The organism is Nocardioides fonticola (genome assembly GCF_039536805.1).
GTDB classification, from domain to species: domain Bacteria; phylum Actinomycetota; class Actinomycetes; order Propionibacteriales; family Nocardioidaceae; genus Nocardioides; species Nocardioides fonticola.
On record NZ_BAAAZH010000012.1, the window covers coordinates 246,917 to 431,475 of the forward strand.

General features: G+C 72.5%; 198 protein-coding genes, 3 tRNA genes and 3 pseudogenes (1 of these 204 cut by a window edge). 104 read left to right on the plus strand and 100 right to left on the minus strand.

Features of this window, described 5'->3' with window-relative positions:
- Positions 1-118: the end of a helix-turn-helix domain-containing protein gene (locus ABD671_RS08570; RefSeq protein WP_344732893.1), read on the plus strand. It extends 671 nt beyond the left edge of the window; only the last 118 of its 789 coding nucleotides appear in the window; its start codon lies beyond the left edge, outside the window; its stop codon occupies positions 116-118.
- Here the strand turns inward: ABD671_RS08570 and opgC are convergent.
- From opgC to ABD671_RS08595, 5 genes are read right to left on the minus strand one after another with little or no spacing between them, the layout of a single operon-like run.
- On the minus strand, positions 105-2,600 hold the full coding sequence (gene opgC / locus ABD671_RS08575; RefSeq protein ID WP_344732894.1) for an OpgC domain-containing protein: 2,496 nt from the start codon (positions 2,598-2,600) through the stop codon (positions 105-107). The two genes, ABD671_RS08570 and opgC, sit on opposite strands and share 14 nt — an antisense overlap.
- Positions 2,597-3,034, minus strand: coding sequence for an ATP-binding protein (locus ABD671_RS08580; protein WP_344732895.1), 438 nt, complete (start codon positions 3,032-3,034; stop codon positions 2,597-2,599). The genes opgC and ABD671_RS08580 overlap by 4 nt, the downstream gene beginning before the upstream one ends.
- Positions 3,027-3,362: an STAS domain-containing protein gene (locus ABD671_RS08585; protein ID WP_344732896.1), complete on the minus strand. Its 336-nt coding sequence runs from the start codon at positions 3,360-3,362 to the stop codon at positions 3,027-3,029. Before ABD671_RS08585 ends, ABD671_RS08580 begins: the two co-directional genes overlap by 8 nt.
- On the minus strand, positions 3,359-5,356 hold the full coding sequence (locus ABD671_RS08590; protein ID WP_344732897.1) for a glycosyltransferase family 2 protein: 1,998 nt from the start codon (positions 5,354-5,356) through the stop codon (positions 3,359-3,361). Before ABD671_RS08590 ends, ABD671_RS08585 begins: the two co-directional genes overlap by 4 nt.
- On the minus strand, positions 5,353-6,579 hold the full coding sequence (locus tag ABD671_RS08595) for a PP2C family protein-serine/threonine phosphatase (RefSeq protein WP_344732898.1): 1,227 nt from the start codon (positions 6,577-6,579) through the stop codon (positions 5,353-5,355). The genes ABD671_RS08590 and ABD671_RS08595 overlap by 4 nt, the downstream gene beginning before the upstream one ends.
- Before the next feature lie 149 nt (positions 6,580-6,728).
- Between ABD671_RS08595 and ABD671_RS08600 the strand changes: the two genes are divergently transcribed.
- The gene (locus ABD671_RS08600) at positions 6,729-7,430 is read left to right on the plus strand and encodes a response regulator transcription factor (protein WP_344732899.1); all 702 of its coding nucleotides are present in this window, start codon (positions 6,729-6,731) and stop codon (positions 7,428-7,430) included.
- A 49-nt stretch (positions 7,431-7,479) separates the two neighbouring features.
- Here the strand turns inward: ABD671_RS08600 and ABD671_RS08605 are convergent, their stop codons facing one another.
- On the minus strand, positions 7,480-8,097 hold the full coding sequence (locus ABD671_RS08605; protein ID WP_344732900.1) for a response regulator transcription factor: 618 nt from the start codon (positions 8,095-8,097) through the stop codon (positions 7,480-7,482).
- A gap of 224 nt (positions 8,098-8,321) precedes the next feature.
- Here ABD671_RS08605 and ABD671_RS08610 point away from each other — a divergent pair, with 224 nt between their 5' ends.
- The 6 genes from ABD671_RS08610 (at position 8,322) to ABD671_RS08635 (ending at position 15,197) form a co-directional block, all read left to right on the plus strand.
- Positions 8,322-9,746 carry a M15 family metallopeptidase gene (locus ABD671_RS08610; protein WP_344732901.1) on the plus strand — a complete coding sequence of 475 codons (1,425 nt, stop codon included), beginning with the start codon at positions 8,322-8,324 and terminating at the stop codon, positions 9,744-9,746.
- 76 nt (positions 9,747-9,822) lie between these two features.
- The gene (locus ABD671_RS08615) at positions 9,823-10,239 is read left to right on the plus strand and encodes an HIT family protein (RefSeq protein ID WP_344732902.1); all 417 of its coding nucleotides are present in this window, start codon (positions 9,823-9,825) and stop codon (positions 10,237-10,239) included.
- 122 nt (positions 10,240-10,361) lie between these two features.
- The gene (locus ABD671_RS08620; RefSeq protein WP_344732903.1) at positions 10,362-11,849 is read left to right on the plus strand and encodes a DUF1800 domain-containing protein; all 1,488 of its coding nucleotides are present in this window, start codon (positions 10,362-10,364) and stop codon (positions 11,847-11,849) included.
- Positions 11,846-13,132: a DUF1501 domain-containing protein gene (locus ABD671_RS08625; RefSeq protein ID WP_344732904.1), complete on the plus strand. Its 1,287-nt coding sequence runs from the start codon at positions 11,846-11,848 to the stop codon at positions 13,130-13,132. Before ABD671_RS08620 ends, ABD671_RS08625 begins: the two co-directional genes overlap by 4 nt.
- Positions 13,133-13,261: 129 nt before the next feature.
- Positions 13,262-14,017: an SDR family NAD(P)-dependent oxidoreductase gene (locus tag ABD671_RS08630; RefSeq protein ID WP_344732905.1), complete on the plus strand. Its 756-nt coding sequence runs from the start codon at positions 13,262-13,264 to the stop codon at positions 14,015-14,017.
- A 163-nt stretch (positions 14,018-14,180) separates the two neighbouring features.
- On the plus strand, positions 14,181-15,197 hold the full coding sequence (locus ABD671_RS08635) for a DUF3048 domain-containing protein (RefSeq protein WP_344732906.1): 1,017 nt from the start codon (positions 14,181-14,183) through the stop codon (positions 15,195-15,197).
- Between the two features lie 54 nt (positions 15,198-15,251).
- Here ABD671_RS08635 and ABD671_RS08640 read toward each other — a convergent pair whose 3' ends face one another.
- Entirely contained in the window at positions 15,252-15,974 is a 723-nt protein-coding gene (locus ABD671_RS08640; RefSeq protein ID WP_344732907.1) for a TetR/AcrR family transcriptional regulator, read from the minus strand.
- A 196-nt stretch (positions 15,975-16,170) separates the two neighbouring features.
- Between ABD671_RS08640 and ABD671_RS08645 the strand changes: the two genes are divergently transcribed.
- The 14 genes from ABD671_RS08645 to ABD671_RS08710 all read left to right on the plus strand — a co-directional run bounded on the left by ABD671_RS08645 (position 16,171) and on the right by ABD671_RS08710 (position 24,896).
- The gene (locus ABD671_RS08645; protein ID WP_344732908.1) at positions 16,171-16,704 is read left to right on the plus strand and encodes a hypothetical protein; all 534 of its coding nucleotides are present in this window, start codon (positions 16,171-16,173) and stop codon (positions 16,702-16,704) included.
- Positions 16,705-16,847: 143 nt separating this feature from the next.
- Entirely contained in the window at positions 16,848-17,432 is a 585-nt protein-coding gene (locus tag ABD671_RS08650; protein ID WP_344732909.1) for a YqgE/AlgH family protein, read from the plus strand.
- Positions 17,433-17,537: 105 nt separating this feature from the next.
- Positions 17,538-17,816 (plus strand): DUF3039 domain-containing protein, encoded by a 279-nt coding sequence (locus ABD671_RS08655; RefSeq protein ID WP_344732910.1) that lies wholly within the window; start codon positions 17,538-17,540, stop codon positions 17,814-17,816.
- A gap of 116 nt (positions 17,817-17,932) precedes the next feature.
- Positions 17,933-19,615, plus strand: a complete 1,683-nt coding sequence (locus ABD671_RS08660) for a DEAD/DEAH box helicase (RefSeq protein ID WP_425574905.1) — start codon at positions 17,933-17,935, stop codon at positions 19,613-19,615.
- 121 nt (positions 19,616-19,736) lie between these two features.
- Positions 19,737-20,315, plus strand: coding sequence for an RNA polymerase sigma factor (locus ABD671_RS08665; RefSeq protein WP_344732911.1), 579 nt, complete (start codon positions 19,737-19,739; stop codon positions 20,313-20,315).
- Positions 20,306-20,782: a hypothetical protein gene (locus ABD671_RS08670; protein ID WP_344732913.1), complete on the plus strand. Its 477-nt coding sequence runs from the start codon at positions 20,306-20,308 to the stop codon at positions 20,780-20,782. The genes ABD671_RS08665 and ABD671_RS08670 overlap by 10 nt, the downstream gene beginning before the upstream one ends.
- Positions 20,783-20,886: 104 nt before the next feature.
- Positions 20,887-21,378 (plus strand): Asp23/Gls24 family envelope stress response protein, encoded by a 492-nt coding sequence (locus ABD671_RS08675; RefSeq protein ID WP_344732914.1) that lies wholly within the window; start codon positions 20,887-20,889, stop codon positions 21,376-21,378.
- Positions 21,368-21,661, plus strand: coding sequence for a hypothetical protein (locus ABD671_RS08680; RefSeq protein WP_344732915.1), 294 nt, complete (start codon positions 21,368-21,370; stop codon positions 21,659-21,661). The genes ABD671_RS08675 and ABD671_RS08680 overlap by 11 nt, the downstream gene beginning before the upstream one ends.
- 10 nt (positions 21,662-21,671) lie before the next feature.
- Positions 21,672-21,980: a hypothetical protein gene (locus tag ABD671_RS08685; RefSeq protein ID WP_344732916.1), complete on the plus strand. Its 309-nt coding sequence runs from the start codon at positions 21,672-21,674 to the stop codon at positions 21,978-21,980.
- A 68-nt stretch (positions 21,981-22,048) separates the two neighbouring features.
- Positions 22,049-22,222, plus strand: a complete 174-nt coding sequence (locus ABD671_RS08690) for a DUF2273 domain-containing protein (protein ID WP_344732917.1) — start codon at positions 22,049-22,051, stop codon at positions 22,220-22,222.
- Positions 22,215-22,586, plus strand: coding sequence for an Asp23/Gls24 family envelope stress response protein (locus ABD671_RS08695; RefSeq protein WP_344732918.1), 372 nt, complete (start codon positions 22,215-22,217; stop codon positions 22,584-22,586). Before ABD671_RS08690 ends, ABD671_RS08695 begins: the two co-directional genes overlap by 8 nt.
- Positions 22,583-23,107 (plus strand): hypothetical protein, encoded by a 525-nt coding sequence (locus ABD671_RS08700; protein WP_344732920.1) that lies wholly within the window; start codon positions 22,583-22,585, stop codon positions 23,105-23,107. The genes ABD671_RS08695 and ABD671_RS08700 overlap by 4 nt, the downstream gene beginning before the upstream one ends.
- A complete protein-coding gene (locus tag ABD671_RS08705) occupies positions 23,107-23,952 on the plus strand; it encodes a CsbD family protein (RefSeq protein ID WP_344733106.1) in 846 nt (281 codons plus the stop codon). The genes ABD671_RS08700 and ABD671_RS08705 overlap by 1 nt, the downstream gene beginning before the upstream one ends.
- A 308-nt stretch (positions 23,953-24,260) precedes the next feature.
- Positions 24,261-24,896, plus strand: coding sequence for an IclR family transcriptional regulator (locus ABD671_RS08710; protein WP_344732921.1), 636 nt, complete (start codon positions 24,261-24,263; stop codon positions 24,894-24,896).
- Here the strand turns inward: ABD671_RS08710 and ABD671_RS08715 are convergent.
- Positions 24,872-25,384: an Lrp/AsnC family transcriptional regulator gene (locus ABD671_RS08715; RefSeq protein WP_344732923.1), complete on the minus strand. Its 513-nt coding sequence runs from the start codon at positions 25,382-25,384 to the stop codon at positions 24,872-24,874. The genes ABD671_RS08710 and ABD671_RS08715 overlap by 25 nt on opposite strands.
- A gap of 82 nt (positions 25,385-25,466) precedes the next feature.
- On the opposite strand from ABD671_RS08715, the gene hppD reads away from it, so the two are divergent.
- Entirely contained in the window at positions 25,467-26,657 is a 1,191-nt protein-coding gene (gene hppD / locus ABD671_RS08720) for a 4-hydroxyphenylpyruvate dioxygenase (protein WP_344732924.1), read from the plus strand.
- A 108-nt stretch (positions 26,658-26,765) separates the two neighbouring features.
- Here the strand turns inward: hppD and ABD671_RS08725 are convergent, their stop codons facing one another.
- The gene (locus ABD671_RS08725; protein ID WP_344732925.1) at positions 26,766-28,043 is read right to left on the minus strand and encodes an MFS transporter; all 1,278 of its coding nucleotides are present in this window, start codon (positions 28,041-28,043) and stop codon (positions 26,766-26,768) included.
- Positions 28,040-28,510 (minus strand): MarR family winged helix-turn-helix transcriptional regulator, encoded by a 471-nt coding sequence (locus tag ABD671_RS08730; protein ID WP_344732927.1) that lies wholly within the window; start codon positions 28,508-28,510, stop codon positions 28,040-28,042. The genes ABD671_RS08725 and ABD671_RS08730 overlap by 4 nt, the downstream gene beginning before the upstream one ends.
- Positions 28,511-28,581: 71 nt before the next feature.
- On the opposite strand from ABD671_RS08730, the gene ABD671_RS08735 reads away from it, so the two are divergent.
- The 3 genes from ABD671_RS08735 to ABD671_RS08745 all read left to right on the plus strand — a co-directional run bounded on the left by ABD671_RS08735 (position 28,582) and on the right by ABD671_RS08745 (position 32,344).
- The gene (locus ABD671_RS08735; protein WP_344732929.1) at positions 28,582-29,127 is read left to right on the plus strand and encodes a DUF1697 domain-containing protein; all 546 of its coding nucleotides are present in this window, start codon (positions 28,582-28,584) and stop codon (positions 29,125-29,127) included.
- A 131-nt stretch (positions 29,128-29,258) separates the two neighbouring features.
- Complete coding sequence (locus tag ABD671_RS08740; protein WP_344732931.1) at positions 29,259-31,148, plus strand: bifunctional metallophosphatase/5'-nucleotidase; 1,890 nt, start codon at positions 29,259-29,261, stop codon at positions 31,146-31,148.
- Positions 31,149-31,231: 83 nt separating this feature from the next.
- A complete protein-coding gene (locus ABD671_RS08745) occupies positions 31,232-32,344 on the plus strand; it encodes a type IV toxin-antitoxin system AbiEi family antitoxin domain-containing protein (protein ID WP_344732933.1) in 1,113 nt (370 codons plus the stop codon).
- An 88-nt stretch (positions 32,345-32,432) separates the two neighbouring features.
- On the opposite strand, the gene ABD671_RS08750 is transcribed toward ABD671_RS08745, so the two are convergent.
- From ABD671_RS08750 to ABD671_RS08760, 3 genes are read right to left on the minus strand one after another with little or no spacing between them, the layout of a single operon-like run.
- On the minus strand, positions 32,433-33,236 hold the full coding sequence (locus tag ABD671_RS08750; RefSeq protein ID WP_344732935.1) for an enoyl-CoA hydratase-related protein: 804 nt from the start codon (positions 33,234-33,236) through the stop codon (positions 32,433-32,435).
- Positions 33,229-33,786 (minus strand): nicotinamidase, encoded by a 558-nt coding sequence (locus ABD671_RS08755; RefSeq protein ID WP_344732936.1) that lies wholly within the window; start codon positions 33,784-33,786, stop codon positions 33,229-33,231. Before ABD671_RS08755 ends, ABD671_RS08750 begins: the two co-directional genes overlap by 8 nt.
- The gene (locus tag ABD671_RS08760; RefSeq protein WP_425574903.1) at positions 33,783-35,120 is read right to left on the minus strand and encodes a nicotinate phosphoribosyltransferase; all 1,338 of its coding nucleotides are present in this window, start codon (positions 35,118-35,120) and stop codon (positions 33,783-33,785) included. The genes ABD671_RS08755 and ABD671_RS08760 overlap by 4 nt, the downstream gene beginning before the upstream one ends.
- Before the next feature lie 7 nt (positions 35,121-35,127).
- Here ABD671_RS08760 and clpS point away from each other — a divergent pair, with 7 nt between their 5' ends.
- From clpS to ABD671_RS08790, 6 genes are read left to right on the plus strand one after another with little or no spacing between them, the layout of a single operon-like run.
- Positions 35,128-35,436, plus strand: coding sequence for an ATP-dependent Clp protease adapter ClpS (gene clpS, locus ABD671_RS08765; RefSeq protein ID WP_344732938.1), 309 nt, complete (start codon positions 35,128-35,130; stop codon positions 35,434-35,436).
- A 4-nt stretch (positions 35,437-35,440) separates the two neighbouring features.
- Positions 35,441-36,025 carry a DUF2017 domain-containing protein gene (locus ABD671_RS08770; protein ID WP_344732939.1) on the plus strand — a complete coding sequence of 195 codons (585 nt, stop codon included), beginning with the start codon at positions 35,441-35,443 and terminating at the stop codon, positions 36,023-36,025.
- Positions 36,022-36,492, plus strand: coding sequence for an NUDIX hydrolase (locus tag ABD671_RS08775; RefSeq protein ID WP_344732940.1), 471 nt, complete (start codon positions 36,022-36,024; stop codon positions 36,490-36,492). Before ABD671_RS08770 ends, ABD671_RS08775 begins: the two co-directional genes overlap by 4 nt.
- 37 nt (positions 36,493-36,529) lie before the next feature.
- Complete coding sequence (locus tag ABD671_RS08780; protein ID WP_344732941.1) at positions 36,530-36,967, plus strand: M67 family metallopeptidase; 438 nt, start codon at positions 36,530-36,532, stop codon at positions 36,965-36,967.
- Positions 36,968-37,005: 38 nt separating this feature from the next.
- Complete coding sequence (locus ABD671_RS08785) at positions 37,006-37,284, plus strand: MoaD family protein (RefSeq protein ID WP_344732942.1); 279 nt, start codon at positions 37,006-37,008, stop codon at positions 37,282-37,284.
- A gap of 29 nt (positions 37,285-37,313) precedes the next feature.
- Positions 37,314-38,279 carry a PLP-dependent cysteine synthase family protein gene (locus tag ABD671_RS08790; protein ID WP_344732943.1) on the plus strand — a complete coding sequence of 322 codons (966 nt, stop codon included), beginning with the start codon at positions 37,314-37,316 and terminating at the stop codon, positions 38,277-38,279.
- Between the two features lie 138 nt (positions 38,280-38,417).
- On the opposite strand, the gene ABD671_RS08795 is transcribed toward ABD671_RS08790, so the two are convergent.
- Positions 38,418-39,449: an alkaline phosphatase family protein gene (locus ABD671_RS08795; protein WP_344732944.1), complete on the minus strand. Its 1,032-nt coding sequence runs from the start codon at positions 39,447-39,449 to the stop codon at positions 38,418-38,420.
- Positions 39,450-39,643: 194 nt separating this feature from the next.
- Between ABD671_RS08795 and ABD671_RS08800 the strand changes: the two genes are divergently transcribed.
- Positions 39,644-40,414, plus strand: a complete 771-nt coding sequence (locus ABD671_RS08800; protein WP_344732945.1) for an MBL fold metallo-hydrolase — start codon at positions 39,644-39,646, stop codon at positions 40,412-40,414.
- Here ABD671_RS08800 and ABD671_RS08805 read toward each other — a convergent pair.
- Genes ABD671_RS08805 through ABD671_RS08815 form a run of 3 tightly spaced genes read right to left on the minus strand, consistent with a single transcriptional unit; the run spans position 40,399 to position 43,945 of the window.
- A complete protein-coding gene (locus ABD671_RS08805; RefSeq protein ID WP_344732946.1) occupies positions 40,399-42,066 on the minus strand; it encodes a GMC oxidoreductase in 1,668 nt (555 codons plus the stop codon). The two genes, ABD671_RS08800 and ABD671_RS08805, sit on opposite strands and share 16 nt — an antisense overlap.
- A 17-nt stretch (positions 42,067-42,083) precedes the next feature.
- Positions 42,084-42,758, minus strand: coding sequence for a response regulator (locus ABD671_RS08810; protein ID WP_344732947.1), 675 nt, complete (start codon positions 42,756-42,758; stop codon positions 42,084-42,086).
- Positions 42,755-43,945 carry a sensor histidine kinase gene (locus tag ABD671_RS08815; protein ID WP_344732948.1) on the minus strand — a complete coding sequence of 397 codons (1,191 nt, stop codon included), beginning with the start codon at positions 43,943-43,945 and terminating at the stop codon, positions 42,755-42,757. The genes ABD671_RS08810 and ABD671_RS08815 overlap by 4 nt, the downstream gene beginning before the upstream one ends.
- 132 nt (positions 43,946-44,077) lie before the next feature.
- On the opposite strand from ABD671_RS08815, the gene ABD671_RS08820 reads away from it, so the two are divergent.
- The 5 genes from ABD671_RS08820 to ABD671_RS08840 all read left to right on the plus strand — a co-directional run bounded on the left by ABD671_RS08820 (position 44,078) and on the right by ABD671_RS08840 (position 48,058).
- Complete coding sequence (locus tag ABD671_RS08820) at positions 44,078-45,037, plus strand: ABC transporter ATP-binding protein (RefSeq protein WP_344732949.1); 960 nt, start codon at positions 44,078-44,080, stop codon at positions 45,035-45,037.
- Positions 45,034-45,843 carry an ABC transporter permease subunit gene (locus tag ABD671_RS08825; RefSeq protein WP_344732950.1) on the plus strand — a complete coding sequence of 270 codons (810 nt, stop codon included), beginning with the start codon at positions 45,034-45,036 and terminating at the stop codon, positions 45,841-45,843. Before ABD671_RS08820 ends, ABD671_RS08825 begins: the two co-directional genes overlap by 4 nt.
- Positions 45,844-45,915: 72 nt before the next feature.
- Positions 45,916-46,716 (plus strand): SGNH/GDSL hydrolase family protein, encoded by an 801-nt coding sequence (locus tag ABD671_RS08830; protein ID WP_344732951.1) that lies wholly within the window; start codon positions 45,916-45,918, stop codon positions 46,714-46,716.
- Entirely contained in the window at positions 46,713-47,435 is a 723-nt protein-coding gene (gene rph, locus ABD671_RS08835; protein ID WP_344732952.1) for a ribonuclease PH, read from the plus strand. The genes ABD671_RS08830 and rph overlap by 4 nt, the downstream gene beginning before the upstream one ends.
- On the plus strand, positions 47,432-48,058 hold the full coding sequence (locus tag ABD671_RS08840; protein WP_344732953.1) for a non-canonical purine NTP pyrophosphatase: 627 nt from the start codon (positions 47,432-47,434) through the stop codon (positions 48,056-48,058). Before rph ends, ABD671_RS08840 begins: the two co-directional genes overlap by 4 nt.
- Before the next feature lie 44 nt (positions 48,059-48,102).
- Here the strand turns inward: ABD671_RS08840 and ABD671_RS08845 are convergent.
- Positions 48,103-48,184: transfer RNA gene (locus ABD671_RS08845), tRNA-Leu, on the minus strand.
- Between the two features lie 198 nt (positions 48,185-48,382).
- Positions 48,383-48,856 (minus strand): thioredoxin-dependent thiol peroxidase, encoded by a 474-nt coding sequence (gene bcp, locus ABD671_RS08850; RefSeq protein ID WP_344732954.1) that lies wholly within the window; start codon positions 48,854-48,856, stop codon positions 48,383-48,385.
- A 49-nt stretch (positions 48,857-48,905) separates the two neighbouring features.
- On the opposite strand from bcp, the gene ABD671_RS08855 reads away from it, so the two are divergent.
- The 7 genes from ABD671_RS08855 to ABD671_RS08885 are packed head-to-tail and all read left to right on the plus strand — an operon-like array spanning position 48,906 to position 54,462.
- Positions 48,906-49,601 carry an energy-coupling factor ABC transporter permease gene (locus ABD671_RS08855; protein ID WP_344732955.1) on the plus strand — a complete coding sequence of 232 codons (696 nt, stop codon included), beginning with the start codon at positions 48,906-48,908 and terminating at the stop codon, positions 49,599-49,601.
- The gene (locus tag ABD671_RS08860; RefSeq protein WP_344732956.1) at positions 49,598-49,927 is read left to right on the plus strand and encodes a PDGLE domain-containing protein; all 330 of its coding nucleotides are present in this window, start codon (positions 49,598-49,600) and stop codon (positions 49,925-49,927) included. The genes ABD671_RS08855 and ABD671_RS08860 overlap by 4 nt, the downstream gene beginning before the upstream one ends.
- Entirely contained in the window at positions 49,928-50,623 is a 696-nt protein-coding gene (cbiQ, locus tag ABD671_RS08865) for a cobalt ECF transporter T component CbiQ (RefSeq protein WP_344732957.1), read from the plus strand.
- Entirely contained in the window at positions 50,620-51,393 is a 774-nt protein-coding gene (locus tag ABD671_RS08870) for an energy-coupling factor ABC transporter ATP-binding protein (RefSeq protein ID WP_344732958.1), read from the plus strand. The genes cbiQ and ABD671_RS08870 overlap by 4 nt, the downstream gene beginning before the upstream one ends.
- 22 nt (positions 51,394-51,415) lie before the next feature.
- Positions 51,416-51,664, plus strand: coding sequence for a DUF3618 domain-containing protein (locus ABD671_RS08875; RefSeq protein ID WP_344732959.1), 249 nt, complete (start codon positions 51,416-51,418; stop codon positions 51,662-51,664).
- 16 nt (positions 51,665-51,680) lie between these two features.
- A complete protein-coding gene (locus ABD671_RS08880; protein ID WP_344732961.1) occupies positions 51,681-52,004 on the plus strand; it encodes a GroES family chaperonin in 324 nt (107 codons plus the stop codon).
- Positions 52,005-52,047: 43 nt separating this feature from the next.
- Positions 52,048-54,462: a penicillin acylase family protein gene (locus tag ABD671_RS08885; protein ID WP_344732962.1), complete on the plus strand. Its 2,415-nt coding sequence runs from the start codon at positions 52,048-52,050 to the stop codon at positions 54,460-54,462.
- 49 nt (positions 54,463-54,511) lie between these two features.
- Here ABD671_RS08885 and ABD671_RS08890 read toward each other — a convergent pair whose 3' ends face one another.
- Positions 54,512-55,063, minus strand: a complete 552-nt coding sequence (locus ABD671_RS08890) for a hypothetical protein (RefSeq protein ID WP_344732963.1) — start codon at positions 55,061-55,063, stop codon at positions 54,512-54,514.
- Between the two features lie 89 nt (positions 55,064-55,152).
- Between ABD671_RS08890 and ABD671_RS08895 the strand changes: the two genes are divergently transcribed.
- On the plus strand, positions 55,153-55,539 hold the full coding sequence (locus ABD671_RS08895; protein WP_344732964.1) for a hypothetical protein: 387 nt from the start codon (positions 55,153-55,155) through the stop codon (positions 55,537-55,539).
- Positions 55,540-55,706: 167 nt separating this feature from the next.
- Here ABD671_RS08895 and ABD671_RS08900 read toward each other — a convergent pair whose 3' ends face one another.
- Together ABD671_RS08900 and ABD671_RS08905 are read right to left on the minus strand one after the other, a co-directional pair.
- Entirely contained in the window at positions 55,707-56,579 is an 873-nt protein-coding gene (locus tag ABD671_RS08900; protein WP_344732965.1) for a DICT sensory domain-containing protein, read from the minus strand.
- Between the two features lie 63 nt (positions 56,580-56,642).
- Positions 56,643-57,986, minus strand: a pseudogene (locus ABD671_RS08905) (FAD-dependent oxidoreductase); the annotation flags it as partial.
- Positions 57,987-58,108: 122 nt separating this feature from the next.
- Here ABD671_RS08905 and ABD671_RS08910 point away from each other — a divergent pair.
- The 4 genes from ABD671_RS08910 (at position 58,109) to ABD671_RS08925 (ending at position 60,722) form a co-directional block, all read left to right on the plus strand.
- Complete coding sequence (locus tag ABD671_RS08910) at positions 58,109-58,600, plus strand: hypothetical protein (protein WP_344732966.1); 492 nt, start codon at positions 58,109-58,111, stop codon at positions 58,598-58,600.
- Positions 58,591-59,085, plus strand: coding sequence for a hypothetical protein (locus ABD671_RS08915; RefSeq protein ID WP_344732967.1), 495 nt, complete (start codon positions 58,591-58,593; stop codon positions 59,083-59,085). The genes ABD671_RS08910 and ABD671_RS08915 overlap by 10 nt, the downstream gene beginning before the upstream one ends.
- Positions 59,086-59,309: 224 nt before the next feature.
- The gene (locus ABD671_RS08920) at positions 59,310-60,455 is read left to right on the plus strand and encodes a CDP-glycerol glycerophosphotransferase family protein (RefSeq protein ID WP_344732968.1); all 1,146 of its coding nucleotides are present in this window, start codon (positions 59,310-59,312) and stop codon (positions 60,453-60,455) included.
- 114 nt (positions 60,456-60,569) lie between these two features.
- Complete coding sequence (locus ABD671_RS08925) at positions 60,570-60,722, plus strand: hypothetical protein (RefSeq protein ID WP_344732969.1); 153 nt, start codon at positions 60,570-60,572, stop codon at positions 60,720-60,722.
- 22 nt (positions 60,723-60,744) lie between these two features.
- On the opposite strand, the gene ABD671_RS08930 is transcribed toward ABD671_RS08925, so the two are convergent.
- From ABD671_RS08930 to ABD671_RS08945, 4 genes are read right to left on the minus strand one after another with little or no spacing between them, the layout of a single operon-like run.
- Positions 60,745-61,392: a hypothetical protein gene (locus ABD671_RS08930; RefSeq protein ID WP_344732970.1), complete on the minus strand. Its 648-nt coding sequence runs from the start codon at positions 61,390-61,392 to the stop codon at positions 60,745-60,747.
- Positions 61,385-62,131 carry a hypothetical protein gene (locus tag ABD671_RS08935; protein ID WP_344732971.1) on the minus strand — a complete coding sequence of 249 codons (747 nt, stop codon included), beginning with the start codon at positions 62,129-62,131 and terminating at the stop codon, positions 61,385-61,387. The genes ABD671_RS08930 and ABD671_RS08935 overlap by 8 nt, the downstream gene beginning before the upstream one ends.
- On the minus strand, positions 62,128-63,255 hold the full coding sequence (locus tag ABD671_RS08940; protein ID WP_344732972.1) for a hypothetical protein: 1,128 nt from the start codon (positions 63,253-63,255) through the stop codon (positions 62,128-62,130). The genes ABD671_RS08935 and ABD671_RS08940 overlap by 4 nt, the downstream gene beginning before the upstream one ends.
- Positions 63,255-63,545, minus strand: coding sequence for a hypothetical protein (locus ABD671_RS08945; protein WP_344732973.1), 291 nt, complete (start codon positions 63,543-63,545; stop codon positions 63,255-63,257). Before ABD671_RS08945 ends, ABD671_RS08940 begins: the two co-directional genes overlap by 1 nt.
- Before the next feature lie 330 nt (positions 63,546-63,875).
- Between ABD671_RS08945 and ABD671_RS08950 the strand changes: the two genes are divergently transcribed.
- From ABD671_RS08950 to ABD671_RS08965, 4 genes are all read left to right on the plus strand, one after another.
- Entirely contained in the window at positions 63,876-64,109 is a 234-nt protein-coding gene (locus ABD671_RS08950; RefSeq protein WP_344732974.1) for a hypothetical protein, read from the plus strand.
- Positions 64,106-64,297: a hypothetical protein gene (locus ABD671_RS08955; RefSeq protein WP_344732975.1), complete on the plus strand. Its 192-nt coding sequence runs from the start codon at positions 64,106-64,108 to the stop codon at positions 64,295-64,297. Before ABD671_RS08950 ends, ABD671_RS08955 begins: the two co-directional genes overlap by 4 nt.
- Positions 64,294-65,283, plus strand: coding sequence for a tyrosine-type recombinase/integrase (locus ABD671_RS08960; protein WP_344732976.1), 990 nt, complete (start codon positions 64,294-64,296; stop codon positions 65,281-65,283). Before ABD671_RS08955 ends, ABD671_RS08960 begins: the two co-directional genes overlap by 4 nt.
- A 177-nt stretch (positions 65,284-65,460) precedes the next feature.
- Positions 65,461-66,237 (plus strand): DUF4333 domain-containing protein, encoded by a 777-nt coding sequence (locus tag ABD671_RS08965; RefSeq protein ID WP_344732977.1) that lies wholly within the window; start codon positions 65,461-65,463, stop codon positions 66,235-66,237.
- A gap of 4 nt (positions 66,238-66,241) precedes the next feature.
- Here the strand turns inward: ABD671_RS08965 and ABD671_RS08970 are convergent, their stop codons facing one another.
- From ABD671_RS08970 to ABD671_RS09250, 58 genes and pseudogenes are all read right to left on the minus strand, one after another.
- Complete coding sequence (locus ABD671_RS08970; protein WP_344732978.1) at positions 66,242-66,367, minus strand: hypothetical protein; 126 nt, start codon at positions 66,365-66,367, stop codon at positions 66,242-66,244.
- Positions 66,368-66,396: 29 nt separating this feature from the next.
- Entirely contained in the window at positions 66,397-67,251 is an 855-nt protein-coding gene (locus ABD671_RS08975) for a hypothetical protein (RefSeq protein WP_344732979.1), read from the minus strand.
- Positions 67,252-67,258: 7 nt separating this feature from the next.
- The gene (locus tag ABD671_RS08980) at positions 67,259-67,411 is read right to left on the minus strand and encodes a hypothetical protein (protein ID WP_344732980.1); all 153 of its coding nucleotides are present in this window, start codon (positions 67,409-67,411) and stop codon (positions 67,259-67,261) included.
- Positions 67,411-67,602 carry a hypothetical protein gene (locus ABD671_RS08985; RefSeq protein WP_344732981.1) on the minus strand — a complete coding sequence of 64 codons (192 nt, stop codon included), beginning with the start codon at positions 67,600-67,602 and terminating at the stop codon, positions 67,411-67,413. Before ABD671_RS08985 ends, ABD671_RS08980 begins: the two co-directional genes overlap by 1 nt.
- 125 nt (positions 67,603-67,727) lie before the next feature.
- The gene (locus ABD671_RS08990) at positions 67,728-67,901 is read right to left on the minus strand and encodes a hypothetical protein (protein WP_344732982.1); all 174 of its coding nucleotides are present in this window, start codon (positions 67,899-67,901) and stop codon (positions 67,728-67,730) included.
- Complete coding sequence (locus ABD671_RS08995; RefSeq protein ID WP_344732983.1) at positions 67,894-68,103, minus strand: hypothetical protein; 210 nt, start codon at positions 68,101-68,103, stop codon at positions 67,894-67,896. Before ABD671_RS08995 ends, ABD671_RS08990 begins: the two co-directional genes overlap by 8 nt.
- On the minus strand, positions 68,100-68,984 hold the full coding sequence (locus ABD671_RS09000; RefSeq protein ID WP_344732984.1) for a hypothetical protein: 885 nt from the start codon (positions 68,982-68,984) through the stop codon (positions 68,100-68,102). The genes ABD671_RS08995 and ABD671_RS09000 overlap by 4 nt, the downstream gene beginning before the upstream one ends.
- Entirely contained in the window at positions 68,981-69,481 is a 501-nt protein-coding gene (locus ABD671_RS09005) for a M23 family metallopeptidase (RefSeq protein WP_344732985.1), read from the minus strand. The genes ABD671_RS09000 and ABD671_RS09005 overlap by 4 nt, the downstream gene beginning before the upstream one ends.
- Positions 69,482-69,788: 307 nt before the next feature.
- Positions 69,789-70,517 (minus strand): hypothetical protein, encoded by a 729-nt coding sequence (locus ABD671_RS09010; RefSeq protein WP_344732986.1) that lies wholly within the window; start codon positions 70,515-70,517, stop codon positions 69,789-69,791.
- Positions 70,442-73,090: a hypothetical protein gene (locus tag ABD671_RS09015; RefSeq protein WP_344732987.1), complete on the minus strand. Its 2,649-nt coding sequence runs from the start codon at positions 73,088-73,090 to the stop codon at positions 70,442-70,444. Before ABD671_RS09015 ends, ABD671_RS09010 begins: the two co-directional genes overlap by 76 nt.
- 55 nt (positions 73,091-73,145) lie before the next feature.
- A complete protein-coding gene (locus ABD671_RS09020; RefSeq protein WP_344732988.1) occupies positions 73,146-73,289 on the minus strand; it encodes a hypothetical protein in 144 nt (47 codons plus the stop codon).
- A gap of 1 nt (position 73,290) precedes the next feature.
- Positions 73,291-73,845 (minus strand): hypothetical protein, encoded by a 555-nt coding sequence (locus ABD671_RS09025; protein WP_344732989.1) that lies wholly within the window; start codon positions 73,843-73,845, stop codon positions 73,291-73,293.
- A gap of 27 nt (positions 73,846-73,872) precedes the next feature.
- Positions 73,873-74,946 (minus strand): glycine-rich domain-containing protein, encoded by a 1,074-nt coding sequence (locus tag ABD671_RS09030; RefSeq protein WP_344732990.1) that lies wholly within the window; start codon positions 74,944-74,946, stop codon positions 73,873-73,875.
- 3 nt (positions 74,947-74,949) lie between these two features.
- A complete protein-coding gene (locus tag ABD671_RS09035) occupies positions 74,950-75,561 on the minus strand; it encodes a hypothetical protein (RefSeq protein WP_344732991.1) in 612 nt (203 codons plus the stop codon).
- Positions 75,558-76,694: a baseplate J/gp47 family protein gene (locus ABD671_RS09040; protein WP_344732992.1), complete on the minus strand. Its 1,137-nt coding sequence runs from the start codon at positions 76,692-76,694 to the stop codon at positions 75,558-75,560. Before ABD671_RS09040 ends, ABD671_RS09035 begins: the two co-directional genes overlap by 4 nt.
- 46 nt (positions 76,695-76,740) lie before the next feature.
- Entirely contained in the window at positions 76,741-77,037 is a 297-nt protein-coding gene (locus ABD671_RS09045; protein ID WP_344732993.1) for a GPW/gp25 family protein, read from the minus strand.
- 281 nt (positions 77,038-77,318) lie between these two features.
- Positions 77,319-78,614, minus strand: a complete 1,296-nt coding sequence (locus ABD671_RS09050) for a C40 family peptidase (RefSeq protein ID WP_344732994.1) — start codon at positions 78,612-78,614, stop codon at positions 77,319-77,321.
- A 6-nt stretch (positions 78,615-78,620) separates the two neighbouring features.
- Positions 78,621-78,923 (minus strand): hypothetical protein, encoded by a 303-nt coding sequence (locus ABD671_RS09055; protein WP_344732995.1) that lies wholly within the window; start codon positions 78,921-78,923, stop codon positions 78,621-78,623.
- A 155-nt stretch (positions 78,924-79,078) separates the two neighbouring features.
- The gene (locus ABD671_RS09060; protein ID WP_344732996.1) at positions 79,079-80,767 is read right to left on the minus strand and encodes a hypothetical protein; all 1,689 of its coding nucleotides are present in this window, start codon (positions 80,765-80,767) and stop codon (positions 79,079-79,081) included.
- Positions 80,768-81,051: 284 nt separating this feature from the next.
- Positions 81,052-81,507, minus strand: coding sequence for a hypothetical protein (locus tag ABD671_RS09065; RefSeq protein ID WP_344732997.1), 456 nt, complete (start codon positions 81,505-81,507; stop codon positions 81,052-81,054).
- A 32-nt stretch (positions 81,508-81,539) separates the two neighbouring features.
- Positions 81,540-81,947, minus strand: coding sequence for a hypothetical protein (locus ABD671_RS09070; RefSeq protein WP_344732998.1), 408 nt, complete (start codon positions 81,945-81,947; stop codon positions 81,540-81,542).
- On the minus strand, positions 81,944-83,092 hold the full coding sequence (locus ABD671_RS09075; RefSeq protein ID WP_344732999.1) for a hypothetical protein: 1,149 nt from the start codon (positions 83,090-83,092) through the stop codon (positions 81,944-81,946). Before ABD671_RS09075 ends, ABD671_RS09070 begins: the two co-directional genes overlap by 4 nt.
- A 9-nt stretch (positions 83,093-83,101) precedes the next feature.
- A complete protein-coding gene (locus tag ABD671_RS09080) occupies positions 83,102-83,677 on the minus strand; it encodes a hypothetical protein (protein WP_344733000.1) in 576 nt (191 codons plus the stop codon).
- On the minus strand, positions 83,674-84,144 hold the full coding sequence (locus ABD671_RS09085; protein WP_344733001.1) for a phage virion morphogenesis protein: 471 nt from the start codon (positions 84,142-84,144) through the stop codon (positions 83,674-83,676). Before ABD671_RS09085 ends, ABD671_RS09080 begins: the two co-directional genes overlap by 4 nt.
- On the minus strand, positions 84,093-84,560 hold the full coding sequence (locus tag ABD671_RS09090) for a hypothetical protein (protein ID WP_344733002.1): 468 nt from the start codon (positions 84,558-84,560) through the stop codon (positions 84,093-84,095). The genes ABD671_RS09085 and ABD671_RS09090 overlap by 52 nt, the downstream gene beginning before the upstream one ends.
- Positions 84,561-84,793: 233 nt before the next feature.
- The gene (locus tag ABD671_RS09095; protein WP_344733003.1) at positions 84,794-85,168 is read right to left on the minus strand and encodes a hypothetical protein; all 375 of its coding nucleotides are present in this window, start codon (positions 85,166-85,168) and stop codon (positions 84,794-84,796) included.
- Positions 85,169-85,182: 14 nt separating this feature from the next.
- The gene (locus ABD671_RS09100) at positions 85,183-86,115 is read right to left on the minus strand and encodes a phage major capsid protein (RefSeq protein WP_344733004.1); all 933 of its coding nucleotides are present in this window, start codon (positions 86,113-86,115) and stop codon (positions 85,183-85,185) included.
- A 3-nt stretch (positions 86,116-86,118) separates the two neighbouring features.
- The gene (locus tag ABD671_RS09105; protein ID WP_344733005.1) at positions 86,119-86,487 is read right to left on the minus strand and encodes a capsid cement protein; all 369 of its coding nucleotides are present in this window, start codon (positions 86,485-86,487) and stop codon (positions 86,119-86,121) included.
- 3 nt (positions 86,488-86,490) lie between these two features.
- Positions 86,491-87,825, minus strand: a complete 1,335-nt coding sequence (locus ABD671_RS09110) for a head maturation protease, ClpP-related (protein WP_344733006.1) — start codon at positions 87,823-87,825, stop codon at positions 86,491-86,493.
- A 26-nt stretch (positions 87,826-87,851) separates the two neighbouring features.
- On the minus strand, positions 87,852-89,129 hold the full coding sequence (locus ABD671_RS09115; protein ID WP_344733007.1) for a phage portal protein family protein: 1,278 nt from the start codon (positions 89,127-89,129) through the stop codon (positions 87,852-87,854).
- A gap of 27 nt (positions 89,130-89,156) precedes the next feature.
- The gene (locus tag ABD671_RS09120) at positions 89,157-90,788 is read right to left on the minus strand and encodes a hypothetical protein (RefSeq protein ID WP_344733008.1); all 1,632 of its coding nucleotides are present in this window, start codon (positions 90,786-90,788) and stop codon (positions 89,157-89,159) included.
- The gene (locus ABD671_RS09125) at positions 90,742-91,200 is read right to left on the minus strand and encodes a hypothetical protein (RefSeq protein ID WP_344733009.1); all 459 of its coding nucleotides are present in this window, start codon (positions 91,198-91,200) and stop codon (positions 90,742-90,744) included. The genes ABD671_RS09120 and ABD671_RS09125 overlap by 47 nt, the downstream gene beginning before the upstream one ends.
- Before the next feature lie 143 nt (positions 91,201-91,343).
- Positions 91,344-91,787, minus strand: a complete 444-nt coding sequence (locus ABD671_RS09130) for an AAA family ATPase (protein ID WP_344733010.1) — start codon at positions 91,785-91,787, stop codon at positions 91,344-91,346.
- Positions 91,784-92,056, minus strand: a complete 273-nt coding sequence (locus ABD671_RS09135; protein ID WP_344733011.1) for an HNH endonuclease — start codon at positions 92,054-92,056, stop codon at positions 91,784-91,786. The genes ABD671_RS09130 and ABD671_RS09135 overlap by 4 nt, the downstream gene beginning before the upstream one ends.
- Before the next feature lie 100 nt (positions 92,057-92,156).
- Positions 92,157-92,936, minus strand: coding sequence for a hypothetical protein (locus tag ABD671_RS09140; RefSeq protein WP_344733012.1), 780 nt, complete (start codon positions 92,934-92,936; stop codon positions 92,157-92,159).
- Entirely contained in the window at positions 92,933-93,562 is a 630-nt protein-coding gene (locus ABD671_RS09145) for a phage portal protein family protein (RefSeq protein WP_344733013.1), read from the minus strand. Before ABD671_RS09145 ends, ABD671_RS09140 begins: the two co-directional genes overlap by 4 nt.
- On the minus strand, positions 93,559-94,596 hold the full coding sequence (locus ABD671_RS09150; RefSeq protein ID WP_344733014.1) for a hypothetical protein: 1,038 nt from the start codon (positions 94,594-94,596) through the stop codon (positions 93,559-93,561). The genes ABD671_RS09145 and ABD671_RS09150 overlap by 4 nt, the downstream gene beginning before the upstream one ends.
- Positions 94,593-94,958, minus strand: a complete 366-nt coding sequence (locus tag ABD671_RS09155; RefSeq protein ID WP_344733015.1) for a hypothetical protein — start codon at positions 94,956-94,958, stop codon at positions 94,593-94,595. The genes ABD671_RS09150 and ABD671_RS09155 overlap by 4 nt, the downstream gene beginning before the upstream one ends.
- On the minus strand, positions 94,951-96,021 hold the full coding sequence (locus ABD671_RS09160) for a DNA translocase FtsK (protein WP_344733016.1): 1,071 nt from the start codon (positions 96,019-96,021) through the stop codon (positions 94,951-94,953). Before ABD671_RS09160 ends, ABD671_RS09155 begins: the two co-directional genes overlap by 8 nt.
- Positions 96,018-96,656 carry a hypothetical protein gene (locus ABD671_RS09165; RefSeq protein ID WP_344733017.1) on the minus strand — a complete coding sequence of 213 codons (639 nt, stop codon included), beginning with the start codon at positions 96,654-96,656 and terminating at the stop codon, positions 96,018-96,020. The genes ABD671_RS09160 and ABD671_RS09165 overlap by 4 nt, the downstream gene beginning before the upstream one ends.
- A complete protein-coding gene (locus ABD671_RS09170) occupies positions 96,653-96,910 on the minus strand; it encodes a hypothetical protein (RefSeq protein ID WP_344733018.1) in 258 nt (85 codons plus the stop codon). Before ABD671_RS09170 ends, ABD671_RS09165 begins: the two co-directional genes overlap by 4 nt.
- Positions 96,907-97,431: an ASCH domain-containing protein gene (locus tag ABD671_RS09175; RefSeq protein WP_344733019.1), complete on the minus strand. Its 525-nt coding sequence runs from the start codon at positions 97,429-97,431 to the stop codon at positions 96,907-96,909. The genes ABD671_RS09170 and ABD671_RS09175 overlap by 4 nt, the downstream gene beginning before the upstream one ends.
- Entirely contained in the window at positions 97,428-97,643 is a 216-nt protein-coding gene (locus tag ABD671_RS09180) for a hypothetical protein (RefSeq protein ID WP_344733020.1), read from the minus strand. The genes ABD671_RS09175 and ABD671_RS09180 overlap by 4 nt, the downstream gene beginning before the upstream one ends.
- Positions 97,640-98,491: an HNH endonuclease gene (locus ABD671_RS09185; RefSeq protein ID WP_344733021.1), complete on the minus strand. Its 852-nt coding sequence runs from the start codon at positions 98,489-98,491 to the stop codon at positions 97,640-97,642. The genes ABD671_RS09180 and ABD671_RS09185 overlap by 4 nt, the downstream gene beginning before the upstream one ends.
- Before the next feature lie 16 nt (positions 98,492-98,507).
- A complete protein-coding gene (locus ABD671_RS09190; protein ID WP_344733022.1) occupies positions 98,508-98,759 on the minus strand; it encodes a hypothetical protein in 252 nt (83 codons plus the stop codon).
- A gap of 4 nt (positions 98,760-98,763) precedes the next feature.
- Positions 98,764-99,369 carry a VRR-NUC domain-containing protein gene (locus ABD671_RS09195; protein ID WP_344733023.1) on the minus strand — a complete coding sequence of 202 codons (606 nt, stop codon included), beginning with the start codon at positions 99,367-99,369 and terminating at the stop codon, positions 98,764-98,766.
- Entirely contained in the window at positions 99,366-100,190 is an 825-nt protein-coding gene (locus tag ABD671_RS09200; protein WP_344733024.1) for a DNA cytosine methyltransferase, read from the minus strand. Before ABD671_RS09200 ends, ABD671_RS09195 begins: the two co-directional genes overlap by 4 nt.
- 192 nt (positions 100,191-100,382) lie before the next feature.
- A pseudogene (locus tag ABD671_RS22325) lies at positions 100,383-100,997 on the minus strand (DNA cytosine methyltransferase); the annotation flags it as partial.
- Positions 100,994-101,824 carry a hypothetical protein gene (locus ABD671_RS09205; RefSeq protein WP_344733025.1) on the minus strand — a complete coding sequence of 277 codons (831 nt, stop codon included), beginning with the start codon at positions 101,822-101,824 and terminating at the stop codon, positions 100,994-100,996. The pseudogene ABD671_RS22325 and the gene ABD671_RS09205, both read right to left, overlap by 4 nt.
- Complete coding sequence (locus ABD671_RS09210) at positions 101,821-102,342, minus strand: hypothetical protein (protein WP_344733026.1); 522 nt, start codon at positions 102,340-102,342, stop codon at positions 101,821-101,823. Before ABD671_RS09210 ends, ABD671_RS09205 begins: the two co-directional genes overlap by 4 nt.
- Positions 102,339-102,527, minus strand: a complete 189-nt coding sequence (locus ABD671_RS09215; protein WP_344733028.1) for a hypothetical protein — start codon at positions 102,525-102,527, stop codon at positions 102,339-102,341. The genes ABD671_RS09210 and ABD671_RS09215 overlap by 4 nt, the downstream gene beginning before the upstream one ends.
- 42 nt (positions 102,528-102,569) lie before the next feature.
- Entirely contained in the window at positions 102,570-103,367 is a 798-nt protein-coding gene (locus ABD671_RS09220) for a hypothetical protein (protein ID WP_344733029.1), read from the minus strand.
- On the minus strand, positions 103,364-103,672 hold the full coding sequence (locus ABD671_RS09225) for a hypothetical protein (RefSeq protein WP_344733030.1): 309 nt from the start codon (positions 103,670-103,672) through the stop codon (positions 103,364-103,366). Before ABD671_RS09225 ends, ABD671_RS09220 begins: the two co-directional genes overlap by 4 nt.
- Before the next feature lie 3 nt (positions 103,673-103,675).
- Complete coding sequence (locus ABD671_RS09230) at positions 103,676-104,233, minus strand: hypothetical protein (protein ID WP_344733031.1); 558 nt, start codon at positions 104,231-104,233, stop codon at positions 103,676-103,678.
- Positions 104,230-104,535: a hypothetical protein gene (locus tag ABD671_RS09235; protein ID WP_344733032.1), complete on the minus strand. Its 306-nt coding sequence runs from the start codon at positions 104,533-104,535 to the stop codon at positions 104,230-104,232. Before ABD671_RS09235 ends, ABD671_RS09230 begins: the two co-directional genes overlap by 4 nt.
- 189 nt (positions 104,536-104,724) lie before the next feature.
- The gene (locus tag ABD671_RS09240; RefSeq protein WP_344733033.1) at positions 104,725-104,970 is read right to left on the minus strand and encodes a hypothetical protein; all 246 of its coding nucleotides are present in this window, start codon (positions 104,968-104,970) and stop codon (positions 104,725-104,727) included.
- Positions 104,970-105,164, minus strand: a complete 195-nt coding sequence (locus ABD671_RS09245) for a hypothetical protein (protein WP_344733034.1) — start codon at positions 105,162-105,164, stop codon at positions 104,970-104,972. The genes ABD671_RS09240 and ABD671_RS09245 overlap by 1 nt, the downstream gene beginning before the upstream one ends.
- Positions 105,161-105,385, minus strand: coding sequence for a helix-turn-helix domain-containing protein (locus ABD671_RS09250; protein ID WP_344733035.1), 225 nt, complete (start codon positions 105,383-105,385; stop codon positions 105,161-105,163). The genes ABD671_RS09245 and ABD671_RS09250 overlap by 4 nt, the downstream gene beginning before the upstream one ends.
- Before the next feature lie 124 nt (positions 105,386-105,509).
- Here ABD671_RS09250 and ABD671_RS22330 point away from each other — a divergent pair.
- Positions 105,510-105,746, plus strand: a pseudogene (locus tag ABD671_RS22330) (helix-turn-helix domain-containing protein); the annotation flags it as partial.
- A gap of 74 nt (positions 105,747-105,820) precedes the next feature.
- On the opposite strand, the gene ABD671_RS09255 reads toward ABD671_RS22330, so the two are convergent.
- Both ABD671_RS09255 and ABD671_RS09260 read right to left on the minus strand, forming a co-directional pair.
- Positions 105,821-105,896, minus strand: a tRNA-Lys gene (locus ABD671_RS09255).
- Positions 105,897-105,973: 77 nt separating this feature from the next.
- Positions 105,974-107,578: a phytoene desaturase family protein gene (locus ABD671_RS09260; RefSeq protein ID WP_344733036.1), complete on the minus strand. Its 1,605-nt coding sequence runs from the start codon at positions 107,576-107,578 to the stop codon at positions 105,974-105,976.
- Between the two features lie 104 nt (positions 107,579-107,682).
- Here ABD671_RS09260 and ABD671_RS09265 point away from each other — a divergent pair, with 104 nt between their 5' ends.
- Positions 107,683-109,734: a sensor histidine kinase gene (locus tag ABD671_RS09265; RefSeq protein ID WP_344733037.1), complete on the plus strand. Its 2,052-nt coding sequence runs from the start codon at positions 107,683-107,685 to the stop codon at positions 109,732-109,734.
- A gap of 287 nt (positions 109,735-110,021) precedes the next feature.
- Positions 110,022-110,966 carry a pirin family protein gene (locus tag ABD671_RS09270; RefSeq protein WP_344733038.1) on the plus strand — a complete coding sequence of 315 codons (945 nt, stop codon included), beginning with the start codon at positions 110,022-110,024 and terminating at the stop codon, positions 110,964-110,966.
- 6 nt (positions 110,967-110,972) lie between these two features.
- Here the strand turns inward: ABD671_RS09270 and ABD671_RS09275 are convergent, their stop codons facing one another.
- The gene (locus ABD671_RS09275) at positions 110,973-111,833 is read right to left on the minus strand and encodes a GNAT family N-acetyltransferase (RefSeq protein ID WP_344733039.1); all 861 of its coding nucleotides are present in this window, start codon (positions 111,831-111,833) and stop codon (positions 110,973-110,975) included.
- Between the two features lie 62 nt (positions 111,834-111,895).
- Between ABD671_RS09275 and ABD671_RS09280 the strand changes: the two genes are divergently transcribed.
- Both ABD671_RS09280 and ABD671_RS09285 read left to right on the plus strand, forming a co-directional pair.
- Positions 111,896-112,534, plus strand: a complete 639-nt coding sequence (locus ABD671_RS09280) for a class I SAM-dependent methyltransferase (protein ID WP_344733040.1) — start codon at positions 111,896-111,898, stop codon at positions 112,532-112,534.
- A gap of 119 nt (positions 112,535-112,653) precedes the next feature.
- A complete protein-coding gene (locus ABD671_RS09285; protein ID WP_344733041.1) occupies positions 112,654-112,860 on the plus strand; it encodes a hypothetical protein in 207 nt (68 codons plus the stop codon).
- 50 nt (positions 112,861-112,910) lie between these two features.
- Here the strand turns inward: ABD671_RS09285 and ABD671_RS09290 are convergent, their stop codons facing one another.
- Together ABD671_RS09290 and ABD671_RS09295 are read right to left on the minus strand one after the other, a co-directional pair.
- Positions 112,911-114,197, minus strand: coding sequence for a competence/damage-inducible protein A (locus tag ABD671_RS09290; protein WP_344733042.1), 1,287 nt, complete (start codon positions 114,195-114,197; stop codon positions 112,911-112,913).
- A 60-nt stretch (positions 114,198-114,257) separates the two neighbouring features.
- Positions 114,258-115,733 carry a hypothetical protein gene (locus ABD671_RS09295; protein WP_344733043.1) on the minus strand — a complete coding sequence of 492 codons (1,476 nt, stop codon included), beginning with the start codon at positions 115,731-115,733 and terminating at the stop codon, positions 114,258-114,260.
- A 130-nt stretch (positions 115,734-115,863) separates the two neighbouring features.
- On the opposite strand from ABD671_RS09295, the gene ABD671_RS09300 reads away from it, so the two are divergent.
- Complete coding sequence (locus tag ABD671_RS09300) at positions 115,864-116,946, plus strand: DNA polymerase domain-containing protein (RefSeq protein WP_344733044.1); 1,083 nt, start codon at positions 115,864-115,866, stop codon at positions 116,944-116,946.
- A 342-nt stretch (positions 116,947-117,288) separates the two neighbouring features.
- Here the strand turns inward: ABD671_RS09300 and ABD671_RS09305 are convergent, their stop codons facing one another.
- The 3 genes from ABD671_RS09305 to ABD671_RS09315 form a co-directional block, all read right to left on the minus strand.
- Complete coding sequence (locus ABD671_RS09305; RefSeq protein WP_344733046.1) at positions 117,289-117,825, minus strand: hypothetical protein; 537 nt, start codon at positions 117,823-117,825, stop codon at positions 117,289-117,291.
- On the minus strand, positions 117,822-118,937 hold the full coding sequence (locus ABD671_RS09310; protein ID WP_344733047.1) for an ATP-dependent DNA ligase: 1,116 nt from the start codon (positions 118,935-118,937) through the stop codon (positions 117,822-117,824). The genes ABD671_RS09305 and ABD671_RS09310 overlap by 4 nt, the downstream gene beginning before the upstream one ends.
- Positions 118,938-119,021: 84 nt before the next feature.
- Positions 119,022-119,426 (minus strand): cyclic nucleotide-binding domain-containing protein, encoded by a 405-nt coding sequence (locus ABD671_RS09315; protein WP_344733048.1) that lies wholly within the window; start codon positions 119,424-119,426, stop codon positions 119,022-119,024.
- Positions 119,427-119,672: 246 nt separating this feature from the next.
- Here ABD671_RS09315 and ABD671_RS09320 point away from each other — a divergent pair, with 246 nt between their 5' ends.
- The 4 genes from ABD671_RS09320 to ABD671_RS09335 all read left to right on the plus strand — a co-directional run bounded on the left by ABD671_RS09320 (position 119,673) and on the right by ABD671_RS09335 (position 122,682).
- On the plus strand, positions 119,673-120,104 hold the full coding sequence (locus ABD671_RS09320; RefSeq protein ID WP_344733049.1) for an FAD synthase family protein: 432 nt from the start codon (positions 119,673-119,675) through the stop codon (positions 120,102-120,104).
- Entirely contained in the window at positions 120,101-121,786 is a 1,686-nt protein-coding gene (locus tag ABD671_RS09325) for a class I SAM-dependent methyltransferase (RefSeq protein WP_344733050.1), read from the plus strand. The genes ABD671_RS09320 and ABD671_RS09325 overlap by 4 nt, the downstream gene beginning before the upstream one ends.
- On the plus strand, positions 121,783-122,016 hold the full coding sequence (locus tag ABD671_RS09330; protein ID WP_344733051.1) for a DUF6752 domain-containing protein: 234 nt from the start codon (positions 121,783-121,785) through the stop codon (positions 122,014-122,016). The genes ABD671_RS09325 and ABD671_RS09330 overlap by 4 nt, the downstream gene beginning before the upstream one ends.
- Positions 122,017-122,217: 201 nt before the next feature.
- Positions 122,218-122,682, plus strand: coding sequence for a hypothetical protein (locus ABD671_RS09335; protein ID WP_344733052.1), 465 nt, complete (start codon positions 122,218-122,220; stop codon positions 122,680-122,682).
- Between the two features lie 59 nt (positions 122,683-122,741).
- Here ABD671_RS09335 and ABD671_RS09340 read toward each other — a convergent pair whose 3' ends face one another.
- Entirely contained in the window at positions 122,742-126,104 is a 3,363-nt protein-coding gene (locus ABD671_RS09340; RefSeq protein ID WP_344733053.1) for an ATP-binding protein, read from the minus strand.
- 623 nt (positions 126,105-126,727) lie between these two features.
- Between ABD671_RS09340 and ABD671_RS09345 the strand changes: the two genes are divergently transcribed.
- Positions 126,728-126,806 (plus strand) — tRNA-Gln (locus tag ABD671_RS09345).
- 95 nt (positions 126,807-126,901) lie between these two features.
- Here ABD671_RS09345 and ABD671_RS09350 read toward each other — a convergent pair.
- A complete protein-coding gene (locus ABD671_RS09350; protein WP_344733054.1) occupies positions 126,902-127,495 on the minus strand; it encodes a hypothetical protein in 594 nt (197 codons plus the stop codon).
- A gap of 355 nt (positions 127,496-127,850) precedes the next feature.
- Between ABD671_RS09350 and ABD671_RS09355 the strand changes: the two genes are divergently transcribed.
- From ABD671_RS09355 to glmU, 7 genes are all read left to right on the plus strand, one after another.
- Positions 127,851-129,884 carry a DUF4012 domain-containing protein gene (locus ABD671_RS09355; RefSeq protein WP_344733055.1) on the plus strand — a complete coding sequence of 678 codons (2,034 nt, stop codon included), beginning with the start codon at positions 127,851-127,853 and terminating at the stop codon, positions 129,882-129,884.
- A 133-nt stretch (positions 129,885-130,017) separates the two neighbouring features.
- A complete protein-coding gene (locus ABD671_RS09360) occupies positions 130,018-130,944 on the plus strand; it encodes a ferritin family protein (protein ID WP_344733056.1) in 927 nt (308 codons plus the stop codon).
- A gap of 49 nt (positions 130,945-130,993) precedes the next feature.
- The gene (locus tag ABD671_RS09365) at positions 130,994-131,680 is read left to right on the plus strand and encodes a response regulator transcription factor (protein ID WP_344733057.1); all 687 of its coding nucleotides are present in this window, start codon (positions 130,994-130,996) and stop codon (positions 131,678-131,680) included.
- A gap of 8 nt (positions 131,681-131,688) precedes the next feature.
- On the plus strand, positions 131,689-133,329 hold the full coding sequence (locus ABD671_RS09370; RefSeq protein WP_344733058.1) for a sensor histidine kinase: 1,641 nt from the start codon (positions 131,689-131,691) through the stop codon (positions 133,327-133,329).
- Entirely contained in the window at positions 133,257-134,084 is an 828-nt protein-coding gene (locus ABD671_RS09375; protein ID WP_344733059.1) for a hypothetical protein, read from the plus strand. The genes ABD671_RS09370 and ABD671_RS09375 overlap by 73 nt, the downstream gene beginning before the upstream one ends.
- 162 nt (positions 134,085-134,246) lie before the next feature.
- Positions 134,247-134,651, plus strand: a complete 405-nt coding sequence (locus tag ABD671_RS09380) for a Rieske (2Fe-2S) protein (RefSeq protein WP_344733060.1) — start codon at positions 134,247-134,249, stop codon at positions 134,649-134,651.
- A 112-nt stretch (positions 134,652-134,763) separates the two neighbouring features.
- Entirely contained in the window at positions 134,764-136,224 is a 1,461-nt protein-coding gene (glmU, locus tag ABD671_RS09385; protein WP_344733061.1) for a bifunctional UDP-N-acetylglucosamine diphosphorylase/glucosamine-1-phosphate N-acetyltransferase GlmU, read from the plus strand.
- Positions 136,225-136,256: 32 nt separating this feature from the next.
- Here glmU and ABD671_RS09390 read toward each other — a convergent pair whose 3' ends face one another.
- Entirely contained in the window at positions 136,257-137,207 is a 951-nt protein-coding gene (locus ABD671_RS09390) for a hypothetical protein (protein WP_344733062.1), read from the minus strand.
- Positions 137,208-137,287: 80 nt separating this feature from the next.
- Between ABD671_RS09390 and ABD671_RS09395 the strand changes: the two genes are divergently transcribed.
- On the plus strand, positions 137,288-138,268 hold the full coding sequence (locus tag ABD671_RS09395; RefSeq protein WP_425574904.1) for a ribose-phosphate diphosphokinase: 981 nt from the start codon (positions 137,288-137,290) through the stop codon (positions 138,266-138,268).
- A gap of 324 nt (positions 138,269-138,592) precedes the next feature.
- Here ABD671_RS09395 and pepN read toward each other — a convergent pair whose 3' ends face one another.
- Positions 138,593-140,998, minus strand: coding sequence for an aminopeptidase N (gene pepN, locus ABD671_RS09400; protein WP_344733063.1), 2,406 nt, complete (start codon positions 140,996-140,998; stop codon positions 138,593-138,595).
- A gap of 207 nt (positions 140,999-141,205) precedes the next feature.
- Here pepN and ABD671_RS09405 point away from each other — a divergent pair, with 207 nt between their 5' ends.
- The 19 genes from ABD671_RS09405 to ABD671_RS09495 all read left to right on the plus strand — a co-directional run bounded on the left by ABD671_RS09405 (position 141,206) and on the right by ABD671_RS09495 (position 165,794).
- Positions 141,206-141,865 carry a 50S ribosomal protein L25/general stress protein Ctc gene (locus ABD671_RS09405; RefSeq protein WP_344733064.1) on the plus strand — a complete coding sequence of 220 codons (660 nt, stop codon included), beginning with the start codon at positions 141,206-141,208 and terminating at the stop codon, positions 141,863-141,865.
- Positions 141,862-142,458, plus strand: a complete 597-nt coding sequence (gene pth, locus ABD671_RS09410; protein WP_344733065.1) for an aminoacyl-tRNA hydrolase — start codon at positions 141,862-141,864, stop codon at positions 142,456-142,458. Before ABD671_RS09405 ends, pth begins: the two co-directional genes overlap by 4 nt.
- A 31-nt stretch (positions 142,459-142,489) precedes the next feature.
- Positions 142,490-143,263, plus strand: a complete 774-nt coding sequence (locus ABD671_RS09415; protein ID WP_344733066.1) for a 3'(2'),5'-bisphosphate nucleotidase CysQ — start codon at positions 142,490-142,492, stop codon at positions 143,261-143,263.
- Between the two features lie 376 nt (positions 143,264-143,639).
- The gene (locus tag ABD671_RS09420; RefSeq protein ID WP_344733067.1) at positions 143,640-145,145 is read left to right on the plus strand and encodes a hypothetical protein; all 1,506 of its coding nucleotides are present in this window, start codon (positions 143,640-143,642) and stop codon (positions 145,143-145,145) included.
- 53 nt (positions 145,146-145,198) lie between these two features.
- Positions 145,199-146,326 (plus strand): type 2 periplasmic-binding domain-containing protein, encoded by a 1,128-nt coding sequence (locus ABD671_RS09425; RefSeq protein WP_344733068.1) that lies wholly within the window; start codon positions 145,199-145,201, stop codon positions 146,324-146,326.
- Between the two features lie 125 nt (positions 146,327-146,451).
- On the plus strand, positions 146,452-148,746 hold the full coding sequence (locus ABD671_RS09430; protein ID WP_344733069.1) for a type 2 periplasmic-binding domain-containing protein: 2,295 nt from the start codon (positions 146,452-146,454) through the stop codon (positions 148,744-148,746).
- Positions 148,747-148,892: 146 nt separating this feature from the next.
- Entirely contained in the window at positions 148,893-149,696 is an 804-nt protein-coding gene (locus ABD671_RS09435; RefSeq protein ID WP_344733070.1) for a sortase, read from the plus strand.
- A gap of 71 nt (positions 149,697-149,767) precedes the next feature.
- Complete coding sequence (locus ABD671_RS09440; protein ID WP_425574906.1) at positions 149,768-150,550, plus strand: phosphate ABC transporter ATP-binding protein; 783 nt, start codon at positions 149,768-149,770, stop codon at positions 150,548-150,550.
- Positions 150,547-151,545: a phosphate ABC transporter permease subunit PstC gene (pstC, locus tag ABD671_RS09445; protein WP_344733072.1), complete on the plus strand. Its 999-nt coding sequence runs from the start codon at positions 150,547-150,549 to the stop codon at positions 151,543-151,545. The genes ABD671_RS09440 and pstC (ABD671_RS09445) overlap by 4 nt, the downstream gene beginning before the upstream one ends.
- 5 nt (positions 151,546-151,550) lie before the next feature.
- Positions 151,551-152,747, plus strand: a complete 1,197-nt coding sequence (gene pstA, locus ABD671_RS09450) for a phosphate ABC transporter permease PstA (RefSeq protein WP_344733073.1) — start codon at positions 151,551-151,553, stop codon at positions 152,745-152,747.
- Positions 152,744-154,363: a phosphate ABC transporter substrate-binding protein PstS gene (locus tag ABD671_RS09455; RefSeq protein WP_344733074.1), complete on the plus strand. Its 1,620-nt coding sequence runs from the start codon at positions 152,744-152,746 to the stop codon at positions 154,361-154,363. Before pstA (ABD671_RS09450) ends, ABD671_RS09455 begins: the two co-directional genes overlap by 4 nt.
- A 471-nt stretch (positions 154,364-154,834) precedes the next feature.
- Positions 154,835-155,809: a phosphate ABC transporter permease subunit PstC gene (pstC, locus tag ABD671_RS09460; RefSeq protein WP_344733075.1), complete on the plus strand. Its 975-nt coding sequence runs from the start codon at positions 154,835-154,837 to the stop codon at positions 155,807-155,809.
- Positions 155,809-157,110, plus strand: a complete 1,302-nt coding sequence (gene pstA, locus ABD671_RS09465; protein WP_344733076.1) for a phosphate ABC transporter permease PstA — start codon at positions 155,809-155,811, stop codon at positions 157,108-157,110. Before pstC (ABD671_RS09460) ends, pstA (ABD671_RS09465) begins: the two co-directional genes overlap by 1 nt.
- The gene (locus tag ABD671_RS09470) at positions 157,107-158,735 is read left to right on the plus strand and encodes a substrate-binding domain-containing protein (RefSeq protein WP_344733077.1); all 1,629 of its coding nucleotides are present in this window, start codon (positions 157,107-157,109) and stop codon (positions 158,733-158,735) included. Before pstA (ABD671_RS09465) ends, ABD671_RS09470 begins: the two co-directional genes overlap by 4 nt.
- A gap of 2 nt (positions 158,736-158,737) precedes the next feature.
- Entirely contained in the window at positions 158,738-161,398 is a 2,661-nt protein-coding gene (locus tag ABD671_RS09475) for a hypothetical protein (RefSeq protein ID WP_344733078.1), read from the plus strand.
- A complete protein-coding gene (locus ABD671_RS09480; RefSeq protein WP_344733079.1) occupies positions 161,395-162,378 on the plus strand; it encodes a sortase in 984 nt (327 codons plus the stop codon). Before ABD671_RS09475 ends, ABD671_RS09480 begins: the two co-directional genes overlap by 4 nt.
- Before the next feature lie 59 nt (positions 162,379-162,437).
- On the plus strand, positions 162,438-163,979 hold the full coding sequence (locus ABD671_RS09485; RefSeq protein WP_344733080.1) for a substrate-binding domain-containing protein: 1,542 nt from the start codon (positions 162,438-162,440) through the stop codon (positions 163,977-163,979).
- 172 nt (positions 163,980-164,151) lie between these two features.
- A complete protein-coding gene (locus ABD671_RS09490) occupies positions 164,152-164,985 on the plus strand; it encodes a phosphate ABC transporter ATP-binding protein (protein WP_344733081.1) in 834 nt (277 codons plus the stop codon).
- 2 nt (positions 164,986-164,987) lie between these two features.
- Positions 164,988-165,794 carry a lytic transglycosylase domain-containing protein gene (locus ABD671_RS09495; protein WP_344733082.1) on the plus strand — a complete coding sequence of 269 codons (807 nt, stop codon included), beginning with the start codon at positions 164,988-164,990 and terminating at the stop codon, positions 165,792-165,794.
- Positions 165,795-165,884: 90 nt separating this feature from the next.
- Here the strand turns inward: ABD671_RS09495 and ABD671_RS09500 are convergent, their stop codons facing one another.
- Positions 165,885-167,255: an aspartate aminotransferase family protein gene (locus ABD671_RS09500; RefSeq protein WP_344733083.1), complete on the minus strand. Its 1,371-nt coding sequence runs from the start codon at positions 167,253-167,255 to the stop codon at positions 165,885-165,887.
- Positions 167,256-167,388: 133 nt separating this feature from the next.
- On the opposite strand from ABD671_RS09500, the gene ABD671_RS09505 reads away from it, so the two are divergent.
- On the plus strand, positions 167,389-168,819 hold the full coding sequence (locus tag ABD671_RS09505; RefSeq protein ID WP_344733084.1) for a gamma-aminobutyraldehyde dehydrogenase: 1,431 nt from the start codon (positions 167,389-167,391) through the stop codon (positions 168,817-168,819).
- 189 nt (positions 168,820-169,008) lie between these two features.
- Positions 169,009-170,217, plus strand: a complete 1,209-nt coding sequence (locus tag ABD671_RS09510; RefSeq protein ID WP_344733085.1) for a saccharopine dehydrogenase family protein — start codon at positions 169,009-169,011, stop codon at positions 170,215-170,217.
- A gap of 223 nt (positions 170,218-170,440) precedes the next feature.
- Here the strand turns inward: ABD671_RS09510 and ABD671_RS09515 are convergent, their stop codons facing one another.
- Both ABD671_RS09515 and ABD671_RS09520 read right to left on the minus strand, forming a co-directional pair.
- Positions 170,441-171,169 carry a cache domain-containing protein gene (locus ABD671_RS09515; protein WP_344733087.1) on the minus strand — a complete coding sequence of 243 codons (729 nt, stop codon included), beginning with the start codon at positions 171,167-171,169 and terminating at the stop codon, positions 170,441-170,443.
- Positions 171,166-171,942, minus strand: coding sequence for a FadR/GntR family transcriptional regulator (locus ABD671_RS09520; RefSeq protein ID WP_344733088.1), 777 nt, complete (start codon positions 171,940-171,942; stop codon positions 171,166-171,168). The genes ABD671_RS09515 and ABD671_RS09520 overlap by 4 nt, the downstream gene beginning before the upstream one ends.
- A 75-nt stretch (positions 171,943-172,017) precedes the next feature.
- Between ABD671_RS09520 and ABD671_RS09525 the strand changes: the two genes are divergently transcribed.
- The 7 genes from ABD671_RS09525 (at position 172,018) to gabT (ending at position 179,770) form a co-directional block, all read left to right on the plus strand.
- Positions 172,018-173,082 carry an ABC transporter ATP-binding protein gene (locus tag ABD671_RS09525; RefSeq protein WP_344733090.1) on the plus strand — a complete coding sequence of 355 codons (1,065 nt, stop codon included), beginning with the start codon at positions 172,018-172,020 and terminating at the stop codon, positions 173,080-173,082.
- 11 nt (positions 173,083-173,093) lie between these two features.
- Positions 173,094-174,314 carry an ABC transporter substrate-binding protein gene (locus ABD671_RS09530; protein ID WP_344733091.1) on the plus strand — a complete coding sequence of 407 codons (1,221 nt, stop codon included), beginning with the start codon at positions 173,094-173,096 and terminating at the stop codon, positions 174,312-174,314.
- A gap of 2 nt (positions 174,315-174,316) precedes the next feature.
- The gene (locus ABD671_RS09535) at positions 174,317-175,165 is read left to right on the plus strand and encodes an ABC transporter permease (protein WP_344733092.1); all 849 of its coding nucleotides are present in this window, start codon (positions 174,317-174,319) and stop codon (positions 175,163-175,165) included.
- Complete coding sequence (locus ABD671_RS09540) at positions 175,165-175,977, plus strand: ABC transporter permease (RefSeq protein WP_344733093.1); 813 nt, start codon at positions 175,165-175,167, stop codon at positions 175,975-175,977. Before ABD671_RS09535 ends, ABD671_RS09540 begins: the two co-directional genes overlap by 1 nt.
- 70 nt (positions 175,978-176,047) lie before the next feature.
- Positions 176,048-177,208, plus strand: a complete 1,161-nt coding sequence (locus ABD671_RS09545) for a CaiB/BaiF CoA transferase family protein (protein ID WP_344733094.1) — start codon at positions 176,048-176,050, stop codon at positions 177,206-177,208.
- Positions 177,205-178,398: an acyl-CoA dehydrogenase family protein gene (locus ABD671_RS09550; RefSeq protein WP_344733096.1), complete on the plus strand. Its 1,194-nt coding sequence runs from the start codon at positions 177,205-177,207 to the stop codon at positions 178,396-178,398. Before ABD671_RS09545 ends, ABD671_RS09550 begins: the two co-directional genes overlap by 4 nt.
- 40 nt (positions 178,399-178,438) lie before the next feature.
- Positions 178,439-179,770 (plus strand): 4-aminobutyrate--2-oxoglutarate transaminase, encoded by a 1,332-nt coding sequence (gabT, locus tag ABD671_RS09555; protein ID WP_344733098.1) that lies wholly within the window; start codon positions 178,439-178,441, stop codon positions 179,768-179,770.
- Here the strand turns inward: gabT and ABD671_RS09560 are convergent, their stop codons facing one another.
- Complete coding sequence (locus ABD671_RS09560) at positions 179,771-180,631, minus strand: polysaccharide deacetylase family protein (protein ID WP_344733099.1); 861 nt, start codon at positions 180,629-180,631, stop codon at positions 179,771-179,773.
- A gap of 131 nt (positions 180,632-180,762) precedes the next feature.
- Here ABD671_RS09560 and dxr point away from each other — a divergent pair, with 131 nt between their 5' ends.
- The 3 genes from dxr to ispG are packed head-to-tail and all read left to right on the plus strand — an operon-like array spanning position 180,763 to position 184,439.
- Positions 180,763-181,878 (plus strand): 1-deoxy-D-xylulose-5-phosphate reductoisomerase, encoded by a 1,116-nt coding sequence (gene dxr / locus ABD671_RS09565; RefSeq protein WP_344733100.1) that lies wholly within the window; start codon positions 180,763-180,765, stop codon positions 181,876-181,878.
- Positions 181,879-181,885: 7 nt separating this feature from the next.
- Entirely contained in the window at positions 181,886-183,244 is a 1,359-nt protein-coding gene (locus ABD671_RS09570) for a M50 family metallopeptidase (protein ID WP_344733101.1), read from the plus strand.
- Between the two features lie 43 nt (positions 183,245-183,287).
- Entirely contained in the window at positions 183,288-184,439 is a 1,152-nt protein-coding gene (gene ispG / locus ABD671_RS09575) for a flavodoxin-dependent (E)-4-hydroxy-3-methylbut-2-enyl-diphosphate synthase (RefSeq protein WP_344733102.1), read from the plus strand.
- The last annotated feature ends 120 nt before the right edge of the window (positions 184,440-184,559 follow it).

The following is a 184,559-nucleotide window of genomic DNA, read 5'->3' on the forward strand; positions in this document are numbered from 1 at the left end:
CAGCATGTTCACCACGTTCGGAGCGCCGCTGCACATCACGCTGGCCTCGCTGCGCGTCGAGCTCCTCTTCCCGGCAGACGCCGCGACCCGTGAGCGGCTCGCCCTCAGCGCGGGATGACGGAGAACAGCACCTTCCGCTTGATCATCGCCCAGATGAGCAGGACGACGACCGTGTGCAGCGCGGTGCCGACCCAGAAGTCGCCGCGGTCGAGACCGGGGATGCTGGCCACCGCGATCACGAAGAACACGTGCACCACGAACACGTACAGGCTGTTCTCGCCCATCGGGGTCCAGAACCAGCCGATGGCCTTGTCGATCGGCTTCCAGCAGGTCGTCAGGACGGCGTAGGCGACGACCACCATGAGCGCGAGGTCGATGAGCCGCCCGGGCTGGAGGAAGACCCGCGTGTAGGCGTTCTCGTAGAGGTAGCTGTAGCTGTCGGCCGGGAACACCATCGGTGCGACGCCCTGGTGGTGGCACCACCACAGGTAGACCAGAGCAGCGGCGTACAGCACGACGAGCAGACCCACGACGACCTTGCCCACGGCGCTGGTCAGGGCGGGTACGAGGCGGCCGCGGTACCAACCGAGAACGAGGCCGTGGGTGAAGGGCAGCTGCCAGGTGAGCAGCGGGAAGACGTAGTCGAACTGCGAGGGCAGCGGGTGGTAGTTGCCCTGGTCCTGGAGCACGTACAACGCCCAGGAGATCGCCAGGAGCAGCCACCACAGGCGGCGCCGGATGAGCCACATGCACAGCGGCAGGACGAGGGAGAGCACCACGAACAGGCCCATGATGTTGAAGACCCACGGGCCCATCTCGAGCAGCAGCAGCTGCTTGACGGCGTACCAGGGCGGCGGATAGTCCAGCAGCCGCGCCACGTTGGGGTAGAGGTCGTAGACCTGGCCGAGATCGGCGCCGCCGCCCTCGCCGGTGCCGCGGTCGACGAACGTGGTGACGACCTCGGTGTTCACCTTCGGGATGAGTCCGAGCAGCGGCACGAGCAGGACGACGACGAGCGCGGTCAGGTACTGCTTGCGGGCGCGCTTCCACATCGTGACGGCGGTCAGCCACTCGCCGGCCCGGCGGATCGCCGGCCGGTACACCATGCCGAGGACGACGCCGGAGAGCAGCACGAACATCTCGGCGCCGGTGATGGCGCCGATCGCGTTGAGGGTGACGTAGCTCCAGGCGCCCGACAGCTCGATGTGGGTGACGACCACCGCGATGATGATCCAGCCCCGGAACAGGTCGAGGCGCTTGTCGCGGCTGGTCGATTCGTCGGGGTAGCGCCACGACGGGACGAACCGGCCGACGAGGCCGGCGAGCAGGTAGGCGCCGGCGAGCAGGGCGGCACAGAAGACGATCCAGCCCATCTCCGCGCCGACGTCGTCGGGCTGGCGTCCCTGCGCGGTCGCCGCGGAGTTGGTGGCCTGGTCGAGCACCCGGGTGACCGGGCCGAGCGTCAGTTCGTCGCGTCGCAGGTCATCGCGCAGCCGGTCGGCCATCGACTGCGGGCGGGTGGCGCCCCACTCGACCTTGTCGCCCCCGACCTCGTCCTCGCGTCGGTTGAGCTCGAGCCAGCTGATGCCGCGGATCCAGGGGTAGGCGGCGTCCTCGGCGAAGACCTGACGCCACCACGCCTGCTTGATCGCGGTCTCGCCCGGCCCCTCGGGGGAGTTCGGGTTGTACAGCGCCGCGGTCTGCACCAGCATCGGCTTGCGCTGGTCGAAGGCGAAGCGCTCGTAGAAGGAGCGGCGGTTGGTCTGCGTCGCGTAGGCCCAGTCCTCCGAGAGCCGCAGCGCGTACTCCTCGGGATCGGGCACGGTGTTCGTGCCGAAGGGTTGGGCGGTGCCGAACCGGTAGAGCGAGAGCCCCACCCAGTCGACCGCCTGCGCGCCGGGCCAGTAGGGGCCGTAGGGGTCGTCGGCGTCGGTGACGCGACCGTCGTCGTTCGTGTCCAGCAGCGCCGGGTCGCGCGGACCCGCGGGCGGGACCTCGCCGTAGGCCCGGCCGAAGGGGTAGCCGGCGCCGTAGGACGGCGACCACACCATCGCGGCCTGGTCGGTGGCCGCGTGCACCGCCTGCGCCACCTCCCGGAAGGCCGCGACGTAGGCCGTGGGCTGCTGACCCCAGATGACCCAGGAGCCGTTCATCTCAGGGGCGAAACGCACCAGGGTGTAGGTGTCGTAGGCGACGTGGAGCCGGGCCAGCTCGTCGGCGAGCCGCCGGGCGTCGGCGGCGGTGAGGTCGGCCAGCCCCACCTGGGGCTCGAGCGTCACGACCGCCACGGCGCCCTGGCTGGAGGCCTGCTGCTCGAACTGGTCGAGGTAGCGCACGTCGTCGTCGGTGAGCGGGTAGTGCACCCGCTGGGAGTAGAGGGACGGCGTGGTGCCGAGGCGATCGGCGTAGGAGGTCGCCGAGTCGCGCACCCAGTCCAGGTCGGGGCCGAACCACGGGTGTCCCTCCGGCGGCAGCGCTGGCACCGGATCGGGGGAGGGATCCTCGGCGGCGAGGGCGGATCCGGCCGTCGGCACGGCGGCTCCGAGTGCGACGATCAGGAGCAGCAGCGCCGCCATGCACCGGCGCAGGAGGTGGGTCACGAGCCGGCCCCTCCGCAGCGCAGGATCCAGCGGTTGCAGTCCCCGTCGCGGGTGTAGGAGAGCTCGTCGAGCGCGGCGACGGCGAGGGCCAGGCCGCGCCCGGACTCGGCGTCCTCGTCGGGCATCGTCACGGTGCTGAGGTCGACGGCGACCGGCTGGCCGTTGTCGGAGAGGGTGCCGCGGACGACGTCGCCCTCGATGGTGACGGCGACCGTGAGGAGCCGACCCGGGGTGTCGGGATCGAAGGCGTGCTCGACGATGTTGCCGAGGATCTCCACCAGGCCCATCTCGAAGCGCAGGGTGACGCCGGGGTCCAGGTCGGGACGCTGCTCCCACAGGAGCGCCAACTCGTTCTGCACCGCCTCGACCACCGAGGGTTCGGCGGGAGCGCTGAGGTCGAGGCCGATCGGGGCGTGGTCGTGGGGCTCAGACATAGAACGCGCTCTCGACGCTCTCGCGGGGCCGCAGCACCTTGTCGAGGTTGGTCAGCTTCAGCACGGCGGTGACGGCCTCGGTCGGACGGGCGATGCGCAGGTCGCCGCCGCCCTGGCGCGCGCTCTTGAGGCCGGCGATGAGGGCGCCGAGGCCGGAGGAGTCCATGAAGGTGGTCTCCGCGAGATCGACGACGATCCGCACGGTGCCCTGCGCGACGAGGTCGGAGAGGATCTGGCGCAGCTCGGGGGCGGAGACCATTGTGAGCCGCCCGCGGGGCACCACGATGCCGATGCCCTGGGCGTCGGTGCTGACGTCGAACTCGATCATGATGCTCCTCGCATGGCGACGGCGGGCTCGGGCGCAGGGTCGCCCTCGAACCCGCGGTAGCGGGCAGCCCGGATGATGACGGAGAAGATGAGCAGGTCGAAGGCGACCCACAGCATGTTGAACAGGCTGCCGAACAGGTTGGCCTGACCGACGGCGATGCGCACGAGGCCGATGACGATCGCCGCCACCAGCAGGCCGATCGCCCACAGCTGCGGCTTGATGAGGTCCCAGCGCGGACCGGTGTCCTCGCGCTTCACCTTCGGGGTGACGGCGAAGTCGAGGTCGCGTCCGAGGAAGACGTTGCCGAAGGCGGAGGTGAAGGACTTGATCCACGTCGGGAACAGCGCGAGGGAGTACTGCTGACCGCGCCAGGTCGGCCGGCCGTCGGCGACGACGAAGAAGAGCAGCTGGTTGACGATGAGGAACGGGATCAGGCGGACGAAGAAGTCGACGCTGAAGGCCTGCACCGGCAGGACGCCGATCGTCAGGTAGGTGATCGGGGCGGCCAGGTAGACGAGGGCTGCGAACCCCGAGAGGTAGCTCCACATCGTCGCGAAGTACATGAGCCGCTGGGTGATCGTCAGGCCCCGCTGCGTCAACGGGTTCTCCCGGAACATCACCTGCACGGTGCCCTGCGCCCAGCGCAGCCGCTGGGTCAGCATGGTCTGGAGGTCCTCGGGCGCCAGCCCGTGGGCGAGCACCTCGTCGTGGTAGGCCGAGCGCCAACCGAGGGTGTGCATGCGCATGCAGGTGGCCATGTCCTCGGTGACCGAGATGGTGGCCAGCGGCATGATCGGCTGCGCCTCGCCGGCCCGCCCGACGTCGACGGCGTCGATGAGGGCGCGGACGGCGTCCACGGCGCCCAGCGGCGACCACTGCCGGTGCGCGATGCGGTCGAGGGCCTCGGTCGAGATGCCGGCCAGGGTGTCGATGGGGTCCTCGGCCAGTGCTTCGAGCTCGGCGATGATCGCCAGGTCGGCGGCCACGGCGTCCAGGTCGGCCTCGACGAGCTCGCGGTGCACCGAGTCGACGCGCCGCTGGAAGCGGTAGGTGACGTCGAAGAGCGCGACGCCGCGGGCCAGTTCGCGCTGGGCGCGCTTGACGTCGTGCTCGATCGCGTCGAGCGCCTCGGCGATGCGGTCCTGGCCCGGCTCGAGGTTCTCGCGAGCCTCCTCCAGCACTGTGCGCGCCGTCCGCAGGGCCTTGCGGACGCCGACCTCGACCTCCTTGGCGTAGCGGGCGATGCCGAGCTGCATGAGGGCCTCGCGGCGGATGATCGCGTTGGAGCCGCAGAAGAACGCGGCGTTCCAGCCGTCCTTGCCCTGCTGGATGGGCCCGTAGAAGAGCGGCGCCTGCGAGCCGAGCGGGTCGCTCTCCGGCACGTTGGTGAAGTACTGCGGGGTCTGCACCAGCGCCATGCGCTCGTCGGTGAAGTAGCCGAGGGTGCGGTCGAGGATCTCCGGCACCGGGATCTGGTCGGCGTCGAGGATGAGGATGAACTCGCCGTCGGTGGACAGCAGGGCGTTGTTGAGGTTGCCGGCCTTCGCGTGCCGGGGCATGCCGACCCAGTCGGCCGAGCGCGTGATGACGCCGATGCCCTCGGCCTCCGCGGCCGCCCGCATCTCGGGGCGGTTGCCGTCGTCGAGGATCCACGTGCGGTGCGGGTAGCGGATCTCACGAGCGGCCAGCGCGGTGCGCATGACGAGGTCGATCGGCTCGTTGTAGGTCGTGATGAACACGTCGACCGTGAGCCCCTCGGGAGCGGCGGGCGGTTCGCCGCGCACCCGCAGCCGCCACATCGTCAGGCCGAAGAGCAGGGAGTCGATGAGGCTGTAGGTCTCGGCGATCACGAGCGGGACGGCGATCCACCAGGCCGACCAGTGCACCGAGAACAGCCAGCGCCACACGATGTAGTTGAGTCCGAGCACCGCCGTCAGGACGACGATGACCCGCACCGCGATCAGGCGACGGGTCAGGGGAGGGCGGTCGCTCATGCGTCTTCTCCCGCCGGGTCCGCCGGGTCGTCCTGCTCCTGCAGCGCACGGAAGGCCGCCACCACCGTGACGTCGTCGAGGGCGCCGCGCCCCCGGGCCAGATCGGTGACCATGCGGAGCAGGTCGCGCACGTCGCTCGCCGCCGCGGTCATCGCGCCGACCTCGGCCGTCCAGTCGGCGTCCGGCGGGAGCAGGTCGAGCAGCCCGTCGCTGAAGATGACGAGGCGGTCGCCGGGGCCGAGGGAGAGCCGGTGCTCGGTCCAGTGCGCATCGACGATGATCCCGAAGGGGAGGTCCTCGCTGAGGAGTGCCTGCACGCTGCCGTCCGCCCGCCGCACGAGCGCCAGCCCGAGACCGGCGTCGACGTAGCGGGTCCAGCCGTCGTCGGCGTCGATGGCGACGTGCAGGAGGGTCACGAAGGCACCGGTGCGTTCGAGGTCGGGCAGCAGAGCCTTGGCGACCTGCGTGCTGGTGACCCCGAGGTCGACCCCGGCGGTGACCGCCGAGTGGGTGCCGCGCAGAGCTGCGCGCACCCCGGCGCCGACGAGCGCCGCGCCGGTGCCCTTGCCCATCACGTCGCCCAGGACGAGGTCGATGACGCCGCTGCTCGCCGCGTAGTCGAAGAAGTCGCCGCCCACCGACAGCGCCGGCAGGCAGATGCCCGAGACGTCCCACCCCTCGGCGTCGAGGGCGGTCGAGGGCAGCATCGAGGTCTGCACCCGCTCGGCGGCGGCCATGTCGTCGGCCGAGGTCAGCTCCTCCTCCGCGAGGGCCGCGAGGTCGACGAGAGCACGCCGCTGATCCTCGTCGAGGTCGCGCACCCGGGTGTCGAAGACGCACAGGACGCCGACCACGTTGCCCTGCGGATCGCGCAGGGGGTGACCGGCGTAGAAGGTCACCGCACCGGAGCGCACCAGGTCGAGGTCGGCGAACCTCTCGTCGTCGCGGGCGTCGGGGACGACCAGGACCTCGTCGAGCGCGGTGGTGGTGTGGCAGAACGTCTGACGGCGCGGCAGGGGCCGCTTCTCGAAGCCCACGGCGGCCGGGAACCAGGCGGAGTCCTCGTCGAGCACCGTGATGCCCGCCCAGTTCGCGTCCAGGCTGAGTCGGGTGAGCCGCGCCAGCCGGTCGAGCCGCTCCTGGAGGGCGGCGTCGGCGGTCAGCAGTCCCTCGACCGCGCGCTGTCGTCGTTCTTCCCGCCCGAGCGGGGTCGTGCCTGTCACGCGCACATCCTGTCAGGAGGTCGTAGCGAACGGTGCCCTTCCGTACGAGTTGCTCGCGATCGCCGGTGGAGCCTCCCGGCTCCCCGCTAGCGTGGGCACCGTTCATCGCGGCGCCCGGGAGCCGCGGGCCATGGGAAGAGGATGCGGACGTGAGTCAGGCACGGCGGGTCGTCATCGTGGAGGACGATCCGGAGATCCGCAGTCTCCTGGAGTTCGCCCTGCAGCGCGACGGGTTCGAGGTCACCACCTGCGCCGAGGGGCGTGAGGCGATCGCGGTCGTCCGGGAGCAGCGTCCCGATCTGGTCACCCTGGACCTCTCGCTGCCCGACATGGACGGCACGGAGGTGTGCCGCGAGCTGCGCACCTTCACCGACGTCTACATCATGATGATCACCGGCCGCAGCGAGGAGGTCGACCGCCTCGTCGGCCTCGAGGTCGGCGCCGACGACTACCTGAGCAAGCCGTTCTCGGCCCGCGAGGTGCGGGCCCGCGTGGCCGCGCTGCTGCGGCGTCCCCGGGCCTCCGCGCCCGCCTCGGGCGGCGCGACGGTCGACGCTGGCGGCGGGCTCATGCTCGTGCCCGTGGCGCACGTCGCGATCCTCGACGGCCAGCCGCTCCCGCTCACCCCCGTCGAGGTCGAGCTGCTCACCGTGCTGGCCGCCGAGCCGGGCCGGCTCTGGGCGCGGGCCGACCTGGTGCGCACCGTGTGGAAGGGCGACTTCATCGAGTCCGACTTCCTCGTCGATCTCAACGTCGCCAGCATCCGTCGCAAGCTGCGCAAGGCAGGCAACAGCGACCACGAGTGGATCCGCACGGTCGACGGCTCGGGCTACGCCTTCGATCCCGCCTGAGCCGTGGAGCCGCTGACGCGGCGACCGCCCAGCGCCGGTGGACCGCCGGTCAGCTGCCGACGGCCTCGAGGGGCGTGCGCTCCGCCGCGACGCCGTCGCGGTCGTCCTGGCGATGCTGGACGTACCAGGCCACGGCCTGGGAGCGACGGACGACGTCGATCTTGCGGTAGGCCTGGCGGATGTAGGTCTTGACCGAGTTGATGGAGAGTCCGAGCTGCTCGGCGATCTCGTCGTTGGAGCGGCCCGAGGCGATGAGGCCGAGGATCTCCTCCTCGCGCGGGCTGAGGTCGTGGGCGCTGTGGGTGAGCGCCGTCGGCAGCGCGGTCGGCAGCGTCGAGGAGAGGCGGCGGTGGGCCTCCTCGATCGCCTCGGTGAGCGCCGCGGTGCCGAGGGCCTTGGAGATCACGGTCTGGCCCGCCGCCGTCGACTCCTGCCAGGTGTAGGCCACGGCGCGGGCCCCCGTCGCGGTGAGGCGACCGAGGACGGCGCGGCTGCGCACGCTCAGCCGCATCGGCTCGAAGAGCACCAGGTCGACCTCGACCGGCCGGGCGTCGTCGCGCACCTGGATGAGGCGGATGCGTCCGGGGTGGGCGCTGAGCATGGTGCGCAGGCCCGGCTCGGTGAGCGGGTGATCGTCGACGACGGCGACGCGGAGAGGTGCACGCACGGGGCATCAGACCTTTCGAGGGTCTCACCGACCCGAGCTCGGCAAGATGATGGGAGTCGCCGGCGGGGGACCGGCTGTCAGAGCCTTCCTGCCCTGCCCCGGAGAGGTTGAAACCCGAACGATCGAGGCGATCTGCAGGATCACCCGGTCGGATGCCGGTGCGGGCGTCCCACCCGCTGGGGCGAACGGGATTGACCCGGGCCCGTCGAGCACATGCTCCCCGCATGGATCTCGGAGCCGGACGACGCCAGCCCCTGCCCCTCGACCGGCCCCTCGACCGGCCGCTCGACCGGCCTCTCGACCGGCTCCGCGCCGTCGGCGCCGCGATGCTCCGGGTCGGCGCACCGGCCCTGGCGGCGACGCTGATCGCGGTTCTCCTCGCCCCCGCCGCGGCCCGCGCCGACACCGGCGGCGCACCCCGGGTCGCGGTGAGCGCCCCACCGGTGCGCGAGGGCGAGACGACCACGGTCGCCGTGGCCGTCACCGCCGAGGACGGCACCCCCGCGCCGGGCGTCCCCGTCATCGTCGAGCGTGCCGACGGCGACGGCTGGACGCCGATCGCTTCCCTCGTCACCGATGCCGAGGGCACCGCGACCGTCCCGGTCGTGCTCTCGCGCACCGACGCCGAGAACCGGGTGCGGGTCACCACGGGCCAGGACCCCGACCTCACCGTCGTCGAGCAGCGCCTGCCGCTCACGCTGCGCACCGCCCGGGTCGTCCTCGACGGACCGTCGCGGGTGATCGACGAGCGCGCCATCACCCTGACCCTCGCCTGGCGCGACGACGCCGACCGTCCGGTGGCGGGCAGGTACGTCCTGGAGAGTCGCACCGCGGGTCGCGGCTGGCGCGAGGTCGGCGCTCACCGCACCGCGGCCGACGGGACGGCGGCGCTGCGCCTGCGACCGCGCGTCGACACCGACTACCGCGTCCGCACCCCCGCCCTCGACTGGCTGCGCGCCGCCGCCAGCGGCGTCCTGCGCGTCGACAACCGGCCGCCCGGCCGCCCCGTCGTCCTCCCGATGGCCGCCCCCGAGCCGACCGTCGTGCTGCCGCCGCAGCCCCGCGCCGTCGGTGCCGGTGCGAACCCCGTCGTCACCCGCATCCCGGACGCCGTGTGGCGGCGCATGGTGGGCCGGTCCTGGCACGCCGGCTGCCCGGTCGGCCGCTCCGGGCTGCGACTGCTGCGCATCAACTACTGGGACTTCGACGGCTATCGCCGCCGCGGGGAGCTCGTGGCCGCGACCGGCGCGATCGGGGAGATGGCCGGCGCCCTCGCCGGCATGTACGCCGGCCGCTACCCGATCCGCTCGATGTACCTGCCCGATCGGTTCGGATGGTCCTCGCAGCTCCAGGGCGCCGACGACCGGCGCTCGATGGCGGCCGACAACACATCTGCCTTCAACTGCCGCTGGGTCGTGGGGCGTCCGGGGGTGCGCTCGCCCCACGCCCGCGGCCGCTCCCTCGACGTCAACACCTGGGAGAACCCGTTCCGGTCGAGCCGGGGGATCGTCCCGAACAGCTGGTGGCAGAGCCGTTCGGACCCGCGGGTCGCCTGGCGCAGCAGCGACCACCCGGTCGTGCGGATCATGCGGGCCCACGGCCTGCGCTGGACCTACGGCCTGGCCGACACCCAGCACTTCGACGCCTGATCGGCGTGCTCGGCCCCCGGTGACCGGCTGGTCGCCGGGCCATCGGCCCGTCTGGCCATCGGGCTACGGTGCGCACATGGCGTGCGTCTTCTGCGACATCGTGGCCGGCACGGTCGAGGCCGACGTGGTGCTCGAGACGCCGTCCCTGCTGGCCTTCCTCGACCAGCGGCCGGTCTTCGAGGGGCACGTGCTGCTCATCCCGCGCGCCCACGTGCCCACGCTGCCCGACCTGCCCGCCGAGCTGCGCGATCCGTTCCTGGCCGCCGCCCAGCGCCTCGCGCGGGCCGTGGTCGCCGGCCTCGGCGCCCAGGGCAGCTTCGTGGCGATGAACAACACCGTCAGCCAGTCGGTGCCCCACCTGCACCTCCACGTCGTCCCGCGCACCAAGGGCGACGGGCTGCGCGGGTTCTTCTGGCCTCGCCGGCGCTACGCGGACGGCGAGCGGGCCGCCGTCGCCGCACGGCTGCGGGAGGCCCTGGCCTCCCTCGACTGAGCCCGTCGCCCGAACGGCACGTGAACAGCGGCCGACGGACGTCGAGAAGCGCCCGATTCTCCAGCGGGGGGCGCGCGTGATCGCCAGACTGGGGGCTCCCTCCCTGCTCCTCGGAAGTCGTCTTGGTACCGCCAGCCCACCCCCGCTCCGCCAGCACCGCCACCGGCACCGCCGCGCGGTCCGCCGTCCCGGTCCCCACGCCCACGGCACGGCTGCTGCTGTCGCGTTTCACGGCAGGCCCCACGCCGTCCCTGGCGCACGCGGTGGCCGGTGGGCGCGAGCAGCGCTGGTTCGCCCGGCAGTTGAAGCCCGCGTCGGTGCCCGACCCCGCGGGGGAGCAGATCGAGGAGTGGTGGCCCGACCTCGCCCGCACGCCGCTCGACCTGTGGATGCGCCAGAGCGACGGCACCCGTCAGGGCTGGCAGGTGATGAACGACTACGGGTCGTGGGTGCTGACCCGGCGGCTGCGTTCCTCGCGCCAGGTCCTGGAGACCATGACCGCGTTCTTCGAGAACCTGCTCTACGTGCCGGTCAGCGGCGACCCGTACTTCACGTGGCGCGTCGACTACGGCCGCACGATCCGCGCCCGCGCGCTCGGACGCTACAGCGACCTGCTGGCGGCCGCGGTCCTGCACCCGGCGATGCTGGTCTACCTCAACGCCGCGACGTCGACGAAGACCGCGCCGAACGAGAACCTCGGCCGCGAGCTGCTCGAGCTGCACACGGTCGGCGTAGGCAACTACAGCGAGGACGACGTCAAGGACTCCGCGCGGATCCTCACCGGCTGGTGCGTCGACGTCTACCAGACCTGGCAGAAGTTCTACGTGCCCGAGTACCACTCGACCGGCCGCGTGCGGGTGCGCGGCTTCACCAGCACGAACCGGGACGCCGACGGTCGCGCCGTCTGCGCCGCCTACCTGCGCTACCTCGCCCGCCACCCCGACACCGCCCAGCGGCTGGCGACCCGCCTGGTCGAGGTGTTCGTCTCCGACGACGTCCCGCGGGGGCTGGTCGACCGTCTCGCCCGCACCTACCTCGACCACGACACCGCGATCGCGCCCGTGCTGCTGGAGCTCGTCGGGTCCCGCCCGTTCCGGGCCTCCGCGGGCGCGAAGCTGCGCACGCCGGAGGAGGACGTCGTGGCCACCTACCGCGCCCTCGACATCGAGGTGCTGCCCCCGCTGGCCGCCGATTCCGCGACCGTGGCGATGCTCAACTCCACCGGCGCGCTCGGCTGGCGGTTCGCCTCGAACTCCCGACCCGACGGGGCGCCGGTCGCCAACACGGCCTGGGCCTCGACCGCTCGGGCCCTGGGGTCCTTGGACCTCCACTGGAACCTGGCCAACCGCTACTACCCGGTCACCGACGTCAGCTACCGCGATCCGGCGTCCTGGGTGCCGTCGTTCCCGATCACCTACGGCGACCTCGTCGACCACCTCTGCCGCAGCGTGCTGACGAGGCGCTCGACCGCGGAGCTGCTCCAGATCGCCGTGACCGCCACCGGCATCGCCGCCGAGACCGTCATCCCCGACGCCTCCCACCCAGCCGTCACCGGCATCGGCCGCACGCTGGCGGCCCTCCTCGACACCCCGGAGCACTGGTACCGATGAGCGCCGACCCCACCCCGACCGGCTGCGGGTGCCCCGAGGGGAACCTGCTGACCTCCGCCGCGACCGTCGCCGACGGCGGGCTCTCCCGGCGCGGCGTCCTCCGCGGAGCCCTGCTGGGCGGCACCGCCCTCACCGTCGGGTCCGCGGTGGTGACCGCGGCCCCCATCGCGGCCGCCGCGACGCAGAGCGCGCCCTGGACCCTCGTGGTGCTCTCGATGCGCGGGGCGGCCGACGGGTTGAGCCTGGTCGTACCCCACGGCGACCCGGTCTACTACTCGGCCCGGCCGCGGGTCGCCATCCCGAAGGATCGGCTGCTCGTCGCCGACGCCATGTTCGGCCTGCATCCGGCGCTCGCGCCGCTCCAGTCGATGTGGCAGCAGGGCAAACTGGCCGCCGTCCACGCCGCCGGCCTGCCGGCGCCGAACCGCTCCCACTTCGCGGCGATCGAGGCCGTCGAGGACGCCGCCCCGGGGTCCTCGACCCGGTCGGGATGGTTGAACCGGCTGCTCGGCACCGACGCCTACACCTCGCCGTTGCAGGGGGTCGCGGTCGGTACCTCGCCGTTCGCCCTCGCGGCCGGCGCCCAGCCCTCGCTCACGGTCGCGAGCGTGAACGCGGTCCGGGTGGCCGGTGCGTCGGCCGTGTCGACCAGCGACCCGCGCATCGCCTCGCTGGCCCGCGCCTGGGACGCCGACGACCTGATGGGTCGCGGACTGCGCACCGCCGTCACCGCGGTGGCCGACTACGGCGCGGTCCGCGCCGCGAAGGACACCACGTCGTCCTATCCGGCCACCAGCCTGGGACGTGCGCTCGCGCTGGTCTCGCGCAGCATCAGGGCCGACGTCGGTTCCTCGGTCGTCACCGTCGACCACGGCAACTGGGACATGCACACCGACCTCGGCACGGTCGCCGGGGGCTGGATGACGAACCAGGCGGGTCAGTTCGCGGCCGCCGTGTCGGCCTTCTTCGCCGATCTCGGCTCGTGGGCGTCGCGGGTGACGCTGGTGACCGTCAGCGAGTTCGGCCGGCGCACGGTCGAGAACGCCGACCACGGGCTCGACCACGGATGGGGGAGCGTCATGTTCCTCGCCGGCGCCGGGGTCAACGGCGGTCGCTACTACGGCCGGTGGCCCGGCCTGACGGCCACCGGGGACGCCGACCTGCCCGTCACCACCGACTACCGCTCGGTGCTGGCCGAGGTCATCGGGACGCGCACCTCGGCCTCCCTGGCCACGGTGTTCCCGGGCTTCACACCCCAGGCGGTCGGGGTCATGCGGCGCTGATCCCGTGCGGCCGAGCCCTCCCCGGTCCGCCAGGGGAACCGGCCGAGCCGCGCGCGCCGTCCTGCCCTAAGGTGCCGGAGGTGCGCACGCCGTGCGCCAGACGGATCCTCTTCAGAACGGGAGACAAGCATGGGTCGCTTCGACGGACGTGTCGCGGTCATCACCGGCGCCGCCCGCGGTATCGGGTTCGGCACCGCCAAGCGGTTCGCCGAGGAGGGCGCCTCGGTCGCGATCATCGACCTCGACGAGGACGCCGCCGCGTCGGCCGCCGCCGACCTGCCGGGCTCCGCGGTCGGCATCGGCTGCGACGTCAGCGACGCCGCCTCGGTCGACGCCGCCATCGCGCGGGTCGTGGAGTCCCTCGGCGGCATCCACATCCTGGTGAACAACGCCGGCATCACCCGCGACAACCTGCTGTTCAAGATGACCGAGCAGGACTGGGACCTCGTGATGGGCGTGCACCTCAAGGGCGCGTTCCTCATGACCAAGGCCGCCCAGGTGCACTTCAGCGCCCAGAAGTACGGCAAGGTCGTCAACATCTCCTCCACCTCGGCGCTCGGCAACCGGGGTCAGGCCAACTACTCCGCGGCCAAGATGGGCATCCAGGGCTTCACCCGCACGCTCGGCATCGAGCTCGGCCCGTTCGGCATCAACGTCAACGCGGTGGCGCCCGGCTTCATCGCCACCGAGATGACCGACGCGACCGCCGCCCGTCTGAAGATGGACGTCGAGGAGTTCCGCCGTCTCTCCGCCGAGGCGAACCCGGTCAAGCGGGTCGGCCTGCCCGACGACATCGCCGCGGCCGTCACGTTCCTGGCCAGCGACGAGGCGTCCTACATCACCGGTCAGACCCTCTACGTCGACGGCGGCGCCACCCTCGGCTGATCCCCGGGCCCGGGCCCTCGGGCCCGAGGATCCTGAGGATTCGCTGCGGATTCACGCCCCCGACGGGCGCGCCTGCACCGCGCGGGCGCGCCCGTTCGTCATCCTGGGACCCGGCTCTAAGTCGACCAGATCGCTACACCTTCCACCCACTCCGGAGACCACCGTGCGTCGCACCACCACCGCCCTCCTGCCCGCCCTCGCCCTCGTCTCCAGCCTCGCGCTCGCCGGCTGCGGAGGGGGCGGTGACGACACCTCGAAGACCTCGGCCTCGCCGTCGTCGTCGTCCTCGACCCCCGCGGCCCCGGAGACCAACCCGATGACCGGACTCGACGTGCCCGACGGCGGCTCGGCGATCGAGAAGCACCCGGTGCTCGTGGTGAAGATGGACAACACCTACGCCAGTGCACCGCAGCTCGGCCTGGGCAGCGCCGACCTCGTGGTCGAGGAGCTCGTCGAGGGCGGCCTGACCCGACTCGCGGCGTTCTACTACTCGACCCTCCCCGGCAAGACCGGCCCGGTGCGCTCGATGCGCGCCAGCGACATCGGCATCGTGTCCCCGGTCAAGGCCGACGTCGTGACCAGCGGGGCGGCCGGGGTCACCATCCGCCGGATCCAGGGCGCGGGCATCACGTTCTTCGGCGAGGGGTCGAAGGGCTTCGCGCGCGACTCCTCGCGCAGCGCGCCCTACAACCTGTTCACCGACCTGCGCCAGACCGCGACGCTGACCAAGGCGCCGAAGGAGCGGCCGGCCGACTACCTGCCGTGGGGCAGCGCCGACGACCTGCCCGGCGGCGTCCCGGCCCGCACGATCGCGGCCACCTTCTCCGGTGGCCACACCACCGACTGGACCTTCCAGGGCGGGAAGTACGTCAACACCAACTCCAACGCCGCCGAGAACGACCGGTTGAACCCCGACACCGTCCTGGTGCTGCGGGTGCAGGTGGGCGACGCCGGCTACCTCGACCCGGCCGGCAACCCGGTGCCGGAGACCAAGCTGGTCGGCAAGGGACAGGCCATGCTCTTCCACGGCGGGCGGCTCGTGCGCGGCACGTGGAGCAAGGCGGACCTCGACTCCCCGATCGAGCTCTCGACCAAGGCCGGGCCGCTGACGGTCCCCGCCGGGCACACCTGGATCGAGCTGGTGCCCGCCTCGGGCGGGAACGTCACCTACCGCAAGTAGGTCCGCCCGCTGCCGCCGGCCGGACCAGCCCGGACCAGCCCGGACCAGCCCGATTCAGTCGGTGCGCTCGGAGGCCGGCGGCAGCTCGCGGCCGGCCTCCACCAACGCCTGGAAGCCGGCGATGATGAAGCCGAGTGCGCGCTCGACGCGTTCGGCCGCGGCCTCGGGGTCCTCGGCGCTGGCCACCGAGTCGCCGGCCGAGGACAGGGCGCCGAAGAAGATCCGCGCGAAGGTCTGCAGCATCTCCTCGTCGAGCTCCCAGGTGCCGGCCGTGAGCACGGCCCGGACGATGTCGAGCACGATCGCGAACGTGGAGCGCTCCTCCTGCTCGCGGAAGCGCTCGTAGCCGAGCACCGCGGGTCCTTCCTGGATCACGACCCGCCGATAGCCGGGGTCCTGCACCACCACGACGAAGGCCTCGAGGCCGGCGCGCGCCTTGTCCCACGGATCGCGATGCCCGCGCAGGGCCTTCTGGATCGCCTTGGAGGTCTTGGCCTCGACGCGCTCGAAGACGGCCTCGAAGAGTTCCTGCTTGCCGCTGAAGTGGTGGTAGAGCGCCCCCTTGGTGACCCGGGCGCCCGCGACGATCGCGTCGAGGGACGTCGCGGCGTAGCCGTTCTCGGTGAAGAGCCGCTCGGCGACGTCGACCAGCGCGCGCTTCGTCGAGGCCGAGTACTGCTGGCGCCGACTGACGCCGGAGACCGAGCCGGCCGCCTTGGCGACCTCGGAGACGCGAGGGACCAGCTTGCTGACGCTGGACTTCGGGGACTTCGCCACCCGCGGAGTCTAGGACGTGTGGCCTTGTTCACGCGGGAGGGTCCGTGCGACGCGACGGCCCGCGGTGCCGGCGCCGACCGGGTGTCGCAGGTGGGCAGCGTCACGCCCGGGAATGTTGGATACCGAGAGTATGTCTCCCTACCCTGAAGACGTACTCGAGGTATGTGGACCCTCGAAAGCACCCTCAGGAGCCCCCATGACCTGGACGTCCTATCGCAACCGCGGGGAGACCCTCCGCCTCGTGACCGACGCCGCCGACGCCCGCCAGGACGGCGAGATCCCGCGCGACGTCGCCGGATTCGCCGAGGCCTTCGCGGACGACGCCGACCTGCTCGGCGCCCTGCTGCTGCGCTGGTACACGCGCCTCGCGGGACGCATCGAGCGCGAGATCCTGATCGACCCGCACGACCTCCCGCGCGCCGTCGTGACCGCCTGGCGCGGCACCGCCGAGGAGCAGCCCGGCATCCGGGCGATCCTCGACCGGTACGCGGCCCTCGCCGCCGACGGCGAGCTCGGCGCCGACCTCGCCCTGGCCTTCGCCAAGGCGACCGCCAAGGAGCGCACCATGCTGGCCCTCATGGCCGGCCTCGCCAGCGGCCCCGGCGCCGCGACCGAGGCCGTCGGTGCTCGCCTGGAGGAGGAGGCCCGCTCGGCCGTGCGCATCGACCGCGTCTCGACCCCGGCCCGTCTCTCCCTCATCGACCGGCTGAAGGCCGCCCTGGCCGCCTGACCCGGCTGTCGACCGGCCGCCGACCGGCCGGTCCTCCGCACCAGCCCCCTCCCCGGTCCCTCCCTCCCCTGGAGGAACCGACTCATGGGCCCCACGCCGCCCCGCGCACCCTCCCAGCGCGCCCAGGGCGGATGATGGGGCCCATGAGTGCGTTCGGGCCGGGGATGCTGCTGGTCGCCAGCCCCGAGCTGGTCGACCCGAACTTCGTCGACACCGTGGTGCTGCTGCTCGACGCCGGCACCGAGGGCGCCCTCGGCGTCGTCCTCAACCGGCCCTCGCCCGTGCCGGTGGAGGAGATCCTCCCCGACTGGGCCGACCTCGCCACGACCCCCGAGGTGCTCTTCCAGGGCGGACCCGTCGGCACCGACGGCGCCCTGGCCGTCGGCCTCCTGGCCCCCGACGCCGTGCCGCCGCCGGGCTTCTCGGCCCTCACCGAGGGCAGCCGGCTCGGCCTGGTCGACCTCGACGCGCCCGTCGAGGCGCTCGCCGCCGCCCTGGTCGAGCTGCGCATCTACGCCGGCTACGCCGGATGGGGTGCCGGCCAGCTCGACGCCGAGCTCGAGGCGATGAGCTGGTACGTCGTCCCGGCCGAGTTCGCCGACCCCTTCGTCGATCCCTTCGCCGCCGAAGCAGCCGACGCCGCCGGCCTCGCGCGGGCCGTCCTGCGCCGTCAGCCCGGCGACCTCGCCTGGCACTCGACCCGGCCCCTCGACCCGGGTCTGAACTGACCACGCGCGACCACGGCGCGGCCCTGCCACCAACACCGATGGTGGGGGAGCCGGGGTCGGAGTGGCGGTCGGAGGCGTCGGTCCGCTGGCGTAGACTCACCCGTCGTGAGCACCATCGGATTCGGGACCGGCACCGCCGTCGACGAGCGCGTCCGCGAGGACCAGCGCACGGTCCCCACCGACAGCGGTGATCACGAGCGCTTCTCGCACTTCGTCGACAAGGACAAGCTCACCGAGGCGATGGTGATGGGCACGCCGGTCATCGCGCTGTGCGGCAAGGTGTGGGTGCCCAGCCGGGCCCCCGAGAAGTTCCCCGTCTGCCCCGAGTGCAAGGACGTCTGGGAGTCGCTGAACGACGACCAGGGCCAGGGCCCCGACGCGTGACGGGCGGCGACCCCACGTCGTCCGCACCGTCGCTGGCCTCGGGACTCACTCCCGCCTGGCCCGACCGTGCGGCCTGGGGGACGGCGACGTCCCTGCGCGCCTGGCAGCAGGCGGCGATGCAGGACTACTTCTCGCGCCAGCCGCGCGACTACCTCGCGGTGGCGACCCCGGGCGCCGGCAAGACGACCTTCGCCCTCTCGGTGGCCGCCGAGCTGCTCGGCCGCCGGATGGTCGACCGCATCACCGTGGTGGCGCCGACCGAGCACCTCAAGCTCCAGTGGGCCGAGGCCGCCGCCCGGGCCGGCATCCCGATCGACCCGACCTACTCGGCGGGCAAGGGCCGCACCGCCGACGACTACGTCGGCGTCGCGGTCACCTACGCCGGGGTCGCGGTCAACCCGCTCGCGATGCGCATCCGCACCGAGCGGTTCAAGACGCTGGTCATCCTCGACGAGGTGCACCACGCCGGCGACGCGCTCTCGTGGGGCGAGGGGGTGCGGGAGGCCTTCGAGCCGGCCTCGCGCCGCCTCACCTTGACCGGCACCCCGTTCCGCTCCGACATCAACCCGATCCCGTTCGTCACCTACGCCCCGGGCGAGGACGGCGTCCCGCGGTCGGTGGCCGACTACACCTACGGCTACGCGGAGGCCCTGGCCGATCACGTCGTCCGGCCGGTGCTGTTCCTGGCCTACTCCGGCGAGATGCAGTGGCGCACGCGGGCCGGCGACGAGATCGCGGCCACCCTCGGCGAGCCGCTGACCAAGGACCTCGTCAACCAGGCGCTGCGCACCGCGCTCGACCCCGGCGGATCGTGGATCCCCTCGGTGCTCGCCGCCGCCGACAAGCGGCTCTCCGAGGTGCGCCGTCACGTGCCGGACGCCGGCGGGTTGGTCATCGCCACCGACCAGGACGACGCCCGCGCCTACGCCAAGCTGATCAAGCAGATCAGCGGCGAGCCGGCCACGGTGGTGCTCTCCGACGACAAGGGCGCCTCCAAGCGCATCTCGGAGTTCGCCGCCGGGGACCAGCGCTGGATGGTCGCGGTGCGGATGGTCTCCGAGGGCGTCGACGTGCCCCGGCTCGCGGTCGGCGTCTACGCCACCACGACCTCCACCCCGCTGTTCTTCGCCCAGGCGGTCGGCCGGTTCGTGCGTGCCCGCACCCGCGGGGAGACCGCGTCGGTGTTCCTGCCCTCGGTGCCGACGCTGCTGGGCTTCGCCGGCGAGCTCGAGGTCGCCCGCGACCACGTGCTCGGCCGCAAGATCACCGACGAGACCGATCTGTTCGCCGCCGAGGACGACCTGCTCGCCCAGGCCAACGCCGCTGAGCAGGCCTCCGCGAGCGAGGAGACCTTCGCCTTCGAGGCGCTGGGGTCCGAGGCCCGCTTCGACCACGTGCTCTACGACGGTGCGGCCTTCGGCCACGCCGGCGAGGTGCATGTCGGCTCGGAGGAGGAGATGGACTTCCTCGGCATCCCCGGCCTGCTCGAGCCCGACCAGATGCGCGAGCTGCTGCAGAAGCGCCAGAGCGATCGCGCCCGCAAGCGTGCCGCCGACCGGCCCGCCGCCAGCGAGCCGACGGTCGCCGAGGTGACCACCCACGAGCAGCTCGCCGTGCTGCGTCGCGAGCTCAACGGGCTCGTGGCGGCCTGGCACCACCGCACCGGGCAGCCGCACGCGATCACCCACGCCGCGCTGCGCAAGGAGTGCGGCGGTCCGGCCGCCGCCATCGCCAACGCCGACCAGCTGCGTGCCCGCATCGATCGGGTGCGCGAGTGGGCGACCCGCCGCAGCGGCTGACCACCGGCCACCCGTCTGCGGGCCCCGCCGATCTCCCCCTTCCGGGCCTGGATCGCGCGCCGCGCCGACCTAGGTTCGACCCGATCGGGCTCGGGCCCGCGGTCTCGGGGTCGGAGGGGGCATGTCCGCCACGCAGGTGGGCGTCGACGCCGACGCCCGCACCGACACCGCCCTCGTGCGCGCGGCACGGCTCGGCGACCAGGAGGCGTTCCGCGTGATCGTCGAGCGGCACGGCCCGGCCATGTACCGCTACGCGCTGCGCATGGTCGGCTCGGGAGCCGAGTCCGACGCCGCCGAGGTCACCCAGGAGGCGCTGGTCTCGGCGTGGAAGGACATCGGGTCCTTCCAGGGGCGCTCCGAACTGCGCACCTGGCTGATCCGGCTGGTGCACCGGCGGGCGGTCGACCTCGCCCGCCGGCGGCGTCCGGTGCCGATCGACGACCAGGTGATGGCCGCGATCGCCCGGCCCGCCCCCGACGACCCGCTGCAGAGCGTGCTGGACGCCGAACTGCTGGCCGCCCTGCAGGCCGCGCTCGACACTCTGCCCCCGCTCCAGCGGGCCGCCTGGCTGCTGCGCGAGGTCGAGCAGATGAGCTACGAGGAGATCGCGACCGCGCTCGGCGTCCCGCTGGACAGCGCGCGCGGACACCTGCAGCGTGGACGCCGCACCCTGGCGGAGAGGATGGCCCGATGGCGCTGAACAGCCCCGACGACGCCCTGGCCCGCGCCGTCGAACTCGCCCGTGGGGAACGGCCGGAGGCCTGGCCCCAGGTCGCGGCGTCCGCGATGGAGCGGGTCCGGGCCTTCGTCACGCCCTCGGTGCCGCTGCACGCGTTCGCCCCCGACGGCGGACGGGAGTTCGACGACCGCGGCTCCACGACCCGCGTGGCCTCCCGTGTGGTGAAGGCGGCTCTGCGGGCCGCGCTCGACACCGCCACGCACACCCCCGACGCCCTCGACCTCCTCATCGAGGAGGGCCGGCTCGTCGGTGTCGAGGTCGCTCTCGTCGGCTCCTACGGCACCGATCTGCACGCGCTCGCCGAGGAGGTCCGCACGCAGGTGCTCGACGTCGTCCGCGACCTGCTGGGCGTCGATCCCGACCTCGACGACGCCGATGTCGCGGTGCGCATCGTCGACGTCGTGGTGGGCGACCCGCGCCTGCGCTGACCGGCCTGGGCGGCGTGACCCGGATCACAGCGATTCCCGCGTGCGGTTCGGACGGGTCGTGACGACCAATGCGCGTCCGATCCCGATGACGCGAGAGGGTCACCATGACGACCGCTACCACCACCGAGAAGACCCAGACGACGACCGGCGCCTCCACGGCCGCCGGCAGCCGCCAGGTCGCCACCCGCACCGACGCCGGCGCGCTCGTGAGCGAGCAGGGGCGCACCTCGATCGCCGACACCGTGGTCTCCAAGATCGCCGGCATCGCCACCCGTGAGATCAGCGGCGTCCACGACCTCGGCGGCGGCGCCGCCCGCGCCGTCGGCGCGCTGCGCGAGCGCATCCCCGGCTCGCGCACCAACCTGAGTCAGGGCGTGGCCGTCGAGGTGGGGGAGCGGCAGGCCGCCGTCGACCTCGACATCGTCGCCGAGTACGGCGTCGCCATCGCCGACCTCGCCGGCGCGATCCGCCGCAACGTGATCAGCTCGGTCGAGGCGATGACCGGCCTGGAGGTCACCGAGGTCAACATCACCGTCCACGACATCCACCTCGACGGCGAGGCCGACGACAGCGAGACGAGCCCGCGTGTCGAGTGACGCGACCGCAGCGCTCGCCGACGACGTCGCCGCGGCCGTCCGGGCCGCCGAGGGGGTCGCCGACCTGCATGCCGGTGTGCTCGGGGAGGTGGGCACCTACCTCCCCGGGCGCCGGGTGCCGGGCATCCGGCTCGTCGACGACGCGGCGTGCGAGATCCACGTGACCGTGCTCTTCGGCCACCGCCTCGACGCCGTCGTCGCCGCCGTCCGGGAGGCCGTGCGCCCCCTGGTCGCAGGAGCGGTGCACGTCGTCGTCGAGGACGTCGTCAGCCGGTCGGCATGAGCGGGTCGGCGTGACACCGGCCGACCCGAGCGACCCGGGCGACCAGCTCGACCCGGTCGACCGGCTCGCGCGGCGCCGCCGGGAGATCGCCCGTCGCCATCACCCCGATCGCGGCGGCGATCCCGCCGTCTTCGTCGCCGAGATGGAGCGGCTGGCCCGAGAGGCGTCGCCGGAGCCCGTCGCCGAGGCTCCCGTCTCGATCGTCGCCCGGCGCCGTCGCTGGCGCTCGCTGCGGCGCTCGACCCAACGCCTCGCCGACGGCGTCCGCGCCCGCCTGCCCCGCCACGTCCCCGGCGCCCGTCGTTACGGCCGGCTCTGAGCCGGCGCCAGCCCGCCACCAGCCCGTCTTCAGCCCGCCATCAGCCCGCCACCAGCCAGGAGAACACCATGCCCAGCTCCACCCTCGGCCTCGTCGCCGGCCTGCTGCTCGCCATCGCCGCCCTGCTCGGCGGCTTCCTCGGGTTCGTGCTCGCGATCCTGCTCGGGGGCGGCGGCTACCTGGTCGGTGCGCACCTCGACGGCGACCTCGACCTCAGCGCCCTGCGGGGTCGTCGTGGCTGAGCTCGCCGAGCGCCGGGACGCCGAGGAGCGCGGCACCCTCGACATCCGCACCCGGGCGATCGAGCGGCTGGCCGAGCGCGCCGTCCTGGAGACGCCGGGCACCGTGGCCCACCGCGGCAGCCTCCGCGGCCTCATCGGCGGGTCCGCCCCGAGCGCCCACGTGAGCACCTCCGGCCCCGGCGTGCGTGTGGTGCTCGACGTCGCCGCGACCTACCCCGCCGACATCGGTCGCATCGCCGCCGAGGTGCGCGACCACGTCCTGCGGCGTGCCGCCGACCTCAGCGGAGTCGGTGTCACGACCGTCGACGTCACCGTGCACCTCGTCAGCCCCGACGAGGCCGCGACGCCACGGAGGGTGCAGTGATCGCGGCGCCCGCGCCGACCGCCCGCCGCAGCGTCGGCACCGTGGCCGTCGTCCTCGCCCTGGGGCTCGTCGCGCTCGGCGTCGTCGGGGTGCGCGAGCTCCTCGTCGCCCGGGGATGGGCGGCGGGATCGTCATGGACGCTCGAGGCGCTGCGAGGTCTCGACGGCCTGACCGCCACCACCGGCGTGACGGTCGCCGCGGGCGGCGCCGTCCTCCTCGGCCTGGTGCTCGTGGTGATCGCCGTGCTGCCCGCTCGCGCCACGCATCGCTCCGCCGACGGCGTCCTGTGGTTCTCGGCCGGCGCGCTCAGCGCGTTGGCCGCCGCGGTCGCCGACCGCACGCCCGGCGTGCTCGCCGTCGATGCCCGCCGCAGCGGCCGGCGCCGCATCGTCCTGGAGGTCGTGAGCGGTGCTCGGCAGGACCCGGAGGCTGTCGCGGTCGCCGTGCGCCAGGCGGTCGACGTGCGGCTCGCCGGCCTGCCCGCGCCGGCCGTACGGGTCCGCGTGAAGGCGGTGGCGTGATGGCGCCGCTGCGGCGCGACCGCGCCGCCGTCCTCGTCGCCGGGCTGCTGCTCCTCGCGCTCGGGCTGCTGGGTCTCGACTGGCGCGCCGACACCGTGCTCGACCTGCGCCCGACGCTGTCGACCGCCGCCGGCCAGGACGCCGTCGCCACCGCATGGTTCCCCTGGGTCGGTGCTGCCGTGGGGCTGGTGCTCATCGTGCTCGGGCTGCTCTGGCTGCTCGCCCACGTGCGCCGTCCCGGCACCGGCGCCATCCGTCTCGCGGCCAGCGACCACACCGGGCGCCTCGAGGTCGACGCGCGCTCGCTGGCCCGGGCGGCCGCGGCCGACCTGGCGGCACGGACGCCGCTCGAGGACGTGCGCGGCTCGGTGGCCACCCACCGCGGCACGACCGTCGTCGAGCTGCGCGGACGCCTGGCGCACGACGCCGGCGCCGCCGCGGCCACCGCGACCGACGACCTCGCCGCCGCTGCCGCGACCGCCGCCGCCCAGCTGGCGGCCGCCCTGCCCGACGAGGCCGTCGCGTGCCGCGTCGTCCTCGACCCCCCGCGCCGGACCAAGGAGCCCCGCCGCGACCGCGTGCGGGTCCGCCCGGCCACCTCGACCACCCGACCGCACCACCCCTCGGAGCAACCGCTCCGCGGGCACCGTATGGAACCGAAGGAGAGAACGATGGGACTGGCTGACAAGGCCAAGAACGCTGCTCAGGACGCCCTCGGCAAGGCCAAGGAGGTCGTGGGCGACCTCACCGACGACAAGGAGCTGCAGGCCGAGGGCAAGGCCGACCAGGCCGAGTCGTCGGTGAAGAAGGTCGGCGAGAACATCAAGGACACCTTCACCAAGTGACCATCGCGTGACCACGGACGACCCCGCGCGGGTCGTTCCGGACGGCGGTCCGGCCTCTCGGGGCCGGGCCGCCGTCCCCTTCTCGAGACACGTCCTCTCGGCGCGACGGCGCACCAGGTCGCGTGCGCGCCACTAGTGGCGCGTGTGCGAAGTTCTTGGATGGTTCGCGTCGTCAGGGTGCGTGCATCGCAAGGCGGCGTCGCGAAGGGCTACCGGGCGTAACGCGAGCGATGCCGACGCTGCGAGGTGCGTGCCATGGCGGCGCCAACCGTCCAAAGATTTCGTGCACGCGCCACTAGACTCCACGGGTGCCGACCGAGACCTCCCAGACCCTCGATCGTGGCCTGCGGGTGCTCAAGGAGCTCGCGGCCGCGCCCGACGGATTGACGATCACCGAGCTCGCCGCGCGTCTCGGCGTCAACCGCACCATCGTCTACCGGCTCGTCACCACCCTCGAGCAGCATGCGCTGGTGCGTCGGGAGCCGGGCGGTCGGGTGCAGGTGGGCCTCGGCGTCCTGCACATCGCCTCGGCGGTGAACCCGGTGCTGCGCGAGACCGCGGTGCCGGTGCTGCGCGAGCTCGCCGAGGCGGTCGGCTGCACCGCCCATCTGACCGTGGCCGACGGCAGCCAGGCGCTGGCCGTCGCGGTCGTCGAACCGACCCGCACCGACTTCCACGTCTCCTACCGGGTCGGCACCCGGCACCCGCTCGAGCAGGGCGCGGCGGGCAAGGCGATCCTCCTCGGCCGTCAGCGCGGACGCCGATTGCCCTACGTCGCCACCGTCGGGGAGCTCCAGGCCGGCGCTCACGGTGTGGCCGCGCCGCTCGGCGTCGCCGGACTCGAGGCGAGCGTCGGCGTGGTGACCCTGGGCGACGTCGACGAGGAGGCCGTCGGCGCCGCCGTGCTCGACGCCGCCCGTCAGCTCTCCGATGCCCTCGGCTGAGCCTGCGCGCCGGCCGCTCCCGCGTCGGCCGTCACCAGCGGCAGCACTCGGTGGGGGATCTGGGTCGCCAGCGCGATGACCGTGCTCGACCGCTGGATCGCCGTGTGCCGCAGCACCAGGTCGATGACCCGCTGCAGGTCGGTGTTCGAGCGGGCCACGACGCGGGCCAGCAGATCGCCCGTGCCGGTGGTCGTGTGCGCCTCGAGCACCTCCGGGATCGCCCGCAGGTGCTCGCCGACGGCGTCGTGGCCGCCGTCCCCGTCGGGATCCTGGCGGATCTCGAGGGTGAGGAAGGCGGTCACCGGGTAGCCCAGCGCCTCGGGGGAGAGGGACGGCGCCCAGCCGGTGATCACGCCGCGCCCCTCCAGCCGGTCGAGGCGGGCCTGGACGGTGCCGCGGGCCACCTGGAGCCGTCGACTCGCCCCGAGGACGCCGATGTGCGGCTCAGTGCTGAACAGATCGAGCAGTCTGCGGTCGAGATCGTCCATGTGGGTCCTCCGATGTGAGCAATCTGCTCAATGATCCCGACGATGGTTGCACAGTGTGACCCGCGCCACCCACCCTGCCGTCATGACTGCGACGCCCTCGGCCCCGACCGACCGGTTCTCCGACGACCAGCTGCGCGACCTGCTCGGCCTGGTCGACCACGACGTCAGCGCCGACCCGTTCCCCGTGAACGGGCTCGACGCGGTCGTCTTCGTGGTCGGCAACGCCACGCAGGCGGCGTCCTTCTACCAACTCGCCCTCGGCATGGAGCTCGTCGCCTACCGCGGCCCCGAGACCGGCCACCGCGACGCGAAGTCCTTCGTGCTGCGCTCGGGCTCCGCGCGGTTCGTGCTCACCGGCGGCGTTGCGCCCGAGAGCCCGCTGCTCGAGCACCACCGCCGCCACGGCGACGGCGTCGTCGACCTCGCCCTCGAGGTGCCCGACGTCGACCGGTGCATCGAGCACGCGCGGGCCCAGGGGGCGCGGATCCTCGTCGAGCCCTACGAGGAGTCCGACGAGCACGGCGTCGTCCGGATGGCCGCCATCGCGACCTACGGCGAGACCCGGCACACCCTCGTCGACCGGTCGCGCTACCACGGCCCCTACCTGCCCGGGTACGTCGAGCGGAGCAGCACGATCGTGCGCGGCGACGGTCCGCGCCGGTTCTTTCAGGCCGTCGACCACTGCGTCGGCAACGTCGAGCTCGGCCGGATGGACGAGTGGGTCGACTTCTACCGGCGCGTGCTCGGCTTCACCAACATGGCCGAGTTCGTGGGCGACGACATCGCCACCGAGTACTCCGCGCTGATGAGCAAGGTCGTCGCCAGCGGCAACCACAAGGTGAAGTTCCCGCTCAACGAGCCCGCGATCGCGCGCAAGAAGTCGCAGATCGACGAGTACCTCGAGTTCTACGGCGGACCCGGCTGCCAGCACCTCGCCCTCGCCACCGGCGACCTCCTGGCCACCGTCGACGCTCTGCGGGAGCGCGGCATCGAGTTCCTCGACACCCCCGACTCCTACTACGACGACCCCGAGCTGCGCGCCCGCATCGGCGAGGTGCGGGTGCCGATCGAGGAGCTCAAGAAGCGCCGCATCCTCGTCGACCGCGACGAGGACGGCTACCTGCTCCAGATCTTCACCAAGCCCGTCGGCGACCGGCCGACCGTGTTCTTCGAGTTCATCGAGCGGCACGGCTCGCTCGGCTTCGGCAAGGGCAACTTCAAGGCCCTCTTCGAGGCCATCGAGCGCGAGCAGGACGCCCGCGGCAACCTCTGAGCGATCGCACCGGGCTGAGGCGACGCCCGCCCGCAGACGCCACGGCCGCCGTCCCCTCCCCGGGACGGCGGCCGCGTGCGCGTCGGATCGGACGGCGACCAAGGCGTCTCAGGCGTCGCCCACCAGCACCGCCTCGGCCTCGGCGCGGGAGCCGACCTCGGCGTGCGGCGTGCGGCCGGCGACCGTGCGGCGTCCGAGGGTGAGGATGGCCGCGCCCACGATCACCGCGGCGGCGCCGAACCAGAACGGTGCGTGCGGGCTGACGTTCTCACCGAGCTTGAGGGCGGCGTAGGGACCCACCGCGCCGCCGGTGAACCGCAGGAACGAGTACGCCGCCGACGCGATCGGCCGCTCGACCGGCGCGGCGCCCATGACCGCCTCGGTGATGAGGGTGTTGTTCACGCCGATGAAGGCGCCGGTGACGATGATCCCGATCACGATCACCGCGGTGTGCTCGGTGAAGAGGGCCATCACGGCGAGGTCGGCGGCGAAGAGCGCCAGCATCGTGATGATCGCCGGCACCGTGCCGATCGCGCGCTGCACCACCGGGGCCGCGAACACCGAGGTGACGGCCAGCAGCAGGCCCCAGGCGAAGAAGACCCAGCCGATCTGCAGGATGCTCGCCTCGGGCAGCGCGAACGGTCCGGCGGCGAGCACGGTGAAGAAGCCGATGTTGTAGAACGTCGCGGTCACGCCGACGAGCAGCAGCGCACGGTGCCGCAGCGCCCGGAAGGGGTCGGCGAGCGAGGTGCGGCGTCCGCTCGGGGGAGTGGCGGGCAGCAGGAACGTAGTGGCCACCAGCGCGATCACCATCAGGCAGGAGACCCCGAAGAACGGCGCCCGCCACGACTGCTCGCCGAGCAGGCCGCCGACCAGCGGGCCGGAGGCGATGCCGATGCCCAGCGCGGCCTCGAACAGGATGATCGCCTGGGCCGTCGAGCCCTTGGCCGCCGAGACGATGGTCGAGAGCGCGGTCGCGACGAACAGGGCGTTGCCCAGTCCCCAGCCGGCGCGGAAGCCGACGATCTGGCCGACGGTGTCGCTCGAGCCGGCGAGGGCGGCGAAGACGATGATGATCGCCAGACCCGCCAGCAGGGTGCGCTTGGGGCCGATGCGGCTGGACACGACGCCGGTGACGAGCATCGCGATGCCCATGATCGCCATGTAGCTGGTGAACATCAGGGAGACCTGGCTCGGGGTGGCGTCGAGCTGGGCGGCGATGTCCTTGAGGATCGGGTCGACCAGGCCGATGCCCATGAACGCGATGACGCAGGCGAAGGCCACGGCCCAGACCGCGCGGGGCTGGGCGAAGAAGGACGCCGGTTGGTCGGTGGACGGCCGGTCTGCGGCCGTTCCGGTGGCGGAGGTGGTAGCGGGGGTGCTCATGAGGTCCTCTCGTCGAGCGGGTGGAGTGAGGCGGGGACGGGCGCCGGTTCGGTGGCGGCCAGCAGGTCGCGCAGGACGGCGACGGCGGTCGCGACGTTGTCGGCGGTGTGACCGCTCGCGGCCACGAGGGCGGCGACGGTCGCGGCGTTGGCGCTGCGGGCCCGGGTCAGCTCGGTGCGGCCGGCGTCGGTGAGGTGGACGTCGGCGGCCCGGGCGTCGCCCGGGCGAGGTCGCTTGGCCACCCAGCCGCGATCGACGAGGCCGGTGACCGTGGCCGACATCGTCGGCTGGCTGCAGCCGTCGAGCTCGGCCAGGCGGGTGACGCCGATGTCACCGTGCTCGTCGAGCATCGAGAGCACCCGGAAGCCGGGTGGGAGATCGTTGCGTCGCCGCACCGTGCGGATGAGGCGGGCCGCGTAGACGACCAGGTCGCTGCTGTGGTCGCGGAGCGGATCGTCGGAAGCCATGCCCTCCACCATACATAGGGTGCCTATGTATCTCGTGGTCGCCTGTCGGTGGGCTCTGTCACAGTGAGGCCATGACGCCGCCCGGTCCGACCCGTCACGTCGCGTTCCTCCGCGCCATCAACCTCGGCGCCCAGCGGAAGTTCCCGAAGACGGCGGTCGCCGACGCCGTCCGGGCCGCGGGGTTCGAGGAGGTCGAGGTGCACCTCAACACCGGCAACGTCGGCTTCCTGGCCGCCGGCGAGCGGCTCGACCTCGAGAGGCGCCTGGAGGAGGCGTTCCTCGCGGCCGCCGGCTTCGAGGTGCCGACCGTGGTGATGACGGCCGCCGAGATGCGCGACGTCGTCGAGCACGCCGCCGAGTTCTCGGCTCCCGGCGACGACGTCGGCCACCACGTCTCCTTCCTGAAGGCGGAGCCGACCGCCGAGGCGGTGGCGGCGCTGCAGGCCGCGGCGCGTGACGACGAGCGGGCCGTCGTCCGCGGGCGGGCCGCGCACCTCCTCCTCGGAGCCGACTACCACCGGGCCAAGCTCACCAACGCCCTCGTCGAACGGCACCTCGGCATCGCGACCGCGCGCCGCATCACCGTCGTCCGCGAGGTCGCCCGGAGGTGGTGCTGAGCAGGCGCTGGCGTGGTGCTGCCCTCCGCCCGGGTGAGAACTCCTTCATCGAGGCGTCACCCGGTGGTCGCCGCCCGGTCGTGGGGCCTAGGTTGGATCCCGCTGTCTCGGACCGATCTCGGGAGGATCCTTTGTCTCAGCACCACTCGGGCGCGCCCGCGCCCGCCACTCGCCGCACCGTCCTGACCGGCGCCGCCGTGTCGGCCACCCTCGCCGCCGCCGGCTACACGGCGTCCCCGGCCGTCGCGGGAGGCCACCCGCCGCACGGCGGCCATGGCGGTGGCCACGGGGGCGGCCGCGGGCCGGTGCGGCTGACCGTGCTCGGCACCACCGACCTGCACGGCAACGTCTACAACTGGGACTACTTCAAGAACGCCGAGTTCGACAACGCCGCCCACGACGACATCGGCCTGGCGAAGGTCCGCACCCTCATCGAGGCCGTGCGCGCCGACCGGGCGGGCGAGCCGATCCTCACCCTCGACGCCGGCGACACCATCCAGGGGACGCCGTTGGCCTACTACTACGCCCGCATCGACCCCATCACGCGCGGTTCGGTGCACCCGATGGCCACGGCGATGAACCTCGTCGGCTACGACGCCGCCGCGCTCGGCAACCACGAGTTCAACTACGGGCTCGACGTCCTGCGCACCTTCGAGTCCCAGCTCGACTTCCCGCTGCTGGGCGCCAACGCCGTCGACCCGTCCACGAAGCGACCCGCGTTCCCGCCCTACATCATCAAGCGCTTCCGGGTGCGCGGGCGCACGCTCACCGTCGGCGTCCTCGGGCTGACCAACCCCGGCATCGCCATCTGGGACAAGGCCAACGTCGAGGGTCGGCTCGCCTTCCCCGGCCTGGTCGAGCAGGCGAAGCGCTACGTGCCGGAGCTCAAGCGACGCGGCTGCGACCTCGTCGTCGTCGCGGCCCACTCCGGTGCCGACACCTCGTCGTCCTACGGCGACGCGCTGCCCTACCCGGAGAACGCCTCGTCGCTGGTCGCGGCCGGCGTCCCGGGGGTCGACGCGATCCTGGTGGGTCACGCCCACAAGGAGATCGCGCAGCGCTACGTCGCCAACGACAGCTCCGGGCAGCAGGTGCTGCTGTGCGAGCCGTCGTACTGGGGCATGCGGCTCGCGGTGATGGACCTCGTGGTCGAGCCCACCCGCGACCGCCGCGGCCGGCACACCGGCTGGCGGCTGGTCTCGGCCACCTCCCAGGTGCTGAACTCCAACACCGTCGATGCCGACCCGGAGGTCGCCGCCGCGGTGCGCAAGGCCCACGACACCGTCGTCGCCTACGTGAACTCGCCGATCGGCACCTCGACCACCCAGCTCTCGGCGGCGCGCGCCGTCGTCGAGGACGTCCCGATCATCGACTTCGTCAACCACGTACAGGCCGATGCGGTGAAGAAGGCGCTCACCGGCTCGGACGCCGCGCTGCCGGTACTCTCGATCGCCGCCCCCTTCAACCGGGCGGCGTCCTTCCCCTCGGGCCAGGTGACGGTGCGCGACGTCGCGGGCCTCTACATCTACGACAACACGCTGCTGGCGGTGCGGGTGACCGGCGCCGACGTCCGGGCCTACCTGGAGTACTCGGCGCGGTACTTCAAGCAGGTCAGCGGCACCGGGCCGTTCACGATCGACCAGCTCACCAACGCCGTCACCGCCACGGCGCCGAACGGCACGCCCGACTACAACTTCGACTCCGTCGCCGGCCTCGACGCCCCGCTGGCCTACGCGATCGACGTCGCCGCTGCGGCGGGTTCGCGCATCACCGATCTCACCTACGACGGCGCGCCGGTGACCGACACCCAGCAGTTCGTGCTGGCGGTCAACAACTACCGCCAGTCCGGGGGCGGCGGCTTCCCCGCCGTCTCCACCGCCCCGGTCGTCTACAACGCGCAGGTGGAGATCCGCCAGCTCCTCATCGACTGGGTCACCGCCACCGGCACCATCGACCCCGCGACCTTCGCCTCCGTCGACTGGCGCCTGGTGTCGGCTGGTCGGCCGATCACGGTGAGCTGAGGCCCGCTCGCTTGTAACGCGGGGTTACACACCACTACCCGACCCTTGTAAGGGGTGCCTAGTGCTACGTAACCCCGCGTTACATGAGTGGCGGACGGCGACGGCCACGAACTGTCCACATCCCCTGTGCATCCGTCCGGACGTCCACAGCCTCGCCGCCGGTCGCTCCAGGGACGCTGTCGGGGTTCGATCGTCGTCCCATGACGATCGATCCGCTCGAACTCATGGAGCGCCAGCACGGTCTGGTGTTGCGGCGCCAACTCCTGGCCGGCGGGTGGCCCCCAGCACTCATCGACCGCAAGGTCGCGAGTGGCGAGTGGACGGCGATCCGGCGCGGCGTCTACATCTGCACAGTCCGGTGGGACGCCGCCGACGAGCATGTCGGCCGACCACTGATGCGCGCGCTCGCCGCCAGTCTGTCGATGCTCCATCCGCACGTGGTGTCCCATGACTCGGCTGCCCTGATCGCCGGCCTCCCTGTCCTCCGCACGCACCGGGCGCTGACCCACATCACCCGCTACGGCGTCCACGGCGGTCGCACACGCCATGGGGTCAAGCACCATCAAGCGCCGTTCGAGCCGTGGATGGTCGAGGAGAGTTCGGGCGTTCCGTACTTCGGGATCGCCCGGACGGCAGCGGACCTCGCCCGGGAGCACGGACTCCACCAAGGCCTGGTGGCCTTCGACGCAGCCTTGGCCATGGGGTGTCGCCCCGCCGATCTCGACGCTGTCGTCGCCGGCATGCGCAACTGGCCGCAGGTCACGGTCGTGAAGGAGTGCCGGGAGCTCGCCACCTGGGGCGCGGAGTCGCCGGGCGAATCGCTGACCAGGCTTCTGCTGCGGGAGATGGGTGAGATCGCCCAGACGCAGTTCGGGCTGATGAATGGAGGACGCCAGGTCTGGAGCGACCTGAGGGTCCGGCGCCATCTCATCGAGTTCGATGGACGTCGGAAGTACCGCGATGAGAGCGACCTGTGGGACGAGAAGCTGCGCGAGGACTTCCTCCGAGGCCTCCACCTCGGGATCTCCCGCGTCGTCTGGGAGGACGTGAACACCCCGATCGCCTGGTGTCGCACCCAGAAGCGTCTGAACACCGACATCGCACGCAGCGACGAGTTGTACGGGCGCGATCTCACCGGTCTGGAGGGGCTGATCATCCCCGACGCCGTCCGGTTGGAGCGCATCCATCGCTTGTAACGCGCGGTTCGGTAGCTCTAGGAACCCCTTGTAAGGGTCGGGTAGTGGGGGCGAACCCCGCGTTACAAGCTTTCGCCGCCCGCCCCGGCTACTCCCCGCGGAACACCGGACGACGTCGTTCGGCGAAGGCGGCGAGTCCTTCGGTGAAGTCGGCGGTGCGGAAGAGGGTGCGTTGACCGGAGTGCTCGCGGGCCAGGGCCTCCTCGAGGTCGGGGAGGGTGGCGGCGTTGATCGCCTTCTTCACCGCGGCATGGGCGATGCGGGGGCCGGCGGCCAGCCGGGTGGCGAGCTTGGACGCCGTCGCGACGAGTTCGTCGTCGGGGACGACGTGGGTGATCAGGCCGGTCTCGAGGGCCTCACGTGCGCTCATCGGCTCGGCGAGCAGTGCCATCCGCATCGCCCGGGCGCGGCCGATGGAGGCGGCGACCGTCAGCGACGAGCCGCCGTCGGTCATCAGCCCCAGCTTGGTGAAGGGCAGCAGGAAGGACGCCGACTCGGCGGCGATGATGAGGTCGGAGACCAGCGCGGCCCCGCAGGCGACGCCCGCGGCCACGCCGTTGACGGCGGCGACGACCGGCTTGTCGATGGCCACGATCGCGCGGATCAACCGGTTGGCGCCGTCCATCGTCTCGTGCGGGAACTGCGGGGCGAGGTGCAGCGACTCCATGTCGGCACCGGCGCTGAAACCCGCGCCGGTGCCGGTGATCACGACGGCGCCGATGTCCTCGCGCGAGCGCGCGGCCTCCACGGCCTCCGAGGCGGTCTGCATCATCGCGCCGTTGACGGCGTTGAGCACCTCGGGGCGCGTGAAGGTGACCCACAGGACGCCGTCGCGCACCTCGAGCGCGACCTGCTCGGTGCCGACGAACGGTGCCGCCTCGGTCTCAGCCATGGGTCACTCCCGCTTCCTCGAGTTCGGCCAGGGCGGCCGTGGTGGTCTCCGGCGCCACACCGGCGCAGAGGTCGTCGAGGAGCCGGACGCCGAACCCCTCGGTGACGGCGTCGAGCGCCGTGGCGCGCACGCAGTGGTCGGTGGCCAGGCCGCACACGTCGACGTCGGTGACGCCCCGCTCGCGCAGCCAGGCGGCGAGTCCGGTGCCCTCGGCGGTGCCCTCGAACCCCGAGTACGCCGCCTCGTGCGCGCCCTTGAGGAACACGGCGTCGAACCGTGCGTCGGCCAGCGCCGGGTGCAGTGCGGCGCCCTCGGTGCCGGCCGCGCAGTGCACCGGCCAGCTGTCGACGTAGTCGGGTTCCTCGCTCCAATGCGCACCCGGGTCGTGGTGGTGGTCGCGGGTGGCGACCACGGCGACGTAGGACGACGCCGCGGGGGAGCGGAGCAGGTCGGCGACCCCGGCGGCGACGGCGTTGCCGCCGGTCACCGGCAGCGAGCCGCCCTCGCAGAAGTCGTTCTGCACGTCGACGACGATGAGCGCGCGGGTCATGGCGCGACGCTACCGCGAGCAGTGCGGTGCTCGGTCGGGATCACCGGCTCGCCACGCGCCATCGAACGGGCGGCCACCGGCAGTTCCCGGACGGCGGCCGCATGCCGCTCGCGGGCGACGTCGAGGGGCTCGGTGCCGACGATCTCACCGGCCCGCACGAGCGGACGCAGGAGCGGCCGCTCGTCCTCGGCGAAGGTGTCGGCGTGGCTGACGACCTCGGCGACGGCCCGCCCGCCCACGACCCGCCGCGCGGCCCACTTGCGACCCCCGACCGACCCCTTCTGCGGGCTCCGCTTGGCCACCGGCACCAGCCGGCCGTCGTCGTCCTCGCGGGCGACGAGCTTGTAGACGAACCCGCACGTCGGATGGCCCGATCCGGTCACCAGGCGGGTGCCGACGCCGTATCCGTCGACGGGTGCCGCCGCCAGGGCGGCGATCGCGTACTCGTCGAGATCGCTGGTCACCACGATGCGCGTGTCGTGGGCGCCCAGCGCGTCGAGCTCGCGACGCACGTCGCGGGCGAGCACGCCGAGGTCGCCGGAGTCGAGGCGCACCGCCCCCAATCCGGTGCCCGCGATCTCGATGCCCCGCCGCACCGCCTCGGCGACGTCGTAGGTGTCGACGAGCAGCGTCGTCCCGGTGCCGAGTGAGGCGACCTGGGCGCGGAAGGCGTCGTCCTCGGAGTCGTGCACGAGCGTGAAGGCGTGGGCGCTCGTGCCCGCCGACGGGACGCCGTACCGCTGCCGCGCGGCCAGGTTGGACGACGTCGCGAACCCGGCGAGGTAGGCGGCGCGTGCCGCGGCGACGGCGGCCTCCTCGTGCGTGCGCCGCGAGCCCATCTCGATGCACGGCCGGCCCTCGGCCACCAGCGTCATCCGCGAGGCCGCCGAGGCCACCGCCGAGTCGTGGTTGAACACCGAGAGCAAGAAGGTCTCCAGCAGCACGGCCTCGGCGAAGGTGCCCTCGACCACGAGCACGGGGGAGTCGGGGAAGTACACCTCGCCCTCCCCGTAGCCCCACACGTCGCCGGCGAAGCGGTAGTCGGCCAGCCAGGCCAGCGTCGCGTCGTCCACCACCCCGTCGAGGACGCCGAGGGCGTCGTCGTCGAAGCGGAAGGCGGCCAGGCCCTCGAGCGCGCGACCGGTGCCCGCGACCACGCCGTAGCGGCGTCCCTCGGGGAGCCGACGGGCGAAGAGCTCGAAGATGCAGCGGCGGTGCGCGGCACCCGAGGCGAGCGCGGCCTGCAGCATCGTGAGCTCGTAGTGGTCGGTGAGGAGCGCCGTGGAGCGGGTCACGGGTCTGACAGTAGGGCGCGGCCCTCGATGTGACAGCATGGACGACGTGTCTGCGACCAGTCCCGTCGAGGCCGAGCCGATCACCACACCGGACGAGCTCGGAGAGACCTGGTCGATCCCGGACAAGCCCTGGGTCACCGTCGTGTGGAACGACCCGGTCAACCTGATGTCCTACGTCACCTACGTCTTCCAGAAGTACTTCGGCTACGACAAGCGCACCGCCGAGAAGCTGATGATGGAGGTCCACGAGGACGGCAAGTCGGTGGTCTCCAGCGGCACCCGCGAGGAGATGGAGCGCGACGTCCAGGCCATGCACGAGTACGGCCTGTGGGCCACGATGGAGAAGCAGGAGTGAGGTCATGACCGGCTTCGCGCGCCACCGCCGCAGCGGCCGGGTGATCGCGACCTTCAGCGGCTTCGAGGCCGACCTGCTGCGCTCGCTGGCCTCCCAGCTCGTCGAGCTGCTGCGCGACCAGGCGGCCGCGCCCACCGAGGTCGCCGACCCGCTCGAGGCGATGTTCGACTTCTCCGGGCCGGTCACCGAGCCCGACGACCCCGTGCTCGCGCGCCTGTTCCCGACCGCTTACCCCGACGACCCCGAGGCTGCGGCCGACTTCCGTCGCTACACCGAGCAGGGCCTGCGGCACGGCAAGGCCGAGGCCGCCTGCGCCATCATCGACACCCTCGAGGAGGCCGGTCTGCCCACCGACACCTTCGAGGACGGCCTGATGATCGACGTCGAGCTGACGCCGGAGGAGGCCGAGGTCTGGATGCGCTCCTTCACCGACCTCCGCCTCGCCCTCGCCACCCGCCTGGGCATCGAGGAGGACGACGAGGAGCGCTGGGCGGCGCTGCCCGACGACGACCCGCGCTCGCAGGCCCACGACATCTACGAGTGGGTCGGCTACCTGCAGGAGACGATCGTCGGGGCCCTCAGCCGATGAGCCCGATCCCGCCCTTCGTCGTCGAGCTGCGCGAGCTCGTCGGCCAGCGGCAGCTGTGGCTGCCCGCCGTCACCGCCGTCGTCCTGCACGAGGGGCAGGTGCTGCTCACCCGCCGCGCCGACAACGGGCGATGGGCCCCGATCACCGGCCTCCTCGACCCGGGCGAGCATCCGGCGGTCGGCGCCGTCCGGGAGGCCGAGGAGGAGGCGAGCGTGGTCGTCCGCGCCGACCGGCTGGCCGCCACCGGCGTCACCCCGGTCATCACCCACGCCAACGGCGACCTCGCCGTCTACCTCGACCTCACCTTCGCCTGCTCGTGGGTCTCCGGGGAGGCCGCGGTCGGCGACGACGAGAACCTCGAGGTGGCCTGGTGGCCTCTCGACGCGCTGCCGCCGATGGAGGCCTACCTGCTCGAGCGCATCGAGGCGGCGGCCTCGGGGGAGACCGCGGCCCGCTTCCTGAGCTGATGCGGGTGGGCCGCCCGTCCTCCCCTACCCTGGACCGGTGCTGACCATCGACCAGGCGACCTACGACGCGATCGTCGCCCATGCCAAGCGGGACCACCCCGACGAGGCGTGCGGCATCGTGGCCGGTCCCGAGGGCAGCGACCGTCCGACCCGCGTGGTCGAGATGGTCAACGCCGCCGGCAGCCCGACGTTCTACGAGTTCGACTCCACCGAGCTGCTCGCGCTCTACAAGGAGATGTGGGCCAACGACGAGGAACCCGTCGTCGTCTACCACTCCCACACCGCCACCGAGGCCTACCCGAGCCGCACCGACATCGGCCTGGCCAGCGAGCCGAACGCGCACTACGTGCTCGTCAGCACGCGCGAGCACGGGAATAACGACGGCCCGGTGGAGTTCAGATCATTTCGGATCGTGGACGGCGAGGTGACCGAGGAAGAGGTCGTCGTCGTCCCCGAGCTCACGCCCGCCCCCTGACCGCCCGGTCAGGTACGTCACACCCACGAGGAGAACCCGTGTCCATCGAGGTCCGGATCCCGACCATCCTGCGCACCTACACCGGCGGGGAGAAGTCCGTCAGCGCCTCCGGCGCCACCCTGAGCGCGCTGATCGACGACCTGGAGGCCAACCACCCCGGCATCAAGGACCGCCTCATCGACAACGGCGACCTGCGTCGGTTCGTGAACATCTACGTCAACGACGAGGACGTCCGCTTCCTGGGCGGCCTCGAGGCCGACCTCTCCGACGGCGACCAGGTCGTCGTCCTGCCGGCCGTGGCCGGCGGCGCGGTCTGAGCGACGGCGACGACACCCGGGACCGTTCGATGGCGCGCTACGACGACCTGCTGACCTCCGTGGGCAACACGCCCCTGGTGGGTCTGCCGCGGCTGTCGCCGGGCGTGCTGCCGAACGGTGCCGAGGTGCGGTTGTGGGCCAAGCTCGAGGACCGCAACCCCACCGGCTCGATCAAGGACCGTCCGGCCCTGAAGATGATCGAGGAGGCGGAGAAGGACGGCACCCTGCGACCGGGGTGCACCATCCTCGAGCCGACTTCCGGCAACACCGGCATCTCGCTGGCGATGGCGGCCAAGCTCAAGGGCTACCGCATCGTGTGCGTCATGCCGGAGAACACCTCCGAGGAGCGCCGCCAGCTGCTGCGCATGTGGGGAGCCGAGATCGTCTCCTCGCCGGCCGCGGGCGGCTCCAACGAGGCGGTGCGGGTGGCCAAGCGCATCGCCGACGAGCACCCCGACTGGGTGATGCTCTACCAGTACGGCAACCCGGCCAACGCGCTCGCGCACGAGGAGGGCACCGGCCCCGAGCTGCTCGCCGACCTCCCGAGCATCACGCACTTCGTCGCGGGCCTGGGCACCACCGGCACGCTGATGGGCGTCAGCCGGTTCTTCCGTCGGGCCAAGCCCGACGTCCGCATCGTCGCCGCCGAGCCGCGCTACGGCGAGCTCGTCTACGGCCTGCGCAACCTCGACGAGGGCTTCGTGCCCGAGCTGTACGACGCCGACCTCATCGACTCCCGCTTCTCGGTCGGCCCGCGCGACGCCGTCCGCCGGGTGCGCGAGCTGCTCGAACTCGAGGGCATCTTCGCCGGCGTCTCGACCGGCGCCATCCTGCACGCGGCCCTCGGCCAGGCCGCCAAGGCGGTCAAGGCCGGCGAGCGTGCCGACATCGCCTTCATCGTCTGCGACGGCGGCTGGAAGTACCTCTCGACCGGTGCCTACGAGGGCACGATCGACGAGGCCGAGGACGCCCTCGAGGGTCAGCTCTGGGCCTGAGGTTCGACCCGTGTCCGTGCGGGAGTTTCCCCGGTCAGCCGGGGAAACTCCTGCTTGTCAGGCAATGCTTGCTGTGCCAAGTGCCAGTTTCCCCTGACCAGTCAGGGTGCTGATCGCCCGGCCAGCCGGCCGGTGTGCTCAGAGGGCGACGTCGAGGTTCTGAGCGTCGTTCAGCTCGCTGCCCGGCACCGGGCCGAGGCCCAGCAGTGCGGTGGCCAGGTTCGCCAGGTCGCCGTTGCGCACCGGCTGGCGCTCAGCGCCGTAGCCGGGGCGGCCGCCGACGGGGTCGCGGTAGTCGGGGTTGAACTGGTAGAGGTCGCCACGGTCGACGGTGGGTCCCCACACGATGAAGGGCACCGTGTAGTTCGCGAGCAGCGAGGCGTCGCTGTGCGAGCGCGACCCCTGCGCGCCGCCGTGGTCGCTGGTGAGGACGACGACGAGGTCGTCGAGCGCCGGCTCGGCGGCGATCGTGTCGAGCACCGCGCCGATCTCGTCGTCGACCTTGGCCACCGCCGTGAGGTAGCGGGAGGAGAGGAAGCCGTACTCGTGGCCGGCGCGGTCGGGGCGCGCGAGGTGGAGGAAGGTGAAGGCGCGGGTCCGCGTGCGCAGATCGCGACGCACCTGCCGCACCGTGGCCGCCTCGTCGTCGCGGGTGAAGGAGCGGTCGATCGCCTGCGGCCAGGAGCGCTGGTAGAGGGAGAACTTCGCCTTCGAGGCGAACAGTGCGGTGCTGCCGCCGGCGTCGTGGACGACGGTGAACACCGAGGCCACGGAGTGCCCGGCCGCCTGCTGGACCGTCGTCCCGGGGCGATCGTCGTCCCAGGTGACGCCGTGCCCGCCGCGGGACGCCGTCACGCGGCGTCCGGTCAGCATGCTGGTGTGGTTCGGCAGGGTCGTGGTGCGCTCGACCGCGGTGCGGGCGTTGAGGGTCGAGACGCCCTGGTCGATGAGCTGGTAGAGATGCGGCGCGCGGGTGCGTCCGAGCCGCCGGATGGCGGCGGGGTTGAGTCCGTCGACCGAGATCGCCAGCACGTGCTGCGTGCGGGCGTCGGGCGCTGCCGCGGCTGCGGGCGCCGCTACCGGGGACGGCGCGGACTCGGTGTGAGCGGCCGTCGGGACGGCCAGCAGGGCGAGGGACAGGACCACGGCGGCGGAGCTTCGAAGGCGCACCCGAGGAGAGTACGACGAGGCGGTGGGCTGCGGGCGCGACTCCGCGGGCCGACCGCCGACGTGAGCTACATCGCGGTAGCCGGACGCCGCCGGATCGATGTCGTAACCTAAGGCGCCATGTCAGTGCCGACGACTCCCACCTCCCTCGCCCCGCGTCGCGGTGGTGGGGTGCGGCGCGCACCCGGGGGCCGGTCGTGAAGCTGACGGTCATCGGTTGCTCGGGCTCGTACAACGGCCCCGACGCAGCCGCGAGCTGCTACCTCGTCGAGGCCCAGCTCGACGACGGCACCGGCAGCCGTCCCTGGCGCCTGCTGGTCGACATGGGCAGCGGTGCGCTCGGCGAACTGCACCGGCACATCGATCCGCTGAGCATCGACGCCGTCCTCATCAGCCACCTGCACGCCGACCACTGCCTCGACCTGTGCGGCTACTACGTGATGCGCAAGTACCACCCGACCGGCTCGCAGCCGCGGCTGCCCGTCTGGGGGCCCAGCACGACCGCCGACCGCATGGCCCGCGCCTACGACCTCGAGATCGACCCGGGCATGCACGAGGAGTTCGAGTTCCTCACCTGGGACGCCGAGGTGCACATCGGGCCGTTCGTCGTCGAGCCGGTGCCGGTCGACCACCCGGTGGAGGCCTACGGCATGCGCATCAGCGCCGACGGCACCACGATCGGGTACTCCGGCGACACCGGCCCGTGCGAGGGCCTGGACGCCATCGCCAAGGACGTCGACCTCTTCCTCGCCGAGGCCTCCTTCCGCTCCTGCGACACCAACCCGCCGGCCCTGCACCTGACCGGCACCGAGTGCGGCGAGGTCGCCACCCGGATGGGGGCGCGGCGCCTCGTCGTCACCCACATCCCGCCGTGGTTCACCAGCGACGTCGCCCTCGAGGAGGCTCGCGACTCCTTCGCCGGGCCGGTCGAGCTCGCCCGTCCGGGCGCGGTCTACGACCTGTCCTGACCAGGCCCGCCGGCGAGGGGCACCGGGACGCCGTCAGCACGGCCCGGCGACCGCTGCGCCGCCGGCACCCGGCTCATCGCCCGCTCGGCGAGCGCGGTGATCGTCAGCGAGGGGTTGGTGCCGAGGTTGACCGGCACCACCGAGCCGTCGCAGACCAGCAGGTTGCGGTAGCCGAAGACCCGTTGATCGGCGTCGACGACGCCCTCGGCGGGTGACGCGCCGATGACGGCGCCGCCGAGGGGATGGGCGGTCAGCCCGATGCCGGCGACGGCGTCGAGCAACGGGCTCTCCGCGATACCGCCGGTGCGGGCGGCCACACGCCGCGCGGCGTCCTCGGCAGCCGCCGACGTCGAGGGCAGCGGGTCGTCGGGATCGAGCTCGCTGACGAGGCCGCCACGCCGCCCCGGCCGCAGGCGCAGCGCGCCCCCGCCGGTGCCCATGACCAGCAGCATGAGCTGGCGTCGCGACTGCCCGAACGGCACGAGGGTCTGGGCGAAACGCCACGGATGGCGCGCGATCGTCCCCAGCCAGGCGAGCGCTCGCCGGCGTCCGCCGGTGGTGAGCAGGGTCAGGCCCGTCGACATGTAGTCGGCGTGCGCGCCGTAGCCGAGCGTCTCCACGTGGGTGTCGGGCGTGGGGTGGATGCTGGAGGTGATGGCGACCCGCTCGGTGAGGCCATGGGCGACCGCCCGCGGCAGCAGGACGCCGGGCACGAACTCGCCGTTGGTGCGCACCTCGTGCCCGACCCGCTCGGAGAGCCGGGGCAGGTCTCCGGCGGCCCGTGCGGTGGCCAGCAGCCGCGTCGTCCCGAGGACGCCGCCGGCCAGCACGACGCCGTCCGCCTCGATCGCCTCCGCCCGGCCAAGACGCCCCCAGCGGCGCCGGGCCCGCACCGTGACGAGGTAGCCGTCGCCGCCGTCCTCGGCGCCGCGCGGGCGCAGACCGACGACCTCGGTGTCGGGTCGGATGAACGCGCCGCGATGCTCGGCGAGGTGGAGGTAGTTCTTGACCAGCGTGTTCTTCGCGCCGACGCGGCAGCCGAGCAGGCAGTCGCCGCAGCGGGTGCAGCCGGTGCGCGGGGGACCGGCACCGTCGAGGAGCGGGTCGGGGACGGTGCGTCCCGGCGTCCCGAGGAAGACCCCGACGGAGGCCTTGCGGTAGGTGTGCTCGACCCCGAGGTCGCGGCCGAGGTCCTGCAGCAGCAGGTCGCCCGGATCGTCGGGGCCGCCCGGCTCGGCCGCTCGGTACGGCGTCGCGCCCAGGAGCCGTTCGGCCTCGGCGTAGTGCGGCGCCAGCTCGGCGGCCCAGTCGGCCAGGCCGCGCCAGCGCGGGTGGGCGAGCACGTGCGGGTCGGCGCGGTAGAGCACGTTGGCGTACGCCAGCGAGCCCCCGCCCACGCCGACCCCCGAGACGATCGAGACGTGCCGGGTGGTGGTGATGCGCGTGATGCCGCGCCAGCCCAGGCGGGGTGCCCACAGGTAGCGGGGGAGGTGCCAGGCCGATCGGGCGAAGTCGTGGTCCTCGAAGCGGCGCCCGGCCTCGACGACGGTGACGTCGTACCCCTTCTCGACCAGCCGCAGGGCCGCCACGCTGCCACCGAACCCCGACCCGACGACCACCCAGTGCGGTGTGGCGCGGGTCACAGGAGGCATGGGGTGACTCTAGTTCGCTAGACCCATCCGGCGTCGTGGACGCAGATCGCGATCTGCACCCGGTTGGTGGTGCCGAGCTTCTCGAACAGCTTCGAGACGTGCGCCTTGACGGTGGGCACCGAGAGGAACAGCTCGGCCGCGATCTCGGCGTTCGACAGGCCGCGGCCCACCGCACGTGCCACCTCGGCCTCGCGCTCGGTGAGGACGTCGAGCCGCTCGAGGGCGCGGGTGGTGCGACTGTCGGCGGCCGGGTCGTCGTCCCGGATGCGGTCGATGAGGGTGCGGGTGACCGACGGGGAGAGCATCGGGTCGCCGTCGGCGACCGCGCGTACGGCGGCGAGCAGGTCGGGCGGCGGGGTGTCCTTGAGCAGGAAGCCGTCGGCGCCCGCCGCGAGCGCGGCCACGACCTGGTCGTCGGCGTCGAAGGTGGTGAGCACGATGACGCGCGGCGGTGAGGCGAGCGCCTGGATGCGCCGGGTGGCCTCGAGGCCGTCGAGGCGCGGCATTCGGATGTCCATGAGGACGACGTCGGGGGACAGGCGCGCGGCCTCGTTGACCCCGGCCTCGCCGTCGCCGGCCTCGCCGACGACCGTGATCTCCTCCCGGCCGCCGAGCATGAGGGCGAGGGCGGAGCGCACCAGCGGATCGTCGTCGACGAGCAGGACGCGGATCGGCGTGACGGGGCCGCTCATGGCGCCCAGGGTAGCCACGCGCGGACCTCGAAGTGCGACCCCCGGACGCCGTGCACGAGCCGTCCGCCGGCCAGCTCCGCGCGCTCGGCGAGGCCGATGAGCCCGAGCCCGGCACCCGGCGTGGGGCGTCGGCTGAAGCCGAGGGGGTTGTCGAGCACGACCTCGACACCGCGCGCCGGGTCGCCGCCCAGGCGGATCGTCAGCAGCGTGTCGGGGGCGTGCTTGCGGGCATTGGTGATGCCCTCCTGCACGATCCGGTAGACGGTGCGGCCCAGGGCGTCGGGCAGGGGCTCCCCGAGGTGGTCGGCGTAGTCGAGGTTGAGGCCCTCGTGCCGGCACTCCTCGACCAGGCGCGGCAGGTCGATGTAGGTGGGCTGCGGCACCGCGGTGTCGGCGTCCAACCGCCCGGTCACGGGGTCGCGCAGCACGCCGAGCACACCACGCAGGTCGGTGAGCGCCTCGTGCGCCTTCTGCTGGATCACCGTCGCGCTCTCCCGCATCTGCTCGGCCGTCAGGTCGTCGCGGAACGACAGGGCGCCGGCGTGCAGGGAGATCTGGGAGATGCGGTGGGCGAGCACGTCGTGCATCTCGCGGGCGATGCGGGCCCGCTCGTTCTCGCGGGCGCGCTGGGCCTGGAGCTCCTGCTCGGCCTCGGCGAGCTCGGCGCGCCGCTGGAGGGTCCAGTAGAGCTCGCGACGCGAGCCGATGTACATGCCCCAGCCCATCATCCCTGCGGTGAAGATCGCGTTGACGATGACGTCGAACCACCACGGGTCGGCGTCCGGGTCGGGGAGCACCAGGCGGGTCAACATCAACCCGGAGGCGAAGTTCGCGACCCCGACGACCGCGATCTCGCGATAGCGGCGACGCGTGGCGACCGAGACCGCAGCCAGGGTCGAGGCGCCGGCGGCGAGCCCCGAGGCGCACCCGAGCAGGCTGGTGAGCAGCCCGATCGGCACCGGCCAGCGCCGCCGCCACAGCACCGCGACGAAGGCCAGCGTGCCCAGCCCGGCGTCCAGCCCGAGGAGGGCGAGACCGCCGGCGTCGTACTCGCGGGCGGCGACCGTCGCCCAGGCTGTGCCGCCGATGACCAGGGCCAGGGCGAAACGCCAGCCGTGGCGCCAGCGGGTGAGCTGCGGCTGGTAGGCCGCGGGTGCGGGCCGTTGCCGCGCGTCGGCCTCGATCACGCCGCCCACTCTAGGGACGACCCGGGACGCCGTGGACCGGCCCCGGGTCGCGGGCGACCCCCTACTTTGGTCGGGCGCGGAACCGCCGCGCGACCGATGTGTCCGGCCGGCCCCGGTGGGCAGGCTGGGGCCATGATCAAGGTCGAAGGACTCACCAGGACCTACGGCGCGTTCACCGCCGTCGACGACGTCAGCTTCGAGTGCCAGCCGGGACGGGTCACCGGCTTCCTGGGCCCGAACGGTGCCGGCAAGACCACGACGATGCGCATCATGGTCGGGCTCACCCCGCCCTCCAGGGGCAGCGTCACGATCGGCGGCCACCGCTACGCCGACATCCCCAACCCCGGGCGCCACGTCGGCGTCCTCCTCGACGCCTCGGCGCAGCACGGCGGCCGCACCGGCCGCGAGATCCTCACCCTCGGCGCCCGCACGATGGGGCTGCCGATGAGCCGGGTCGACGAGATGCTCGAGTTGGTCTCGCTCACGCCCGCGGAGTCCAAGCGCCGTCTGCGCAACTACTCCCTCGGCATGAAGCAGCGCCTCGGCATCGCCCACGCGCTGCTCGGCGACCCCTCCGTGCTGATCCTCGACGAGCCCGCCAACGGCCTCGACCCCGCCGGCATCCGCTGGATGCGCGGCCTGCTCAAGGGGTACGCCGACCGCGGCGGCGCCGTGCTGCTCTCCAGCCACCTGCTGCACGAGGTCGAGCTGATCGCCGACGAGATGATCCTCATCGGCAACGGCCGCATCGTCGCCCAGGGCGACAAGCAGACCCTGCTGCGCGAGGAGAAGCCGAGCTCGCTGGTCACCTCGCTCGACAACGGCCGCCTCGGCGAGGCGCTGACCCAGGCCGGGTTCGGGGTCTCCCGCGCCGGCGAGGGCCTGCGGGTGGAGTGCCCGCCGGTCGAGGTCGGACGCGTCGCGCTCCAGGCCGGCGTCGTCCTGGTCGACCTGCGCACCGGCTCGCGCGGCCTGGAGGACCTCTTCCTCCAGCTCACCGCCGACACCCAGCGCGAGCAGGCGCCCGGCGCCCAGCCCGCCCCGCCCACCCAGCCGATGCAGCCCGTCCAGAACCAGGGAGCAGCCCGATGAGCGCCACCGCACCCGTCGCCCCGCGCACGATCGACATCTCGAACACCGCGCCGATCCCGTTCACGCGGCTGATCGGGGTCGAGTTCCGCAAGAGCTACGACACCCGTGCCGGGTTCTGGCTCCTGGCCACCATCGGCATCCTGGTCACCCTGGCCGAGACGATCGTGACGATCGTCGGCATCACCCAGGACGACGCCGACCTCAACTTCGGCAACTTCGTGCAGGTGGCCGCGTTCCTGACCGCTGTCCTGCTGCCCGTGCTCGGCATCCTGCTCGTCACCGGCGAGTGGGGTCAGCGCACCGCGATGGTCACCTTCTCCCTCGAGCCCCGCCGGTCGCGGGTCATCGGCGCCAAGTACGTCGTCGGGCTCGTGCTCACCCTCGTCACCGCGCTCGTCGCCGTCGTCGTGGGCGCGGTCTGCAACGCCGTCCTCGGCCTGGCCACCGGCGGCGCCGACTGGACGTTCGGCTGGTCGATCTTCATCGGCTTCCTGCTGCTGCAGTCGATCGCGATGACCACGGGCTTCGCGCTCGCGGCCCTGCTGCTCAACACCCCGGCGGCGATCGTGGTCTTCTTCGCGCTGACCTACGTGGTGCCGACGATCCTGGCGATCGCCTCGGTCTTCCTCGACTGGTTCGAGGACTTCAGCCACTACATCGACTTCCAGCGGGCACAGCAGCCTCTGGCCGACCTCTCGCTGAACACGGGGTCGGAATGGGCGCAGCTGCTCGTCTCGGGTGCCATCTGGCTCGGCATCCCGCTGGTGCTCGGTCTGCGGCGCATCCTCTCCGCCGAGGTGAAGTAGTTCATCAACGCTTGACCGACAGGTCAGCCGTCACGGCCCTCAGGTTCCCCTCTCGGGGGGACCCTGAGGGTCGTGGCACGTGCGTACCTGCGCTTCGCGGCGCTCGGAGACAGCACCACCGTCGGCATCGGCGACCCCGTACGTGACCCCGACGGCCGGGAACGCTGTCGGGGCTGGGCGAGACTCCTCGCCGAGGGTCTCGCCGCCCATCACGACCTCTCCTTCTGCAACCTCGCGATCTCCGGATCCACCGTGGCCGACGTCCGCGACCGCCAGCTCGCGGACGCCGTCGCCCACGCGCCCGACCTCGCCTCGCTCATCGTCGGGGTCAACGACGTCATGCGTTCGACGTGGCATCCCGACCGGTTCGCCCGCGACCTGCTCGAGGTCGCCGACGCCGTGGCCGCCACCGGCGCCCTGCTCGTGACCCTGCGCTTCCACGACCACGGACGCGTGTTCGGCCTCCCGCCCGCGGTCCGTCGTCCGCTCGACAACCGCATCGCCGCCGTCAACGCCGCCTACGACGAGGTGGTGCGTCGGCACGGGGGAGTGCGCGTCGACCTCGCCGAGCAGCCCGGCGTCTACGAGCGCGCGGCCTGGTCGGTCGACCGCCTCCACCCCTCCGAGATCGGGCACCGCATGCTCGCCCGAGCGGTCGCCCAGGGACTGCGCGAGCACGGCGTCGCCGTCGCACCACCCTCCCTCGAGCCCTCCGGCGGCATCGAGCCGACCTGGCGGCGCAACGCCGCCTGGGTGCTCACCGAGGGCGCGCCGTGGATGGGGCGCCGGGCCCGCGATCTGGGTCCGTGGGCGGTGCGGGCCGCATGGGGCCGTCCGGTCGAGGAGGAGCGGGCCGTAGCCTCTGCGCCATGACTGCACGCGAGGACGGCCGCGCCGACGACGAGCTGCGCCCCATCACGATCACCCGCAACTGGCTCGACCACGCCGCCGGCTCGGTGCTGGTGGAGTTCGGCAGGACGAAGGTGCTCTGCGCCGCCTCGGCATCGGTGGGCGTGCCGCGCTGGCGCAAGGGATCGGGCCTGGGCTGGGTCACCGCCGAGTACGCGATGCTGCCCGCCTCGACCAACACCCGCTCCGACCGCGAATCGGTGAAGGGCCGCATCGGCGGTCGCACCCACGAGATCAGTCGGCTCATCGGCCGCTCGCTGCGCGCCGTCGTCGATTACGAGGCGCTCGGGGAGAACACCATCCAGCTCGACTGCGACGTCCTCCAGGCCGACGGCGGCACCCGGACGGCGTCCATCACCGGCGCGTACGTCGCGCTCGTCGACGCGGTGAACCACCTGCGCTCCACCGGCGCCCTGACCGGCGAGCCCATCACCGGCTCGGTGGCCGCGGTCAGCGTGGGCATCATCGACGGCGTCCCGCGGCTCGATCTGCCCTACGTCGAGGACGTGCGTGCCGAGACCGACATGAACATCGTGATGACCGGCGACGGCCGCTTCATCGAGGTGCAGGGCACGGCCGAGGGCGCCGCCTTCGACCGCCGCGAGCTCGACGCCCTGCTCGACCTCGGCGCCAAGGGCTGCGCCGACCTCACCCGGCTGCAGATCGAGGCGCTCGCCCGGTGACGGCCTCGCCGCTGGTGTTCCTCGCCTCCCGCAACGCCAAGAAGCTGGAGGAGATGGACCGCATCCTCGCGCCCCTCGTGCCGGGGGTGCGAGTCGTCGGCCTCGACGACCTCGCCGACCTCGGCATCGCGACCTACGACGAGCCGGTCGAGTACGAGCCGACCTTTGCCGGCAACGCCCTGCTGAAGGCGCGCGCGGGGTTCGCCGCCACCGGTCTCGTCTCGGTGGCCGACGACTCGGGGCTCTGCGTCGACGCGCTCAACGGCATGCCGGGCGTGCTCTCCGCGCGGTGGTCGGGTCCGCCGAAGTCCGACGCCCGCAACAACGAGCTGCTGCTCGCCCAGCTGGCCGACGTCCCCGACGAGCGGCGTGGCGGACACTTCCGCTGCGCGGTCGCCGTCGTCCACGCCGGTGGCGAGCTGGTCGTCGAGGGACGCATGGACGGCCGCATCCGCCGCGCGGTGGCCGGCAGCGGCGGGTTCGGCTACGACGTCCTCTTCGAGGCCGACGACCACCCCGGCGTCACGACCGCGGAGCTCTCGCGCGAGGACAAGGACGCGATCTCCCACCGCGGGCGGGCGCTGCGCGAGCTCGCGCCGCTGCTGGCCGCGGTGCTGGGCTGAGGGCGGTCACCTCCTGCGGCGAGCCGTCACCATCGAAGGTCGAGTGCCGAAGGCGGGACTTGAACCCGCACGCCCGAAAGCACGGCATCCTAAGTGCCGCGTGTCTGCCAGTTCCACCACTTCGGCGAGCACGCGCAGTCTAGGAGGGCGACGTCGGACGTCGATCCTCGGCGTGTCCGATGGGCGGTTGCAGGGGCGCGACAGGACCCGACCAGATCGGCTGTTCCAGCCGAACTTGTCAGGCGAAACTCCCACTGGTCAGGGAATGCTTGCTGTGCCATGAAGGAGTTTCCCCGGCTGACCGGGAAAACTCCCAGCCGCCCCTCAGGCGTCCAGACCCAGATCCTTGCGCAGCTTCGCGACGTGCCCGGTGGCCTTGACGTTGTACTGGGCGACCTCGATCGCGCCGTCCTCGTCGACGACGAAGGTCGAGCGGATGACGCCCTCGACGACCTTGCCGTAGAGCTTCTTCTCGCCGAAGGCGCCGTAGGCGGCGAGCACCGACTTGTCGGGGTCGGAGAGCAGGGTGATGGTCAGGCCGTCGCGCTCGCGGAACTTCGCCAGCTTCTCCGGCTTGTCGGGGGAGATGCCCAGGACCTCGTAGCCGGCGGCCTGGAGGGAGGAGAGGGAGTCGGTGAAGTCGCAGGCCTGCTTGGTGCAGCCGGGCGTCATCGCCGCGGGGTAGAAGTACACGATCACCTTCCGGCCGCGGAGGTCGGCGAGCGACACCTCGGTGCCGGCGTCGGAGGTCAGAGTGAAGTCGGGGGCGGGGTCCCCGGGGGAGAGGCGCACGCTCACGCGTCGATCCTTTCTTGCAAGTATTTCGCAACAGCGTAGGGTGGTCGTCATGCACGTACCCGACGGCTTCCTCGACGCCCCGACCTCGATCGCCACCGGCGTCGTCGCGGGGGCCGCAGTGCTCGTCTCGCTCAAGGGTGCCAGGCGGGAGTTGGACGACCGCACCGCGCCCCTGGCCGGACTCGTCGCCGCCTTCGTCTTCGCCACCCAGATGCTCAACTTCCCCGTCGGCGCCGGCACCAGCGGCCACCTGCTCGGCGGCGCGATCGCGGCGGTGCTGGTCGGGCCGTTCACCGCGGTCCTGTGCCTGAGCACGGTCTTCCTCGTGCAGTGCCTGCTCTTCGCCGACGGCGGCATCACCGCGCTCGGCACCAACATCCTGCTGATGGGCGTCACGACGGTGGTGGTCGGCTGGTGCACCTTCCGTGCCCTCCAGACCGTCATGCCGCGCAGGATCTCGCTGGTACCGCTCCAGGCGGCGATCGGCGCCCTGCTGTCGGTGCCGGTGGCCGCGCTGCTCTTCGTCGGCCTCTACGCCGTCGGCGGGGTCGCCGACATCCCGCTCGACACCCTCGCCACCACGATGCTGGGCGTGCACGTGCTCATCGGCATCGGCGAGGCCGTCATCACCTTCCTCGCCGTCAGTGCAATCGTCTCGGTGCGCCCCGACCTCGTGTACGGCGCCCGCCGGGTGCTGGCCAAGCGCGACCTGCAGATCCGCACCGGCGACGAGGTGGCGGCATGAGCGCCCCGGTCGAGACCGGCGAGCGGACGCCGTCGCGGCGCGTCACCCTGCCGCGCGTCCTCGTCGCGATCCTCCTCGTCGCCCTCTTCCTCGCCGGCTTCGTGAGCCGGTACGCCGACTCCTCTCCCGATGGACTGGAGAAGACCGCCGAGAAGCTCGGTTTCGCCGACACCGCAGGACCGCACCACACGTCAGGCTCGCCCTTCGCCGACTACGCCGGTCCGTGGGCCGGCATCGTCGGCGTCCTGGTCGTGCTCGTCGTCGCCGGCGCCCTCACCTGGCTGCTGCGCCATCGTGGCGCGTCGGCGGCCGGCGGAGCCGACTGAGTGGGCGCCGGTCACGGCCATCGGCTCCACTACCACGGTCATTCGCCGCTCCACCACGCTCCGGCGCACCTCAAGGTGCTGAGCCTGCTCGGGTTCATGCTGCTCGTCGTCGCCACGCCGAAGACCTGGTGGTGGGCCTACCTCCTCGAACTCGGTGTCGTCCTGGCGGCTGTCGCCGTCTCGCGGGTGCCGATCGGCTACCTGGCGCGACGACTCGTCGTCGAGACGCCGGTGCTCGTGTTCGCGGCCGTGCTGCCGTTCGTCGCGCACGGCGAGCGCATCGACGTGCTCGGCCTCGAGCTCAGCCGGCCCGGCCTCATCGGTGCCGGCGCCCTGCTGGCCAAGGCGACCCTCGGCGTCCTCGCCGGTCTCCTGCTGGCCGCCACCACCGAGCCCCAGGCGCTGCTCGCCGGCCTGGAGCGGCTGCGGATGCCGGCCCAGCTCGTGGCGATCATGGCCTTCATGGTCCGCTACCTCGACGTCGTGACCGCCGAGTTCGGTCGCATGCGCGTCGCCCGTGAGGCGCGCGGGTTCTCCGCCCGCGACCCGCGCCACTGGCCGGTGCTCGCCCGCTCGGTCGGGGCGCTGTTCATCCGCTCCTACGAGCGCGGTGAGCGGGTGCATCTGGCGATGCTGGCGCGCGGCTTCGACGGGCGCATGCCCGAGGGTCTGCGAGAGGCGGGGCACGGCCGATGACCACTCCGGTACTCGACGTCCGTGGTCTGGCCTACGCCTACCCCGACGGACACCAGGCACTGTTCGGCGTCGACCTGCACGTGCACCGCGGCGAGCGCGTCGCCCTGCTGGGGCCCAACGGCGCCGGCAAGACCACCCTCGTCCACCACCTCAACGGCATCCTCGAGGCCGGCGCGGGCACGGTCGCCGTCAGCGGCCTGCCGGTCACCAAGCGCCACCTGCTGGAGATCCGGCGTCGGGTCGGCGTCGTCTTCCAGGACCCCGACGACCAGCTCTTCATGGGCAGCGTGCGCGCCGACGTCGCCTTCGGCCCGGCCAACCTCGGCCTGCGCGGCGCCGAGCTCGACGCCCGGGTGCAGCACGCGCTGGAGCTCGTCGGGATGGCGGCCTTCGCCGACCGGCCGCCCCACCACCTCTCGTTCGGTCAGCGGCGTCGGGTCGCGGTGGCCACCGTGCTGGCGATGGAGCCGGAGATCCTGGTGCTCGACGAGCCGTCGTCCAACCTCGACCCGGCCTCGCGCCGGGAGTTGGCCGACATCCTGCGCTCCCTCGACGTCACCGTGCTGATGGTGACCCACGACCTGCCCTACGCCCTCGAGCTGTGCGAGCGCTCGGTGGTGCTGCACGACGGCACGATCGTGGCCGACGGCGCCACCGACGAGATCCTGGCCGACGCCGAACTCATGCGCGCCCACCGCCTCGAACTGCCCTTCGGCTTCGACCCTGCCGCCGTGGCAGCCGCCCGTCGGGCGGGGGGAGCGGTTCGGTGAAGGGCGTTGGTAGGTTGCTCTCGTGAGCAACGAGACCTCCCGCCTCGAGCAAGAGATCGAGGAGACCCGCGAACGACTGGCGGCGACCATCGACCAGCTGATCCACCGGTCGAGCCCCAAGACGATCGTGGGTCGCGAGGTCGCCACCCTCAAGGCGCACTTCGTCGACGTCGAGACCGGCCAGCCGCGCACCGACAACATCCTCAAGGTCGTCGGAGTGGTCGTCGGCTCGGTCGCCGCGCTGGTGATCGTCCGCAAGCTCGTCGCCTGACCCGGGGTCCCACCTGATGTCGGAGAAGACCCCCATCAAGATGCTGCACGACCGCGTGCTGGTCGAGCTCGACAAGGAGGCCGGCGAACGCCGCTCCTCCGGCGGCATCGTCATCCCCGCCACCGCCGCCATGGGTGCGCGGCGGCTGGCCTGGGCGAAGGTCGTGGCCGTGGGCCCGCAGGCCCGCGCCGTCCAGGCCGGCGACCGCGTGCTCTTCGACGCCGACGACAAGGCCGAGGTCGAGGTGCACGGGGAGCTCTACGTCGTCATGCGCGAGCGCGACGTCCACGCGGTGGCCGCCGAGCGGGTCGGCGACGCGGCCACGGGCCTCTATCTCTGATCGCCACGACGTAACGAGCGTCACATCGCCTCGTTGAGCGAGCGTGCTCCGCTCCCTCCCCCTGGGCCGCCTGTTGCCCGCCGCCCTCGTGGCGGCCCTCGTCCCGCTGACCGCGAACGTCCCCATCGGCGCCAGCGCCGACGCCCCACCCGCCGATCGAACGCAGCGATACGAGGCCACGATCCGCTGGACGGCCCATGGCATCCCCCACATCACCGCCGACGACTTCGGGTCGCTCGGCTTCGGCAGCGGTTATGCGGCGTCCAGCCTCGTGATCTGCACCCTCTACGACACCGTCGTCACCGGTCGCGGCGAGCGGTCGCTGCACTTCGGCCCCGATGCCCGCTACGACGACCAGGTCACGCTGGACGCCACCAACCTCCAGGTCGACACCGTCGTCGGCGACCTGCACGCCCGCAAGGTCGTCGAGACGCTCTTGAAGGACGACGTCCGCGGTCCGGGCGCGCAGTCGCGTGCGATGGTGCGGGGGTACGTGGCCGGTGTGAACACCTGGATCCGCCGGCACGGCGCGGACATCACCGACCCGGCGTGCGCCGGACTCGACGTCCGACCCGACATCACGCCCCTGGACCTCTGGTACGGCGTCTACCTCGCCAATCTCCTCGCCTCGACCGGCGTGTTCGTCAAGGAGATCGCCGACGCCGCTCCGCCGTCGCTCACCGACCCCGGGCTGCCGACCCTGCCGGTCGCCGCCGACGTCGACCGTGACGCCCTGCTCACCTCCCTGGGGCGCGACCCGCAGCGGCCGTTCGGCTCGAACGCCACCGCCGTGGGAGGCGCGGCGTCCAGCACCGGCCGCGGCATGCTGCTCGGCAACCCGCACTTCCCCTGGCGCGGGCGCTACCGCTTCACCCAGCAGCAACTGACGATCCCCGGGCGCTACGACGTCGCCGGCGCCTCGCTCGTCGGCTCGCCCGCGGTGAACATCGGATGGAACTCCCGCGTCGCGTGGAGCCACACGGTCTCCACGGCGTATCGGTTCACGCCCTACGAGTACCGGCTGCTCGGCCCGACGACCTACCTCACCTCCGGCGGCGTCGCCGAACTCGAGCGGCGCGAGGTGCGCGTGCGGGTGAAGCAGGCCGACGGCACGGTGAAGACCGTCACCGAGGACCTCTACCGCACGCCGCAGGGCTACGTGATCGACGCCCCCGACTCCCTGATGCCGTGGTCGATCGCCAGCGTGTGGGCGATCCGCGACGCCAACGCCGAACAGCTGCGCACGGTGGACACCTTCCTCGAGATGGGCAAGGCCGACGACGTGCGCGACCTGCTGCGCCGCCAGGACGCCGGCGGCGGCATGCCGTGGGTCAACACCATCGCCGCGGACCGCACCGGCGACGTGCTCTACGCCGACCACTCGGTCGTTCCGAACGTCCCGGACTTGCTGGCGACGACGTGCATGACGCCGGTCGGCCGGGTCCTCGACCAGGTGGCCGGACTGCCCGGCCTCGACGGGACCTTCGCCGACGGCAGGTGCGCGTGGGGCACCGACGCCGACGCCGAGCGGCCCGGCATCCTCGGCCCGGACAACCTCCCGGACGTCGTGCGCCGTGACTGGGTGATGAACGCGAACGACTCCTACTGGCTGCCGAACCCGGCGAGCCCGCTCGAAGGATTCGCCGGCATCATCGGCTGCGAGCGCTGTCAGCGCACGATGCGCACCCGCATGGTCTCCCAGTACGTCATCGATCGCCTCGCGACGGGTCGCAAGGAGACCCCGGCCTCCCTGCGGGGCCACGAGTACGCGAATCGGGTGCGGGCTGCCGAGGTGATGCGCCAGGACGGCGCACTCGACGCCGTGTGCGATCAGACCGGCGAGTCGAAGGCGTGCGCCGCGCTGCGGAAATGGGACGGACGCTCGGACCGCTCCTCCCGCGGCTACCACTTGTTCCTCGCGTTCGTGGAGAACCTCCCGAGCGTGCCGCTCGACCTCGTCGACACCGTCTGGACGACGCCCTTCGATCCGAACGACCCGCTGAACACTCCGCGCGGCCTCAACGTCGACAACCCCGGCGTGGTCCAGGCGATGCAGACCGCGATCGACCAGGTGCGCGACGCGGGCATCGCGTTCGACGCGCGCTGGGGTTCCCTGCAGGTGGCGGGTGATCGGGGCGCTCCGCCTCTCCCGCTCGGAGGCGGGGAGGGCGACGACACCGGCAACGCCAACGCCCTGGCCTCCCAGAACCCCGCGGACAACACGGGCCGCTACCGACCGGTGACCTACGGGTCGTCCCACATCCAGGCCATCGCCTTCCTGGACGGCGGTCGGGTGCTCGCCCGCACGATGCTCACCTACTCCCAGTCCGAGAACCCGTCCTCGCCGTTCTCCGCCGACCAGACGCGTCTGTTCTCCCAGGAGCGGTGGGTGCACTTCGCCTTCAGCCCGGCGCAGGTGCGGCGGGCGACGATGCGGATCGAGGTGGTCCGGGGGTGACCGGGGAGCTGATCGGGGTCGCTCCGGGGCGTGGTCCCGGAGGGAGGGCTCACGCCTCGCGGAAGAAGCCGGCGCTGCCGAGCATGTCGGCGCAGCGGGCGCACAGCGCGACCGACTCGGTCGCCGCGTCGGCGGCGCCGCGCTGTCGGTGACCCCGCACGACCGCCTCGACGGGCAGGCGGTGATGGCTGCTCGCGCAGAAGCCGAGGAACGGCTCGGCGGCGGCCGTGCGGGCGGTGGGAGCACCGTGGTGTCCCCGCTGCGGCGCCGGGAAGGGGGTCGCCGCCGCAGCAGGGGAATCGGGGGCCGGCGGGTGGATCCGCACGGCGTGGGCGGGGACGGTCGTCGACCGCTCCTCGATGACGCGCTCGGCCAGGCGGGTGCCCGTCAGCAGCGCGGGATCGCCGGCGTCGTGCACGGCGAGACCGGCATCGACCAGAGCCCGGCGCACCTCGGCCGAGCGGACCCGGAACCCGAAGCCGCCGTTCGCCGAGCGCTGGCAGTGGGCCAGGACGGCGTCGTCGATCCAGGTGCCGCGCACCCACGCTCCGCTGACCGACAGCAGTCGGGTCTCGCGTCGCAGGGTGGTCGAACCGGTCATGTCCAGGTCAACGAGGAGGTGTGCCGGAGGTTACGCATACCCCAGGGGGTGTGACGTAACCCGAGGCGGGCGCGCACGTTGTTCGGGTCATGGTGTTCACGATCCGACTCGACGAGTTCCACCGCGCCCACCTCGACCCGATCACGGGTGCGGGGTTGATCGTCTGCCCCCGACCCGAGCGCGATGTCTGGCTCGACGGTCACTCGGTCTTCACCGCCGCGTGGGACGACGCCGTCGCCCACCTCGCGCGCGTCGGCTGGTTCCCGGTCCGCGACGAGCGCGACTTCCTGCGCTACGAGGGCTGCACCGCCGACGGTTCGCTCGTCGTCGCGGCGGCCGCCGAGCAGGCGCTGGTGCCGCGCGAGCCCGGTCATGTCGACACCGCGACCTGGACCGCGCTCTGCGAGGCGGCCGGCCTGACCCACGCGCCGCGTACGGCCCGCGCCATCGGGCCCGCCCAGCCGCCGCGCTCTTGAGCGACGCGACGGGCGCTGGGCTGTTCCGCCCGTCGCCCGTCATCGGCGCCCGTGATCGGCGCCCGTGATCGGCGCCCGTGATCGGCGCCCGTGATCGGCGCCCGTGATCGGCGCCGTCCTGCCGGCCCGTCTCCCCGCATCGCCGCGGGCAGACGGGCCGTGGCGTCTCAGCGGCCGAAGTTGTCGACGTAGGTGACCAACCGGCCCACCATCTCCGAGGCGGCCCGCAGGTCGGTGATGCCGCGGGTCGGGTCGCCGGCGAGCGCGTGGAGCACGGGTGCGGCGGCAGCGGCATCGACGCCGGAGGCCACGCCGGCGCAGGCGCGGGCGGCCTCGCGCACCGCGCTCGGCTCGAAGGTCCACACCGCCTCGAAGATGCGGTCGCGGTCGCGCACGTTGCCCTGGCCGGGCAGCTCCCAGGCGCTGAGCGCGACCGGCAGCTCGGGGCTGTCGCAGATGACGGCCCACTCGCGTCGCATGGGCGCGCTCTCGGCGAGCGGGATCTTGACCGGGGTGTAGGGGCCGTTGCCCGATTCCGAGGGCAGCGGTTCGCCGGGGAAGTCGGCGAAGACCATCGCCACCTGGGCCACCCGAGCCAGCTCGAGCCAGCGGTCGGCCGCCTTGTCGTAGAAGGCCGAGCGCTGGAAGGAGCCGAAGATGCGCGCACGGTCGGCCTTCGCGCAGAACTCGTCCTCGATGGCCCAGGAGAGGGCCAGCAGCGTGCCCTTGCGCAGCCGCAGCGGGGAGAGGTGCGGGTGGGTCTGGCGCATGCGCGCGAAGATGGACGGCGAGGTCGGCCGGGCCAGCTCGGCGACGTCGTTGATCGCTGCCTCGAGGCGGATGCCGGCCTCGCGGCGCGCGATCACGTCGAGCACGGCCTTGACGTCGTTGCGGGTGTAGCGGCGGTGGCCGCTGGCCAGGCGCTGCGAGCGCGGGAACCCGTGACGGTTCTCCCACATGCGCAGGGTGGCCACCGCGACGCCGGTCTGCTCGGACAGGTCACCGATGCTCAGGACGGCGTCCTCGTCGGACGAGATCACGGTGTACTCCTCTCAGGGGCGGGCGGGCGGGTCGGATGGTGCGATGGTGGTGGATCGGGCGTCTCAGCCGGCACGGGCCACGCGGGCTGCGCGGGCTCCGTGGTCGGGGTGGGCGAGTCCGAGACGGGGCAGGAGCAGGCGGGCGGCGCGCTCTCCGCTGGACAGCGCCCCCTGCAGGGACGGCGTGCTGCGGTGGTCGCCGCAGACGACGACCGATCCCTCGAGGGCGACGACCCCGCCCAAGCGGTCGCCGGCCGGGGCCGGCAGGGCGGGCAGCGCCTCGGGGATCTCGTGGCGTGCGATCGGGCGCCAGTGCGCGGTGTCGACGCCGTAGATCTCACCCGCGTGGGTGCGCATGCGCTGCTCGGCGACTGCATCGCCCGCCCCGGGGGAGAGCAGGGCGCTGCCCTGGACGAGGTGGGAGCCGGGTGGTGCGTACGCGGGCGCGGCCCGGGTCATCACCGCGGTGTTGACCAGGGGCCCGCGCCGGCGCAGGTCGACGTGGACGAGCGCGTCGGCGGCCGGTGCCTCGTCGGTGGCCCACCACTGGGTGACGACACCGCGCGGCTCGGGCGCCGGCAGGTCGAGGAGCCGCAGCGCGCCGGCGGCGTCCGCTGCACAGACCGCGGCCCGCGCGCGGACAGTGCCGGCGGAGGTGCTCACCTCCACGCCGTCGGCGACGGTGCGCACCGATGCGGCCTCGGTCTCGAGGTGGAGGCGGCCCGTCAGCGGGGCGGCCATGAGTTCGGGCAGGGCGCGGACGCCGCGTGCCGGGACGCCGGGGTTGCCGAGCAGGAAGGTGCGCAGCACCAGCAGCACGTAGCGCTGGGCGACGCGGCCGGGCTCGTCGAGCACGACTCCGGCGAGGAACGCCTCCAGGGTGGCGCGCAGTTCACCATCGATACCCGCGGCGTCGAGGCCGGCGTGCAGATCGAGGTCGGGAACGTGGTCGAGGCGCGGCACCAGCTGGTGGCCGGCGCGGCCGGCGACCAGGATCGGCCGCACCCAGCGCAGGAGCGCGAACGCCTCACCCGGGTTGCGCACGAGGGCGGCGAGCGCGCCGGGGAGGAGTCGCGGAGCGCGCGCGGGGTGGCCGAGGCGGCGCAGGCCGGCGTCGTCGCGCACCGCGAGCCCCGCGGTGAAGGGCTGGAGTCCGAGCCGCCCGAGATCGACCGCGCGTCGCAGCGCGGGGTAGGCGGGATTGAGCACCTGGAAGCCGCGGTCGACGACGTAGCCGTCGACGTCGTCGCTGCGTACCCGCCCGCCGACCGCGTCGGAGCGTTCGATCACCACGACCTCGGCGCCGGCCTCGTGCAGGACGGCGGCCGCACGGAGGCCGGCGACGCCGGCACCGATGACGACGACGTCGGCATCGGACGGTGATCGGTGGGTGGCCACCATCGCCTCCTGGGTGAATTTCTGATCGGTGTGTTGACAAACCTACCTTGAACCTCAACAGTTGTCACCGGAAGCTCAACAGAGCGTTCAGGTAGATGTTCAGGTTTCGTCGAGATCCCAAGGAGGCGGCCATGGCCCAGCCCCAGGGACCTCGACTGCGACTGGTCGGCGGGGTGCAGCACGTGGCGGGCGACACCCCGCCGACCTCATCTGTCGCAGGAGCCACCATCACCACCAGCCGTCGCGAGCACCCCTCCGCGGGCTCCGTGCGGCGCACCCTCCGCTCCCTCCGCCCCGATCGCCCCGTCGCGCGGCCGATGCTCCTCACGCCCTACGCCGCCACCGCGCTCGTGAGTCGCAACGCCACCATCGCGCTGCGTCACAGCCGCAGCGGGTTGACCCGCCGGCTGCGAGCCGGTGACCGCGTACTGCTCGTCGACCGCCGCGGCGGCCTCCACGATGGGGTGGTGGAGGACGTCGCCTTCACCGACGACGATGTGATCTACCTGCTCGGCCCCGAACCGACGGCCCCGACGCCCACGACGACGTCGTCCGCACGAATCCTCGACCTCGATCTCGCCCGGCGCCACCGCGCCGAGCGGGAGGACGGAGCATGGCGATGAGCACGGCCCGCACCGAGTACGACCCCCGCTTCCTGCCCGAGTTCTCTCCCAACCCGACGCTGGAGCGCCTCCGCGACGCGATCGCTCGGTTGCGCCGCTCGCGTGACCGCATGCTCGCCCTCGAGCGTCCCTCCCTCCAGCGCGGCATCGAGCGCACGGAGGCGATGATCGACCAGCTCGCCGACCGGCTGCACCGCGCCGAGGCCGCCTCGACGACCGCCGTCGTGGCCGCCACCCCCATCGAGGCCTGGGCCGTCCTGGTCGATGAGGAGGGGCGCGAGGTCAGCAACCGCACCTTCTGCGTCATCGAGCCCGACGACGGCTCCGGCAACCGCCGCGTCGACCGGGCCCTGGAGCTCGAGGGCTACCCCGAGGAGATGGCCCGGGCCGTCTCCCTGCGCCTCATCGGCTGCGACGGCGGCGAGGGCGAGCTCGCACTCGACGCTGTCGGCGACGCCCCGCTCTGGTTCGAGCGCTCCGCCTGACCCGCGCGCCGGGTTCGGCCGGGGTTCCGACGGACGCCCCGGTCTTCCGCGCGATGTGAACCACCCCACGCCCACGAGGCCCGTCCCGACCCCGTTCGGGGCGGGCCCGGCGGCGTCATGAGCCCCCGACGCGCCGGTTCGCCGCCCGTCGACCACAGAGGTGACCCGGCCGAGACAGGTTCGTCATCCAACGACCGTAGGATGCGCGCGTGCAGAGGATCTCGGTGTCGGTACTTGCCTACTTCGCTGACGACCCGACCCGGGTCTACCAGCTGGCCCAATGGCTGCCGGTGCTCGAGATCCTCGATCAGCGGGAGCCGGTGGCGCTGGTGCTGCGCCAGGAGGAGTCGGCCGCGATCCTGCGCGAGCGCACCCACCTGCCCATCGTCGTCGCGCCGACCTTCCCCGAGCTCACCGACCTCTACGCCTCGCTCGAGGACGCCGCGGTGGTGCTGTACTGCAACAACTCCCAGCTGAACTTCCAGTCGCTGCTCGACCACCGCAAGCTGCACGTGCACATCAACCACGGCGAGAGCGACAAGCAGTCGATGGCCAGCAACAACGCCAAGGCCTACGACCGGGTCCTCGTCGCCGGCGAGGCCGCCGTGCAGCGCTACCTCGGCACCCTCCTGGAGTTCGACGCCGCGAAGCTGGTGCGCATCGGTCGACCGCAGCTCGACCTGCACCCCGCCGCCGTCCTGCCCGAGACGCCCGGACGCCGCACGGTGCTCTACGCCCCCACCTGGGAGGGTGACGCCGACTACAACAACTACACCTCGGTCGACACCCTCGGGCCCGTCGTCGTGAGCGCCGCCCTGGCCCTGCCCGACGTGCGCGTGGTCTACAAGCCGCACCCGAAGGTCGTCACCAGCCAGACCCCCGCGGTGCAGCACGCGCACCGGGTGATCCTCGACCTGCTCGGCGACGCCGCCGCTCGTGACCCCGAGGCCGGCCACCGCGCCCTGCTGTCCGGCGACATCCTGGCCGTCATGCCCAGCTGCGACGCCATCGTCACCGACGTCTCCTCCGTCGGCCTCGACTGGCTCTACCTGTGCACCGACAAGCCCATGTTCGTCGCCGATCGGCACCGCGACGCCGACCGTCTGCGCGCCGAGGTGCCGGTGAGCCGCTGCGCCGACGTGCTCGACGTCGTCGACGACTGCGATGTCGAGCACCTCGCCCTGCTCCTGGCCGCCCGGCTCGAGCACGACGAGCACCACCTGGCCCGGGTCGCGATGCGGCACCACTACTTCGACGACCTCCAGGTCGGCGACAGCACCGCCCGGTTCCTCGAGACGGTCGGCGAGCTGGTCGACCTGCGGCACCGCCTGGTCGGGGGCCGTCCGGTCGACGCGGCGAACACCGCCTGAGGAGGACGAACGTCCCCTCAGGGGACGCCGCGCCCGGCCGATGGGGGAGCCGTGGGACGACGTCCCGCAACCCGGTCGCCCCCGCGGCCGGCGATCCCCCGACCGGAGGTCCTGGTGAAGCTGCACGCCCTCTACGTGCCCCCGGCCGGGCACCGTCCCGAGCGCCGCTCGTTCGAGGTGGAAGCCGACGACCTGCGCGAAGGTCTGGAGGAGCTGGCCCGGCTCGCGCCCTCGGGCTGGCTGCGGATCCTGCTCGAGGCCTCCTAGCCCTAGCCCGAGCCGGGGCCCCTCACCGCGCGCGCCGCGCCTCGGACCAGCGCCCGAGCCGGCGTCCCGCTGCGGTGCCCGAGCGCAGGGTGCCGAGTCCGACGGCGATCGTCGGCACGGCGGCGCAGACGGCCCAGCCGAGGCCGATCACCAGGCTCGCCGTCCGCCCGTCGCCGAGGTCGGCCGGGTCGGAGGGCGCCGCGGCCAGATAGACCAAGGTGATCGAGAAGAGGAGCAGCAGGATGCCGGCGGCGGCGATCGCCGCGCGCAGCAGCTCACGCCCGGAGAGCAGGAAGGCGAGGGTGCCGGCGGGGGTCGCGATCGGCGCCTGCGCCGAGCAGCGGCGGTGGGCGCGAGCCACGCGGCGGCCCGTGAGGACGACCCAGACCCCGAGCGCCGCGGCTCCGGCGAGGAGGGTGACCCCCACGAGGCCGACGAGGAGCAGGGCGATCGGATCGGTGCCGTCGGCAGCCCCGGCCACCCCGACCGCGACGACGATCGAGCCGACCAGGCCGAGCAGGAAGGCGCCCGCGCCGACGAGCAATCGACGCGGGGCGGCCAGTTCGCGCTGGAGGCGGGGCAGGAGGGTCGCGGCCAGGGCCGGGTCGAGGTCGCCGGCCTCCGCGGTGGCCACCGGCTGGCGGGCGTCGGGGGAGATGAGGTCAGGCACGGGTGTCGCCTCCGAGGAAGCCGTCGGGGTGGACGAGTCCGGTGGTGTCGACCAGGACCGATGCAGGTGCGTAGTGCGAGAGATCATCGATGACGTGCACGCTCGTGGCCAGCTGGCCCGCGACGACCGACATCGCCTGGCGCTCCTCCCCGCACGGCGAGATGCCCAGGGTCAGCACCAGCCGCCCCGGCGCTCCGGGCAACGGCAGCAGGACGCCGTACAGGCCGAGTCGTTCGGGATCGAGCTGCGGCAGCAGCTCGGTGCTCGACAGGTCGGCGCCCGGGCCGGCGCTGGCGTAGCCGCCGACGACCAGCCCGCGTCGTCCGTCGTCGAGCTCGACGTCGATGACGTCCTCGATGATCCCAAGCGAGGCGAGCACCCGGGCGCCCACGCCGAGCGGGTCGACGTCGCCGAAGGTCGGCACCCGCAGCACACCGAGGCCGATGGTCCACACCGTCGTGCGCAGCGTCTCACCGACGGGGAAGTCGGTGACCAGGCAGCCCAGGTGCAGCCATCGCTCGCTGACGGCCAGCCCGTGGGCGCGGCGGCAGGCGTCGATCAGCTGGTCGGCCTGCTCGGCGCTGAACCGATCGCCGTCGACGGCCAGCTGCGCCCGCAGGTAGGCCGTGAGGCGTTCGGGGGTGCGGAACGCGACGAGCTCGATCCACCCGGCGGGCAGGGCTGTGGCCAGGGTCGGGACGTCCCAGTGCTCGCCCGACCGGTCGTCGGGGGTGCTCACGAGGTCTCGTCCTCGAGGGTCGAGAAGGCGCCCTGCATGTCGGCGTACTTCGTGATGCCCCAGTAGCCCAATCCGTAGAAGAAGTCGTTGTTGACCGCGAAGCTCAACGTGGCCACCGACGCCCCGCCCATCGTGCTGCCGCCGGCGAGGGAGATCTGCGGGACGAAGAGGCCGCGCTGGATGTTGAGCTCGGCGTTGGCCGCGATCGGGCCGAGCGCCTTCGCGGCGGAGATGCCGACCAGCATGCCGGCGCCCTGGATCGCCAGGCCTTGGAGGGCGCCGTCCTCACCGTGGACGACGCGCAGCGCCTGGATGCCCATGTCGACGAAGGAGGCCACCTTCGCGACCGTGCTGAGCGTGCCGGCCAGCGCCATCGCGGGCGGGAAGACCAGACCGACGACGAACGCGACGATGGCGAGGATCGTGGCGATCGCGCCGACGATGCGCGCCAGCTTCTGGATGAGCGGCGCCAGGTTCTCCATGAACCAGTCGAAGGCGGCGCCGAGGGCGTCCTTGATGTTGCCGAGGGCCTCGCCGAGCTTGCCGAACAGGCCCGGCTCGTCGGGGGCCTGGCGTGCTGCGGTGTCGAAGGCCTGCGCGACGTCGCCCGCGTGGTGCTCGACGGTCGACTTCAGGGTCTTCGCCCGGCGCAGGATGTCCTCCAGCTCGCCGCGCCGCGCCTCCAGTGCGGTGCGGGCCGCGCTGGCGTCGTCCTGGTGCTGCTGGCGGGCGGCGTCGTCGGCGTCGGCGGCGGGCGGCTGCAGACCGTCGAGGTGGTCGCCGGCCTGGGACACGGCCCGGGCTGCGGCCAGTGCCTCCTGCTCGAGCTGGTCGGCCTGCCGGCGGTAGTCGGGCAGCTGGTCGACCCATCGGTCGAACGCGCGGCTGGCTTGCTGGAAGCTCGTCAGCGCGTCGTGGACGCGCGGGCGCAGCTCGTCGCGCACGGAGTCGCGGAACGCCTCGGCGGTGCGGCCGACCCACTGCTGGTCGCCGGTGCCCGAGAGCACGGCGTCGACCTCGGCGAGACGATCGACCGTCGTGCGCAGCCGGCCGGCCACCTCGGCGGCGGTGGTCTCGTCGCTGGCGACGGGGTCGAACCCGAGATGGGGGTAGCGATGGGTCATCAGCCCTCGCCCTCCAGGGCCGCGGCCAGCTGCTGGTCGAGCTCGGCGAAGGTGCGCTTGATCTCGGCCAGGGCGTCGGCGACGGAGCCGGAGTACTTCGAGAGCTTGCCGATGCCGTAGTCCCACTCGTCGCCGAACTCGCGCAGCCGCGAGCGCAGCGCGTCGATCTCGGTGACCGCCGATGCCCGCTCGGCCATGTGGCCGACCGGTTCGCGCAGGAGCGAGGCCACGTGGGTGAGGTCGCTGCGTGTGCGTTCGAGGGCGGAGAGATCGATGTAGAGGTCGGGCACGGCGGCGTCCTACCCCGAGTCGGCGCGCCTCAATCACCGCCCCGCGGGCGGCTCTCGTCGACCCCGTGAGAACGCCGAAGGCCCCGGTCGGATGACCGGGGCCTTCGGGTGCGGTACGCCATCAGGGACTCGAACCCCGAACCCGCTGGTTAACCACCCGTCGCCTCGGATCCTGACGGTAGTCCCCGGCCCGGTCGTCGTCGACGAGCCGCCGCGCCCGGTCCAGACGAGCCCCGTCCCCGCGCCCGTCGTGGCGCCCGTGGTCGCGATCGCTGCGGCCCGGACCAACGTCGTCGACCTCGCCGCCGTCCGCCGTGCTCGGAGGGCGTCGTGATCGCGTGCGCGAAGTGCGGCGCGACCGCCGAGCCCGTCGACCGCGGCCCGGGGCGGTGCACGCTCCCGCGCCCGTGGGAGCACTACTCCTCGGACGCGCTGGTCTCGCGTCCCACCCCGCACGAGTGCGGCGCGGTCTGGTGCTCGGACTGTGTCGGCGCGCTGCTCGCCGACCTCGTCGAGGCGATGCGGGTCACGGGGGCCGTCGCAGCTGTCGGAGGTGCGCGATGACGCACGACACGACTCACGACCCCTACACGTGCCCGTTCTGCCCTGCGGTGTTCGACCCCGAGGACGAGCGGACCCGGCTCGCCCTGGTCGCGTTCGAGCAACACCTCGACGTCCACATGATCCGCCGCGACACCCTGCGCCCCCGGGTGCCGGCGGTGCGGCTCCGGACCGTGCGGAACGCCGCGTGAGCGACGAGCGCGAAGGTAAAGAAACCCGCCAGCGTCCCGTACCCCCGGGGGTTTCCGGGAGTCCGGTACAGACGACGGTTGAGGACCCGTCCCTAGACCAGGGAGGGTCCTCAGCTATGACGATCACACTCACTGAACTAGCCCGGTGGGAAGCATGGATGCGGGCCGCGAACCGGTCCGAGGAGACGATCCGACTCCGGACCTACCACGTCCGGCGCGTCATGACCGACCTCGGGATCGACCCCTGGTCGGCGACCCCGGAGGACCTCGTCCGGTTCCTGTCCGCGAAGTCGACCGGATGGAAGCCCGCCACCCTGCGGAGCTACCGCGCCAGCCTCCGCGCGTTCTACGCGTGGGCCCAAGCCACCGGTCACCGACAGGACAACCCCGCCGCCCTCACCCCCGCCGTCAACGTCCCCCGCTCACTTCCCCGACCCCTCCCCGAAACGATCCTCACCGAAGCCCTCCGCGCCGCCGACGTCCGCGTCCGGCTCATGCTGCTCCTGTCGTCCGTGTGCGGTCTGCGCCGCGGCGAACTCGCCCGACTCCGCCGCGAGGACGTCGTCGAGGACCTCGACGAGACCGGCGCACGGCGTCACGTGCTCCTCGTCCGCGGGAAGGGCGGGAAAGAGCGGATGGTCCCGGTCCCGACGTCGATCGCCGGACCGATCCTGCGCGGCCCCGCCGGCTACGTGTTCACCTCCGAAGCGTGGGGCATGGCCGGCCGCCCCCTCACGCCGGCGCACATCGGAAGGCTCGTGTCTGCGGCGCTCCCCGACGGGTGGACGTGTCACACCCTGCGGCACCGGTGCGCGACCGTCGCCCTGGAGATCACGAAGGACCTCCGCGCGGTGCAGGAGCTCCTCGGGCACGCGAAGCCCGAGACGACCGCGATCTACACCCTCGTCCGCGTGAACCGGATCCGCGCCGCGGTCGCCGCTACCTCGAGCATGACCCCGACCGTCGACTACGACGAGGTTGCCTGAGGACTCCCCTTCCCCTCAGCCGCTCGTCGACGCCGTTCCCCTCCTCACGTCCCCACGCATCGGGGGGAACGGCGACAAGGGCCCCCGCCGGTGATCCGGCGGGGGCCCTCCTGTCGTCTGGACCGGCGGCGCGGCGGTCCGTGACGACGAGGGCGGCGGCGTCCTAGCCTCGACGGCATGACCTCGACGCCCCCACCGTCACCGCCCGCCGGGTGGTATCCGTCGCCCGAGTGGCCGAACCTCGATCAGTGGTGGACCGGGACCGCGTGGTCTCACCGGACCCGAGCGCCGGAAGCGTCGCCGAGGATCCCCGCGACACCTCCGGGCGCCCACCCGCCGCCAGCGCCGGAGACCCGCCGCGCTCCGGCGGTCGTCTCGCGGGGCCCGAGCACGGGCGAGCCGTCGCCGGCGTGGGGATGGTGGGCCGTCGCGCCGCCGATCCCGATCACGTGGGGCGCCTACCTGCTCGGGGCCTACGGGTCGGGCGCGGCGGCGGTCGTCACGCTCGTCGTCATGGTGGTCGTGGTGGTCGCGAGCGTGAAGGACGCGAACCGGCTCCGCGCGGCGGGCCTCACGAGTGAGGGGTTCGTGTTCTGGGTCCTGTTCGGGTGGGTCTACTTCGTCGCCCGGGTCGTGAAGGTCCCCACCCTGCAATCGGGGCTCCTCGTCGCGGGCGCGGTGACCTCGGCGGTCGTGACCGGGCTCGGGACCGCCGCGATCGTGTCGAACGGGTCGGCGACGTTCAACGCTGGCGGGAACGACGAGCGGGAGATCGAACGTCAGCTAGTCGCGCAGGTCGGGACCGAGGTGTCCCTCGACGTGGACTGTCCGACCGAGCGGGTCTCGGACGGCGACATTCTGACGTGTGAGGGCCGCGCGAGCGACGGGTCATTCTTCTCGGTGACGGTGACGATCAGCGCCGCCGATGGGTCGTACACGTGGGTAGCGAGCTAGGCCCTCACTCGGCGAGACCGGTGTAGGCGCGGAGCGCGTCGACGATCACGTCGGACACCGTGCGGCCCTCCTCGCGGGCCTTCTCCTGCGCTGCGGCGATGAGGGCGGCGGGGGCCGCGTAGGTCGACACGCGACGCCCGTCGGCGCGTTGGTTCGGCATCAGGCGGCGGAGGTGGTCGAGGTCGCGAGGTGCGCGATCGCGGCGTCGAGGGTCGGGAACTCCTCCCATTCGGTCGGCTCGCCGGTCTCCCACCACGTCGCGCCGGGGTAGGTGCCGACGACGAACGCGTCACCCTCCCACGAGAGGACCCGGACGCCGTCGGGCTGGTCGATCATGACGACGACCCCGCCGCCGCCGATCTCCTCGACGTCCCATTCGAGCGCGGGGTGGGCGGCGAGCTTGCCGCGCGCTCCGGCGAGACCGTTCGCGGCGAGACGCCGATCCTCGGGGGTCTCGATTCCGTGGGTGCTCCCGGTCTTGAGGTAGCGGTCAACGCGGTCCTGCACCTCGCGGACGATGCCGAGGTCGAGGACGACGCCGTCGGCGCACATGCCGCCGAGGGTGTTCGCGTCGATGTGGTCGTGGAGGGAGGAGTAGTCGGCGACGTCGGGCGGGAGGGTGCCGTCCCCGATGAGGTCGGAGATCTCGGCGATGGTGGCGTTTACCCACGGGTCGATGAGGTCGTCGCGGGCGGCGAGGGCCTTGGCGTACTCGGTGAGGATGAGGAGCGCGACGTCCTCGTCGGTTGCGTCGGGGGAGGGGCTCACGAACGTCTCGTCGTCGCCGTCGGGGCCGACGTAGAAATCGGAGGCGTGCGCGGTTGAAGGGCCTTCGGTGCGGTAGGTGCCCGGTCCGGCGGCGATGACGGAGCGCCCGCCGTCGGGGTCGTCGACGAACGGGCCGACGTAGAGCGTCGCGACGCCGCCGCCGGTCATCAGGATCGTCACGTGCCCGATTCCGTGGGTCGAAGTGAGGAGGTCGGCGATGTGGTCGAGGTTGAGGTCTCCGGTCATGGTGGGTCTACTCCTTGGGGGCGGTGTTGGCGGTGCGGGCGGCGCGACGCTCGGCGTCGCGGGTCATGCGGTCGTCGTAGAGGTCGCGGGCGCTGGAGGACCAGTCGTCCCACCCGATCGGGGTCGGGTGGCCTGCGGGCGTGAGACGCTCGGTGGTCATCACGCGGCAGCGAGGTGCGAGGGGTGGGTCACGATGCGGTCGCCGTCGGCGAACTCGATCACGAGCCACCGCGCGGAGCCGAGGCGCTGCGCGCCGACGACCCGGACGGTCTGGTTTCCGTAGGGGGTGACGAAGGTAGCGACGTCGCCGCGCTTGAGGGTGGCGGTCCGGGTGGTGGAGGTCGTGTTCATGAGTAGAACGTTAGCGGGTGTATTACACCCGGTCAAGGGGGTAGACGAAGAAAATCCGCCCCCGCCTCCCGAGCGGGAGACGAGGGCGGATCAAGAGGAGCGAGCGCGGCGAGGAAGGAGCCGCGCTAGCTCCTGCGGTCGAAGTCGACCCGCGACGCCGCGAGGCTTGAGGTGCCGACCGCGTAGGCGGTGAGGGTTGCGCCGAGGTCGTGGGTCTGGACCCACGTCGCCAGGACGGCGGCGAGCACGCCGGAGACGTGGATCCCGAAGCGCACCACGGGGGACAGGGGGTTACGCACGACGAGCACCTCCTCGGGTCCGAGCGGGCAGGGTCGCGGCGGCACGCCGACCCGCGATCCGCCACGTCAGCGCCCACAGGCCGGCCATGGCGCCAGCGCCACCGACGACGCCGGCGATGACCGCCGACGCGACGAGCGCGAACGGTTCGACGAGGAGCCCGCCCCGCTCGTCGTCGAGCGGGTCGCGGATGACGTCGGTCACGGGTGCCACCGGAACGCCCGCCCGTGGGCCTGGTGATCGCCTCCGGACGGCGCGGTCCACCCGCGTCCGGGGTCGAGGCTGATCGTGCGGAAGTCGTCGACCCGGCGCCCGTGCCGCCCGAGCGTCCCGGCCGGAGGCTGGACGAGCCGCAACCCGCCCGGCTGCGAGACGTACAACGGCCACCGGGCGCGCCCGCCGAACCGTTCGTCGAGGTTGTCGTCTCCGCCGGCGAGCACGGCGTCGGCGTGCGGGTGGTGCTCGGCGAGCTCGTGAAGGCGGCGCATCGCCTCAGCGGACACCCGGACCCGGTTCGCGAGGATCGGGGGCCGCTGAACGTGCGTGGGGAGGTGGTAGGAGTACGTGCGGAGCTTGAGCCCGCTCTCCCGGTCGCGGAGGCGGATCGTCGCCGCGTAGGTCGTCGTCCACCGGCGCGACGTCATGGAGTAATAGGTCGAGGGCGACAGCCGGATAGCGCGACACCTCGAGTCGCGGGCCCACCGGGTCGGGTCCCACGCGACCCGCCACTGACCGCGGGGCGCGCACGAGCGCCAGCCCTGCGCGCGGATCATCCGCGTCAGGTCGGCGCCGCCGGCCTCGTTCATCAGGGCGAGGGTGACGCCGCGAGCGCGGAAGCCCTTGAGGATCGGGGCGAGCCGGCGGGCGGGGGTGGTGTAGAGGACGTTCCACGTGACCGCGTCGAACCCGTCGCGCGCGGCCGAGCGCGACGCGTCGCCCATGGCCAGCCGCGACGCGTCGCGCTGACCTGGTGAGACGGCGGACGCGGCGGCGGGCGCGCCGGCGGCCGGGGTCGCGGGCGGGACCGTGACGATTCCGGCCGCGACCACGAGCGCGGCGACCCACCGGACGACGCGGGTCGTCATCGGGCGCCCTTCGGGGTGCGCTTCACGACGACCGGGTCGACGTCGGAGCCGTACCGGCCGCCGGCGGGACGCACCTCGAAGTGGAGGTGCGGGCCGGTCGAGTTCCCCGAGTTCCCGGTCTCTCCGATGATCGTGCCGGGCCGGACGACGTCGCCGACCTTGACGCGGGTCTTCGACAGGTGGCAGTAACCGACGTCGTGACCGGACCGGGCGCGGAGGACGACGACGGTCCCGTAGGCGGAGCCCCACGACCCGCCGGAGGTGGAGACCTGGACGACCTCGCCCCAGACCGTCGAGATCGCGAGGGATCCGATCGGGCAGGCGTGGTCCTCGCCGGTGTGGTGGCCGGCGGCGTAGCTGTCGTTCTTCACGCCGTAGGGGTAGGTGACGGGGAGCGGCTTGAGGGTGCCGGCCTCGACGACCGGTTCGACGGTCTGTCCGTTGCGGCGGGCCTTCGACGCGGCGCGCTCGAGCTTGGTCGGGATGCGTGCGGGCATGGTGGAACTCCTTCGGGCGAGGTGGAGCGGACGAGGTGTCGCGTCCGACGTCGGGCGCGACGCGTCGCGGAGGTCCTCGACGACACGTCGGGACACACCGGCGCGACGCGACACCTCCGGGACAGAGCGGGCGAAGGGGGAGCGGCGGAGCCGTCCGGGTTCCGCGCGACACGGGGCGTGTCGGGGTCCGTGCTGCTGCCCGGACAGCACGGGCAACCGGGGCCCGTGCGCGGAAAGGGAGGGACGGCTCCGCCGCTCCGATCAGGACCGGGACCCCACGGGTCCCGGAGAGGCGACAGGCGGCCTGTCAGCCTTCGTGAGGCGGATCCCCGGGGATCGGGCCGGTCGAGGCGTCCCGGGCCGGGAGAGGCCCGGATTCGGGTCCCGGTGGGGTCGCCTTGACCGCGGTCTCCACCGCGGACCACGCGGACGCCGAGTCGACGTGACCGACGACCCGTTCGATCGCCGCGGTTTCGAGCCGCCCGACCCGTTCGGTCAGGTCCGCGATCGCGGTCGACCCGGCGGCGGACCGCTTGTTGCAGGTGTCGACGTGGTCATCGAGCGTCTCGACCTTCCGGGTCAGGCTGATGATCGCGGCGTCTTGACTCGCGAGCTTCGTGACGGTCGCCGATAGGACCTCGGTGGTCTGGGTGAGGGTGTGGAGCGCGGTCCGGAGGTCGGCGTTCGACTCCTCGACCGCCGCCATACGGACCCCGATCCCGGGGAGCGCGGGGGCGCGTACTTCCCCGGTGATCGTGTCGACGAGCTCGTCGCGGCCGACGAGCGCGTCGCGGACCGCGACGACGTCACGCCGCCACCGGCGCCACCGGGGGAGCCCCCACCGATACCAACCGGCGAGGAGGACGACGAACGCGCCGACGGTCAGCCCGTAGTCGAGCCAATCTTTCGACGGTCCGGTCGGGTCGACGATGACCTCGATCACGCGCGCGTGACCCCCCATCAGAACCACTCTCGGATGATGAGGATCCCCTGGGCGCCGTCGCCGCCCTTGCCGGACGTCGACCCGTTCAGGCACGACCCGCCGCCACCACCACCGGCGCCGTACCGGCCGCCGTTGCCGCCGTTGCCGCCGTTGCCGGTGATCGACGAGGCGCCGCCACCGCCCGAGGAGCCGTAGACCACGGTCCCGAGGGACAGGGTCGGGGCGTCCCCACCTGCGCCGCCAGCGCCACCGGGGGCCGTGCCGCCGCCAGGGGTGGAGCCGTTGAAGCCCCACGAGGCGACACCCGATCCGCCGTTGAACGCCGCCGGGGTAGCCGAGATCCCGCCCCCCGCGCCGCCGCCGGGAGCGGAGAGACCGGATGCGTTCGCTGCGGCGCCACCGACTCCGGCGAGGTTCCCCTGAGCGGACCCGGCAGACAGGAACTGCCCGATGTTCGTCGTCCCGGCGGCGTTCGCTCCGATCTGGCCGCCACGGTTCGAGACCGCGTTCGCGGTCGCATATGCGAGGTAGTCGGTCGAGTTCGTGCCGAACTGGGTCGTTCCGCCCTTGCCGCCGTCGCTTCCGGCGGTGCTCGCCGTCGACACGGCCGCACCGCCGGCGCCTCCGGCGCCGACGGTGCAGGGCACCGACGCCGCGACCACAGAGGCCGGCATCCGACGGAGGAACCCCGCGCCGCCCGCCCCGGCTGCGCCACCGGAGCACGCCGTCCCAGACGCGACGACCGCGCCCGAGCCGCCACCGTTGCCGCCACCGATGCCCTCGACCTCGATGATCTGCGACCGGGCGTCCTTCGTGAAGGTGCCCGACGCGGTCATCACGGTCACCTTGGACCGGGCGCCCGCGTAGCTGACGAGGTAGTAGACCCCGGCCGTACCGGTCGCGGTGACGGTGACGGCGTCCCCCTGGCCGCTGAGGACGACCTGCGCGGCGCCGTCGATCGTGCCCGGCCCTGTCACGACGACCGTGACCGTGTTCGCCGAGGCGTCGGTCTTCTTGATCGTGTAGGTCAGGCCGTTCGATCCGGACGCCGCCGGGAGGGTGATCGTGATCGCCCCGGCTGTCGCGTCGCACAGGTTGATGGGGACGCTTCCCACGCCGAGCGCGGTCGACGTCGTCCGGGTCGTGACGTCGGCGGGGTAGCCGAACACCGGCGCCGTCCCGCCGGTCGACTTGAGCACCGTGCCAGCGGTCCCCGGACCGGCGTACCCGTAGGAGGTGCCCGATGCCGCGTAGGGAACCGCGCCCGCCGACGGGGTCGACGTCGTCCCGGTGCCGCCCTGGTTGACCGCGATCACGGTCGACGTGTCGTTCATGCGGGCGAACGTCATCGCCGTGGTTCCGAGGGTGTCGGTGGAGCGGAAGGTGGTCCGCCGCGCGAACGTCCCGCTCACACCCTCCGACGGGATCACGATCATCCCGGCGCACTTCGCGGCGGTGTCGGCGTCGGGGGTGCGGGTCATCGGCACGGCCGGGCCGTTGAACGTGTAGGGGCCGTTCTCCGCGGCGTTGGTCTGCCCGTAGAGGTTGATCCGGTCGCCGACGTTGCACGCGATCCCGTCGAAGGTCGACGTCCCCGGCGCGGCGACGTTGACGTTGGTGGGGTGGTGGACGCGGACCCGCTTGTAGGGGTGGTTCGGGAGCGCGATCGCCGGGTCGAGGTTCGCGATCAGGGCGGATAGGCCGGCGGCGTCGGCGAGCGCCAGGAGCCCCCGACCGAAGGGGCTCGTCGCGAGACCCGACAGCGCGGACAGGGTCGCGTCGAGAGGCTGCTTCCCGGCGAGCGCGTTCGTGATCGTGGTCGCGAAGTTCGCGTCGTTCCCGAGCGCCGCGGCGAGTTCGACGAGGGTGTCGAGGGCGCCGGGCGCGGCACCGATCAGTGCGTCGATCCGGGCGGTCAGACCGGCCGGGGTCACGACGACGTCGGACGCCGTGCCGGTGACCGTCTGCGCGGTCGTCGCGAACCGGACGACACCGGCGACCGACGTCGACGCCGCCGCCTCCGGGGCGAAGCTGTCCCGGGTGATCTTCGCGAACGCGACCGACCCGTCATCGGCGACGACGGGGACCTTGAACCAATCCGCCTCCGCCTCCGTGCCGACGAGGCCGAGCCACGTCGAGACGAGCGCGAGCCCGAGCGCCGCCCGGAGGTCGTCCGCGTCGATCGTCCCCGGACCGAGGCCGGCGACCGACGTCACCGGCGGACGCGGGGCGATGACCTCAGGGAGCGCCTCGGCGTTGTCCGGGACCGTGTTGAGGTCGAGGGTCGCCGGGACGGTCAACGGCTGGAACGTCTTGTCGATCCGGACGGTCTGCTCGGAGCCGTCGGCGGCGTCCGCCCACCGGAACACACCGACGATCCGGTACGACCACCACTTGACCGGCTCCGCGGTCGCGGCGTCGAGGAACCCGTCCGCGTCGACCGGCGGGACCGCGAACGAGATCCCCACACCCGCCGCCGCCGGCGGGATCGGGAGACCCTTCCGCGGCGTGTCGAACCGAGTCCCGGACGCGACGTGGATCACCGGCCGGTCGATGAACAGACGGACGTCGATGATCGCGCCCGCAGGGACGTCGGTCCGGGGAGCCGCGACCCCGCCGAGGAGGCAGGTCGTCGCGGGGATCCCGACGGGAAGCGTGAACGGCACGAGGCCCTCCTCGGGTGCGGTGTGGACTTGTGGTGGCGGAGCGGCGGGGGATGGGTCAGGTCGGCGGGTTCGCCGCGATCGCGGCGTCGTACTCCGCCGCCGTGATCCATCCGCGGTCACGGACCCCCGCGAGGGTCTCGGCGGTGATCTCGCCCGCCGCGTACCGGTCGAGGTACCGCTTACCGAGTGCGGTCGCCATGTCAGATCAGCCCCTTCTCGATCAGGAGGTCGGTGAGCTCGTCGAGTTGTGCCTGCGTGGTCGGCGGGTCCTCGATCACCGGCTCCGGGGCCGGGGCCTCCCACCCGTCACCGACCCGGGACCAACCCGGGCCGACGGGGGAGTCGTCGTCGAGGTCGACGACCTCGAGGCCGTCCGGCGCCGCGTAGGGCGGCGCGGGGACCATGACGGGGATCAGGGCGACCGCCTGCCGGGTCTCGACGACCGGCCGGGGCTCCGTCGCCGCCTGCTCCCCGAGGATCGGCTCGCCGGTCTCCGGGTCGTGGCCGACGACGACCGTCACCGTCACCGGGTGACCGGCCTCGTCGAGGACCGGGACCTCCTCGAACGTCGGCGCGCCCTGGTCGTCGAGGACCGGGACGGTCTCCATGACCGGGGCGCCGTCGTCGTCGACGGCCGGGACCTGCTCGAACACCGGCCCGTTCTCGTCGTAGAGCGGCACCGGGGGCGGGGTCCCGTCCGGGAGGACGATGACGTTGACGACGAGCCCGTCGTCGTCGATGAGTGCAGCACGCATGGGTCAGGCTCCTTCGGGGGTCGAGGGTCAGAACAGGGTGAAGACGAGGACGAACCCGGCGCCGCCAGCACCACCGGTGCCGCCGGTGGCCGCGGTCGCGGTCGCCTGGTATCCAGCGCCGCCACCGCCACCGCCGCCGCCGAGGGCACCGGCGCCACCGGTGCCGCCGTTCCCGGCGACCGCGCCGCCACCGCCGCCACCGCCGGGGCCGCCGGACCCGACGGACGTCGACGTCGACGCCGCGGCGCCGCCGTTCGACCCGCCAGCCGCGACACCCTTCGCGCCGAACGCGCCCGGGGTGCCCTGCTGACCGGCGCCGCCGGCCTGACCGTCCGCCTGGTTGCCCGAGTTCCCGCCGCGCCCGCCTGCGCCACCGCCGCCGGTGTCCCCGCCGAGCGGGATCACCGTCGGATCCGTGACCGCGACCGCGATCTGAGAGAACCCGCCCGCGCCGCCGTCCGGGGTGCCCGGGTTCGACCGGGTCGTCGCGGCCGAGGACGTGCCGGCCGCGCCGCCGCCGCCGCCCTTCGCGATCGCGTGGGTCCCGAACGACGAGTCGCCGCCCGCGTTCCCCGCCGTCCCCGACACCACGGACGCCGACGACGTCGTCCCGCCCGCCGATCCGGTGCCACCCGACCCGACCGTGACCGTGACCGTCGAGGCGACCGCCGACGCCGCGATGTGCGCGACCGCGACACCACCACCGCCGCCACCGCCACCGCCGTAGGGCGTCGGTCCGCCATTCGCAGCCGCCGCACCACCGCCACCGCCGCCACCACCGGCGACCGCGACCGCGGTCACCGCGATCGCGTTCGTCGGCTTCGTCCACGTCCCCGACGTCGTGAAGACGTCGACCTTCGTCGCCGGCGCGAGGGCCTGCCAGGCCGACCCGGTCCAGTATTCGGCCTGAGAGGTCGTCGTGTTGATGATGACCCGGCCGGTCCACCGCGCGCCACCGGACAGGGCGTCGCGCTGGGTGGTCGTCAGGACCGCCACACCGGGCGCGTTCTCGATCCACGTCGCAAGCTGCGAGAGCCATGACGGGGTGTTGTTCGGGTCGCTGCTGACCGGGTAGGGGACACCCTTCGTCGTGGTCGCCATGTCCTAGACCTCCGTGCCTGTCTCGGGTAGGTGGTTGATCGCGTCGGAGTAGTTCGGGAACGCCGTCGCCTCCGCCGCGAACGTCGGACCGTGGAGGTTCGTGAGGTGCGAGTACGTGACCCCGGCGCGCTGCTCGGTGGTCAGGACGATCCCGATGGGGCGTTGGGTCTCCGCTGCTGCGGTCACGTCCGCGAGGGTCTTCCCCGCGGCGAGTTCGGCGGTGAACACCATCACCCGGAGCCGCCAGGGCGACCCGTCCCGCTCGAACAGGGTCACCCGCTTGTTCCCGACGAGGAGGGGCGTGATCGCCGCCGTCATCGCCGCCGGGGTGCCGCGCTTCCACGCGGACCGCTGACGGATGTAGGCGACCGCCTCCGCGTTCGTCAGGCCCGGCGGGACGACCGTCCCGATCACCTGACCGAGCCACGCCGGATCCGTGGTCACGTCGAGGTCGAAGAACCGCGCCCACGGGTCGGACCCGAACGGGGTCAGGAGGTTGTCGGTGTCCTCGATCGGCGCCGTCAGCGCCGTCACGAGGTCCTCGAGGAGCGGGCCGGCCGCCGTGCGGTACGCCTCCCCGAGCGCCGCGACGACGCGCTGAGAGAACGACGTCACGACGTCACGGTCCCCGTGATCGTCGACCCCGACCCGATCGGCGCTGGGAGCGCCGCCGCACCGGTCAGGGTCACGTCAGCGGTCCCACCGTTGAGGGACAGCGCCGACAGGAACGACACGCCGTCGACCGACCCGATCACCCGGGCGAGGTCGAGGTAACGGACCGTCGGCGATGAGACCCACGCCTTGTCATCGGACGCCGTCCGCCCCCACTCGAGGAGCCACGCCGTCACCGCATCGGTGACCGCGGTCGCGACCGTCGCCGGGACCGCGTCCGCCTCAGCGGTCGCCGTGTAGGTGATCGTGAGGTTGGTGTAGGTCGGGGTCCCGACGTAGAAGTTGAAGTTCACTTCGCGGACCGCGGCGAGCGCCGCGAGGACCGCGTTCGCGACCGGCGTCGTCACCGGCTGGTTCGCCGTCGTGATCGGGAACACCGTCACCGCCCGCTCCTCGACGGCCGGCGCGGTCGCCGGGTTGTAGAGGTCGAGCGCGAGGCACCGGTCCACGCCGGCCACACCGCGCGCGAGGAGCGCGACGTCGGAGGCACGGACACCGCCGGGGCGGAGGGTCGAGGTGTAGGCGAGGAGCCGGTCGAGGTAATCGGTGATCGGCTCCGCGTCGACGCCGCCTGTCGACGCGGCGGTCGCGACGGCGGACACCGCGGTCGCGGTCGCCGTCGTGATCGTCACCGCCCCGGCGGGGACACCGTTCCCGATCGTCCCCGACGTCGCCGCCGTCATCGTGACCGCGACCGTCGTCCCGGTCGACGTCACCGGCGCCGTCAGCGTGAACGACACCGGGACACCGTCGGGGTTCGTCCCGAGCACGGAGAACCCGGCGGGGAGGACCGCGCCCGCACCGGTCACGGTCACCGTGACCGCGATCGACGCCGGCGCGTCCTGGACCGTTGCGATCCCGAACACCGTCTCGCCGAAACCGGCGACCGCGTAGTTGATCGCCTCGACCGCGAGCGCGTTCGTGGCCGCGGTCTCCCGGCCGATCTCCTCGGCGAGCGCGACCTCCGGGGCGCCCTCGTCGGCGACCCATCCCGGCATGTTGTCGGCCATGCCGTCGAGGATCCGCGTCGTCACGGCGTCCGGATCGGTCTCGATGCTCGGCGGGGTGTAGGGCATGGCAGAACCTCCCGGGATCGGGTCGAACTAGGGACAGGGGAGCGAGCTAGGCGAGGGCGACGGTCGCGGTCTGCTCGCCGCGCGCGTTCGTCACCGACACCGCGACCGCGACCGCATCCGCACGCGGCTCCCACGCGCTGACCGTCTGCGCGATCGTGTCGACGTCCGCGCCACGCCCGAGCGGATCCGGGAGCCCGTACCCCGGCACACACCGCCGGTCACCGACCGGGGTCGCGAGGAGGATCCCCACCGACTGACCGATCTCAGCGTCGGAGTCCTGCGCCAGCGCGGCGAGCGGGCCCGACGCGGTGACCGCGAACGGGAACGCGAGGTGACGAGGCATCAACCCCACCCCCTACCTAGATCGGAACGGATCAGGAGTCGACGGCCGCGATCCACGGACCGTCATCGGTGAACACGAGGAGCACGACCGAACCGACCGCCGGCGACGGACCAAGACACGGACCGACCGGCGAGTCCGTCGAGGTCCCCAACGGCGACGCCCACGCCCCCGTCGGGTCGACCTTCACGACCCGCGCCGTCACCGGCCCCCGCGCGAACCGGCCCGGCGTGTCACCGACGAGCCGACCGAACGTCTCGTTCACACCCACGACCGGCCCCCCTTCAGAGCCACAGAGCCGCCGACGTCCACGACCGGCTGGCCGCGTTGCCGAACACACCGACCCCGTAGGCGGTCCCCATCGCTTCGATCGTCGACCCGTTCCCGAGACTGATCGCCACGTGGTTCGAGTCGCCCTCCCCGATCCGGAACAGGAGCGCCCCACGGGTGCGGAGCGCCGTCGCGACCGGGATCGACTTCCCTGCCTTCGCACACGCCGCGGCCTGCGACGCCGACGGCTTCGCGAGGGTCTTCCCCGCCGCCCTCGTCGCCCACTGCACAAGCCCCGAACAGTCGAACGCGTCCGGCCCCGAAGCCCCGTAGACGTAGGGCTTCCCGGCCTGCGCGAGCGCCGCCTGAACCATCTTCTCCCGAGCACCCGACCCGGGGATCCCAGACGCCCCCGCCGACGTCGGCAGATAGTCCCGGACCCCAAGGTCGCCGGTCGCGATCCGCTCCGGCTCGTCGAGCTCGTGCCGCTTCCGCCGAAGGACCACCGTCGCCCGACGCCGCGACAGGGGACGCGTGTAGGACCAGACGAGCCACTTCCCCGACGCCGGCCCCATCGCATCCGAGGCCCGCGCCACCGACCCCGGCGGGAACGCCCACCGGGTCGCGTCAACGATCAGGGTCGCCTCGCTCATGCGCTTCCCGACGTCGAGGTCGAAGTCGAACGATTCGACCGGGTTCGCGTCATCACCCGGGACCGGTTCGGTCACCACCACCGGCTCGGTGTCCCGCTCGAGGAGCCACGCATCCGGACCCTCGATCAACCGGCGGCCGTCGGAGAACCGCCGCCAGTTCCGCGCCGCCGCGAGATCGCCGAGGAGATCCCACGAGTTCTCCGTCTCGCCGTGCTTCGACCGGGTCACCTGGGAATGAACCTTCTCGGAGTCCGAGTCGTCCACGATCACCGGGACGTCGGCCTCCGCGGCGAGCTTCTCCACGATCGCCGCCCGCGTCAGCGTGTCCGCCGGGAACGACGTCTCGCTCGTCCGCCGGCGGAGCGCCGCGACGATGCCGTCCTCGAACGTCAGCGTGATCGTCCGCCCCGACTTCGACACCCGCACGAGCTCGAACCGGCGGCCCGCGACGTCGCACCACGCACGACGCCGGAGCCACTTGTCCGAGATCAACCGGTCGTCAGCGTCCCGGATCGGGACCGTCACCGTCGCCGCACCGTCCATCGTGAGGGCGAGCGTCGGCGGGTCCGTGATCGCGTTCGTCAGGTCAAGCCACGGACGACCGTCGCCGCGCTTCACGATCAGGTCACCGATCAGGAGGTCAGCGTCCAGAGCCACCGCCGATCACCGCCCCGCCTTCGACTTCGACGCCGGCCCACGCACCACCGACGCCTCGACGTACTGCCGGAACGTCACCGTCACCCGCTGCTGAACCCGCTCCCGTGCGGCGTTCCGGATGAGGAGACCGTCCTCCTCGCGCACCGCTTCGTTGATGACCCACACCAGATTCCGACCGAAGGGAAGCGCGTCCCCACCGATCGACACCCGCACCGGGTCCCGGCCACCGGCACGCGGAAGCCCCCACGACAGGAACGTCCGCAGGTCCGACTCGATCGACGACCGTCCGTCCCCGAGCACGAGCGGCACCGTCCACACGAGCGCTGGCGTCCCAACCCACTCCGACGCCTCAGAACGCCGCGACCGCGCCACCGCCTCCCACCCGCCGACACCACCGGAGAGCGACCCCGGCCCCGACTGACGGAACCGGATCACCGACCCGCCAGAGGCCGGAGAGACGACGATCATCGGCGCGCCTCCTGGTCCTTGAGTTCCGCGACCACGAGATCCGTGAGGACCTTCCCGTCCGGCAGGACGAGGGTCGCCGACAGGTGCGTCGGGCCACGCCCACCGCCGGCCGCGACCCGCCCGGCGGCGTGCGGAGACACCCGACGTGGAGCCGCCGGAACCCGAGGACGACGGCCACCCTTCGACGGACGATCCGGCGGGATCGGGGCAGGCATCAACCCGCCGAACAACCCACCCGAGGAGAGCCCGATCAGGGTGTCGATCGTCTGCGCCGCCTGCGCCGCCTGGTACTCGAGCGCCGACAGCTTCCGGTTGGCCGGCGAGGTGTCGACGTCGATCGTGATTCCGGACGTCCGCCGAAGCGTGAAGCCGAGTTGATCGGCCATGTCCTTCGTCTTCACGAACTCGCCGCGCGCCTTCGCCGCCGACGTCGCCGCCCGGTCGAGCGCCGCCTGATCCATCGCGCCACGCATCGGGTCGTTGTTCGCGAGCGCGTTGTCCCGCTGGCGGTTGGTCAACCAATCCGGCTTAGGGATCCGGCTGACGTACTCGTTGCCGACGTAAACGCCGATCGCTGCGCCGGCCGCCGCGCCCGCCAGGACCGCGCCGCCGGTGCCGGTCGCCAGAGCCGCCGCGCCCCGACCCGCGAGCCCCTTCCCGGCGGCACCGCCGAGACCACCGAACCCCTCGTTCACCACGTAGACCGGGGTCGCGCCGCCGTACTTCGACAGCGCCGAGGCGACCGCCTTCCCGGCGCCGAGCTTCCGCCCGATCAACGCTCCGCCAGCGCCGAGCGCGAGACCGGTCTTCACCCACTCCGGCGCATCGTTGAACGCGCCGATGAGGTCCCGCGCGTAGGGCGCCGCCTTCTCGAGGGCGTTCGCGGTCGTCGACAGCCCGGACCCGATCGCCGGGATGACCTCCTCGGCGACCGGCCGCGCGGCCTTCACGAACCGTCGGATTGCCGGGACGCCCTGTTTGTCGAAGACGTCGAGGTAATGCTCGATCGCGGGGACGCCCTGCTTGAGGAACGCCCGCTCGGCGCGGTCGAGGAGCGGGAGGAGCGAGGTCCCTAGCTGCTCCTGAATGTTGCCCCACGCGACGGACACCTTGTCGCCCATCGTGGCCTGCGCCTCGGCGGTCCCACCGAACTGCGTCCGGAGCTCGCGGAGGATGACCTTCTGGGCGTCGAGGGTGCGGCCCGACTCGACGAGGGTCTTGATCTGGGCCTTCTGCTGCTCGGTGAACTGGACGCCCGCCTTGCTGAGGGCCGTGATCCCCTTGACCGGGTCGTTGAGCGCCTTCCCGACCTGGATCGCCGCCGACTTGAGGTCGAGACCCTCGTTCGTGCCAGCCATGCCCGCGGCGTAGTCGGTGACCACGCGGGTCGCCTGACTGAAGATCTTGTTACCGCGCCCCTGCTCGTTGCGGATCTTGGTGAACGTGAGGAGGAGGTTTTGCCCCGACTGGACCGCCTCGTCGTCGACGCCAGCCTTCCGACTGATCGCCGCCGCGAGGTTCTCGATCTCCTTCGTGGTGATCCCGGCTTGATGCCCGGTCGACTTGAGCCGGGCCTCGGTGACCTTCCCGACCCGCTCCGCCTCCCGGGCCTCGTCGATCGACGACGACAGCGCACGCCCGACACCGAACACGGCGGCGCCGGTCGCGAGCGCCGCACCCCGCACCGACAGGAGCGAGGACCGCACCGACCCGAACGCACCCACCGCCGCGCCGCGGCCGTCGACGACGAACCGGAGACCGACCTTCTCCTCAGCCATGACCGATCACCCGCCCGTCGTGTGCTGCTGGTCGCGGAGGGCCGCGGCCCGGTGGAGGATCGCGGTCGCGATCGCCAGGTCTGCCGGCGAGAGCGCGATGAACGCGAGCGGGTCGGCGACCCCGAGGTTGAGGGCGTGCGCGGCGAGGTCGATCGCCGGATCCGGCGCGCCGCCCCGATCGGGGTCGCCGATCAGTTTCCCTGGAAGACCTCGTCAGCCTCGGCGATCGTGAACCCCGACCACACTTGAAGCCGCTTCGCCGCCGCCGACACGTCGCCGTCGGTGAGGTAGAGACCCCGCACCGCCTCGGCGCCGGTCTTCGCGGTGATCCCGAGCGCCTCGGCGACACCGTCCGCGAACGTCGGCGCATTCGCCGGCGGCTCGGAGGAGTCGTCACCGTCGGGCCGCGTCCACACCGCGACGCATCCCATCGCGAGGAGCGTCGCGTCGTGGTTGACCTGCGCGTCCGGGTCCTCAGAACCACCGAACGCCTCGACCGCGCGGAGGAGTTCAGCCGACGTCACCGGCCGGAACCGCACCACCACACCGGGAAGGCGGCGGACCGGGAGGTCGAGGTAGAGCTTCGCGAGTGCCGCGTCACGGCGTGCCCGAAGGTCGGCGAGGAGGGAACCGGGGGCGGCGGGCATACCGCCCCCGGTCAGGTCCTCCGCGCCGCCCATCAGGTGCGGTCCGTGATCGTGAAGACGAGCGAGAACGTGTTCGGCGTCCCCGACTGCGAGTCGACCTCCGGGTCGGTCCCGGACTGGAGGACCCCCGTGTAGGTGAACGGACGCCCGAACGGGGCGCCGTTGACGTCGAGAGGCTGCGCCGTGATCGACGCCTCCCCACGCCCCATGAGACCGACGAGACGCCGGTAGAGTTCGACGTCGCGCTCACGCGTGAACAGACGCCCGATCGTGAGGTCGGAGAACGACGGGAGAGCCGCGAACGCGACCTCCTTCGACATGCCGCCCGGCCGGTACTTCGTGACCTCCGCCGACGGATCGCCGCCCGACTTCGTGTCGAAGACCCCGAGCGCGATCCGATCGACCGTGCCCGTGATCTGCCATTGCTGCTGCGTGCTCATGCTGCGACCCCCTGCGCGACGTTGGTGAGGACGTTGACGGTGACCTTCTCCGTGTGCGGGGAGAGCGAGACCTCGACGTTGGCGTTGATGAACCCGGCGACGATGTTCGCCGGCGTGGTCGCGCCGGCGACGTCGACAGCGAACGCCGCCGACGACGTCGAACCGAACAGGGCGTTCGCCGCGTAGTACGGCAGGAGGATCCCCGTCAGCGCCCCCGACACCTCCGCGAACAGACGCCCGCGACCGTCGATCTGCCGACCGATGAACGCCTCCATCTGCGCGCCGAGCGTGTAGGCGAGTTCCATCACGAACCGGCCGTAGTTGAACTGCTTGTAGGACGCCGACGACGACACCGACACCCACCCGTAGAGCGTCGGCACCGCCACGAGAGCGCCGGTCGAGTCGGCCCGCAGGACGTCCCGGATCACCGTCACGCCGCCGTCGTTGAGCGAGTCGAGCTCCGCCGACGTGTAGGCCACCGACGTCGACAGGCCACGCGTCACGACACCGATCCCGCGACCCTGGTCGACCATCGGCGCATTGTTCGCGTGCCCCGCGACCGCGTCACCTCGAGCGGCGAGACCGGCCGCGATCACCGACCCCGGCGTCTGGCGGGTCCCGCCACCGACGGCCGCGAAGTTCACCCACCCCGTCACGAGCGCCGCGAACTGCGCGCCCGGCGACGCCGCGATCGACGCCGCGAGCGTCGTCAGGCTCGAGGCGGTCGCGGTGCTCGCCGCGTCGATGATCACCGCCCGCGAGAACGCCGCCGCGTGCGCGAGCAGAGCATTCTGCACCGGCGTCCCCGTGACGCCGGGGATGATGACCTGACCCGGGCCGTACTCGACGGTCAGCTTGTTGAGAGCCGCCGTCCACTCCGCCTCCGTCACGGAGGCCGGGGTGACCGCGGCGGCCTTGAGGACGACGACCTTCGGCGCGCCCTGCGTCAGGGCGTCCGCGACGTAGTCCGCGAACGGCGACGGGACACCCGCCGTCGTCGCGTCGTCCTTCGAGAAACACACGGTCGGGACCGACGGACCGCCGGTCGAGGAGGCGAACACGAGGAACGTGGTGCCGGTGTCGGTCGGAGCGCCTCGGCGCTGGACCGCGGTCGTCACGGTGACGACGGTCATGGGACGGGACACGAGGTCTCCTTAGGTGAGTGAGCGGGTGGTGACGGTGGCCGCGGCATCCGCGACCACACCGACCGGCGGATCCGAAGGGATCGGCAGGGAATCGAGAGAGAGGACGGACGCGACCCGGACGTCGAAGTCGACAGCACACATGCCGAGAGTCCGATCCGTGGTCCCGTCGAGGAGACGGCGGTAGGACTCGGAGACCCACACGATCCCGTCGGCGACCCCGCCGAGGGACTGATCAACGAACGCCGCCGCCCGCACGATCGCCGCCCACGTGCGAGCCTTCGTGGCGGTCTGCTCCCAATCGGTGCCGCGGTCGAAGACCCCGACCTCGATCCGGAACACCGCGGCGTAACCGTCGGCGTACCGCTCCGGAGGATCCGCCAGCCCCGGCGACGTGATCGCCCCGGCCGGCAGAGCACGAGCCGACGACCGCAGAGCGTCGAGGGTCGGAGTCTGGCGCCAGGACCGGAACGGGGCGAACCCCGCCGCCCCCAGACCCGCCGCCGAGATCACCCTCGGCACCGCATCCACGAGCGCCGCCTCGAACGCCTCACAGACCGCGTCCGCCGAGACGAGAACGAGCGTCATCGCACACCTCCGACGACGTGGTCGAGGAGCCGCTCCGCGACCCTGGTGACCCGCTGCGCCGACGGCTGAGGCGTCGGGTCACGCCGCGGCGCACCGTTCGCGCCGCCCTTGAGATACCCGACGTAAGGCGCATCGGACCCGACCGTCACGGTCTCCGCGGACTCCGACACACCCGGAGCGCCCGTTACGTCCGACATGAGCCGGCCCGTGTCCACGAGCACCCGAGACGACCCCTTGAGGTCGACCGTGTGGAGGCTGTCCGGAGCCCACGACCCGAACCCGCCAGAGGCGAACACCTCGCGGCCGTAGTCCTGCCCCTCCTCGGCGATCACGTCGAGGAGACCCCGACGATCGGCGAGGTTCCGACCGATGTGGTCGAGGAGCCGCTCCGCACCCGAGGAGTACCGAAGCCCCGTCACCACGACGTGACCCCGTAGCCGTAGCCCGACCCGTAGGGCCTCGGACACGACACCGGGTCCGGGTAACGCTGCGCCGGCGGGAACGAACCGACCGGCGACGGCACGCCGTCACCGTTCCCGTCGACCGCCTCGTCGACGAACTCGCGGAGTTGCTTGAGGAGGTCGGCGTACCGCTCCCGCAGATACACCGCGCGCGGCTGCTCCGGGTAGAGGTCCGCCTCGAGCTCCATCGCCGCACCGCACTCGATCGCACGGACCGCGAGGTCTCGCTTCGGACAGTCGACCTCGGCGAGCCCCGACCCGACGATCGCGGTCACCTCAGCGGCGATCGACACGACCACGGCGTCGACGTGAGAGCGACCCTCACCGACCTCGCCGTCCAGAGCACGCGGCGCGCGCTCCAAGAGACGGGCCTCGATCAGGTCGTGATCGACGAGCTTCGCGAGGCCGGTGAGAGTCACCATCTGGGATCACCCCTCCGTCGGCGGCGTCGCGGCCCGGCCGCGACCCTTCGGCGCTTCGACGATCAGACCGGCGCGGTCGAGACGCTCGATCTCCGCCTCCGTCACACCGTCCGGGAGCGGGTCCCCCGGGGACAGCCGGACCGAACCGATCCCGCCCTCCCCGAGGGTCGCGACGTACACACACCACTCCGGCGACCCGAGGTCCTCCGGAGCCGGCGCGATGACGTACCCCATCAGTCGCCACCACCGTCGGCGCCGACGATCGCCTCGAGCTTCGTGACGAGACCGGTCCGCGGCTTCGCTGAGGCGAGCTCGGCGGCGAGGACGGCCTTCGCCTTCTCGACGTCGGTCCCGACCTCCTCGAGCACCTCGTCGGCGGTCGCCTTCTTCGCGGGCTTCACGCCGGCGCCCTGGTCGGCGCCGGTGTCGGCGCCGGTGTTGACCACCGGGTCGTCCAGGACCGCGAGGAACCCCTCGGCGGCCAGGACGGCGCAGCGTTCGTCGTTCAGCCCCTCGGGCACGACGGAACCGCTGTACCCGTACCAGTCGCCGCCCTTCGACCGGTCCGCGTGCGGGATGATGACGAGCGGCGTGATGACCTGATACATCCTCACCCCTCCCCTCAGGCGGCCAGGTTGATCTTGCGGGCCGCGAGCGGCTCGAGGACGACGGGCACGGTGACCCGGCGCGCGCGGAGGCGGTAGCCGTCGCGGTCGTCCGACCCGGAGAGACGGGTCGACTTGACCTCGACCCCGATCCCGTCGATGCGGCTGTAGTCGGGACTCTGGAGGTCCTCGTCCGCCATGCCGCCGAGCTGGGTCGTGTCCGCGATCAGGGCGTTGTTCGCGATCCCGTTCGGGGTCGCGAGCCAGCGGAGCCCCTGGAGGGTCGGGAAGTCGCCGGTCATGAGCGGCGTGTTCCCGGACTCGCGGGGCAGGTAGCCGGCGGCGATGAACTTCGCCATGACGATCGCGTGACTGAGGTCGTCCATCACGACCGTGTCGGGCATGTACCCCTGGTTCAGCGCGATGATGTTCGCCTTGGCGGAGAGGAACGCCGTGAGGATCTGCTCGGCGGACGCGACCGCGAGGGCTGCGCCGAGGTTCGCGGTGTTCGTCACGGCGGACGAGACCGCGGACATGGCGACCGAGTCGACGTAGGCGACCGACTGGTTGGCGAGCTGGTTGAAAGCGCGGTCGACCGGGTTCCGGTTCAGGCGCGCGATCGTCTCGTCGTAGACCTCCGTGTCCTGACCCCACTTGGTGGTCTTGGCAGCGGACGCGGTGCCGGTGCCGATCGCAACGAGCGGGTACTCGCCGCCGGGGCCGACGGCGCGCGGGTTCTCCCCGGTCGCGATCGGCTCGCCGGTCTCGTAGAACACGCCGCCGCCGACGGCGGAGAACCGGCCGGTGAGGAGCGCGTCGGCGACGTACCGCTGTTCGAGGATCGTTCGGAGACGCCGGGCGATCAGGGTGGGGTCGCGGAGCAGACGGTGGATCTGGCGAATGTCGCCGGAGAGGGTCGGCTGCGGGGCCGGGTAGGTGTAGCCGGGCATGGGTCAGACCTCCATGATCTCGACGGGGTTCCCCGTCGTCGCGGTGGTGAGAGCGACGCCGACGACTCGGGCGTCGTTCGTGCCGATCGTGTGAGTCGCGACCGCGCCGGCGGCGGCGGCCTCGACGGTGTCGCCGGCGGTGACGGTGCCCGACGCGGTCAGGCGGTGGACGGTGCCGCGACCGAAGATCACGACCGGGTCACCGGACGCGGCGTCGGTCGAGGCGACACCGACGGGGATGCTCGAGGCGCCGGCGGTCATCGCGACCGTGCCCGAACCGGACACGTAGACGAGCTTCCCGCCGGTGATCGCGGCGGACGCGGTACGCGTGATCGCGGCGCCCGGCAGGTGGAGAGGCAGGTAGTCAGGCATGCGTCAGGACCCCTTCCGATCCTCGGGGAACACGGACAGGTACAGGTCATCGCCCTCGTCCGCAGCGGCGTCCGGGACGAGCTCGTGACCGATCTCCGCGGCGGGGATCAGGTCGGGGGCCTCGGCGAGCGCGGCGACCGCCGCGGCCGGGTCGAGGTCGTACTGCTTGGCCCACGCGGCGCGGAGGCCCGCCGGGAACTTCGTCCGGTTGGCGTCGAGGAACGCCTCCCGGTCCCGGTCGTGGAGGCGCTTCGCGGCATCGGCGCCGGCGCGAGCACCGGCCTCGAGGGTCGCGAGCTTGGCGGCGGGGATCACGACGTGACCCTCCGGGATGGACGCGGACGGCTGCTCGTCGGCGCGCTCGTCGAGGGCCTCGTCGAGAGCCGCCAAGATGACGGTCTCGTCCGCGTCCCCGGCGACGCCGAGCTTGGTCCGCAGGGTGGAAACTGCCTGGTCGGAGAACGACACGACAGAGCCTCCTTCGGTGTTGAGGGACCCGACCGCGGACGCGCTCGGGGGCGTGAGGGCGCCGCGACGGCGCTCGGTGAACGCGGCACGCGCCGCGGGGTGGAGGAGGACGTCGAGGTCCCACGCCGCGGACGCGGCGAGGTCGGGCGCGACGTCGACGACGTCCGCCGGGTCCGGGATCGGCGGCGGCGGCGTGGTCGACGCGATGTTCGCGACCCGGTCCGCCAGCCCCGCAGTAACCGCCTCCTCAGCGGAGTACCACGTCCCGTCTCCGTTGTTCGCGGTCATCACGTCCCGCCACTCGGCGGCGGTACCGCCGGCGCGGTGGGCGTAGGTCTCCGCGTAGTTCTGCGACTGCTTGTCGATCCAGTCGGCTTCCGCGCGAAGCTCTGCGGCGTTCCCGGCGGCGACGGTCCACGCGTCGTGGATCATCAACTGAGCACCCGGCGACATGACTAGTTCGTCGCCGGCGAGAGCGATCAGAGACGCCGCGGACGCGGCGAGCCCGTCGACGACGACCGTCGTCGTTCCGGCCGGGTGGTTCGCGAGGAGGTTCGCGATCGCGACCCCCTCGATCGCGTTCCCGCCGAAACTGTGAAGACGCACGAGGAGGTGGTCGACAGCGCCGAGGGCGCGGAGTTCCTTCGCGACGTCGTCGGAGTCGAACCCCCACCAGTAGCCGCCGACGGTCCCGTAGAGCCAGAGCTCCGCCGACGACGCCGGAGCGGCTGCTCCGTCGCCGGATCCATCGGTGGCGGCGTCGGCGGCCGACCGGGTCACGACGACCCGGGACTCGGCGCCCGACGCACGCGCCGCCTCGGCGCGACGTCGCAGGTCCGCGAGCGCGGCCCGTCGCTGCTGATGATTCATCGGGGAATCCCCTCTCCTTCGGGTGGTCATGCGACGCCGGTCGACGAGCCCGCAGAGGGCACACCGATCGCGGAGCGGACGAACTCCTCGAGGTTCTGGTCCGCAGTGAGGACCCCCGCCTGAACGAGGGTCGCGAGGGCGGTGACGAGCGCGTCCCGCCGAGCACCGATCTCGTCGAACACGACGCGGGGCGCCCGTTCGCCGGGCCAGTTCCAACCGACGAGGTCGGCGACGACATGCCGCGACGCCGTCCGCGCGAGGTCCTTCGCGATCTTCTGGAGCGCGAGCACGAACGCGTTGAAGAACGTCGACCCCAACGCGTAGGAGCCCGTTCCCTGCTGAGAACCGAGGTTGAGGAAGTTCGCCAGGACCGACCCGGCGATCCGCTCGTCGTGCCGGCGGATGATCTTGTCGAGGTCGGGGAGTTCCCCCTCGACCCCCTTCAAGTGGATAGCCGCGCCGTTCGGAACCGCCACGCCGGCCTCAGCGCCCACCCGAACGGCCTTCGCGAGATCACGGCCGGCCGTGAGGTCCTGCTCGCCTTCCGCGCCTTCGTAGACGACGAGCGGAGCACCGGCCCGTTCCCCGAGGATGAGTTCGATCCGCTGCGCGCGCGAGGACATGAGCCACGGCCCGTAGGCGGCACGGAGGAGCGACTCGCCTCGCCAGTTGCCGCCGCGACGATGCCGCGCGTAGACGACGACCCGGTTGACCGGGAGCCGAGTCGAACCGACGGTCAGCCCGCCGAAGCCGTCAACCGTGGCCTGTTCGATCCACCGGAGACCACCGTCACGAGCGACCTCGAACCGGGTCAGCGAACGCCCCGACCGCCACCCGAGTTTCCCGAGGTGCCAGAGTCCGTCCTCGCCCGGGATCGCCTTCTGCTCGAACACGGAGTGCCCGTACCGGAGGTACTCGTCAGCGGCCACCTCGACGTGCTCGTCCCACGAGAACCGCTCGGCGGCAGGAACCGCCGCCTCCTCATCCGCGTGGTTCGACCCGACCACCGGGAGCGAGAGATCCCGCGCGACATGCGCGACGATCTCCGGCCGGCACCCGGTCCCGTCGATCCGCCACCCCGTCCCGAGGATCGTCTGAACAACCGCGGTGAACACGCCCCCGACCTGGGGGGTCTTCACCATGTCGTCGTACACGTCGTAAGCCAGCGGCCACCGGAGTTCCGGGACACGCTCGTTGGCGAGGTCGCCCCACCAGTCAGACGCCGAGCCGAACGACCCGACCCCGATCTCACGACGAGGAGGAGCCACCACCGGAGCCGGCGGAGGCGAAGGGACGTCAACCATCGCGGGAACCTCCCAAGGTCATTGCGCTCACAGGGGAACCGAGTTCCAATCCGGGACGCTCGTGCGCGCCGAAGTCGCATCGCTGGCAGAGATCCCCACCGGCGAAGGGGGAGCGGCTGACGGAGCCGCCGAGGCCGCCGCCCACCGTTGAGCGGCACACGACACCGACACGAGCGGAGTCATGTCGATCGTCGGATCGCGCTGGTCCCAATGCTGAGTGAGCCCGACGAACTTCGTCCGAGCATTCCGCACCGCCGCCGCGAGCTCCGGCTGACCGGCGTGCTTGATCCGACCCGCCTTCACGAACTCCTGAAACGCCGTACACCCGCGACCCTGGTCGGTCGACCCGAGTTCCCGCCACGGGATCCCCGCCGCCGTCAACGCATCCGAGAACACGAGCGCGTTCCGCGTCAGCCAGACCGGCATGAGCGACGGACGACCCTTCTCGTCCCGCACCACCGGGAGCGAGATCCGCGGCTCAATCCCCGCCGCCTCGTCACCGATGACCAACCGGGTCAGCGTGTCGACGACCTCGCCCGTCCCCGGAGTCTGATCGACGAGGACGAGGATCTCCCCGGCGCCCGGCCCGGCGCCCGGCCCGGCGCCCGCCAGACCAACCGCCGACCACTCGAGGGTCGGCGACACGTCCACCACGACAGCCGCCGTCGACGGAGCCGGCGCATCCACGCGCCCACCCGCCCACGTGTTCATGTTGATGACGCCGCCGGCCTTCGTCGCCGGATCACCACACCACCCGAGACGCTCCCGGGCGTACATGCGCGGGGACGAACTGGACCGCTCCGCGAGCGGCTCCTCGATGTTCATCCGACCCGTCACGACCGCCGGGTTGTAAGCCTCGATCAGGGCGTCGTCGCCGACGTCCGGCATCGGCCCATCCGGCGCGCCCCAGTTGAAACAGGTCAGCCGCGGATCCTCGCCGGCGAACCCCTGCCGACGCTTCCGCATCGCGACCTCACCCTTGCCCTGACCCGGCTTGTCCGGATCCGGTGGCGTGCCGAACAGGAACCGGATCGGGTCGCCCGACGGCGCCGCCGACACCGTCGGCTGGAGCGCCGCGAACTCCTCGTCGGTGAGGTCTTGGTCCTCGTCGCAGATCAGCCAGTCGACGGTGAAGCCACGACCCGACCCCGGGGTCCGCGCGATGAACTCCGCCGACGCGCCGCCCTCGCATCCGCACCGCGTGTTCGCGTGCCCCTGCGGTCCGCAATCCGCCGCGTGGAGGAGGATCGCCTCCTGACCGTTCGCCCGACGGATCTCCTTCGCCAGGACGTAGAGCTCGGGAAACCGGTCCTCGTTGTCGAACATGGCCGCGAGCCGGACGAACGCCTTCCGCGCCGTCTTCACCTCGTGCGCCGTGTGCAGAATCCGGAGACCGAGCACCACGAGGCCGAACAACTCGAGGACCTCGATGATCCCGTTCTTCCCGTTCTGCCGGGGGACGAGGACCTTGACGAACTTCGCGGCCCACCGGCCCGCCGCGGTCCGCGCGAGCGAGCACGTCACAACGTCGGCCTGCCAGTCCTCCGGCGTCAGCCCGTAGCCCGCGGAGAGTTGGCACGCGAGCGGACCGAGGGTGAAGTCAACCGCCCCGTCAGCTATCGCCCGCAGGGTCGGCGCCGGCCGATACGGCACCACCACCGGCGGAGTCGCGGACGAGCTTGATGACGGCAGCAAGCGGAGACACCTCCTCACCCGAGGGCTTCGCCTTCTCGTCGAGTCCGAGCTTCTCGACAAGCGCCTTGAACGCGGTCGCCTGCTGACGCGCCTCCGCCAGGACCCCGCCGATCTCGACGGTCACCTTCACCGTCCGCTCGTTCCGCTCGTCGTCGGTGAAGTCGAGACCAAGGCGGAACTGCATGAGGCGGAGGACGCCCTTCCCGGCGATCACCTCGTCGAGGTCGTCGAGCCGGTCGGCGATCCGGCACGCCTCGAGCGCGACCTCGCCGCCCGGCGTCCCGAGCGCCCGGCCGAACGCCGACCACAGCCGAGCACCGCGCGGACCTAGCCCGTCGATCGGCGACGGTGACGTATCAGAATCCGGACCGCTCACTTGACAAACCTCCGAACCGGCATGGCACGCGCGCGCGCCCGGTGCGAACTCGGGGGGATACCTGGCGCGGGTTGTCCCGCGCGAGTTGCGGCTCGCTCAGATTTTTTCGAGGGGGTGCCTTGACAAGCGCGCGGAGACCCTACTCACCTGAACACGGATGCGGCGGGCGGTGTCGGCTGGTCCCACGCGGCGATCCGGTCGAGCGTCCACTCGGGGCGGCCGGCTTCGACGGCGCGCCGTCGAAGCTCGGCGGGCGGGGCGTCGAGGGCGACGACCACGGCGCCGACGCGGCGGTAGATCGCGAGCGACGTCGGCGACGGCCGGGCGTCGACGATCCACACCGTCCCCCGGCGCGCGAGAGCGCCTGCGGTGGCGCGGCGGATCAGGTCGGCGCGGAGCGAGCGGGCGAGATCGGCGGCGGGGGTCGGAGGCGCGAGCGGGTCGACGTGAGACTCGGGATGACCGAGCGCGCGGGCGAGTTCGTCGAGGTCGACCACGACGTCGTCCGGCGTCGCGTGGCGGCGGACGTGCGTCGACTTCCCAGCGCAGGGCGGGCCAGTGACGACGACGATCCGGGAGCGGGTCACCGGAACACGCTCAGCGGGTCGTGACCGGGCCGGGCGACGAGCGCGTCCGGGAGGCTCGAGCGGCGGCGGTTGCAGGCGCCGCACGCGCCGCGGAGGTTCGACCGGGTGAACGTCAGGTCGGGTCGGTCGGCTACCGGGATGATGTGGTCGGCGGTCTCGGAGGTGCCGGTGCAGATCCCCGGGAGGGCAAGCTGACAGACGGGCTCGAGGGCGATGACGCGGGCCTTGAGTCGTCGCCACTGGTGCGTGCTCGTGTAGTCGCCGGCCATGGGGGGTTCGACCTCCCCGTCGTCCGGGAACGGCAGAGCCCCCGGGGCGGTGATCGCCTCCGGGGGCTCCGGTGTCTGGGTTGGGTTTGTGACCCGCCGCCTAGTGTGACACGGGTCCGGTGAGGTCGAGGGATTGGGGTTCGGCGGCGGCGTGTCGTGTCGCGCCGGTGTGACGCGTCGGATCCGCCGGCGGTGACGTGTCGCGTTGCGTCGCGGCGAACGCTTCCCATGCTCGGAGGACGCCGCCGGAGCCGGGGAACAGGTCGGTGAAGTGGTCGGCGGGGGTGGCGCCGAGAAGGTCGAAGACCCATCGGCAGAACGCGGCGGGCTTCGCTCCGATCACGCGGTTGGGGTCGGTGGTGCGGGCGCGAGCGGGTGCGATGAGGGCGTCCTCGCGTCGCCGAGCTGCTAAACGCGACGCGTCGGGTTGACCTGGTGCGACGGCGATCGCGCCGCCGTAGATCACGGGCTCCCATGTGCTGACGGGGCGGCGGGCGAGCTTGTTCGGGCGGGAGCCGTGGAACCACGCGGCGACCCTGGACCCGGGCGGGCAGAGGGCGAGGATCTCGGGGAGCGCGGCGGCGGAGGTGGAAAGCGCCCACGCGTCGTAGTCGGCCGTGAGCGACGCGACGAGCGCGGCGTGGTCGACCTCGCCGGCGTAGTCGGGGTGGGTGCCGTAGTAGCGGGCGGAGAGGCCGGGATATGGCGGGTCGGCGTAGGCGAGGCGTCGCGGCTGGCCATGGGCGACGGGTGTTCCGGTGCCGACGGTGGTGGTGAACCGGTGCCGGGCCTGTCGGCATCGCTTGGAACAGGTGACGGAGTCGCGGCGAGCATGGTCGGGGATGGGGCCTCGGCACCACGCGCAGATCCGGGCGGTCATATGGCGGTGATCGCCGCGTAGTGGGCGGCGTCGCGGATCGTCGCGGCCATGCGGGCGGTGGTGATGAGCGCGAGCGCGTCGGTGACGATGACGACCGGGACCGGGTCGTCGGGGGCGGGGCCGACGTCCTCGCCGAGCCAGTGGAGGACTTCGGCCATGCCGTGCCGGACGTAGCGGCGCGCCCACTCCCCCGGAGACGGGGGCATCGTCGCGTGTGGGGAGACGACGACGTCGAGGCCGAGGAAGGTTGGGGGGGTGGGGAACGACCCGAGGACCGGGCCGGCCCGGAGGGGTTCGGTCGCGGCGCGGTTGAGGCTCCGAGCGACGTCAGCGATCGGGGTATCGGTGGTCTCGGCGATCGTGCGGGCGAGCCGGGCGAGATCCTCGACCGTGACCGGGGCCGATGGTGTCGCGAGGGTCGTCGAGAGCTTCGTGAGGACGGCGTCCGCGTCGGCGGCGGCGCGGACGGCGGCGCGGACGGCGGCGCGGACCTGCTCCGATGACAGCGAACACGACCCCGTCTGAGTCCCGAGGTTCAGGAAGTGCGCGAGCACCGCCCGCGCAATCTGCTCGTCGTGATACGCGACGAACTCCTCGGCGGAGGTGAGGGTGTGGTCGGTGGTCATGCGGGCTCCTGTGTGGTGGTGAGGCGGTCGAAGACGTCGCCGAAGCGAGGGAGGCCGGTGTCGTCGACGTCGACGAGGTCGCGGCGGACCCATTGCCGGAGGAGGGCGTGGAGGGTTTTCTCGGGGCGGTCGTCGATGCCGTAGCCGCGGAGGAGGCGGACGGTGTCGACGATCGTCATGCGTCGGTCGAAGTAGGCGGGGAGCGCGGTGTCGAGGACGTCGGCGGTGTAGGCGCCGGTGTCGCAGTTGTCGCACCACGCGATCCGGCGGCCTGGTGCGGCGGTGAGGGTGCCGCCGGTGCAGGCGTCGCAGGGGCCGTAGGGGAGGCGTTCGCGGGGGCGGGTGTCGATGACGTGGAGGAGGCGTTCGATCGCGTGGTCGAGGGCGCCGGGGACGGTGGTGAACTCGGGGTGTTCGAGGAGCGCGTCGGCGCGCCAGAGGAGCCACGCGGCGAGGTCGGGGGCGAGGTGTTCGGCGCGGCGAGGTTTGCCGTCGCCGGCGCGCCAGCCGTCGGGGGCGGTGGAGCGGAGGCGGTGGCCTCGGGAGCCGGCGCGGCCGACGGTGTGGGCGAGGAGCCGCTCGAGGTCGTGGGCGGCGTCGACGGCGGCGGTGTTGAGGACGAGGCCGGTCTCGACGGCGGTGGTCCCGACCATGGGGTCGTCGGGGTCGGTGATCTTCGTCGACTTCCGGGCGGCGGAGCCCTTCCCGGATCGGCCGGCGGTGGCGAGTGCGGCGTAGTCGATGCCGCGTTCCCCGACGATGACGGAGAGCACGGTGTCCCAGAGGCCGGGTTCGGTGGCGAGGGGTCTCGGGTAGGCGCATCGGTCGGGCGCTTGGACGTGGTCGACGCCGGTCGCGTACCGGTCGGGGTTGACGGTCGGGAGGAGCGATCGGAGGTGGCCGGTGAACCGGTCCCCGCACGTGTCGCAATGGAGGGCGTCGGGGTGTCCGACGGGCTCGTCCTCGCAGGTCGCGCAGATCCGTTCCGTCGGGGCGGTGGGGGTGTCGCGGTGCGCGTTGCGGCGTCGGCTCATGGGCGGCCTGCCTGCGCTGCGCGGAGGAGGGCGGCGGTGACCCATTCGGCGGCGGGGCCTGGGAGGGCGTAGAGGGCGTAGTCGGTGAGCCATTGAGGGATGACCGGGAACAGGCGATCGCGGATGATCGCGACGACGACGGGGCCGTCTTCGTGGTCACGCCAGTCGTCGGGGTCGATCCCAGCGTCGAGGGCGACCGAGTAGGGGCACGTCCGGAGGTCGGGGGTCGTGTCCCGGCATCGCTCCGAGTGCAGGAGGTAGACGGTGCGCTCGGCGGTGACGGCGCGGGCGAGGTGTTGGTGAGGGTGGCGGCGGGCGCCGACGATGCGTTCGATCTGGTCGGCGGGCACGAGCTCAGACACCGGCGGCCTCCCCGGCGAGCGCGCGGGCGAGGTGGGTGGTTATCCGGTCGGCGAGGACGTCGCGGGCGTTCGTGCCGTCGGCGGGTCCGACGATGCCGAGGCGTTCGAGTTCGTCCATGACGCGGCCGGCGAGCGCGTACCCGATCCTCAGCTTCCGTTGGATCATCGCCGTGGACCCGAACCGGGTCGTGACGACGAGCTCGGCGGCGTCGGCGAGGAGGGTCCGGTCGATCGGGTCGACGACCTTGAGAGAGCCGTCGGAGCCGGGCGCGAGGACGGAGACGCCGGAGGTGTCGCGTAGATCCTCGGCGACGGGTCGGCGGCGGGGCTCGGGGGTCGGTTCCCCGATCGTCCACTTCGACGGCATGACGAGCCCCTGAACCCGTGGGGCGCGGTCGGTGTGGACCCGTGACTCGAGGTAGTCCATGCCGAGGGTCACGCGGGCTACGGAGGTCTCCCCGCCGAACGTCCACCGGAGCGGGCCGTCGTTCCATCGGCGGAGCGCGCCGAGCCGGGAGAGGCGTTCGAGAGGGAGCGCGATCCGGTCGGTCGTGACCGGGTCGAACCCGTCGAGGAGGCGCCGCCAGTCGGGGTAGTCGGAGACGACGATCGGGAGGAACACGGTCTCGACGTCGGGGATCGCGAGGACCGCGAACGTCGGCTCGAGCCCGTCGAGGGGTTCGTCGGCGCCGGCCTCGACGGGGAGCCGGACGTCGAACGCGAGGTCTACGACGAGGTCGCCGAACGGGACCTCGTCGTCCTTCCCGAGGCGGGCCCGCTTGAGGGCGTAGGAGAGGAGCCCGGTGCCGCGTGCGTCGGCGTCCTGAGTGACGACGACCCGGTCGGGGGCCTCGGCGAGGGTGGGCTCGTCGACGGTGTCGGCGTCGAGGGCCGGAACCCATGCGGTCAGGAGGACGTAACGGTCGGTCGCGACGAGCCGGACCCCGGTCGGGAAGGTCTCGACCGCGACGGTCCGGTCGAGGGTCGGAAGGGTGGAGTCCGAGCCGGATGCCTGCGCGACGGACAGCCACGCGAGCGCGAGAGCGGGGGCGTCGAAGTTCATCGGCGGGCCCCGTTCGTGAGCCGCTCGAACGCCCAGACGTCGAGCGTCACGAAAGCCGGCGCGAGGGCGGCGCGGAAGTCGCTTGGCAGGTCGTCGAGGCCCGACCACGGCGGCGCCCACACGATCCGGTCGGTCGGCTTGATCGAGTAGCCGCGGATCCGGTTCACCACGCGCGGGTAGACGACGAGTGTCGCTCGGGCACCGAAGGGCACCCCGTAGAGATCGCAGACGGCGAGCGCTCGGGCGCGGTCCGGGGCGAACACGTATGTCCGCGGCCGGGCGACGGGCTTCGTGTCCCGAAGGTCGGGGACGGCGGCGGCGTCGGAGGTGTCGTTGAGGATCTCCGCGACGCCTGCCGGGTGCGGAAGGTCGTCGGCGATGCCGAGGACCGTCGCTGCCTTGATGACGAGGCGGTAGAGGGTCGCGCCCGCGTAGGTCGAGGTAGGGCCTGCTGCCTTGAGGGCATTCCGGGCGAGCACCCGGAGAGCGGCCCGGCTGCCGTTCACGTGCTGCCACGGGATCACCGGGAGCGGCGAGCCGGCGCGGCCGAGGACGCCGAGCACGGCGAGGGCCTCCTCGCGGGTCATGGGCCGCTCGGGGGCGGCGGCGGCGTGGTCGGTGGTGTGGTCGTTCATCGGCCGTCTCCCGTCGGGGTGATCGTGGCGAGGTGGGCGCGAACGAGGTCACGGATCAGTTCCGCGGCCTCGGTGAGCGCTTCGATGAGCGGGTCGAACCGGGGGTCGTCGGTCTCGTCCAGGTCGAAGCCGGCGGTCCGCTCGAGGTGCTTGGTCGCCCATTCCATCGCGCGGATGGGGAGCGGGCCGACGGCGTCCTCCATCGCGGCGAGCAAGACGGACGCGCGGTCGGGGTCGGGGGTCGGGTCGGTCATCGGGCACCTCCGGACGCGGCGAGGATCTTCCGCAGGGACGCGACCGCGGGGAACTGGTCGCGGTACATGGCGAGGAGGGCATCGATCTGGTCAACGCCGACGACAGGCGTCAGGGACCAGAGGCCGAGCTTCCCGCCGACGTTGGGGATCGGGTCGTCGAGGGCGTAGGTGTCGGTGAGGACGAGGTGTGTGAGGCGGTTCCGGCGGTGCTCGGGGGCCTGGTCGGGGCGTTCGGCCCACGGGTTCCCGGGGCAGCATTCGGCGGTGGCGACGTGGGCGTCGACGAGGGTGGTGACGGCGACGATCGCGCCGACCCGGTGGTCGCGTTCCCACGGGTCGGAGGCCGGGCCGACGATCCGGTCGACGGTGTCGAACGCGGCGGCGGGGGCGGAGGTGTGGCCGGCGTGGATCGCGAGCGTTCCTCGGTAGGTGAACGCCTGGGATCGGTTCTCGACGGTCTTCCCGCCGTGCGCGATCGCCCACGCCCACGGCTGGCGGACGGTGATTGCCTTCATGGTCATTCGACTCCTTCGTGGTTGATGCCGGGTCGGTTGCAGCGGGGGCAGAGGTCACGGGTGTTGGTGAGGAGCCACCCGGCGGCGATGAGCTCCTGCTGACGGGCGGTCTCAGGGACGGGGTCGGTGAGGGCGGATCCGCCGAACCGGGCGGGGGGGGCGAACTCGCAGCGGTCGCAGACGATGACCGGGATGGGGGCGGGGCGGGTGGTGGTCACTGGTCGCCTCCCGGGTCCGTGGTGGCGGTGGTGGTCGCGTGGTCCGTGGTGGTGGCCGTACTTGGTGACACACCGGGTACGTTTTCGGCCCCCGACCCGACCCGACCCGACCCGATGAGGACCCCGGTGTTTCTGGTGACAGGGCCCGGGGTGTGGTCGTCGGCGAGGGAGGCGTCGGGGTCGTCGCGGTCGGCGGTCGCGGAGGTGGGGGCGTCGATGACCGGGGCGCCGAGGGATCCGGCCTTGAGGAGCTTCATGCCGGCGTCGGTGAGGGAGCGCCCGCCCTTGCGGCCGTTGCATCCGCGGCAGCACACGACGACGTTCTCGAGGGTGTTCCGGCCGCCCTCGACGATGGGGACGACGTGGTCGTAGGTGCCGCCGCCGGCGGACCGCTTGTCGGTCCAGTTCACGAGGGTCCCGCAGTAGCGGCACCGGTCCTGGTCGCGTTCGTCGATCGCGGCCTTGAGCGCCTTGTCGCGGTAGAACGCTTGCCGGGTCTTCGCGGCGAGCCGGTCGGCTTCGACGTCGGCGCGGAGCGGTTGGTCGGGGGCCCATCGGGTGAACACGACGCGGCGGGGCTTGTCGGGGTCGTGGGGTTTCCAGAGGCCGGCGGCGCGGAGGAGGCGGGTCAGCTTCGGGGCTTCGGTGGGGGCCCATCGGCGGAGGACGTGCTCGGGGATGACGCCGTCGGAGAGTTGGTCACCGGACCATGACCCGGTGAGGGCGTAGAGGCCGACCGCGGCGAGCGCGAGGAGCTCGTCGAGGGCTTCGGGGTCGCGGTCGGGAGGGACGAGGAGGTCGTGGATCTCGGGCCACTCGTGGAACTTGTCGTCGAGCTTGAACCACACGGGGCGGGTTCTCCGTTCAGGGTGTGGGGCGGCGGGTGCGGGTGGCGCGGGCCTTCCGGATCGCGGCCTCGGAGGTCGCGATCAGGCGGCGGGCGTTGGTGGTGCAGCACGGGTGATGTGTCTCGCCGGCGGCGGCGGCTTGGTCGGTGAGCCAGTTCCCGCAGGAGACGCACCGCTTCGACTTGTCGGAGCCGTAGAGGCGTCCGGCGTCGGGGTCGCCGAAGGACTTCGGGCCGGAAGCCCGCTTGTCCGGCGAGAGCTTCGGCATGGGCTCAGAACACGAGCGGTTCGGGAGGTTCGGTCGTGCGGGCGCCGGTGGTGCGGCGTCGTGTGGTGGCGGTCGAGGCGGGTCCGGTGCCGGTGGTGTCGCGGCACGTGACGAGGCCGGGGGAGAGGGTGACGGTGTCGCCGATCGGGAGCGCCCGGACCGGCCGCCAGCAACATTCGGTCTCGGCGGACGTGAGGGACGCCGTCCGGTGGACGGTGGGGGTGTGGCGGATCGTGACGGACACGGGCGCGCCTCCTTCGGCGGCGGACGGGTGGGCGAGGTCGTGCAGGACCTCGTTGATCTCGAGCCAGTCGGCGGGGCGCCAGAGGAACGCCCGGATCCCGGCGGCTTCGAGGCCGGTGAGCCACGCCCGTTGTTCTGGGGTGGTGCGGCCCTTGTTGGTCTTGAGTTCGGCGACCACGAGTTCGCGGGGCCCGAGGATCGCCAGGTCGGGGAACCCGGCGACGGAGCGCCGTGAGTCGTGGGTGTGGTAGTAGGGGAGCCGCTCGAGCTTGCAGAGCGACACGACGCGCGCGAGGAACACCGACTCGGAGAGGTCGGTCGGGAGGGGCGCGATCGACGCGCGGGTGACGTCGGGTAGCGGGGTCACGCGGCCACTCCCCACCGGATCAGCACGGGCAGGAGGATCCGCAGCGCCGCCTCGGCTTGTTGTGGGACGACGCCGTTACCGGCGAGCTTGAGGGCCTCGTTCCGGGTGATCCCGGGGACGTCGGTGATCCACCCGGCCGGGACGCCCATCATCCACTCGGAGAACCGGGCGGACAGGCGCGGGGCGCCCTTCGGCCCGATCTCCGTCGGCGACGGCGCGGGCCTAGTGAGGGCCTCCCACCGTCGGACCGCGCCGGCGTAGTCGCCCCACGCGGCGGGCTTCACCTCGGCGCCGAGGTTGCGGGCGTGCCCGTTGCCGGTATCCGGTTCGGTTGTCGGGGTCGGGAGGAGGAACGGGACGTCGCGGAGCATCGGCCCATGACCGGACTCCTCGCGGCGATCGGCGACAGCGCCCGCCCGGTCCATCGCGGTCGGGGTCGGGAGGAGGTGGCGCGGGTTGTCCTGCCGACCGAGGTCGGTGCGGACGATCGCGTCGGTCAGGGTCACGGCGGACGGCGTCGACCCTCCCGACGCGGCGGCGTCCCGGGTCGTCGGGGTCGGGAGGAGTTGGACCGCCATGGAGAGCGGCAGGAACGTGGACTCGCGGCCGTCGTGGGCCTTGAGGCGAGCGTGGTACTGCTCGGCGGTGCCGCCCGGTTCGTGCGCCGCCGGAGTCGGGAGGAGCTTCCCCTCCGCGTGGGCCTTCGCGAGACCGGGGAGCAGCAACTCCCCGCCCCGCTCGCCCGACCGGGTCAGGTGACCGCCCATACCGTCGGCGACGGACGGCGTCGGGAGGAGCTGCTGCACCGCCGACGGGAGCATGAGGTCACCCGACGAGCCGCGCTGGTTGTGGCCCTTGTGGTCGCGGGCGGTCGGGGTCGGGAGGACGGTCAGAGGTTTGTCGCGACGTCCTGTAGCGAGATTGAGTGACCTCCCGCTTTCCGCTTCTCCGGGTCCTGCGGGCCACCACGCTCCCCGTCGTAGGCCGCCGGGGTCGGCAGGAGCGGCGACGAGGAAGACTCGGAACCGGGGGTGAGGAGCGCCGACTCGGGAAGCCGGTAGGCCGTGCCATGCCGTGTCGTACCCGAGATCGGAAAGGTCTCCGAGAACACGACCGAGGGCGCGGAGAACAGGGTCTCCGTCTCGTCGTCGTACCTCAGCCAACAGTCGAGGGTCGGATTCCAGACCGCTATCGGCTCGGGTGGAGTAGGCGCCACGGACGTTCTCCCATACGACGAGGGACGGACGGAGGACCGCGATCGCTTCGCGCATCGCAACCCACAGATTCGAGCGGGTGCCGTCGGACATGCCGGCGCGCTTCCCGGCGGCGGACAGGTCCTGACACGGTGACCCGCCGGTGATGACGTCGACCGGTTCGACGGTCGTCCAGTCGACGGCGGCGACGTCGCCGAGGTTCGGCACGCCCGGATGGTGGTGTTCGATCAGGCGGCACGGTCCGCGGTGCGGTTCGTAGTGGCCGACGGTGCCGTCGTCGTAGAACCGGCACACGTCGGAGACCCATGCCAGCGTGCCGCCGAGGACGTTCCGGACCGCCATGTCCAGACCGCCGTACCCGTGGAACAGGGACCCGATGCGGGGACCCTGGTCGGTGGTGGTGTCGGCGCTCATGTGAAGCACCACCCGGAGTCACACTCGCCGTCGATGCCGACGAGCGGGAGGAGCGGCTGCTCGGTGTCGATCGCCTCACGGAGCGGGACACCGAACCGGGTCAGGTAGACGTGATCCTTGCCGAGCATGTCGCGGCGCTGGTTCAGGGTCTCCTCGAGCTCGATCGACTTCTGCCAGAGGTCGGGGTGTTCGCGCGCGAGGTCGGCCCACGCGGTCGGGCGGTGGAACGGGCAGAAAAAGCACGACGACTTCGGCGGCACCGGGAGGCCGGCCTCGGCGATGATCCGCGAACAGTCGTCGCGACGGAGCTTGAGGCCGGTCTCCTCGCCGATCCCGACGAGCGGGTAGACGACGCGTTCGTAGTCGTTGACGCGGCGCGTGTTGGCGCGCTGGATCTCGTCGAGGCTGATCCCGATGCCGACGGTGGCGGGGGTCTCCGCGGTCGCGCCGCGACGCCGCAACTCCTTGCCGATGACGCGGATCTTGAAGTCGGCCGTACACGAGCGGTTGCCGGGGGCGCCGTTGCTCATGCGGACCGGGATCGGGAGAGACCGCGAGCCTTCCCGCATCAGCCGGCCCCACAGGGTTTCGACCGTGCCGTCGCGCTTCACCCGGTCGAGCACGACGAGTTCGATCCCGTGGTCGTCGGCGTAGGGGGCGGCGACCTCGCGGACGTACCGCAGGGTGTCGGGGTGCTCGCTGTCGTCTCCGACGTTCGCCATGAGGAACAGCGGGAAGTCGATCCGGCCCTGCGCCGCCAGGACGAGGAGCGCCGTCGACTGGACGCCGCCGCCGTAGGAGACGGCGCGGATGCTGGCGGCGGTCATGCGTTCGCCGTCTCAGCGGTCGGGGCGGGCGACTTCGGGCGGCGGCGGTTGTGGTTGCGGCGCTGGCGGGGCTTGTAGTCGGCGGCCCGGGGGTCGTCGGTCGGGGTGCGGAACCCGGTCCAGATCCGGAGGCGGTAGGGCTTGCCGTCGTTCCCGGCTCGAGGGCCGGAGCCGGCGCACACCTCCCACGGGTCGGTGACGTCGCGGGTCGTCGCGACCCGCATCGGGCACGTCGGGCCCCCGGACCACCGGGCCCAGAACGAGGAGAACCGGTTCGGTGGGATCTCGTGGTCGCCGGCGGCGATGAGGGCGCGGACCCGGTTGACCGACACGACGCCGCCGTGGGTGGTCGCGTCGGTCTCGCAGGCGTTGAGGAACACGGCGACGTCGGTCGCGCGGACGGGGAGCGGGTCGTCGACGTCGGCGACCATGTGGAGGAGGTCGAACGTGTCGTCGTCGACGGGCGCGAACCGGGGTCGGCCGGTCGTGGGCTCGGTGGTCTCGGCGGCGGCGGTCATCGGATCGCCTCGGCGAACTCGCGGACGTCGTGGGCGGCGTCGGTGTGGTCGGTGGGTCGTCCGCCGGTGGTGGCGGCGAGCGCGACGGCGTAGACGTCGGTCGGGGTGGCGCCTTCGCTGAGGGCGAGGGCGAGGTTCTGTGTCGCGCGCTCGAGGTAGCGGGTCGCGGTGGGTGTGCGTGGCATCGGGGCGGCTCCTTCCGTGGTGGTGCGGTCGGTGTGCTGCGGTCAGCGGCGGCGCGGTTGTGCCGCGCGGTAGTTGCGGGCGTGGGTGTGGTGGGCGGCGGCGGCGACCTCGTGGGCCTCGGCGGCGAACGAGCGCCAGGACCCGGCCGGAGCGGTGTCGGGGTCGGCTCCGCCTCGCGGCATGTGGGGCATGAGGAGCCCGAGGAAGTCGGGGCCGATCTCGACGGCGATCGCGCTTCCGCCGGCGTCGGGGAAGGTGAGCGAGGGGACGTTCTCGACGAGCTCGGCGTGCGCTCCGACTCCTCGTGTGACGGTGTTGACCTCGACGGCGGCGGTGAACGCTTCGATGCGGCGGAGGTCGACGAACATTCGGGACCGGCCAGCGTGGACGTTCTCGGGTGAGACCGCGGGGATCATCCGGTCGAGGCGCGGGAGGAGGGGCGTGATCCCGGTCGCCTCGGGGGCGGCGAGTTCGATCGACGCGCCGCCGGGGAAGTCGGGCAGGACGCCGGGGTCGACGGCGATCTGACCGGCGCCGGTGTCCTCGACGAGCACAGTGACCCGGGCGGACGGTTCGGCGTGCTCGAGGAGCCTGATCAGACCGTGCGCCTCCTCGGCGAGGAGCCGGAACGCGGCGCCCGGTTGCGGTGGGGTCGCGAGCTTCACCCGCTGGAATCCGGCCGTGTACCGGTTCGTGGCGGAGGCGACGAGGTAGCCGTCGACGGCGACAACGGGGACCTGCGACAGGCCCGGGAGGTCGTGCCGTTCAGGGAGGTGGGGGACGACGGGTACGAGGAGCGTGAGGAGTTCCCCGGCGGTCGTGCGGATGATGTGGGTCATCGGCGGGCCTCGTTCGTGAGGAGGTCGACGGCGGCGATCCGGGCGGCGGCTTCGGCGAACGTCGGGGGCGCAGCGGCGGGGTCAACGGCGGCGAGCCGGCGGGCGAGGTAGTCGATCGCGAGGTCGGCGGCGATGAGGTCGTCGGCGAGACCGTCGGCGCGGGCGCGTTCCCGGGCGGCCGCGCGGTCGGAGGCGTTGCGCTCCTCGACGAGCGCGCGGACCTGATCGGCGCGGCCGAGCTTCTCGGCGAGGAGGGCGCCGGTCGCGCAGAGGCCGACGATCGCGAGGAACAGGACGAGGCTCATGGGTCAGACCTCCTCGACGGCGAGGCGGGCGGTCGGGCGCCACGTGTCGCCGGACCCGGCGGGGCGCTCGTCGAGTTGCGCGGTGCCCTGGTCGGGCCAGACGTGGACCGCGTACTCGGTGGCGCCGTCGAGGGACCGGCCCACGAACAGGTGATAGGGCTCCGGTGCGGACGCCGGGGCGAGGACGGTGGTGCCGCCGCCTCCGCCGCCGCCGGCGGCGACGGCGACGGCGGGGAACCCGATGACGGTCGCGCCGCCGTTGCCTCCGGCTCCGCGCGGCCCGATGTTGAGGACAGGGTCGGAGAGCTCGGCGTCGAGCACGGCAGACGCCTCGCGCAGCTTGCGGCGCGCCTGGACCGACTTGAGGGCGAGGTTCGCGAAGTGCGCCTTCCGTAGCTGCTCGGCACGGTCAGGATCGCCGCCCGCCTCGTCGAGGAACTTCCGAGCGAGGGCAGCGCGAGCAGGGGCCGTTCGGGCGGAACGGTCCGGGGTGTTGGCCCACGAGACGTGAGCACCGACCTGCGCCGCGAGCCGGACCTCCTCCTCGCTACGGCCGGTCATCGGCGCGCCGCCTTCCGGGCGATCCGGCGGGCGGCGCGCTGGCGGCGGTTCGCGGCGCGGCGGCGGGCGACCTCGACGTCGCCGACGGTGCCGGCGTAGGTGTGGCGGCCGGTCGCGGCGAGCGCGAGGAGCATCTTCGTGGAGGCGCGTTCGGCGTGCGCGATCTCGTCGGGCGTGATCGTGACGACGTCGGGGAACACGCCGGAGGCGGTGCGCCCGATGGGGGCGTAGTCGATCGGCGGGAGCGCGTCGGCGAGGTCCGCGGCGGCGTGGTGGTCGAAGGGTCGGGGTCCGGTGCTCATGGGCGGAGTTCTCCGTTCGGTGGTGGTGTGCTGAGGGCGTGCGGGGATGCCCTGTCGGGGCAGGGGTCGCGGGCCCGGCGAAAGGGGAAACCGGGCTATGGCCGTGCGACGCCCTTCGATCCGTGTCTCCCGTGGAGTGAGTACGCGGGCGGTGACGTTGACCCCGACAGGGCGGGTCGTGGGGACGGGTTAGCGCCGTCGTTGAGGTGGGCGAGCGCGGGTGACGATCGCGGCGAGCGCGGCGACCGGGACACCGATCGCGATGCCGCCGAGGATCCACTGAGGGGCGGTCAGGGTCGTCGACGGCGGGACGCTGAGGTCCTGGACGGCGACGACGCACCCGGACCAGACGAGGACGACGAACACGGCGGAGCCGAGAAACACGGCGGCGACGGTCCAGTCGACCCGGGCGAGGACCGAGCGGCGGGCGCGCATCAGTTGACCTCGCCGATCTGGTCGCGGCGGCGGCGTGCCGCCTCGGCGATGAGGGCGACGGCGGCTCGGTGCTCGGCTCGGCGACGCGGCGAGGTGTCGACGTAGGCGGAGGTCTCGCGGCGAGGCTGGCGCGGGCCCCGGCGTGCGCGGGTCGGACGGTCCTCGCGCGCCGGGCGCGACGTCGGGGCGCTCATGCCGTGGCCTTCTCGGCGAGGAGGAGGTCGAGGGGGACGCCGAGGCGTCCGGCGATCGTCTGGAGTTCGCCGACGGTGAACTCGACGTCGCCGTTGAGTCGGCGCGACATGGCGGCCGGCGAGAGGCCCATCTCGGCGCCGAGGTGGCCGGCGGCGACACGCCGTCGCGCCAGTTCGGCCCGGACGTTCGCGGCAATCGCCGCACGTGATGTTTTCCGCATAGCGGAGAGATTGGCGGATAGCGGAGAGATTCCACGGCATTTCGCCGCGTGTCGGCGTGTCGCGCTGAGAGAGACGCCTACTCACCCATCGCGAATCGTTCCGCTATGCGGTAGATTCTTCGCCATGACGACCGCACTAGACCTAGGACCGGAGCCCCGGGCGTCGATCGTGGCGAGGCGTGTTCGAGGCGTGATCGCCGAGAACCGGCTCACCGCCTTGAAGCTCGCTCGGGAACTCGGGATGAGTAGCGCCGCGTTCTCGCGTCGCACCACGGGCGAGCTTGAGTTCTCGCTCTCGGAGATCGAGCGACTCGCGCCCCTCCTCGACGTGTCGGAGCCCTACCTCCTCGGGTACACCGACGAGCGCGGAAATGGCGAAAGCCCCCGCCGGATTGCTCCGGGCGGGGGCTCTACGTTCCTCGCGGTTGAGGGAGGTGGTACGCCATCAGGGACTCGAACCCCGAACCCGCTGATTAAGAGTCAGCTGCTCTGCCAATTGAGCTAATGGCGCGTGGTGAAGCGACGAGAACGTTACCAGCGCGGAGCGATGCGGAGAAATCGGCGGGCACCCGGAGGGGGTGTGCGGCCTCAGCCCTCGGCGAGCACCGCCTGGGCCGCATCGTGGCCCCCGAGCCCGGACACGGCGCCGCCCCGGCGTGCGCCCGAGCCGCACAGCAGGACGCCCGGCACACCGGTCTGCACCCCCCACTGCTCGGCAGGGGTCTCCAGGCGGGCGCGGCCCGAGGCCCAGGGCCACTCGAGATCGCCGTGGAAGATGTGCCCGCCCGGCATGGCGAGGTCGGCCTCGACGTCCTGCGGGATCTTCGCCTCGATGCACGGGCGTCCCTCGGCGTCGGTGGCCAGGCAGTCGGCGAGCGGTTCGGCCAGGTGCAGGTCGAGGGCGGCCAGGGCCCGCTCGACGGCGAGCGCCTTCGCGCCGGGGTCGGCCTCGAAGAGGGTGGCCGGGGTGTGCAGCCCGAAGTAGGTGAGGGTGTGGCGCCCCGCGGCGCGGTCGTCGACGCCGAGGATCGAGGGGTCGGTGAGGGAGTGGCAGTAGACCTCGCCGGGCATCCGCTCAGGCACCCGCCCGGCGGCGGCATCGCGGTAGGCCGCCTCGAGGTCGGAGAGGGCCTCGCCGAGGTGCAGCGTGCCGGCGAAGGCGACCTCGGGGTCGACACCTGAACGCAGCCGGGGCAGCCGGTCGAGCAGCAGATTGATCTTCAGCTGGGCCCCGACCGGCTTGGTGGCGGGGTCCTCCGGCCGGCCCAGCAGGATGTCGAGCACCCACGGGGCGACGTTGGCGAGCACGTGCCGGGCCCGGACGGCGTGGCGGCCCGCGGCGTCGTCCCACACGACCTCGGCCGGCCCGCTGCCGTCGGCGTGGATCGCGGCCACACCCGCGCCGGTGAGGAGCTCGGCCCCCGCGGCGGCGGCCCGGGCCGCGAGGGCGCCGGTGACCGCGCCCATCCCGCCGACCGGGACCCTCCACTCGCCGGTGCCGTTGCCGATGAGGTGGTAGAGGAAGCAGCGGTTCTGGACGAGCGAGGGGTCGTGCAACGACGCGAAGGTGCCGATGAGGGCGTCCGTGGCGACCACGCCGCGGACCGTGTCGTCGCGGAAGCGACGCTCGACGGCCTCCCCGATCGGCCGCTCGACCAGGTCGCTCCAGATGCCGGGCGCGACCGCCTCGACCTGCTCGCGCAGGTCGCGATCGAGGGGCAGCGGCTCCATCAGCGTCGGCGCCACCACGCCGGCCAGCGCCTCGACCTCGCGGTAGAACCCCTGCCAGGCCGCGTACTCGTCGTCCCCGCCGGTGACCGCCCGGAAGGACGCCGCCGTGGCCGGTCCCTCCGGCCGTTCGACCAGGAGACCGCCTGGGACGTCGTCGCGCAGCGTCGGGGTGAAGGACGCCGTGCGCCGCGAGGTCAGGCGCAGGTCGAGCTCGAGCTCGGCCGCGAGCCGCTCCGGGAGCAGCGAGACGAGGTAGGAGTAGCGCGAGAGCCGGACGTCGTGCCCACTGAACGCGGCCGCCGACACGGCCGCGCCGCCGACATGCGGCAGACGCTCGAGCACCAGCACGCTGCGCCCCGCGCGGGCGAGGTAGGCGGCCGCGACCAGGCCGTTGTGACCACCTCCGACGACGACGACGTCGTAGCTGGAGCGGCTGGCTGCGGGGCTCACGGCGTTCGACACCGGCTCACGGTAACGGTGGACCCCGCCCATTCCCGGGACGTGGGCCTGCTCGCCGTGATCGACTGCTCCCCGTCGGCCCGGCTCGGGGAGGGGGGAGGCTGTCGATGAGGCCTGCCTGGATCCGGCCGATCGCCGAGCGGCGCGCCCTCGCGCTGTCCGCCCTCGCGCTCGTGTGCCTGGTGGTGGGGTGGACGGCCACGCGTGCCGCGCCGGCGAACGGGCATGCGATCGGCCTGTGGCCCGTCGGGCTCGCGACCGTCGGGCTCATCGGCGTTCCGCGGCGCCTGCTCGCACCGGCCGCCGTCGTCCTCGCCGCGATCGCCGCCACGAGCATCGCCGGCGGCGGGCGTCCGGTCGGGGTCGCCGTCGGCTACGGGCTGGGCGTCGCGGCCGACTGCGTGGTGGTGGCGCTGCTGCTGACCGGCGCCGGACGCCGGTCGTGGCGGCTGCGCACCGACGAGGACCTCGCCCGCTACCTCCTCGCGGCGCTCGCCGGTGGTCTGGTGGGCGGGTCGGCCGGCGCGCTGACATCGCTGGTCACCGGCTTCGGGACGCCGGTGATCGTCGCCCTCGCGCTCGGCTCCTCCCAGCTCGCCAGCCAGCTGGTGCTGCCGCCGCTCTTCGCCGACCTGCCCGAGCACGGCGCCATCGCCGGACCGGTCGAGCGCGGTCTCCAATGGGCCTTCGTGCTGGTGGTGACCCCGCTGGTCTTCCTGCCCCGCGACCTGCCCTCGCTGACCTTCCTGGCGATCCCGGTGCTGGCCTGGGGCGCGCTGCGGATCCGGCCGCGCGAGGCGCTGGCGCAGCTCCTCGCCGTCCTCGCCTTCGCCGTCGTCACGACCTCCTCGGACCTCGGCCCGTACGCCGCCGCGCCGCGCGACCTCGGCCTCGCTACCGACGTCCGCGGGATCCTGCTGGCGGCGTACGCGGCCTCCTGCTCGCTGCTCGTCATCCCGCTGCTCATCCGCGTGGGCCAGCACATCGAGGCCCGCCGGCATGCCGCTTCCGAGCGCGACACCCTCGACCGGATCGTGCGCAGCACCCACGGTGTCGCGATCATCGGCACCGGGCCGGACGGCCGGATCACCCTCTTCAACCCCGGCGCGGAGCGGCTGCTGGGCTACACCGCCGCCGAGGTGCTCGGCCAGCGCACCGAGCCGCTGCATCCCGCCTCCGAGGTCGGCCGGCTGGCCGAACAGCTGGGGGTGGAGGCGGACTTCTCCGTCGTCGCCGCCCGCCTGATGCACCCCGACATGGCCGGTACCGAGATCGACTTCGTGCGCCGCGACGGCGAGGTGCGCACCCACTCGATGACGCTGAGCCGCGTGGTCGACGACCGCGGGCTCGTGGTCGGGCACCTGAGCACCTCCGAGGACATCACCGAACGGGTGCGCACCCAGCAGGCGTTGGAGGAGGCGCTCGAGCGGATGCGGGAGGTCGATGCGGTCAAGGACGCGTTCGTCTCCAGCGTCAGCCATGAACTCCGGACGCCGATCACCAGCATCCTCGGCTACCTGGAGATGCTCACCGACGGCTCCTTCGGGCCGATGCTCCCCGACCAGGAGAAGGCGGTGGGCCGCATCGCGGGCAACAGCCGACGGCTGCTCTCCCTCATCGACGACCTGCTGGTGCTCTCGCGCCTGCAGGGCATGGGCGACCTCCTCGCCGAGCCGCCACCGGAGGTCGCGCCGGTCGAGGTGGGCGGGCCGGTCGCGACCGGCTGTGCGGTCGTGGCCCCGGCCGCCGAGCACGCCGGCATCGACCTCGCCGTCGATCTGCCTGCGGAGGCCGCCCGGGTGCGGGTCCCGCCCGACCTGGTGGAGCGGGTGGTCATCAACCTCGTCGGGAACGCGGTGAAGTTCACCCCGAGCGGCGGACGGGTGCGGGTGCGGGTGGCGCCCGCGTCGTCGGAGGACGGCGTCCCCGGGGTGCGGCTCGAGGTGGAGGACACCGGCATCGGGATCCCGGCCGACGAGGTCGGCCTGCTCTTCACCCGGTTCTTCCGCTCCTCCCTCGCCCAGCGCCAGGCCATCCCCGGCAGCGGGTTGGGGCTCTCGATCATCCAGGGCGTGCTCGATCGCAGCGGCGGGCGGATCTCGGTGCGCTCGCAGGTGGGGGAGGGGAGTGTGTTCTCGGTGTGGTGGCCGGCGGCGTGAGGTGGGCGGCGGCCAGTTTCCCCGGCCGGCCGGGGAAACTGGCCGATTCCGGCCCCGATCGGCCCGATTCCGGGCAGTTTCGCCTGTCGAGTGTGACCAGTGGTGCAGATGGGGTCGACGGTCGCAGATTGGTCAGCTGAGTCTGTCGGGTTGCGACGCAAGACTTGCCTGACCGATGGCATGAGTCACCGGGCGGCCGGTGACTCCGCACCCTCCCGCACCCGGGAACATTCAATGTTCAACCACTGTTGAGGACGACACCACCCCACCAGCCTCCGGAGGTAGCGATGCCCGCGATCACCGTCGACGACCTGACCACCCTGGCGCGCATCCGACGCCCCGGCCTGGGCGACCAGCCGCGCGCCGTCCGCCAGATCACGACCGCTCCACAGGGCTACGAGGGCGAGGGGTTCCCGGTGCGTCGGGCCTTCGCCGGTATCGACCTGCGCGACCTCGACCCCTTCATCATGATGGACCAGATGGGCGAGGTGGAGTACGCGCCCGGTGAGCCCAAGGGCACGCCCTGGCACCCGCACCGCGGCTTCGAGACCGTCACCTACATCATCGACGGCACCTTCGACCACCAGGACTCCCACGGCGGGGGCGGCACCATCACCAACGGCGACACCCAGTGGATGACCGCCGGCAGCGGCCTGCTGCACATCGAGGCCCCGCCGGAGTGGCTGGTGCAGTCCGGTGGCCTCTTCCACGGCCTGCAGCTGTGGGTGAACCTGCCCCGCGCCGAGAAGCGCACCGCGCCGGCCTACCAGGACATCCGCGGCGGCGCCGTCCGGCTGCTCACCACCGACGACGCCGGCGTGCTCGTGCGCGTCATCGCCGGCGTGGTCGACGGGCACCCCGGCCCGGGCTCGACCCACACCCCGATGACGTTCGTGCACGCCTCCCTCGAGCCGGGTGCCCGCCTCGAGCTCCCCTGGGACGTCGAGTTCAACGCCTTGGTCTACGTGCTGAACGGCCACGGCACCGTCGGCGTCGACGGCCGCCCGATCCGCACCGGCCAGGCCGCCGTCCTCGGCGCCGGCGACTACCTGACCGTCGCCGCCGACGCCGTCCAGGAGAGCCGCAGCCCGCGCCTGGACGTCGTCGTCCTCGGCGGCCGGCCGCTGCGCGAGCCGATCGCCTGGGCGGGCCCGTTCGTCATGAACACCCGTGCCGAGGTGCTCGAGGCCTACCAGGACTACCAGCGCGGCGCCTTCGGCCAGCCGGGCTGACCGGGCTCACAGCTCCTTGGCGAAGAACGCCTGGGCGTAGGGGTTGTCGTTGTACCGCTCGACGGGCGCGTAGCCCGCGCGCTCGTAGAGCGCGATGGCTTCGGTCAGGCTGCGATGGGTGTCGAGGACGACGCGGCGGTGCCCCTGCTGGCGGGCCAGCTCCTCGAGGTGACGCAGCATGCGGGACCCGAGACCGGCGCCGCGCCACGCGTCGCCGACCCACATCCGCTTGATCTCCGCCGTCTCCTCCCCGGCCGGCCGGACGCCGCCGTAGGCGACCGGCCGGCCGTCGCTCGTCGCGACGACGTAGACCGCCCCCGGTTCCGCGGCGTCGTCCCCGGGTGCGAAGCCGCCCGAGAACCGCGCGTCGAGCTCGGCCACGTAGCGGCGCACCGCCTCCCGCGCAGCGGGCGCGGTCGGGTCGATCGGGCGCAGACGCACCGTCGCCGCCCGCACGAGCAGGTCGGCGGTGGCCAGGGCGTCGGTCAGGCGGGCGCGCTGTCGTTCGGTGAGGGGGGCCACCAGGCGCTCGGCGAGGTCGGCGGAGCGCTGTTCGAGATCGGCGAAGGCCTCCCGTCCGGCAGCCGTCGCGCGGACGACGCGGCGCCGGCCGTCGGCGCGATCGGGGACGACGCGCGCCAGCCCGTCGTCCTCGAGCCGGCGCAGCAGCCGGCTGAGGTAGCCCGCGTCGAGGTCGAGCCGGTCGCGCAGGTCGCCGACCCCGATGCCACCCTCGGCCGCGCCGATCTCGAACAGCAGACGCGAGACCCCGAGCGGACGGCCGGTGCCGAGGAAGGACTCCTCGAGCACGCCGATGCGCTGGGTGTAGGTGCGGTTGAAGCGGCGCAGGGTGGCGACGGCGTCCATGCTCCGACGATAGCTGACTTGGGTCAAAGGAATCTGATCCGCGGCTCTGCCAGCATCCGGTCATGGGGTGGTGGGAGCGCACCGTCGTGCCGCGCATCGTCGACGCGGCCTGCGGACAGCACCGGCTCGACCGGTGGCGTGCCGCGGTGTGCGCCGACCTCTCCGGCCGGGTGCTCGAGATCGGGTTCGGCAGCGGACTCAACCTGCCGCACCTGCCCGCAGCCGTCTCGGGTCTCGACGCGGTCGAGCCGAGCGATCTCGCCTGGATGAGATCCGCCGGACGCCGTGCGGCGGCGGGAGCGGTCGAGATCCGGCGGATCGGGCTCGACGGCCAGCGCATCGCGGGTGCCGACGCCACCTACGACGGCGTCCTGATCACCTTCGCGCTGTGCACGATCCCCGACCCGGCGCTCGCGGCCCGCGAGGCCCGGCGCCTGGTCCGGCCCGGCGGCGTCGTCCGGGTCCTCGAACACGGCCGTGCCCCGGACCCCGGGGTGCTGACCTGGCAGCGTCGGCTCGAACCCCTGCAGCGGAGGGTCGCCGGCGGGTGCCATCTCACCCGCGATCCCGTGGCGCTGCTCGGCGGTGCCGGCCTGGTCGTCGACGCCGTCGAGGCCGCCTACGCCGTGCCGGGTCCGGGGCGGCCGCTCTCCTACCTCACCGCGGTACGGGCGCACCGGGGCACCGATCCGCCGGCCTGAGTCCGATCTCCGGCGGGGGTGGTCCAGCCCACCCGGGTCGCCTCCTCACCTCCGACGGGCGGCGGCCGATGAGGTGCATGCCCCCCCAGACATGCCAGACGTGAAGGCAGGTGTTCCCCATGATCGACCTGGTCCCGCCCGCTGAGTCCGCAGGCCTCCTGCTCGCGATCCTCCAGGGCTCCGGTTTCGACGTCGCCGCCGTGCGCGGAAGCGGCGACGGCAGCGTGCTGCGCGCCCTCGGCGTGCACGGCGAGGAGATCCTGCGGCTGCGTCACCTGTGCGACCGCTGGGCGCCCGGCACCCGGGTCTGCCTGCCCGCCGCCTGACCCCGCTGCCTGACCCCGCCGCCCGACCAGCAGGCCCGCGGTCGGAGACGTCACCCCCGCTGGAGCGCCTCGCGCACCAGATGCAGGGCCGCCACGACCGTGCGTCGCCGGATCACCGCGCGGTCGCCGCCGAGGTTCAACCGCCGGTGCAGGACGCCGTCGGGGTGCGCCACCGCCACGTGCACCAGGCCGACCGGCTTCTCCGGCGTCCCGCCTCCCGGGCCGGCCACGCCGGTGATGCCGACGCCGTAGGTGGTGCCGAGCCGACGACGCGCGCCCTCGGCCATCGCCTCGGCGACCTCCGGGCTCACCGCGCCGACGGCGTCGAGCAGTTCGGTGGGCACGCCGACCTCGGCGGTCTTGGCCTCGTTCGCGTAGGTGACGAAGCCGCCGATCAGGTACGCCGAGGAGCCCGGTCGGTCGGCGATGCGCCCCGCCAGCAGGCCGGCCGTGCACGACTCGGCCGTCGCGATGGTCTCCCCGCGCGCCAGCAGCGCCTCGGCGACGACGTCGTCGACGCGGCGTCCGCCCTCGGCGAAGACGGCCGCACCGAGCCCGTCGCGCAGGCTGGCAGCCAGCAGGTCGTAGGCGGCCTGGGCCTCGGGGCGGTAGCGGGTGACGATCTCCAGTTCGCCGTCGCGCACGCAGGTGGTGACCTCCAGCCCGGCCTCCGCGAGCGATCCGTGGACCTGCTCGTGGCGGGCCAGGTGGCCCGCCAGCTCGGCCTCCGGCGGCCCGTAGGCGCGGATCTCGGCCTGGCGCAGCTCCTCGGCCCGGTCGAGCACCGCCCGCACCGGCGCCGTGGTCACGGCCTCGCTCCACATCGGCCGCAGTTCGCTGGGCGGCCCCGGCAGGACGACGACCGGCGGCGCCCCGCCGGCGGCGTCGGTGACCACGAGGCCCGGTGCGGTGCCGACCGGCGCGAGCACGACCGCCTCCTCGGGCACCAGCGCCTGCTTGCGGACGGCGGCGGCGGTGACCTCGGTCGGCGGCGACCAGCCGCGCCGGGCGTTGAGGGCCGCAACGATCCCATGGATGCGGGCCTCGAGCTGCTCGTCGAGGTGCACCGCGCGGCCCTGCACCTCGGCCACCACCTCGGCGGTGAGGTCGTCGGCGGTGGGTCCGAGCCCGCCGGTCGTCAGGACGAGGTCGTGGTCGGCCAGGAGGAAGCGCAGGGCCGCGGCGAGGTCGTCGCGCCGGTCGCCGACGACGACCGTGCGGCCGACGTCGACACCCAGTTCCCGCAGCCGCTCGGCGAGCCAGGGGCCGTTCGCGTCCTGCACCCGACCGGTGAGCACCTCGGTGCCCGTGACCACCACTGCCGCCCGCACTGCCATGGCATCAGCCTAGGCAGCCGACCCGCATCGGCCGTAGGGCCGGATGGACGGGTCGGCCCGTCACTTCCGCCCGCGCAGCACGAGGGCGTCGCGGGTGAAGCCCGACTTCGTGGCGACCGCTGTGAGGGAGCGCTGCTTGGGGCTCGCGCTGATCGTCAGCGTGCACCGGCCCTGGGCGTTGGTGGTGCAGCTGCGGCCGTCCGCCTTGACCGTCGCGCCCGGGACGGCGACCCCGGCGTCGGTGACGGTGAAGGTGACCTTCGAGGAGTCGCCGAGGGCGTAGGTGCGCGGCTGACTGGTCAGGGTGAGCCCGGCGAAGACCTCCTGGTGCATCAGCTGCCGCGTGGTGTTGACGACGACGTCGGCCTGGTTCCCCTCTGCGCGGGCGTCGATGAGGACGTTCCACACGCTGGGTTCGCCTGACAGCTTCGGTGCGCCCATCGCGACCTTCTGCCCGAAGCGGGTGCCGGCGGGGTTGCTGCGGGCGGCGAACACCTGCCGCTTGCTGTCGCCGGTGTACCAGGCGGCCCAGACCCGGCCGGCGGAGTCGGCGGCCAGCGATCCGTAGAGGGCGTCGTCGACGGGCAGGATCTCGGGGGCGTCGGTGCCGAGCTTCCACACGCCGAGACCGCGGTCGGGGTAGCCGACGCGGTACATCAGGTAGACGCCGCTCGACGTGGCCACCAGGGTGCGCCCGTTGCCGAGCTGGCTGGTGTTCTCCTCGCCGGGCTCGACCGTGCCGTCGCCGTCGGTGTCGGAGGGGGTCGTCGAGCGGGGAGCCCGCTGGATCGGTCCGACCGTGGGGGCGATCTGCCGGATGAAGGTGCCCTCGCTCGTCGGGGTCGTGCCGTTGGCGAACCACGACAGGTAGACGGTGTCGGTGCCGGGGACGCGCGCCAGCTCCACGTCGTAGGCGCAGCAGGTGTCGATGTCGAAGAACGGGTCGTCGGGCGAGGTGGCGGCGCTGGCGATCGGCTGGTCGTTGTAGCGGATCCGGCTGTTGAGCGGGAACGCCACCATCGGCCGGCCGTCGGAGAGCTCGACGGCCCCGGTGCCGTAGGAGGCATAGGCGGAGCCGGAGTCGGTCAGGTAGGTCGTGGACAGCGACCAGGTGCGGCCGCCGTCGTTGGAGGTGGCGGAGTACATCTGGCCGGTGTTGTAGGGGTCGCCGCTGGTGGTCACCGCCCGCAGGCCGCTGAAGACGATGCGGAGGTCGGAGCCGGATCCGATGATCTCGGGGTCCTCGGCGAGGGAATCCCAGTCCGAGACGACGACGTCGGAGCTCAGCACCTCGCCGTCGTCGCCGATCGCCAGGTGCCGCAGCGACTCCGAGCTGGAGGAGTCCTGCACCGAGTAGACGACGTGCAGGACGCCGTCGGGGGTGCGGTAGGAGTCCGGGCGGGCGATGTTGCCGATCTCGGCGGCGGCACCCGTGATCGTCGTCCAACTGCCGGCCGGTCCTGCGTCGGCAGGGGCGAGGAGGCCCAGGGGCGCGAGCAGCGCGAGTGCGGTGGCGGCGGTGAGGGTGCGGCGCATACCCCGCACCCTCCTCGGAGCGCCTTGAGAATTCCTTACCCGGGGACGCACGGCGAGAGTCGGCATGGACCGCAACCTAGGGGCGAGGCGACGGTCGCGTCGTGAGGGTCGCGGCACCTAGGTTTGCGCCATGGCGAAGGCGAGTGCGGTCGAGGTCGAGGCCGGCGGCCGTGCGGTGCGGGTCTCGAGCCCCGACCGGGTGGTCTACGAGGCCACCGACCGCACCCCGACGATCACCAAGCTCGACGTCTGCACCTACATGGCCACGGTCGGAGACGCGCTCATGCGGGCGGTGGGGGAGCGGCCCACCGCGATGGAGCGCTGGCCCGACGGCTGGCGCGAGGGGATGCGGCTGGCGACCGGCCCGCAGGACCGCGGTGGCGACGGCTTCTATCAGAAGCGCCTGCCGAAGGGGGCGCCCGAGTTCGTCGAGACCGTCGAGGTCACCTTCCCCAGCGGACGCACGGCCGCCGAGCTGTGCCCCACCGAGCCGGCGTCCCTCGTCTGGGCCGCACAGATGGGCGCGCTGACCTTCCACCCCTGGCCGGTACGGCGTCCTGACGTCGACCACCCCGACGAGCTGCGCCTCGACCTCGATCCCCAGCCCGGCACCACCTTCGCCGACGCCCAGCGGGTGGCGGCGATCGCGCGCGAGCTGCTCGAGGAGCTCGGCCTGCGCGGGTACGCCAAGACCAGCGGCAACCGCGGCATCCACATCTATGTGCGGGTGCGGCCCGAGCGCGGCTTCGAGGATCTGCGCCACGCGGCCATCGGCTTCGGCCGCGAGCTCGAGCGGCGCGACGGCGGCGTCACCACCGCCTGGTGGAAGGAGGAGCGGGGCGAGCGCATCTTCGTGGACTTCAACCAGAACAACCGCGATCGGACGATCGCCAGCGCGTGGAGCCTGCGACCGCGCCCGGGCGCCCCGGTCAGCACCCCGCTCACCTGGGCACAGCTCGCCGAGGTGCGCGACCCAGCGGAGTTCAACCTGGTCACGGTGCCCGACCTGCTCGCCGACGGCGACCCGTGGGCGGGCATCGAGGAGGAGGCCTTCTCCCTCGACCCGCTCCTGGCGCTGTGGGAGGAGCTGCCCGGTGGGGAGCTGAACTTCCCGCCGGACTACCCCAAGATGCCCGGCGAGCCGCCGCGGGTGCAGCCGAGCAAGAAGGTCGCCGCGCACTGGGACGAGGACGGCAACCGGGTCGAGGGCTGAGTCCGGGCCCGCGACCGGCCCACGCTGAGGGCCCGGAAATGACTGGGGCCCGCCCGCCGCAGCCTCAAGTCCTAGGACGAGGCTTCCCGCGGCGAGCGGGCTCCCGTGCTCCGATCCGGGGTCGCCCCCCGACGACCTCCGGATCGTAGGCCCTGCGGCTCCGCTGCTCCTCCCCCCAGATTCGCAGCCGGCCATGTGCTGGGCCCTTGTCGGTCTTCATCCCCCCCGGAACTCCCTCCGACACCTGAAACTCTAGAGAAGTGACCTCCACAACAGCGACCACGCCTGATCCACAGTTCGGTAACAACCCGGAAGGGTGAGTGACCGGAGCCCCCAGGAGGGTCACAGACCGGTGATGCCCTCCCCGGAGCCGGCCTGTTCGTCGAAGGTCTCGTGCTCGAGCAGGTGCAGCACCGGGACGCCGAGCCGGCGGCGGGCCTGGGAGGTCCAGTCGAGGTGGAAGAACTCCGCCACGACGTGCGGACGGGTCAGCACGATCACCTCGCGCGCGTCGGTCTGCGACACGGTGGCGGTCAGCGCCGGCACGGGCGACTCCGGCACGAGGCGCCCGGACGCGCCGACGCCGAGGGCGAGGAGGCTGGCCACGGAGGCGTCGAGGTCGGCCTGCGCGCGGTGCTGCGACTCGGCCTGCACGGCGGCGAGGTCGTCCTCGGTCATCGCGAGCGTCGGCGCGGCCCCGAGGTCGGCGCCCCCGAGCGAGCTCATCGCGGCCTCGATGTGCGCGGCGGCGTCCTCGACCGGGATCAGCACGGTGTAGTGGAGGGGGTCCTCGATGCCCTCGTGGAGGGAGCGGACCCGGGCGGCGTCGTCGGCGGAGAGAGCCTGCTCGACGAGCAGGACGACCTCGTAGGTGCTCATGGCCGCACGCTACTCCCGCCCCCGAGCACGTCGGCGAGGTCGTAGGTCACGACCTCCTCGAGCTGGTCGTACCCGCAGCTCTCGGGGTCGCGGTCGGGGCGCCAGCGCTTGAATTGGGCGGTGTGGCGGAAGCGGCGTCCCTCCATGTGGTCGTAGCCGACCTCGAGCACCCGCTCGGGACGCAGTGGCACGAAGGAGAGGTCCTTGCCCTGGCTCCAGCGGCTCTGCGTGCCCGGCACCCGGTCGGGGTTGGCGATGGCCCAGTCGGCCCACGCGCCCCACGGATGCTCCTCGATCGGGCAGACCAGTGGCTGGAGCTCGGCGATCAGCTCGGCCCGGCGGGCGGCGGTGAAGCTGGCGCTGACCCCGATGTGCTGGAGGCGTCCCTCGCTCCACAGGCCGAGCAGCAGGCTGCCCAGCAGCGGGCGCTCCGGCGTGCTGTCCTTGTGCTCGCGGTAGCCGGCCACGACCACGTCGGCGGTGCGGGCGTGCTTGATCTTGAGCATCGTGCGCCCACCCGGCGTGTAGACGGCGCCGAGCGGCTTGGCGACGACGCCGTCGAGCCCGGCGCCCTCGAACTGCTCGAACCAGCGGCGGGCCTCCTCGGGGTCGGTGGTGGTGCGGGTGAGGTGGAACGGCCCGGCGCCGGACGCCGGCAGGGTGCCGCCGAGCGCCGCGACCAACGCCGCGCGCCGCTCGGCGAAGGGCCGGTCGAGCAGCGAGGTGTCGCCCTCGGCGAGGAGGTCGAAGGCGACGTAGGACGCGGGCGTCTCCTGGCTGAGCAGGCGCACCCGGGACGCCGCCGGATGGATGCGCTCCTGGAGCACCTCGAACTGCAGCCGCGACCCGTCGCTGACGAACAGCTCGCCGTCGAGCACGCACCGCGGCGGCAGCTGCTCGCGGGCGGCCGCGACGATCTCGGGGAAGTAGCGGGTGAGCGGCTTGGTGTTGCGGCTGGTCAGCTCGACCTCGTCGCCGTCGCGGAAGACCAGGCAGCGGAAGCCGTCCCACTTGGGCTCGAAGGAGAGCCCGCCGTGCTGGTCGGGATCGGGGATGCCGCTGACGGACTTCGCGAGCATCGGCGAGACGGGCGGCAGCACGGGCAGGTCCACGCGCCGATGCTCTCACCGCGCACCGACGGTGCGCTCGCCCCTTGTTACGGGACCTTGTTACGGGACCTTGGTACGGGACCTCGGTCAGGCCCCGCGCTCGACGAGCACCCGCTCGACCTTCGCCCGGACGTCGGGGGCGTGCTGGAGCAGGGTGCGGAAGCGGTGGCCCTCGATGACCAGGGCGTGCACGGCCGTGCGGGCGGTGACGGTGGCGTTGCGGCGTCCGCCGGTCAGCAGGGCGACCTCGCCGAACCAGTCGCCGCCGCCGAGGGTCGCCACCACCTCGCCGCCGCGGGCCACCTCCGCCTCCCCGTCGATGATGACGAGGAACTCGTTGCCCTCGGTGTCCTCGCGGGTCAGCGCGGTGCCGGGGCGGAAGTCGAACTCGTCGGCTATCGCGGCCACCTCGGCGACCTCCTCGGGCGTGCAGTCGCCGAAGAGCGCGGTCGAGGTGATCAGGCGGGTCTTGACGTCACGACGCAGGCGCATGGGCTCGCTTCCTTCCCCTCCGGTGGGGGCGCCGGAGCAGTGGGCCCGAGTCTGGCGGTCGCCGGGCCGGGTGTCCACGGTCACATCGCACGGGACGAGGTGCATGGGGTGGCCTGTCCAGCCCTGTCCAGGCCGGTCCAGCCCGGTGTCGTGGGCCGACACGGCCGGTTCGCTCGAAATCCTGAAACTGCACTAAGTTGATGCGAATAATTCACCCTGCGGACGCAGAAGAGGAGTGGTGGTGTCATGGGACCGGTCATCGGCTACGTGCCCGGCGTCTTCGACCTCTTCCACGTCGGCCACCTCAACCTCCTGCGACAGGCGCGCGACCTCTGCGACCTGCTCGTCGCCGGCGTGGTCACCGACGAGCTGTGCGAATCCGCGAAGGGGGTGCGCCCCTTCGTCCCGCTCGCGGAGCGGATCGCCATCGTCGACGCCCTGGCGGTCGTCGACGCCACCTACGCCGAGGGCGACCCCGACCGCCGGATCGCCCACCGCGACGTCGGCTTCCACCGCCTCTTCAAGGGCGACGACTGGATCGGGACGCCGCGGGCCGCCCGCCTCGAGCAGCAGCTCGACGGCCTCGGGGTCGAGATCGTCTACCTGCCCTACACCGCCCACACCTCCAGCACGCAACTGCGCCGGGCGATCGACCTCTCCGCCGGCGGGGTGGCGTGAGCACCCTCGAACGGCGTGCGGTGCGTGGGAGCCGCCGGGTCGCGGTCTCCGACGCCGGCATCTGGCTCCCGCGGGCCGGGGCCCGCCCTCTCGTCATCGAACTCGAGGGCCGCTACCTGTGGTCGTGCACGCCGGTGCGCGACGGACGGCCCGAGCGTGGCGGCGTCCTGGTGGCCTGGCCGGGGGTGCTGCGCCCGCACCTGAAGGGGCGCGGCCGCGTGCGGGTGCGCGACGCCGTCCCGGTGCACGCCGGCGAGGAGCCCGTCGTCCACCTCGACGAGGAGGTCGTGCTGGGTGGGCCCGAGCACGCTGAGCGGCCGCTGGAGGTCGTCGACCCGCAGGGTCTGCCGCTGGCCGTCGACAAGGTCGGGCACCTGTGCCGCGCGTTCTCGGCCACCGCCGAGACCGTGCGCGAGGAGATCCTGCTGGGCACCAAGCGCGCACTCGACGATCTCGCGGAGGGCTGCGGGGTGCGGGCCTACCTCAACTACGGCGCCCTGCTGGGCGCGGTACGCGACGGTGCGATGCTGGCGCACGACTCCGACACCGACGTCTGCTACCTGAGCCGCCACATCTCGCCCGCCGACATCATCAGCGAGTCCTACGCCATCGAACGCGAGATGCGCCGCCGCGGCTGGAATCTGCTGCGCATGAGCGGCGGCGACATCAAGCTGCTGCTGCCGCTGAGCGACGGGCGGCAGTGCCACATCGACATCTTCGTCGCCTTCCATGTGGGGGAGACCTTCTACCAGCTCGGCAACCGCAGCGGCCGCGTGCCGGAGTCGGTCGTGTGGCCGCCCTCCTCCATCACCCTCCACGGCGTGGAGTTCCCGGCCCCCGCCGACCCCGAGGCGATGCTCGCCTTCGTCTACGGCCCCGGATGGCGCGTGCCCGACCCGTCGTTCGCCTACGCCGACCCGCCGGCCGGCGTGCGGCGCCTCGACGGGTGGCTGCGCGGGTTCCGCACGACCATGGGCCGCTGGACCGAGTTCCATCAGACACGCACCCGGGAGGTCGACCCGGCCGCCACCGCGTTCGCACGGTCCGTGCGCCGCACGCTCCCGGACGGCGCGCCGGTCGCCGACCTCGGAGCCGGCAGCGGCCGCGACTCCTTCTTCTTCGCACGCAAGGGCCATCCCGTGCGCGCCTTCGAGTTCTCCCGGCACGCGCGCGCGGCCATCGCCCGTACCGCGCAACGCCGTTCGCTGGACGTCGACTCCCGCCTGCTCATCCTCGGCGAGCTGCGCTCCGTGCTCACCGCCGGCGCCGAGCTGGCCCGTGACCCGCACGAGCTCTACGCCCGCGACCTGCTCGGCTGCCTGAGCGGGGCCGAGCGACGCAACCTGTGGTTGCTCTCGCGGATGGCGCTGCGCGGCCGGCCCCAGCGCCTCCACCTGGAGTTCAGCGCGACCGGACTCGACGAGCGCGGGATGCCGCTCCCCGATCCGGCTCCCGCCGGCCTGGTCGCACGCGTCGACCTCGACGTCGTCCGTGCGGAGATCGTCGCAGCAGGCGGTGTCATCGAGCATGAGGTGCTCGAGGCCGGCGTCGACCAGCTCGGCCGCGCCGACCCGCTCGTCTGTCGGCTGCGGGTCGCCTTCCCCGCATCCCCTGCCCGCCCGACCGCGTCCGCCGGCTCGTCCGGCCCGTCCCGCCCCACCGGCCCGGAGGATCTCCCGTGAACCGACTGCGTCTGGCCTGGCGCAAGCTCCAGCGAGCCCGTCAGCGCCCCTGGACCACCCGAGCCCGGCTCGCCGCACTCGAGGCCGAGGTGCAGGAGAACCGGCAGCTCAACCGGCGCATCGCCGAGCTGACCGATGTCGTCGCCGAGCTGCTCGTCCCGTTGGCCGAGCGTGACGAGGCCCAGGCACGCGAGCTGCTGGCCCGCTACCGCGTCTCGATCGGCCAGTAGCGGCGGGCGGACGCCGTCCCGCGATGCGAACATCGCGGTGCGCGAAGTCGAGTGAGCCGCTAGGGTTTCGCCCGTGATCTCCCGCAGCTGTTGTTGTCGCCGGTCCTCCTGACCGTCGCCGACCCTGCTGTCCGCCCGCGCCCGCGGGCACCCGAGATCCGCCCGCTCGAGCCATCGCTCGCGGGTGGGGGAGATCCCACCATGGCCGTTCCGTCCGACCGTTCCACCGCCACTGTCCTGCCGATCGACCGATCCGCCGACCGAGCCCCCGACCGATCCGCCGACCAGCCCCTCACCGGCGAGCTGATCCACGCCCGGGGCGCCCGCGCCGCGCTGCCCGCCGTCCCCGACCGCGAGCATGCGGTCAGTGCCCGGGCCGCCTTCCAGGAGCTGCTCGCCCGCCGAGCCGTGCTGGTCGATCTGCGCTCGGCCCGCCAGCGCGCGCAGGAGGGCGCCGTCGAGGGCGGCCTGCCCGTCGTCGTGTGGTCCGACGGCCCGCCCGCGGGGCTCGCCGAGGTCGTCGCGCCGGGGACCCGTCTGGTGCTGCTCGGTCCGGCCGGCGGCCTGCTGCTCGCGAGCCTGCGCGCCCACGGGTTCGCCGACGTCGTCAGCGTCGACGGCGGCTTCGCGGCCTGGCGGGCCGCCGGCATGCCGACAGCCGCCTGACCCCAGCCCGGGTCAGCCCAGCCGCGGGCATGCCCACGGCCGCCTGACCCCAGCCCGGGTCAGCTCAGCTCGGCCTCGCAGCGCGCGACCCAGAGCGGCGCTCCGAGCCGACGGCTGAACTCCGCACCCGCTGTGAAGTGGGCGCGGGCGGCGTCCTGGTCGCCGAGGGTGTCGGCCAGGACGCCGAGGGCGTGGTCGATCGGCCCGGAGAAGCAGCCGACGTACCCGCCCGTGCCGGCCGCCGGCGCCAGGACGTCGTAGAGCCGCCGGGCCCGCTCCACCTGGCCGAGCCGGCGTACCGGCGTGGCCATGAGCGCCGCCAATCCGTGCGGGATGGCGATGCGGGCTCCCGCGCGGTCGAAGCCGGAGAAGAACAGGTCGAGCTCGCGGGCGATGTCGGCGTCGCGGCCGATGGCGGCGTCGCAGAAGGCCATCGAGCCCCACCATTCCGGCACGTCGTGGGCGGTGCAGAAGTCGGCGAACTCGGTGCGCACCTCGGTCAGCCGTCCCTGCTCCCAGCGCAGCAGCATCAGCTGGATGAGGCGGATGGCCTCGACGATCGAGGCCGCCGAGGAGTTGGCGCGACCGACGGCGGCGGCCTCCTCGATGGCGCTGTCGGCCGCGTCGAGATCGCCGCGCAGCAGCAGCAGCGCCGCCCGCGAGTACAGCAGCGAGTGGCGGCTGCCGGTGTCGCGCACCATCTGCAACGCCGTCGGGTCGGGGGAGAGCAGCTCCTCGAGCTCCGCCCCCTCGCCGCGCTGGACCCGCGACTCGAAGCGCCAGATCGCGGTGCGCACCCGGGTCGGCGGATCGTTGTAGTCGGTGGTCAGCTGCAGCAGGCGTTCTTCGAAGAACTCCTGGTGATCGACCATGCCCGAGCCCGCCAGGGCGCGTCGGCCGGTGGTGTAGACCGAGATGAGGGTCGCGGGGTCGCCGAGGGTCTCGGCCAGCGTGATCGCCTCGGTGGTGGCCGCAGCCGCCCGCTCCGAACTCTGCCGCCAGCCGTACGCCGTCCCGAGGTGGCCGAGCAGCCGGGCCCGCAACGCCGGTTCGTCCTCGCCGAGGGCGGCGAGCGCCTCCTCGTAGAGCGCGAGCAGCGCATCGGAGAGATGCGCCTCGTCGGTGCCGGTGCCGGTGGCGGTGAAGGCGAGCGCCGCCTCGGCCATCGTGACCACATCGCCGATCGCGCGGGCCTCGCGGACGACGTCGTCGAGGGTCGCGAAGGCCCGCTCGTCACCGAGGGCGCGCCACGCCTCGCCCAGCAGGATCTGGAGCTGCCAGCGTGCTCCGACGTCGGGATCGCCGGCGCGCTCGAGCAGCTGGAACGCGGCCAGGCCGGTGTCGACGGCGGCGGCGTACTCGCCGCGGTCGATGCTCGAGCGCATGCTCGGCGGAGCGGCCCGCACCCGGTGCCGGGCGTCGGGGGGCAGGTCCCGCTTGGCCCGGTCGCGTGGGGTTTCGGGCGTGACGTCGTCGGCCGACCCGGGGATCGGCGGTTCGGCGGCGAACAGGCGCCGCAGCTGCTCCTGCTCGGCCTCGGGGATGTCGCCGCGCACGACCGCGGCGACCGTGGGATGCAGGGCCAGGACGCCGTCGGGGCCGCCGTCCCCGGCCAGCAGGCCGAGCGCGGCCGCGCCCGTGCCGATGGCCTCGACCGTGCTCTCCTCGATGCCGGTCACCCGACCCAGGGTCGCGATGTCGACCGGGCCGGGTGCGGTGGCGAGCGCGCGCATCACCAGGGCCGTGCTGGCGGGGAGGCCGGGCACGATCTCGCGGGCGACGGGCCCCCACGCGGAGGGCTGGGCCAGGCGCAGCAGATCGTTCGCACGCCCCCGCAGCAGGGTGGTGGTGAGCAGGGGATGGCCCGCGGCCACCTGCCACAGGCCGTCGAGGACGGCGGCCGACTCCTCGGGGGCGATCGAGGTGAGGGGGCGCAGCGCGTCGAGCAGGCCGGCGACGCCCTCGCGGTCGAGCGGGCCCAGATCGCAGCGCAGCACCCGCTCGCCGGTCGCGTCGGGCAGCAGCGGGGCGTCGTCGCGCTGGATGGCCAGCACCGACAGGCCCGGCACGCCCGGCCCCTCGGCCAGTGCCTCGAGCAGCCGCAGCGAGGTGAGCGAGGCCCACTGGAGGTCGTCGAGCACGAGGAGCGTCGGCCCGGCCTCGGCGATGCGTCCGAGGAGGTCGACGAGCGCCGTCTCGGCGTGCAGGCGCTCCAGTCGCGGACTGCCCGTGGCCTCGGCGCTGGGCGCCAGCGTGCGGCACGAGGGCAGGTAGCGGCTCAGGACGGCGGCGTGGTTGCCGGCGAGGTCGATCAGCTCGGGGCGGTCGAGCAGGCCGAGATGGCCGTCGATCGCCTCGGCCACCGTCGCGTAGGGCGCCGGCACCCGGGCGTCGGCGCGGCCGTGCAGCACCAGCAGGCCCTGCTCGTCGGCGCGTGCGGCCACCGCCGCGGCGAGCCGGGTCTTGCCGATGCCGGCCGGCCCGGCGAGCACCAGCACGGGGGCGGAGGCGGCGCCGTCGATCAGGTGCGCGACGGCGGCGTCCAGCTCGTCGGTGCGTCCGACGAAGGGCTGCGTGGTCTCCAGCAGGTGCAGGCGCCCGCTCGTGTAGGGCAGGCGGCGGCGCCGGTCGCGCACGTCTCCGGCCTCGTCGTGGCGCAGGACGTCGAGGAAGACCTCCTCGGTGGTCTTCGAGGGCAGGGTCCCGAACTCCTCGCGCAGCAGGGACCGCAGCCGGCTGTAGACCTCCAGTGCGGCGGCGCGGTCGCCGCCCGCGTGCAGGGCGCGCATCAGCAGCTGGTGGTTGACCTCCTCGCGCGGACGGATCGTCAGACCCTGGCGCGCCAGCTCGACGGCGGTGGCGGTGTCGCCGATGCGCAACGCGACCTCGGCGCCCAGCCGGCTCAACCGGGACCGGCGCTCGGCGACCTCCCGACGCAGGTCGTCCAACCACGGGCCGCCGAGGTCGCGGGCGACCTCCGCCGCACTGGCGGCGAGGGCCTCCCGGACCGTGTCGAGCGCGCCCGCGAGGTCGCCGTCGCGGCGCAGGAGGTCGGCGCGGTCGTGTTCGACGGAGATGAGGGCGAGGTCGGAGGTCGCGCCGCCCTCGATCTCCAGGACGACGCCGGCGCGGGTGCTCCGCAGCCGGACACCGGGCAGCTCGCCCAGGCCGCGCCGTGCGGCGGCCAGCATGTTGCGCAGCGAGGAGGGCCAGGTGGCGGGGCGCTCGTCGCCCCAGACGGCCTCGGCCAACTCGTCGCGATCGACCGGGTCGCCCGTCGTCCAGGCGAGCCGCGCGAGGGCGGTGGCGGTGCGTGCGCCGCCGAGGTCGTCGACGCGGAGCGCCCGGTGATCGATGGTCAGGCGCCACGGGCCCAGGACCTCGATCCGCGCCCGGACGTCGTCCGGCCATCGCCACTCCACGGCGTGCCTCCTCGCTCCCATGCGCGCGACGTCGCTCGACGCGGCGGCACCGTAACACCGCGATGACACTCGCCGGGGCGTGTCCGGAGCCGTTCACAGGTTGCGTGCAGGTCGGGTGCCGGAACGGGCTTCTCAGCGGTACATCGAGCCCCTTTCCGTCCCATTCGACCGGGCTCGCGCGGCCGCGTGCGCGCGGCCCTCGCCAAGATTGCGCCGGGATTGCGCTTCCGCGTTGCGACCGGGCGGCGCGGCCCGCACCCTGAGGGTGTTAGTCCCGAAACCTCGGACCCCCTCGAAGGCAGTCACTGCCTCCCTCCCCCCGGTGTGGTGCCGACCTCGCGTCGGCACCACACCAGCCGGTGCCTGCCGTCCGTTCATGGATCGGCAGGGTCATCGGCAGGGCGTCGGCGGCCGGGCCGCGGGGCGGGTTCGCCCGGGCGGACCGCACGGCGCCGGAATGGGGTAGGTGCCGTCGCCACCCGGGCGCCCCGCATCCGCGACGCCCGGCATCCGCGACGCCCGGCATCCGCGACGCCCGGCATCCGCGACGCCCTGCGGCTGGTGTCCGTGCCGCAGGCGCGGCCCCACTAGGGTGGTCCCCGGTCCGGGCCGCCCCGGACCGTTCCCCGGTTGGTCTGCCGGCAGGGCCCGCCTGACTTTGAATCAGGACTAGCGACGTAGGTTCGACTCCTACCCGGGGAGCTCACCGCTCCACCCACTGGAGGCGGGTGCACCGGTCCCGAACGCACCGATGGACGCCCCCCGCCGGGCGGGAGGCGTCCATCCGGATGATCGCGTCAGTCCACGTTGGAGAGCGGGATGAAGCCGATGACCTCGTTGGTGTAGCCCGGGTGGGGCAGCGGACTGCCGGCGCTCACGATGTCGTACCGCAGCTGGTAGCTGTTCGTCGTGCCAGGGACGAGTTCGGCGTCGCGGCACTTCCAGCCGCGGAACTCCTGGTTGCCGGTGTCGGTGTCGGCCGGGATCACCACGACCTGGTCCGTGCCGCCCGGAGACGGGTAGGTCACGTGACCCGCGGGCCACCAGCCGGTGTTGTCGGCCTTGGGGAAGCGACCCACGTCCGGGAAGCCGAGGTGCGCGCGCAGGAGCAGGTCGGGAGCGATCGTGTACGTGATGGACACGGAGCGCGACAGCACGGCCGGTGCGTCCTCGTTCGCGGGCAGCGAGCAGTCGACACCGTTCTTGCCCTGGAGTGCGACCGGTTGCGTCGTGTCGACGTCGTAGGTCGAGGTTCCGGCGCCGGCATAGGCGCCGGTCGCGGTGACAGAGGTCGGGGTGGCGTTCGCGGCGGTCAGACCGGGGACGGCCAGGGCGGCGACGGCGCCGACGCCGAGGGCCCAGCGCACGGATCGGGAACGGCTGGTGAGCATGGGGGGCACTGCCTCTCGATAGGGGATCGGGGTGGGGGTCGATCCCAGGCTGAGCGGTCCCTAGTGACGGAATGTCACCTGCGCAATCGCCCCATCGATGTGACCTAGACCACCGGGGGTCAGCGAGCCGCTACCGGGCCCGCCGCCTGGACCCCGACAGGTCCCGGCCACTAGACCTGCCACCACGTGCGAGACGGCCACGGCGAGCGGCCCGGGGCGCGACCGAGACGCGCCCGTCGCCCGAGGCCATGCGCCGGGCTCGCACGATCCGGCCCTCGATCGGCCTCGCGGAGCGTCCGCGCCTCCACCTCGCCATCCCCCGAAGCCCCCCCGGCCCCGAAGCACCAGGAGTTCCATGCTGCTCCACCGTCTCCGTCGCCACTCGTGGCACCCCCTCCTGCGGTGGGCCGGCCCGCCGATGCTGGCTGTCGCGCTCCTGGCCGGCTGGATGCTGTTCCAGGGTCTGGGGGCCCGTGCGGATCTCGACCGGGCCACCACGTTGCTGACCGAGGCCCAGGACCTGTCCCGTTCCGGAGACGTCGATACGGCAGCCGCCAGGGCCGCGGCCGCTGCCGACGCGGCCGCGTCCGCCGACGGCCGGCTCAACGGATTCGCCTTCGACCTGCTCCGACCGGTGCCGTGGGCGGGCCGCCAGGTCGGGGCCGCGCAGGCCCTGGCCGGCGTCGCCGCCGATCTGAGCCGGGACGGCAGCGCCGTCCTCACGGAGGTGGCGGCCTCGCCGCTGTCCGACGAGGGCAGCACCGACCGTGTCGGCGTCAACGATCTGGTCGCATTGGACCGGCAACTCGGCCCGATCCTGCCGTCGGTGCAGCGGACCAGCGCCACCCTCGCCGCGGCCACGGGCACCGTCCACCGTCTGCAAGGTCTCTCCCTCATCGGTCCGTTGAGACGCGTACTCGATGAACTCGACCCCAAGCTCAGCGCTTTGGGCCGGCAGCTGGGTGCTGTCGAGAGCGCCGCCCTGATCGTCGATCGAGGTGCGCGATCGGGGCCACCGCTCCGGCTCCTCTTCCTGGCCCAGGACAGTTGGGAGCTCCGCCCCTCGGGGGGCTTCATCGGGTCCTACGGCATCCTCGAGATCGGCCGCGGTCGACTGCACATGGCCACCTATCGTGACGCCACCGACCTCCCCTTCCCGCGGACGGCGATCTTCCCGCCGGAGCCGTTGAGGTCGAATCTCCCAGAACCCTGGAACCTGACCGGCGCCGGCTGGTGGCCGGACTTCCCGACCTCGGCCCGAGCAGCCCAGCAGATGGTGGAGCTGTCGACCGGCGAGAAGGTCGACGGCGTCCTCGGGAGCACCCAACAGTTCCTCGAGGATCTCCTCGCTGCCATCGGCGGAAGGATCACCGTCCGGGGGTATCCCGACGTGCTGACCCCGGAGACGGTGAGCGATCGGATCCTCTACCACGTCGAGCTGAAGCGTCCTCTCGACCAGCCTCGCAAGCGGTTCCTCACCCTTCTCACCGAGGAGCTGTTCGATCGCTTGGAGACGATCCAGGGCAAGCAGAGTCGGGACGCGCTCAGTGCTCTCGGGCGGGCGTTCAAGCTCCGGCACCTCCAGCTCTACCTCGACGACCCCGCTGACCAGGCCGTCCTCGAGCGGGCCGACTGGACCGGTTCGCTCACGGCGCCTGATCGAGGCGACCTCTTCACCCTGGCCGACGCGAACTTCGGGACCGACAAGGCGAATCGCTGGGTCCACAAGGACACGACCTACACCGTGACCCGCCTCCCCTCAGGTCGTCTGGTGGCCAGGGTCGACGTCCGGACCGAGGACATCGGCGAGCAGACGAGCATCAACCCCGCCTACTCCAGCTACCTGCGCATCTACGCCCCGCCGGGAGCCGAGCTGGTGGACGCCGCCCACCACACGCACGACGTGCGGACCGACACCGAGAACGGACTGGTGACCTTCGGGGCCGGGCAGACGATCCGGCCACAGTCGGCCAAGACCCGGCGGTTCGTCTACTACCTCCCGGACTCCGTCCTCGACGGCGACTCCTACCGACTCTTCCTGCGACCGCAGGCCGGAACGCCCGGCGACACCATCACCGTGCGCCTCGACCTGGGTGGACCCGTGATCACCAGAAGGTTCACCAGCGAGGACGGCGACCAGGTGCTCACCGCGCGGGTCGGTGGTGATGTCGAGGACGTGAGTCGCCCCGACGGACCGTGGACCGTCGAACCACCGGTGGTGATCACCGACCGATGCACCCTCACAGTGCCGAAGCCGCTGGCGATTCCGGCGAACGCCACCCCTCAGGAGCGAACGAGGGCGATGCGCGAGCAGCAGGAGGACCTCCAGGCCAGGCAGGACCGGCTGCTCAGCAGCGGTTGCGAGCAGGTCCGGCTCGTCTACCGCTAGCGGTCGCCGAAGCGGGCAGCACCTCGGGGAGCTCACCGTTCCCTGTCGCCGCACTCACCACTTCCTCACCGTCGCGGGGTTGCCTCGAAGGCAGCGGCGGGCATCGGGCCCGCCGACGTCTCGGAGGTCCACGATGAACCACACCCTGCTCCCCGCCCGTCCGGTCCTGCTCTCCCTCACCGCCGCCGGCGTGGGCATCGCCGTCCTCGCCGCGGTCGCGACGCCCGGATCGGCTGCCACGGCCAGCGGGACGCCGTCCCCGGCCACCGTCGCCGAGGTGCGCCACGCGATGGTCACCGAGGCCTTCGCCTACGGCCAGTACCGCGCCTACGCCGACGCGGCCGAGGCGTCGGGCGACCGCACGGCGGCCGACGCGTGGCGCAGCGTCGCCGACGTCGAGTACTGGGACCACTTCGTCTCCGAGGGCCAGCAGGTCGGACTGGTCGGCACGAACGAGGACGACGTCCGCGCGGCCATCGCCTCGGAGTCCGGTGCCGTCGGCGACTACGGCCGGTGGGCGCGCGTCGCCGACCGCGCCGGCTGCCCCGAGGTGGCCGCGACGTTCCGCGAGATCGCCGACGACGAGCAGGGCCACCTCGCGCTCTTCCGAGCCGCTCGCGACGGCCACGCGCCGACGGGACCGAGCGTCGACCCGGTCGCGATCGTGCCCTCCTCGCCCGCCTGCGGCGACGCGGCGGTCGCAGCAGCGCTCTCGGCGGCCATGGACTCCGAGACGCTCGCGTGGGGCCAGTACACCCAATGGGCGCAGCAGGCGGTCAACACCGGCGATCCCGCCCTGGCCGCGCTGTTCCGCGAGGTCGCGGCCGTCGAGCTCGAGGACCACTTCGCCACCGAGGCGAACCTGGCCGGCCTCGTCGGCACCGTGCGCAGCGACCTCGACGCCTCCATCGCCTCCGAGCAGGACGCCATCGCGATGTACGGCCGGTACGCGGCCGCCGCGTCCTCGCGCGGCGACACCGCGACGGCGTCCCTGCTGAGCGAGGTGCGCGGCGACGAGCAGGGCCACCTGGCGTCGTTCAACGCCCTGGCGGGCCGCTGAGCCCGCGCTCGCCGGGTGGGGTCGACCAGGCCGGATCTAGGCTCGTGACGTGCGGATCCTTCTCGTGGAGGACGAACCGGAGTTGGCCCGATTCGTCCAGGACGCACTCGAGGCCGACGGCTACTGCGTGGTGCGGTGCGCCGACGGCGAACGAGCGCTGGTCATCGCCTGCGTCGAGGAGGTCGACCTCGTCGTCCTCGACCTGACCCTGCCGGGGGTCGACGGCTTGCAGGTGCTCGAGCGCCTGCGCCGCCGGCTCCCGGCGCTGCCGGTCATCATCGTCTCCGCCCGCGGCCAGGTAGAGGACAAGGTCCGCGGCCTCGACCTCGGTGCCGACGACTACCTCGTCAAGCCCTTCGCGCTGGCCGAGCTCTCGGCGCGCATCCGCTCGGCGCTGCGCGCACCCGACCAGGCCCGGTCGCACGTGCTCGAGGTCGGCGGGGTCAGCCTCGACCTGCGCGCCCACCAGGTGCAGCGCGACGGCGTCCAGGTGCACCTGACGGCGCGGGAGTTCCAGTTGCTGGCCCATCTCATGCGTCACGCCGACCAGGTGATCTCGCGCCACCAGCTGCTGCAGTCGGTGTGGGACCTCTCCCACGATCCCGGCACCAAGGTCGTCGAGGTCTACATCGGCCAGCTGCGTCGCAAGCTCGGACCCGACGGCGCCGAGCTCATCGAGACGGTGCGGCAGGCCGGGTATCGCTTCCGGGACGCCGTCCCGGCCGTTCGGGGCTAGCCGCCGCCATGCCGCGCTCCCTCCCTCGGCTCCTGCGGCGCACCCTGCCGCGCACCCTGCCGCGCACCCTGCCGCGCACCCTGTCGGCCCGGCTCGCGCTGGTCGCCGGGCTGCTGGCCTGCGTGAGCTCGGTGGCGTGCCTGGCCGTGGTGCAGCGCACGGCGACCCGCGAACTGGTCGACGACGTCGACGCCGACCTGGCCACCCAGGCGCGCGAGTGGGACGCGCTGGTGGCCACGATGCCGGTGCACGACCGCGACGACCTGATCGCCGTCGCCCGCGCCTACCTGGTGCAGCAGCACGAGCACCCCCTCTCCCAGCTCCAGGTCGTCCGGGTGGCCGGCGGGGGACCCGAGCTCAGCAACCAACCGACGCTGGCGCGCCGCTCCGCCGACGTCCTGGCCACCGCGCCCGAGGGCTACGCGGTGGCCTCGATCGACGGCGGCCGCGCCGAGGTCTACACCCGCACCGTGCGCGACGGCGATCGCGTGCTCGGCACGCTCCAGGTGGCCGACTGGCTCTCGCAGGTCGACGCCGCCCGCGCCACCCTGCGCGCCGAGGCGTTGGCCGTGGGCACGCCGCTCTCGCTCGGTGCGGCCGCACTCGTGGCACTGGCCGCGGTCGGGATGATGCGGCCCCTGCGCCGCATCTGCGACGTCGCCGGCCGGGTGGGGGAGGGCGAGTGGGACGCGCGGCCCCACGCCGGCCCGGCCGCCACGCGCGAGATCGCCGAGGTGACGGCGTCCCTGCAACGCATGCTCGACCGGGTGCAGAGCTCGTTCGAGGCCGAACGCCGCTTCGTGGCCGACGCCTCCCATGAGCTGCGGACGCCGTTGTCGGTGCTGCGCGCCCACACCGAGAGCGTGCGCCGCCGCACCGACGACCCGGACGTCGCCGACGAGCTCGGAACCGTGCTGCGGCGCATCGACGGCGTCGCGCGCCTCGTCGACGACCTGCTGACCCTCGCGGTGGCCGACGCCACCGGCACCGGCGCCGGATCCCGCACCGGCGCCGGATCCCGCACCGGCACCGCGCTGCTGGCCCCGGCGTCGATCGACATCGGCGATCTGGCCGCCGATCTCGCCCGCGACCTGCCGCTGCTGGGCGATCGTCGCTTCGTGGTGCGCGCCGAACCCGGCGTCCTGCACGCGGATCCGGTGCGCATCGACCAGGTGCTGCGCAACCTCACCGGCAACGCGGTGCGCCACACGGTGTCCGGCGGAACCGTGGAGGTGCGGTTCGCGACCGCGTCGGACGGGCGGTTGGAGATGGTGGTCGAGGACGACGGCGAGGGGGTGCATCCCGACCTCCTGCCCGCGGTCTTCGAGCGCTTCCGCTCGGGCCCGCCGGGGACGCCGCGCGGCGCCGGGCTCGGGTTGGCCATCTGCCGGGCCCTGGTCGAGGCCCACGGCGGCAGCATCGCGATGCACTCCCGGTGGGGGCAGGGCACGCGGGTGCGCGTGCTGCTCCCGGGGTGGTCGCCGGCACCGGTGCAGACCGGTCTTGCCAGCGCGGCTCCGGACGCCGATGCTGCCTGTGGTACGGAACGAGGGATTTCGTACCAAGGGGGAGTCTCATGTCGCACCGTCCCACCAGCCGTTCCACCAGCCGTCTCGCCGTCCGCCTCGGCGCGGCCGTCGCCGTCCTGATCACCGCCGCCGCGGGGACGCTCGTCCCCGGCGGATCCGCCCAGGGGGCGGTCGTCGACGACCAGATCAACTCCTTCTCGGCCGGCGCCCCCGATGAGACGCCGTTCGCCGCCGAGTGTCCCGTCGGGACGACGCCGCGGGGCGTGCGCGTCGTCTCGGTCGACGGGTTCAGCAACGACGTCCGCATGCTGTGCGAGAAGGACGGCGTCCTCCAGTCCGCGCCCGACGGCGCCTTCGTCGTCGACCGCGGCGTCTCCGAGGACATCGTGTGCGCGTCCGGCCAGCGGGTCGCCGGGCTCTACGCCCGCGTCGGCACGATCATCGACTCCATCGGCGTGCGCTGCGCCGACGCCGAGGACCAGCGCAGCGACGGGCCCATCTCGCTCGGACAGGGCGGCGGTCCCGACGGGCCGGTCGACTGCCCGCCGCTGTCGGTGCTGCGCGGACTGGCCGGCACGAAGTCCGCCGCGTACAGCGGCTCGACGCTGCAGGTGAACACGCTGCGCCGCGTGTGCAGCGACCTGACCGTGCTCACGAAGCTGACCCGCGGAGCGCTCCAGCTGCGCCCCAAGGCGAAGCTCGTGCTCGCCGCGACCGGGGAGCCCCTGGCCGGACGGCGCATCTCCTTCGGTCGCTGCTCGGCGACCACCAACGCGCAGGGCATCGCGACCTGCCCGTTCTACCTCGGTCTCGGCGCCGTCACGGCGTCCTACGCGGGCGACGCCCGCACCGAGCCCTCGAGCGCGCGCAGCTGACGCGCGCTCGTCCGGAGGGCAGGGGTGGACCGGGGGGTGCCCCTGCCATGAGGAGGAGGCCCGGCGTGCGCGCCGGGCCTCCGTCCTCCCCGTCGCTGTGAGTCGCCCGTGAGGAACGCCGAGAACCTCCCGGACCGATCGCGGAGAGGGCATCATCGATCCATGGACGAACGAGCTGTGCCCCGGCAGGCCGAGTGCTCACGACGCTGCCTCGTCGCCGGATCCGTGGGCCTCGGCCTGGCCGGGCCGGTCCTCATCGCCGCATCCGCCGAGGCGGCGGGGAAGGCCGTCATCGCGACCTCGAAGGTGCCGGTGGGCGGCGGTGTGGTCGTCGCCGACCGCGGCGTCGTGGTCACCCAGCCCAAGGCCGGACGCTTCCGGGTCTTCACCGCCGTCTGCACCCATGAGGGCTGCACGGTCGGCGAGGTCACCGACCAGCGGATCGTGTGCCCCTGCCACGGCAGCCAGTTCGCGATCGGCAGCGGCAAGCCGGTGGCGGGTCCGGCGCAGACCCCGCTGGCCAAGAAGGCCTTCACCATCAAGAAGGGCAAGATCTTCCTCGATTGACCTCGCGCCGGTCGAAGGTCGAGCCTGCCGCTCCCCGCCCCACTCGGCGGGGTCGACGCCGGTGGCTCGCACTAGAGTGACCCGACCGCCCGCATCACCGAGGAGTCTGTCCGTGGCCGAGCCGCTCACCGTCGTCGTCCTGGCTGCCGGAGGCGGCACCCGTATGCGGTCGAAGACGATGAAGGTGCTCCACCGCATCGGCGGCCGGTCGATGATCGGGCACGTCCTCGCCGCCGTCGCGGCCACAGAGCCGGCCCGGGTCGTCGCGGTGGTCGGCCACCAGCGCGAGCAGGTCGGACCCCACATCCTCGATCTGCTCCCGCAGGCCGTGCTGGCCGTGCAGGAGGAGCAGCTCGGCACCGGCCACGCCGTCCGGGTGGCGCTCGAGGCGCTCGCCGAGGTGCCCGGCGGCGCGCCGTCCGGCACGGTGCTCGTCGCCTACGGCGACACGCCCCTGCTCGAGGGGGCGTCGCTGCGCGCCTTCGCCGCCGACCACGAGGCCGGCCAGCGCGCGGTCAGCATCCTCTCGGGGATCGTCGAGGACCCCACCGGCTACGGGCGCATCGTGCGGGACGGCGAGGGCGAGGTCGCCGCGATCGTCGAGCAGAAGGACGCCACCCCCGAGCAACGCGAGATCCGCGAGATCAACTCCGGCATCCTCGCCTTCGACGCCGCCTTCCTCCTCGAGGCGATCCACCGGCTCGGCAACGACAACGCGGGCGGGGAGTACTACCTCACCGATCTCGTCGGTCTCGCCCGCGACGCCGGGCTCATCGTGGGCGCCTTCGTGCTCGACGACGTCGTGCAGACCGAGGGGGCCAACGACCGCGTGCAGCTGGCCGCGCTCGGCCGCGAGCTCAACGACCGCATCCTGCGCCGGTGGATGCGCGAGGGCGTCACGATCGTCGACCCCCAGACCACCTGGATCGACGCCGACGTCACCCTCGCCCGCGACGTCACCGTGCTGCCCGGCACGCAGCTGCTCGGCACCACCGTGGTGGCCGAGGACGCCGTCCTCGGCCCCGACACCACCCTCGCGGACTGCGAGGTGGGCGTCGCGGCGAGCGTCGTGCGCACCCACGCCCAGCTCGCCGTCATCGGCGACGCCGCGAGCATCGGGCCGTTCAGCTACCTGCGTCCCGGCACGGTGGTGGGTGCGGGCGGCAAGGTCGGTGCCTACGTGGAGACGAAGAACGCGCAGCTGGGCGCAGGTGCCAAGGTGCCGCACCTCTCCTACGTCGGCGATGCCGAGATCGGCGAGGGCGCGAACATCGGCGCCGGCACGATCGTGGCCAACTACGACGGCGTCGAGAAGCACCGCACGGTCGTGGGGCGCCACGCCAGGGTCGGCTCGAACAACACCCTCGTCGCGCCCGTGGTCATCGGCGACGGTGCGAGCACCGGGGGCGGCACCGTCGTGCGGGGCGAGGTGCCCTCGGGTGCGCTGGCCGTCAGTGCCGGACCCCTGCGGATCATCGCCGGGTGGGTGCGCCGTCGCCGGGAGGGCACCGCCCAGGCCGCGGCCGTCACCGAGCCCGCCGTTGCCTCGGCCGCGGAGCACCGTTCCAGCTGAGCGCCGGGCCCTGATCCCCTGATCCGTGCTCGTCAGTCGCGGTCGTCGTCGGGAAGGTCGTCGGGCAGGTCGTCGGTCGGGTCGGTCGGCAGCTCGAACGTGGTCGACTCCAGCACCTCGACGAAGCGGCTGAACCGTTCGCGGGCGCCTGGCCAGTCGAACTGGAACAGCGGATCGGGCACCCGCCAGCCCTCCCCGTAGTTGAGCCCGAGGAGCCGCTCGGGCTCGCGCGGCATGAGGAGCCGAGCACCCGCCACGAGCTGCTCGCGGACCGGGACGGCGTCCTCGCCCGGGAGGTCGCCGTAGGACCACGGCCACGCGAAGAGCCGGCCACCGGCCACCCAGGCCGGGAAGAGGTCGATCGTCGGGCCGTCGGGGGAGTCGACCTTCGCGACCCGGTGCAGCTCCTGAGGGCGGATGAGGTCGACGAGGATCTCCCGCGCCGCGAGCCAGGCCTGGGCGGCCGAGTCGTCGTCGTCGGCCTCGATGAGCACGCACAGGTCGACGTCGTCGTCGTGGGCGACCACGTTCCCCTCGCGCACCAGCCCCAGCAGGCTGCCCGAGGTGACGAACCAGGTGAACCCGCGTCGTTCGAGCTCGGCGCCGAGGTCGGCGACCCGCGACCACAGCGCTCCGGGGTCGAGGGTGTCGAGCCGCGGGTTGAAGCCGTGCGGGGTGATCGTCAGGTCGCCGAGGAGCTCGCGCACCTGCGCGTGGAACACCTCGAACTGCTCGGCGCGGCCGTTGCGGGTCATGAGGTCCTGGAGGCGGCGCAGCATCCGCAGGGTGTGCCAGGGGCGCTCGCGGAACCGGACGTCGAGCAGCACGCTCGCCTGGCGCCACGACCGGAACCGCTCGGTGGGCGGGACGGCGTCCAACCGCGCGCGGAGGTCGACGTACTCGGCGTGATCGAGGGTCTCGGGTGTGAGCTGCGCTACCCGGCGCCGGATGTGACGGTAGAGCTCACGCGGGGAATCGGGCACCGGCAGAGGGTAGCGGCTCGGGAGGGCCGCGAGTCGTGCCAGAATGCCGATCCGGGAAGCACCCCGCGAGGAGGCAGCACGTGACCGGAATGAAGAGGGCCACCGAGAAGAACCTGATGGTCTTCAGTGGTCGAGCCCACCCCGAACTCGCGGTGGAGGTCGCCGAGCTGCTCGGCACCGATCTCGTGCCGACCTCGGCCTACGAGTTCGCGAACTCCGAGATCTACGTGCGCTACGAGGAGTCCGTGCGCGGGTGCGACGCGTTCGTGATCCAGAGCCACACCGCTCCGATCAACGAGTGGATCATGGAGCACCTGATCATGGTCGACGCGCTCAAGCGCGCCAGCGCCAAGCGCATCACGGTGGTCATGCCCTTCTACGGCTACGCCCGCCAGGACAAGAAGCACCGTGGTCGTGAGCCCATCTCCGCGCGGCTGATGGCCGACCTGTTCAAGACCGCGGGCGCCGACCGGCTCATCTGCGTCGACCTGCACGCCGACCAGATCCAGGGCTACTTCGACGGGCCCGTCGACCACCTCATGGCGCTGCCCATCCTCACCGACTACGTGATGGAGAAGTACGGCAACCAGCCGCTCTGCGTGGTCTCCCCGGACGCCGGGCGCATCAAGGTCGCCGAGCGCTGGTCGGCCAAGCTCGGCGGCGCGCCGCTGGCCTTCATCCACAAGACCCGGCGCACCGACGTCGCGAACGAGGTCGTCGCCAACCGCGTGGTCGGCGAGGTCGCCGGCAAGGTGTGCGTGCTGACCGACGACATGATCGACACCGGCGGCACGATCGTGAAGGCGGCCGAGGCGCTGATGAACGACGGCGCCGCGGGCGTCATCATCGCCGCCACCCACGCGATCCTCTCCGACCCGGCCGTCGACCGGCTCAAGAACAGCCCGGCCACCGAGGTCATCGTCACCAACACCCTGCCGATCTCGGCCGAGCGCGAGTTCGACAAGCTCACCACCCTCTCGATCGCCCCGCTGGTGGCCCGCGCCATCCGCGAGGTCTTCGAGGACGGCTCGGTCACCTCCATGTTCGACGGCCACGCCTGATCGCGACCGCGAAGCGGGCGCGATCGTCGGTGGTCGAGCAGCGACCACGGCCGAGGTACGAGGCCGTGACGGAGCGTGTCGAGGCCCGGCGAGGTGCGCGGGGGCGGCGAGGGCCGCGAAGCGGGCGCGATCGTCGGTGGTCTCTCCCGCGACCACGCGCGAGGTACGAGCGCGTGACGGAGCGAGTCGGGGCCCGGTGAGGTGCGCGGGGGCGGGGAGTGCGACGTCCACCCGGACTTGAGGGGTGAAACCTGATGTTGTGGGGCGAAGCTTCGCCCATCAACATCAGGTTTCCCCGGCTGACCGGGGAAACCTGCCGCCCCCTCACGCCCCCAGATCGTCGAGCCAGTCCTCCCACTGCCGGCGCAGCACGGTCGGCAGGTCGCCGGCGAGCTGCTGGCGCAGCAGGTCGAGCTCGGACGGCGTGAGGCGCTGCGGCGGGGCGGCCCGGCCGACGACCTGGGCGAAGGCCTGGCCGCGGGCGGCCCAGGCCGGGGCCTCGCGCAGGTAGCGGGCGACGTAGGGCGCCGACAGCTCCGTGCGGCTGCTCGACCACAGGCCCGCCATCAGGGCGGCGAAGCGGCGGTTGTCGACCGCGGGGTCGGCCGCCGCCGCCCAGGCCCCGGCCTTGGCCTCGGGTGCGGGTCGCGCGGCCCGGGCGCGGGCGGCACCGAGATCGGCGACCACGCCGGGGGCGGCGAGGCGCTCGGCCTCGATGGCCTCCTCGTCGAGCTCGCCGAGCGAGGCGAGCCGCACCAGCAGCTGCCACCGCTCGGTCAGGGTCAGGTCGAGCGGTCCGACGCGGCCCTCGTCGAGGGCGCCGCGCAGCGCGCCGACCGCGCGGGTGCCGGCCGCCCACCCGGGCAGGAGCGCTCGCACCCGGTCGACGTCGTCCCCGGAGGCGGCGATGCCGTCGCCGCACGCTGCGGCCACGACCGCCAGGGCGTCCTCGACCTGGGCCGGTGGGACGTCGCGGTACAGCCCCGGCCCGGTCAGGCGGCGCACGATCGCGGCGGCCAGGGAGGCGTCGGCCTCGTGCGGGAGCTGATCGCGCACGAGGTCCAGCACGTCGGCCGCCGGCCCCTGGAGCAGGTCGCCCCAGAGCACGGCCCGCACGAGCGGGTCGTCGATGCGGGTGAGTCCGGCACGCAGATGGGAGAGCGAGACGTCGTCGTGGGCGACCTGCGCGTAGGTCTCGCCGTAGGCGTTCACGACGACAACCCGGCCGGCGAACTCCACCAGCGCCACCGGATCGTCGGCGAGGTCGACCATCCGCGAGCCCACCTCGCGCAGCTCGGTGTCGTAGGCGGTGACGGTGAAGCGGTGCGGCCGGGTGCCGCGGCGCCGCAGCACCGGGACGTCGTCGCCGCGGTGCACGATGATCGTGTCGAAGCCCGTGGTGCGCAGCCAGGCCTCGACCCACCCCCGCACGTCGCGCCCGGGAGCCGCCTCGGCGAACGCCTCGACGAGGTCGGGCAGGGTGGCGTTGCCGAACCGGAAGCGGGTCAGGTAGGCGTTGACGCCGGCCAGGAAGGTCTCGTCGCCCAGCCAGGTGACGAGCTGGCGCAGCACGGCGTTGCCCTTGGCGTAGGAGATCGCGTCGAAGATCGTGGCGGCGGCGTCGACGTCGGGCACGTCCTCGGGCCGGGCCGCCACCGGATGGGTCGAGCGACGGCGATCGGCGGCGTACGCGGCGGGCTTCTGGCCGAGCTCGAAACTGGCCTGGGCGCCGGCGTACCCGGCGGCGTCGGCGGCGACCCGGAAACCCATGTAGTCGGCGAAGGACTCCTGGAGCCAGGTGTCCTCCCACCATGTCATCGTGACCAGGTCGCCGAACCACATGTGCGACATCTCGTGGGCGATGATCTCGGCCCGCAGCAGTCGGTCGGCCGAGGACATCGCGCCGAGCGGCAGCAGTTCGTCGCGGTAGGTGACGCAGCCGGGCATCTCCTGGGCGCCCCAGTTGAGGCCGGGCACGAACACCTGGTCGTAGGAGTCGAAGGGATAGGGCTCGGTGAACAGGTCGGCGTAGTGCTCGTAGCACGCGAGCGTGATGCGCTGGAGCTCCTCGGCGTCGCGTGCGAGCGCCTCGCCCAGCGACGCCCGTGCGTACCAGCCGAACGGCATGCCGGCGTGCTCGAAGCGGTGGGCGGCGAACCGCCCGGCGGCCACCACGAACAGCGCGGTCGGGATCGGCGGGGTGGTCGTGAACGCCCAACGGCCGTCGCGCTGCTCGGCCGCGGTGGTCGTCGCCAACCCGTTCGCGAGCACCGTGACCCCGGGCTCGGCCCGCACCGCCAGGGTGATCGGGGCCTTGAGGTCGTTCTGGTCGAAGCAGCAGAACACCTTCTGCGCGATGTCCATCCCGCAGTAGGCGCCGAGGTAGACCTCGCCGTCGGCCGGATCGGTCATGCGGTGCATGCCGTCGCCGTCGCTGAGGTACGGCAGCCGCGCCTCGACCTCCACCCGGTGCGAGCCGCCGAGCCCGGTGAGATGCAGACGCCGTCCGTCGTACGCCGGGTCGGCGACGGCGACGCCGTCGACCACCACCCGCAGGTCCTGGGCCGCGGTGAGCTCCAGGAACGTGGACGGCGCGTGGGCGGTGAAGGTGACCACGGTGCGGCAGGCGAAGGTGTCGCCACGGGGATCGGTCAGATCGAGTGCGATGTCGTAGGCGACCTGGCTGACGGCGGCGGCCCGGACCCGGGCCTCGGCGAGAGTGAGCGACACGCCCCGACCGTAGCGCCCGGCCGGCGCACGCCCGCCGCCCGCTGCGGATTGGCTCCGGCGGAGGCTCGCCGGGTAGTCTTCTGCGGTTGCCTCGGCGAGGGAGCGTCACCCGCGCTCCGTGATCGACAGGGCGCGGCTCTCCTGCCTGCCGTCCCGATCCACCGGGCACGCACAGCTTCCGCTCATCACCGCAGTCCGAGGAGAGTCATGTCCGCCGAGAAGATCACCGCCGAGAAGCGCACCGAGTTCGGCAAGGGTGCGGCTCGCCGCATCCGCCGCGAGCACAAGGTGCCCGCCGTCGTCTACGCCCACGGCTCCGAGCCGATCCACCTGACCCTCCCGGGCCACGACACGATGATGGCGCTCAAGCACGGCGGCGCGAACGCCCTGCTCGAGATCGAGATCGACGGCCAGGTGCAGCTCGCGCTCACCAAGCAGGTCCAGGTCGACCCGGTCCGCCGCGTGCTCGAGCACGTCGACTTCGTCGCGGTCAAGCGCGGCGAGAAGGTCACCGTCGACGTCCCGGTCGTCGTCGTCGGCGAGGCCGCTCCGGAGACCCTGGTCGTCACCGAGAACGCCGCCGTGAGCGTCGAGGCCGAGGCCACCCACATCCCCGAGCAGATCGAGGTCTCGGTCGAGGGCGCCGAGGTCGGCACCCAGATCACCGCCGCCGACCTGACCCTGCCCGCCGGCGTCACGCTGCTCGCCGACGCCGAGCTGCTGGTCGTCAACGTCACCGCCGCCCCGACCGCCGAGGAGGTCGAGGCCGAGCTCGCCGAGGCCGAGGCCGAGGCCGGCATCGAGCGTGACGAGCCCGAGGCCGAGGCCGCCGACGAGGCGCCCGCCGAGGAGTCGACCGAGGAGTGACCGCCGACGCGGCGGTCTGGCTGGTGGTCGGGCTGGGGAACCCCGGCCCGACCTACGCCGGCCATCGGCACAACATCGGCTACCTCGTCACCGACGAGCTGGCCCGCCGGATGGGCAGCGGCTTCCGCGCCCACAAGTCCGGCCGCGCCGACGTCGTCGAGGGGCGCCTGGGCGCCCCCGGCGGCGCGGCGCCGCGCGTCGTCCTGGCGCGCGCCCGCTGCTACATGAACGAGTCGGGCGGCCCGGTGAAGGCGCTCGCGACCTTCTACAAGGTGCCGCCCGAGCGGGTCGTCGCCATCCACGACGAGCTCGACATCCCCTTCGACACGATGCGGGTCAAGCTCGGCGGCGGCGACAACGGCCACAACGGCCTGAAGTCGATGCGCTCCTCCCTCGGCACCGGCGACTTCCACCGGGTGCGGGTCGGTATCGGCCGCCCGCCCGGACGCCAGGAGGTCGCCGACTTCGTGCTGTCGAACTTCTCGACGACCGAGCGCAAGGCGCTGCCGTTCGTCGTCGACTCCGCCGCCGACGCGGTCGAGTCGCTCATCGTCGAGGGCCTCGAGCGCACCCAGCAGCGGTTCAATTCCTGACCGGCCGCGCCGTGCCCTAGGGTCGTGCTCCGTGAGCTTCGATCCCGGAACCCCGCCCGCCTCCGCCGACGATCACGTGCTGGCCGCCTGGCTCGCCGAGACCGCCGGACGCCGCCTGCTCGAGGTGCGCGGCGAGGGCCTGGAGGGCAAGGAGCTCAAGGACGCCGGCGACCGCGCCGCCCACGAGCTGCTGATGACCCTGCTGGCCGAGCACCGTCCCGACGACGCGGTGCTCTCGGAGGAGGGCAAGGACGACAAGGCGCGGCTGCACGCCTCGCGCGTGTGGATCGTCGACCCGCTCGACGGCACCCGCGAGTTCTCCGAGCCGCCCCGCGACGACTGGGCCGTGCACGTGGCCCTGTGGCAGGACGGCGAGCTGGTCGCCGGCGCCGTGGCGCAGCCGGCACTGGGGGAGACCTTCACGACCGCGCCCGCCCCCGTCGTCCCGCCGGGCACCGCCACGCGTCCGCGCATCGCCGTCTCCCGCAGCCGCCCGCCGGCGTTCGTCCAGGCTCTCGCCGAGCGTCTCGACGCCGAGCTGGTGCCGATGGGCTCGGCCGGGGTCAAGATGATGTCGGTCGTGCGCGACGTCGCCGACGCCTACGTGCACGCCGGCGGCCAGTACGAGTGGGATTCCGCCGCTCCGGTCGCGGTCGCCCGGGCCGCCGGCCTGTTCACCTCCCGCGTCGACGGCAGCGAACTGGTCTACAACCAGGACGACGTCTACCTGCCCGATCTCATCGTGTGCCGTCCCGAGCTGTCGGCCTCGATCCTGGCGTTCATCGCCGAGCACGGCACGGAGTGACCGCCGTCTTCCGACGCCGCACTCGACGCCGTCCCTGACGCTCCCGCCGAGCGCCGATCCCGTCCCCGGGATCGGCGCTCGCTGCATTTCCGGGCGGGGGCTGCTCGGGTGCCTCCTCAACCGCCTGCTCGGGTCCGTGACCCGGGTCACGCGGCGCCGTAGTCCGTTCGGGCCATGCCGGAGACGCCGACCGGGCCATCTTCTGGGCCTCTCACGCGAGGGGCGTCTTGAAACCCGCGGTTCGGCTTGACCCGAACACACGGTAAACACATTATTTCGACCACTTCGGTCCAGTTAATCGGGTTGGGCCGACTCTCGGGAAGTGCCGTCTTCGCGGACCTCCATGTCCGCCCGTCCCCTTCGAAGTGAGGCCCTCATGCGCACACGCCTGCGCATCCTCGGCGCCACTGCAGCCCTCTCCACGGTCGCGGTCGCCGTTCCCCTGCTCTCCCAGTCCGGCGCCGAGGCGGCGCACTTCACCGGCGGCAACCTCGTCGTCTACCGCGTGGGCGACGGGACCGCGGCGCTCACCAACGCGGCCGCGCCCGTCTACCTCGACGAGTACACCTCCGCGGGCGCGAAGGTGCAGTCCCTGGCCCTGCCGACCACCGCCAGCGGCGACTCCGCGGCACTCACGGCCGCCGGGCTGTCCCGCTCGGAGGGCCTCCTGGCCACCTCCGGCGACGGCAAGTTCCTCGCCGTCACCGGCTACGACGCGCCCGTCGGCACCCTCGGCCCCGCGGCCGGCACCGCGACCAGCTCCTCCCTCGCCAACACCGACACCACCACCGTGCCCCGCACTGTGGCGGTCGTCGACGGCGACGGCACCATCGACACCACCACCACGATCTCCGGCGCCACCGCTCCGAAGGTCGTGCGCTCGGCGGTCACCGACGGCAGCCGCGTCTGGGTCACCGGCGGCAACGGCGGCATCCAGACCACCCAGATCGGCTCCGGCACCGTCTCCACCGTCGCCGGCACCGCCGACTCCAACTTCAACGCCCTCTCGGTCCAGAACGGCCAGCTGTGGGCGAGCGGCGTCCTCACCAACCGCCTCGCCGCGGTCGGCACCGGGACGCCGTCCGGTAGCGCCACGCTGACCGACCTGCCGGGCCTGCCGAGCAACCTGCTCACCTACGGCTACGCGCTGCTCGACCTCACCACCGCCTCCTACGCCGGCACCGGGGTCGACACCCTCTACCTGGCCGACGCCAGCAACCGGGCCGGCACCCTCGACAAGTACAGCTACGACGGCACCACCTGGAAGCTCGTCGACTACATCGACGTGCCCGGCATCTCCGGCCTGGTGGCCGACAAGGACGGCGACGCCGTCAGCATCGCCGTCACCACGCCGTCCCAGCTGCTGCTGGTGACCGACCCGACCGGCGCCTCCACCACGGCGTTCGACCCGGCCGCCCCGGCCGTGCTGGCCACCGCGCCGACCAACTCCGAGTTCCGCGGTGTCGCGCTCGCGCCGACCGGCGTGCTCAACCCGGCGACCGACCTGCTCGCCGCCGGCAAGTACTCCGCCGGCGACAAGCGCATCGCCCGCACCGGCACCTGGAAGTCCATCAAGGCTGCGGCCGCACCCGGCAAGAAGGGCATCACCAGCGTCAAGAAGGGCTCGACGGCCACCATCAAGATCACCGGCTCCTCGGTCGTCCTCGGCTTCCTGACCGGCGCCTCGAACGGCAAGGTCCAGGTCGTCGTCGACGGCAAGGCCACCTCGTTCGACACCTACGCGGCCAAGGCCGGCACGCTCGCCAAGACCTTCAAGCTCACCGGCGGCGGTACCCACACGGTCGTGGTCAAGGTGCTCGGCACCAAGTCCGAGAAGAGCAAGGGCGTCGCGGTGTCCCTCGGCCTGGTGCAGGTGAAGTGATGACGACGCCGATCCTTCACCGCCAGCCCTCCAGCCCGAACAGGACCTCCGTCATGAAGCGTCGACTCCTCGCGGTCGCGGCCGCCTCCGGCCTGACCCTCGGTCTCGCGCTGGGCGGCACCGCCGCCCACGCCGACCCCGACAACACCAACCCGGGCACCCCGCCCGCCGGCAAGACCGCTGCTCAGATCTACGCCACGATCGGCGCGGACGCCTTCGCCGAGCTCACCAACAACCTCACGGTGCTCTACAACGCCAAGACCCCGACGCCGACCACGGTGCTGGCCTCCTACGACGCGGTGAACCCCAACACGGGTGTCGCGGGCGAGCAGATCACCACCAAGCCGGGCTGCTCGATCGCCCGTCCCAACGGTGCCAACGCCGGCATCAACGCCATCCTGCTCAACCAGAAGAGCGACGCCACCAAGGGCGGCGACGGCACGTCGTACTGCATCGACTGGGTGCGGGCCAGCCGTGGCCGCGGCACCGCGGCCGGCGAGGCGAACCTGACGTTCTACGCGCAGAGCCGTGACGCCGTCAGCTACGCCGTCCTGGGCAACGCCTACGCGCCCACCACCCCGCTCACCACCGCGCAGCTCAAGGACATCTTCGAGTGCACCACGCGCGACTGGAGCGAGGTCGGCGGTCAGCCCGGCGCCATCCACCTCTACCTGCCGCCGGACTCGGCGGCGACGCTGACCTTCTTCCTGCAGGCCATCGGCACCACCCTGACCAACGTGAAGGCCGGCTGCGCCGGTCTGCCCACGGTCTTCTCCGGCCAGCAGAACGACGGCACCAGCCTCAAGGGCGACCCCCAGGCGATCCTGCCGTACGCGGTCACCAAGTGGGCGGCGCAGGCCAACGAGCCCCTCGGCATCAAGGACCTGCGCGGCGGTGCGCACATCGGTCTGGTCAACACCACGACCGCGCCGACGACCACCTCGGTGCTGAACGGCAAGACCTACCAGGTGCTCAACCCGGCCTTCATCACCGGCACGAGCGCGTCCTTCGGCCGCTTCTTCTACAACGCGCTGCGCAACGACGCGCCGCAGGAGCTGAAGGACATCTTCAAGGCGGGCGGCTACCTGTGCCAGAACGCCAACGCGCTGCTGATCCCCTTCGGCAACACCCCGCTCGGCGACGACACCTCGCAGTCCCAGTACTGCGGCAAGCCGAACTGACCTGGCGGACGCCAGGGAATCGAGCCCCTCGGGGGGCGCAGGCCCTGCCCGGGCCGGTCGGGTGCGAACTGACCGGCCCGGGCACCACCCGCGTCGACGACGCGCAGATCCAGGAGTAGGACCACATGCGGATCGGGTGCATCCGAACCATCACCTCCACGCGCCGACGACGGCGCACCGCCAGCCTGGCCGGACTCGGCGTCCTGGCCGTGCTCACCGTCGCGGTGCCCGCCTCGGTGGACGCCGCGCCGGCCGGCGCGCCGGACCCCAGCGCGCGCACGACGATCGCCGGCGGCTCCGCTCGTGAGAGCGGCCCGGTCACGGTCGCCGCCCCCGGGGCCGGCGACGGCGCCACGGTGACGGTCAGCAAGACCAGCGACCTGGTCAACCAGACCGTCCAGGTGTCCTGGAAGGGCTTCCGGCCGAGCTCGGCGACGCTGCTGCAGAACTCCGGCGACTCCCTCGACGTCAACACCGAGAACCCGGTGCGTGTCTACCAGTGCCGCGGCGCCGACCCGTCGAGCTCGAGCGACTGCTACGGCTCGCCGGGCTTCCGCGGCATCGACGCGACCGACACCAGCCCCGCCGTCGACCCGGTGCCCGCCTTCACCTACCCGGGTCAGCAGGACGCCTACGACGCCACGCCCGACGGTCCGGCCAACTGGCAGGACAACGTCACCCGCGAGGACGGCACCGGCGAGGTGACGATCCAGCTGTTCACCAAGCGCGAGTCCGCCGCCCTGGCCTGCAACAGCACCAGCCCCTGCTCGGTCGTCGTGGTCCCGAACTACGGGCGAGCCGGCACCGGCAACGGCGCGACCGAGGACCAGATGGACGCGCCGTGGGCGTGGGCGCGACGCACCGTCGTCCCGCTCTCCTTCCTGCCGGTCGAGGACGCCTGCCCGCTCACCGGCGACAGCCTGCGCGTGGAGGGCAGCCCGTTCGCCGCCGACGCGCTCGCCAGCTGGCGCGCGAAGACCTGCACCCTGGCCTCCGACGCCGTGCGCGTCGACTACACCGCGATCGGCGAGCCGCAGACGCGCTCCGACCTCACCTCCGGCACGACCGACGTCGGCCTGGTCATCGACCCGCTCGACGCCGACGCGGCGGCGGACCGATCGGTCGTCTACGCCCCGCTCGCGGTGACCGGTCTCGTCGTGGCCTTCCAGATCGACGACGCCAACGGCAAGCCGGTCACCGACATGAAGCTCAATCCGCGGCTGGTGGCCAAGCTGATCACCGCCTCCTACCGCTCGGGCGGCAACCCGGCGGTCATCAACAACCCGGTCAACATCTTCCGCGACCCCGAGTTCCGTGCCCTCAACCCGGGGGTGGCCTGGCCGGGCGGCGCCCCGGGCAACCACCCGCTGCTGCTGGCCGACCTCTCCGACAGCACCCTGGCGCTCACCCGCTGGATCGAGGCCGACAAGGACGCCCGGGCGTTCCTGGCCGGCAAGCCCGACCCCTGGGGCATGACCGTCAACAGCAACTACAAGAACGTCTCGATGCCCTTCGCCTCCTACCCGGTGCTCGACCAGGCGATGTCGGAGACCTTCGAGCCGATCCAGGAGCTCGACGCGGTCGCGCGCCAGCTCTCCATCGCGCGGTTCCCCGGCGCCACCACCAGCGTCGAGGGCGGCGTCACGGTCGTCACCAAGCCCCCGCGGCAGAACCCCGGACGACGTGAGGTCATCGGCATCATCGACTCCGCCTCGGCGCACCGGTTCCTGCTCAACACCGCCTCGCTGGAGAACGCCTCGGGTGCCTACGTGAAGCCCACGACCGCGGGTCTGCTCGCCGGTATCGAGAACTCCACGGTCAACTCCGACGGCGTCACCCGGTCGGTCGACCCCACCGCCAAGGGCAAGGACATCTACCCCCTCGCGCTCCAGGTCAGCGGCGGATTCTCCACCGCCGCCGAGGAGTCGGAGCGCACGGAGATGGCGAACCTGCTCTCCTACGCGGCCTCGGCCGGGCAGGTCAACGGCGAGCAGGTCGGTCAGCTGCCGCTCGGCTACGCCCCGCTGCCGGCGAACCTGCGCAAGCAGACGCTGGCCGCACGCACCGCAGTCCTCAAGGGCGCGACGGCCACGCCGTCGCCGTCCGCCACCCCCACGGCCGAGACCTCGGCCACCCCGGATCCGTCGGGCGCACCCCCCGACGGCGGTGGCGGTGCTCCGCTCGCACCCGCGGAGCCCGCCACCGACTCCGGGACTCCCTCGAACGCACCCTCGCCGTCGGCTTCGAGCAGTCCGGCGACGGCGGCGCCCGAGATGATCTCGGTCGGATCGACGCCCGCGACGGGCCGGATGATGCTGCTGCCGGCCCTCGGCGTCCTGGCCCTGCTCATGCTCGTGGTCGGCCCGCTGTTGCTCTGGTTCTCCTCGACCGGACGGGGGCCGCAGTGGCTGCGACGCTGAACCTGCTGACCAAGCGGTCGGGAAGCTCCCGACCGACCCGACGCGGCGGGCCGGGCGACGCCCCGGAGCCCGCCTCGGGTGGGCGCACCTCACGTCGGCGCGCCGAGCCGCGGCCGCCCCGTCGGCTGCCGCGCTTCGAGCCGACGATGGCGAACCTGATCGCGGCCTCCCTGATCGGGCTGACGCTGCTCATCCTCGCCTTCGGCGGGTTCCTGCTCGGTGCCTCCAAGCTGAAGGCCTCCCGCGAACAGGACGTGCTCTACAGCCAGCTGACGAAGTCCCTCGGCGAGGCGACGGTGCCCGTCAGCGGCGCGATCCCGACCGGCACCCCGCTGGGCATCCTGGAGATCCCGAAGATCGGCGTCGAGCAGGTCTTCCTCGAGGGCAGCGCCTCGGAGCAGACGGCGGTCGGCCCGGGTCTGCGGCACGACTCCTCGCTTCCCGGCCAGGCGGGGCTGTCGGTGATCGTCGGCCGTCGTGCCACCTTCGGCGCGCCCTTCGCCGACCTCGACCGCCTCGAGCCCGGCGATCGCATCGAGGTGACCACCGGCCAGGGGGAGTTCACCTACGTCGTCGACCTCGTGCGCACCAGCGACGCTGCGCCGACCCAGATCCGCAAGGTCGACTCCCGGCTGACCCTCGTGACCTCCGACCCCGCGATCACGCCCAACCGCACGCTGACGGTCTCCGGCGTCCTGCAGGGCGAGGCCCAGCCCAAGGCCACCGGCACCGCCACCGTGGCCGCCGATGCCCCGGGGGAGGGCAGCTCCGGTCACCTCGTGGCCCTGCTGCTGTGGAGCCAGCTGCTCCTCCTGGTGGCCCTGACCGTGACGTGGGCGGCGACGAAGGTGCCCGGACGCGCGCTGTGGATCGGCGCCGTCCCGGTGCTGATCGCGCTGCTGTGGAACGTCTACACCAACCTCGCCTTCCTGCTGCCCAACACCTTGTGAGAGGCACTCCGATGACCCAGACCACCCAGACGAACGACCCGACCACCACGATCCCCGTCGCGCCGTCCCGCATCCCCGCGGGCCTCGAGGCGCGCCGGATCAGCGCCTGGTTCGGCGACCACCAGGTCCTCGAGGACGTCGACCTGGTGATGGCGCCCGGCGCCGTCACCGCCCTCATCGGCCCCTCGGGCTGCGGCAAGTCGACGTTCCTGCGCATCCTCAACCGCATGCACGAGCTCGTGCCGGGCGCCAGCCTGGCCGGCGAGGTGCTGCTCGAGGGCCAGGACATCTACGATCCGGCGCTGCGACCGATCGAGAGCCGACGCCGGATCGGCATGGTCTTCCAGAAGGCCAACCCCTTCCCGACGATGTCGATCTACGACAACGTGCTCGCCGGTCTCTCGCTCACCGGCAAGAAGCCGCGCCGTCCCAACGCCGAGACCGACGGCCTGGTCGAGCAGAGCCTGCGCTCCGCCGGCCTGTGGGAGGAGGTCAAGACGCGTCTGGCCAGCCCCGGTGCCTCGCTCTCGGGTGGTCAGCAGCAGCGTCTGTGCATCGCCCGCGCGCTCGCGGTGAACCCCGACGTCCTGCTGATGGACGAGCCCTGCTCGGCCCTCGACCCCACCTCGACGCGACGCGTCGAGGAGACCATCCGGCAGATCGCCGGCGAGGTGACGGTCGTGATCGTCACCCACAACATGCAGCAGGCGCACCGGGTCTCCGACCACTGCGCGTTCTTCCTCGCCGCCGAGGGCCGCCCCGGCCACATCGTCGAGCAGGGCCCGACCGAGGACATCTTCGAGCGGCCCCAGGACCAGCGCACCAACGACTACGTGAACGGCCGCTTCGGATGAGCACCGTCGACCCTGCCCTGCTCGTCGGGGCCGAGCGGGCGCGGCGCACGCTGGTCGTGCGTCCGACCCGTCAGGACGTCACGTTCGTGGCCGCCGTGCGCGGCGCCGCGATCTCCACGCTCGTGGTCATGGCCCTCATCGGCATCTTCCTGTTCATCGGCGCGTGGCCGGCGCTGGAGCAGCAGGGCTTCGGCTTCCTCACCACCACCGACTGGCTGCCGGAGTCCGGCACCTTCGGGATCGCCTCGCTGCTGTGGGGAACGGTGCTCGTCGGTCTCTTCGCGCTCGTCGTGGCGGTGCCGATCGGCTTCGGCGCGGCCCTGTTCATCAGCGAGTACGCGCCGGCGGCCATCAAGAAGCCGCTCGTCACGCTGGTCGACCTCATGGCCGCGGTGCCCGCGATCATCTACGCGCTGTGGGCCTTCATCTTCCTCCAGGAGCAGCTGCTCGGCGTCGCGCAGTGGATCGCCGTCCACTTCGGCGGGATCCTGCCGTTCCTGTCGGTGAAGACTCCGGACTCGCCGTCCAGCTACACCTCCTCGGCCTTCATCGCGGGCATCGCCACCGGCGTCGTCGTGGTGCCGACGGTCTGCTCGATCATGCGCGAGGTCTTCGCGCAGGCACCGCAGGGGGAGCGGGAGGGCGCCATCGCCCTCGGCGCGACCCGGTGGGGGATGATCCGCACGGTCGTCATCCCGTTCGGTCGCAGCGGCATCGTCGGCGGCATCATGCTCGGCCTCGGCCGGGCGCTCGGCGAGACGATCGTCGTCTACTCGATCATCGCCCCCGACTTCACCCTCACCACGCACCCGTTGCAGAGCGGCACGAACACCATCGCCGCCCACATCGCCTCGCGGTACTCCGAGAGCAACGGCATCGGCCTGGCCGGCCTCCTCGGCGCCGGCCTGGTGCTGTTCTTCTTCACCCTGATCATCAACACCCTGGCCGGCGTCGTCGTGCGACGCTCGCGCTCGGGTGCGGCCACGGAGATCTGATCGTCATGGCACTCGCACCGTCCTCCGTCGCACCGCCCCGTGCGGTGACCGACCCGCGGCTGGCGCCGCCGCCGTCGACCGACACCCGCCCGCGGGTGCGCACCGGCGGCATCACCCCCGAGGTCGTCAGCCACGTGGCGACCTCGCTCCTCGGATCACTGGCGCTGACGTGGCTCATCTACGAGAACCTCATCACCGTCAGCGGCACGATCGGGTTCTGGCTGGTCTGGTACGGCGTCTTCCTCGTGATGCTCGCCGCCGTCAGCGCGACCACGCTCGACCGGCAGGGCGTGATCGACCGGGTGGTCGCCGCGATCGTCACCACCTGCGGCCTGCTGCTCGTCGTCACCCTGGCCGGCATCGTGGTCTTCACGTTCGTGCGGGGCAAGGACGCCCTGGGCCACCCGAACTTCTACTCCGAGACCACCGCCTACATCGGCCCGGAGGCCCAGCTCGACCAGGGCGGCATCCTCGCCGCGATGGTGGGCACCGGGCAGCAGGTGCTCATCTCGGTGCTCATCAGCGTGCCGCTGGGCCTCATGACCGCGGTCTACCTCTCCGAGGTGGGCGGGCGCATCGCCAACGTCGTCCGCCGCGTCGTGGAGACCATGAGCGCGGTGCCGACGATCGTCGCCGGCCTGTTCATCTACTCGCTGCTCATCATCCAGCTCGGCGGCGAGCGCTCGGGCTTCGCGGCCTCGCTCGCCCTGTGCGTGAGCATGATCCCGGTCGTGTGCACCACGGCCGAGGTCGTGCTCCGACTGGTGCCGAACGGTCTGCGCGAGGCCTCGCTGGCGCTGGGCACCTCGCAGTGGCAGACGGTGCGCCGCGTCGTCCTGCCGACGGCCCGGCCGGGTCTGGTGACCGCCGTCCTGCTCGGCGTCGCCCGCGTCATCGGCGAGACCTCGCCGGTGCTGCTCGTGGCCGGCAACACCAGCGAGATGAACGCCGACCCGTTCCACGGCCCTCAGCTCTCGCTGCCGCTGTTCATCTTCACCCAGATGCGCCTGCCCTTCGACGTGGCGCTGCAGCGGGCCTTCGGCGCCGGTGTGGTGCTGCTGTTCCTCGTCGTCCTCTTCTTCTCCCTGGCCCGCATCATCGGCGGCCGCCCGCTGGGCCGCACCAGCCCGCGCAAGCAGCGCCGGCTCAACGCCCGCTTCGCCGAGGCCGCCCGTACCGACTCCGAAGGAGCCGCAGCATGATCCGCCGTCCCCGTCCCTCCGCCGCCGGCGAGCGCACCTGGCGGGCCCGTCTGGCCCGCGCCGTGCTCGGCGGCAGCGCGCTGGCCCTCGTCGCCCTCGGGGTCGCGCCCGTGTCGCCGTCCTACGCCGCCGACTACGTGCCGATCTCCGGCGCCGGCTCCACCTGGAGCCAGGTGGCGGTCGACGCCTGGCGCGCCGACGTGCGCGCCAGCGGCGTCGTCGTGAACTTCGCCGGTACGGGCTCCACCGACGGCCGTTCGCAGTACATCCAGGGCACGGTCGACTTCGCCAACACCGAGATCCCGTTCCAGAACCCGCCCGAGCCCGGGCAGCAGGCGGAGATCCCCGACCGCCCGTACGCCTACATCCCGATCGTCGCCGGCGGCACCTCGTTCATGTACAACCTGACCGTCGGTGGTCAGCGCGTGCGCGACCTGCGCCTGTCGGGGCCGACGCTCGCCAAGATCTTCACCGGCGAGATCACGCGGTGGAGCGACCCGGCGATCGAGAAGGACTACGGCAAGAAGCTGCCCGACATCCCGATCATCCCGGTCGTGCGCTCGGACGGCGCCGGCGCCTCGGCGCAGTTCACGAAGTACATGATCGACCAGACGCCGGACATCTACTGCCCCTTCATCCGCTCGAAGCTGAAGCTCTCGGGCAGCTCCTGCCCGAGCGTGTCGTTCTACCCGGCCTTCGGCAACTCCAAGGCGCAGGTGGGCTCCAACGGCGTCGCGAACTACGTCTCGGCCTCCTACGGCGCCGGCGCGATCGGCTACGTCGAGTACGCCTACGCCAAGCGCATCGACTTCCCCGTCGCCTCGCTGCTCAACAAGGGCGGCTACTTCGCCCAGCCCAACGCCGGCAACGTGGCCGTCGCCCTCACCGGCGCGACCGTCGACCCGAAGACGCTCGTGCAGAACCTCAAGGGCGTCTACAACAACCCCGACCCCCGCGCCTACCCGATGTCGAGCTACTCCTACATGGTCGCGCCGATCACGACCGACCCGCCGTTCAACGCCGACAAGGGCAAGACGCTCTCGACCTTCGTCAACTACTTCCTCTGCGCCGGACAGCAGAAGGCCGACATCCTCGGCTACTCGCCGTTGCCGAAGAACCTGGTCGAGGCCGGCTTCAAGCAGGTGCTGCGGATCCCGGGCCACGTCAACCCGCCCTCGATCGACGATTGCAACAACCCCGCGCTCAACATCCTCAAGTCCGCTCCGCAGCCGAACAAGTGCGACAAGCTCGGCGCCGACTGCACCACCACCAACTCCGGTGGCGGCTCCGGTGGCTCGACCGGCAGCGGCGGGACGACGACGTCCGGTGGCACCACCACCGGCGGCGGCACCGCGACGACCGGCGGCGGCACGGGCGATGCCCTGACCGGCGGCGGCACGGCGCCGGCCGCGGCCGATCCGCTCACCGGGGCGGGCGGCACGACGACCACGACCGACGGCACCACGCTGGCCTCCGGCACCCCGGGCCAGGTCGTGGAGGTCACGGGCAGCCGGTCGGGTCAGATGAAGGCGACGGCCTGGATCGCGGCACTCATGCTCGCCCTCACGGTGCTGGTGCCGCCGTTCCTCCTGCGGCGCCTGCAACGTCGCAGCTGACGCCGCCGACCCCCACCGGACGCCGATCCCGCCTCGTGCGGGGTCGGCGTCCGTGCTTGTCGGGGGTCTCCGGCCCTTCCGCGTCGGTGCTGGTGCCGCAACGTCCGCGGCCGGATCGTCCTGCCCGACCGCGAGGTCGCGATCGGCCCGGAATCCCTGTGTTCACCAGGGGTTCAGCGATTCGTTCCCACCCCGGGCCATGCCGGGGATCCGGTCGGATCAGGCGGCGTAGCCCCTTCGGGCTACGCGTGATCCACGTCGCTGCCGAGTTCGCCGAAGCACGCGGAGGCGTTCGCCGTCCGTTCACCTGCCGCGCACCGATCCGTTCCGGCGCGCTCCCCATAGTTACGGCGCATCCGGCACCCGCCGGAGGCACAGGTGCCGCCCGCGGACCTGGTGGATGCGACATCGGAACGGCCCGGATTGACCACCCTCCCTCTGCGTGACGACCAGCGCCTCGACGCTGAATCCGTGCGCCCTCGCCGGCTCTCCCGCAAGGCGACGGGCGTCGATGCCGTGTTCGAGCAGTCGGCCCGCGTCATCGGCGCCTCGATGCTCGTGATCACCGGCGGCGTCGGGCTCTTCCTGGGCTACCAGGCCAAGCCGACCTTCCAGACGTACGGCTGGAGCTTCTTCACCACCCAGGTCTGGCAGCCCGACACCAACACGGTCGGCATCGCCGCCGTGTTGGTCGGCACGTTCTCGGTGGCGCTTGTCGCGATGACGTTCGCGTTCCCGCTCTCCCTGCTCACCGCTCTGTTCATCAGCGAGTACGCGCCGGCACGGCTCAAGCCGACACTGGTGGCGATGGTCGACCTGATGGCGGCGGTTCCCTCCATCGTCTACGGCCTGTGGGGCTACCTGCTGGTGATGCCGCACGCCGGCGACTTCGCCGTGTGGATGCAAGCGCACTTCGGCTGGATCCCGCTCTTCGACGTGCGCGGCTCCGACCCGAACGCCGCCGTCATCGACCAGAGCCGCTACGTCTCGAGCGCCTTCTGCGCCGGCATCGCGGTGGCGATGATGGTGCTGCCGATGGCCTGCGCCGTCATGCGCCAGGTCTTCTCCCAGACTCCGGTGGGAGAGAAGGAGGCGGCCCTCGCTCTGGGCGCCACCCGCTGGGGCATGATCCGCAACGTCGTGCTGCCCTTCGGTCGTGGCGGCATCATCGGCGGCACCATGCTCGGCCTGGGTCGCGCGCTCGGCGAGACCATCGCCGTCGTCCTCATCCTCTCGCCGACCTTCGAGATCAAGCCGAATCTCCTCGAGATCGGCAATTCCACGGTCAGCTCGCTCATCGCAGGCCGTTTCGGCGAGGCCAACACCTCCCAGCTCTCCGCGCTGCTCGCTGCGGGCTTCGTGCTGTTCCTCATCACGCTGGTGATCAACACGTTGGCCGCCATCATCGTCAACCGCAGCCGCTCCGGCGCCGGGACGGACGCCTGATGACCGCCGTCGAGCCCGTCGTCCCGACCACCGGTTCCGCGGCGGAAGAGCCCGCCGAGGCCGTCGTGCCGCGGACCCACCTGCCGATCACAGACGACGACGCCCCGCCCCCGGTGCCGCGTGCCCGCCTCGGCAAGCCCACCTCGGAGGAGCGCTTCCAGCTGGCCGGCGCCTGGTTCGCCGCCGTGGGTCTGACCTGGGTCATCACCCAGCGCCTGCTCCCGATGGGAGCCCCGGGCTATGTGGTGGTGGTCTACTTCCTGAGCGGACTGCTCGCCACGGCCCTCATCGGCGCGATGAACGGCGGGGTCATCGAGATGAAGGACCGGCTCGCGGCCTCCGTCATCGTCGGCGGGGCGCTGACCGTCGGCGCGGCCCTCGTCAGCGTGATCGTCTTCGTCGTGATCCGCGGCTACGAGCCGTTGACCCACCTCAACTTCTTCACCTCCGACATGGCGGGTGTCGGCCCCAAGGATCCCTTCGACCGCGGCGGCATTCTGCACGCGATCACCGGCTCCCTCATCGAGCTGGGTCTGGCTCTGATCGTCACACTCCCGCTGGGTATCGGCACCGCGGTGTTCATGACCGAGGTCGGTGGGCGCTTCGCCCGTATCGTGCGCACCATCGTGGAGGCGATGACCGCACTGCCCTCGATCGTGGCCGGCCTGTTCGTCTACACGGTCTTCGTCATCGCCCTCGGCGGACCGAAGTCCGGTCTCGCCGCCGCCCTGGCGATCACCGTGATGATGCTGCCGATCGTCGCCCGCGCGGCCGATGTCGTGCTGCGCGTCGTCCCGGGTGGTCTGCGTGAGGCCAGCCTCGCGCTGGGTGCGAGCCGTTGGAAGACGGTGTGGCACGTCGTCCTGCCGACTGCCCGTCCGGGGCTGGCGACCGCCGTGATCCTCGGTGTCGCTCGCGGTGTCGGCGAGACCAGCCCCGTGCTCCTGACCTCCGGTGCCGCCAGCTTCATGGTCAAGGACCCTGTTTCGGGCGCGATGAACTCGCTGCCGCTGTTCATCTACTCCACCGTCCGCTCGGGCGAGCCCCAGGCCATCACGCGTGCGTTCGGTGCGGCCACCGTGCTGCTGATGCTCGTGCTGTTCCTGTTCGTGATCGCCCGGCTCCTGGCCCGTCCGCCGCGGACCAAGACCCGCAAGAGCCCGCTGCGTCGGCTCGTGCCCGCCCGGGGCTGGGACCTGCGCCGCGGCGACCCGCTCGTCGAGATCGGCCCCGTGCAGGCCGCCGACGAGAACGACTCCACCTACCGCCACACCCGCTCCGACTCCGAGGAAACCCGGTGAACCGCAGACTCTCCGTCGTCGTCCGCTGCCTCAGCGCCATCCTGGTCGCCCTGGGCTGCGTCGGCTCGCTGCCCGGCGCGGCCAACGCCGTCGCCTACGCCCAGATCGAGGGCACCGGCTCCACCTGGTCGGAGCTGATCGTCCAGCAGTGGATCGCCGACGTCGACGCCAACGGCATCAAGGTCGTCTACACCGGCGGCGGCTCCTCGAAGGGCCGCAAGGACTTCGCCCAGGGCTCCACCGACTTCGCGATCTCCGAGATCCCCTACCAGGGCGTCGACGAGCAGGGCAACGCCGACACCTCCAACGGTCGCGCCTTCGCCTACCTGCCGATCGTCGCCGGTGGCACCGCCTTCACCTACCAGCTCAAGGTCGGCAACGACCTGGTGCGCAACCTGCGCCTGTCGGGGGAGACGCTCGCCAAGATCTTCACCAACCAGATCACCAACTGGGACGACCCGGCGATCTCGAAGGACAACAACGGCCGGAAGTTCCCGAGTCTGCCGATCACCCCGGTCGTCCGTTCCGACGGCTCCGGCACCACCGCGCAGCTCACGACGTGGATGGACAGCCAGTATCCGAGCATCTGGCGGCCGTACTTCGGCAAGGCCGGCCTGACGTCGTACTACCCGAAGAAGCCCGGCACCCGCATGGTCAGTCAGGCCGGTTCGGACCAGGTCATGAACTTCGTGTCGTCGTCCTACGGCAACGGCACCATCGGCTACGTCGAGTACTCCTACCCGGTGAACAAGGACTACCCGGTCGTCAAGGTGCTCAACAAGGCCGGCTACTACGTCGAGCCGACGCAGTACAACACCGCGGTGGCGCTGACCAAGGCGACCTTCAACAAGGACAAGACGCAGAACCTCAGCCAGGTCTACGTCAACCCCGACCCGCGCGCGTACCCGATCTCGTCGTACTCGTACATGATCATCCCGACCGGGGCGAACGACCCGCGCATGACGACGGCGAAGCGCCAGACCCTCGCGGACTTCCTCTACTACTCCCTGTGTGCGGGCCAGACGAAGGCCGGACCCTACGGCTACTCGCCGCTGACGCTGAACCTCGTCAAGGAGGGCTTCTCCCAGATCGCCCTGCTCAAGAAGGCCGATCCCGCGGTCGACCTCACCGACCGCGACGTGCGCAGCTGCAACAACCCGACCTTCGACGGCAAGGACCCGAACAACAACAAGCTCGCGCAGATCGCGCCCCAGCCCGCCGCCTGCGACAAGCAGGGCGCCGGCCCGTGCGGCACGGCCACCGGTACCAACACGCCCTCGACCGACGGCGGCAGCGGCGGCACCGGCGGCAACGGGAGCACCGGCGGCACGGGCGGCACGGGCTCAGGCGATCCGACCACAGGTGGCGGCACCGGCACGACGGGAGGCGGCAGCGGCAACGCGCCGGCCGCCATCGACCCGGTCACCGGCGAGGCGATCACCCCCGTCTCGAGCACGACCGGCGGTGGTGAGGTCTACGCCGATCCGAGCACCGTGCTCTCGGCCGACCGCCCCGGAGACAAGAAGGCGTTCGGCTGGCTCTCGGGCTTCCTGCTCATCGGCCTCGTCCTGATCCCCGGCCTCTACGTCGCTGCCCTGCGTCGTCGTCCGACGGGTGGTGTCTGACGATGACGAACCTCGTGGCGCGGCTGCGCGCCTACCTGGCCGGACGCGACCGGCGCCCGCTCGTCGTCAGCCTGACGGCTCTGCTGCTCGCCGGGGTCGTCCTGGCGGTCTCGCCCGCGCAGGCGGGCACGCAGGCCGGGCGCGCCGGATCGGGCAAGCCCGCGTTCAGTGAGACGAAGACCCTCACCCGGCAGTTCGTGAACGCCGACGGGTCGACCTACTCCTTCCCGAGCAACAAGGTCACGGTCACCGCCGACCAGACCGAGAACCTCCGCGGCCGTCAGCGCATCCTGATCAGCTGGTCGGGTGCACACCCGAGCGCAGGCCGCGCGGTCAACCCCTACGGCGAGAACGGCCTCAACCAGGAGTACCCGGTCGTCATCCTCCAGTGCCGCGGCACCGACGACCCATCGCTCCCGGCGGCCAAGCAGCTCTCGCCGTCCACCTGCTTCACCACCTCCGTCGCCGAGCGCTCGCAGATCGCCCGCTCCGACAACGAGGCGATCTGGCAGAAGGACCTCCACGCCGACGACGCCGACCGCCAGCGGCTCTCGGGTCTCGACCCCTTCCCGTCGTCCGACACGTGCCCGACCGCCGACGTCGCGGGCTACAACACCCACCTGACGCCGTTCGTCGGCATCGGGTCGGACGCCAAGACCTACCCGGCCTGCGACGCCTCCAACATGCCGCCCGAGGCGGCGGTCGGCGCCGCCTTCCCGCCCGCCGAGCTCGCCGCCTACACCGACACCGACGGGTCGGGCTCGGTGCAGTTCGAGGTGCGCAGCGACGTCGAGAACGAGTCCCTCGGCTGCTCCGACAAGGTCGCCTGCTCCGTGGTCGTCATCCCGATCCAGGGTCTGAGCTGTGACAAGCCGGCGTCCCCGCCGACGGTGGCTGACCAGGCGTGCCGCAAGGGCGGTCGGTTCGCGCCGGGCTCGAGCAACTTCGCCGGTGACGGCATCGACCAGGCCGTCGGCCCGTCGCTGTGGTGGTCGGAGTCGAACTGGCGCAACCGCTTCACCATCCCGATCACCTTCGGTCTGCCGCCGAGCACCTGCGACGTGCTCGACCCGCGCGCCCCGACCGGCTTCTACGGCTCCGAGCTGCTCGCCCAGGCCGGGCTCCAGTGGGCGCCGGCGTACTGCCTGCGCAAGGACCGCTTCAAGTTCCAGCTCAACCAGATGTCCGACGCCGCCGGCTTCAACCTGATGCTCTCCGGCGAGGGTGCGGCGGCCGAGGTCTCCTCCGAACGGGACGCCGTCGGTGCCTCGGTGGCCTACGCCCCGACCGCCGTCACCGGCTTCGCTGTGGGCTACGTCATCGACAAGCCCGACAACGCCGGCGAGTTCACCAAGCTGCGGCTCAACGCCCGCCTGCTCGCCAAGCTCTACACCCAGAGCTATCTGGGCTCCGACCCCGGCCGCGGTCACCCGGGCATCGGGTCGAACCCGCTCGGCATCATGAACGATCCGGAGTTCATCAAGCTCAACCCGGGCCTGAGCCAGATCAGCCAGGAGGCCGGCGCGACCGTCCTCTCGCTGTCCAACGACTCCGACGTGATCAAGCAGATCACCGACTACATCGCCCACGACAAGGACGCCATGGCGTTCATCGACGGCAAGCCCGACCCGTGGGGCATGGTCGTCAACCCGTCGTACAAGGGCATCTCGCTCCCCGTGGAGTCCTGGCCGCAGCTCGACGAGTACATCCCGACCACGTCGAACACCTGCCGCGAGGCGAACCCGGCGGTCTACTTCAACCAGATCGCCGCTCCCGTCACGACCCTCGCCAAGGTCTCCGCCGCCCTGCTCGACGGGTGGCCGAACGTTCAGACGCGTTGCGACTTCGACCAGTCCACCCAGCTCTACAAGCTGGGTCGCATCGACCGGCAGAACTTCGGCTCCCGCTTCATGCTGGGTGTGGTCAGCCTCGGTGACGCCGCCCGCTACGGTCTGCGCACCGCCGCTCTTCAGACCAAGGACGGCGACTACGTCGCGCCGTCGGAGAGCTCGCTGGGCTCGGCCGTGAAGCTGATGAAGCAGAAGTCCGGCTCGCTCAGCCCCTACGTGCTCGACCAGGCCGACGTCAAGAAGTCCTCCTCGGCCTACCCCGGCACGATGGTCGTCTACACGGCGTCGAAGACCTCCGGCGCCAAGGCCGAGGACGCCGCCAAGGTCGCGCAGTTCATCAAGATCTCCACCACCGAGGGCCAGCGCCCGGGCTCCGGGAACGGTGAGCTCCCCGGCGGCTTCCTCCCGATCCGCTCGTCCGGTCCGACCGCGGCGCTCTACGCCACGGCGCAGAAGGCCGCAGCCGCTGTGCTCGCGCAGAAGGGTGACGGCTCCGACGGCGGCTCGGACGGTTCCGGCGGCGACTCCGGGAACGGCGGCACCAGCACCGGCGGCGTGAGCACCGGCGGCGGTGTGCCCACCACGCCCGGTGGCGACTCGCCCAGCACCGACCCCAGCGCGGCGCCGTCGTCCTCGCCGAGCGGGTCGGCCGCGCCGGTGACGATGCCCGACACCACCGAGGTGAGCTCGCGGATGGCCAGCGGCCTGCTGCCGAGCCTGCTCATCATCGGTCTGCTCGGCGTCGCCGTCGCCAGCGGCGTCCGGTTCTTCATGCAGCCCGCCCGTCCGCACTCGCCGGGAGCCGCCGCGTGAGCGCCCCGACCCTCGACCCGCAGGTCACGCCGCCGCCGGCTCCCGAGCCGCGTCGGCGGGGGAGCGGCCGCTTAGGCCAGTCGGTCGTGCGCCTGCGCGACCGCGTGCTCGAGCGGCTCACGTCGCGGCCGCGTCCGGTCAGCCCGTCGGAGGAGCCCGCGTTCGTGCTCTCCTCGGCGTTCACGATGATCGCCGTGGTCTGCCTGTGGGCAGTCGCGCAGCTGCTGTTCTTCTCCGACCTCTCCCAGAGCCGTGCCCAGGATCTCCTCTACCGGGAGTTCCGCACCGCGGTGGCGAGCGGGACGGCGTCCCTTGGGCCGGTCTCGGAGGTCGACTCGCCGGTCGCGCTGCTGCGCATCCCCGCGATCGGCCTCGAGCAGGTCGTCGTCGAGGGCACCGCGTCCGGCGACACCCAGCTCGGCCCCGGCCACCAGCGCACCACGGTGCTGCCGGGCCAGGTCGGCACGTCGGTCGTGATGGGCCGGGCTGCCACCTACGGCGCGCCGTTCGCCGACATCACCGCGCTGAAGCCCGGCGACACGATCGAGGCGGTCACCGGCCAGGGCACGGTCGAGTTCAAGGTGCTCGACATCCGCCGTGCCGGCGACCCCTATCCCCAGCCGCGCGCCGCCACCGCGGCCCGGCTGACCCTGGTGACGGCGGAGGGCTCCGGCTCGCTGTCGTCGCTGACGCCCGACCGGGCCGTCTACGTCGACGCCGAAGCCGCCAAGGGCTTCCCGGCGCCGGCGGGACTGCCCACGGTGCTCCCCGAGTCGGAGCAGGTCATGGCCCACGACACGAGCGGTCTCCCGCTCCTGGCGCTGTGCCTGGCCCTGCTCCTGGCGACGACGCTCGGCGTCGTCGCCGCCCGCCAGCGCTACTCCGCAGCGCTGGTCTGGGTGGTGACCCTTCCTGTGGTCATCGCCCTGTCCTGGGCCACGACCGACGTGGCCGCGCGGCTGCTGCCGAACCTCATGTGAACCCAGCCGCACCTCGCCACACCCACCTCTAGGAAGCGAAGTTCGAGATGACCCACAGCATGACCCGTCGGTACCGGCTGGGTGCCCACGTGGCGGCCGCCGCCCTCGCCGGCTCCGCCCTCGCGTTCGTCGCCGCCCCGGCCCACGCTGCCGAGGCCGACGACCCGTCCTTCACCCCCGTCGCCAGCGACCTGATCGGTGTCGGCTCCGACACCACCCAGATCTCGATGCACAAGGCGGCCGAGGGCTACAACGCCACCGCCACCGGCTTCAAGGTCGCCTCGTTCGCCGCCACCGGCGGTGGCCAGATCACCCTGCCGAGCGGCGCGATCAACCGCCCGAACGGCTCGGGTGCCGGCAAGGCGCTCCTCTACGGCTCGGGCAACAACGCCGACGTCGACTTCGCCCGGTCCTCCTCGACCCTGAGCAGCACCGAGATCTCGGCCGGTCTCCAGCAGTTCCCGTTCGCCGTCGACACCCTGGTGATGGCGGTCTCGAACAACGTGGCCTCCAACGCGCCGACCTCGCTCACCAAGGAGCAGGTCGTCTCGATCTACAAGGGCGACGTCACCAACTGGTCGCAGGTCGGTGGCAAGGACGGCGTCATCCAGCCCTACATCCCGCAGGCCGGTTCGGGCACCCGCAGCTTCTTCGTCTCCCAGCTCACCGCCGCCAACGGCGGTGTCGCGGTCACCCTCGGCGCCAACGTCAAGGAGGCGCAGGAGCACGACGACACCCTCATCAAGGGCGACCCGAACGCGATCGCGCCGTTCTCCAAGGGCCGCGGCGAGCTCCTCGGCACCACCCTGCGCTACGAGGACGGCACCTTCATCTTCAAGCGCGCCGTCTACAACGTCGTCCGCGGCGGTACCCAGGGCAACGCCGACGTCCAGGCGTTCTTCGGCCCGAACGGCTACCTCTGCTCCAACGCCGCCAAGGACCTGATCAAGGCCGGCGGCCTCGAGCAGATGGCGACCTCGGCCGGCGGCGGCGTGTGCGGTGAGGTCACCCAGCAGGCGGTCACCAACTACACGACCAACCAGTCCGTGGCCACCACCACCGACCTGTCCTTCGCCTCCACCAAGGCCGGCGAGGTCACGCTGACCGCTGCCGTCACCGCGGCCAACTCGCCGTCGGGCACCGTCACCTTCACCGAGGGCAGCACGATCGTCGCCGCCGCCGTCCCGCTCTCCTCGGGCCAGGCCGTCGCGACCTTCGAGGCGACCCCCGGCGAGCACACCTACACCGCCACCTTCACCCCGGACTCCGCCGCGGCGTTCCAGAGCTCCTCGGACGACGTCACCGGCGTCGTCGTCGCCGGCTCGAAGCTCACCACGGCGTTCCCGGCCTCGGTGAAGGCCGGCAAGAAGGTCACCGGCACCGTCACCGTGGCGGGCGTCGACACCGACGCCGTCCCGACCGGCAAGGTCACCGTGAAGGTCGGCTCCAAGACCGTCGCCACCGGCACCCTCGCCGGCGGCAAGGTCAAGCTGAGCCTCGGCAAGATCACCAAGAAGACCACCTTCGTCATCACCTACTCCGGTGACGACGCGGTGGCGGGCGCGACCAAGAAGGTCGTCGTCAAGGTCACCAAGAAGTGACCCAGCCCCACTGAGGAGGGCCCCGCCCCGGCCGCGATCCGGCCGGGGCGGGGCCGCCCCACAGCATCACCCGCCCCACAGCATCACCCGCACCACAGCATCACCCGCACCACAGCATCACCCGCACCACCGATAGACCACCCGCAGCACCACCAGCAGAAACGGACCGAGCATGACCGCCGACGTCACCACCACCCTCCCGCCCGTGCCCGCCGGCTCCGGCGCGACCGGTCTCGCCGAGCTCCAGGCGCGCGACATCACCGCGTGGTTCGGCGACCGCAAGGTGCTCGACCGGGTCTCGCTCACCATGCCCGCCGGCGGCATCACCGCCCTCATCGGTCCGTCCGGCTGCGGCAAGTCGACCTTCCTGCGCATCCTCAACCGCATGCACGAGCTGGTGCCCTCGGCCCAGCTGGCCGGCGAGGTGCTGCTCGACGGCGAGGACATCTACGACCCCGCCAAGCGCCTCATCGACGCTCGGCGCAGCATCGGCATGGTCTTCCAGAAGCCCAACCCGTTCCCCGCGATGTCCATCCGCGAGAACGTGCTCGCCGGTCTCAAGCTCACCGGCACCAAAGCCGACCGGTCCACCAAGGACGAGCTCGTCGAGTCCTGCCTGCGCAAGGGCGGCCTGTGGACCGAGGTCAAGGACCGTCTCGACGCCCCCGGCGGCGGACTCTCGGGCGGCCAGCAGCAGCGTCTGTGCATCGCGCGGTCGCTGGCGATCAAGCCGCGCGTGCTCCTCATGGACGAGCCGTGCTCGGCCCTCGACCCGACCTCGACGCGCGTGATCGAGGAGACCATGCTGGAATTGGCCCAGGAGGTGACCATCGTGATCGTCACGCACAACATGCAGCAGGCGGCGCGCGTGTCCTCCGAGTGCGCCTTCTTCCTGGCCGCCCACGGTCAGCCGGGTGTCATCGTCGAGCACGGTGAGACCCGCGCGATGTTCGAGAACCCCCAGGACCAGCGCACCAGCGACTACGTGCACGGCCGGTTCGGCTGAGCGTGCCGCCCACCCGCCGTCGACGCCGCAGCCGCCGTCCTTACCAGGGGTGGCTCAGCCCGCGTACCGTCACGGTGTTCGTGGGGGCGCTGCTCACGGTGTCGGCGATCGCCTACGGGCTCTCCCTGCTCTACGCCCCGCGCCCGGCGCTCGACCTCACCCCGGCTGCCGACTACGTCGCGGCCCCGCCGCCGGTGGCGGTCGGGTCGCGGGGCGGCGAGGTCTCGCGCACCGCGACCCGGGGCCGCTCGGTGGTCGACGAGGCCTGGCTGGAGCGCACGGCCGCGAGTGCGGGCATCCCGCTGCCGGCGATGCGCGCCTACGCGACCGCCCAGGTGAGCGACGTCGGGGGCTGCGAGGTGGGGTGGACGACGCTGGCCGGCATCGGCTGGGTCGAGTCCCACCACGGCACGATCGACGGCCGCACCCTGGGGGAGGACGGGCGGCCCACTCCGCCGATCATCGGGCCCGCGCTCGACGGCACCCACGGCTTCGCCCGCATCCGCTCGACCCCGGAGTCGCAGGCCTGGCATGGCGACGCCCAGTGGGAGCACGCGGTCGGCCCGATGCAGTTCCTGCGCTCCTCCTGGGACCGCTTCGCCACCGACGGCGACGGTGACGGGGTGGCCGACCCGCAGGACATCGACGACGCCGCCGCCACCACCGCCCGCTACCTGTGCGCCGACGGCTACGACCTCGGCACCGGCGACGGGTGGGCCCGGGCGATCTTCTCCTACAACCACTCCCAGGCCTACGTCGACGAGGTCTACGCCGCCGCCACGGCCTACGCCGAGCGCACCGCGGGCTGACCCGCCTGCGCAGGATCGCTCGAGGATCCGCAGCCGTCCCGCCGGACGGCGGCGGAGCACCCCATGTGCCTCCGTCGCCGCCCCGGCGGCTCAGAACATCGTGGCGGCCTTCTCCAGCACCACGCGGATGATCTGCTCCATCTCGTCGAACTGCTCCTGGCCGCAGATGAGCGGCGGCGCCAGCTGGATGACCGGGTCGCCCCGGTCGTCGGCGCGGCAGTAGAGGCCCTCGGCGAAGAGCGCCTTGGAGACGAATCCGTAGAGGATCCGCTCGGACTCCTCGGCGCTGAAGGACTCCTTGGTCGCCTTGTCCTTCACCAGCTCGATGCCGTAGAAGTACCCGGCGCCGCGGACGTCGCCGACGATCGGCAGGTCGAGCAGCTTCTCCAGGGTGGCGCGGAAGGCGGGCTCCTGGTGCTGCACGTGCTCGAGCACCTTCTCGGTGCGGAAGATCTCCAGGTTCTTCAGCGCCACCGCGCAGGAGACCGGGTGGCCGCCGAAGGTGTAGCCGTGCGCGAAGAAGTCGGTGCCGTGCAGGAACGGCTCCATGAGCCGGTCGGTGGTGATCATCGCGCCGAGCGGGCTGTAGCCCGAGGTGAGCCCCTTGGCGCTGGTGATGATGTCGGGCTGGTAGTCGTAGCGCTCCGCGCCGAACATCGTGCCGAGCCGGCCGTAGGCGCAGATCACCTCGTCGGAGACCAGCAGGACGTCGTACTCGTCGCAGATCTCGCGCACCCGCTGCCAGTAGCCCGGGGGCGGCGGGAAGCATCCGCCGGCGTTCTGCACGGGCTCGAGGAACACGGCCGCCACGGTCTCGGGGCCCTCGTTCTCGATGGCGACCGCGATCTGGTCGGCGGCCCAGCGGCCGAACGCCTCGGGATCGTCGCCGTGGATCGGGGCCCGGTAGATGTTGGTGTTCGGCACCCGGAAGGTCGAGGGCACGAGCGGCTCGAACTGGGCCTTCAGGCCCGGCAGACCGGTGATCGACAGGGCGCCGTGGGTGGTGCCGTGGTAGGCGATCGCCCGGCTGATGACCTTGTGCTTCATCGGCTTGCCGGTGAGCTTGAAGTAGTTCTTGGCCAGCTTCCACGCCGATTCGACGGCCTCGCCGCCGCCGGTGGTGAAGAAGACCCGGTTGAGGTCGCCGGGCGCGAGGTCGGCCAGCGTCTCGGCGAGCTCGATGGCCGCGGGGTGGGCGTAGGACCACAGCGGGTGGAACGCCATCTCGCGGGCCTGGGCGGCGCCGGCCTCGGCGAGGTCGGCCCGGCCGTGGCCGAGCTGGTTGACGAAGAGCCCGGCCAGGCCGTCGAGGTAGCGCTTGCCGGCGGCGTCCCAGATGTAGGCGCCCTCGCCGCGCACGATGACGGGCACGTCGCCGTGCTCGTAGGACCCGTGGCGGGTGAAGTGCATCCACAGGTGGTCCTTGGCGGCGGTCTGCTGGCGCTGATGGTCATGAGCCATGACTCCATGGTGCGCGGTGAACCGCTGTCGAGTCCAGTCCGTGACGAAGGATTTCGTTGCAGTCATGTGAATCCATTGCGAAATCAGTGGTCCGTCCATGGACGCCGTGCGTCCTGCTGATTACGCTCGCGCCATGGCTGACCAGACCTTCTCCAACGTCGTCGACGGCCGCCTGGTGCCGTCGGCCTCCGGTGCGACCTACGACGTGATCGACCCGACCACCGGCGCGGTCTACGCGCAGGCGCCGATGTCGGGGCAGGAGGACGTCGACCGGGCCTACGCCGCCGCCGACCGGGCGTTCGAGACCTGGGGCCGGACGACGCCGAAGGAGCGCGCCACCGCGCTGCTGCGACTCGCCGACGCGATCGACGCGCGCGCCGAGGAGCTCAACGCCGTCGAGTGCCGCGACACCGGCAAGCCCCTGGCGCTGACCATGTCGGAGGAGATGCCCTACGCCTCCGACCACTTCCGCTTCTTCGCCGGCGCCTGCCGGGTGATGGAGGGTCGTGCGGCCGGCGAGTACATGACCGACATGACCTCCTTCATCCGCCGCGAGCCCATCGGCGTCGTCGGCCAGGTCACGCCGTGGAACTACCCGCTGCTCATGATGATCTGGAAGGTCGCCCCGGCCATCGCCGCCGGCAACACCGTGGTGCTCAAGCCCAGCGACACCACCCCGGCCAGCTCCACCCTCCTGGCCGAGATCGCCCAGGAGTTCCTGCCGCCCGGCGTCCTCAACGTCGTCTGCGGCGACCGCGACACCGGCCGTGCGCTGGTCTCCCACCCGACCCCGCAGATGGTCGCCATCACCGGCTCGGTGCGCGCCGGCATGGAGGTCGCCGGCGCCGCGGCGACCGACCTCAAGCGGGTGCACCTCGAGCTCGGCGGCAAGGCGCCGGTCATCGTCTTCGACGACGCCGACCTCGCCGGCGCCGCCACCTCGATCGCCGAGGCCGGGCTGTTCAACGCCGGCCAGGACTGCACCGCCGCCACCCGCGTGCTGGTCGCCGACGGCGTGCACGACGAGTTCGTCGCCGCCCTCGCCGAGGCCGCAGCCGCGCTCAAGACCGGCATGCCCGACGACGAGGACACCTACTACGGCCCGCTCAACAACGCCGACCAGCTCGCCCGGGTCGCCGGCATGGTCGACCGGCTGCCCGACCACGCCGAGGTGCGCACCGGCGGCACCCGGGTCGGCGACGCCGGCTACTTCTACGCGCCCACCGTGCTCTCGGGGTTGCGTCAGGACGACGAGCAGATCCAGACCGAGATCTTCGGCCCCGTCATGACCGTGCAGACCTTCGCCGACGAGGCCGAGGCGCTCCGGTTCGCCAACGGCGTCCAGTACGGGCTCTCCTCGAGCGTCTGGACCGCCGACCACGCCCGCGCCATGCGGATGTCGGCGCGCCTCGACTTCGGCGTCGTCTGGATCAACACCCACATCCCGTTCGTCTCCGAGATGCCGCACGGCGGGTTCAAGCACTCCGGCTACGGCAAGGACCTCTCCATGTACGGGCTGGAGGACTACACCAGAATCAAGCACGTCATGAGTTCCATCGGCTGAGCGCCGCGATACCAGCGCCCTGCCGGCGTTGTCGGCGCTCGACGGCCCGCTCCGCTCCACGGCCGCCTTCGCGCCTCCGCCTTGGCATGGCACCGGTCTCCCGACGCTCCGCTCGATGGCCCGAATCGTCGATCACGGCCGAGAGCTGCCGCCGCCCCGCACCCACCAGTCGCCTGAGGAGTTCCATCCATGCGCATCCTGTTGATCGGCGCCGGCGGCGTCGGTGCCGCGTTCGCCGCCATCGCCGCCCGCCGCGACTTCTTCGAGACGATCGTCGTCGCCGACTACGACCCCGCGCGGGCCGAGCGGGCGGCCGCCATCGATCCGCGCTACGTCGCCGACCGCGTCGACGCCTCGTCGTCCGAGGCGGTGGCCGCGCTGTGTCGCGAGCACCGCATCACCCACGTCATGAACGCCGTCGACCCGGTCTTCACGATGGCGATCTTCGACGGCGCCTTCGCCGCCGGGGCCGACTACCTCGACATGGCGATGTCGCTCTCGAAGCCCCACCCCGAGCGGCCCTACGAGCTGCCGGGCGTCAAGCTCGGCGACGAGCAGTTCGCGGTCGCGGGGGAGTGGGAGGCGGCCGGCCGCCTGGCGCTGCTCGGCATCGGCGTCGAGCCCGGCCTCTCCGACGTCTTCGCCCGCTACGCCGCCGACCACCTCTTCAGCGAGATCGACGAGCTCGGCACCCGCGACGGCGCCAACCTCGTCGTGCGCGACGAGAGCGGCGCGGAGATCTTCGCGCCGTCCTTCTCGATGTGGACCACCATCGAGGAGTGCCTCAACCCGCCGGTGGTCTGGCAGGACGGCGCCTGGCACACCACCGCCCCCTTCTCCGAGCCGGAGGTCTTCGACTTCCCCGAGGGCATCGGGCCGGTCGAGTGCGTCAACGTGGAGCACGAGGAGGTGCTCCTCATGCCCCGGTGGATCGACTGCAAGCGCGCCACCTTCAAGTACGGGCTGGGCGAGGAGATGATCACCATCCTCAAGGTGCTCCACCAGCTCGGCCTCGACCGCACCGACAAGGTGCGGGTCAAGGGCGTGGAGGTCTCCCCGCGCGACGTCGTCGCCGCTGTGCTGCCCGACCCGGCGACCATCGGCCCCCGGATGACCGGCAAGACCTGCGCCGGGCTGTGGGTGACCGGTCGCGGCACGGACGGCGAGCCGCGGTCGACCTACCTCTACCACGTGGTCGACAACGAGTGGACCATGCGCGAGTACGGCCACCAGTGCGTCGTGTGGCAGACCGCGATCAACCCGGTCGTCGCCCTCGAACTCCTCGCCACCGGGGTCTGGAGCGGCGCCGGCGTGCTCGGCCCGGAGGCCTTCGACGCCGTCCCGTTCCTCGACCTGCTCACCGCCTACGGCAGCCCGTGGGGGATCAAGGAGCTCTGAGGATCGCGCACCCGGACGCCGTGGGGTACCGGTCGGCGTTCGGGTGCGGGGGTCTCGCGGCTCGCTGCGCTCGCACCTCGACCACCGGGAGCGCTCGCTGCACTCGCACCACCACGACCACCCGTTCCGGTACCTCGGCCGGTGGTCGAGGTGCGAGGAGCGCCAGCGACGAGCCGCGAGACCCGGTGAGCCGGACGCCGTCCGGTCCCGGAGCCGGACGCCCTCAGGCCCGGCGCTCGCCGAGCACCCGGAACGGCAACCCGTCGACGGGGCGCACGAGGCCGTACCGGGCGACGTCGACGCGTTGGCCCGAGCGCAGCAGCGGATCGGCGGCGACCACGCAGCGGTCCTGGGCGTTGACCAGCACGACGTCGGCGGCGGCCCCGGCGTCGACGACGTCGCGCATGAGGTCCTCGAAGGTGGCCAGCAGGGTGTCGGCGCCGACGAGCCCGATGAGCCGCCCGTCCTGCATCACCGGCGCGGTGGCGGTCAGCACGTACTCGTCGGTGCAGACGTAGTCGACGTAGGGGCCGGCGACGTGCCGCTGCCCGGTGGCCAGCGGCGTCTGGAACCACTCGTGGCGGGTGTAGTCGAAGACGTGGTGACCGATCGGCACGCCGCGCTCGGCCAGGGGTTCGCGCCGCTCGCCCTGCCACCACGCCAGGAACAGGTCGCGGTCGGTGAGCCATCCGGGCGCCGCGATGAAGCCGGCGCCGACGACGGGGTGGGCGGCCAGGGCGGCGGTCGTCGTCGGCTCCACCAGGTCGGCCAGCGCGCCGGCGGCGAGGCGTCCGTCCGAGCCGACGGTGCGCAGTACGAGCTCGCCGATGCCCTCGATGGAGGCGAAGACCGCACCGAAGTAGGCCGCGACCGCGACCACGCACTGGGCGACGGCCTCGGCCACGCCGGGGCGGACGCCGATGCCGTCGGGGTCGAGACGCGAGGTCGTCACGAGGCGCTCCTGGGGGTCCGGGTGCGGGCATGGGCGGCGGCCTGAGCGCGGGCCACCTCGTCGAGGGTCCCCTGCAGCAGGGCTCGGGCGCAACGGCGGGCGGCGTCCGGATCGCCGGCGGCGAGCGCATCGAGGAGCGCCGCCTGGCGGTCGTGCGCCGCGCGGGCGACATCGGGGTCGGCGAAGGGGAGCCGTGCCAGCACCCCGAAGTCGGCCTCCGAGCGGACGACGGCCCGCGTCAGCCGGGCCGACTGGGTGAGCGCGGCGATGGAGAGCCAGATCTCGGCGTCGGCGTGCCGGGCGCGGCCGGCGTCGTGCGGCTCGTCGGGGTCGGGGAGCAGGTCGCGCAGCGCCTCGACCTCCTCGGCGTCGGCGCGTTCGGCCGCGAGTTCGGCGCAGCCGGCCAGCAGCAGCACGTAGTGGTCGGCGAGGTCGTGCAGCTCGGCGCGGGAGAGCACGCCCAGGCGCTGGGCGAGCGCCTCCTCGTCGAGGCGGGCGTCCTCGGCGACGACGGTGCCGCCGCCGCGTCCGCGGGTGGTGACCACGAGTCCGCGGGCGCGCAGGCCGATGAGGGCCTCGCGCACGGTGACGACCGCGACGCCGAGCATGCCGGCGAGCTCGGGTTCGCTCGGCAGTCGATCACCGGGGGCGAGCAGGCCCGAGCGGATCGCATCGGTCAGTCGGCGCTCGACCAGAGCGGCCCGGCCGGCGTCCCCGAGCGGCGCGAAGAGCGCGCTCCGGGCGCGGGAGCCGGGGTGCCGGAGCGCGGTCATGCGCCAGATTCTCGCAACACATTCGTGACACGCAAGGTCTGTTCATCTAAAAACTGATTCCATATCTTAAGCCGCATGACGACGGCGATCTCCCTGCGCGGCGTGAGCAAGCACTACGGCGATGTCCGCGCCGTCGACGAGCTCGACCTCGACATCGCCGACGGCGAGTTCTTCTCGATGCTGGGCCCCTCGGGGTCGGGCAAGACCACCGTCCTGCGCCTCATCGCGGGTTTCGAGGACCCCACCGCAGGGGTCATCCGGCTCGGCGAGGACGACGTCACCCGCCTGCCGCCGTACGCCCGCGACGTCAACACCGTCTTCCAGGACTACGCGATCTTCCCCCACCTCTCGGTGCTGGAGAACGTCGAGTACGGCCTGCGGGTCAAGAAGGTCGCCAAGGCCGAGCGCCGCGCCCGCGCCGCCGAGGCGTTGGAGCAGGTGCGCCTCGGCGGGTACGGCGACCGGCGTCCCCACCAGCTCTCCGGCGGCCAGCGCCAGCGGGTGGCGCTGGCCCGCGCGCTGGTCAACCGCCCCACCGTGCTGCTGCTCGACGAGCCGCTCGGCGCCCTCGACCTCAAGCTGCGCCGCGAGATGCAGGTCGAGCTCAAGCAGATCCAGCGCGAGGTCGGCATCACCTTCGTCTTCGTCACCCACGACCAGGAGGAGGCGCTCACGATGAGCGACCGCATCGCGGTCTTCAACGAGGGGCGCATCGAGCAGCTGGCGACACCGGTCGAGCTCTACGAGCGCCCGGCCACCGCGTTCGTCGCCGGCTTCGTCGGCACCTCCAACGTGCTGCGCGACGACGTCGCCCGCACGGTCGTCGGTGAGGACGGCGTCTTCATGATCCGCCCCGAGAAGGTGCGGCTCCAGGCCGCGGCGCCCGCCGCCGACGGCTCCCTGTGCGTCGCCGAGGGCACGGTCTCCGAGGTGGTCTACCTCGGAGCCTCCACCAGCACGGTGGTGGCTCTCGACGCGGGTGGCAGCCTCACCGCCACCCACCCCAACGCCGACACCTCGCTGGACGACGCGCTCGAGCGTCGCGGCAGCCGGGTGGTGCTCACGTGGCGTCGTGAGCACCTGGTCGCGCTGGACACCGGTTCCCCCCGACCCCACCAGGCCACCCCGGCCGCCCACTGAGGAGGACACACATGACCACGATCGGTATGCGTCGGCTCGCCGCCGTCGCCTGTGCCGGAGTGCTGGCGCTCGCCAGCGCCTGCGGCACCGACTCCGGCAGCGACGACGGCGCGAAGGCCGGCGCTCAGCAGGGCGGCTTCACCGCACCCGACATCCCGATGCAGCAGTCGATCGGCGACGGGGAGGGCGAGGTCGACATCCTCGCGTGGCCCGGGTACGCCGAGGACGGCTCCACCGACAAGAGCATCGACTGGGTCACGCCCTTCGAGAAGCAGACCGGCTGCCAGGCCAACGTGAAGTACTTCGGCACCTCCGACGAGGCCGTGCAGCTGATGAAGACCGGCGAGTACGACGTCGTCTCGGCCTCGGGCGACGCGACGCTGCGCCTCATCGCGGGCGGTCAGGTGGCGCCGGTCAACACCGACCTGCTGACCAACTACGCCGACATCGAGGACTTCCTCAAGGGCCAGCAGTTCAACTCCGTCGACGGTCAGATGTACGGCGTCCCGCACGGCTGGGGCGCCAACCTGCTCATGTACAACACCGACGTCGTGAAGCCGGCGCCGACGAGCTGGTCGGCGGTCTTCGACGACGCCTCGACCTACGCGGGCAAGGTGACGGCCTACGACAGTCCGATCTACATCGCCGACGCCGCGCTCTACCTGATGACCCACGAGCCCGATCTCGGCATCAAGGATCCCTACGCGCTCGACCAGGACCAGCTCGCCGCGGCGGTCGACCTGCTGAAGAAGCAGAAGGAGAACGTCTCGGAGTACTGGTCGGACTACCTCAAGGAGGTGCAGGCCTTCAAGACCGGCGACTCGGTCATCGGCACCACCTGGCAGGTCATCGCCTCGGTCGCCGAGGGCGAGGGCGCGAAGGTCGCCGCCATCCTCCCCGAGGAGGGCTCGACCGGCTGGTCCGACACCTGGATGGTCGGCGCGAAGGCCGCCCACCCGAACTGCGCCTACGAGTGGATGAACTGGATCACCGGTCCAGAGGTGCAGGCCCAGGTCGCGGAGTACTTCGGTGAGGCGCCGGCCAACGGCAAGGCGTGCGACTACACCAGCGACAAGACGTTCTGCGACACCTACCACGTCACCGACGCCGCCTACGCCGACCAGATCCACTACTGGACGACGCCGATCAGCCAGTGCCTCGACGGTCGCACCGACGTCACGTGCACCGACTACGGCGACTGGACCACCGCCTGGACCGAGATCAAGGGCTGATCTTGTCGATCCTCGACCGTCGCCCGGGCCTCCGGGTGGGCCTGCTCCTCACGCCGCCGATGCTGTGGCTGGGAGTGGCCTACCTGGGGGCCCTGGCGAGCCTCCTCATCACCTCGCTGTGGACCCAGAACGACTTCACCGGGCTCATCGAGCGGGTCTGGACGCTGGACAACTTCCGCACCCTGTTCACGGTCGAGGTCTATCGCACCATCACGCTGCGCACGATCGGGATCGCGGTGCTCGTCACGGTGATCGACGCCGTGCTCGCGTTCCCGATCGCGCTCTACATGGCGAAGTTCGCCTCGCCGCGCGCCCAGCGGCTGCTGGTGATCGCCGTCCTCATGCCGCTGTGGGCCTCCTACCTGGTCAAGGCCTACGCCTGGCGCGGCATGTTCTCCGCCGACGGCCCGATCGCGTGGATCGCCCGGCCCTTCGGCCTCGACACCCCCGGCTACGGCCTCGCGGCCACCACGGTCACGCTGGCCTACCTGTGGCTGCCCTACATGATCCTGCCGGTCTACGCCGGCCTCGAGCGGGTGCCCGACTCGCTGTTCGAGGCCTCCGCCGACCTCGGCGCCGGCGCCGGGCACACCCTGCGGCGCATCGTCGTCCCGATGGTCTTCCCGGCCTTCGTCGCGGGCTCGATCTTCACCTTCTCGCTGACGATGGGCGACTACATCGCCGTCAAGATCGTCGGCGGCACCACCCAGATGCTCGGCAACGTCGTCTACGACAACCAGGGCGCGGCCAACAACCTCCCGTTCGCCGCGGCGGTGGCCACCGTGCCGATCGTCGTCATGCTCGCCTACCTCGCGGCGGTGCGACGCACCGGCGCCCTGGAGAACCTCTGATGGCCGGATCCATGCAGGCCTCGCGCGGTCTGCGCACCACCCTGCGCGTCTTCACCGGCCTGGTGCTGGTGGTGATCTACGTGCCGCTCGCGCTGGTGCTGCTCAACTCCTTCAACACCGACAACACCTTCGGCTGGCCGCCGCCGGGATTCACCCTGCACTGGTGGGACCTCGCGCGGCAGAGCACCGGCGCCCGCGAGGCGCTGTGGGTCTCGCTGCGGGTGGCAGCGGTAGCCACGGTGGTCGCGCTGGTGCTCGGGTCGCTGGCCGGCCTCGCACTGCGACGCACGGCGTTCTTCGGGCGCAACACCGTCTCGCTGCTCATCATCCTGCCGATCGCGCTGCCCGGCATCGTCACGGGTCTGGCGTTCAAGAACGAGTTCACGACCATCCTCGGCGTCGAGCTGAGCTTCTGGACCATCGTGATCGCCCACGCCACCTTCTGCATCGTGACGGTGTTCAACAACGTGCAGGCCCGTTTCCAGCGGCTCGGCACGAACTTCGAGCAGGCCTCGATGGACCTCGGCGCGGGCCGGTGGACCACCTTCCGCCTCATCACCTTCCCGATGATGGGCTCGGCCCTCCTCGCCGGTGGACTGCTCTCCTTCGGGCTCTCCTTCGACGAGATCGTGGTCACCCAGTTCACCGCGGACGCCGACCACCGCACGCTGCCGATCTGGATCTTCGAGAACCTCTTCCGCCCCAACCAGGCGCCCATCGTCAACGTGGTCGCCGCGGTTCTCGTGATCCTCTCCGCGATCCCGATCTACCTCGCCCAGCGGCTGTCCTCCGACACCGCAGGCGCGCGATGACCCAGCGATGACCAGCGATGACCAGCGATGACCAGCGATGACCGAGCGATGACCGAGCGATGACCGCGTCATGACGGCGCCGCTGGACGGCGTCCTCGTCGCCGACTTCAGCCGGGTGCTGGCCGGTCCGAGCGCCACGATGCTGCTCGCCGACCTGGGCGCCGAGGTGATCAAGGTCGAGCGGCCCGGCGTCGGCGACGACACCCGCGCGTGGGGGCCGCCGTGGACGCCGTCGGGCGGCAGCACCTACTTCGAGTCGGTCAACCGCGGCAAGCGCAGCGTCGTCCTCGACCTCGCCGACGCCGGCGATCGCGCGCTGGCGCAGGAGCTCGCGCGGCGCGCCGACGTCGTCGTGGAGAACCTGCGCTCCGGCGCGATGGGCCGGCTCGGGCTGGGCTACGAGCAGGTGTCGGCCGCGAATCCCGGGGTCGTCTACTGCTCGATCACCGGCTTCGGCTCGGCCGGGGGCGCCGACCTGCCCGGCTACGACTTCGTCGTCCAGGCCGTCGGCGGGCTGATGAGCATCACCGGCCCCGACGCCGAGCACCCCACCAAGGTCGGCGTCGCGCTGGTCGACGTGCTGGCCGGCAAGGACGCCGCCCTCGGCATCCTCGCCGCGCTCACCCGGCGCGCCCGCGATCCCGAGGGGCGCGGCGAGCACGTGGAGGTCGACCTGCTCTCCAGCCTCCTGGGCAGCCTGGTCAACCAGGCGTCGTCCTACCTCGCCACCGGCGTCGCGCCGGCCCCGATGGGCAACGCCCACCCCTCGATCGCGCCCTACGAGACCCTGCGTTGCCGCGACGGCGTCCTGGCGGTGGCGTGCGGCAACGACGGGCAGTTCGCCCGACTCGTCGCGGCCCTCGGCCACCCCGCGTGGGCCGCCGACCCGCGCTTCGCCACCAACCCCGCCCGGGTCGAGCACCGGCCCGCGATGGTCGCGCTCCTGGAGGAGGCGCTGGCCGATCACGGCTCCCAGGACGCCGTCGCGCTGCTCCAGGACGCCGGGGTGCCCGCCGGTGCGGTGGGCTCGATCGCCGACGCCTTCGCGCTGGCCGAGCGGCTCGGTCTCGACCCGGTCGTCGAGGTCGGGGGAGACCGGCCACCGCAGGTGCGGCACCCTGTGAAGTACACGCGCAGCACGGTGGCGGCCCCGACGGCCCCGCCGCGGCTGGGCGAGCACGACGAGCAGATCCGTCGCTGGCTGGCGGCGGGGGAGGAGACCACACCATGAGCGCCGCGACCGGAACGCCCCGCACCCCCGACCCGCTCGACCTGCTCGACCTCGATGCGCTGCTCAGCCCCGAGGAGCGGGCGGTGCGCGACACGGTGCGCCGCTTCTGCGAGGAGCACACCGACCCCCACATCGCGGAGTGGTTCGAGGCCGGCGAGCTGCCCGACGCCCGCGGCCTGGCCAAGCGCCTGGGCGAGCTCGGTCTGCTCGGCATGCACCTGGAGGGCTACGGCTGCGCCGGCATGTCGGCGGTCGACTACGGCATCGCCTGCCTCGAGCTCGAGGCGTGCGACTCCGGCGTCCGCTCGCTGGTCTCGGTGCAGGGCTCGCTGGCGATGTTCGCGATCTGGCGCTTCGGCAGCGAGGAGCAGAAGACGACCTGGCTGCCGCGCATGGCCGCCGGCGACGCCATCGGCTGCTTCGGTCTCACCGAGCCCGACCACGGCTCCGACCCCGGCTCGATGCGCACCCGCGCCCGCCGCGACGGCACCGACTGGGTGCTCGACGGTCGCAAGATGTGGATCACCAACGCCCCGATCGCCGACGTCGCGGTCGTGTGGGCGCAGACCGACGAGGGCATCCGCGGTTTCGTCGTCCCGACCGACCTCCCGGGCTTCAGTGCCCCGGAGATCAAGCACAAGATGTCGCTGCGCGCCTCGCTGACCGGCGAGATCGTGCTCGACGGCGTCCGCCTGCCGGCTGACGCCGTCCTGCCCGACGTGCACGGTCTCAAGGGTCCGCTGTCCTGCCTCTCCGAGGCGCGCTACGGCATCATCTGGGGCTCGCTCGGCGCGGCCCGCTCGGCCTTCGCCGCCGCCGTCTCCTACAGCCGCGAGCGCGAGCAGTTCGGCAAGCCGATCGGCGGCTTCCAGCTCACCCAGGCCAAGCTCGCCGACATGGCCGTCGAGCTCGGCAAGGGCCATCTGCTCGCGCTGCACCTCGGCCGCATGAAGGACGCCGGCACGCTGCGCCCCGACCAGGTCAGCTTCGGCAAGCTCAACAACGTCCGCGAGGCGCTGGAGATCTGCCGCACGTCGCGCACCATCCTCGGCGCCAACGGCATCTCGCTGGAGTACCCCGTCATCCGCCACATGAACAACCTCGAGTCGGTGCTCACCTACGAGGGCACCGTCGAGATGCACACCCTCGTGCTCGGTCAGACCCTCACCGGTCTGGCCGCCTACCGCTGACCCCGTACCGCCCGACCACGACCGGAACTAGGCTGATCCCATGACCATCGGTGGACCCTCGATCCCGCAGAAGCGCCAGCTCAACACCGCCATCCCCGGACCTCGTTCGCTCGAACTGCTCGATCGCAAGAAGTCCTTCGTCGCCGACGGTGTCGGCACGACCCTGCCGGTGTTCGTCGTCGCCGCGGGCGGCGGCGTCCTGCTCGACGTCGACGGCAACAGCCTCATCGACCTCGGCGCCGGCATCGCGGTCACCAACGTCGGCAACGCCGCGCCCCGCGTCGTCGAGCGCGCCACCGCCCAGCTCCAGGCCTTCACCCACACCTGCTTCATGGTCACCCCCTACGAGGGCTACGTGGAGGTCTGTCAGGCGCTGGCCGAGCTCACCCCCGGCGAGCACGCCAAGAAGAGCGCCCTGTTCAACTCCGGCGCGGAGGCGGTCGAGAACGCCGTCAAGATCGCCCGCGTGGCCACCGGCAAGGACGCCGTCGTCGTCTTCGACCACGCCTACCACGGCCGCACCAACCTCACGATGGCGATGACGGCCAAGAACATGCCCTACAAGCACGGTTTCGGGCCGTTCGCCGCCGAGGTCTACCGCGCTCCGATGAGCTACCCGCTGCACGACGGCCTCTCGGGCGCCGAGGCCGCGGCCCGCGCCATCGACGTCATCGAGAAGCAGGTCGGCGCCACCAACCTCGCCTGCGTCGTCCTCGAGCCGGTGCAGGGCGAGGGCGGCTTCATCGTGCCGGCCGAGGGCTTCCTGCCCGCGATCGCGGCCTGGTGCCGGGCCAACGACGTCGTGTTCATCGCCGACGAGATCCAGTCCGGCTTCTGCCGCACGGGCTCCTGGTTCGCCTGCGACCACGAGGACGTCGTCCCCGACCTCATCACCACCGCCAAGGGCATCGCCGGCGGTCTGCCGCTGGCCGCGGTCACCGGTCGCGCCGAGCTCATGGACGCCGTCCACGTCGGCGGTCTGGGCGGCACCTACGGCGGCAACCCGGTCGCCTGCGCGGGTGCGCTCGGCTCGATCGAGGAGATGCGCGAGCACGACCTCGCCGGCCGGGCCGCCGCCATCGGCGAGCGCATGCGCGCCCGGCTCGAGGCGCTGCGCGCCGACTTCCCGGTGATCGCGGAGGTCCGCGGCCGCGGCGCCATGATGGCCATCGAACTGCTCGACGCCGACGGCAAGCCCGACGCCGCCCGCACGGCCGCCGTCTCGGCCGCCTGCCACCAGCGCGGGGTCGTCACGCTCACCTGCGGCACCTGGGGCAACGTCTTCCGCTTCCTCCCGCCGCTCTCGATCTCCGACGAGCTGCTCGAGGAGGCCTTCGACGTCGTCGCCGAGGCCTTCGCGGCGACCGCCTGATCAGGACGCGGGCTCGCCCGCTGCGTCCAAGCCGACGAAGCAGAACCCGAGGCGGCGCAGTGCGTGCACCTCGTGCGGCACCGCCGCCAGGGTGGCCGGCGAGTTCGTCACGCCGTCGTGCTGCAGCACCACGCTGCCCGCGCGGCCGCGAGCGCGCACCTGCGCGATGACGCTGCGCGCGATCATCGTGGTGGACCGTCCCGCCCAGTCGCGGGAGTCGACGTCCCACAGCACGCTGGTCAGGCCCATGCCGCGCAGCACCCGGGCGACCCGTGCGTCGGTCGCACCATAGGGCGGGCGCACGAACGCCGAGTGCTCACGCACCCCCGCCCGCCGCAGCGCCCTGCTCGTGGCGATCAGGCCCGCGCGGATGTCGTCGTCGGTCTGCGTCGTCAGGTCGCGGTGGGCGTAGGTGTGGTTCCCGATCGTGAAGCCGCGCCGTGCGACCAGCCGGGCTACCTCCGGCGCGGCGTCGATGCGGCTGCCGACCATGAAGAAGGTGGCGGGTACGTGCAACTTCAGCAGTTCCCGGGTGAGGGCCGCTGTCACCGACGTCGACGGACCGTCGTCGAAGGTCAGCGCGACGTTGCCGGCCCGACAGCCCGCGGACGGCGCGCGGTCGGGGCCGGCGGACGGGCGCGCCAGCGCGCGATGGCGCGGGGTGATCGTGCCTCCGGGCAGCACCCGTAAGGGGTCGCGGGCGGGGACGAGGATCCCGGCCGGACGGGCACTGATCGTGCCGGACGGGCTGGAGGAGCCGGGCGCGCCGTCGGGGCTGTCGGCAGCGCCGGCGAGGGCGGCGAGGACCGCGATCGTCGCGACGAGGATCGCCACGGGGGAGAGGAGGAGTCGGCGCTTCACCGCTGGTCCGTTTCTGCTTCGGGCGCCGTGCGCCGTGGATCCGTCGCCAGTGTGAGGCGCGGCAGCGGCGATCGGTTGTCACGACGCGCCGCGAATGCGGCGGGCGGTGGGCCGGCTGCGAGGATGGCGGGGTGCGTGACGTCGTCATCCTCGGCTCGACCGGGTCCATCGGCACCCAGGCCCTCGACCTCGTGCGGGCGAACCCCGACCGGTTCCGGGTCGTCGGCCTGACCGCGGGCGGCTCTCAGCGCGAGCTCTTCGAGGCCCAGGTGGCCGAGTTCGCCCCGGCGGTGCACGGGCTGGGCGAGGAGGCGTCCGTCGAGGCGGCCGCGCACCCGTGCGACGTCGTCCTCAACGGCATCACCGGCGCGGTCGGTCTGCGCCCGACGCTGGCGGCTCTGGAGGCCGGCCGCACCTTGGCCCTGGCGAACAAGGAGTCGCTCATCATCGGCGGCCCGCTGGTCAAGCGGGTGGCCGCGCCGGGTCAGATCGTCCCGGTCGACAGCGAGCACAGCGCCATCGCCCAGAGCCTGCGCGCCGGACGCGCCGAGGAGGTCCGCCGGCTCGTGCTCACCGCCTCCGGCGGCCCGTTCCGCGGCCGCACCCGCGCCGACCTCGAGCGGGTCACGCCCGCCGAGGCGCTGGCGCACCCCAACTTCGCGATGGGCACGGTCATCACCACCAACTCCGCGACGCTGGTCAACAAGGGGCTGGAGGTCATCGAGGCGCACCTGCTCTTCGACGTCCCCTTCGAGCGCATCGACGTCGTCGTGCACCCCCAGCAGTTCATCCACTCGATGGTGGAGTTCGTCGACGGTGCGGTCGTGGCCCAGCTGGGGCTGCCCACCATGCTCGTGCCGATCGCCATGGGTATGGCCTGGCCCGACCGGGTGCCCGACGCCGAGACCCCCATCGACTGGAGCCGCGCGTCGGACTGGCGCTTCGAACCGGTCGACGACGACGCCTTCCCCGCGATCCGCCTCGCCCGCGAGGCCGGCACCCGCGGCGGCACCGCCCCGGCGGTCTACAACGCGGCCAACGAGGTCTGCGTCGCCGCCTTCCACGCCGGACGCCTGCCCTTCCCGGGGATCGTCGACGTCGTCGGCGCCGTCCTCGGTGCGCTGACCGCGCACGACGTACCCTCGTCGGGGGAGCTCACGCTCGACGACGTCCTCGCGGCCGACGCGTGGGCTCGGGCCGAGGCCGACCGCCACATCTCCGCCGCCTTCCGGGGCACCGCACCGTAGGAAACCGATGACCGTCCTGCTCTACACCCTCGGCGTGCTCGCGTTCGCCGTCGCGATCCTCGCCTCCATCGGGCTGCACGAGCTGGGCCACATGATCCCGGCCAAGCGGTTCGGCGGGAAGGTCACCCAGTACTTCATCGGCTTCGGGCCCACGGTGTGGAGCAAGCAGGTCGGCGAGACCGAGTACGGCCTCAAGGCCATCCCGCTCGGCGGCTACGTGAAGATCGTCGGCATGCTGCCGCCTGGCGCCGAGCAGCTCGGCCAGGTGAGCTACGACGCGCAGGGCAACCAGGTCACGCGGGTGCGCAAGTCGAACACCGGCATGTTCACCCAGCTCATCTCCGACGCCCGCGCCGCCGAGTGGGAGCTCGTCGGCCCCGAGGACTCGGACCGGCTCTTCTACAAGATGGCGTCGTGGAAGAAGATCGTCGTGATGGCCGGCGGTCCCACCGTCAACCTGCTCATCGCGTTCGTCGTCTTCTGGATCGTCTTCGCCACCTACGGCGTCAAGACCCTCGACGTCGCGCCGGGCGCCCCGGTCGTGGCCGAGGTCTCCCAGTGCGTGCTGCCCTACACCGAGGAGGGCCGGGCCTGCACGCCGTCCGACCCCGCCGCTCCGGCAGCGGCCGCCGGGTTGCGCCCCGGCGACGTCATCACCTCCTTCAACGGCACGAAGGTCACCGACTGGGAGCAGCTGCGCACGCTGATCCGCGGCAACGCCGACGGCACCGCCGTCATCGGCTACGACCGCGACGGCCAGCAGCTCACCGGGCGCACGAGCACGACCGTGGAGGCCCGGCCCACCTCGGCCACCGATCAGACCCTGCGCCAGGTCGGGTTCCTCGGGGTGAGCCCCCGCACCACGGTCGTCACCGAGCACGGCGGACCGATCTACACCCTCGACCAGATGGGCACGATGACCAAGGAGAGCCTCTCGGCGCTCCTCCACCTGCCGGTGCGGGTGTGGGGTGTCGCGAAGGCCATCGTCGGCCTGGAGGAGCGCTCGGTCGACAGCCCGATCTCCATCGTCGGCGGCGGTCGGATCGCCGGCGAGACCGTCTCCGACACCGACTTCGGTGCGGGGGAGAAGGTCGCCTACCTCGCCATGCTGGTCGGCGGGTTCAACCTCTTCATCGGCCTGTTCAACTTCGTCCCCCTCCTGCCGCTCGACGGCGGGCACATCGCCAGCGCCCTGTGGGAGTGGATCCGCCGCGGGCTCGCCCGCCTCACCCGGCGTCCCGACCCCGGCTACGTCGACGCCGCCCGGCTGCTGCCGGTGGCCTATGTGGTGGGCAGCTTCCTGCTGATCATGGGCGTCGTCCTCATCGTCGCCGACCTCGTGGTGCCGGTCTCCACCGGCGCCTGACGCCGACCCCGGCGCGGCCTCGGCGGCGCAGTACGCTCGGAGCATGACCAGCATCAGCCTCGGCATGCCGGAGGCTCCGCCTCCGGTGCTCGCTCCCCGTCGTCCGACCCGCCAGATCAAGGTGGGCAAGGTGGGGGTCGGCAGCGAGTCGCCGATCTCGGTCCAGTCGATGACCACGACGCTGACCGCCGACGTCAACAGCACGCTCCAGCAGATCGCCGAGCTCACCGCGGCCGGCTGCGACATCGTCCGGGTCGCCTGCCCCAGCCAGGACGACGCCGACGCGCTGCCGCAGATCGCCCAGCACAGCCAGATCCCGGTGATCGCCGACATCCACTTCCAGCCGAAGTACGTCTTCGCGGCCATCGAGGCCGGGTGCGCGGCGGTGCGGGTCAACCCCGGCAACATCAAGAAGTTCGACGACCAGATCAAGGAGATCGCCCGCGCCGCGCAGGACCACGGCACGAGCATCCGCATCGGCGTCAACGCCGGCAGCCTCGACAAGCGCCTGCTCGAGAAGTACGGCAAGGCCACCCCCGAGGCCCTGGTGGAGTCCGCGGTCTGGGAGGCGAGCCTGTTCGAGGAGCACGGCTTCCGCGACTTCAAGATCTCGGTCAAGCACAACGACCCCGTCGTCATGGTGCGCGCCTACGAGCTGCTCGCCGAGAAGGGCGACTGGCCGCTGCACCTCGGCGTCACCGAGGCCGGCCCGGCCTTCCAGGGCACGATCAAGTCGGCCACCGCGTTCGGCGCCCTGCTCTCGAAGGGCATCGGCGACACCATCCGCGTCTCGCTCTCCGCGCCTCCGGTCGAGGAGGTCAAGGTCGGCATCCAGATCCTCCAGTCGCTCAACCTGCGGCCCCGCAAGCTCGAGATCGTCTCCTGCCCCTCCTGCGGGCGCGCCCAGGTCGACGTCTACAAGCTCGCCGAGGAGGTCACCGCCGGCCTCGACGGTCTCGAGGTGCCGCTGCGCGTCGCCGTCATGGGGTGCGTCGTCAACGGTCCGGGCGAGGCCCGCGAGGCCGACCTCGGCGTCGCCTCCGGCAACGGCAAGGGCCAGATCTTCGTCAAGGGCGAGGTCGTCAAGACCGTGCCGGAGTCGCAGATCGTCGAGACCCTCATCGAGGAGGCCATGCGCATCGCCGAGGGCATGGAGGCCGTCGACGGCGCCTCGCCGGAGGTCAGCGTCGGCTGACGCGGGTCGGCTGTCGGAATCACCGGTGCACCGGTGACTCCTGCACTTCTCAGGGAGGCGGAGTCACGTGGTCGTAGCAACGGTCATGCTGCTGGCGGGTTTGCCAGTAGCTCGGCCAGC

Excerpts from the sequence above, each read along its gene's own strand:
- ABD671_RS08755 (WP_344732936.1), bottom strand. The coding sequence starts at position 33,786 with ATGACCCGCGCGCTCATCGTCGTCGACGTGCAGAACGACTTCTGCGAG.
- ABD671_RS09290 (WP_344733042.1), bottom strand. The coding sequence starts at position 114,197 with ATGGCAGTGCGGGCGGCAGTGGTGGTCACGGGCACCGAGGTGCTCACC.
- ABD671_RS09030 (WP_344732990.1), bottom strand. The coding sequence starts at position 74,946 with ATGGCGACCACGACGAAGGGTGTCCCCTACCCGGTCAGCAGCGACCCG.
- ABD671_RS08615 (WP_344732902.1), top strand. The coding sequence starts at position 9,823 with ATGGCGTGCGTCTTCTGCGACATCGTGGCCGGCACGGTCGAGGCCGAC.
- ABD671_RS08735 (WP_344732929.1), top strand. The coding sequence starts at position 28,582 with ATGACGCCGCCCGGTCCGACCCGTCACGTCGCGTTCCTCCGCGCCATC.
- ABD671_RS08870 (WP_344732958.1), top strand. The coding sequence starts at position 50,620 with ATGACCACTCCGGTACTCGACGTCCGTGGTCTGGCCTACGCCTACCCC.
- ABD671_RS09000 (WP_344732984.1), bottom strand. The coding sequence starts at position 68,984 with ATGACGACCCGCGTCGTCCGGTGGGTCGCCGCGCTCGTGGTCGCGGCC.
- ABD671_RS09320 (WP_344733049.1), top strand. The coding sequence starts at position 119,673 with ATGGGACCGGTCATCGGCTACGTGCCCGGCGTCTTCGACCTCTTCCAC.
- ABD671_RS09335 (WP_344733052.1), top strand. The coding sequence starts at position 122,218 with ATGGCCGTTCCGTCCGACCGTTCCACCGCCACTGTCCTGCCGATCGAC.
- ABD671_RS08630 (WP_344732905.1), top strand. The coding sequence starts at position 13,262 with ATGGGTCGCTTCGACGGACGTGTCGCGGTCATCACCGGCGCCGCCCGC.
- ABD671_RS08855 (WP_344732955.1), top strand. The coding sequence starts at position 48,906 with ATGCACGTACCCGACGGCTTCCTCGACGCCCCGACCTCGATCGCCACC.
- ABD671_RS08770 (WP_344732939.1), top strand. The coding sequence starts at position 35,441 with ATGACCGGCTTCGCGCGCCACCGCCGCAGCGGCCGGGTGATCGCGACC.
- ABD671_RS08660 (WP_425574905.1), top strand. The coding sequence starts at position 17,933 with ATGCAGGACTACTTCTCGCGCCAGCCGCGCGACTACCTCGCGGTGGCG.
- ABD671_RS09270 (WP_344733038.1), top strand. The coding sequence starts at position 110,022 with ATGCCCGCGATCACCGTCGACGACCTGACCACCCTGGCGCGCATCCGA.
- ABD671_RS09375 (WP_344733059.1), top strand. The coding sequence starts at position 133,257 with ATGTCGCACCGTCCCACCAGCCGTTCCACCAGCCGTCTCGCCGTCCGC.
- ABD671_RS09540 (WP_344733093.1), top strand. The coding sequence starts at position 175,165 with ATGGCCGGATCCATGCAGGCCTCGCGCGGTCTGCGCACCACCCTGCGC.
- ABD671_RS09095 (WP_344733003.1), bottom strand. The coding sequence starts at position 85,168 with ATGTATCAGGTCATCACGCCGCTCGTCATCATCCCGCACGCGGACCGG.
- ABD671_RS08890 (WP_344732963.1), bottom strand. The coding sequence starts at position 55,063 with ATGACCGGTTCGACCACCCTGCGACGCGAGACCCGACTGCTGTCGGTC.
- ABD671_RS09240 (WP_344733033.1), bottom strand. The coding sequence starts at position 104,970 with ATGCGCGCCCGCCGCTCGGTCCTCGCCCGGGTCGACTGGACCGTCGCC.
- ABD671_RS08675 (WP_344732914.1), top strand. The coding sequence starts at position 20,887 with ATGACGACCGCTACCACCACCGAGAAGACCCAGACGACGACCGGCGCC.
- ABD671_RS08670 (WP_344732913.1), top strand. The coding sequence starts at position 20,306 with ATGGCGCTGAACAGCCCCGACGACGCCCTGGCCCGCGCCGTCGAACTC.
- ABD671_RS08585 (WP_344732896.1), bottom strand. The coding sequence starts at position 3,362 with ATGATCGAGTTCGACGTCAGCACCGACGCCCAGGGCATCGGCATCGTG.
- ABD671_RS09115 (WP_344733007.1), bottom strand. The coding sequence starts at position 89,129 with ATGGTTGACGTCCCTTCGCCTCCGCCGGCTCCGGTGGTGGCTCCTCCT.
- ABD671_RS08725 (WP_344732925.1), bottom strand. The coding sequence starts at position 28,043 with ATGAGCACCCCCGCTACCACCTCCGCCACCGGAACGGCCGCAGACCGG.
- ABD671_RS09215 (WP_344733028.1), bottom strand. The coding sequence starts at position 102,527 with ATGCCACGCACACCCACCGCGACCCGCTACCTCGAGCGCGCGACACAG.
- ABD671_RS08880 (WP_344732961.1), top strand. The coding sequence starts at position 51,681 with ATGTCGGAGAAGACCCCCATCAAGATGCTGCACGACCGCGTGCTGGTC.
- ABD671_RS09045 (WP_344732993.1), bottom strand. The coding sequence starts at position 77,037 with ATGCCTCGTCACCTCGCGTTCCCGTTCGCGGTCACCGCGTCGGGCCCG.
- ABD671_RS08985 (WP_344732981.1), bottom strand. The coding sequence starts at position 67,602 with ATGAACACGACCTCCACCACCCGGACCGCCACCCTCAAGCGCGGCGAC.
- ABD671_RS09005 (WP_344732985.1), bottom strand. The coding sequence starts at position 69,481 with ATGCCCGCACGCATCCCGACCAAGCTCGAGCGCGCCGCGTCGAAGGCC.
- ABD671_RS09200 (WP_344733024.1), bottom strand. The coding sequence starts at position 100,190 with ATGCTCCCGTCGGCGGTGCAGCAGCTCCTCCCGACGCCGTCCGTCGCC.
- ABD671_RS09405 (WP_344733064.1), top strand. The coding sequence starts at position 141,206 with ATGTCCGCCGAGAAGATCACCGCCGAGAAGCGCACCGAGTTCGGCAAG.
- ABD671_RS08910 (WP_344732966.1), top strand. The coding sequence starts at position 58,109 with ATGGCCCAGCCCCAGGGACCTCGACTGCGACTGGTCGGCGGGGTGCAG.
- ABD671_RS08940 (WP_344732972.1), bottom strand. The coding sequence starts at position 63,255 with ATGACCCATCGCTACCCCCATCTCGGGTTCGACCCCGTCGCCAGCGAC.
- ABD671_RS08705 (WP_344733106.1), top strand. The coding sequence starts at position 23,107 with ATGGCGCCGCTGCGGCGCGACCGCGCCGCCGTCCTCGTCGCCGGGCTG.
- ABD671_RS09250 (WP_344733035.1), bottom strand. The coding sequence starts at position 105,385 with ATGCGGAAAACATCACGTGCGGCGATTGCCGCGAACGTCCGGGCCGAA.
- ABD671_RS08805 (WP_344732946.1), bottom strand. The coding sequence starts at position 42,066 with ATGCCTCCTGTGACCCGCGCCACACCGCACTGGGTGGTCGTCGGGTCG.
- ABD671_RS09360 (WP_344733056.1), top strand. The coding sequence starts at position 130,018 with ATGAACCACACCCTGCTCCCCGCCCGTCCGGTCCTGCTCTCCCTCACC.
- ABD671_RS09145 (WP_344733013.1), bottom strand. The coding sequence starts at position 93,562 with ATGACCACCGACCACACCCTCACCTCCGCCGAGGAGTTCGTCGCGTAT.
- ABD671_RS09265 (WP_344733037.1), top strand. The coding sequence starts at position 107,683 with ATGAGGCCTGCCTGGATCCGGCCGATCGCCGAGCGGCGCGCCCTCGCG.
- ABD671_RS09100 (WP_344733004.1), bottom strand. The coding sequence starts at position 86,115 with ATGCCCGGCTACACCTACCCGGCCCCGCAGCCGACCCTCTCCGGCGAC.
- pstA (WP_344733073.1), top strand. The coding sequence starts at position 151,551 with ATGGCACTCGCACCGTCCTCCGTCGCACCGCCCCGTGCGGTGACCGAC.
- ABD671_RS08915 (WP_344732967.1), top strand. The coding sequence starts at position 58,591 with ATGGCGATGAGCACGGCCCGCACCGAGTACGACCCCCGCTTCCTGCCC.
- ABD671_RS08625 (WP_344732904.1), top strand. The coding sequence starts at position 11,846 with ATGAGCGCCGACCCCACCCCGACCGGCTGCGGGTGCCCCGAGGGGAAC.
- ABD671_RS08760 (WP_425574903.1), bottom strand. The coding sequence starts at position 35,120 with ATGCTGTCACATCGAGGGCCGCGCCCTACTGTCAGACCCGTGACCCGC.
- ABD671_RS09275 (WP_344733039.1), bottom strand. The coding sequence starts at position 111,833 with ATGGACGCCGTCGCCACCCTGCGCCGCTTCAACCGCACCTACACCCAG.
- ABD671_RS09065 (WP_344732997.1), bottom strand. The coding sequence starts at position 81,507 with ATGCCCGCCGCCCCCGGTTCCCTCCTCGCCGACCTTCGGGCACGCCGT.
- ABD671_RS09570 (WP_344733101.1), top strand. The coding sequence starts at position 181,886 with ATGACCGTCCTGCTCTACACCCTCGGCGTGCTCGCGTTCGCCGTCGCG.
- pstC (WP_344733072.1), top strand. The coding sequence starts at position 150,547 with ATGAGCACCGTCGACCCTGCCCTGCTCGTCGGGGCCGAGCGGGCGCGG.
- ABD671_RS09530 (WP_344733091.1), top strand. The coding sequence starts at position 173,094 with ATGACCACGATCGGTATGCGTCGGCTCGCCGCCGTCGCCTGTGCCGGA.
- ABD671_RS08980 (WP_344732980.1), bottom strand. The coding sequence starts at position 67,411 with ATGACCACCGAGCGTCTCACGCCCGCAGGCCACCCGACCCCGATCGGG.
- ABD671_RS08650 (WP_344732909.1), top strand. The coding sequence starts at position 16,848 with ATGAGTGCGTTCGGGCCGGGGATGCTGCTGGTCGCCAGCCCCGAGCTG.
- ABD671_RS08730 (WP_344732927.1), bottom strand. The coding sequence starts at position 28,510 with ATGGCTTCCGACGATCCGCTCCGCGACCACAGCAGCGACCTGGTCGTC.
- hppD (WP_344732924.1), top strand. The coding sequence starts at position 25,467 with ATGACTGCGACGCCCTCGGCCCCGACCGACCGGTTCTCCGACGACCAG.
- pstA (WP_344733076.1), top strand. The coding sequence starts at position 155,809 with ATGACCGCCGTCGAGCCCGTCGTCCCGACCACCGGTTCCGCGGCGGAA.
- ABD671_RS08745 (WP_344732933.1), top strand. The coding sequence starts at position 31,232 with ATGAGTGGCGGACGGCGACGGCCACGAACTGTCCACATCCCCTGTGCA.
- ABD671_RS08750 (WP_344732935.1), bottom strand. The coding sequence starts at position 33,236 with ATGGCTGAGACCGAGGCGGCACCGTTCGTCGGCACCGAGCAGGTCGCG.
- rph (WP_344732952.1), top strand. The coding sequence starts at position 46,713 with ATGACTGCACGCGAGGACGGCCGCGCCGACGACGAGCTGCGCCCCATC.
- ABD671_RS09080 (WP_344733000.1), bottom strand. The coding sequence starts at position 83,677 with ATGACGCTCGTTCTCGTCTCGGCGGACGCGGTCTGTGAGGCGTTCGAG.
- ABD671_RS09235 (WP_344733032.1), bottom strand. The coding sequence starts at position 104,535 with ATGAGCACCGGACCCCGACCCTTCGACCACCACGCCGCCGCGGACCTC.
- ABD671_RS09525 (WP_344733090.1), top strand. The coding sequence starts at position 172,018 with ATGACGACGGCGATCTCCCTGCGCGGCGTGAGCAAGCACTACGGCGAT.
- ABD671_RS09550 (WP_344733096.1), top strand. The coding sequence starts at position 177,205 with ATGAGCGCCGCGACCGGAACGCCCCGCACCCCCGACCCGCTCGACCTG.
- ABD671_RS09070 (WP_344732998.1), bottom strand. The coding sequence starts at position 81,947 with ATGAGCACGCAGCAGCAATGGCAGATCACGGGCACGGTCGATCGGATC.
- ABD671_RS09380 (WP_344733060.1), top strand. The coding sequence starts at position 134,247 with ATGGACGAACGAGCTGTGCCCCGGCAGGCCGAGTGCTCACGACGCTGC.
- ABD671_RS08610 (WP_344732901.1), top strand. The coding sequence starts at position 8,322 with ATGGATCTCGGAGCCGGACGACGCCAGCCCCTGCCCCTCGACCGGCCC.
- ABD671_RS08790 (WP_344732943.1), top strand. The coding sequence starts at position 37,314 with ATGGCGCGCTACGACGACCTGCTGACCTCCGTGGGCAACACGCCCCTG.
- ABD671_RS09295 (WP_344733043.1), bottom strand. The coding sequence starts at position 115,733 with ATGCGCCGCACCCTCACCGCCGCCACCGCACTCGCGCTGCTCGCGCCC.
- ABD671_RS09300 (WP_344733044.1), top strand. The coding sequence starts at position 115,864 with ATGGCGAAGGCGAGTGCGGTCGAGGTCGAGGCCGGCGGCCGTGCGGTG.
- ABD671_RS09280 (WP_344733040.1), top strand. The coding sequence starts at position 111,896 with ATGGGGTGGTGGGAGCGCACCGTCGTGCCGCGCATCGTCGACGCGGCC.
- ABD671_RS09370 (WP_344733058.1), top strand. The coding sequence starts at position 131,689 with ATGCCGCGCTCCCTCCCTCGGCTCCTGCGGCGCACCCTGCCGCGCACC.
- ABD671_RS08975 (WP_344732979.1), bottom strand. The coding sequence starts at position 67,251 with ATGACCGGAGACCTCAACCTCGACCACATCGCCGACCTCCTCACTTCG.
- ABD671_RS09025 (WP_344732989.1), bottom strand. The coding sequence starts at position 73,845 with ATGCGTGCTGCACTCATCGACGACGACGGGCTCGTCGTCAACGTCATC.
- ABD671_RS09545 (WP_344733094.1), top strand. The coding sequence starts at position 176,048 with ATGACGGCGCCGCTGGACGGCGTCCTCGTCGCCGACTTCAGCCGGGTG.
- ABD671_RS08895 (WP_344732964.1), top strand. The coding sequence starts at position 55,153 with ATGGTGTTCACGATCCGACTCGACGAGTTCCACCGCGCCCACCTCGAC.
- ABD671_RS09150 (WP_344733014.1), bottom strand. The coding sequence starts at position 94,596 with ATGAGCCGACGCCGCAACGCGCACCGCGACACCCCCACCGCCCCGACG.
- ABD671_RS09140 (WP_344733012.1), bottom strand. The coding sequence starts at position 92,936 with ATGACCGCCCGGATCTGCGCGTGGTGCCGAGGCCCCATCCCCGACCAT.
- gabT (WP_344733098.1), top strand. The coding sequence starts at position 178,439 with ATGACCATCGGTGGACCCTCGATCCCGCAGAAGCGCCAGCTCAACACC.
- ABD671_RS08820 (WP_344732949.1), top strand. The coding sequence starts at position 44,078 with ATGATCAAGGTCGAAGGACTCACCAGGACCTACGGCGCGTTCACCGCC.
- ABD671_RS09490 (WP_344733081.1), top strand. The coding sequence starts at position 164,152 with ATGACCGCCGACGTCACCACCACCCTCCCGCCCGTGCCCGCCGGCTCC.
- ABD671_RS09110 (WP_344733006.1), bottom strand. The coding sequence starts at position 87,825 with ATGAATCATCAGCAGCGACGGGCCGCGCTCGCGGACCTGCGACGTCGC.
- ABD671_RS09485 (WP_344733080.1), top strand. The coding sequence starts at position 162,438 with ATGACCCGTCGGTACCGGCTGGGTGCCCACGTGGCGGCCGCCGCCCTC.
- ABD671_RS09105 (WP_344733005.1), bottom strand. The coding sequence starts at position 86,487 with ATGCCTGACTACCTGCCTCTCCACCTGCCGGGCGCCGCGATCACGCGT.
- ABD671_RS08715 (WP_344732923.1), bottom strand. The coding sequence starts at position 25,384 with ATGGACGATCTCGACCGCAGACTGCTCGATCTGTTCAGCACTGAGCCG.
- ABD671_RS09245 (WP_344733034.1), bottom strand. The coding sequence starts at position 105,164 with ATGAGCGCCCCGACGTCGCGCCCGGCGCGCGAGGACCGTCCGACCCGC.
- ABD671_RS08645 (WP_344732908.1), top strand. The coding sequence starts at position 16,171 with ATGACCTGGACGTCCTATCGCAACCGCGGGGAGACCCTCCGCCTCGTG.
- ABD671_RS09020 (WP_344732988.1), bottom strand. The coding sequence starts at position 73,289 with ATGGCGACCGCACTCGGTAAGCGGTACCTCGACCGGTACGCGGCGGGC.
- ABD671_RS09510 (WP_344733085.1), top strand. The coding sequence starts at position 169,009 with ATGCGCATCCTGTTGATCGGCGCCGGCGGCGTCGGTGCCGCGTTCGCC.
- ABD671_RS08955 (WP_344732975.1), top strand. The coding sequence starts at position 64,106 with ATGACGCACGACACGACTCACGACCCCTACACGTGCCCGTTCTGCCCT.
- ABD671_RS09190 (WP_344733022.1), bottom strand. The coding sequence starts at position 98,759 with ATGCCGAAGCTCTCGCCGGACAAGCGGGCTTCCGGCCCGAAGTCCTTC.
- ABD671_RS09315 (WP_344733048.1), bottom strand. The coding sequence starts at position 119,426 with ATGCGCCTGCGTCGTGACGTCAAGACCCGCCTGATCACCTCGACCGCG.
- ABD671_RS08590 (WP_344732897.1), bottom strand. The coding sequence starts at position 5,356 with ATGAGCGACCGCCCTCCCCTGACCCGTCGCCTGATCGCGGTGCGGGTC.
- ABD671_RS09205 (WP_344733025.1), bottom strand. The coding sequence starts at position 101,824 with ATGACCGCCGCCAGCATCCGCGCCGTCTCCTACGGCGGCGGCGTCCAG.
- ABD671_RS09500 (WP_344733083.1), bottom strand. The coding sequence starts at position 167,255 with ATGGCTCATGACCATCAGCGCCAGCAGACCGCCGCCAAGGACCACCTG.
- ABD671_RS09040 (WP_344732992.1), bottom strand. The coding sequence starts at position 76,694 with ATGCCCTACACCCCGCCGAGCATCGAGACCGATCCGGACGCCGTGACG.
- ABD671_RS09090 (WP_344733002.1), bottom strand. The coding sequence starts at position 84,560 with ATGGTGACTCTCACCGGCCTCGCGAAGCTCGTCGATCACGACCTGATC.
- ABD671_RS09225 (WP_344733030.1), bottom strand. The coding sequence starts at position 103,672 with ATGAGCCTCGTCCTGTTCCTCGCGATCGTCGGCCTCTGCGCGACCGGC.
- ABD671_RS09175 (WP_344733019.1), bottom strand. The coding sequence starts at position 97,431 with ATGACCATGAAGGCAATCACCGTCCGCCAGCCGTGGGCGTGGGCGATC.
- ABD671_RS09505 (WP_344733084.1), top strand. The coding sequence starts at position 167,389 with ATGGCTGACCAGACCTTCTCCAACGTCGTCGACGGCCGCCTGGTGCCG.
- ABD671_RS08580 (WP_344732895.1), bottom strand. The coding sequence starts at position 3,034 with ATGTCTGAGCCCCACGACCACGCCCCGATCGGCCTCGACCTCAGCGCT.
- ABD671_RS09305 (WP_344733046.1), bottom strand. The coding sequence starts at position 117,825 with ATGAGCACCTACGAGGTCGTCCTGCTCGTCGAGCAGGCTCTCTCCGCC.
- ABD671_RS08965 (WP_344732977.1), top strand. The coding sequence starts at position 65,461 with ATGACCTCGACGCCCCCACCGTCACCGCCCGCCGGGTGGTATCCGTCG.
- ABD671_RS09135 (WP_344733011.1), bottom strand. The coding sequence starts at position 92,056 with ATGGCCGGCGACTACACGAGCACGCACCAGTGGCGACGACTCAAGGCC.
- ABD671_RS08775 (WP_344732940.1), top strand. The coding sequence starts at position 36,022 with ATGAGCCCGATCCCGCCCTTCGTCGTCGAGCTGCGCGAGCTCGTCGGC.
- ABD671_RS08810 (WP_344732947.1), bottom strand. The coding sequence starts at position 42,758 with ATGAGCGGCCCCGTCACGCCGATCCGCGTCCTGCTCGTCGACGACGAT.
- ABD671_RS09285 (WP_344733041.1), top strand. The coding sequence starts at position 112,654 with ATGATCGACCTGGTCCCGCCCGCTGAGTCCGCAGGCCTCCTGCTCGCG.
- ABD671_RS09435 (WP_344733070.1), top strand. The coding sequence starts at position 148,893 with ATGGCGAACCTGATCGCGGCCTCCCTGATCGGGCTGACGCTGCTCATC.
- ABD671_RS09350 (WP_344733054.1), bottom strand. The coding sequence starts at position 127,495 with ATGCTCACCAGCCGTTCCCGATCCGTGCGCTGGGCCCTCGGCGTCGGC.
- ispG (WP_344733102.1), top strand. The coding sequence starts at position 183,288 with ATGACCAGCATCAGCCTCGGCATGCCGGAGGCTCCGCCTCCGGTGCTC.
- ABD671_RS09520 (WP_344733088.1), bottom strand. The coding sequence starts at position 171,942 with ATGACCGCGCTCCGGCACCCCGGCTCCCGCGCCCGGAGCGCGCTCTTC.
- ABD671_RS08665 (WP_344732911.1), top strand. The coding sequence starts at position 19,737 with ATGTCCGCCACGCAGGTGGGCGTCGACGCCGACGCCCGCACCGACACC.
- ABD671_RS08690 (WP_344732917.1), top strand. The coding sequence starts at position 22,049 with ATGCCCAGCTCCACCCTCGGCCTCGTCGCCGGCCTGCTGCTCGCCATC.
- ABD671_RS09455 (WP_344733074.1), top strand. The coding sequence starts at position 152,744 with ATGATCCGCCGTCCCCGTCCCTCCGCCGCCGGCGAGCGCACCTGGCGG.
- ABD671_RS09425 (WP_344733068.1), top strand. The coding sequence starts at position 145,199 with ATGAAGCGTCGACTCCTCGCGGTCGCGGCCGCCTCCGGCCTGACCCTC.
- ABD671_RS08825 (WP_344732950.1), top strand. The coding sequence starts at position 45,034 with ATGAGCGCCACCGCACCCGTCGCCCCGCGCACGATCGACATCTCGAAC.
- ABD671_RS08860 (WP_344732956.1), top strand. The coding sequence starts at position 49,598 with ATGAGCGCCCCGGTCGAGACCGGCGAGCGGACGCCGTCGCGGCGCGTC.
- ABD671_RS09475 (WP_344733078.1), top strand. The coding sequence starts at position 158,738 with ATGACGAACCTCGTGGCGCGGCTGCGCGCCTACCTGGCCGGACGCGAC.
- ABD671_RS09355 (WP_344733055.1), top strand. The coding sequence starts at position 127,851 with ATGCTGCTCCACCGTCTCCGTCGCCACTCGTGGCACCCCCTCCTGCGG.
- ABD671_RS09220 (WP_344733029.1), bottom strand. The coding sequence starts at position 103,367 with ATGACCCACATCATCCGCACGACCGCCGGGGAACTCCTCACGCTCCTC.
- ABD671_RS09230 (WP_344733031.1), bottom strand. The coding sequence starts at position 104,233 with ATGACCGGCCGTAGCGAGGAGGAGGTCCGGCTCGCGGCGCAGGTCGGT.
- ABD671_RS09420 (WP_344733067.1), top strand. The coding sequence starts at position 143,640 with ATGCGCACACGCCTGCGCATCCTCGGCGCCACTGCAGCCCTCTCCACG.
- ABD671_RS09170 (WP_344733018.1), bottom strand. The coding sequence starts at position 96,910 with ATGACCGACCCGACCCCCGACCCCGACCGCGCGTCCGTCTTGCTCGCC.
- ABD671_RS09160 (WP_344733016.1), bottom strand. The coding sequence starts at position 96,021 with ATGAACTTCGACGCCCCCGCTCTCGCGCTCGCGTGGCTGTCCGTCGCG.
- ABD671_RS09165 (WP_344733017.1), bottom strand. The coding sequence starts at position 96,656 with ATGAACGACCACACCACCGACCACGCCGCCGCCGCCCCCGAGCGGCCC.
- ABD671_RS09210 (WP_344733026.1), bottom strand. The coding sequence starts at position 102,342 with ATGACCGCCGCCGCCGAGACCACCGAGCCCACGACCGGCCGACCCCGG.
- ABD671_RS09430 (WP_344733069.1), top strand. The coding sequence starts at position 146,452 with ATGCGGATCGGGTGCATCCGAACCATCACCTCCACGCGCCGACGACGG.